This is a genomic window from Allobosea sp. GW821-FHT09G06 (assembly GCF_059416005.1).
Genome location: NZ_JBWKOI010000002.1, coordinates 1064164 through 1257082, shown reverse-complemented (window position 1 = coordinate 1257082; position 192919 = coordinate 1064164). Strand labels below are relative to the sequence as shown.

Annotated in this window: 203 protein-coding genes, 1 tRNA gene and 1 pseudogene (1 of these 205 cut by a window edge); 84 read left to right on the top strand and 121 right to left on the bottom strand. The window is 66.3% G+C overall.

Translation table 11 applies throughout. The features are described from left to right. Positions 1-112 precede the first annotated feature (112 nt). The 15 genes from AC07NY_RS16215 to AC07NY_RS16145 all read left to right on the top strand — a co-directional run bounded on the left by AC07NY_RS16215 (position 113) and on the right by AC07NY_RS16145 (position 15912). The gene (locus AC07NY_RS16215) at positions 113-2356 is read left to right on the top strand and encodes a phage tail tape measure protein (RefSeq protein ID WP_494584662.1); all 2244 of its coding nucleotides are present in this window, start codon (positions 113-115) and stop codon (positions 2354-2356) included. Then, entirely contained in the window at positions 2356-2712 is a 357-nt protein-coding gene (locus AC07NY_RS16210; RefSeq protein WP_492286362.1) for a hypothetical protein, read from the top strand. Before AC07NY_RS16215 ends, AC07NY_RS16210 begins: the two co-directional genes overlap by 1 nt. After that, positions 2712-3215: a DUF1833 family protein gene (locus AC07NY_RS16205; protein ID WP_494584661.1), complete on the top strand. Its 504-nt coding sequence runs from the start codon at positions 2712-2714 to the stop codon at positions 3213-3215. The genes AC07NY_RS16210 and AC07NY_RS16205 overlap by 1 nt, the downstream gene beginning before the upstream one ends. After that, positions 3215-3616: an NlpC/P60 family protein gene (locus AC07NY_RS16200; protein ID WP_492286364.1), complete on the top strand. Its 402-nt coding sequence runs from the start codon at positions 3215-3217 to the stop codon at positions 3614-3616. The genes AC07NY_RS16205 and AC07NY_RS16200 overlap by 1 nt, the downstream gene beginning before the upstream one ends. Beyond that, on the top strand, positions 3613-7254 hold the full coding sequence (locus tag AC07NY_RS16195; protein WP_494584660.1) for a TipJ family phage tail tip protein: 3642 nt from the start codon (positions 3613-3615) through the stop codon (positions 7252-7254). Before AC07NY_RS16200 ends, AC07NY_RS16195 begins: the two co-directional genes overlap by 4 nt. Then, positions 7251-8156 carry a hypothetical protein gene (locus AC07NY_RS16190; RefSeq protein ID WP_492286366.1) on the top strand — a complete coding sequence of 302 codons (906 nt, stop codon included), beginning with the start codon at positions 7251-7253 and terminating at the stop codon, positions 8154-8156. Before AC07NY_RS16195 ends, AC07NY_RS16190 begins: the two co-directional genes overlap by 4 nt. Continuing rightward, on the top strand, positions 8156-8815 hold the full coding sequence (locus AC07NY_RS16185; protein ID WP_492286367.1) for a hypothetical protein: 660 nt from the start codon (positions 8156-8158) through the stop codon (positions 8813-8815). The genes AC07NY_RS16190 and AC07NY_RS16185 overlap by 1 nt, the downstream gene beginning before the upstream one ends. 10 nt (positions 8816-8825) lie before the next feature. Further along, positions 8826-9293, top strand: coding sequence for a hypothetical protein (locus AC07NY_RS16180; protein WP_492286368.1), 468 nt, complete (start codon positions 8826-8828; stop codon positions 9291-9293). 58 nt (positions 9294-9351) lie between these two features. Continuing rightward, entirely contained in the window at positions 9352-9708 is a 357-nt protein-coding gene (locus AC07NY_RS16175) for a hypothetical protein (protein WP_492286369.1), read from the top strand. A 12-nt stretch (positions 9709-9720) separates the two neighbouring features. Further along, positions 9721-12144 (top strand): Ig-like domain-containing protein, encoded by a 2424-nt coding sequence (locus AC07NY_RS16170; RefSeq protein WP_492286370.1) that lies wholly within the window; start codon positions 9721-9723, stop codon positions 12142-12144. A 1162-nt stretch (positions 12145-13306) separates the two neighbouring features. Beyond that, the gene (locus tag AC07NY_RS16165; protein ID WP_494584659.1) at positions 13307-14050 is read left to right on the top strand and encodes a peptidoglycan recognition protein family protein; all 744 of its coding nucleotides are present in this window, start codon (positions 13307-13309) and stop codon (positions 14048-14050) included. Positions 14051-14282: 232 nt separating this feature from the next. Continuing rightward, positions 14283-14699: a hypothetical protein gene (locus tag AC07NY_RS16160; protein WP_492286372.1), complete on the top strand. Its 417-nt coding sequence runs from the start codon at positions 14283-14285 to the stop codon at positions 14697-14699. Between the two features lie 3 nt (positions 14700-14702). Then, a complete protein-coding gene (locus AC07NY_RS16155) occupies positions 14703-14975 on the top strand; it encodes a Pam3-gp28 family putative phage holin (RefSeq protein ID WP_494584658.1) in 273 nt (90 codons plus the stop codon). A 29-nt stretch (positions 14976-15004) separates the two neighbouring features. Continuing rightward, positions 15005-15565 carry a hypothetical protein gene (locus AC07NY_RS16150; RefSeq protein WP_492286374.1) on the top strand — a complete coding sequence of 187 codons (561 nt, stop codon included), beginning with the start codon at positions 15005-15007 and terminating at the stop codon, positions 15563-15565. 143 nt (positions 15566-15708) lie between these two features. Then, on the top strand, positions 15709-15912 hold the full coding sequence (locus tag AC07NY_RS16145) for a CsbD family protein (protein WP_492286375.1): 204 nt from the start codon (positions 15709-15711) through the stop codon (positions 15910-15912). On the opposite strand, the gene AC07NY_RS16140 is transcribed toward AC07NY_RS16145, so the two are convergent. Continuing rightward, positions 15913-16038, bottom strand: a complete 126-nt coding sequence (locus AC07NY_RS16140; protein ID WP_494584657.1) for a hypothetical protein — start codon at positions 16036-16038, stop codon at positions 15913-15915. It lies immediately after the preceding gene. On the opposite strand from AC07NY_RS16140, the gene AC07NY_RS16135 reads away from it, so the two are divergent. Then, entirely contained in the window at positions 16037-16249 is a 213-nt protein-coding gene (locus AC07NY_RS16135; protein WP_494584656.1) for a hypothetical protein, read from the top strand. The genes AC07NY_RS16140 and AC07NY_RS16135 overlap by 2 nt on opposite strands. Positions 16250-16845: 596 nt before the next feature. Continuing rightward, a complete protein-coding gene (ligD, locus tag AC07NY_RS16130) occupies positions 16846-17880 on the top strand; it encodes a non-homologous end-joining DNA ligase (RefSeq protein WP_494584655.1) in 1035 nt (344 codons plus the stop codon). A gap of 71 nt (positions 17881-17951) precedes the next feature. Here the strand turns inward: ligD and AC07NY_RS16125 are convergent, their stop codons facing one another. The 4 genes from AC07NY_RS16125 to AC07NY_RS16110 form a co-directional block, all read right to left on the bottom strand. Then, positions 17952-18254, bottom strand: a complete 303-nt coding sequence (locus AC07NY_RS16125) for a DUF982 domain-containing protein (protein WP_494584694.1) — start codon at positions 18252-18254, stop codon at positions 17952-17954. A 914-nt stretch (positions 18255-19168) separates the two neighbouring features. Further along, positions 19169-19423 (bottom strand): DUF7696 family protein, encoded by a 255-nt coding sequence (locus AC07NY_RS16120; protein WP_494584654.1) that lies wholly within the window; start codon positions 19421-19423, stop codon positions 19169-19171. A 7-nt stretch (positions 19424-19430) separates the two neighbouring features. Further along, complete coding sequence (locus tag AC07NY_RS16115; RefSeq protein WP_494584653.1) at positions 19431-19805, bottom strand: hypothetical protein; 375 nt, start codon at positions 19803-19805, stop codon at positions 19431-19433. Continuing rightward, positions 19802-20056, bottom strand: a complete 255-nt coding sequence (locus tag AC07NY_RS16110) for a hypothetical protein (protein ID WP_494584652.1) — start codon at positions 20054-20056, stop codon at positions 19802-19804. Before AC07NY_RS16110 ends, AC07NY_RS16115 begins: the two co-directional genes overlap by 4 nt. Positions 20057-20116: 60 nt before the next feature. Here AC07NY_RS16110 and AC07NY_RS16105 point away from each other — a divergent pair, with 60 nt between their 5' ends. From AC07NY_RS16105 to AC07NY_RS16085, 5 genes are read left to right on the top strand one after another with little or no spacing between them, the layout of a single operon-like run. Next, positions 20117-20347, top strand: a complete 231-nt coding sequence (locus AC07NY_RS16105) for a hypothetical protein (protein WP_494584651.1) — start codon at positions 20117-20119, stop codon at positions 20345-20347. Further along, positions 20344-20727 carry a hypothetical protein gene (locus AC07NY_RS16100; RefSeq protein ID WP_492286386.1) on the top strand — a complete coding sequence of 128 codons (384 nt, stop codon included), beginning with the start codon at positions 20344-20346 and terminating at the stop codon, positions 20725-20727. The genes AC07NY_RS16105 and AC07NY_RS16100 overlap by 4 nt, the downstream gene beginning before the upstream one ends. Further along, positions 20663-21244, top strand: a complete 582-nt coding sequence (locus tag AC07NY_RS16095) for a hypothetical protein (protein ID WP_494584650.1) — start codon at positions 20663-20665, stop codon at positions 21242-21244. Before AC07NY_RS16100 ends, AC07NY_RS16095 begins: the two co-directional genes overlap by 65 nt. Continuing rightward, the gene (locus AC07NY_RS16090; protein WP_492286388.1) at positions 21211-21966 is read left to right on the top strand and encodes an SOS response-associated peptidase; all 756 of its coding nucleotides are present in this window, start codon (positions 21211-21213) and stop codon (positions 21964-21966) included. Before AC07NY_RS16095 ends, AC07NY_RS16090 begins: the two co-directional genes overlap by 34 nt. Further along, complete coding sequence (locus AC07NY_RS16085) at positions 21966-22133, top strand: hypothetical protein (protein ID WP_494584649.1); 168 nt, start codon at positions 21966-21968, stop codon at positions 22131-22133. Before AC07NY_RS16090 ends, AC07NY_RS16085 begins: the two co-directional genes overlap by 1 nt. Before the next feature lie 76 nt (positions 22134-22209). Here AC07NY_RS16085 and AC07NY_RS16080 read toward each other — a convergent pair whose 3' ends face one another. The 7 genes from AC07NY_RS16080 to AC07NY_RS16050 all read right to left on the bottom strand — a co-directional run bounded on the left by AC07NY_RS16080 (position 22210) and on the right by AC07NY_RS16050 (position 28328). Beyond that, positions 22210-23121: a hypothetical protein gene (locus AC07NY_RS16080; protein ID WP_494584648.1), complete on the bottom strand. Its 912-nt coding sequence runs from the start codon at positions 23119-23121 to the stop codon at positions 22210-22212. Positions 23122-23499: 378 nt separating this feature from the next. Next, entirely contained in the window at positions 23500-24024 is a 525-nt protein-coding gene (locus tag AC07NY_RS16075; protein WP_494584693.1) for a sugar transferase, read from the bottom strand. Positions 24025-24509: 485 nt separating this feature from the next. Continuing rightward, positions 24510-24809, bottom strand: a complete 300-nt coding sequence (locus AC07NY_RS16070; RefSeq protein ID WP_494584647.1) for a hypothetical protein — start codon at positions 24807-24809, stop codon at positions 24510-24512. 450 nt (positions 24810-25259) lie between these two features. Then, complete coding sequence (locus AC07NY_RS16065) at positions 25260-26540, bottom strand: NAD(P)/FAD-dependent oxidoreductase (RefSeq protein WP_494584646.1); 1281 nt, start codon at positions 26538-26540, stop codon at positions 25260-25262. 76 nt (positions 26541-26616) lie between these two features. Then, positions 26617-26823 (bottom strand): DNA gyrase inhibitor YacG, encoded by a 207-nt coding sequence (gene yacG, locus AC07NY_RS16060; protein ID WP_494584645.1) that lies wholly within the window; start codon positions 26821-26823, stop codon positions 26617-26619. Beyond that, complete coding sequence (locus tag AC07NY_RS16055; RefSeq protein WP_494584644.1) at positions 26816-27637, bottom strand: SDR family NAD(P)-dependent oxidoreductase; 822 nt, start codon at positions 27635-27637, stop codon at positions 26816-26818. Before AC07NY_RS16055 ends, yacG begins: the two co-directional genes overlap by 8 nt. Positions 27638-27719: 82 nt before the next feature. Next, a complete protein-coding gene (locus AC07NY_RS16050) occupies positions 27720-28328 on the bottom strand; it encodes a Maf-like protein (protein WP_494584643.1) in 609 nt (202 codons plus the stop codon). A 295-nt stretch (positions 28329-28623) separates the two neighbouring features. On the opposite strand from AC07NY_RS16050, the gene AC07NY_RS16045 reads away from it, so the two are divergent. Next, positions 28624-29007, top strand: coding sequence for a hypothetical protein (locus AC07NY_RS16045; protein WP_494584642.1), 384 nt, complete (start codon positions 28624-28626; stop codon positions 29005-29007). A gap of 15 nt (positions 29008-29022) precedes the next feature. Here AC07NY_RS16045 and AC07NY_RS16040 read toward each other — a convergent pair whose 3' ends face one another. The 4 genes from AC07NY_RS16040 to AC07NY_RS16025 all read right to left on the bottom strand — a co-directional run bounded on the left by AC07NY_RS16040 (position 29023) and on the right by AC07NY_RS16025 (position 33580). Next, a complete protein-coding gene (locus AC07NY_RS16040; protein WP_494584641.1) occupies positions 29023-29865 on the bottom strand; it encodes a CDP-alcohol phosphatidyltransferase family protein in 843 nt (280 codons plus the stop codon). A gap of 246 nt (positions 29866-30111) precedes the next feature. Next, complete coding sequence (locus tag AC07NY_RS16035) at positions 30112-30861, bottom strand: phosphatidylserine decarboxylase (protein ID WP_494584640.1); 750 nt, start codon at positions 30859-30861, stop codon at positions 30112-30114. 112 nt (positions 30862-30973) lie between these two features. Then, positions 30974-31465 (bottom strand): hypothetical protein, encoded by a 492-nt coding sequence (locus AC07NY_RS16030; RefSeq protein WP_492283886.1) that lies wholly within the window; start codon positions 31463-31465, stop codon positions 30974-30976. A 204-nt stretch (positions 31466-31669) separates the two neighbouring features. Next, entirely contained in the window at positions 31670-33580 is a 1911-nt protein-coding gene (locus AC07NY_RS16025) for an ABCB family ABC transporter ATP-binding protein/permease (protein WP_494584639.1), read from the bottom strand. 176 nt (positions 33581-33756) lie between these two features. Between AC07NY_RS16025 and AC07NY_RS16020 the strand changes: the two genes are divergently transcribed. Further along, positions 33757-34095, top strand: coding sequence for a hypothetical protein (locus AC07NY_RS16020; protein WP_492283888.1), 339 nt, complete (start codon positions 33757-33759; stop codon positions 34093-34095). A 172-nt stretch (positions 34096-34267) separates the two neighbouring features. Here the strand turns inward: AC07NY_RS16020 and cimA are convergent, their stop codons facing one another. Further along, positions 34268-35866, bottom strand: coding sequence for a citramalate synthase (cimA, locus tag AC07NY_RS16015; protein ID WP_494584638.1), 1599 nt, complete (start codon positions 35864-35866; stop codon positions 34268-34270). 103 nt (positions 35867-35969) lie between these two features. Then, complete coding sequence (cysS, locus tag AC07NY_RS16010) at positions 35970-37514, bottom strand: cysteine--tRNA ligase (protein WP_494584637.1); 1545 nt, start codon at positions 37512-37514, stop codon at positions 35970-35972. A gap of 329 nt (positions 37515-37843) precedes the next feature. On the opposite strand from cysS, the gene AC07NY_RS16005 reads away from it, so the two are divergent. Further along, positions 37844-38173 carry a hypothetical protein gene (locus AC07NY_RS16005; protein ID WP_492283891.1) on the top strand — a complete coding sequence of 110 codons (330 nt, stop codon included), beginning with the start codon at positions 37844-37846 and terminating at the stop codon, positions 38171-38173. A 106-nt stretch (positions 38174-38279) separates the two neighbouring features. Here AC07NY_RS16005 and AC07NY_RS16000 read toward each other — a convergent pair whose 3' ends face one another. Next, positions 38280-38795, bottom strand: coding sequence for a CreA family protein (locus AC07NY_RS16000; protein WP_492283892.1), 516 nt, complete (start codon positions 38793-38795; stop codon positions 38280-38282). Between the two features lie 101 nt (positions 38796-38896). On the opposite strand from AC07NY_RS16000, the gene AC07NY_RS15995 reads away from it, so the two are divergent. Then, positions 38897-39469: a GNAT family N-acetyltransferase gene (locus AC07NY_RS15995; protein WP_494584636.1), complete on the top strand. Its 573-nt coding sequence runs from the start codon at positions 38897-38899 to the stop codon at positions 39467-39469. Here the strand turns inward: AC07NY_RS15995 and AC07NY_RS15990 are convergent. Both AC07NY_RS15990 and AC07NY_RS15985 read right to left on the bottom strand, forming a co-directional pair. Continuing rightward, complete coding sequence (locus tag AC07NY_RS15990) at positions 39450-39983, bottom strand: hypothetical protein (RefSeq protein WP_494584635.1); 534 nt, start codon at positions 39981-39983, stop codon at positions 39450-39452. The genes AC07NY_RS15995 and AC07NY_RS15990 overlap by 20 nt on opposite strands. 97 nt (positions 39984-40080) lie before the next feature. Then, complete coding sequence (locus AC07NY_RS15985) at positions 40081-41091, bottom strand: fumarylacetoacetate hydrolase family protein (protein ID WP_494584634.1); 1011 nt, start codon at positions 41089-41091, stop codon at positions 40081-40083. A gap of 70 nt (positions 41092-41161) precedes the next feature. Between AC07NY_RS15985 and AC07NY_RS15980 the strand changes: the two genes are divergently transcribed. After that, complete coding sequence (locus AC07NY_RS15980) at positions 41162-42247, top strand: TRAP transporter substrate-binding protein (RefSeq protein ID WP_492283896.1); 1086 nt, start codon at positions 41162-41164, stop codon at positions 42245-42247. 20 nt (positions 42248-42267) lie between these two features. Continuing rightward, the gene (locus AC07NY_RS15975) at positions 42268-42765 is read left to right on the top strand and encodes a MarR family winged helix-turn-helix transcriptional regulator (RefSeq protein WP_492283897.1); all 498 of its coding nucleotides are present in this window, start codon (positions 42268-42270) and stop codon (positions 42763-42765) included. 131 nt (positions 42766-42896) lie between these two features. Here the strand turns inward: AC07NY_RS15975 and AC07NY_RS15970 are convergent, their stop codons facing one another. After that, positions 42897-43847, bottom strand: a complete 951-nt coding sequence (locus tag AC07NY_RS15970; RefSeq protein ID WP_494584633.1) for a phosphoribosylaminoimidazolesuccinocarboxamide synthase — start codon at positions 43845-43847, stop codon at positions 42897-42899. A gap of 392 nt (positions 43848-44239) precedes the next feature. Between AC07NY_RS15970 and AC07NY_RS15965 the strand changes: the two genes are divergently transcribed. Both AC07NY_RS15965 and AC07NY_RS15960 read left to right on the top strand, forming a co-directional pair. Further along, positions 44240-45391: a DUF2865 domain-containing protein gene (locus tag AC07NY_RS15965; protein ID WP_494584632.1), complete on the top strand. Its 1152-nt coding sequence runs from the start codon at positions 44240-44242 to the stop codon at positions 45389-45391. A gap of 188 nt (positions 45392-45579) precedes the next feature. Continuing rightward, complete coding sequence (locus AC07NY_RS15960) at positions 45580-46905, top strand: MFS transporter (protein WP_494584631.1); 1326 nt, start codon at positions 45580-45582, stop codon at positions 46903-46905. A 166-nt stretch (positions 46906-47071) separates the two neighbouring features. Here AC07NY_RS15960 and gltX read toward each other — a convergent pair whose 3' ends face one another. Next, positions 47072-48412 carry a glutamate--tRNA ligase gene (gene gltX / locus AC07NY_RS15955; RefSeq protein WP_494584630.1) on the bottom strand — a complete coding sequence of 447 codons (1341 nt, stop codon included), beginning with the start codon at positions 48410-48412 and terminating at the stop codon, positions 47072-47074. 89 nt (positions 48413-48501) lie between these two features. Further along, complete coding sequence (locus AC07NY_RS15950; protein ID WP_494584629.1) at positions 48502-49008, bottom strand: hypothetical protein; 507 nt, start codon at positions 49006-49008, stop codon at positions 48502-48504. A gap of 174 nt (positions 49009-49182) precedes the next feature. Between AC07NY_RS15950 and AC07NY_RS15945 the strand changes: the two genes are divergently transcribed. Then, positions 49183-50016: an outer membrane protein gene (locus AC07NY_RS15945; RefSeq protein ID WP_494584628.1), complete on the top strand. Its 834-nt coding sequence runs from the start codon at positions 49183-49185 to the stop codon at positions 50014-50016. A 79-nt stretch (positions 50017-50095) separates the two neighbouring features. Here AC07NY_RS15945 and AC07NY_RS15940 read toward each other — a convergent pair whose 3' ends face one another. From AC07NY_RS15940 to AC07NY_RS15930, 3 genes are all read right to left on the bottom strand, one after another. Next, positions 50096-51481 (bottom strand): class II 3-deoxy-7-phosphoheptulonate synthase, encoded by a 1386-nt coding sequence (locus tag AC07NY_RS15940; RefSeq protein ID WP_492283904.1) that lies wholly within the window; start codon positions 51479-51481, stop codon positions 50096-50098. A 322-nt stretch (positions 51482-51803) separates the two neighbouring features. Beyond that, positions 51804-53174 carry a glutathione-disulfide reductase gene (gene gor, locus AC07NY_RS15935; RefSeq protein WP_494584627.1) on the bottom strand — a complete coding sequence of 457 codons (1371 nt, stop codon included), beginning with the start codon at positions 53172-53174 and terminating at the stop codon, positions 51804-51806. 9 nt (positions 53175-53183) lie between these two features. Beyond that, on the bottom strand, positions 53184-54440 hold the full coding sequence (locus AC07NY_RS15930; protein ID WP_494584626.1) for an O-antigen ligase family protein: 1257 nt from the start codon (positions 54438-54440) through the stop codon (positions 53184-53186). 225 nt (positions 54441-54665) lie between these two features. Between AC07NY_RS15930 and AC07NY_RS15925 the strand changes: the two genes are divergently transcribed. The 3 genes from AC07NY_RS15925 (at position 54666) to AC07NY_RS15915 (ending at position 57724) form a co-directional block, all read left to right on the top strand. Further along, positions 54666-55631, top strand: coding sequence for a Bug family tripartite tricarboxylate transporter substrate binding protein (locus tag AC07NY_RS15925; protein WP_494584625.1), 966 nt, complete (start codon positions 54666-54668; stop codon positions 55629-55631). Positions 55632-55731: 100 nt separating this feature from the next. Continuing rightward, positions 55732-56211, top strand: coding sequence for a tripartite tricarboxylate transporter TctB family protein (locus AC07NY_RS15920; RefSeq protein ID WP_492283908.1), 480 nt, complete (start codon positions 55732-55734; stop codon positions 56209-56211). A gap of 13 nt (positions 56212-56224) precedes the next feature. After that, positions 56225-57724, top strand: a complete 1500-nt coding sequence (locus AC07NY_RS15915) for a tripartite tricarboxylate transporter permease (protein WP_492283909.1) — start codon at positions 56225-56227, stop codon at positions 57722-57724. On the opposite strand, the gene AC07NY_RS15910 is transcribed toward AC07NY_RS15915, so the two are convergent. Continuing rightward, complete coding sequence (locus AC07NY_RS15910; RefSeq protein ID WP_494584624.1) at positions 57705-58748, bottom strand: SDR family oxidoreductase; 1044 nt, start codon at positions 58746-58748, stop codon at positions 57705-57707. The genes AC07NY_RS15915 and AC07NY_RS15910 overlap by 20 nt on opposite strands. Before the next feature lie 174 nt (positions 58749-58922). On the opposite strand from AC07NY_RS15910, the gene AC07NY_RS15905 reads away from it, so the two are divergent. Continuing rightward, the gene (locus AC07NY_RS15905; RefSeq protein ID WP_494584623.1) at positions 58923-60353 is read left to right on the top strand and encodes an APC family permease; all 1431 of its coding nucleotides are present in this window, start codon (positions 58923-58925) and stop codon (positions 60351-60353) included. Positions 60354-60436: 83 nt separating this feature from the next. On the opposite strand, the gene AC07NY_RS15900 is transcribed toward AC07NY_RS15905, so the two are convergent. From AC07NY_RS15900 to AC07NY_RS15890, 3 genes are all read right to left on the bottom strand, one after another. Beyond that, positions 60437-60934 (bottom strand): DUF2059 domain-containing protein, encoded by a 498-nt coding sequence (locus tag AC07NY_RS15900; RefSeq protein WP_494584622.1) that lies wholly within the window; start codon positions 60932-60934, stop codon positions 60437-60439. A gap of 96 nt (positions 60935-61030) precedes the next feature. Continuing rightward, entirely contained in the window at positions 61031-61732 is a 702-nt protein-coding gene (rpiA, locus tag AC07NY_RS15895) for a ribose-5-phosphate isomerase RpiA (RefSeq protein ID WP_494584621.1), read from the bottom strand. Positions 61733-61841: 109 nt separating this feature from the next. Then, positions 61842-62216, bottom strand: a complete 375-nt coding sequence (locus tag AC07NY_RS15890; RefSeq protein WP_494584620.1) for a hypothetical protein — start codon at positions 62214-62216, stop codon at positions 61842-61844. Between the two features lie 156 nt (positions 62217-62372). Here AC07NY_RS15890 and AC07NY_RS15885 point away from each other — a divergent pair, with 156 nt between their 5' ends. Both AC07NY_RS15885 and AC07NY_RS15880 read left to right on the top strand, forming a co-directional pair. Further along, entirely contained in the window at positions 62373-63071 is a 699-nt protein-coding gene (locus AC07NY_RS15885; protein ID WP_492283915.1) for an HAD family hydrolase, read from the top strand. Positions 63072-63099: 28 nt separating this feature from the next. Further along, a tRNA-Val gene (locus AC07NY_RS15880) sits at positions 63100-63174 on the top strand. A gap of 335 nt (positions 63175-63509) precedes the next feature. Here the strand turns inward: AC07NY_RS15880 and AC07NY_RS15875 are convergent. Beyond that, a complete protein-coding gene (locus AC07NY_RS15875; protein ID WP_494584619.1) occupies positions 63510-64568 on the bottom strand; it encodes a hypothetical protein in 1059 nt (352 codons plus the stop codon). A gap of 154 nt (positions 64569-64722) precedes the next feature. Here AC07NY_RS15875 and AC07NY_RS15870 point away from each other — a divergent pair, with 154 nt between their 5' ends. Together AC07NY_RS15870 and AC07NY_RS15865 are read left to right on the top strand one after the other, a co-directional pair. After that, a complete protein-coding gene (locus AC07NY_RS15870) occupies positions 64723-65658 on the top strand; it encodes a lytic transglycosylase domain-containing protein (RefSeq protein WP_494584618.1) in 936 nt (311 codons plus the stop codon). A 178-nt stretch (positions 65659-65836) separates the two neighbouring features. Next, on the top strand, positions 65837-66415 hold the full coding sequence (locus AC07NY_RS15865; RefSeq protein ID WP_492283936.1) for a L,D-transpeptidase: 579 nt from the start codon (positions 65837-65839) through the stop codon (positions 66413-66415). A gap of 91 nt (positions 66416-66506) precedes the next feature. On the opposite strand, the gene AC07NY_RS15860 is transcribed toward AC07NY_RS15865, so the two are convergent. From AC07NY_RS15860 to AC07NY_RS15845, 4 genes and pseudogenes are all read right to left on the bottom strand, one after another. After that, the gene (locus AC07NY_RS15860) at positions 66507-66905 is read right to left on the bottom strand and encodes a glutathione binding-like protein (protein ID WP_494584692.1); all 399 of its coding nucleotides are present in this window, start codon (positions 66903-66905) and stop codon (positions 66507-66509) included. Between the two features lie 27 nt (positions 66906-66932). Continuing rightward, a pseudogene (locus tag AC07NY_RS15855) lies at positions 66933-67010 on the bottom strand (glutathione S-transferase N-terminal domain-containing protein); the annotation flags it as partial. 12 nt (positions 67011-67022) lie between these two features. Further along, a complete protein-coding gene (locus AC07NY_RS15850) occupies positions 67023-67148 on the bottom strand; it encodes a thioredoxin domain-containing protein (protein WP_494584617.1) in 126 nt (41 codons plus the stop codon). A gap of 129 nt (positions 67149-67277) precedes the next feature. Then, positions 67278-67637 carry a gamma-butyrobetaine hydroxylase family protein gene (locus tag AC07NY_RS15845; protein WP_494584616.1) on the bottom strand — a complete coding sequence of 120 codons (360 nt, stop codon included), beginning with the start codon at positions 67635-67637 and terminating at the stop codon, positions 67278-67280. Positions 67638-67797: 160 nt separating this feature from the next. Between AC07NY_RS15845 and moaA the strand changes: the two genes are divergently transcribed. The 4 genes from moaA to AC07NY_RS15825 all read left to right on the top strand — a co-directional run bounded on the left by moaA (position 67798) and on the right by AC07NY_RS15825 (position 71720). Next, positions 67798-68811 (top strand): GTP 3',8-cyclase MoaA, encoded by a 1014-nt coding sequence (gene moaA, locus AC07NY_RS15840; RefSeq protein ID WP_494584691.1) that lies wholly within the window; start codon positions 67798-67800, stop codon positions 68809-68811. A 75-nt stretch (positions 68812-68886) separates the two neighbouring features. Next, positions 68887-69486, top strand: a complete 600-nt coding sequence (locus AC07NY_RS15835; RefSeq protein ID WP_494584615.1) for a hypothetical protein — start codon at positions 68887-68889, stop codon at positions 69484-69486. Further along, positions 69476-70945, top strand: a complete 1470-nt coding sequence (locus tag AC07NY_RS15830; RefSeq protein ID WP_494584614.1) for a hypothetical protein — start codon at positions 69476-69478, stop codon at positions 70943-70945. Before AC07NY_RS15835 ends, AC07NY_RS15830 begins: the two co-directional genes overlap by 11 nt. Before the next feature lie 10 nt (positions 70946-70955). Beyond that, on the top strand, positions 70956-71720 hold the full coding sequence (locus tag AC07NY_RS15825; RefSeq protein WP_494584613.1) for a hypothetical protein: 765 nt from the start codon (positions 70956-70958) through the stop codon (positions 71718-71720). A gap of 154 nt (positions 71721-71874) precedes the next feature. On the opposite strand, the gene AC07NY_RS15820 is transcribed toward AC07NY_RS15825, so the two are convergent. Next, complete coding sequence (locus AC07NY_RS15820) at positions 71875-73599, bottom strand: methyl-accepting chemotaxis protein (protein ID WP_494584612.1); 1725 nt, start codon at positions 73597-73599, stop codon at positions 71875-71877. 207 nt (positions 73600-73806) lie between these two features. Here AC07NY_RS15820 and solA point away from each other — a divergent pair, with 207 nt between their 5' ends. From solA to AC07NY_RS15805, 3 genes are read left to right on the top strand one after another with little or no spacing between them, the layout of a single operon-like run. Next, positions 73807-74946, top strand: coding sequence for an N-methyl-L-tryptophan oxidase (solA, locus tag AC07NY_RS15815; RefSeq protein WP_494584611.1), 1140 nt, complete (start codon positions 73807-73809; stop codon positions 74944-74946). A 25-nt stretch (positions 74947-74971) separates the two neighbouring features. Continuing rightward, positions 74972-75874 (top strand): DMT family transporter, encoded by a 903-nt coding sequence (locus tag AC07NY_RS15810; protein WP_494584610.1) that lies wholly within the window; start codon positions 74972-74974, stop codon positions 75872-75874. Then, a complete protein-coding gene (locus AC07NY_RS15805; RefSeq protein WP_494584609.1) occupies positions 75871-77061 on the top strand; it encodes a multidrug effflux MFS transporter in 1191 nt (396 codons plus the stop codon). Before AC07NY_RS15810 ends, AC07NY_RS15805 begins: the two co-directional genes overlap by 4 nt. Positions 77062-77082: 21 nt before the next feature. On the opposite strand, the gene AC07NY_RS15800 is transcribed toward AC07NY_RS15805, so the two are convergent. Beyond that, the gene (locus tag AC07NY_RS15800; protein ID WP_494584608.1) at positions 77083-77949 is read right to left on the bottom strand and encodes an NAD(P)-dependent oxidoreductase; all 867 of its coding nucleotides are present in this window, start codon (positions 77947-77949) and stop codon (positions 77083-77085) included. Between the two features lie 133 nt (positions 77950-78082). Here AC07NY_RS15800 and map point away from each other — a divergent pair, with 133 nt between their 5' ends. After that, on the top strand, positions 78083-78835 hold the full coding sequence (gene map / locus AC07NY_RS15795) for a type I methionyl aminopeptidase (protein ID WP_494584607.1): 753 nt from the start codon (positions 78083-78085) through the stop codon (positions 78833-78835). A gap of 7 nt (positions 78836-78842) precedes the next feature. Here map and AC07NY_RS15790 read toward each other — a convergent pair whose 3' ends face one another. The 4 genes from AC07NY_RS15790 to AC07NY_RS15775 form a co-directional block, all read right to left on the bottom strand. Further along, a complete protein-coding gene (locus tag AC07NY_RS15790; RefSeq protein WP_492283948.1) occupies positions 78843-79559 on the bottom strand; it encodes an ABC transporter permease in 717 nt (238 codons plus the stop codon). After that, positions 79556-80266, bottom strand: a complete 711-nt coding sequence (locus tag AC07NY_RS15785; protein ID WP_492283949.1) for an ABC transporter permease — start codon at positions 80264-80266, stop codon at positions 79556-79558. The genes AC07NY_RS15790 and AC07NY_RS15785 overlap by 4 nt, the downstream gene beginning before the upstream one ends. A 68-nt stretch (positions 80267-80334) precedes the next feature. Further along, positions 80335-81111 carry a transporter substrate-binding domain-containing protein gene (locus AC07NY_RS15780; RefSeq protein ID WP_492283950.1) on the bottom strand — a complete coding sequence of 259 codons (777 nt, stop codon included), beginning with the start codon at positions 81109-81111 and terminating at the stop codon, positions 80335-80337. 205 nt (positions 81112-81316) lie between these two features. Then, a complete protein-coding gene (locus tag AC07NY_RS15775; protein WP_494584606.1) occupies positions 81317-82519 on the bottom strand; it encodes an MFS transporter in 1203 nt (400 codons plus the stop codon). Between the two features lie 178 nt (positions 82520-82697). Between AC07NY_RS15775 and AC07NY_RS15770 the strand changes: the two genes are divergently transcribed. Further along, positions 82698-83372, top strand: a complete 675-nt coding sequence (locus tag AC07NY_RS15770) for a spermidine synthase (protein WP_494584690.1) — start codon at positions 82698-82700, stop codon at positions 83370-83372. Positions 83373-83390: 18 nt separating this feature from the next. On the opposite strand, the gene AC07NY_RS15765 is transcribed toward AC07NY_RS15770, so the two are convergent. From AC07NY_RS15765 to AC07NY_RS15755, 3 genes are read right to left on the bottom strand one after another with little or no spacing between them, the layout of a single operon-like run. Beyond that, on the bottom strand, positions 83391-84107 hold the full coding sequence (locus tag AC07NY_RS15765) for a hypothetical protein (RefSeq protein ID WP_494584605.1): 717 nt from the start codon (positions 84105-84107) through the stop codon (positions 83391-83393). Positions 84108-84166: 59 nt separating this feature from the next. Further along, a complete protein-coding gene (gene speB / locus AC07NY_RS15760; RefSeq protein ID WP_492283954.1) occupies positions 84167-85219 on the bottom strand; it encodes an agmatinase in 1053 nt (350 codons plus the stop codon). A gap of 22 nt (positions 85220-85241) precedes the next feature. After that, the gene (locus AC07NY_RS15755) at positions 85242-85754 is read right to left on the bottom strand and encodes a GNAT family N-acetyltransferase (protein WP_494584604.1); all 513 of its coding nucleotides are present in this window, start codon (positions 85752-85754) and stop codon (positions 85242-85244) included. 188 nt (positions 85755-85942) lie between these two features. Here AC07NY_RS15755 and AC07NY_RS15750 point away from each other — a divergent pair, with 188 nt between their 5' ends. The 3 genes from AC07NY_RS15750 (at position 85943) to AC07NY_RS15740 (ending at position 88899) form a co-directional block, all read left to right on the top strand. After that, complete coding sequence (locus tag AC07NY_RS15750; protein WP_492283956.1) at positions 85943-87028, top strand: TRAP transporter substrate-binding protein; 1086 nt, start codon at positions 85943-85945, stop codon at positions 87026-87028. 253 nt (positions 87029-87281) lie between these two features. Further along, positions 87282-88376, top strand: a complete 1095-nt coding sequence (locus AC07NY_RS15745; RefSeq protein WP_492283957.1) for a TRAP transporter substrate-binding protein — start codon at positions 87282-87284, stop codon at positions 88374-88376. Positions 88377-88515: 139 nt separating this feature from the next. Continuing rightward, positions 88516-88899: a hypothetical protein gene (locus tag AC07NY_RS15740; RefSeq protein ID WP_494584603.1), complete on the top strand. Its 384-nt coding sequence runs from the start codon at positions 88516-88518 to the stop codon at positions 88897-88899. 9 nt (positions 88900-88908) lie between these two features. Here the strand turns inward: AC07NY_RS15740 and AC07NY_RS15735 are convergent, their stop codons facing one another. The 5 genes from AC07NY_RS15735 to AC07NY_RS15715 form a co-directional block, all read right to left on the bottom strand. Continuing rightward, positions 88909-89535 carry a uracil-DNA glycosylase family protein gene (locus tag AC07NY_RS15735; protein ID WP_494584602.1) on the bottom strand — a complete coding sequence of 209 codons (627 nt, stop codon included), beginning with the start codon at positions 89533-89535 and terminating at the stop codon, positions 88909-88911. Then, entirely contained in the window at positions 89532-89999 is a 468-nt protein-coding gene (locus tag AC07NY_RS15730; protein WP_494584601.1) for a hypothetical protein, read from the bottom strand. The genes AC07NY_RS15735 and AC07NY_RS15730 overlap by 4 nt, the downstream gene beginning before the upstream one ends. After that, positions 89999-90466 carry a hypothetical protein gene (locus tag AC07NY_RS15725; RefSeq protein WP_494584600.1) on the bottom strand — a complete coding sequence of 156 codons (468 nt, stop codon included), beginning with the start codon at positions 90464-90466 and terminating at the stop codon, positions 89999-90001. Before AC07NY_RS15725 ends, AC07NY_RS15730 begins: the two co-directional genes overlap by 1 nt. Continuing rightward, positions 90466-91077 (bottom strand): glutathione S-transferase family protein, encoded by a 612-nt coding sequence (locus AC07NY_RS15720; RefSeq protein WP_492283962.1) that lies wholly within the window; start codon positions 91075-91077, stop codon positions 90466-90468. The genes AC07NY_RS15725 and AC07NY_RS15720 overlap by 1 nt, the downstream gene beginning before the upstream one ends. Before the next feature lie 96 nt (positions 91078-91173). After that, positions 91174-91725, bottom strand: coding sequence for a thermonuclease family protein (locus AC07NY_RS15715; RefSeq protein WP_494584599.1), 552 nt, complete (start codon positions 91723-91725; stop codon positions 91174-91176). A gap of 87 nt (positions 91726-91812) precedes the next feature. Here AC07NY_RS15715 and AC07NY_RS15710 point away from each other — a divergent pair, with 87 nt between their 5' ends. Both AC07NY_RS15710 and AC07NY_RS15705 read left to right on the top strand, forming a co-directional pair. Beyond that, positions 91813-93336 carry a sensor histidine kinase gene (locus AC07NY_RS15710; protein WP_494584598.1) on the top strand — a complete coding sequence of 508 codons (1524 nt, stop codon included), beginning with the start codon at positions 91813-91815 and terminating at the stop codon, positions 93334-93336. A gap of 90 nt (positions 93337-93426) precedes the next feature. Next, positions 93427-94545, top strand: coding sequence for a D-alanine--D-alanine ligase family protein (locus tag AC07NY_RS15705; RefSeq protein WP_494584597.1), 1119 nt, complete (start codon positions 93427-93429; stop codon positions 94543-94545). 19 nt (positions 94546-94564) lie between these two features. Here the strand turns inward: AC07NY_RS15705 and AC07NY_RS15700 are convergent, their stop codons facing one another. Then, positions 94565-95170 (bottom strand): NAD(P)H-dependent oxidoreductase, encoded by a 606-nt coding sequence (locus AC07NY_RS15700; RefSeq protein WP_494584596.1) that lies wholly within the window; start codon positions 95168-95170, stop codon positions 94565-94567. Positions 95171-95244: 74 nt separating this feature from the next. Between AC07NY_RS15700 and AC07NY_RS15695 the strand changes: the two genes are divergently transcribed. Next, the gene (locus AC07NY_RS15695) at positions 95245-95880 is read left to right on the top strand and encodes a TetR/AcrR family transcriptional regulator (RefSeq protein WP_494584595.1); all 636 of its coding nucleotides are present in this window, start codon (positions 95245-95247) and stop codon (positions 95878-95880) included. A gap of 30 nt (positions 95881-95910) precedes the next feature. On the opposite strand, the gene cobT is transcribed toward AC07NY_RS15695, so the two are convergent. Further along, positions 95911-96948, bottom strand: a complete 1038-nt coding sequence (gene cobT, locus AC07NY_RS15690) for a nicotinate-nucleotide--dimethylbenzimidazole phosphoribosyltransferase (protein ID WP_494584594.1) — start codon at positions 96946-96948, stop codon at positions 95911-95913. 115 nt (positions 96949-97063) lie between these two features. Here cobT and AC07NY_RS15685 point away from each other — a divergent pair, with 115 nt between their 5' ends. After that, the gene (locus AC07NY_RS15685; protein WP_494584593.1) at positions 97064-97909 is read left to right on the top strand and encodes an adenosylcobinamide-GDP ribazoletransferase; all 846 of its coding nucleotides are present in this window, start codon (positions 97064-97066) and stop codon (positions 97907-97909) included. Continuing rightward, positions 97906-98106, top strand: a complete 201-nt coding sequence (locus AC07NY_RS15680; RefSeq protein ID WP_494584592.1) for a DUF1289 domain-containing protein — start codon at positions 97906-97908, stop codon at positions 98104-98106. The genes AC07NY_RS15685 and AC07NY_RS15680 overlap by 4 nt, the downstream gene beginning before the upstream one ends. Before the next feature lie 77 nt (positions 98107-98183). On the opposite strand, the gene AC07NY_RS15675 is transcribed toward AC07NY_RS15680, so the two are convergent. The 6 genes from AC07NY_RS15675 to AC07NY_RS15650 form a co-directional block, all read right to left on the bottom strand. Continuing rightward, entirely contained in the window at positions 98184-98657 is a 474-nt protein-coding gene (locus tag AC07NY_RS15675; protein WP_494584591.1) for a GNAT family N-acetyltransferase, read from the bottom strand. 11 nt (positions 98658-98668) lie between these two features. Next, positions 98669-99508, bottom strand: a complete 840-nt coding sequence (locus AC07NY_RS15670; RefSeq protein WP_494584590.1) for a sulfite exporter TauE/SafE family protein — start codon at positions 99506-99508, stop codon at positions 98669-98671. A gap of 101 nt (positions 99509-99609) precedes the next feature. Further along, positions 99610-100332 carry a DUF1428 domain-containing protein gene (locus AC07NY_RS15665; protein ID WP_492283971.1) on the bottom strand — a complete coding sequence of 241 codons (723 nt, stop codon included), beginning with the start codon at positions 100330-100332 and terminating at the stop codon, positions 99610-99612. 94 nt (positions 100333-100426) lie between these two features. Next, on the bottom strand, positions 100427-101179 hold the full coding sequence (locus AC07NY_RS15660) for a DUF899 domain-containing protein (RefSeq protein WP_494584589.1): 753 nt from the start codon (positions 101177-101179) through the stop codon (positions 100427-100429). Positions 101180-101259: 80 nt separating this feature from the next. After that, positions 101260-101694, bottom strand: coding sequence for an SRPBCC family protein (locus AC07NY_RS15655; protein WP_494584588.1), 435 nt, complete (start codon positions 101692-101694; stop codon positions 101260-101262). A gap of 23 nt (positions 101695-101717) precedes the next feature. Beyond that, the gene (locus AC07NY_RS15650; RefSeq protein ID WP_492283974.1) at positions 101718-101993 is read right to left on the bottom strand and encodes an ArsR/SmtB family transcription factor; all 276 of its coding nucleotides are present in this window, start codon (positions 101991-101993) and stop codon (positions 101718-101720) included. Between the two features lie 1243 nt (positions 101994-103236). Between AC07NY_RS15650 and AC07NY_RS15645 the strand changes: the two genes are divergently transcribed. From AC07NY_RS15645 to AC07NY_RS15625, 5 genes are all read left to right on the top strand, one after another. Further along, entirely contained in the window at positions 103237-104205 is a 969-nt protein-coding gene (locus AC07NY_RS15645; RefSeq protein ID WP_494584587.1) for a beta-1,6-N-acetylglucosaminyltransferase, read from the top strand. A 37-nt stretch (positions 104206-104242) separates the two neighbouring features. Then, positions 104243-104506, top strand: a complete 264-nt coding sequence (locus AC07NY_RS15640; protein WP_492283976.1) for a DUF1488 family protein — start codon at positions 104243-104245, stop codon at positions 104504-104506. A 24-nt stretch (positions 104507-104530) separates the two neighbouring features. After that, positions 104531-104743, top strand: a complete 213-nt coding sequence (locus AC07NY_RS15635; protein ID WP_494584585.1) for a hypothetical protein — start codon at positions 104531-104533, stop codon at positions 104741-104743. Between the two features lie 10 nt (positions 104744-104753). Beyond that, the gene (locus AC07NY_RS15630; protein WP_494584584.1) at positions 104754-105020 is read left to right on the top strand and encodes a hypothetical protein; all 267 of its coding nucleotides are present in this window, start codon (positions 104754-104756) and stop codon (positions 105018-105020) included. Between the two features lie 63 nt (positions 105021-105083). After that, positions 105084-105215: a hypothetical protein gene (locus tag AC07NY_RS15625; RefSeq protein WP_492283979.1), complete on the top strand. Its 132-nt coding sequence runs from the start codon at positions 105084-105086 to the stop codon at positions 105213-105215. A gap of 32 nt (positions 105216-105247) precedes the next feature. On the opposite strand, the gene AC07NY_RS15620 is transcribed toward AC07NY_RS15625, so the two are convergent. From AC07NY_RS15620 to rfbF, 12 genes are all read right to left on the bottom strand, one after another. After that, the gene (locus AC07NY_RS15620) at positions 105248-106063 is read right to left on the bottom strand and encodes a transglutaminase-like domain-containing protein (protein WP_494584583.1); all 816 of its coding nucleotides are present in this window, start codon (positions 106061-106063) and stop codon (positions 105248-105250) included. Positions 106064-106277: 214 nt separating this feature from the next. Further along, positions 106278-107000: a cytochrome c3 family protein gene (locus tag AC07NY_RS15615; RefSeq protein ID WP_492283981.1), complete on the bottom strand. Its 723-nt coding sequence runs from the start codon at positions 106998-107000 to the stop codon at positions 106278-106280. Positions 107001-107012: 12 nt separating this feature from the next. Continuing rightward, positions 107013-107516 (bottom strand): nitrate reductase cytochrome c-type subunit, encoded by a 504-nt coding sequence (locus AC07NY_RS15610; RefSeq protein ID WP_494584582.1) that lies wholly within the window; start codon positions 107514-107516, stop codon positions 107013-107015. Further along, positions 107483-109984, bottom strand: a complete 2502-nt coding sequence (gene napA / locus AC07NY_RS15605; protein WP_494584581.1) for a periplasmic nitrate reductase subunit alpha — start codon at positions 109982-109984, stop codon at positions 107483-107485. The genes AC07NY_RS15610 and napA overlap by 34 nt, the downstream gene beginning before the upstream one ends. Continuing rightward, positions 109981-110268, bottom strand: coding sequence for a chaperone NapD (locus AC07NY_RS15600; RefSeq protein WP_492283984.1), 288 nt, complete (start codon positions 110266-110268; stop codon positions 109981-109983). The genes napA and AC07NY_RS15600 overlap by 4 nt, the downstream gene beginning before the upstream one ends. After that, complete coding sequence (napF, locus tag AC07NY_RS15595) at positions 110261-110773, bottom strand: ferredoxin-type protein NapF (RefSeq protein ID WP_494584580.1); 513 nt, start codon at positions 110771-110773, stop codon at positions 110261-110263. The genes AC07NY_RS15600 and napF overlap by 8 nt, the downstream gene beginning before the upstream one ends. 10 nt (positions 110774-110783) lie before the next feature. After that, a complete protein-coding gene (napE, locus tag AC07NY_RS15590) occupies positions 110784-110978 on the bottom strand; it encodes a periplasmic nitrate reductase, NapE protein (protein ID WP_492283986.1) in 195 nt (64 codons plus the stop codon). Between the two features lie 262 nt (positions 110979-111240). Beyond that, on the bottom strand, positions 111241-113556 hold the full coding sequence (locus tag AC07NY_RS15585) for a glycosyltransferase family 2 protein (RefSeq protein ID WP_494584579.1): 2316 nt from the start codon (positions 113554-113556) through the stop codon (positions 111241-111243). A 28-nt stretch (positions 113557-113584) separates the two neighbouring features. Then, on the bottom strand, positions 113585-114115 hold the full coding sequence (rfbC, locus tag AC07NY_RS15580) for a dTDP-4-dehydrorhamnose 3,5-epimerase (RefSeq protein ID WP_494584578.1): 531 nt from the start codon (positions 114113-114115) through the stop codon (positions 113585-113587). Continuing rightward, on the bottom strand, positions 114112-115347 hold the full coding sequence (locus tag AC07NY_RS15575) for a methyltransferase domain-containing protein (RefSeq protein ID WP_494584577.1): 1236 nt from the start codon (positions 115345-115347) through the stop codon (positions 114112-114114). The genes rfbC and AC07NY_RS15575 overlap by 4 nt, the downstream gene beginning before the upstream one ends. Then, on the bottom strand, positions 115344-116432 hold the full coding sequence (gene rfbG, locus AC07NY_RS15570; RefSeq protein ID WP_494584576.1) for a CDP-glucose 4,6-dehydratase: 1089 nt from the start codon (positions 116430-116432) through the stop codon (positions 115344-115346). Before rfbG ends, AC07NY_RS15575 begins: the two co-directional genes overlap by 4 nt. After that, a complete protein-coding gene (rfbF, locus tag AC07NY_RS15565) occupies positions 116417-117193 on the bottom strand; it encodes a glucose-1-phosphate cytidylyltransferase (RefSeq protein ID WP_494584575.1) in 777 nt (258 codons plus the stop codon). The genes rfbG and rfbF overlap by 16 nt, the downstream gene beginning before the upstream one ends. A gap of 169 nt (positions 117194-117362) precedes the next feature. On the opposite strand from rfbF, the gene AC07NY_RS15560 reads away from it, so the two are divergent. Genes AC07NY_RS15560 through rfbD form a run of 4 tightly spaced genes read left to right on the top strand, consistent with a single transcriptional unit; the run spans position 117363 to position 120856 of the window. Beyond that, positions 117363-118196 carry an ABC transporter permease gene (locus AC07NY_RS15560; protein WP_494584574.1) on the top strand — a complete coding sequence of 278 codons (834 nt, stop codon included), beginning with the start codon at positions 117363-117365 and terminating at the stop codon, positions 118194-118196. Between the two features lie 7 nt (positions 118197-118203). Continuing rightward, on the top strand, positions 118204-118968 hold the full coding sequence (locus AC07NY_RS15555; RefSeq protein ID WP_494584573.1) for an ABC transporter ATP-binding protein: 765 nt from the start codon (positions 118204-118206) through the stop codon (positions 118966-118968). Then, on the top strand, positions 118965-119966 hold the full coding sequence (locus AC07NY_RS15550; RefSeq protein WP_494584572.1) for a glycosyltransferase: 1002 nt from the start codon (positions 118965-118967) through the stop codon (positions 119964-119966). Before AC07NY_RS15555 ends, AC07NY_RS15550 begins: the two co-directional genes overlap by 4 nt. Then, a complete protein-coding gene (gene rfbD / locus AC07NY_RS15545) occupies positions 119963-120856 on the top strand; it encodes a dTDP-4-dehydrorhamnose reductase (RefSeq protein WP_494584571.1) in 894 nt (297 codons plus the stop codon). The genes AC07NY_RS15550 and rfbD overlap by 4 nt, the downstream gene beginning before the upstream one ends. Before the next feature lie 15 nt (positions 120857-120871). Here rfbD and AC07NY_RS15540 read toward each other — a convergent pair whose 3' ends face one another. Continuing rightward, on the bottom strand, positions 120872-122059 hold the full coding sequence (locus tag AC07NY_RS15540; protein ID WP_494584570.1) for a DUF5666 domain-containing protein: 1188 nt from the start codon (positions 122057-122059) through the stop codon (positions 120872-120874). Next, positions 122056-122898: a DUF6502 family protein gene (locus AC07NY_RS15535; protein ID WP_494584569.1), complete on the bottom strand. Its 843-nt coding sequence runs from the start codon at positions 122896-122898 to the stop codon at positions 122056-122058. Before AC07NY_RS15535 ends, AC07NY_RS15540 begins: the two co-directional genes overlap by 4 nt. A gap of 121 nt (positions 122899-123019) precedes the next feature. On the opposite strand from AC07NY_RS15535, the gene AC07NY_RS15530 reads away from it, so the two are divergent. Together AC07NY_RS15530 and AC07NY_RS15525 are read left to right on the top strand one after the other, a co-directional pair. Continuing rightward, complete coding sequence (locus AC07NY_RS15530) at positions 123020-123175, top strand: hypothetical protein (RefSeq protein WP_492283998.1); 156 nt, start codon at positions 123020-123022, stop codon at positions 123173-123175. Beyond that, positions 123172-123426, top strand: a complete 255-nt coding sequence (locus AC07NY_RS15525) for a hypothetical protein (protein WP_494584568.1) — start codon at positions 123172-123174, stop codon at positions 123424-123426. Before AC07NY_RS15530 ends, AC07NY_RS15525 begins: the two co-directional genes overlap by 4 nt. A 16-nt stretch (positions 123427-123442) precedes the next feature. On the opposite strand, the gene AC07NY_RS15520 is transcribed toward AC07NY_RS15525, so the two are convergent. Both AC07NY_RS15520 and dusA read right to left on the bottom strand, forming a co-directional pair. Next, positions 123443-124324: a PhzF family phenazine biosynthesis protein gene (locus tag AC07NY_RS15520; protein WP_494584567.1), complete on the bottom strand. Its 882-nt coding sequence runs from the start codon at positions 124322-124324 to the stop codon at positions 123443-123445. A gap of 97 nt (positions 124325-124421) precedes the next feature. Beyond that, the gene (gene dusA, locus AC07NY_RS15515) at positions 124422-125447 is read right to left on the bottom strand and encodes a tRNA dihydrouridine(20/20a) synthase DusA (protein ID WP_494584566.1); all 1026 of its coding nucleotides are present in this window, start codon (positions 125445-125447) and stop codon (positions 124422-124424) included. Between the two features lie 275 nt (positions 125448-125722). On the opposite strand from dusA, the gene AC07NY_RS15510 reads away from it, so the two are divergent. After that, positions 125723-127543, top strand: a complete 1821-nt coding sequence (locus AC07NY_RS15510; RefSeq protein ID WP_494584565.1) for an ABC transporter ATP-binding protein/permease — start codon at positions 125723-125725, stop codon at positions 127541-127543. A gap of 47 nt (positions 127544-127590) precedes the next feature. Here the strand turns inward: AC07NY_RS15510 and AC07NY_RS15505 are convergent, their stop codons facing one another. The 4 genes from AC07NY_RS15505 to AC07NY_RS15490 form a co-directional block, all read right to left on the bottom strand. Next, the gene (locus tag AC07NY_RS15505) at positions 127591-128421 is read right to left on the bottom strand and encodes an ABC transporter permease (RefSeq protein WP_336814929.1); all 831 of its coding nucleotides are present in this window, start codon (positions 128419-128421) and stop codon (positions 127591-127593) included. A 4-nt stretch (positions 128422-128425) separates the two neighbouring features. After that, on the bottom strand, positions 128426-129316 hold the full coding sequence (locus AC07NY_RS15500; RefSeq protein WP_494584564.1) for an ABC transporter permease: 891 nt from the start codon (positions 129314-129316) through the stop codon (positions 128426-128428). Beyond that, on the bottom strand, positions 129313-130380 hold the full coding sequence (locus tag AC07NY_RS15495) for an ABC transporter ATP-binding protein (RefSeq protein ID WP_494584689.1): 1068 nt from the start codon (positions 130378-130380) through the stop codon (positions 129313-129315). The genes AC07NY_RS15500 and AC07NY_RS15495 overlap by 4 nt, the downstream gene beginning before the upstream one ends. 91 nt (positions 130381-130471) lie before the next feature. After that, entirely contained in the window at positions 130472-131662 is a 1191-nt protein-coding gene (locus tag AC07NY_RS15490) for an extracellular solute-binding protein (protein WP_492284004.1), read from the bottom strand. A gap of 160 nt (positions 131663-131822) precedes the next feature. On the opposite strand from AC07NY_RS15490, the gene AC07NY_RS15485 reads away from it, so the two are divergent. Together AC07NY_RS15485 and uxuA are read left to right on the top strand one after the other, a co-directional pair. Next, complete coding sequence (locus tag AC07NY_RS15485; protein WP_494584563.1) at positions 131823-132518, top strand: GntR family transcriptional regulator; 696 nt, start codon at positions 131823-131825, stop codon at positions 132516-132518. Positions 132519-132564: 46 nt separating this feature from the next. Continuing rightward, positions 132565-133761 carry a mannonate dehydratase gene (gene uxuA / locus AC07NY_RS15480; protein ID WP_494584562.1) on the top strand — a complete coding sequence of 399 codons (1197 nt, stop codon included), beginning with the start codon at positions 132565-132567 and terminating at the stop codon, positions 133759-133761. Positions 133762-133917: 156 nt separating this feature from the next. Here the strand turns inward: uxuA and AC07NY_RS15475 are convergent, their stop codons facing one another. The 6 genes from AC07NY_RS15475 to AC07NY_RS15450 all read right to left on the bottom strand — a co-directional run bounded on the left by AC07NY_RS15475 (position 133918) and on the right by AC07NY_RS15450 (position 138673). Then, a complete protein-coding gene (locus tag AC07NY_RS15475) occupies positions 133918-134607 on the bottom strand; it encodes an urease accessory protein UreE (RefSeq protein WP_494584561.1) in 690 nt (229 codons plus the stop codon). Positions 134608-134717: 110 nt separating this feature from the next. Continuing rightward, a complete protein-coding gene (locus tag AC07NY_RS15470) occupies positions 134718-135746 on the bottom strand; it encodes an ABC transporter substrate-binding protein (RefSeq protein WP_494584560.1) in 1029 nt (342 codons plus the stop codon). Between the two features lie 73 nt (positions 135747-135819). Further along, positions 135820-136707, bottom strand: a complete 888-nt coding sequence (locus AC07NY_RS15465) for a DUF1003 domain-containing protein (protein ID WP_494584559.1) — start codon at positions 136705-136707, stop codon at positions 135820-135822. Positions 136708-136886: 179 nt separating this feature from the next. Continuing rightward, positions 136887-137219, bottom strand: a complete 333-nt coding sequence (locus AC07NY_RS15460; protein ID WP_492284010.1) for a hypothetical protein — start codon at positions 137217-137219, stop codon at positions 136887-136889. Between the two features lie 103 nt (positions 137220-137322). Next, positions 137323-138219, bottom strand: a complete 897-nt coding sequence (locus AC07NY_RS15455) for a PfkB family carbohydrate kinase (RefSeq protein ID WP_494584558.1) — start codon at positions 138217-138219, stop codon at positions 137323-137325. Positions 138220-138223: 4 nt separating this feature from the next. Next, on the bottom strand, positions 138224-138673 hold the full coding sequence (locus tag AC07NY_RS15450) for a VOC family protein (protein ID WP_336810078.1): 450 nt from the start codon (positions 138671-138673) through the stop codon (positions 138224-138226). Positions 138674-138764: 91 nt separating this feature from the next. On the opposite strand from AC07NY_RS15450, the gene AC07NY_RS15445 reads away from it, so the two are divergent. The 3 genes from AC07NY_RS15445 (at position 138765) to AC07NY_RS15435 (ending at position 145575) form a co-directional block, all read left to right on the top strand. After that, a complete protein-coding gene (locus AC07NY_RS15445) occupies positions 138765-140210 on the top strand; it encodes a cation diffusion facilitator family transporter (RefSeq protein WP_494584557.1) in 1446 nt (481 codons plus the stop codon). A gap of 199 nt (positions 140211-140409) precedes the next feature. Further along, a complete protein-coding gene (gene pepN, locus AC07NY_RS15440; protein ID WP_494584556.1) occupies positions 140410-143055 on the top strand; it encodes an aminopeptidase N in 2646 nt (881 codons plus the stop codon). Positions 143056-143280: 225 nt separating this feature from the next. Beyond that, positions 143281-145575 carry a PAS domain-containing sensor histidine kinase gene (locus tag AC07NY_RS15435; RefSeq protein ID WP_494584555.1) on the top strand — a complete coding sequence of 765 codons (2295 nt, stop codon included), beginning with the start codon at positions 143281-143283 and terminating at the stop codon, positions 145573-145575. 114 nt (positions 145576-145689) lie between these two features. Here AC07NY_RS15435 and AC07NY_RS15430 read toward each other — a convergent pair whose 3' ends face one another. The 22 genes from AC07NY_RS15430 to AC07NY_RS15325 all read right to left on the bottom strand — a co-directional run bounded on the left by AC07NY_RS15430 (position 145690) and on the right by AC07NY_RS15325 (position 167849). Further along, positions 145690-148647, bottom strand: a complete 2958-nt coding sequence (locus AC07NY_RS15430; protein WP_494584554.1) for a bifunctional [glutamine synthetase] adenylyltransferase/[glutamine synthetase]-adenylyl-L-tyrosine phosphorylase — start codon at positions 148645-148647, stop codon at positions 145690-145692. Positions 148648-148663: 16 nt separating this feature from the next. Further along, positions 148664-150166 (bottom strand): sensor histidine kinase, encoded by a 1503-nt coding sequence (locus AC07NY_RS15425; RefSeq protein WP_494584553.1) that lies wholly within the window; start codon positions 150164-150166, stop codon positions 148664-148666. Further along, complete coding sequence (locus tag AC07NY_RS15420; RefSeq protein ID WP_336809421.1) at positions 150150-150833, bottom strand: winged helix-turn-helix domain-containing protein; 684 nt, start codon at positions 150831-150833, stop codon at positions 150150-150152. The genes AC07NY_RS15425 and AC07NY_RS15420 overlap by 17 nt, the downstream gene beginning before the upstream one ends. A gap of 173 nt (positions 150834-151006) precedes the next feature. Continuing rightward, on the bottom strand, positions 151007-152179 hold the full coding sequence (locus tag AC07NY_RS15415) for a trypsin-like peptidase domain-containing protein (protein WP_494584552.1): 1173 nt from the start codon (positions 152177-152179) through the stop codon (positions 151007-151009). Between the two features lie 225 nt (positions 152180-152404). Further along, the gene (locus tag AC07NY_RS15410) at positions 152405-152875 is read right to left on the bottom strand and encodes a cytochrome c-type biogenesis protein (protein WP_494584551.1); all 471 of its coding nucleotides are present in this window, start codon (positions 152873-152875) and stop codon (positions 152405-152407) included. Between the two features lie 5 nt (positions 152876-152880). After that, positions 152881-154857, bottom strand: a complete 1977-nt coding sequence (locus tag AC07NY_RS15405) for a heme lyase CcmF/NrfE family subunit (protein WP_494584550.1) — start codon at positions 154855-154857, stop codon at positions 152881-152883. Positions 154858-154864: 7 nt separating this feature from the next. Next, on the bottom strand, positions 154865-155380 hold the full coding sequence (gene ccmE, locus AC07NY_RS15400; protein WP_494584549.1) for a cytochrome c maturation protein CcmE: 516 nt from the start codon (positions 155378-155380) through the stop codon (positions 154865-154867). Beyond that, positions 155377-156480, bottom strand: coding sequence for a c-type cytochrome biogenesis protein CcmI (gene ccmI / locus AC07NY_RS15395; RefSeq protein ID WP_494584548.1), 1104 nt, complete (start codon positions 156478-156480; stop codon positions 155377-155379). The genes ccmE and ccmI overlap by 4 nt, the downstream gene beginning before the upstream one ends. A gap of 67 nt (positions 156481-156547) precedes the next feature. Next, positions 156548-157927: an ATP-binding protein gene (locus tag AC07NY_RS15390; protein ID WP_494584547.1), complete on the bottom strand. Its 1380-nt coding sequence runs from the start codon at positions 157925-157927 to the stop codon at positions 156548-156550. Positions 157928-157936: 9 nt separating this feature from the next. Beyond that, the gene (locus AC07NY_RS15385; RefSeq protein ID WP_257734675.1) at positions 157937-158605 is read right to left on the bottom strand and encodes a response regulator transcription factor; all 669 of its coding nucleotides are present in this window, start codon (positions 158603-158605) and stop codon (positions 157937-157939) included. Between the two features lie 37 nt (positions 158606-158642). After that, positions 158643-158966 (bottom strand): PepSY domain-containing protein, encoded by a 324-nt coding sequence (locus AC07NY_RS15380; RefSeq protein ID WP_492284025.1) that lies wholly within the window; start codon positions 158964-158966, stop codon positions 158643-158645. A gap of 63 nt (positions 158967-159029) precedes the next feature. Next, on the bottom strand, positions 159030-162950 hold the full coding sequence (locus AC07NY_RS15375) for a baseplate multidomain protein megatron (RefSeq protein ID WP_494584546.1): 3921 nt from the start codon (positions 162948-162950) through the stop codon (positions 159030-159032). Next, a complete protein-coding gene (locus AC07NY_RS15370; RefSeq protein WP_494584545.1) occupies positions 162950-163381 on the bottom strand; it encodes an NlpC/P60 family protein in 432 nt (143 codons plus the stop codon). Before AC07NY_RS15370 ends, AC07NY_RS15375 begins: the two co-directional genes overlap by 1 nt. After that, on the bottom strand, positions 163378-164259 hold the full coding sequence (locus AC07NY_RS15365) for a phage/gene transfer agent baseplate hub protein (protein WP_494584544.1): 882 nt from the start codon (positions 164257-164259) through the stop codon (positions 163378-163380). The genes AC07NY_RS15370 and AC07NY_RS15365 overlap by 4 nt, the downstream gene beginning before the upstream one ends. Positions 164260-164268: 9 nt before the next feature. Further along, positions 164269-164907: a phage distal tail protein, Rcc01695 family gene (locus AC07NY_RS15360; RefSeq protein ID WP_494584543.1), complete on the bottom strand. Its 639-nt coding sequence runs from the start codon at positions 164905-164907 to the stop codon at positions 164269-164271. Between the two features lie 12 nt (positions 164908-164919). Further along, positions 164920-165516 carry a phage tail tape measure protein gene (locus tag AC07NY_RS15355; RefSeq protein WP_494584542.1) on the bottom strand — a complete coding sequence of 199 codons (597 nt, stop codon included), beginning with the start codon at positions 165514-165516 and terminating at the stop codon, positions 164920-164922. A 36-nt stretch (positions 165517-165552) separates the two neighbouring features. Further along, entirely contained in the window at positions 165553-165753 is a 201-nt protein-coding gene (locus tag AC07NY_RS15350; protein WP_494584688.1) for a phage tail assembly chaperone, read from the bottom strand. After that, positions 165750-166094 carry a gene transfer agent family protein gene (locus AC07NY_RS15345; RefSeq protein ID WP_494584541.1) on the bottom strand — a complete coding sequence of 115 codons (345 nt, stop codon included), beginning with the start codon at positions 166092-166094 and terminating at the stop codon, positions 165750-165752. The genes AC07NY_RS15350 and AC07NY_RS15345 overlap by 4 nt, the downstream gene beginning before the upstream one ends. 10 nt (positions 166095-166104) lie before the next feature. Then, positions 166105-166515 (bottom strand): phage major tail protein, TP901-1 family, encoded by a 411-nt coding sequence (locus AC07NY_RS15340; RefSeq protein ID WP_494584540.1) that lies wholly within the window; start codon positions 166513-166515, stop codon positions 166105-166107. A 19-nt stretch (positions 166516-166534) separates the two neighbouring features. Then, positions 166535-166945: a DUF3168 domain-containing protein gene (locus AC07NY_RS15335; protein ID WP_494584539.1), complete on the bottom strand. Its 411-nt coding sequence runs from the start codon at positions 166943-166945 to the stop codon at positions 166535-166537. Next, the gene (locus AC07NY_RS15330; protein WP_494584538.1) at positions 166942-167277 is read right to left on the bottom strand and encodes a phage head closure protein; all 336 of its coding nucleotides are present in this window, start codon (positions 167275-167277) and stop codon (positions 166942-166944) included. Before AC07NY_RS15330 ends, AC07NY_RS15335 begins: the two co-directional genes overlap by 4 nt. Before the next feature lie 2 nt (positions 167278-167279). Then, positions 167280-167849, bottom strand: coding sequence for a head-tail connector protein (locus AC07NY_RS15325; protein ID WP_494584537.1), 570 nt, complete (start codon positions 167847-167849; stop codon positions 167280-167282). Positions 167850-167963: 114 nt separating this feature from the next. Here AC07NY_RS15325 and AC07NY_RS15320 point away from each other — a divergent pair, with 114 nt between their 5' ends. After that, positions 167964-168740, top strand: coding sequence for a S1 family peptidase (locus AC07NY_RS15320; protein ID WP_492284036.1), 777 nt, complete (start codon positions 167964-167966; stop codon positions 168738-168740). Between the two features lie 63 nt (positions 168741-168803). Further along, the gene (locus AC07NY_RS15315; RefSeq protein WP_492284037.1) at positions 168804-169649 is read left to right on the top strand and encodes a S1 family peptidase; all 846 of its coding nucleotides are present in this window, start codon (positions 168804-168806) and stop codon (positions 169647-169649) included. Positions 169650-169655: 6 nt separating this feature from the next. On the opposite strand, the gene AC07NY_RS15310 is transcribed toward AC07NY_RS15315, so the two are convergent. The 8 genes from AC07NY_RS15310 to AC07NY_RS15275 form a co-directional block, all read right to left on the bottom strand. After that, entirely contained in the window at positions 169656-170900 is a 1245-nt protein-coding gene (locus tag AC07NY_RS15310) for a phage major capsid protein (RefSeq protein ID WP_494584536.1), read from the bottom strand. Positions 170901-170921: 21 nt separating this feature from the next. Further along, positions 170922-171431, bottom strand: a complete 510-nt coding sequence (locus AC07NY_RS15305; protein WP_494584535.1) for an HK97 family phage prohead protease — start codon at positions 171429-171431, stop codon at positions 170922-170924. A gap of 172 nt (positions 171432-171603) precedes the next feature. Then, positions 171604-171804, bottom strand: coding sequence for a hypothetical protein (locus AC07NY_RS15300; RefSeq protein WP_170843290.1), 201 nt, complete (start codon positions 171802-171804; stop codon positions 171604-171606). After that, positions 171801-172982 carry a phage portal protein gene (locus AC07NY_RS15295; protein WP_494584534.1) on the bottom strand — a complete coding sequence of 394 codons (1182 nt, stop codon included), beginning with the start codon at positions 172980-172982 and terminating at the stop codon, positions 171801-171803. Before AC07NY_RS15295 ends, AC07NY_RS15300 begins: the two co-directional genes overlap by 4 nt. 130 nt (positions 172983-173112) lie before the next feature. Beyond that, positions 173113-174375, bottom strand: a complete 1263-nt coding sequence (locus tag AC07NY_RS15290; RefSeq protein WP_494584533.1) for a DNA-packaging protein — start codon at positions 174373-174375, stop codon at positions 173113-173115. Next, entirely contained in the window at positions 174353-174754 is a 402-nt protein-coding gene (locus AC07NY_RS15285; protein WP_494584532.1) for a hypothetical protein, read from the bottom strand. Before AC07NY_RS15285 ends, AC07NY_RS15290 begins: the two co-directional genes overlap by 23 nt. 157 nt (positions 174755-174911) lie before the next feature. Next, a complete protein-coding gene (locus AC07NY_RS15280; protein ID WP_199087584.1) occupies positions 174912-175493 on the bottom strand; it encodes an LOG family protein in 582 nt (193 codons plus the stop codon). Continuing rightward, positions 175490-176872 carry a M20/M25/M40 family metallo-hydrolase gene (locus AC07NY_RS15275; protein ID WP_494584531.1) on the bottom strand — a complete coding sequence of 461 codons (1383 nt, stop codon included), beginning with the start codon at positions 176870-176872 and terminating at the stop codon, positions 175490-175492. The genes AC07NY_RS15280 and AC07NY_RS15275 overlap by 4 nt, the downstream gene beginning before the upstream one ends. Positions 176873-177065: 193 nt before the next feature. Between AC07NY_RS15275 and AC07NY_RS15270 the strand changes: the two genes are divergently transcribed. Next, positions 177066-178409: an Nramp family divalent metal transporter gene (locus AC07NY_RS15270; protein ID WP_494584530.1), complete on the top strand. Its 1344-nt coding sequence runs from the start codon at positions 177066-177068 to the stop codon at positions 178407-178409. A gap of 115 nt (positions 178410-178524) precedes the next feature. Here AC07NY_RS15270 and AC07NY_RS15265 read toward each other — a convergent pair whose 3' ends face one another. Next, complete coding sequence (locus tag AC07NY_RS15265) at positions 178525-180069, bottom strand: helicase HerA-like domain-containing protein (RefSeq protein ID WP_494584529.1); 1545 nt, start codon at positions 180067-180069, stop codon at positions 178525-178527. 157 nt (positions 180070-180226) lie between these two features. Here AC07NY_RS15265 and AC07NY_RS15260 point away from each other — a divergent pair, with 157 nt between their 5' ends. The 5 genes from AC07NY_RS15260 to scpA all read left to right on the top strand — a co-directional run bounded on the left by AC07NY_RS15260 (position 180227) and on the right by scpA (position 186185). Beyond that, positions 180227-180613, top strand: coding sequence for a DUF2267 domain-containing protein (locus AC07NY_RS15260; protein WP_336809463.1), 387 nt, complete (start codon positions 180227-180229; stop codon positions 180611-180613). Between the two features lie 166 nt (positions 180614-180779). Beyond that, entirely contained in the window at positions 180780-182753 is a 1974-nt protein-coding gene (locus tag AC07NY_RS15255) for a methylmalonyl-CoA mutase subunit beta (RefSeq protein WP_494584528.1), read from the top strand. 14 nt (positions 182754-182767) lie between these two features. Continuing rightward, entirely contained in the window at positions 182768-183577 is an 810-nt protein-coding gene (gene thiD, locus AC07NY_RS15250; RefSeq protein ID WP_494584527.1) for a bifunctional hydroxymethylpyrimidine kinase/phosphomethylpyrimidine kinase, read from the top strand. Continuing rightward, on the top strand, positions 183574-184023 hold the full coding sequence (locus AC07NY_RS15245; RefSeq protein WP_494584526.1) for a hypothetical protein: 450 nt from the start codon (positions 183574-183576) through the stop codon (positions 184021-184023). Before thiD ends, AC07NY_RS15245 begins: the two co-directional genes overlap by 4 nt. Beyond that, the gene (scpA, locus tag AC07NY_RS15240; protein WP_494584525.1) at positions 184020-186185 is read left to right on the top strand and encodes a methylmalonyl-CoA mutase; all 2166 of its coding nucleotides are present in this window, start codon (positions 184020-184022) and stop codon (positions 186183-186185) included. The genes AC07NY_RS15245 and scpA overlap by 4 nt, the downstream gene beginning before the upstream one ends. A gap of 63 nt (positions 186186-186248) precedes the next feature. On the opposite strand, the gene AC07NY_RS15235 is transcribed toward scpA, so the two are convergent. From AC07NY_RS15235 to AC07NY_RS15215, 5 genes are all read right to left on the bottom strand, one after another. Beyond that, complete coding sequence (locus AC07NY_RS15235) at positions 186249-186518, bottom strand: hypothetical protein (RefSeq protein WP_494584524.1); 270 nt, start codon at positions 186516-186518, stop codon at positions 186249-186251. A 97-nt stretch (positions 186519-186615) separates the two neighbouring features. Continuing rightward, positions 186616-187404 (bottom strand): ABC transporter permease, encoded by a 789-nt coding sequence (locus tag AC07NY_RS15230; protein ID WP_492284051.1) that lies wholly within the window; start codon positions 187402-187404, stop codon positions 186616-186618. Continuing rightward, on the bottom strand, positions 187401-188303 hold the full coding sequence (locus tag AC07NY_RS15225; RefSeq protein ID WP_494584523.1) for an ABC transporter permease: 903 nt from the start codon (positions 188301-188303) through the stop codon (positions 187401-187403). The genes AC07NY_RS15230 and AC07NY_RS15225 overlap by 4 nt, the downstream gene beginning before the upstream one ends. Further along, a complete protein-coding gene (locus AC07NY_RS15220; RefSeq protein WP_494584522.1) occupies positions 188300-189454 on the bottom strand; it encodes an ABC transporter ATP-binding protein in 1155 nt (384 codons plus the stop codon). Before AC07NY_RS15220 ends, AC07NY_RS15225 begins: the two co-directional genes overlap by 4 nt. 26 nt (positions 189455-189480) lie before the next feature. Continuing rightward, positions 189481-190593, bottom strand: coding sequence for a polyamine ABC transporter substrate-binding protein (locus tag AC07NY_RS15215; RefSeq protein WP_494584521.1), 1113 nt, complete (start codon positions 190591-190593; stop codon positions 189481-189483). A 146-nt stretch (positions 190594-190739) separates the two neighbouring features. Between AC07NY_RS15215 and AC07NY_RS15210 the strand changes: the two genes are divergently transcribed. From AC07NY_RS15210 to AC07NY_RS15200, 3 genes are all read left to right on the top strand, one after another. After that, positions 190740-191495: a DUF3750 domain-containing protein gene (locus tag AC07NY_RS15210; protein ID WP_494584520.1), complete on the top strand. Its 756-nt coding sequence runs from the start codon at positions 190740-190742 to the stop codon at positions 191493-191495. 73 nt (positions 191496-191568) lie between these two features. Next, positions 191569-191790, top strand: a complete 222-nt coding sequence (locus AC07NY_RS15205; protein ID WP_494584519.1) for an antitoxin MazE family protein — start codon at positions 191569-191571, stop codon at positions 191788-191790. After that, positions 191787-192110 carry a type II toxin-antitoxin system PemK/MazF family toxin gene (locus AC07NY_RS15200; RefSeq protein WP_494584518.1) on the top strand — a complete coding sequence of 108 codons (324 nt, stop codon included), beginning with the start codon at positions 191787-191789 and terminating at the stop codon, positions 192108-192110. The genes AC07NY_RS15205 and AC07NY_RS15200 overlap by 4 nt, the downstream gene beginning before the upstream one ends. 112 nt (positions 192111-192222) lie before the next feature. Here the strand turns inward: AC07NY_RS15200 and AC07NY_RS15195 are convergent, their stop codons facing one another. Continuing rightward, on the bottom strand, positions 192223-192919 hold the 3' portion of the coding sequence (locus AC07NY_RS15195; protein WP_494584517.1) for a cystathionine gamma-synthase family protein. 587 nt of this gene lie beyond the right edge of the window; the window shows 697 of its 1284 coding nt (coding positions 588-1284); its start codon lies beyond the right edge, outside the window — the gene reads right to left on this strand; it ends in the stop codon at positions 192223-192225.

Below are 192919 nucleotides of genomic sequence, written 5' to 3'. Positions count from 1 at the left end.
GCTTCATCGCGCTGATTCCTTCTGGAAACCAGCATCAAAACAGCCCCGACCTGCAGCAGATTTGAGTCAGACCCAAAGTTGGACGCCGATCCCCCGCCTCACAGGGTCAAACTTGCACGCCGAAACACATGCGGAAGCGGCAGGCAATCGCACGGCTGCGCAGAAGGCTCTGTTCGATGCCTTCAACCCGACCCTGCAAGAGGCTGCGACCAAGACGAATTGGCTCGCTAAGGCCTGGGAGAATGTCACCCGTTGGGCTGGCAATGCTGCTGATAGCATCGGCAAGGCCGTCGCCGGTAACACGACGCTCGACGATCGCATCGCGAAGCTGCAGGAGCAGATCGCCAACCGGCAAAGCTGGGGCTTCGACACGGACACTTTGCAGGCTGAGCTCAATCCCCTCCTGCGCGAGCGCCGGTCGAACCGCGAGGCGCTAGACACGCGCACAGCCGATGCCCGCGCGCGGGAGCTTTCTGGTCAGGCTGGTGATGTTCTCCGCTCGATCTTCAGCGACGAGTCGGGACTGCAGAACCTGCGCAATCAGAAGGAATTGCTCGAAAAGATCTTCGGCGACAGCTCGGCGATGGCAAAGCTCGGGTCGCTGGCGCCGAAGGTGTCGGAAGGCATCGAGCGGCTGAATTCTAGCATCGAGAATTTCGAGACGGCGGCCCAGCGGGCTGTGAACGACAACGCTTTGCAGATTCAGTCGATCAATGCCTACTCGCTTTCGCAAAAGGTCGCTGTCGAGATGGAACGTGCCCGGATGGAGGCGATCCGGGCCGGGCGCGGCGAGCTGCAGGCCGGGGTCGAGGCTGAGCAAGCACGGTCGCGCGTCATTGCGGAGGCCAATCGCCAGCTTCGTGATACGGCGCGCGACCTAAAGGAGGCCGGCGGCCTGATCGGCCTCTCGCCTTTCGCGCGGAGCTTGCAGGAGGCCCGCAACCAAAGCCGCCGGGAAGGTGAGACGTTGAGCGGCGCCTCTTCGACGGGCTCCTTTCGTGGAAACCTGACGCGCGACCAGTTGCTCGATCTGATCGAGCAGAAGGAGAGCGGCGGCCGCAACGTGCAGAATTATCGGTACGACGCGACCCACACCGCGCAAGGCTATTTCCAGATTACGGACTCGACCTGGAGGGATATCGCGAGGGCGGCCGGGATCAATCTCGGCCAATACCCGAATGCGATGTCGGCGCCTTATGCCGTGCAGCGCTCGGCCGCGAATGCTCTCCTCGATACGAGAGGCGTGCAGCCCTGGGCGCCGCACAACCCTGCTCTGCGCAATGCCCTCGGTGCGGCGAATGACAATAGTAGCGCCGGGCTCAATGCCGCGGCTCGCGAGGCCAATGTCCTGAAGGAGGCTTACGAGGGCTGGAACACGCCTCTTGCTACCGCCAATCGCGCCCTCGACACCCAGATCGCGCTGCAGGATCGTGCAGCCGACAGCTTCATGAAATCCACGGCTGAGATCACTGCGGCTCAGGAAAAGCAGCGGCTGCTTAATGAGTACATGGCCCAGGGCATTCCGATCACGGAAGGGCTGGCTGGCAAGATCGAGGACTATGCGCAGCGGGCGGGTGCGGCGGCAGCTGCCTCGGAATCGTTTGCCAATGTGCAGAAAGCGGCGCGTGACTTCGGCGATATCGGTCGAGATGCGCTCAAGGGCTTCATCTCCGATCTTCGCTCGGGCAAGTCTGCGGCCGAGGCGTTCCAGAACACTCTAAGCCGCATCGCCGACAAGCTGATCGACATGGCGATCAACGATCTGTTCGGGAAGGCGTTCGGCGGCACCGGCGGCAGCACCGGGAGCGGCATTTTCGGACTGCTCGGAAAGGCACTCGGGATCGGTGGTGGAGGCTATAATTTCAACGGCTCGGGCTCGTTCAGCTTCGGCGCTGGGGGCTATACCGGGATGGGACCGTTCCTTCCGAATGCGTTGGGCAACGCCTTCGGCCCGTCCGGTTTGCATGCCTTTGCCCTTGGCGGTGCTTTTACAAATAGCATCGTCAGCCGGCCGACCCTCTTCCCGTTCGCGAACGGAACTGGGCTCATGGGCGAAGCTGGACCCGAAGCTATCATGCCGCTGCGGCGCGGGCGCGATGGTCGCCTCGGCGTCTCGGCTGCAGTCGCGGCGGCAGCGCCCGCGCAGTCCGCGTCGCCGATCGTAAACAACGTCCAGGTCGTGGCCCCGGAGGGCTCCAAGGTGCGGCAAGAGGAGCGACGCAACGAATCCGGCGGCAAGGATCTCCTCGTCTTCATCGACGAGGCCGTGGCTGACCGGATCTCGACGCCGGGCAGCAACTCGAATCGCGCACTTCGCACCGGTTACGGCATCCAAACCGGCTTGACGAGACGCTGATGCCTGCAATTTGGCCAACCTCCCTGCCCTTCCGCTTCATTGCCGGGACTTATGATCGAGCGCCCGGAGACGGGCGACTGCGCTCCCGAACCGATGCCGGCCCGGCCAAAGTTCGCCGTCGCTCTGCAGCGGTGCCTACCAACCTCTCTGGCGTCATCTCGATGAGCACCGGACAAGTGCTAGTGTTCCGCGACTTCGTCGAGTTGACCCTGATGAACGGGTCTCTCCCGTTCCTCTTCCCCGATCCACAAACGGAAACGCCCATCCTCGTGCGGCTTGGTGACAAGCTTCCGAAGGAGAACGATGCGGGCTTTGACCGGTGGAATCTGGCGCTCGATCTTGAGGTCATGCCGTAATGGCCCGCGCCGTCTCGCTGAAGTTCCTGCGCGCCCTGAATGCGCAGGAGACCGACGAGCTTCCGGTCGTGCTGCTGACGATCACGCATCCGGAACTGGAGGATGGTCCTGCCCGCCTCTGCAGCAGCGGCTATCGCATTCAGCAGGAGCCCCTGCTCTACGGAATGTATAGCCGCGGCCTGCGCTACGTGGCGCTTCCGTTCACGACGGTTCTGCCCGATGACAAGGAAGATGCCGCACCGGTCGCCAAGCTCTCGATCGACAATGTCGACCGGGAACTCGTCGCCCTGCTGCGGTCGACGACGACGCCGGCGGAAGTGGGCATGGAGATCGTTCTCGCGTCGTCGCCCGACGATGTCGAAATCGAGTTCCCGCCCTTCGACCTCGTCAATGCGGAATATGACGACGTGGCGATCACGATCACGCTGGCGATCGATGCGCTCGCGACCGAGCCGTACCCGTCCGGCACCTTTGATCCTGCGAGCTTCCCAGGCCTGTTCTGATGGATCTTTCCGAATTCGTCGGGTTGCCGTGGGCTGACAAGGGCCGCGGGCCGCAGGGCTATGACTGCTGGGGCCTGCTGCAGCTGGTCTATCGCCGGCGCCTCGCGATCGAGCTGCCGGATTTCAGCGAATTCTATGTGACGGCGACCGATCGCAACGCCGTCGCCGCGGTGATCGCCGGCCACCGCTCGCCGTGGCGCGAGATCGCTCCCGACGCCGTCTGCCCGCTCGACGGCGTGGTCATGCTGGAGGGCGGCGCCGCATGCCATGTCGGCATCGTCGCCTCGCCCGGCTTCGTCCTGCACATGGTTCCCGAGGGAGATTCGGTGATCGAGCCTTACACCACCGGCAAGCTGCGGCGGCGGATCGACGGCTTCTTCCGACACGAGGCCAGCGCGTGAATCAAATCGTTCAGGCTCCGCTGCATGGCGAGCTGCTTGGTGCCGCCGACAGCGTTCGCGTGGTTGCGTCGCTACACCCGTTCCGCTCGACCCGCGTCGAGGTGATGATGCCGGCCGGTCTCTCGATCGCCGAGATGATCGCGACGCTTCCGGTTCACCGGCTGCCTCACCGCCTGCTGGCCTCGATCGACGGCGACCCGATCCCGGCTGCATTGCATGCGCGTGTGCGGCCGAAGGTCGGCCACACCGTCACGCTCGTCGCAGTGCCGCAGGGCGGCAAGGGGGGCGTCGGTCAAATCCTGATGATCGCCGTCGCGGTTCTGGCGCTCGTTGTGACGGCGGGCTGGGCCGCTCCGGTCATCGGCGGAATTTTCGGAGCTGGCGTAGGCGCGGCGTTCGCCGCGGGCACGCTGGGTGCTTCGCTGTTGGGCGCCGCCATCTCGATCGGCGGAGCGCTTCTCGTGCAGGCGCTCTTTCCGCCATCGAAGCCGAAGAGAGAGGTCGAGCCGGAACACCGATACTCGATCGGCGGCGGGCGCAATGGAGCGAGCCCCTATGGCACTGTGCCGGCGACTCTCGGCTTCCACCGGATGCAGCCGCTCTATGCGGCGAAGCCCTATACCGAGATCATCGGCGACGATCAGTATCTGCGCATGCTCTTCGTCTGGGGTTATGGCCCGGTCGACATTTCCGATCTGAAGATCGGGACGACGCCGATCGGTCGATACAATGGCGTCGAGATCGAGACGCGCCTCGGATACCCCGGCGATGCGGCGGTGACGCTGATGCCGCAGGAGACTTTCGAGGAGGCGATCAACGTCGAGATGGAATACGGCGAGCCGATCTCGCGGACGAGCGCTGCCGATGTCGACGAGCTCAGCTGGGACGTGACCTTTCCCGGCGGCCTCTATGCCACTTGGTCGAAGACTGGCGCGCAGCTGCCGATGGCGGTGAGCTACCGCTTTTCCTATAGGCCGGTCGGCTCCGGTAGTTGGATCACCGTGTTCGAAACGCAGGCCTATGAGAGCCGCAAGGACGCGTTCCGCCGCGGCTTCCGCCTCCCGGTATCGCGCGGCCAATACGAGATGCGGGCCGAGCGGACCTCGGCGAAAGGCCTGAACATCAATTCCAGCGCGGTCGAGACGTTGATGCTCACGGCTATGCGGTCAAGCCGGAACGCCTATCCGCTGAACTTCCCGAAACCTCTGGCGGTCACCGCGATCCGCATCCTGGCGTCGTCACAGCTCAATGGCGTCGTCGACACGCTGAACGGCCTGGTTCGCAGCTACGTGAAGGGGTGGAACGGCTCGGCTTGGGTTGAAAACACGCTGTCGAACTGGCCACCCGATCTCTTCCGTCACGTCCTGCAAAGCGCGCCGAACGCCCGCCCGGTTTCAGACGATCGCATTGACCTGGTCGCGCTGCAGGGATGGTGGGCCTTTTGCAAGCTGCACGGGTTCACCTTCAACAAGGTTCTGGAGCAGGCGGCGTCGGTGGTCTCGGTGCTCGACGAGATCTGCGCAGCGGGCCGCGCCGTTCGGGTCTTCGTCGATGGCAAGTGGTCCGTGATTTGGGATCGGCCCGACTTGCCGATCGTCCAGCATTTCTCACCGCGCAACTCGCGCGATTTCAGTGGCAGCCGGCGCTATCTGCGCATGCCGCACGGCTTCCGCGTCAAGTTCCTGAACGAGACGAAGAACTATGAGCAGGATGAGCGGGTCGTCTATGACGACGGCTATACCAAGGCCAATGCGACCCTGTTCGAAGCGATCGAGTTTCCGGGCGTCACCAATCCCGATCTGATCTGGAAGCACGGCCGATTCCACATTGCGCAGGTCCGGCTGCGGCCGGAAACCTACAGCCTCACCGTCGATTTCGAGAACCTGGTCTGCACGCGCGGCGACCGTGTCCGCGTCAGCCACGACGTGCCGCTCTGGGGTCAGATCAGCGCCCGCGTCACCGCCGTCAGCGGCTTCGAGATCACCCTCGACGAGTGGGTCGTGATGGAAGCCGGCAAGAACTATGTCGCGCGCTTCCGCCTCGAGGATGGGACGAGCGTCCTGCACAACGTCACGCGGATCGTCGGCGAGCACCAAACGATCTTGCTCTCCGCCGACGCGGCCTTGCCCAAGGTCGGCGACCTGATGCTCGGCTTCGGCGAACTCGGCCGCGAAAGCGTGGTGCTGCGCGTCCTGCGGATCGAGCCGGGCGCCGACATGTCTGCGACGCTCACCCTGGTCGACGACGCCCCGGAGATCAGCCAGGCCGATACCGGCACGATCCCGATCTTCGACAGCAAGATCTCCGCGCCAGTCAACCCGCTGGCGCTGGCACCCTCCGATCTCGTCGTTTCGGAAGAGCTGTTCACCCTCGGCGGCGATATCCGGGCCGCTGCGCGCATCAGTTGGCGCGTTCAGCGCACCGGCTTTGCGACAAGCTATGAAGTGCAGATCCGCGACGACAGCATCGCCAATTCGGACTGGCGCCCGCTGGCTACGGTGCCGGTTCCGCAGACGACGACCTCGACCGGAGAGCTTGCGCCGGGCACGTACTCCTTCCGCGTGCGTTCCCTCTTCTCGACTCTGCAGCCGTCCGGCTGGCAGGAGCGGCTCTTCGAGGTGTTCCAAGGCCTTAATGCCCCGCCGCCGGACGTGACGGGATTCCGGATCGCGTCGCTGGCCGATATCGCCACGCTGACCTGGAACGCGATCTCGCAGCTCAACCTGAGCCATTTCGAGATCCGCTATTCGCCGCTCACCGTTGGCGTCACCTGGGGCTCGGCCGGCGTGATCGTGCCGCGTGCGTCCGGTGCGCAGGTGCAGATTCCGAACCGGGTTGGCACCTATCTGATCAAGGCCGTGACGCAGCAAGATCAGGCCTCGACGAACGCGGCGGTGCTGACCTCAACCATCGCGCAGCTCGCCACGGTGAACGAGGTCGAGATCATCGACGAGGCGCCGGCCTTCGCTGGCACGATGAGCGGCGTCGAGAAATCGGGAAGCTTCCTGCAGCTGGCAGCGCCGGGCGGCGTCATGCCTGCGACCGGCACCTACTATTTCGCTGGCAGCGTCGATCTCGGCGCCGTTTACACCTCGCGCCTGACGCCGACCGTCGACGCGTTCGGCGCGTCGCTGAACGACGTCATGGCATCCTGGCGGACGCTCGCCGAGGTCGAGCGGCTGGCGAACGCCGAGCCATCGCAATGGGGCGTGCGCGTCGAGTACAGGATGACGTCCGTCGATCCGGCCGATGACGACTGGTCGGATTGGGCGACCCTCGTCATCACCGACCTGACGGCTCGTGCTTTCGAGTTCCGCGCGATCCTCACAGGCACGCTGACCTACAACGTGACGCCAGTCGTGCGGGCGCTCTCCGTACAGGTCGACATGCCCGATCGCGTCGAGGCTGGCGACGACCTGCTCGTCGGCACCTCTGGGCTGCGCATCGACTTCACCCCGCCCTTCAAGCGGCTGCGCGGCGTCGCGCTCGCGATTCAGGATCGGGCGTCTGGCGACCGCGAAGAGATCACCGAGAAAGACGAAACCGGCTTCATGCTGCGCTTCTACAACGCCGCCGGCTCGCCGGTTGCGCGCACGGCCGATTTCGTCGCGAAAGGCTATGGAAGGGTCGAGGCATGAGCCAATTCGATTGGGGCACGATGCTTCCGGTCAGCACGTCCGGCACGCAGCTTGCCGACAAGCTCAACCAATATAAGGCTGCAGCGAACTCGAACCATTCCGGCTCGAATAGGCCAGATTATGCCGTCGCTCGGATGATGTGGTTCGACACTTCGTCTGAGCCATGGAAGCTCATGCTGTATGACGGTGCCGACGATATCGTCGTCATGCAGTTCGATCCGGTCGGCAACACGCCGATCATCGGGCTTGGCGCCGAGGTCGAGGTGGAATCGGCCGCAACTGTCAACCTTGCTCAGCAGAAATCCAACCTGGTGCGGATTACCGGTACCACGGCGATCGAGAGCTTTGGCAATGCCGGGGCGGGCATCCTGCGCTTCGTCCAGTTCACCGAGGCGCTGACATTGACGCACGGTGCCAATCTGGACCTGCCCGGAGGCGCCAACATCGCGAGCGGGGCCGGCGATCGAGCGATCATGCTCTCGGTCGGCGCCAACGCCTGGCGCTGCGTCTCCTATACCCGCGCCAACGGCTCGACGCCCGCGAACCGCGATGCGAGCGTGGCGCAATACCGGGCCAAGGCCGCGAAGCTGGTGACGGCGGAGACGGCCTTCGCCGCTGCTGCCCCCGTTTCCCTCACCGATGCCGCGACGATCGCGGTCGACCTGTCGCTCGGCTTCAACTTCAAGGTGACGCTGTCGGCCAGTCGAACGCTGGGCTATCCCAGCAACCGCATCCCCGGCCAGACCGGGCGGATCAAGGTGGTCACGAACGGCTACGGCCTGAGCTATGCGGCCGGCTACGTGTTCACGAACGGCATCGCGCCGGCCTTGGGGGCGAAGGCCTATCTCGACTATTTCGTCGACGAGGATGCCGTTCACCTCATGGGTTCGCGGCTTTCGTAATGCTTGCGAAGCCCGCGATCCTGCGGCGCGAGCGGCGGCTCGTGCTGCCGCCGACGCGCAGGCTGATCCTGCCCGTGCGCGCGACCTTGCCGGGCACGGCTGGGGTGCGCTCGACGAAGAACGTCATTGCCCAGACGCTGGTCTATGGGCCGGGCACCTACACGTTCACCTGGCCGGAATTCAACCGGATCGTCTTCGACCTCTCGGCGGCTGGCGGCGGCGGCGGTGGTGCTGTCACGTCCGACAATCAAGGGCACTTCTTCACCGGCGGCGACGGCAATGCTGGAGGGTGGAGCTACATCGACCTGAACGGGTTCGGCATTTACGCCTATGGCGGTGGCGGTGGCGGCGCCAACAACGGCGGCGGAGGGACGCAGGGCTATCACGGCTCGGCCGATAACGGCGACAGCAACATCTCTGCTGGCGGCGCCGCCGGCGGGGTCGGCGGCTATCCGCAGTTCTTCCAGGGTGGCTATGGCGGCTATGGCGGACGCGTGATCCGCACCGTCACGGACGGGGCTTCGGCTGCCAAGCTGTTCGGCCAGACCTCGACCCTCGTGGTGGGAACAGGCGGCGCGGGCGGCCCGAACGGCGCCTCCGGGTTCTTCGGCTACGGCGGCGCCGGCGGCAACGGCTACGCCACAATCACCATTTCCTAAGAGAGAGATCATGGAGCGCTGGATTATCCGCAGGGTCGGCGGAGGCGAAGTGCTGCGCGTCCGTGAGGGGCAGCAATTCGAATGGGCCGATGTCATCCATGCGCAGGACTGGATCAGCCGGCATAGCGACGAGGAGCTTGCCGAGCTTGGTTTCGAGGTCGAGCATGTCGCGATCGAGGCGCCGCCCGAACCGGAGCGGCCCGTCATCGCGTCGCGCCGGCAGTTTTTCAAAGCCTTGGCGTTGCGCGGACATATCTCGCAGGCCGAGGCCCTTGCGGCAGTGACGGTCAACGCCATTCCGGCGGCGCTGCAGACCGAGATCGACAAGCTTCCGGAGGCTGAGCGCTTCGGTGCGCAGATGGATGTTGCCGGCGCGGCCGAGTTCGACAGCCGACACCCTTTGACGCTGCGCCTCGGCGCCGGGCTCATGAGCGCCGACGCTCTCTCCGAATTCTTCGCCTTCGCGAAAACCCTCTGAACCCTCAACCCCGCCATGACGGACGGCTGGCCGCGCGCCGGCCGGCAGGAGCGCGCCCATGACGATGCTGATCGAGAACTGGCCTGACGGATCGAACCGGGCCGCGCTGGCGCCTCCGGTGTCCGACTATGTCGAGGACGTCGTGCTGGCCGCAGACACCATCGTCCGCGTCCAGATCCCGCAGGGAAGGCGGTTCTTCGTCATGAGTTTTGACGGAGATGTCCGGATGAAGCTCGGCGTCAATACGACGACCTTCGCTCTGCCCACAGCGAGCACGACCAGCGGCGCCGGCTCGATCCTGAACCCGCAGGCGCGTCGCATTCCCCCCCGTCTCGCTGACAGCGCGACCGTCCCTACGCATCTCGTGTTGCGGGCGCCTGCCGCCTGCAAAGGCTCCATCGAATTCTACGAGTGAGGTTTTCTGACTATGGCCAGCTTTTCAGGTCGCGGCGGTGCGTTCTCCGGTCGCTGTGGCAGTGCTGCGGGTGGCGGTGCGGTCCCATCGCCAGCGATCACCTCTTATGATCGCCCCAGCAAGACGCTCGCCGGCACGGCCGAGCCGGGCGCAACGGTCAACATCCTGGCCGATGGCGTCGTGGCAGGCACGGCGACTGCCGACGGTGCGGGCGTATGGTCCTATGTCTTTGGCACCGGGCCGGCGACGGGCGTGACGCTCAGCACGACGCAGACCAAGGCCTTCACATCCGGATCGAGCAACCTGGTGATCGTGCCGCCCGCGTCGGTCTCGCTCGGCCCGCTCAATCTGTCTGCCCTGTCCTTTACTGAAGGTGCGACGGCCGGGACCGTCATCGGAGCAATCCAGAACAAGACGTCGGGCTCGACGGTCGATATCAGCCCGGCGGATGGTCGTGTGGCGGTGTCCGGCAGCAACGTCGTGGTGGGCTTGACGCCGGCCAGCATCGGAACATTCTCCTTCACGCTGGTCGAGACGCTCGCCGGCGCCACCAACACGCCGCGCTCGACGACGATCTCCTTGACGGTCAACGCGGCCGATGCCGGCCCCTTCCCGACCTTTGCGCCGGCATTTCTTCGCGTCGCTGCGGATGATGGCGGCAACACCGTCGAGACCACGGATCAGACCTTCGCGCCCTCGGCTGTCGATACCGCCAACAGCAAGATCGCTCTGCCTGGTCTGACCTATGCCGCTGCCGGGGCGATCGCATCGATTGCCGCGACACGCGTCACTTTCAGTTCGACCGGCGCGCTCCCTGCGCCGCTCGTCGCCGATACGCCTTACCTGCTTTCGCTCGTCTCCGGGAACGACTTCGAGCTCTACCCCGAGGCCAAGCAATCGGATTGGTCAACGACGCCTACGATGCTGGCGGACGATGCTCCGATGCCGGCCCAGAACTATTTTCAGCGCGTCAACAAGGTCGTCTTGACGTCGCAGGGAAGCGGCACGCATCGCGTCAAGTCGCTGCCGCTCATGAAGGAAATGCCGAACCTGATCGCAGGCAAGCCTGCCTACAAGATCGGATCGGCCTCGACGGATAGGCATAACCGCTTCGAGATCGTGACCGATGGCAGAGGCGATAAGGCTTTGCTCGGCCGGATACTTGCGCGCGACCCGTCGAGCAACGGCGCCTACAACCTTTATGGCTTCGGTATCGACCAATCGGCCGGCGATCAGCGCATCGCCTTCCAAACGGAGTCCCGGAGCAAGCGCACGCTCGTTGCCATTGCGGTTCTCCGATGGGACGAGTCAGATACCTACGGCTTGGCGAAGGTCCCGCTTGCGCCGAGCGCGGTGAACACGTCGACGGGTGTGCTGACCTTCACTGCCCATGGCATGACGACGGGTTGGCGTGTTCGGCTGTTGGCCCATGTGAATGGCGGCGTCCTTCCGACCGGTTTTGCTGGCGGAACGCAGGATTACTGGGTTCGGTCTGTCACTGCGAACACGATGACCCTTCATACGTCCTCGGCCGATGCCACGGCCGGCACGAGTCCGGTGATCCCAACGGCGCAAGGGTCGGTCGGCTTTCTCGTTTATGCGCCGGAGCGACCCGGCGATGTCGAGCGCATGCGCTTCCTTGGCGAATGGAGAAACCCCGCCAACGGCGGCAACAGCTGCACCGTGCGCACCAACGCAATCAACTATGGCGACCAGACGTATCTGGCTTCCGACGTGACGGTCTCGGGCTCGAGCAATGGCAATGTCGGCGCCGCCGGCCGCACGTCGACGGGACTTGTGCCGACGACGAGCGACGTCGCGAAGGTTCGCATCCGGTTTCCTGCCGAATCGGTTGCGCCGACCCGAAGCGATACCGGTCAGCCGTTGGCGAGCGGAGAGTATTGGATCAGGCGGCATGCCTCCAGCGTGGCCGTCGTTCTCTACGATACGCAGGCAGCGTGCCTGGCTGATCTTGGTCTGGCCCCGGCTGCTTCGTCGTGCATCAAGTTCTCGGCGGCAGGGGCCGGCTTCTTCCGACTGGAACAGGTCGGATCGAGGCCGTTCAATGCCAGCAGCGAGCGGGGTGCCGAGACCTTGCCCGCGAACCGCTGGGGCCCTCCGATCGGACAGAAGGGCCTGCTGACGGCGCTGGTCGACTATGATGATCCGTCGTCGAGTTTCATCCGCTATCGCTATTATTGGAACGGGTCGCTTGTAGCGGACTACCAAAGCAGCAACGGCGCCAAGGGCGTGACGGGCAGCGGCACCAGCGGCGCCGACACCGGCATGACCTTGATGAACAGCCCGCAGAGGCATGTGTCCTTCGAAGGGCTTCTCTACGATCTGACGCTTGCCGCCTCCGACAGCGAGATCTCAGCGAGCGACCTGCAGCCGGTTCACAACTGGCTCATGGCGAAATACGGCATCGCCGCCTGATCCCCTAACTGGTTGAAGCCAGCCGGGACCCGACCGCCAATCTAGCGGCCGGGTCAGCCCAGGCTGATGCGGCTTCGAGGTAGGGCCAGGCCTCGCTGGGCAGGGGACCATGCTGATGATCCGCCAGGCTAGCCCCATCTAGGGGCTTGAACTCACCACCCGGCGCCGCGCGACGGACGCCCGTGCATGGCGATCACAGTTAGAAACTGCCCCACCTACGTGGGGCCACTCGCCGACGGCGCCAGGAAATGAGTGCCCGAGCGGCGTAACCTACGAGAAATGCTGCCAGCGCAATTGCGATGTCGCGGAAGGTAAGGCCGGCAGCGTCCAAGTATCTGTCCATGTGGCCCCTCAGTGCCTCAAGCTGGCGACTGCCGATGCAATATACGTGCTGAGGTCGACAACGTTCCCGCCAACTTTTGCGGCGCAGCAACGAATGTTGCGGACGCATACGAACTCTTGATGTCAGGTTCCCGTTAGTCGGGGGACGAATCAGTACGAGGATCCACCCATGCTCGCGGTCTGCACCGTCTACTTGGTTTGTACGGCGATATTCCTCGAGCTGGCCGACCGCGCTTCCGAACTAGCCGAATAGCAAAATCCAAACGCTATAAGCGATGCCGGCAACCCACGCGACCATGGCGAAGGCCGTCGCAGCCAAGTAGACCGGCACTATTAATCGACCCTTCACGGCACACTCCATAGCGGAAGACCCGGCTCGCCTCCTTAGAAGCGAGCCGAGCCGGCCCCCGGCCGATGCAATGAGGCGGGGCCAGACCTCGATATAGAAACGCGCCAAATCAGCTAACGTTGCGTCATTACCTCAAGTGAACCGAGATAATCCTCGCCGCATGTTGCCGGTCACTATTCGAGTGAAACCAAGAGCGCGCATCCCGCAATCGCAGCGGGAGACAAGAAGAGCAATAATCCTGCCGCACGCCAGATAATCTTGCTCCAGGCGGATTGTGTGTCGTCGTAGCCGATAGCGTCGTCGGTCATTGGCATGGCTCATTTGCTTCTTCCCGCGAGTTCTATCGTGACGGCGGCGTTACGGAAACGACAAGGCGAATAATTGGTAAAAATCTGAACCCATCACCCATCTACAGGGCAGCTAAGCCCGCTCCGCCCGCCTTGTGCGGGCTTTTTCACATCCGGAGCCTCTATGGACACGACCGCAATTCAGCGGGCGCTGGTCGCGCTCGGCTATCCAATGCCCAAGTTCGGGGCGGACGGCTCATTCGGCGGCGAAACGCGCGATGCAATGAACGATTTCCAGCGCGACAATGACCTGCCGGTGACCGAGTCCCCTGACCAAAGGACGATTGAGGCGCTGCAAGCTGGAATCGCTAAGAAAGCGGCGGGTCAGCCGGGGGCTGGGGGGCACGTACCGGCCGACTGGATGCCCGCCGCGCAATTGGACCGGGTGATAGTCCACTGGACCGCTGGAACCCATCGAGCGTCAGGGCTCGACCGCAGTCATTACCATATCCTGATCGAGGGTGACGGCAAGCTCGTCCGAGGTATCCCTTCGATCGATCGCAACGATGCGCGCGGGGTGAAACCTGGCTACGCTGCGCACACGTTGGGCTGCAACACCGGCTCGATCGGGGTATCGCTATGCTGCATGGCCGGGGCAGTCCAAAGTCCCTTCAAGGCCGGATTGGCTCCGATGACGCGGAAGCAGTGGGACACGCTGCCGGCCGTGCTTGCTGACCTCTGCCACCGCTATTCCATCCCGGTGAAGCCGCGCACGGTTTTGTCGCATGCCGAGGTCCAAGGCACGCTCGGCGTCCAGCAGCGCGGCAAGTGGGACATCTCCCGGCTAGCGTTTGATCCCAACGTGGTCGGAGCGAAAGCCTGCGGCGATCAATTCCGCTTGTCGACGTCTTCTTTGCTCACCCCCTGATCCGCGACGAGCCTCGGTTTCGACCTGTCCGCTTCTTCGCTCTTCCGTTCTTTTTGCTCGCGCTTCGCCTTAGCCCACTTGTTGGCGAGCGCCAGCTTCCTGCCGGTTTTCATGACCCGTCCTCGTCGCCCCCGCGTCATGCAACCGGAAAGGTGACCTAGCGACACCTCCCATTTGGGGGTCTACCCGCTGCGGCCGGGCCTGCCGCGTCTCATCCCTTGGGAGCACATCCATGAACCGCATCATCCTGGCGCTTGTCGCCCTGGGAGCGCTGGCGCTCGCCGGTTGCCAGAACGTCACCGGCTATCAGCTTTCGCAGACCTCGAGCTCGGGCTGGCAACAGATCGCCGCCGGCGCCGGCCAGGTCATCGGCCAGACCAAGTACGACACCAAGGTCGCGCAGGTCTCTGAGCAGCTCTCGCGGTACTGCGGCGCGCTTCGAGCGGTCGCCATGGGCGCCAGCATCTTCGCGCCCGAGAAACATAAGGCTCTCGCCAAGCAAGCAGCCGCGGCCGTCAGCTCGGTCTGCGACAACCCGCCGAGCGACGTCGCCTCCGCGCTCTCTGCCGCCGCCAAGGCCTATGAGGCCGTCCTCGCCGCCGGCGAAGCGACCGGCGTCACCCTCCAGACCGCAGCCGCAGGAGCCTGAGCGATGTTCACGATCGAGCAATTCTGGAGCCTTGTTCGTACTCTCCTGCAGACGGCCGGCGCCGCTCTGGTCACTCGCGGCTATCTTGACGATGGCTCGATGCAGATCGTTGTCGGCGCGCTCATGACCCTGATCACGACGGGGTACAGCCTCTACATCCGCCGCAAGGCCGGCTTGGTGGCGTCGGCTGCGGCGCTGCCCGAGGTGGCGCAGATCGTCACGACGCCGGAGATCAAGGCGAAGGTCCCCGACCCCTCTGTAACGACGCGCTTCTGACAGCCTAGGCTACTGGAGAGGAGATTGGGGTGACCGATATGAGCAGACGCGGCGGCGGAAGTGGCTCTCCCGATCATCAGGCCCGCTACAACATCGGGGCGCTGGAACAGCGCGTCTATGGGCTGGAGCAGGGCGTAGCGGGGCTATCAAGCCAGATCTCCGGCTTGTCGCAACAAATTTCGGCTAGCGGCAAGACGAACTGGTCCGTCATCATCGGCTTCGGTGGCATCGCACTGTCGTTCATGATCGCCATCGGCGGCATGGCGTATTGGCCGATCCGCGAGGCTCAAGGCGACATGAAATCCCTGCTCAACAAGCAAGGTGATGCGCTGATCGCGATGGGGGAGAAATACGTCTCTGTTCGCGAACTTGACCAACGATCCGGACGGACTCGACAGGAGATGGATCGCTTGAACACCGATGTCACGGCATTGGAAACGAACCTGCGTCGTTCAATCGAGCAGTCGGATTCCAACCTTCAGCGCCAGATTGACGACCAAAAGAAGGCATTCGGCGACACTTACAGCCTCAGAGATGCTATGCAGCAGTTTCGCCGCGAACTCGATGAGCTTCGAAAGCGAGGAACCTGAGCGGCCGATCGGTCGTTTTACCTCCCGTGCTGCATCAATCTCGACTGACCCCGTCAGCTCCGGCTGACGGGGTCTTTTCTTTTTTGTCCGAACCGAACGCCCGGTAAGGCGTTCTTTTCATATCCCAACAACAGGAGGTCCCGATGGACTGGAACCGCGTCGAAGGAAACTGGAAGCAGCTCAAGGGCAAGGTGAAGGAACAGTGGGGCAAGCTGACCGATGACGATCTCGACGTCATTGCCGGCAAGCGCGACCAGCTCGAAGGCAAAATCCAGGAGCGCTACGGGATCGAGAAGGACAAGGTGAAGACTGACGTCGACACCTGGTACGACCGCCAGACCTGGTAATCACCGCAGGCTGAGCCCGTCGCTGCCCAGCGTGTGCTCGCCGCGTGATAGAGCCCGACCCTTGCCAGTGGGGTCGGGCTTTTCGGTTGCCTCCATCTCGGAGGCGCGGTTAGCTTCCGTCACCATGCCGTTCTCATCTTTGCACGACCCAGCCGACATAGCCCGCGCTCAGGGCGCGCTTGAGCAAGTGTGGGACCGGATCAAGCCGCTCATCGCTGAGGCGGATCAGGAGTATGAGCGCACCCGTCTCGCCTACATCGTAGCGTCCTATGCCTTGGTTGCACTGGACGAAGACGATCTGGCTCAGCGGGCATGGGATCGCTTCTGGCAGCGCTGAACTCGGCCAACCGTCACTGCACGGGCTGAGACTTAGCCTGCTCCTGGCTGGCTCTCGCGAGTAGGGCTTCCAGCTCAAACAGAGCGGCCATTGGTAGAATCATAAGGACGTCGGAATCTCCGCCCGTCTCGAATTTGATCGTCGCATCGCCGCGAGGATCAGAGCTCAAAATGATCGTCGTAGGCTTTATAACGGGAATGGCAATTGTCGGCTTCTCAGACATGGCTTCACCGCATCAATCTTCGCAGCGAGTGATCATCCTACCCTCTGGCGTCGTGAAATAGCACTCATCCTCGTAGTGGACCGGCGTACCGTCTTCGAGCGAGTATGAGACAGTCGAGAGGCCTGGCCAATCCCTCCAAACGATGACGGTATAGCGATTGCCGTCCTCGTCCTGGCAATTTTCGGTACGGAGCACCCGTTTCACCGGGCTGGGCTTCCGAGGAACTTCGGCCCCTCTCCAGATCGCGACCATCTCAGCACCCCACGCAACACTCTGCCTGACTTTCAACCGCGCCGCGTGCTGTCAGTTCCGACCGCGGAACGATTCGACGCGCAGCTAGTTCGCGACTCGTTGCGTGGTGGAGTTGCGTTCGATGTGTGCGCGTCGGGTTTTCAGAGCCGGGCCTGCGGCTGATCTGGTCAAGGGCCCGGTGGCGCGGCGAAGGAACGGCGGGCGCGATCTTTTCGCCGATCCCATGCCGGACCGGGTCGAGCCATGCTTGGCTCTGCTGGCGAAGAAGGCCCCTGCAGGCCACGATTGGGCCTTCGAGGTAAAGTGGGATGGCTACCGGCTCGCTATCCATATCGAGAGGAGCCGGGTTCGTATCCTCACACGAGGTGGGCACGACTGGACCGCGCGCTTTCCGACCATTGCCCATGATGCCCGCGAGCTTGGGCTAGATAGCGCCATTCTCGACGGCGAAGCGGTCGTGCTCGATGAGCGGGGCGCTTCGGACTTCGGTGCGCTCCAAAAGGCGTTGGGTGGTCGGGGAGGCAAGCGTTTCGCGGCCGAGGCATCGCTCTATGCCTTCGATCTTCTGTACCTCGACGGCCAGGATCTGCGCATTCTGGAACTGGAAGAGCGGCGCCAGATGCTCGAGCAACTGATCGGCCGCACGCCGCATGGCTCGATCCGCTTCAGCGAGGAGATCGACGCGGAGGGCGATCGGTTCCTTCGAAAGGCCTGCGAGCTCGGGCTTGAGGGCGTCATCGCGAAGCGTCGTGACGCGCCATACCGATCCGGCCGGAGCGGCGATTGGCTCAAGATCAAATGCGTCCAGTCAGAAAGCTTTGCCATCATCGGCTACGAACCCTCCGCAATGGCGCTGGGAGGGATCGCAAGACTGTTGCTCGCCGCGCGCAAGGGGAACGAGCTCGTCTATGTCGGCAGCGTAGGCACGGGCTTCACGCAAGCGAGTGGCGCTCAACTTCGAAAGCAGATGGACGCGCTCATCATTCCGAAATCGGCGGTGAGGGTCGCTGGCTCCCGTCAGGCCAACCGCTGGATAAAGCCGCAGCTCGTGGCCGAGGTAGCGTTTCGCGCCTGGACCGACGACGGCAAGCTCCGGCATGCCTCCTATAAGGGGCTGCGCGAGGATGCCGACGAGGCCTCGGTTTACATCGCCTGAAGCCCACGTCTCCTAAGCGGTGGAGATCCAGTGGCCCCGCCAGCTCTCCGGTTGGCGGGGCCATGTCTACTTTATGCAGTGCCGTGAGGCCCGGTGCTCCGGCTGCTAGCAAATGCGGCGGCTTCCAGAGCAAGAATATCGTTCTTCTCCGCCCAGGATGCGAAGAGACCTCTCGCTGTCTCGGCCTCAATGTCCCCGCGCACTGCGGCGAGGCAGGCCTTGCAGGCCAGCGCATGGACTGCATCTCTGGCGTTTCGAGGCCAGTCCGAAAGAAACATATAGGCCTCCATTGCGGTGGAAACCGCAGTCGGAATGCCGAGGCCAGTCAAGATTACAACGGGGCGTTCGAATTCATCGGAAGGCAATCGCGCCATTACCACATCCTCCTGAAAGCACATGGGTCCGGATTTCCGCACGCGCGGTCAGCGGCGCCGGATGGCGTCATTTAGGAGCGATCGATCCCACCTTTCAAGACCGCCTCGCTCCAAAAATTCGTCCTTGAAGTTGTAGAGGCCGCTCCTAGATCAATCTCCACAAAACGCCTTATGAGGAAGGGGCAATGCCATTCTCGTCGCTCAATGATCCTACCGATATTGCTCGCGCTTATGCATCGCTCGAGAGAGTTTGGAACGAGGTAAAGGATAGCATTCCAGAGCCCGAGCATGCCAGGGAGCGTGAGCGCATAGCCTATATAGTCGCCTCCTGCGCGCCATTGGCGCTCGATGAAGAGGACCTCACGCAAAACGTCATGTTTCAGTTGGACCGCGGTTTGGCAGCTTAGTGATACGGCCGTGATGCGCGCGATCGCTACCAATCTTTCGAACGCGTTGGAACTAGAGCGGTACCAGCCCGTTCATGATCCGCTATCACCGTTGTACCCCATGGACGATAGCGATGGGTCCTCTGCCAAGATGACCATCCGAAGCGAGCCGGCGTAACTTCCCCCAGCCGGCCGGCTCGCTTCTTACCCTTTGGTCGGAGAGCGAGCCGCGGATGTACCGGCAGCTCCTGATCGAGGCCCCAGCCCGCCGATCCCATCCCGAATATCACTCGCAGTTCGCCTCACATGTGGCGGAACAATGGCTAACGCCCGCTGGTTGCTCCTCATCGTCAGGAGGAGGCAACGATGGGCTTGCTTGAGATCGGCGTGGTTTTGGCCTGCGCCTCAGCTTTCGGGTTCTACATCACCGATCCGCAGGAGTGAGGACATGGACGACCCAGTTGTCGTCGCGGCGGCCATGATGGCGGTGGTGGCTGTCGCTTGGTTCGTTTCCCGGCGCTGGCAAGTCTAGGGCGTAGCCTTCAGCCGCGCGTAGCGATCAATCTCAGCGCGCAGGTGCGCTACGGCTGCTTCGCCGCGGATGCTTTTCATTCCGCGCAGCCCGTCCTTTACGCCGTCCAGTGCGTCGTTTCGCTCCCGCAGCGGCAGTCCGGCCAGAAAGCGCACCTCGCACTCGTGTTTCCACTCCTCCGACCAGGTCGAGACCTCGCGGCCCGCCAGGACGGAGAAAACGTGCGGCGGATTGGCGGGCGGGAACGGCATGACGTCGCTATGCCCGATTCTCCCGACGTCGCGTAGCTTCCTTGCGCTCCTTCAACCATTCCATGTGGTTGACGTGCGCAGCCCAGCCCTCCGGGCCGATGAATTCGAGATAGCGCCCCATCGCCCTACGCATATCGGGGAGCGCAGCATCACGGCTTTGGGCGCGACCGCTGAGCGGCGTCGCCTGCAACGCGCCGTTCCCATGCCGGCCGGCGTGAAGGTGGAAATTCCACTGCCAATCCGGCGGTTGATCCGACGGGCCGTGGACCAGAACCAACGACGCGACGTAATAGCCGTCGCAATCGACCGACCAAAACTTATCGTTGTCCTCAGGGCGCGGATGGTCGTCGTAGGTGCGCCGGAGCGTGAGGTTGATCGTCATAGCGCCCTGATCTGCTCCTCGAATTCATCAGGGATCGCCCCATGGCGTGCCAGGACATCGAGCGCGCTGACCTCGCCTGTTTCGTCATCCGCTGTGACGTGGATGACAGCCACGCCCTCGGCTGTTTTCCCTAGGCGTTCGCCCTCGTTCAGGGCGTGATGTTTGGTCTTCGCCAGCACGCGTTGGCCTGGCACCAGACGCTTCCGATGGGTCTTGAACGGCTGAAGGAAGAACGTGTCGACGCTGGCCATGGCTTGACTCCTCGGGGTCGGTTTGTTCTCATTACGTTCTCATTTTCGAGGGCGCAAGGCATGTCAGCGCAACCAGTCGATCAGCAGGTCGAAGACACCACGCTGGACGCCGAGATCACCGGTATCGTGTCCATGCTGTTGGAAGAGCACGGCTCTGAAAGCGCCGCACTGCGCGCGCTGGCGCACGACTTCATCGTTCTCCTGGCCGACGCTGATCGATCCGTTTCGCGCGGCTATCTACGCGGCCTGTTCTCGCAAGGTGCGCGGCCCATCCGCGATCAGGAGCCGTGAGCGAGCCGCCCGGCCCGCACACGTCGTTGGAGTTCTACCCATGGATCATCGTGCGCTTCCGCTGCACGAAATGCCGACGGTATGGCGACGCGCGTCTGGCGAAGCTGGCCGAGAAGTTCGGAGCGGCCGAGACGATCGAGGAACTGATCGTTCGCTTCCATGCGACCTGTCCCGGCCGGCCGAAATCCAAAAGCGGCCGGCTGGTCGCGGATCGAGACTTCGCATGTGGCGGGTATTGCCCGGATTTGAGAGCGAACCCACCACCCGATCTGCCACCGTCTATGCGGCCCTGGAAGGTCATCGAAGGAGGCAAGGATGAGCAGCGCCCAGATAATCCTGATGCACCAGCCGAACGCCGGCGTCGGGTCGGAGGTGATTGAGCGCGTTCGATACGCAATCGCGTATACCGCCAGCCACCCCGGCGAAACCGGCGCGGCGACAGCCAACGACATCGAGGACTGCGGCGTCGAATGGGCAAGGGATCTCGCGGCCACAAACCGCTGCCTGATCAGCGGCCCGTATTTGGGAGATCACGAAGAGTGGGGCGACTACTACCTCATCCACGAGGACAAGCCGCCGCCTGTCTTCTACAGCGTGATCTGCATGGCCACCCGTCAACAGGGGCCGGCATTCGAACGCGAGTTCGCGGAATGGCTGGACTGCAGGGGCACCGGCTTCCGCGTGGACTATGACGATCACCTCGGGCTTGTCCGTGCTCGCTTCGAAAGCGAGGCCTTCGCGCGAGCGTTTCATGAAACGCACGGCGGCTCGCTCCTGACACAAGAGGAAGCCACGCACGTTTTCTCTGGCTACTCTGATACGGTGAGCCCCGAACTCGCGGCCCGCAGCCAAAGGCGAAGCGCATGTGCAACCTCTACAGCCACACCCGCAACGTAGAAGCGATCCGAAAGCTCTTCGCCAATTTCAACGATGCGGGCGTGAACGTTCCGCCGCTGCCGGGCATCTTCCCCGACTATGCCGCGCCGATCGTCCGCAATGACGAGGGCGGCCCGCGGCTGGCCATGACCCGATGGGGCATGCCGTCGTCGAAGAAGGCGCTGCTCGACGCTGCGACCAAGCGGGCGGACAAGCTCCGCGCCAAGGGCAAAGAGGTCGACTTCGACCAGATGCTCCGCATGGAGCCGGACGGCGGGACGACGAACGTCCGCAACACCTCGAGCTCGCACTGGAAGCGGTGGCTCGGTGTCGAGAGCAGGTGCCTTGTCCCGTTCAACAGCTTCAGCGAATTTGACTGGGGCACGAAGCAGGATATCTGGTTCGCTTTCGGTGAGGAGCGGCCTACTGCGTTCTTCGCCGGAATCTGGGCGCGGCAATGGACCAGCGTGCGCAAGATCAAGACCGGCGAGGAGACGATTGACGTCTACGCCTTCCTGACCACCGATCCGAATGCCGAGGTTGGAGCAATCCACCCCAAGGCCATGCCGGTCATCCTGACGACGCCGGAGGAATGCGAGGCCTGGATGACGGCCCCATGGGAGGAAGCGAAAGCACTTCAACGCCCCCTCCCCGGTGGGTCGCTCGACATCGTGGCACGCGGCGGGAAGAAAGACGGCGACAGCGGCGAAGATGATCGGCCGGCGCAGGGCTCGCTGCTCTGATGGGCCATTGGCAGCAGATCGGCCGCGACAATGCCGAGCTGCGGGCGCGGCGGGCGGCGTGGCCCTGGTGGCGCCGGGCGATGCTGCGTCATGCCGAGGTAGCACTGGTCGCGGCGGCATGGATCGCCTTCGGCGCTATCGTGTGGATGCTGCCGCTCAGTCGCTAGTGGGGAACGCGGCGCCTGTGCGGCAACGGCCTGCTACCGCTTCCCAAGCTGACGTTCTTTGACCAAGCAGCGCGCCTTACCCAACTATCGGTAAACTCGCGAACGACAGAGCCGTTTTTATAAGATAACCTATCAAGGCCAAAATCAATCCGCCAATTACCGGGCGATGAAGTGATGGATTGTCTTTGTTTTCCGATAGAATATTTACTGGGTACGCCCATTTTGCGTAACCGATTAGCGCTCTGTAAGCTATCAATCCGAGATATGTGAAATATATAAACATTGGAATACGAAAGGGCGCTATCGAAGCGTGTTTTTGGATCAACCCTTCGATCAAGACCGTCTCGGTGAAGAATATATAAGGAAGCGCGACAGCGAAAAGCCCAAGATCATAAAAAAGCTTAGCGTGAATGAACGAGTACCATCTCTGCTTAGAAAGCAGCTTATCTCTAGCTATCGCTTTTATAGCGCTGAAATAGCGCAAATCTTCCGCCGATATATTTATCTTTGACGCGTTTGGCGTTGGGTCGGACAATATTGTGTCCGTGTCAATGAGAGGGCGCTTTCGGAAGTCGAGCCAAATTTCAAAACGCTGGCGCGGGATGTTTCCCCCGGCATTTCTTTTAAACGAATTTGCGTTTGTAAAATATATCGAGGCAATTGGCTTCGGCAGAGAAGCGTTATCAAAGGCGGATTCATTTTCAGCATAAAATGTTACGCCATCCTCGCCGATAATTGACAGAGTTAAATTGAAAGCGTCCTTCCGAAGGTTGCTAAGTTCTTGATCGAATTCTGCTTGAGATTTCTCTTCCGGCTTAATTAGCTTGCCAAGTGTGGCCTCACCTTCTTGGCGGGTGATGTGTTGGAAGTCGCGGTATGCGGATTTGATATCGGCGAGCGTGAAGTCGCAGCCGCGGATAGGTAGGTCTAGTTCATACCACTGACGATCAGCCGCGACCTCAACCTGCAAATCGGCTTCCGAACTCATGTTTGCCTGCCCCAGCGCTAGCGGTCGGATGACATTTGTCTGCACGCCGAATCCGCGTCTGCGAGGTTATCTGGCGACATTTACGGCGCAAGCCAGCAGCGCCATCTAAGTCGTGAGATGGATGCATTGCGATAGAGCTTGATCAAGTGGAGCTTCGCCCCCAGCCCGCTGATGTGCAGGCGCAGAAGCTGCACCTCAAAGAGGTCGGCGAAGCGCGCGCCACGTTATCACGGACAGCCGCGATTTATGCGGCGGTTCGGGTCCCTCAGGCAACGCGCCGTATGGCGGTCGCCCGGTAGCTGAACCCGATTTGTTCTGCGCGGGGGGGGCGGGTATGAGTCCCTCTACCGCTACCATCCCAAGCAAGTTACCGCCGCATTAATAGCGCTCAACATTCCTGAACGACCAGACCACCGCTTTAGCAATCACCCAAAGGTCCCGAACAGGCGTCGCGCTGCGCGCGTACTCAACGTCTGCCGAAATCCTAGCAGATACTTCTGATGGAGCTGAAGCGCGACCGCCACCGAAAGATGGGCTGATTATTCCTGGACGATACTCATGGAGCGCATTGAGTAGCGCCTTCTCGCCAGACTTTTCGAGGGCCTCTTCGTAAAAGACCGGCAGCGGGCGAGGCCCGACGAAAGTCATTTCTCCCCGGAGCACGTTAAAAAGCTGGGGCAGTTCGTCAATGGAGAGGCGCCGAGCAACCTGGCCAACTCGGGTTATTCTGGCAGCCCCCCCGACGAGGGCGTCTTCTGCCGAAACCATAGTACGGAACTTCCAAATACGAAAAGCTCTTCCATTCAACCCAATACGCATCTGCGCAAAGAAAATCGGACCGGGGCTTTCTGCTCGGATTGCGATCGCAAAGGCCAACAAAACGGGGGAAAGAGCCCCCAGCATGATGGCGGCCAATACAACGTCAAAGACTCTCCTCACCACACGAATCCCGATCGCACTCGGCTCCGTACTAGCGCCCAGCTCGATCGAGTGCTCGATCTTGGAGGTTTCCTTTGCGTGAATCGACCATTTCAATCGGCGCGATGAGACCGCCTCAGGATCATACGTGAGATCAACAGCTGCATCTTTGTCCGCGTTAGCGAACAGTAGTTCGTAAACCTTCGTCTTAATATATTCACCGGATAGGATAGATAAGATGAAGAACGCGCTGAACGGAGCTAAGACAGCCCAGCCGCGCGGCGCACCCAAAAGAAAAGCTATCGGAAAAGTAATTGCAAGCGGCACAATGATCGCCGCGATCATTATAGCAACACGAAAGATCAAGCCAAAAATAACGCCTTCGGGTCCAGGCGGCCTCCGAAACGAAAACCTTCTCTGGCGCCCCGCGTCGCGCGCTGCCAGCCCTGAATTCTCGGACACCCATGACGTCACAATTCACCTCCCAGCCGCTTAATAAGAACCCAAAGCTGGAAAATACTAATTACTACGAATTCAAACGTTGCTGTGACCACTCCCACCCAGCCCAGCATCCATTCAAGATAAAGAAACGGCTCCTTATACTTTATCGATATCGCCTCAGCCAAATAGCCAGATAAGAACGATATTGCGAAGCATAGAACCAAGGCTACTGCGGCAGCTGCCGCCGCCCAGATTTCTGACAGAATGAAATGCGCAAACGGGCTGTGCTGTTCCTTCGCGGGCTGACCTCCGGTTGAATCAAAAGTCATAACCGCCCTCTGGCTTTGAGCGGATAGGTTCCCACTTTTGCTAAGCCTGTCAACCTTACGTGCTCGGGTGACGTAGCTGCTAACGTGCACATGTTCATTCAAATGACAGACTTCGGGCTTGCGCTCATCGGGCGGTTGAATTTGGGACGGGAATCCAAGCTAAGCCCCCGACGTCGCCCGATCAGATTCTTTCGAGCAAGGCGGTTTCGGATTGGTCGACGGTTCGATGCCCGAACGCGGAATCGAACTGGTGAGCGCTCCTAGAGTGGGAACAGACAGGCCGAAAGCCCCATAAATGTGCGGGCGATTTTCGTTTCCCACTGCGCGCTAAGCGATTGAAATTGCACAATTGATGCACGCCGTCCCTGGGCACCATTTCCCTGCCAAGCAGCCAATCATACGACCAAGCCCGACCGACTTGCGCGCCCTCTTGGGGCGTCAAGCGATGCTTCATTGCGGCTCGCGTGAACCTGCCGAATCACGCTGGGTGATGAGCCGGGCGCTGCGGTGGCCGCTGACATAGATCCAGAGCCAGTTGAGCGCGACGGCGAGCCGGTTGCGCAGGCCGATCAGGAAGAAGATGTGGGCGATGCCCCAGATCCACCAGGCCAGGCGCCCGCGCAGCTTGATCCAGCCGAAATCGACGATGGCCGCGCGCTTGCCGATCGTCGCGAGATTGCCGGCATTCCGATAGGCGAAGGGCGACGGAGCCGGCTTGCCCCGCAGCCGCGCCTTGATGAGGTCGGCGACATAGCGCCCCTGCTGCTTGGCCGCGGGCGCGATGCCAGGCACCGGCTTGCCATCGGCGCCTGCAACGAAGGCGGTATCGCCGATGACGAAGATATCGGGCTCGCCGGGCGCCGTAAGATCGGGCTCGACACGGACGCGGCCTGCCCGGTCGGCTGGGGTCTCCAACCATTCCGCCGCAGGCGAGGCTGCGACGCCCGCCGCCCACAGGGTGGTCAGGGCCGGCAGGAACTCTCCGCCGAGCATGATTCCGTCCGCACGGCATTCGGAAACCGGCTGTCCGAGCCTGACCTCGACCCCGAGGCGGTTCAGCGCCTGCTCGGCATAGGCCGAGAGGTCCTCGGTGAAGCCGGCGAGGATACGCGGGCCCGCCTCGACCAGGATGACGCGGGCACTGCGGGTGTCGATATTGCGGAAATCGCCGCGCAGCGTGTCATGCGCCAGCTCGGCGATGGTGCCGGCAAGCTCGACGCCGGTCGGCCCCGCTCCGATGATCACGAAGGTGAGCCATTGCGCGCGCCGCTCCGGATCGATCTCCCATTCCGCCTGCTCGAAGGCCGAGAGGATGCGGCGCCGGATGCGCGTCGCATCCTCCAGCGTCTTCACGCCCGGCGCATAGGGCTCCCATTCGTCATGGCCGAAATAGGAATGGCGGGCGCCGGTCGCGAGGATCAGCGTTTCGAAGCCGATCGGCCGCTCGCCCTCCAGCAGCACCTGCCTGTTCGCCCGGTCGATACCGGTGACCGTGCCGAGCAGGGTCGTGACGTTCTTGTGGCCGCGCAGCAGGAAGCGGATCGGCCAGGCGATCTCGGATGTCGGCAGCGAGGCGGTCGCGACCTGGTAGAGCAGCGGCTGGAACAGGTGATGGTTGCGCTGGTCGATCATGGTGATCCTGACCGGAGCGCCAGCGAGGTTGCGCGCGGCTTCGAGCCCGCCGAAGCCGGCGCCGACGATCGCGATATGAGGCTCGGTGCCGCTGCTCATGGGTCGAAACACTCCGGGGCCGGCCTGATAACCGCCGGACCGATCCGGCCACTGTGCAATCCGGCGGGCGCGTTTCCTAGTCCTCGCGTTCGGGCTGCTGAGGGGCGCCCTCTTCCGCCTCGTCGACGGGCTCGCCGGGAATGACGTAGCTGCCTTTCAGCCAACGGCCGAGATCGATATCGGCGCAACGTGACGAGCAGAACGGCTTGAAGCGCGCGACCGCCGGCTTGCCGCAGATCGGACAGGGCTTTGCGGGCGGCGCGGCGTTTTCAGTGTCAGTCATATTTGAGCGTGATGCCTCCATCGACGACGAGCTCGATGCCGGTAACGTAGCGCGCCTCGTCGCTGGCGAGGAAGAGCGCCGCATTGGCCACGTCCCAGGCCTCGCCCATATGCCCCATCGGGACCTGCGCGGCTCGCGCCGCCCACATCGCATCGACATCGTCCTTGCCGTAGACCGCGGCGAGGCCGGCGGAATGCTCGACCATCGGCGTCTTCATCAGGCCGGGCAGGATGGCGTTCACGCGAACCCTCTGCGGCGCGTATTGCACGGCCGTGGTGCGGGTGAGCTGATTCAGCGCCGCCTTGGTCGCGGAATAGCTGGCATAGGGCACGCCGGTATGGCGGATCGAGGCGATCGACGAGATGTTGATGATCGAACCGCCCTCGCCGGTCTCCTCGAACTGGCGCTGCATCACCGGAATGACATGCTTCATCGCCAGGAAGGCGCCGGTGAGGTTGACCCGGAAAACGCGATCCCAGACCTCCTCGGAAAGATCGACCACGCTGCCGACCTCGGCGATGCCGACATTGTTGTCGAGGATGTCGATGCGGCCATAGCGGCCGAGCGCCTGGGCGACGAGCCCGGCGACCTGTTCCGCCTTCGTCACATCCGCCTGCATGGCGAAGGCCTCGCCGCCCTCGTTGCGGATGATGCCGGCGGTCTCCTCGGCCGCATCGCGGTTGATGTCGGCGCAGACGACCCTGGCGCCCTCGCGCGCGAAAATCGTCGCCGTCGCCTTGCCATTGCCCCAGCCCGGCCCGATCGACCCGGCCCCGGCCACGATCGCGACCTTGCCGCTCAGACGTCCCGTCATCTCGGCTTCCCTCTCATCGACGTGTTTCCCGGCCGCAAGATCAGCCGCGAGAGGCGATCAGGCAACCCGCATCGGCGCCGTGTCAGGCTGCGTTCATCCAGCCGAAGCGGATGGGGAAGCCTTCGCCGCCCAGGAGGTTGACGGTCTCGTAGAGCGGCAGGCCGACCACGCCGGTATAGGAGCCGACGAGCTTGACGACGAAGGAGCCGGCAATGCCCTGCACCGCGTAGCCGCCAGCCTTGCCGCGCCATTCGCCCGAGGCGAGATAGGTCTCGATATCCTCGGTGGAGAGGCGCTTGAAACGCAGGCGCGTCTCGACGATGCGGTCGCGGATCGTGCCTGAGGGCGTCACCAGCGCGACGCCGGTATAGACGCGATGCGCGCGGCCCGAGAGCAGGCGCAAGCAGGCGGCGGCTTCGTCGACGATCTCGGCCTTGGGCAGGATGCGCCGGCCGACAGCGACGACCGTATCGGCGGCAAGGATGTAGCAGCCTTCGAGATCGGCACGGGCCTTGGCGCCCTCGCGCGCGGCCTGCGCCTTCTCGCGCGCCAGGCGGCGAGCGAGGTCGCGCGGGCGCTCGCCCTTCAGCGGGGTCTCGTCGAGATCGGCGGGCAGCAAAGCGTCCGGCTTGAGGCCAGCCTGCTCCAGCAGCGCGAGACGACGCGGCGAGGCCGATGCGAGAACGAGCATCGGCCGCCAGCCGGGATGCTTGGGAGTGGAAAAAAGGCTCAACAGGCTGCTCGACAGGATTCCGGGGCCGGGAAAGTTCGGCACCGGATCAGCCTTTAGAGCATTTCCGCAGCCCGATAAATCCATCCGCATCTGTATCGGTTGGAGCCTTGTTCACGGAACACATTTCGGTTCCATGCAAGTGAAGCCTGTGGCTCTGGTATACTAGGCATTGCCAAGCGTTGCGGTTGGCCGCACAGTCCTACCCCCTCGGCGCTCCGCCCCTTGTTGCCGTCGACCTATTGGAGTTTCCCTCATGGCTCGACCGCGCAAATCGACGGGCTCCGCCCTCGCGACCGGGGCGGAGGCGCAGGTTCTCGCGGCCCGCCTGATGTCCATGCATGCCGACGCCGGGCTGACCATCGCGATGCGGATGCCGCTGCTGATGAAGGGCGCCTTCGGCGACAGCCGCGGCCAGCGCGAGGCGACCAAGGCCGTAACGGAGAAGGTTTCGGCCATGCTCGAGAGCAGCTTTGCCGTCACGCAGGCGACGACGGCCTTCTGGTGGGGGCTGGCCCTCAACCCGTTCGGCCAGCTCGATCTCGCGACGGCGGCGGTCAAGGCTGCCGACAGCACGCTGGAGCCGTTCGCGCGGCGCACGCGCGCCAATGCGGCACGACTCAGCGGCTACCGCCGCTAAGCTTCAAGCTGACGATCAGCTCTGGCTTTCAGCAGCGGTTTCCGTCGCGGGGACCGGCGCCTGCTGCGCATGCTCGCGCTCAAGCTTGCGGTAGCGCGCGACGCTGACCGGAATCAGCGCGAGATAGGCGATCACGACGACCGCCAGCACCTCGAAGGTGTAGGCGAAGAGCAGGCCGGCGACGATCACCACCGCAACGAAGATCGGCAGCACCTGGTTGCGCGGAACACGCGTGCCGAGCGTCTTGCCGGCATAGCAGGGGATGCGCGAGATCGTCAGGAAGGCGATGAACAGGATGTAGATGCCGACGAAGAGCGCGCCGTATTCCTGCACGGGCACGCCGATGATGTGGAGATAGACCGGCAGCATCGCGGTGATCGCACCGGCCGGGGCCGGCATACCGACAAAGAAGTTCTTCTGCCATTCCGGACGATCGGGATCGTCGATCATCACATTGAAGCGCGCGAGCCTCAATGCCATGGCACAGGCCAGCGTCAGCACGATGATCCAGCCGAACGACTTCAGGTCGTGCAGGACGAAGATCCAGAGCACGTAGCCGGTAGCGACGCCGAAATTGACGAAATCGGAGAGCGAATCGAGTTCGGCGCCGAAGCGCGAAGTGCCTTTGAGCATGCGAGCCAGGCGGCCGTCGACACCGTCGAGCGCCGCGGCAATCAGGATGCAGATCGTCGCCGTCTCGAGCTTGCCCTCGACGATGAGGCGCATCGCGGTCAGGCCGAGGCAGAGCGCCAGCAGCGTGATGACGTTCGGCGCCAGCAGCCGGAAGGGAATCGGCTTGAAGCGGGCGCGCTTGGATTCGGCGCGCTCGGGCTCGAAGGGAGGAAACAGGTCGCTCATGTCAGCCGGAATACGCGGTTTTGAGGGCGCAGGCTAGGCGCCCACGCGTGTCATCCCGCACGCGCTGCGGCGCGAAGTGCCGCTGCGCAGATGCGGGATCGTCGTTAGGAGAAGGTGTTCTTCTTGGGGGCGTTGAGGTGGGGCGCCTTTTTCGAGGGGCGGTCCCGTGTCTGCGCAGCGTCATTACATGCCGCAGCGCGCACGGGATGACACTGCCCTTCAGAAACGGCCCTCCGGCGCTTTCGCTCAGATGTCGCGGAAGCCACGCGCGACCGGCTCGTTGCCGGTCAGGTCGGCGAGCACGGTCTCGCCGGCGATCGCGGTCTGGCCCTCGCCGACCAGCGGCACGACATGGGACGGCAGGTAGACGTCGACGCGCGAGCCGAAGCGGATCAGGCCGAAGCGCTCGCCGGTGCCGAGCACATCACCTTCCTTGACGAAGGGCACGATGCGGCGCGCGATCAGGCCGGCGATCTGGACGACGCCGACGATGCCCGACTTGGTCTCGATCGCCAGCGCGTTGCGCTCGTTGTCGTCGCTCGCCTTGTCGAGCTCGGCATTGAGGAAGAGGCCGGGCGTATAGGCGATCTTGGCGATGCGGCCGGGCACAGGCGCGCGGTTCACATGGCAGTCGAAGACGTTCATGAAGATCGAGATGCGGGTCATCGGCTCGGCCGGCAGCTCAAGCTCCGGCGGCGGCAGCGACTGCGCGATCTGGCTGATACGGCCGTCGGCCGGCGAAATCACCAGCCCTTCGCGTTGCGGCGTGACACGCACAGGGTCGCGGAAGAAATAGCAGATCCAGATCGTGATGATCGCGCCGATCCAGCCGAAGGGCGACCAGAGATTGGCGAGGATGATCGTCGACACGAGGCCGATCGCGATGAAGACATAGCCCTCCTTGTGGATGGGCACGATCACCTTGCGGACGGAATCGACGAGGGACATGAGGCGGTTTCCGTTGGGCTGCCGGCGCGGGGCGCACGGGAATGACATTGTCGCCGCCGAAGGCCGGCGGCGAGCGTTGCGCTGATTTAGGAGGTTCCGGCGCGAAGGGAAAGCCCCGGCGCGCGCCGGTGGACGGCGCGCGATGTCGCGGCCGGCCCGTTCAGGCTGTCCGCTGCGGCACCTGGACGAACCGCACCGCCGCCTTCCAGGTCAGCAGGGCGAAGACGACGAGCACGATGCCCTGGGCGATGCCGAAGGGCGGCTCGGATTGCGTCGGCGCCAGGGCATGCAGTGCCGGAACCTTGCCGAAGAGCTGCGCGACGAGCACGAAGATCAGCAGGTAGAAGGAGAGCACGGCCATGATCGCGTAGATGCGGCGCCAGCTTCCTTCAAGACGCCGCCCATAGAGCGCGTAGCCGGCGATCGCGACCAGCACGATATGGATCGCGCCGACGACATGGGACGGAAGCACCCCGTTGAACGGAAAACCGAACCCGGTCGCGCTCGTCGCGAAGGCCGTGGAGAGGAAAATTCCGGTCCAGCCCGGCCGCGTATGCCCGTGCAGCAGGCCCATCGTGACTGGAAACCCGGCGACGATGGCCACAAGGCTCAGCCAGGTGTGGAAACCTACGAATGTGGTCGGATCGAACATGGCAGCCCCCCAGCTTTACCCTGCCCGGGCAGCATGCAGGAAACGGACCGCAGTTGCGAGCAGTTTCAAACTGGTGAAACACGTCATTCTCGGGCGCAGCGAAGCGCAGACCCGAGAATCTCCGGCAGGATGGGGCTCCTGAGCGCACTGGTCATGAGATGCCCGGGTCAAGCCCAGGCATGACGACCTTTGACGGCCCAGCTTCTACGACAATGTCACCCGGACGCTCTCGCCCTCGGCCTCGGTCGCGCGCTGGAGCGTCGCCTTGGCTTCGTCGACCTCGCGCTGGCGGTTCCACATCGCGGCGTAGACGCCGTTCGCCGCCAGCAGGTCGCGATGGTGGCCGCGCTCGACGATCTGGCCCTTGTCGAGCACGATGATCTCGTCGGCATTGACCACGGTCGAGAGCCGGTGCGCGATGACCAGCGTGGTGCGACCCTCGCTGACCCGGTCGAGCGCGTCCTGGATCTCCTTCTCGGTGAAGGAATCGAGCGCCGATGTCGCCTCGTCGAGAACGAGGACCGGCGGGCCCTTCAGGATGGTGCGGGCAATCGCGACGCGCTGCTTCTCGCCGCCGGAAAGCTTCAGGCCGCGCTCGCCGACGGAGGTCGCATAGCCTTCCGGCAGCAGGCGGATGAAGCGGTCGATCTGGGCAAGGCGCGCGGCCTCCTCGACCTCGGCCGTCGTCGCCTCGGGGCGACCGTAGAGGATGTTGTACTCGATGGTGTCGTTGAACAGCACCGTGTCCTGCGGGACCATGCCGATCGCGGCGCGCAGCGAGACCTGCTGGACATCGGCGATCGGCTGGCCGTCGATCAGGATGCGGCCGGCCTGCGGTTCGTAGAAGCGGAAGAGCAGACGCGAGATCGTCGACTTACCGGCACCGGACGGGCCGACGATGGCGACGGTCTGCCCCGGCAGGACCTTGAACGAGACGCCGCGCAGGATCGGCCGCTCCGGCACATAGGCGAAATGCACGTCCTCGAACGCGACCTCGCCGGCCGGCACCGCCAGCGGCTTCGCGCCGGGCTTGTCCTGGATCTCGGGATCGCGGCCGATCAGCGAGAACATCTGGGCGATGTCGAGCGTCGCCTGCTTGATCTCGCGATAGACCGTGCCCATGAAATTCAGCGGCAGGTAGAGCTGGATCAGCATCGCGTTGATCAGGATGAGGTCGCCGACCGTGTTGGTGCCCGCCTGGAAGCCGCGCACCGCCATCACCATCGAGAGCGTCAATCCTACCGCGAAGATCGCGGCCTGGCCGAAGTTCAGCCAGGCGAGCGAGGTGTAGGACTTGATCGAATTGCGCTCGTAGCGCGCCATGGACTGGTCGTAGCGCGCGGTCTCGCGGGCCTCGGCGCCGAAATACTTCACCGTCTCATAGTTCAGCAGCGAGTCGATCGCCTTGGCATTGGCGTCGGTATCCGACTCGTTCATCGCCGACCGGATGGCGATGCGCCACTCCGTCGCCTTGATGGTGTAGGTCATATAGGCCGAGACCATCGTGACCAGCACGACGACGTAGCGCCAGTCGAACAGGTAGAGCAGCACGGCGATGATCAGCGCGACCTCGATGATCACCGGCACGAGCTGGTTGAGGCCGAGGCGGACCATCTCCTCGATGCCGTTGCGACCGCGTTCCAGCACGCGGGTGAGCCCGCCGGTCTTGCGCTCCAGATGGAAGCGCAGCGAGAGATGATGGAGATGGCCGAAGGTCTGCAGCGCGAGCGTTCGCACCGCATGCATGAAGACCGGCGCGAAAATCGCATCGCGCATCTGGACGAAGGCAGCCGCGCCGACACGGGCAAGGCCGTAAAGCACCGTCAGTGCCAGCGGCGCGCCGACGAGCCAAGGCAGCCATTTCTCAAGGTTCGAATAAGAACCGGCCAGCGCGTCCGTCACCCATTTGAAGGTGAAGGGCACGCCCATCAGCACGAGCCGCCCACACACCATCAGCGCGAAGGCCGCGACGACGCGGCCACGCAGATCGGCGCGCTCCGCCGGCCAGAGATAGGGCCAGAGCGCGTGGAAGGTGGCAAAGAAGCCGGACCCGGGCTGGATCACGGCAGAACGGTGAAAGCTCGGCGCCGGAGGCGGCGCTGACGGCGCGGACATTTTCAAACGATTCCAGTTAGAGCGCCCATATAGACGCATTCACACGCCGTTGCATGGGAATGTCGTTGCGTGGGGAGCATGCGGCGGGCTGCCCGAAAGCTGCCTTGCCATCGCCCCATCACGGGTATCTGATCCCCAGCAGAGCGCGCGACGCTCGAGATGGGGAAGGAAATATCATGAAGGCTCAACAGCTTGCAGTTGCCGGGACCGGCATTGCCGCCGCGCTCCTCCTGGCCCTGCCCGCCCTGGCGCAGAGTTCCCGGCCGCATCCTCAGATCACGATCACCAACCAGCGCACCGTGCCGCTCAGCAATTTCGCGATCGCGACGCCGGGCGACCAACCGCGCCTCGTCGCCAAGCTCGCCAAGCCGCTGGCGCCCGGCAAGAGCGTCGCGCTCAAGCTCAACAAGCCGCAGGGCTGCGCCTATACGGTGCAGGCACGATTCGAGGACGAAGCCGAGAGCGACGCCGACATGGACCTCTGCAAGGATCGCGTGATCCGGCTGACGGAGTGAGATAAGCGAGCCCGCCAAACAGCGCCCTTCTCCCCTTGCGGGAGAAGGTGCCGGCAGGCGGATGAGGGGTCTCGCGACGCTCAACGCAAGCCGACTACCAACCTTCCAGACCTGCGCGACCCCTCATCCGGCCCTTCGGGCCACCTTCTCCCGCAAGGGGAGAAGGAAAGGATCACGCCGTCGCGCCGGCCTTGACCAGCTTGTAGGTGATCGAGTCGACCAGCGCCTGGAACGAGGCGTCTATGATGTTGGCGCTGACGCCGACCGTGGTCCAGCGCTCGCCGGTCTCGTCGCCGGATTCGATCAGCACGCGCGTGACGGCATCGGTGCCGCCCTGGAAGATACGGACCTTGTAGTCCACCAGCCGCAAGCCACCGATCAGCGACTGGTAGCGGCCGAGATCCTTGCGGAGCGCGATATCCAGCGCATTGACCGGGCCGGCATCGCCTTCGGCGGCCGAGATCAGCAGGTCGTCGCCAACCTTCACCTTCACGATCGCCTCGGAGAAGGTGACGAGTTCGCCGAGTGCATTGTAGCGGCGCTCGACATTCACGGCGAAGCGCTCGACCGCGAAATAATCCGGGACTTCGCCGAGGATCCGCTTCACCAGCAGGAAGAAGGACGCGTCGGCACCCTCGAAGGCATAGCCCTGCGCCTCCTTGTCCTTGACCTCCTGCAGCACCCGGTTGAGGCGGGGATCGTCGCGGCCGAGCGTGACGCCGATGCGCTCCAATTCGGCGACAAGGTTCGACTTGCCGCCCTGGTCGGAGATCAGGACCTTGCGGGTGTTGCCGGTCGCCTCCGGCGCGACATGCTCGTAGGTGCGCGGGTCCTTCAGCATGGCCGAGGCGTGAATGCCGGCCTTGGTGGCGAAGGCCGAGGCGCCGACGAAGGGCGCATGCCGGTTCGGCGCCCGGTTCAGCATCTCGTCGAGCGCGCGCGAGACATGGGTGAGCTCGCCGAGCTGATCCTCGCTGACGCCGAGCTCGAAGCGGTCGCGATAGCGCTCCTTGAGCTTCAGCGCACCGATCAGCGTGACGAGATTGGCATTGCCGCAGCGCTCGCCCAGACCATTGAGCGTGCCCTGGATCTGGCGGACGCCGGCCTCGACGGCGGCCAGCGAATTGGCGACGGCGCAGCCGCAATCGTCATGGGCGTGGATGCCGAGATTGTCGCCGGGTACGATCTTGGCGACCTCGCGCACGATCGCGCCGACCTCGTCGGGTAGCGTGCCGCCATTGGTGTCGCAAAGCACGACCCAGCGGGCGCCGGCCTCGTAAGCGGTACGGGCACAGGCGAGCGCGTAGTCCGGGTTGGCCTTGTAGCCGTCGAAGAAATGCTCGCAATCGAGCATCACCTCGCGGCCGGCGGCCTTCGCCACTGCTACGCTCTCGGCGATACCGGCAAGGTTCTCCTCCAGCGAAATCTCGAGCGCGACATGAACATGGTAGTCCCAGGCCTTGGCGACGAAGACGATGGCGTCGGCCTTGGCCTCCAGCAGCGCGGCGATGCCGGGATCGTTGGCGGCCGAGCGCCCTGCCCGCTTGGTCATGCCGAAGGCGGCGAATTTCGCCTGCTTCGTCGCCTTCTGCTCGAAGAAAGCGGTGTCGAGCGGATTGGCGCCGGGATAGCCGCCCTCGACATAATCGACGCCGAGCCGGTCGAGCAGGCTTGCTACGGCGCGCTTGTCGTCGAGCGAGAAATCGACGCCCGTCGTCTGGGCGCCGTCGCGCAGCGTCGTATCGAAGAGATGGACGCGTGCCGCGCTCATCGCTCGCGCCGAAGCTTGAAGCGAACGACGCGCGGCACGACCATCGCCAGCATGACCAGCTTGATGGCGAAGGAGAGCGAGCCCGCCGGGCGGATCTTCGGGCTCATCGCTTCACCTCCCAGCTGGTCGTGGGCTCGCCTGTCACCGGGTCCTTGCCGTCCTTGAGCGCGATGCCCATCGCCGCGAGCTCGTCGCGGAGGCGATCGGACTCGGCGAAGTTCTTCGCGCGGCGGGCGTCGAGGCGGGCGGCTATGAGAGCCTTTACAGTCTCGGCGTCGATGCGGGTCTGTGCTGACGAGATCGTAGTACCGCCAGCGTCGAGATGCTGGCCGCCCCGATAATTCGTGTTGCGCGCATCTTCAACGAAGGCCTCGAAACCGAGAAGCTCCAGCGCGCCGGCCAGTTCGTCCCTGGCAACCTCGTCGCCTCCCCGCGCGCTCCTTGCGCGAGCCCGCAATGCAGCGAGCGCCGCCGCTCCGTTCAAATCATCGCTCAGGGCCACAACGACATCTGCCGCCGGACGGGATTGCAACGAAGTCGAGAGCAGACGGTGCCACTGTTTCAGCTCGTTCTCCGCCTCCTCCAGCGCCTTCACCGTCCAGTCGATCGGTTGGCGGTAATGCGTCTTGAGCATCGCAAGGCGCAGCACCTCGCCCGGCCAAGTGCGGCCGCCGAAGACATCCGTCTCCAGCAGTTCGTTGATGGTGACGAAGTTGCCGAGCGATTTCGACATCTTCTCGCCTTCGACCTGCAGGAAGCCGTTGTGCATCCAGATATTGGCCATGAGCGGCTGCCCTTCCGCCCCGCCGAAGGCGCAGCAGGACTGGGTGATCTCGTTCTCGTGGTGCGGAAAGACGAGATCGATGCCGCCGCCATGGATGTCGAAGACGTTCTTCATGGGATCGTCGCAGGCGAGCCCGCCGCCGAAGGGGGTCAGCAGCTCCGCCATCGACATCGCCGAGCACTCGATATGCCAGCCCGGGCGACCGGGCGTGGCGATGCCGGCCGGCGACGGCCAACCGGGATCGATGCCGTCGCGGCTCGGCTTCCACAGCACGAAATCCATCGCGTCGCGCTTATAGGGCGCAACATCGACGCGGGCGCCGGCGAGCATCTCGTCCAGCGAGCGGCGGGCAAGCGTGCCGTATTTCGGCGCCTTGGCGAGATGCGCGACGGCCGGAACGTGGAAGAGCACGTGCTCCTCGGCGACATAGGCGACGCCGCGCGCGATCAGGCGCTCGATGATCGCCTTCATCTCCTCGATATGCTCGGTGGCGCGCGGCTCCGTCGTCGGCCGGAGCGTGCCGAGCGCATCGATATCGGCGTGGAATTGCGCCGTCGTCGTCTGCGTGACCTTGGCGATCGCCTCGTTCAGCGGCAGGCCGGGATAGTCACGCGCCGCGCGGGCGTTGATCTTGTCGTCGACGTCCGTGAGGTTGCGGGCATAGGTGACGTGATCGACGCCGTAGATGTGGCGCAGCAGCCGGTAGAGCACGTCGAAGACGATGACCGGGCGGGCATTGCCGATATGGGCGTAGTCGTAGACCGTCGGGCCGCAGACATACATGCGGACATTCGACGGATCGATCGGCGCGAAGTCCTGCTTCGTCCGCGTCAGCGTGTTGTAGAGCCTCAGGGTCGGCGACATCGGGGCTAAATCCTGGGAAACGAACGGCGAAATACGAAAGGGCGACCTGGCCGCTGGCCGGGGGCGCTTTTGTCGGTTCGTTTTTCAGGACGAGGACGTGAGCAGCCGGCCAGCGAAAGCTAGCGGCAAATAATGCAAGTGCTGTTGATGGCGGCTCGCGTCATGGTCGGACCTGATTGCCTTTCCGCGGGCTTTCCGTCAAGAGGGCGCCCGATTGCTGCAATGCAGCATTGCCTCAAGGTTGCCGCGGTTCACTCAAATTTAACCGGCCGGAACCATCCTCCCGATTCGCGGGTTCTGCGCCCGCAACCCATCAGGAATCAGAATTCATGCGCCGCGCCGTGGCCCTCGTCGGACTGTTCGGGATCGCCGCCGCCGGCATCTCGCTGTCGATCATGCCGACCAGCCGCTCGGTCGCGGCCGCCAACGAGCCCCGCACCTTCCTGATCCCGGCCAGCGACGGCTACGGCGTCGCCGACTGCATCTCGACCAAGGCCGAATGCGGCAAGATCGTCGCCAATGCCTGGTGCGAGTCGCAGGGCTTCGGCAAGGCGGTCGCCTTCGGCGTCGCCAACCGCGAGGACTTCACCGGCTCCGTCACCAAGCAGAGCCCGGCGCAGACGGCCGAACAGCCGCTCAGCATCACCTGCGGCGAATAATTTTCGTTAGAACGCGCGTCCTATCGGACGCAGGGTGGCGATCCAACTCGTTGGTCTGCGATCAGATTTATCCGAAAAGTGGGATCCACTTTTCGGTCTGATGCCTTCACCGAATCCATTCCGAGCATTTCGGCGGCTCGCTCGAGGTGCCCCAGGGCATGATCGGCACCGTCGAGGTCGAGTTCTGCGGTGAGCCGTCGATCAGCTTGTCGGTATAGACGAGGTAGACCAGCACGTTGCGCTTGGCGTCGCAGCCGCGCACGATCTGCATCTTCTTCCAGATCAGCGAACGACGCTCGCGGAAGACGACGTCGCCCTGCTCCGCCTTCTCCTTGAACTTGATCGGGCCGATCTGGCGGCAGGCGAGCGAGACCTCGGAGACCTCCTCGGCCAGCCCGAACATGCCGGAGACGCCGCCCTTCTCGGGCACGGTGTAATGGCAGGCGACACCCTCGACGATGGGATCGTCGACGCCGTAGACGGCGAGCTTGTCGTTCGGCGTCAGCATCTTCCAGACGGTCGATTTCCTGAAGATCAGGTCTTCCTGCGCCGAGGCCGGCGACAGCATCATTCCCGACAGGGTGAGGGCCAAAGCGGCCAGGACCCAACGACGAAGCAGCATTCCCATTCTCCAGGCGCGTTCCAGCTTGGCGCCGGTCAGGATATGGGAAGCCGAACGGCGGTGCACCAGAGCTTTGCGCCGCAGATCATCGACTTCGGATCATGACCGGAACGAACCACGCCATGCTGCCGGAACTGGAGAGCGAGCGGCTGCTGCTGCGCCCGCGAAGCTTCGCGGATCTCGACGCCATCGTCAGCATGAACGCCGACCCGCAGGTGATGAAGCATATCGCCGCCGTCGGCGACCCCGCGATGAATCGCGATGCCGTCGCTGCGCGCAGCTTCAGCCATGTCGATCGTGGGCTGGGCTACTGGTCCGTGTTCGCGAAGGCCGGGCCCGATGTCTTTCTCGGCTATGTCGGGCTCATTCCAGACGGCAATGCTGCCGAGGACGTGCAGTTGAGCTACCGTTTCATCGTTGGGAGCTGGGGCCGGGGCTATGCGCGGGAGGCTGCAGCTCGCCTGCTGCGACATGGCTTCGAGACGCTCGAACTGCCCAGCATCGCCGTCACGACGCATCCGCTCAATCTGGCTTCGCTGCGTCTCGCCGAACGGTTGGGCTTCCAGCCGGCGCCGATGGACCCGACGATCCTGATCGGCGACCCGGCCGTGATAGCCACGCGTTTCCGGCTCAGCGGCGAAGCGTGGCGTGGCCTCAACCCGCCAGCGGCTTGAAGACGAGATAGGCCGCTGCGAGCGCGCCGATGACGCCGAGCGCGAACAGGATGAGCTTCAACCGCGTCATCGTGCTGGCGAAGGCGACATTGCCGCCATCGACCTGCGGATAGCGGTCGAGCATGCGCGCCAGCGCGAAATTCTCGGCGACGTCGCAGAGCCCGCCGATGAGCCAGCCGCCACCGCAGAGCGCTGCCACCCACCAGGGCTGGCCCCGCATCGCGAGACCGGCGACGATCAACGCGCCGACGATCGCATAGGTGAAGGCGCAGGCGACATCGGCCGGCAGCACGCGGTTGCGATAGCGGGAGCGCTTGTCCTCGCCATAGATCGTGAACAGCTTCTCGACATCGGCGACATTGTAGCCGTCCCAGTCGCCCTCCAGCATGCGCGGCACGCCTTGCCGGTTCGACCACAGGCCGACCGCCCAGAACAGCAGCACCACCAGCACCGGCCCCCAGACGAAGAAGGCCAGCGGAATGGCAGTCGAATAGAACGGCACGGTCTCGGTCATGGCGTCTCGGTTCTCGCGTCCCACATCGGCGCTTTGGACGTGACGTTATCCGGCCGCCCGGCCGCCGCCAAGACGGGAGGCGGCCGGGAGAGGTCGATCAGCCTTGCGGCAGGATTTCCTGCTCGATCGCACCGAAGATCGAATGTCCGGTCGCATCCTTCATCTCGATGCGGACGGTGTCGCCGAAGCGCAGGAACGGCGTCTTGGGTCCGCCCTGCCGGATCGTCTCGACCATGCGCTGCTCGGCAATGCAGGCATAGCCCTGCCCGCCTTCCGCCACCGGCCGGCCTGGCCCACCGTCGGCATCGCGATTCGAGACCGTGCCGGCGCCAATAATCGTGCCGGCCGAGAGACGGCGCGTCGCGGCTGCGTGGGCGATCAGCGTGCCGAAGTCGAAGGTCATGTCGGTACCGGCATCGGGCTTGCCGAAGAGCGTGCCGTTGACCAGCGCCAGCAAAGGCAGATGCAAGCGGCCATCGCGCCAAGCGGCGCCGAGTTCATCCGGCGTCACCGCGACCGGCGAATAGGCCGAGGACGGCTTCGACTGAACGAATCCAAAGCCTTTCGCCAATTCGTTGGGAATCCGATTCCGCAAGCTCACGTCGTTGACGAGCATGACGAGACGGACTGCCCCGAGCGCCTCCTCGCGGCTCGCGCCCATCGGCACGTCGCCGGTGACGACCGCGATCTCGGCCTCGAAATCGATGCCATCCTCCTCGCTGCGGGCCTGCACGGCCTGGCGTGGACCGAGCGAGGCGTCGCTGCCACCCTGGTACATCAGCGGGTCGGTCCAGAAGCTCTCCGGCATGGTGGCGCCCCGCGCCTTCCGGACGAGGTCGACATGGTTCACATAGGCCGAGCCGTCCAGCCACTGATAGGCGCGTGGCAATGGCGCGGCGCAGTCATGCTCGTGGAAGCGGAAGGACGGGACCGAGCCGTGCTCCAGCCCCTCGGCGAGATCGGCGAGGCGCGGCGCATTCCGCTCCCAGTCGTCGAGCGCGGCCTGCAACGTCGGAACGACCGGAAAGGCGTCGGTGGCACGGGTCAAATCCCTGGAGACGACGACGAGACGGCCGTCACGGCCATGCGCGAGCGAGGCAAGCTTCATGTCTTTTCATTCCTTCCCGGACGCGCCAATAAGGGCATAAAGGCATAACAATCCCTCGGGAGGAAACCATATGGAACGTCGCAGCTTTTTGAAATCGGGGGCACTGGCCGCCGCCGCGACGACCGTCGCGATGCCGGCGATCGCCCAGTCGCAGCCCGAGGTGAAATGGCGGTTGACATCGAGCTTCCCGAAGTCGCTCGACACGATTTTCGGCACGGCCCAGCAGTTCTCGAAATACGTCTCCGAGGCTACCGACGGCAAGTTCGACATCCAGGTTTTTGCGCCCGGCGAGATCGTGCCCGGCCTGCAGGCGCTCGACGCCGTCTCCTCCGGCACGGTCGAATGCGCGCATTCGCCGACCTATTTCTATATCGGTAAGGACCCGACGCTGGGTCTCGGCACCGGTATCCCGTTCGGCCTCAATGCCCGTCAGCAGCATAGCTGGTGGTATTTCGGCGGCGGCGAGCAGGTGGTGAATGGCGTGCTCGACCGTTTCAACGCCTATTCGATCCCCTGCGGCAATTCCGGCTGCCAGATGGGCGGCTTCTTCCGCAACGAATTGAAGAGCATCGACGACCTCAAGGGCCTGAAGTTCCGCATCGGCGGCATGGGCGGCGCGGTGCTCGCCAAGCTCGGCGTGGTGCCGACGCAGATCGCGCCGGGCGATGTCTATCCGGCGCTGGAGCGCGGCACGATCGACGCGGCCGAGTTCGTCGGCCCCTATGACGACGAGAAGCTCGGCTTCATCCGCGTCGCCAAGTACTACTACTATCCCGGCTGGTGGGAGGGCGGCGCCATGCTGCATCTGATCATCGGCAAGGATGCCTGGAACAAGCTGCCCAAGCACTATCAGGCGATCGTCCAGAACGCCTGCGAGGCGGCCAATAACTGGATGCTGGCGAAGTACGATTTCGTGAACCCGGGTGGTCTGCGCCGGCTGGTGGCGCAGGGCGCGCAATTGCGCGGCTTCCCGCTGCCGGTGATGGAGGCAGCGCTCAAGGCAGCCGAGGAATACTACGCCGAGACCAGCGCCAAGAGCCCGGACTTCAAGAAGGGCTACGATTCGATGGTCGCCTTCCGCGGCGAGAACCTGCTCTGGTGGCAGGTCGCGGAGCTGTCCTACGACTCGTTCATGAACAGGCTGAAGGCGCGCTGAGGCGCGACTTCCTCACCGTCATGACGAAGAAGCCAACAACCGACACGCAAGACCAGGCGCTCCATCTGGAGCGCTTCCTGCCCTATCGCCTCAATGTCGTCGGCACGCTCGGCGGCCGCGCGCTCGGCCGCATCTATGGCGAGCATTTCGGGATCGGCATCCCGGAATGGCGCGTGGTGGCGCAGCTCGGCGAGTTCGGCAAGCTGACCTCGCGCGACATCGGCGAGCTCGCCCAGATGCACAAGACCAAGGTCTCGCGCGCCGTCGGCGAGCTGGAGAAGCGCGGTCTCGTCTCGCGCTCCGAGAACCGGCAGGATCGACGCGAATCCTTTGTCACGCTGACCGCCGCGGGCAAGCGCATCTACGACCAGATCGTGCCGCTGGCTCTGGGCTTCGAGGCGCGCTGGATCGAGGGCATCGCCCCCGACGAGCTCAAGGTGTTCGAGCGCGTGCTCTCGACGCTGACCGAGCGCGGCCGGCACCTCGCCGGCAATTATCGCGAGGAAGACGGGGCGTAGAGAGCGACTCAGGTCATGGCCGTCATGCTCGGGCTTGACCCGAGCATCTCATGACACGGAGGCTCCTGCGCTCCTCCGGCAAGAGATTCTCGGGTCTGCGCTGCGCTCCGCCCGAGAATGACGGGTGTGGCTCAGAAATACTGCGCCAGATTGCGCCGGATGCGCTGCGCCGGGTCCTCGCCCTTCGGCGGGTAAGCGAAAGCGGTTCCCGTGATCGCCTCGAAGGCGCGGACATAAACCGCCGAGGTCTCGTCGATCAGGTCCTGTGGGATCGGGGGCAGGTCCTGCGTATAGGGATCGCAGCGGGCGACGACCCAGTTGCGCACGAAATCCTTGTCGAAGGATTCGGGCTTACCGCCGGCGGCGAAACGCTCGGGATAGCTTTCGGCGAACCAGTAGCGGCTCGAATCCGGCGTATGGATCTCGTCGGCCAGCAGGATGTTGCCCTCGGCATCGGTGCCGAACTCGTATTTCGTATCGGCGAGGATCAGGCCGCGCTCAGCCGCGAGCTTCTGGCCTCGGGCGAAAAGCGCCAGCGCATAGGCCGAGACGGTATCCCACTGGGCCTGGGTCAGCAGCCCCTCGCCGACGATCTGCGCGGCCGAGAGCGGCTCGTCATGGCCGCCGTCGAAGGCCTTGCTCGTCGGGGTGATGATCGCCTGCGGCAGCGCCTCGTTGTCGCGCAGGCCGTCCGGCAAGGTCATGCCGTACATCTCGCGCCGGCCCTGCTTGTACATCGTCAGGATCGAGGTGCCGGTCGTGCCGGCGAGATAGCCGCGCACCACCATCTCGACGGGCAGGATCTCCAGCCGCTTGCCGACGACGACGTTCGGATCGGGATATTCCAGCACATGGTTGGGGCAGATATCGGCGGTCTGCTCGAACCAGTAGCGCGCCGTCTGCGTCAGCACCTGGCCCTTCAGCGGAATCGAGGCGATCGCGCGGTCGAAGGCCGAGAGCCTGTCGGTCGAGATGAGGATACGGCGGTTGTCTGGCAGGTCGTAGTTCTCGCGGACCTTGCCGCGATAATAGTTCGGCAGCTCCGGGATGACGGCTTCGTGAAGAGGCAGATAGTCGGACATGGGGCGGGCTTGCCTGGTTGGCGCTGCACGGAAGGCCGGCGCGGGCGGGCCGCTGCCGCAGGTCTTCTAGAGCACGCGCCGATCCGACTGCAACGCAGTCGGATCGGATAACGCGTTCTCTCACTCAAATTTGGAGGCGGATTCACCGATCAGGTTGAATCAACCTGATCGGATCCGGCTCCAGCGAGAACCGGAGTTTTCCACCACCGGCGCGGCGCATGCGTCCCCGGATTGCTGCGCTTGCCCGGATGTGGCATGCGATGCCCTCGCAATGGAGCATCCGCGCGGCCTGCGAGAGGCGCGGCTCCGCTCCATAGTTCCGTCGTGTTTGGCGGGTGTTCTAGACCACTGCTCCCGGACGGAGCCGGCGAGCCGGCTCGACTATGGATGACGTGACCCGACCTGCGATGATGCTGCGACTTTCCCGACGCTTCGGCATGGCCCTCGTGATGCTGGCCGCCCTCGGTGGTACCGCCGTGGCGCAGTCGGCGTCCTGCAACGCCTGGCGCGCCGAGCTCGACGGCCTGCAGGGCCAGAGCGGCAGCGATCCGCGCGCGGCCCAGGCCGCGCAGCGCGTCGGCGCCCAGCTCGCGCAATTGAGCAACCAGTACCGCTCCATGGGTTGCGACCGCGGCTTCAGCTTCTTCGACTCACCCCCACCGCAATGCAATTTCATCCGCCAGCAGATCGGCCAGCTGCAGAACCAGTACGGTGCGCTGCAACGGCAGGCGCAGGGCGGCGGCATCGAGCAGCGCCGGGCCCAGCTCATTGCCGCGATCAACAGCAATTGCCGGGCGCAACCGCGCGGCTTCTTCGACACGATCTTCGGGCGTGATCCCGGCCCCGGCACGCTCGATTCGACCCTGCCCGAGCTCGATCCCGAACAGCCGCTGGAGCCGGCGAAGCCGCGTCTCGGCGGCCCGCAGACCGTTTGCGTCCGTACCTGCGACGGCTACTTCTTCCCGCTCGCGAACAATACCGGCAATGGCGACGAGATGTGCCAGGCGCTCTGCCCCGGCACCGAGACGCTGGCCTATGGCATGAGCACGGGCGGCGACATCCAGAACGCGGCCTCGCGGTCGACCGGCCAGCCCTATTCCTCGCTGGCCAATGCCGGCAAATACGCCCGCAGCTTCGATGCCGCCTGCACCTGCCGCGGCCAGGGGCAAAGCTGGTCGGCCGCCCTCAAGGATGCCGAGTACCTACTCGACAAGCGCAAGGGCGACGTCATTCTGACCGAGCAGCGCGCAGCCGAACTGTCGCGGCCTAAGGCCGATCCCAAGCGCAAGGGCGCTCCGGCCCAGACGGCTGCTCCGGCGCCGGTTCCGGCCGTGCCTGACGAGAAGCCGATGCCATCCGAGGATTCGCCGACGGCGGGCACCGAGTCGGCCGGCGTCGGCCCCGACATCGTCGGCGAGAAGGTGCTCGACAAGAAGGACGGGCTGAAGAGCGAATCGCAGAGCCCCACCGGCGAGCGTCGGACGGTGCGGATCGTCGCGCCCAATCTCGCACCGAACCTCAGCCCGCAGGTCGCGCGGCCCTGAGCGCAAAAGGTTCCATGCAACCAACGCATGGAAGACCTATCGAGAGCGACGCGATCGCTTCTGGACGCATGACTGGAACGGCAGCATAAGAGGCCATCCAAGCCGCCTCCGGGAGGCCGCCAGACCCGTCCCACGGCTCGTTCGCGCCGCGCGCCCGCTTCTGACGCTCCCCAGCTCAGAAGGCCGCCATGTCAGAGACGACTGCGACAGCCCCCGCCCATCCCATCCAGTTCGACGACGCCAGGCGCCGCTTGAAGGCGATCTTCATCGGCTCGGTCGGCAATCTCGTCGAGTGGTACGATTTCTACGCCTACACCGCTTTCGCGCTCTATTTCGCGCCGGCCTTCTTCCCCTCGCATGATCCGGTGGTGCAGCAGCTCAACGCCGCGACACTGTTCGCGGCCGGCTTCATCGTGCGGCCGATCGGCGGCTGGCTCTTCGGCCATCTCGCCGACCGCTACGGGCGACGCCTGTCGCTGACCGTCTCGGTCGTGATGATGTGCTTCGGCTCGCTGATCATCGCGGTGACGCCGACCTATGCGACGATCGGCTTCGCGGCCCCGGCCCTGCTGGCGCTTGCGCGCATCATCGAGGGCCTGAGCCTCGGCGGCGAGTACGGGGCGAGCGCGACCTATCTCTCGGAGATCGCCGATCCCGAACATCGCGGCTTCTATTCGAGCTTCCAGTACGTGACGCTGATCGGCGGGCAGCTCACCGCGATCCTCGTGCTGCTCCTGCTCCAGAACGTCTTCCTGACGCATGAGCAACTGGTGGAGTGGGGCTGGCGCATCCCCTTCGTCATCGGCGCGATGCTCGCCGTCACCGCCATGCTGATGCGCCGGCACATGCACGAGACCGAGTCCTTCGAGGCCGCCAAGGCGACGATGAAGAAGAAGGAAAGCTCGCTCAAGGGCCTGCTGAAATATCCGCGCGAGGTCGCGATCGTGGTCGGCCTCACGGCCGGCGGCACCGCCGCCTTCTACACCTTCACCACCTATATGCAGACCTTCGTCAGGCAGACGGTCGGCCTCTCCGACCTGACCACGACCTATGTGATCGCAGGCTCGCTGATCTTCGCGGCGGCGCTGCAGCCGATCTACGGCATGATTTCGGACCGGATCGGCCGCAAGCCGATGCTGATCTTCTTCGGACTGGCGGGCTCGCTCCTGACCGTGCCGATCCTGACGGCGCTCGCCGATACCAAATCGGCCTTCACGGCCTTCCTGCTGATCTGCGGCGCCTGGATCTTCACGGCCGGCTACACCTCGATCAACGCCGTGGTGAAGGCGGAGCTGTTCCCGACCGCGATCCGCGCCACCGGCGTCGCCGTGCCCTATGCCGTGACCGTCTCAATCTTCGGCGGTACCGCGCCGGCCATCGCGCTGTTCTTCAAGCAGCAAGGCCACGAGCAGTGGTTCTACTACTACCTCGCGGGCGTCATCTTCCTGTCGTTCCTGGTCTATGCGACCATGCGCGACACCAAGCACGCCTCGGCTATGGAGCGGCACGAGTGAGCGCCTGTCATTCCCCTTGTCATTCCGGGGCAGGCCATCAGGCCTGAACCCGGAAACCACGACCGGGCGAGACCCTGATGACGGCGTCTTGAAGCGATTCACCCAGTCGTGGATTCCGGGTTCGAGCGCTACGCGCTCGCCCCGGAATGACAGGCGCCGTGCGCGATCAGGCGCTCTCGCCGGCCAGCCGCTTCAATGCCTTTTCGCGCCCGATCAGCGGCAGCAGCGCGGCGAGTTCCGGGCCATGGTCGAGCCTCGTCAGGGCCTGACGGAGCGGCATGAACAGCGCCTTGCCCTTGGCGCCGGTCGTCGCCGAGACGGCTTGCGTCCAGCTCTTCCAGGTCGTGGCATCGAAGGGCTCGGCCGGCAGCAGCCCGGCCGCCGTCGCGGCAAAACCGGCATCGGCGATCACGGGCTCGATTGGCCCCTGCACCACGCGCCACCACTGGGCCGCCTCGTCCAGCTTGGCGAGATTGCCGCGCACGGCCTGCCAGAACGCCTCGTCAGCGGCGACGCCGAGCGCCTTCAGGCGATCCTCGACCGCCTCCAGCGGCAACTGATGCAGCGTGCGGGCGCTCAGCGTCTCCAGTTCGTGCTCGTCGAACTTGGCCGGCGCGCGCGAGACATGGGCGAGTTCGACGAGACCTGCGAGCTCGTCGAGGCTCGCGACCGGGCGCACGGCGTCGGAGGTGCCGACCAGCGTCGCCAGCGCGGCCACGGCCAGCGCCTCGACGCCGGTCTCGCGCAGGCCACGCAGGGAGAGATGGCCGAGGCGCTTGGAGAGCCCCTCGCCGCTCGCGGTGGTCAGCAGGTTGTGGTGGCCGAAGGCCGGCAGGCTCGCACCGAGCGCCTCGAAGATCTGGGCCTGGACCGCGGTGTTGGTGACGTGGTCCTCGCCGCGGATGACATGGGTCACGCCGGTCTCGATATCGTCGACGACGGAGGGCAGCGTGTAGAGATAGCTGCCATCCTCGCGCACCAGCACCGGGTCCGAGAGCGAAGCGCAGTCGACATGGGAGGCACCGCGCACGAGATCGTCCCAGGCGACTTCGCGCGGTTCAAGCAGGAAGCGCCAATGGGGCTTGCGCCCCTCCGCCGCGAAGGCCGCCTTCTGCTCGTCGGTGAGCTTCAGCGCGGCGCGGTCATAGATCGGCGGCAGGCCGCGGGCGAGCTGGCGCTTGCGGCGGCGATCCAGCTCATCGGCGGTCTCGTAGCAGGCATAGAGCCGCCCTGCCCCACGCAGCCTGTCGGCGGCCGCGTCATAGATCGCGAGGCGCTCGGACTGTCTGGTCACCTGATCGGGCACGATGCCGAGCCAGCCCAGATCCTCGGCGATGGCATCGGCATATTCCGCCTTCGAGCGGGCGATGTCGGTATCGTCGTAGCGCAGCAGGAAGCGCCCGCCATGCCGGCGCGCGAAGAGCCAGTTGAACAGCGCCGGCCGGGCGTTGCCGATATGGAGATAGCCGGTGGGCGACGGCGCGAAGCGAACGAGGGGCGAGGTCATGGCCCGGCTTATGGCGCGTTTGCCGGCAGGCGACAATCATGCCGTTGCGCCTGGCCCCTCCTCGGTCTTCCGTCGCCCTGGCGCAACTCCTACAGCCCGGCCGAGCAGGACAGGGCCAGCGTGGCTCCCTGCCCACCGACATAGTTGCTTGCCGTCGCCGCCGGGTAGTCGATCAGCTTCCCGTTCCTCGCTCTCGGCAATTCATGCGGCACCGCGCCCGGCGAGGCCACGACCTCGATGATCTCGTCGAAATGCCCATCCGAGATTCCCATCAGCGGCGTGCCGACGCGGATGCGTACGATGGTCCCCTTCCCGAGATGCTTGCCGGGAGGAACGACCGCATTGCCTTCATGCCAGGAAATGTCGTCCATCGCGCAGCTGACGCGAACGAGATCCCTGGCCGTCAGGCTGCGGTTCGGATAGCGCGCCTGTGCCGCTGCGAGCGCTTGCGCCGGGTTCGATACCTCCGCGGGGCCCTTGACCCAGGCGACCGCCGTGCCGCCGACCGGTGGCGGCAGCGAGCCGCAGGCAGCGAGCCCAAGCGCGGCTGCAGCGACCGGAAGCCAGCACCCTAGCCGGCAGAGAGTTTCACGCATGCGCAAGGCTCCAGCTGAAAGGGCAAGGGTCGATGTCCTGCAGCACGAACTGACCATGACGCAAGGTGCTGGACGAATAGCGATGTTAACCCGGCATTAGGGTTACCAAGGCATGAATTGTGCCCAGAGCGAGGTGAAACGGGTGGAACCGGACCGTCGCTCGGGGAGATCAGGATGCGCATCCGTTCCATCGCGCCAAGCATCGGGCTCATCGCCCTCGCCGCCACGACACTTGCCGCCTCCGCGCTGGCCGCCGACTATCCGGTGCTACGCGGCTCGCAGGTCGAGGACGCGCCGCCGGCGCCCGACAGGTTTTCATGGGATGGCTTCTATATCGGCGGCTTTGCCGGGCAGGCGCAATCTCGTTTCGAGCGAGACCGCAGCGTCGACCGGCTCGTGGATTACGCGCTGCTGAACACGACGATCGCGGCCACGGCCAATGTCCGCGACATGACGATCACCATGCCGCGCCGCGACAGCGGCAGCATCTTCGGCGGCTATGCCGGCTATAACTGGGCCTTCGGCGAGGTGGTCATGGGCCTGGAGGCCGACTACTCGCGCATCGACCAGGAAGCGATGTCCTCCCGCATCGAGTCGCGGCGCATCGGCAACGAATTCCTCACCGTCGGCTCGACCCAGAACGCCCGGATCAACGACTACGTCTCGCTGCGGGCGCGCTTCGGCTATGCCTATGGCCGCCTGATGCCCTATTTCACGCTCGGTGCCGCGGCAGGGCGCTTCGACACCAATGTCTCGATCTATACCGACTGGGGTCCGACCGACGTCAACGGCGTCGCCCTGGGCAGCTATGTCGGCTGGCCGCGCACGGTCGGCGGCCCGAAGAAAGATGTCTGGGGCTATGGCGGCGTGATCGGCGGCGGTATCGAAGCGGCGCTGACCGACAACCTGATCGTCCGCGCCGAATATCTCTATACCCGCTTCAACGATGTCGAGGGCGTCACCACGAGCCTCAACCAGGCCCGCGTCGGCGCCGCCCTGAAGTTCTGATAGACAGCGACAGCAAACAGAAAAGGGCCGGTGCGGATCGCACCGGCCCTTTTCATTTTCGCTAGGGGGAGACGCCGGCTTACTCTGCCGCCTCGACCTCGGGCCGCGCCCGGCCGGCGCGCTGGCGCTTGACCAGCTCGGCGACGATGAAGGCGAGTTCCAGCGCCTGCTCCGCGTTGAGGCGGGGATCGCAGAACGTGTGGTAGCGGTCGTTGAGGTCCGCATCGGTCATGCCGCGCGCGCCGCCGGTGCATTCGGTGACGTTCTTGCCGGTCATTTCCAGATGCAGGCCGCCGGCATGGGTGCCCTCGGCCTGGTGGACGGCGAAGAAGTTCTTCACCTCGCCCAGGATCAGGTCGAAGGGACGGGTCTTGTAGCCGCTGGCAGCCTTGACCGTGTTGCCGTGCATCGGATCGCAGGACCAGACGACATTGCGGCCTTCGCGCTTCGTCGCCCGCACCAGCGCCGGCAGATGATCGAAGACCTTGTCGGCGCCGAAGCGCGCGATCAGCGTCAGACGCCCCGCCTGGTTCTGCGGATCGAGCACGTCGATCAGCTTGAGCAGGCCATCGACCGTGGTCGAGGGACCGCATTTCAGGCCGATCGGGTTCTTGATGCCGCGGAAGAACTCGACATGGGCATGGTCGATCTGGCGGGTGCGATCACCGATCCAGACCATGTGGCCGGAGGTGGCGTACCATTCGCCGGTCGTCGAATCCGTGCGCGTCATCGCCTGCTCGTAGCCGAGCAGCAGCGCCTCGTGGCTGGTGTAGAAGTCGGTCGTGCGCATCTCCGGATGGGTCTCCGGATCGATGCCGATGGCGCGCATGAATTCCAGCGCCTCGGTGATGCGCTCGGCCACTTCCTGGTAGCGATGCGACTGCGGGCTATCCTTGACGAAGCCGAGCATCCAGCGATGCGCGTTGTCGAGATTGGCGTAGCCGCCGGTCGCGAAGGCGCGGATCAGGTTCAGCGTCGCCGCCGACTGGCGATAGCCCTCGAGCTGGCGGCGCGGGTCGGGAATGCGCGCCTCGGCCGTGAACTCGTTGTCGTTGACGATGTCGCCCTTGTAGCTCGGCAATTCGACGCCGCCGATCGTCTCGGTCGGGGCCGAGCGCGGCTTGGCGAACTGGCCGGCGATGCGGCCGACCTTCACCACCGGCGAGCCGCCGGCGAAGGTCAGGACGACCGCCATCTGCAGGAACAACCGGAAGAAGTCGCGGATATTGTCGGCCGAATGCTCGGCGAAGCTCTCGGCGCAATCGCCTCCCTGGAGAAGGAAGGCTTCACCGGCGGCGACCTTGCTCAACGCCCGCTTGAGCTTGCGCGCCTCGCCTGCAAAAACGAGCGGCGGAAAGCCGGCGAGCTGCTGCTCAACCGCCTTCAAGGCTGCCTGGTCCGGATATTCCGGAATCTGCTGGACGGGCTTGGCCCTCCAGCTATCTGGCGTCCACCGCTCGGACATGGGACTTACGTGCTCCTGACTGTGAGATCGCGCATCGTTAACCTCTTGGTAGCGCGAAGGGGCGGCTATACACCGATGATGTGGGAATGGCCACCGTCTGAGGGAAGCCCTCGCGGCAGGCCGCCCTGCCCGCCATCGCGAGCGATCGAAAAGCCGATTCCCGGCAACGGGATAGCGGCCATCGTTACGCTACCGCAGCAACGGCCTGCCATCCCGATTCAAGTGCTTCACAGCCCGATTCAACAAGGCGGTGGGAACGACCTTTGTCATTCCGGGGCTTCGCGCAGGCGCGCCTCGGAATGACAAAGGTGGTTTCGCTGCTCTAGCCCGCCCGCGGCGTGCGCATAGTGACGAGCTCTTCCGCTGCGCTCGGATGCAGCGCGACGGTGCGGTCGAAATCGGCCTTGGTCGCGCCCATCGTCACGGCGATCCCGACCGCCTGGACGATTTCGCCGGCATCGTGCCCGAGGATATGAACGCCCAGCACCTTGTCCGATTGCGCGTCGACGACGAGCTTCATGTAGATGCGCTCCTGACGGCCGGAGATCGTCGCCTTCATCGGTCGGAAGCCGGATTCGAAGACCTTGACCTCATGACCCGCGGCGAGAGCCTGCGCCTCCGACAGGCCGACGGTGCCAACCTCCGGCGTCGTGAAGACGGCCGAGGCGATGGTGGCGTGGTCAACCGTCCAGTTTCGGCTGCCGAAGGTCGAGTCGGCGAAGGCATGGCCCTCGCGGATCGCGACCGGCGTCAGGTTGACCCGGTTGGTCACATCGCCGACGGCATGGATCGAGGGCACGCTGCTGGCCGAGGCCGCATCGACCTTGATCTCGCCGAGCGGGCCCATCGCGACGCCGGCCTGCTCCAGGCCGAGCCCCTTGGTGTTCGGCCGGCGGCCGGTGGCGACGAGGATGACATAGGCATCGATCGGCTCGCCCTTGGCGCAATGGGCGCGGCGGGTGCCATCGGCCAGCTCCTCGATCCGGTCGATCGTGCAGCCCAGTCGCAGGGTGATCCCGGCATGGAGAAGCGCATCGCGCAGGCGGATGCGGATATCCTCGTCGAAGCCGCGCAGGATGTTGTCACCCCGGTGCAGCACCGTCACCGCGACCCCGAGCCGGGCGAAGAGGCTGGCGAATTCGAGCGCGATGTAACCGCCGCCGACCACGAGCAGGCGCTTCGGCAGCGCCGGCAGGTTGAAGACCTCGTTCGAGGAAATGCCGAGCTCGCCACCGGGGATCGGCGGGTCGAAGGACGGCCAGCCGCCGGTCGCGACCAGGATATGGCGGGCGCGGATCACCTCCCCGCTCTTCACCAGCCGGACCTGATGCGGGCCTTCGACGACGGCGCGCTCCTCGCGAATCTGGACCTTCGCGCCCTCCAACCCCTTGCGATAGAGGCCGGACAGGCGCGTGACCTCGTTCGCCACCGCATCACGCAGCGTCGGCCAGTCGAAGACGGGCGCCTGCGGCAGGGTCCAGCCGAAGCCGGCGGCGTCCTCGAAATCCTCGGCGAAGCGGCTGGCATAGACGAAGAGCTTCTTCGGCACGCAGCCACGGATGACGCAGGTGCCGCCGATGCGGTCCTCCTCGGCGATCATGACGCGGGCGCCGTGGCCGGCGGCGATGCGCGCGGCGCGCGTCCCGCCCGAGCCTGCACCGATGACGAAGAGATCGACGTCGAACTCAGCCATGATACCCCCTCAACCGTCCTTGTCGGCGGACGGCAAGCCGCAGAACAACCAGATGGACGCCAGCGCCAGCGCGGCGATCCACCATCCCTGCCAGGCCCCATGCGCCACCGTCGCGACGCCGAAGGCGCTGGCAGCCAGCGCCAGACGCGGCGCGAGGTCACGTGCCGGCAGGTTCCTCAAGCGCCACAGGAGCATGAGTCCGGCCAGCGTCAGCAGCACCGCACCGACGACGCCCGTCTCGACCCAAGCCTGGACCGGCGCGCTGTGCGGATGACCGACCGCGAGCAATTGGCGGCGCGGCGGCGAAACTTCAAGCGCCACAGGATGCCGATCCAGTGTGGGCGAAGTGCCGAAGCCGGAGCCCAGCAGGGGCCGCGCCCGGATCGCCTCACCGAAGCTCAGCCAGATATCGACCCGGTCGCGCGAATGGGAGTTGGCGAGCCGCTCATGCAGGGATTGCGGCAACGCCTCGTCGCCGAGGCGCCCGATCACCGGCGCGACAGCCATCGTCGCGAAAAAGCCGAGCGCGACCAGCACGAGCATGAGGCGCGGCAACAGCCGGGCTGCCAGCCAGGTCAGCGCGAGAATGAGGAAGCCGAGCCCGGCCGCACCGCTCTCGGAATCGAAGGAGATCATCGCCACGACGACGACGCAGACCGCCGCCAGCAGCCAGTCCAGCGCGCCACTTTTCCGACGAAGCGACAGCCCCGCAACCGCCGCCGGCAGCAGGACGAGGCAGACCAGGACCGGGCGGTTGAAGATGTAGGTAACCTGCTTGCCGATATCGAGCGCGATGCGCGCGGAGAGCCCCGTCGCGAGCTCGGCCATCATCAGGACCGCGGCCAGCGCGATCGCGATCGCCAGCGCCCGGCTTTCTCGCAGTCCCGGTCGAAAGCGGCCGCTCGCGGCGATGATGAAGCCGCTGGCCAGCGGCAGGGCGAGCTCGCCCCACATCGACATGCTCGCTCCGATGCGATGGCTCCAGGCGATGGAGATCAGCGACCAGAGCAGGAAGCCACCGAGCGCCAGCCCGATGGGAGTGCCGATGTCTTTCCGCAGGCGCTGCAGAAGCGGCGCCCAGCCCTCGGCTGCAACCGCCGAAGCGAGGAAACACAGGGCAGCCAGCCCGAGGAAAAGCGGCGCCGAGCGATTGGCAACCCACATGCCCAGTGGCAGCGCAATCAACAGGCCTGTGCCGAGACGGGCGAGACGCCGGGGCAGAATCGGCTCAAAAGGCGAGGCGCCGGAAGAGGTCTGGTGGCTCATGAACCTGCGCTTACGCGATCATGCCGGATGCGGCCAGTGGCGGACTGGAACATTCGAGCGAGTCGTAGAACCAAAGATATAGAAGATGCGGCGAAAGCGGCCTGTCGTCGAAAATTCTTGACTTCCGATTATGCAATCAGGCGCAATTGACGACCGGCGCGGCAAGGTGCCACAGGCGGACCGCCCAAGAAACCCGTGGGCCAAAGCCCGCAAGCGGAGGAATTCATGCTGACATCCATCCTGAAGCGCACGGCCCTGACGGCAGTGGCACTGGCTGCCCTGTCCACAGCCGCCTTCGCGCAGCTCAACGAGCTGAAGATCATGGCTCCCGCCGCGCCCGGCGGCGGCTGGGACGGTACGGCCCGCTCGATGCAGCAGGCGCTGACCTCGGCCGGCATCGTCAAGAGCGTGCAGGTCAACAACGTGACCGGCGCGGGCGGCACCATCGGCCTCGCCCAGCTGATCGGCGCCAAGGGCGACGGCCACCAGCTGATGGTCAACGGCTTCGTCATGGTCGGCGCCATCCTGCTCAACAAGTCGCCGGTCAACCTGACCCAGGTCACGCCGATCGCGCGCCTCACCGCCGAGGCCGAGGTCATCGTCGTCCCGACGGAATCGCCGCTCAAGACCGCCAAGGACCTGGCCGAGCGCCTCAAGGCCGATCCGGCCAAGGTGACCTGGGCTGGCGGCTCGGCCGGCGGCACGGACCACATCCTCGCCGCGCTGTTCGCGCAGGCCGTCGGCGCCGATGCCAAGAAGATCAACTACATCCCGTTCTCGGGCGGCGGCGAAGCGCTTGCTGCCATGCTCGGCGGGCGCGTCACGGCCGGCGTCTCCGGCTATGGCGAGTTCGAAGGCCAGATCAAGGCCGGCAAGCTGCGCGTGCTTGCCGTCTCCTCGTCGAAGCGCCTCGAGAACGCCCCGGATGCGCCCACGCTGAAGGAACAGGGCATCGATCTCGAGCTCCTGAATTGGCGCTCGGTCGTCGCCCCTCCCGGCCTCTCGGCCGAGCAGACCAAGGCCCTGATCGACACGGTCGAGAAGATGGTCAAGTCGAAGGAGTGGCAGGAAATCCTCAAGGCTCGCGGCTGGGACGATTCCTTCCTCGCCGGCGCCGCCTTCGACACCTTCCTGAAGGCGGAGATCGAGCGCGTCTCCAAGGTCATGACCGAAGTCGGCCTGGTGAAGTAAGCCAACCGAAACGCTACAATCTGCGGGGGCCGGGAAACCGGCCCCTTTTCCAACCGTCAGAAGCGCCCCAAAAAGCGCCGGACACGATCGCGGGAACGCCATGACCAACGACACGCGCACGCACGGTGCCAACAAGCCGGCCCTGGTGGTAGGCATCCTGCTGCTGATCGTCGCCGTCCTCGTCGGCTATGACGCCTCGCAGCAGACCATCACGTCGACCTACGGCGTCGGCCCGACCGCGATGCCCTATGTCGTGGCGGCAGGCCTCGTCATCCTCGGTCTTTCCCATTTTGTCGTCGCGTTCCGCGAGGGACTGCCGCAGCCCGACGAAGCCGACAACCCTGCCCTGCTCTGGATCGCCGGCGGGCTGATCTTCCTGATCGCCTGCATCGGGCTCGGCGGCGGCTTCATCATCGCCATCGCCGTGGTCTTCGCCTGCACCGCCCGTGGCATGGGCCGCCGGGCCCTGGCTGTCGATGCCGCGATCGGCTTCGTGCTCGGCCTCATCATCTACCTCGTCTTCGCCAAGCTCCTGACGCTGATCCTGCCGTCGGGTCCGCTCGAGCGCCTGTTCCTCTGAGGAGAGCCCGACCATGGATACCCTGCTCTCCCTCGTCCAAGGCTTCGGCGTCGCGCTCGAGCCCTCCAAGCTGATGTTCTGCCTGATCGGCGTGTTCCTCGGCACCGCCGTCGGCGTGCTGCCGGGCATCGGCCCGGCGCTGACCGTCGCGCTATTGCTGCCGGTGACCTTCAAGCTCGATCCGGCCGGCTCGCTGATCATGTTCGCCGGCATCTACTATGGCGGCATGTACGGTGGCTCGACCACCGCGATCCTGCTCAATGCGCCGGGCGAAAGCGCCTCACTAGCGACCGCGCTCGAAGGCTCCAAGATGGCCAAGGCCGGCCGTGGCGGCCCGGCTCTCGCGACCGCGGCGATCGGCTCCTTCGTCGCCGGCCTGATTGCGACTATCGGGCTTGCTTTCCTCGCGCCCTGGCTGGTCCAGATCGCGGTGAAATTCGGCCCCTGGGACTATTTTGCGCTGATGATCGTCGCCTTCGTCACGGTCTCCGCGACCTTCGGCGACTCGCCTTTGCGCGGCCTCACCAGCCTGTTCCTCGGCATCGCGCTCGGCCTCGTCGGCATCGACAAGCTGACCGGCCAGGCGCGCCTGACCTTCGGCGTGCCGGAACTGCTCAACGGCATCGAGGTTACCACGCTCGCCGTCGGCCTGTTCGCGGTGGGCGAGGCCTTCTATGTCGCCTCCAAGCGCGCCCGCGATCCCGAGGAGATCATTCCGATCAAGGGCTCGCTATGGATGACCAAGCAGGACTGGAAGCGCTCCTGGGCGCCCTGGCTGCGCGGCACCGCCTTCGGCTTCCCGATCGGCGCCCTGCCGGCCGGCGGCGCGGAAGTCCCGACCTTCCTGAGCTATTCGACCGAACGGAAGCTCTGCAAATACCCGGAAGAGTTCGGCAAGGGCGCGATCGAGGGCGTCGCCGGACCGGAAGCGGCGAACAACGCCTCGGCCGCCGGCACGCTGGTGCCGCTGCTGACACTTGGCCTGCCGACCTCGGCAACGGCGGCGATCATGCTCGCCGGCTTCCAGCAATACGGTCTCAATCCCGGCCCGCTGCTCTTCGCCGAGAAGCCTGACCTCGTCTGGGGCCTGATCGCCTCGCTGTTCATCGCCAACGTCATGCTGGTGATCCTGAACCTGCCGCTGATCGGGGTTTGGGTCCGCTTGCTGGCGATCCCGCAGCCCTGGCTCTATGCCGGCATCCTCGTCTTCGCGACGATGGGCACGCTCGCGGTCAACAGCTCGCCGGTCGAGCTTGGCATGCTCTTCATCTTCGGCTTCATGGGCTACCTGATGCGCCGCTACGACTATCCGGTCGCGCCGATGGTCGTGGGCCTGATCCTGGGGCCGATGGCGGAACAACAACTCCGCCGCGCGCTGCAGATCAGCCTGGGCGATCCGATGATCCTGCTGGAGAACCCGATCTCGGCGACGCTGCTCGGCATCGCCTTCATCGCGCTGGTCGCGCCCTTCGCGATGAAGGGGCTGAACAAGTTCAAGGCTGCCGAGGACTGACCAATCCGAGCTGGATGAGGCTCTCGCCCGTCGCGACGAGAGCCTCAGACGCCGGGCGCGGCTGCCAGCCCAGCATGGCTTGCGCCTTCGCGCTCGTCGCCGTCTTGCTGCGGCCGAGTTCCGGCGTCGCCGCCTGACGCGCGGTCGCGCTGAAGCGCGCGGCGAAGCGCACCAACCAATCCGGCAGCACGCGGGTCGAGACCCGCTCCGCATTCGCGCCGAGGCCGTCCTTCAGCGCCTGGGCGATCGCCTGCATCGTCATGAAGTCACCGGCCGTCGCCAGGAAGCGCTCGCCAGCCGCCGCCGCATCGGTCATGGCGCGCAGGTGCAGCTCGGCGACATCGCGCACGTCCACGACCCCGAACATCAGGCGTGGCACCGCCCAGAGCCTGCCGTCCAGCATGGTCTTGACCAGCAGGATCGAGGCCGAGAGATCCGGCCCGAGCAAAGGCCCGAAGATACCGACGGGGTTCACGACCGAAAGCTCCAGCCCCTGCCCTTCACCATCGACGAAATCCCAGGCGGCCCGCTCGGCCAGCGTCTTGGATTTTGGATAGGCGGCAAGCTCCGGTGCGGAAGCATTCGTCCAGTCACGCTCGTCATAGGGGCGCTTCACCACCCGGCCATAGCCGATGGCCGCGAAGGAGGAGGTCAGCACGACGCGCCTGACCCCGGCCCGATGTGCGGCACGCAGGACGCGCAGCGTGCCCTCCCGCGCCGGGCGGATCAATTCGTCCTCGTCCTTCGGCGCCGCCGCTGCGAGCGGTGACGCGACGTGGAGGACATAGGCGCAGCCGGTCGCCGCCTGATCCCAGCCCTCGTCACGCATCAGATCGGCGACGACGACCTGCAGCCGGTCACCAGCCTCGATTCCGGCTCCGCGCAGGGCGTCCCTGAGAGCGCCCTCGCGTGCCCGATCGCGCAGCGTCGTGCGGACATCATAGCCCGCCGCGAGCAGCGACAGGATGCAATGCCCCGCCAGGAAGCCGGAGCCTCCGGTCAAGAGAACGAGATCACGGTTCATGTCGCCGGCTCCGCCGTTTCAGTTCAGCCGCCCGGCCATAACGTCGGTTTCGACATGACGCCAGAGCACGGCAGGATGGTGGACAGGGCAGGCCAGCCGGTGAACAATTGCGGCAGAACTGTGTTGTCCCAGGGCCGGCATCGGCAGCGATGCCGCGGCAGAGGGAGACTATCGATGAGCGATACCACGCTTGGCGCGCAGGCCGGCACCGGTCAGCAAGCCGCCGCAGAACCCAGCCTGCACCGTGTCATGGGGCCATGGCTGCTGCTTCTCTTCATCGTCGGAGACATCCTGGGCACGGGCATTTACGCCCTCACAGGCCAGGTCGCGAACCAGGTCGGCGGCGTCGTCTGGCTGCCTTTCCTCGTCGCCTTCGCCGTCGCGATGGTGACGGCGTTCAGCTATCTCGAACTCGTCACGAAATACCCGCAGGCCGCCGGCGCCGCGCTCTACACGCACAAGGCCTTCGGCGTGCATTTCATCACCTTCATCGTCGCCTTCGCGGTGATGTGCTCGGGCATCACCTCGGCCTCGACCGCCTCGCGCGCCTTCGCCGCCAACATGTCCAACGCCTTCGGGCTGGGCTTGTCAGGCGGGATCGGCATCACGCTGATCGGGCTCGGCTTCATGGCGATCGTCGCCATCGTGAACCTGCGCGGCGTCGGCGAGAGCGTGAAGGCCAATGTCGTGCTGACCTGCGTCGAGCTTACCGGCCTGCTGATCATCATCACCATCGGCATGATGGCGATCGCGGCCGGACAGGGCGACGTCTCGCGCGTCATGCAGTTCAAGACGACGGCCGATGGCGGCGTGTTCTGGCCGGTGATCGCGGCGACGACGCTCGCCTTCTTCGCCATGGTCGGCTTCGAGGACTCGGTCAACATGGCCGAGGAGACCAAGGACCCGAGCCGCATCTTCCCGAAGATCCTGCTCATCGGCCTGTTCATCACCGGCGTGATCTATGTGCTGGTCTCGATCTCGGCGATCACGCTGGTGCCGCCGGAACAGCTCGGCGAAGGCGAGACGCCGCTGCTCAAGGTGGTGCAAGCCGGCGCGCCGAACTTCCCGATCTGGATCTTCGGCTTCATCACCATGTTCGCGGTCGCCAACAGCGCGCTGATCAACATGCTGATGGCGAGCCGGCTGGTCTACGGCATGAGCCGCGAGCATGTGCTGCCGCCCATCCTCGGCAAGGTCCATGCGACACGGCGCACGCCCTATGTCGCGATCGGCTTCACCAGCCTTCTGGCCTTCGCGCTGATCACCTTCGTTGGCGAGGTTCCGGCGCTGGGCGGCACGACCGCGCTGCTGCTGCTCTGCGTCTTCACGGTGGTCAACATCGCCGTGCTGATGCTGCGCAAGGACACGGTCGACCACGCGCATTTCCGCACGCCGACCTTCCTGCCGATCATCGGTGCCCTCTCCTGCGCCTTCCTGGCCGGGCCCTGGACCGGGCGTGCTTCGGTCCAGTACACGATCGCCGGCGTCCTGATCGGCATCGGCGTGCTGCTCTGGGTGGTCACGGTCATCGTCAACCGCAAGACCGGCACCGCGCTCAGCGACCCGCTGATGGAGGACATCGGCGGTCGCGGCCCGGTCAACTGACCGCAGCCGACGCAATTGCAAAAAGGGCCGGCGAATGCTCGCCGGTCCTTTTTGATAGCCTGAAGCTCAGGTGGCGCGTCAGCTCAGAAGGTGTGGCCGCGCTTGCGCATTTCCTGCGAGAAACGGTCGAAGAGGTACTGGCTGGTCTGGACGGACCAGGGCTGAAGAACGTTCAGCAGGTCGTCCATCGCCTCGCGCCGCAGCGTGTTATAGCGCTGGCCGACCGGGGACTTGAAGAAAGCGGCGATCTCCTTGAGATCGGCCTCCGTCATCTTCCGGGCGAAGACCTCGGTGGCCGTCCGGGTCATCTCCTCGGCGCGCTTGTCGGCCTCCGGCTTCAGCGCCGCGACGACGGCGTCGGTATCCTTCTTCATCTCCGGGCGGGTCGCGATGAGCTCCTGCACGCTCTTCTCGAACTCGTTGTAGATATTCGTGATGCCAGACGTGATGCCGGTCGCGTCCGCGACTTCGCGCGCCACCTGAAGATGGCTCTGCGTCAGCGCCGGCGCCTGGGCGAAGGCGGGAACGGCGCAGACGAGCGCCAGACCAAGGGCGGCCCGGGCGAGAGAACGACGGATCATGCGTTGAAACCCCTTTGTCAGCGAGCCGCTGGCCGGGGGCCATGGCGGATCGGTCATTGTGGCGCGTTCCTTAGCGTGTCTTGCGCCGGAATGGAATCATTCGATCCTGCCGATGAGCTTGAGGCCATCGGCCCCCGCCAGGATGGCGCCGGTGGCCAGCCCGATGAACAGGCCATGCTCCACCACGCCGGGCACGATGTTCAGCGCCTGCGCCAGCAATTCCGGGCGCTCGATCGCGCCGAGATGGGCATCGAGAATGTAATGACCGCCATCTGTGACCAGCGTCGTGCCGTCCGGCTTCTGGCGCAGCGAGAGCCTGCCCTCAGAGCCGGAAGCGGCGATGGCCGCAGCCACGGCCCGGCGCGTCGCCTCAAGCCCGAAAGGCACGACCTCGATCGGCAGCGGGAAGCGGCCGAGCGTCTGGACCAGCTTGCCGTCATCGGCGATCACGATCATGCGGGCGGAAGCCGCCGCGACGATCTTCTCGCGCAGCAGTGCAGCGCCACCGCCCTTGATCAGGCGCAGTTGCGGATCGACCTCGTCGGCACCGTCGACGGTGAGGTCGAGTTCCGGCGTCTCATCGAGTGTCGACATCGGAATGCCCAGCGAAACCGCCTGGGCCTGGGTCGCCTCGGAAGTCGAGACGCAGAGCACCTCGAAGCCTTCCGCGACCTTGGCGCCGAGCAGATCAACGAAATGCTTCGCGGTGGAGCCGGTGCCGAGGCCCAACCGCATGCCCGGCCGCACGAGTTCGAGCGCGCGGGCGGCAGCCTGCTTCTTCAGGTCGTCGGCATTCATGAGATTCGTCCGGCTCAGGTTGTGGAAAACGCCTGCCGCCCAGGCCGGACGACGGCGCTCTCCTGCCTCGCCGAAGCCGGCGAGTCCAGCACGCGGAGGCCTCCCGGCGTCATTTCGTCTGGGGCGTGCACACCGTCTTGTCGTCGAAAACGTAGCAGATGCTCATCTCGCCGGTGCGGATATTGACGCGAAAGATGCCGCCTTCCTTCTCGTGACGCGACGGCATCAGGCCGTAATCGCTGGGCGCCTGCGGACCCGCTCCTTCGCCCGACGGGAAGCAGACGGTGAGGCCGACGCCGCCCTCTTTCAACTGGAACTGGCAGGCGCCGACCTCGCCGGTCGCCTTGTCGATCCGGTAGACGCGGTTGAGGTCGGTCTGCGGCGCAGGCGCGAATTCGAACGGCCCGGCCAAGGCCGGCACCGCACCCGCCATCGCCAGCAGCAGCCCTGCGATTCCAGCCCGTATTCCGATGAAATTCGACATGATGATCTTCCCTGCCGCCGGCCGCGCGACGAATCGCGCGCACGATACCATCTCACACGGCAAATTTGGGGAGGTGCGCGCACGGGACTTGCCAGCCCGGCCGCAACGACCTTTAACCGAATCTCGCCCGGCCGAATCATCCCGAAGGTCCCGACCATGAGTCTGCCCCCGATCGTCGTCTTCGATCTCGACGGAACCCTCGCCGAGACCGCGCCGGACATCATGCGGGTCCTCAACCTGATCCTCGTGCGCGAAGGGCTGGCAGCCCTGCCGCTTGAACGGGCGCGCGAACTCGTCGGCGCGGGCGTGCGCGTCCTGATCGAGCGCGGCTTCAAGGTCTCCGGCCAGCCGCTCGATCCGGAAACGCTGGAGCGGCTCTTCCTGGAATTCATGGAAATCTATGCGCAGGATACGGCGGGGAGCAGCCATCTTTATGACGGCGTGCTCGGCGCGCTCGATGTGCTGGCCGGGCAAGGCTATGCGCTCGCGGTCTGCACCAACAAGCCGATCCTGCACACGAAGCTGATCCTCGACCATTTCGGCATCGCCGGCCGCTTCGCGGCCGTCGCCGGGCGCGACAGCTTCCCCTATTTCAAGCCGGATCCGCGCCATCTCACCCTGACGATCGCGGCGGCGAAGGCCGATCCGGCGCGGGCCGTGATGATCGGGGATTCCCGCACGGATATCGCGACCGCCCGCGCTGCCGGCATTCCCTCGATCTGCGTACCCTTCGGCTATACCGACGTTCCGATCGAGACGCTGGAACCGGATTTCATCATCCAGCATTTCGACGAGTTGGCCGGCGCGGTCGACCGCGTGTTCAAATCTCCTCCCCGGACGTCCTTGACGGCATGAGGCGCGCCGACTAGGAGAGGCCGGGTCCGGGCGATTAGCTCAGCGGTAGAGCACTCCCTTCACACGGGAGGGGTCACAGGTTCGATCCCTGTATCGCCCACCATTTTCCCGGATTTTTCAGCCTTCTTAAAGCACGAGCGCTCAAATGCGCGCGGCTTGCCTGCGCGGCTTATGCTCCCACCGTGCAACCTGCGTGAGAAAGGGAGCGCACCGCCTCCCAACGACGCGCTCCCTTCCCGCGGGTGCCAGCCCGCATCGCGCCGAGTGCCATGTTCCGCTGGCCCATTCCGAGGCGAGTGAGCAGGCTTTAGCCGAGAGCGCCCCCGCGGACCGATTACGGGCGGATTAAGAGAGCGACAGACAGGCCAGGCCGCGCCCAAGGAACTGGCGCCGCCGCGACCGGTCGCACCGCCTCATCAGAGCGTTTCGATGCTTGCGTCAGCGCAGCACGACCGCCGCGCCATCGTCCTGCGGCGCGCCGCCCTTGCCGATCCGGGCGAGCTCCTCGCCGAAGCGGGCCGCGATCGCCAGCCGGAAATGCAGCGGGTCCCAGTAATTGGCGTCCTGCGACGTGATCGGCGAGGCATGAGCGTAGTCGACCACCACCGCACCTTGGCGGCGCGCCAGCGCAGCGACCTCGGCCTTGCAGCGGGCATAGCGCTGCCAGGCGGCCGATCCCTCGCGCGGATAGGCCATCAGATGGGCGGGCGGCAGGACCAGCATCACCTGCGTGGTCTTGGGGAAGGCCGCGATGTTCTCCTCCAGCCATGACAAAGCCGGGAAACGCCAGCTGGCGCTCTCGGCCGGGGCGACGGCGGCCGACGGCGACAGAGACGCAAGGTCGGGAATGACACCGCCATGGCCGGCATAGATGTGCCCGCGCGCCCGGGCGAGGTCGTAGCTCGCCTCCGGCGGCGTGAAGACCTCGTAGCCGTCGCCGCGGATGCGCTCGCGCGACAAGCCGAGCCGATAGGCCATGAGCCGGCCGGCGATCTCCAGATTGGTCAGGTTGAGCAGCTTGGGCCAGTCGCTCCAGCCGACCTCGCGGGACAGCCATGCGGGTACCGGGCGGGGCGTCAGGCGCTTGGCCTCGTCGGTGGCATCCACCTCGCACCAGGTCGTGTCGATGCCCCAGATCAATCGCTTCGGCGCCTGGACATGGTCCCGGACGAGCCGCGCCATTTGCGTCTGCTCCCAGGGCGTCGCCGCGTTCATCGCGAGATTGACGAAACGGGCGTCAAGGCCGCGTGAGAGGAGCTCGGGATCGAGCAGGCGCATCGTCGAGGTGCCGATCACCGCCGCGTCGAAGCGCCCGGAGCGGACGAGCTGCGGGTACATGAAGCGCTGGTTGATATCCATGATCGGCCGCGACGCCTGCCCGGCATGGACGCGCATGCCGAAGGGGTCGAGCACCGCGACGAAGGCGAAGAGCAGGCCGGCACTGATCGCCACCGCCCCGACAAACCATCGCGACCACTTGATCCAGGCCTTCGCCATTCCGGCCTTCCGCTCCAACGTTTCAGTCAACCGAGGCACCACGACCGATGAGCCGGCGACAGCGCGGCGTTCTCATCGCACAGGCCGGCACCTCGTCACAACGCGAAAGGCGCAATGCATGGCCGCGGCGCCCCAGACGTGGCAGAGAAGGCCGATGATGCCCGGCAGCTTCCCCCTCTCGCCCTGCTTGCCGAAACGGCTTGCAGCGCTGCTGCTCGCCGCTGCGCTGTTGTCCGCGCCGGCGCAGGCGGCGGAGGAGCCGCAGCCGGCTTCGTCGGGCATCCAGGACGCGCTCTGCCGCCTAATCGACGACGCAGCGAAGGCACAGGGCGTGCCCGCCGCCTTCCTGACCCGGCTGATCTTCCAGGAATCGAGCTTTCACGCGGGCGTCACCAGCCCCGCCGGTGCGCAGGGGGTCGCCCAGTTCATGCCCGGGACGGCGCGCGAGCGCGGCCTGATCGATCCCTTCGACCCCGAACAGGCCGTACCCAAGGCAGCTCATTTCCTGGCGGAGCTGCGCGACCACTTCGGCAACTGGGGGCTTGCGGCAGCGGCTTATAATGGCGGGCCGAACCGCGTCGCAGGCTGGCTTGCCGCGCGCAAGGCCGGGCAGACGCGCTTCCTGCCGAGCGAGACCGAGAACTACGTCTTCGCCATCACCGGCCGGACTGCCGACGACTGGGCGGAGGAGGCGATCGACCGTGCCAATGGCGACGGACGCTCGCCACCCATGCCGCCAGCGACCCGCGATGGAGATCCGCTGGCGACCTGCGCGCCCACGCTCGTCGCGATCCGCCAATCGCGCCCTGCCCTTCCGGCGATCGCGGAAGCGCCCTTCGCGCCCTGGGGTGTGCAGCTTGCCGGCAATTTCTCGAAGGCGCGGGCGCTCGCCACTTTCCAGCGGGCCGGCGCCCGCCATCGCGCGATCATCGGGACACTGCCGCCGATGGTGATCGGAACGCGCCTGCGCAGCCGCGGCACGCGCGCCTTCTATCGGGTGCGGCTGCCCGCAGCGACGCGCGCCGAGGCCGTCGCCTTGTGCCGGCGCATCCAGGCCGATCGCGGCGCCTGCGTCGTGCTGAGGAGCTGACTGCCCGCGGGCAATGTTGCATGCGCGCAACGCAGCATGGCAAAGCTCGATCGCTCCCGTCGATGTGATTGCGGGCCGATTGCACGCCCCTGGGGAAGCTGACAGGACGTTGAGGAGACGTTGACTTTTCTGCGTCATTTTCGCGACCAGCCGTCCCGACCCGCCCGAGGTTCCTCCGATGATCCGCTCCACCCGCCTGGCCTTGCTCGCCGGCCTTGGCCTGCTCGCTCTGGGCTCCGCCGCCCGAGCCGAAATCGACCCTCTGACCCGCCAGCCGCTCGTCCAGTACGTGGACCCGGCCAAGGCGCAGGCCACCGCCATTCCGCGTGAAGTCGTCGACTACCCGACCAAGCACAAGCCGGGCACGATCGTGATCGACTCGGCCGAGCGGCGCCTCTATTTCGTGATGTCGGACGGCAAGGCCGTGCGCTACGGCGTTGGCGTCGGCCGCCCCGGCTTCGACTGGGCGGGCACCCAGACCATCTCGCGCAAGCAGGAATGGCCGACCTGGACGCCGCCGGCCCAGATGCTGAAGCGCCGCCCCGACCTGCCGCGCTTCATGCCGGGCGGCCCCGATAACCCGATGGGCGCGCGCGCACTCTATCTCGGCTCGACCCTCTACCGCATCCACGGCTCGAACGAGCCGGAGACGATCGGCCAGGCGGTCTCCTCGGGCTGCATCCGCATGCTCAACGAGGACGTGATCGACCTTTACGAGCGCGCCAAGGTCGGCACCCGCGTCGTCGTCGCACGCTGAGCGACCAACAGATTTCGATGAAAAGGCCGGCGGAAACGCCGGCCTTTTTCGTTGAGGCTCCACACCTAACCGCTCTCTGAACAGGCGCGTTTTAAATCCAAGGCTGCGGAATATGCTCCTGGGCGTGCACGCGCTGCACGGCCGGCCGTTCGATCATGCGTTGCAGGTAAGCGCCAAGCAGAGGCCGGCTCGCGGCAGATCGGGTCATTCCGCGTGACCATCGCGCCAATGTGAAGAGGTAAGCATCGGCTGCACTGTAGGCATCGCCCAGAAGCCACGGGCCACCATGCCGCGCGAACTCATCCTCGACACGATCGAATTGAGCATCGACCCGAGCCTCGGCTGCCTTCCTCACCTCTTCCTGTGCCTCCACTGTCTCTACAACCTTGGTTGGGTGCAGATACAGCGACAGATTGGGGTGCAGCGCCGTGGAGAGCCACATGAGCCACTTATAGAAATGCGGACGCAGGGCACTTCCCTGCCCCGGCATCAGCGACGCATCCGGATTCATTTCAAGCAAATGCAGAATGATTGCGGTGCTCTCAAAAAGCACAAGGCTGCCATCCTCCAGAGCCGGAACCAGGCCATCCGGGTGAAGGGCGCGATATCATGGATTTTGGCTCGGCCCCTTGTGCAGATTGACGAAGGCCAGCTCGTATTCGGCGCCGATTTCCTCAAGCACGATGTGTGTCGCAAGGCTGATGAAGCCCGGGTAGTAGTGAAGGCGGAGCATGCCGAACCCTTTTTCGCGCTTGGCGCATCATCGTGAGTGCGGAGAGAACTGACGGTCAAGCTGGCGATCTCTCTCGAACGCTCGCTTCCCGCTCCTTACCGGGCGATCGAGATCGTCGCAGGCCGACACTCACCGCCTTTCGCGCGACAGGCCCTTCTCGGCCAGCGCCGCGACATAGACGCGCATCTTCTCCTCGCCTTGCTCGCCGAGTTCGCGCAGATAGTCCCAGGCGTAGATGCCGGTCTCATGCATGTCGTCGAAGCCGAGCCTGACGGCGTAATGACCGACCGGCTCGACCCGGAGGATCTCGACCCCGGCCTTGCCCGGCACGATCGTCTTCTGGCTGGGATGATGGCCCTGGACCTCGGCCGAGGGGCTCTCGACCCGCAGAAGCTCGGCCGGCAGCGCGAAGCTCGCGCCGTCCTCGAAGGTCACATGCAGGGTTCGGCGGTCCTTCGAGAGGCGCAGTTCGGTCGGCCAGGATGACATGGGCGGTATTCGTCCTTCGCAGGCGTTAGCCGGTAGGCGCTTGACCTTCACGGGCGCAGTGCCAATGTCATGCTATAGCAATGTGAAGGCGCGCCCGCATCCTGCGCGGACCGGCCGCTCCACAATGCGGGAACGTGAGGCAGACGTGCTGCTCGACGACATGAAGCCGCTGACGCGGTCGCCCCTGGTCGACCCGTTCGGCCGCAAGATTTCCTATCTGCGCATCTCGGTGACGGATCGCTGCGATTTCCGCTGCGTCTATTGCATGTCCGAGGACATGCAGTTCCTGCCACGCAAGGAACTCCTGACGCTCGAGGAGCTCGACCGGATCGCCAGCGCCTTCGTTGCGCGCGGCACCCGCAAATTGCGCCTGACCGGCGGCGAACCGCTGGTGCGCCGCGACATCATGAGCCTGTTCCGCTCGCTCTCGCGCCATCTCACCTCGGGCGCGCTGGACGAACTGACGCTCACCACGAACGGCTCGCTGCTGCATCGCTATGCCGACGAGATGGCGGGCTATGGCGTACGCCGCATCAACGTCTCGATCGATACGCTCGACCCCGACAAGTTCCGCGAGATCACCCGCCGGGGCGACCTGAAGGTCGTGCTCGACGGCATCGAGGCCGCGCGCAAGGCCGGCATGCGGGTCAAGATCAATGCGGTGGCGCTCAAGGGCGTCAATGACGACGAGATCGAGCACCTGATGCTCTGGTCGCACGGGCTCGGCATGGACCTGACCTTGATCGAGGTCATGCCGATGGGCGAGATCGAGGTCGGCCGCGTCGACCAGTACCTGCCGCTCTCGGTGGTGCGCGGCCGCCTGATGGACAAGTACACGCTCGTCGACGACCCCTACCGCACCGGCGGGCCGGCGCGCTATGTCCGCGTCAAGGAGACCGGCGGGCTCGTCGGCTTCATCACGCCGCTGACCCATAATTTCTGCGAGAGCTGCAACCGCGTTCGCCTGACCTGCACCGGCACGCTCTATATGTGTCTCGGTCAGGAGGATGCCGCCGACCTGCGCGCGCCGGTCCGGGCCTCGCAGGACGACGCCCTGCTCTTCCGCGCCATGGACGAGGCGATCGCGCGCAAGCCGAAGGGCCACGACTTCATCATCGACCGCCGCCATTCCGGCCCGGCCGTCGGCCGGCACATGAGCGTCACCGGCGGCTGAGCGCCACTCGACGCCCGGCGCTCGCTTGACCCTTCAGCCGAATGCGGTCACCGTCCCGGCGACGGGTGGAGTTGCATGCGGTCACAGTTCAAGGCGATGGCCCGCCGGATCAAGGCGGTCGCGAGTGCGATCGATGGCGCCGTCAGGCAGACCCATGCGGCGCGGCTCGCCATCATGGCAGCGAATCTGCGGCGTGCGCTGCCCCTGATCGCCATGCTGCTTCTCGCGACCCTACTCCTTTGCCTGTTCCTGGGCTGGTCCTCGGCGCGCAGCGTCTTCCTCGTGCTCTCGCCGGCCTCTCCGACAGGAATCATGGCCGGTATCGCCGCTGTGGTCGCGGGGATTGCGGTGCTTGAGCTCTGCGCGGCCTTCGCCATCACCGTCATGACTGCGGCCCTCCAGCTCGCCTACGATACGGGGCGCCATTGTGTTCTGGCCTTGCTGGCGATCGCGAGCGCGCTCGGGCTGGCGTTGATGGTCTCGCACCTCGCTGCCGAGGGAATTCCAGCTCTTGCCGGCGCGGTTCTGCCGACCCTCGGCCTCTGCGGGCTCGTGGCACTGACGCTCTGGTTCAAGCGCGCCTATCTGCGCCCGGCCTATCCCGGCTTCCGCGATTTCTGGGCCGATATCGTCGAGGCCCGCCATTTCCTGATGCGAGCCGCCCATGGCGAATGATGAGGGCCCGGCCTTGCGGGCCGTACGGATGACGCCTGCTCCGACCGCTCATCATCTGGCCGAGTCGGTCAAGGCCGGACATCACGGCGCGAGCGATGCGGTCGAGAACCAGCCGCCGGCCCATGCGACGATGCTCTCCCAGACCGAGCAGACCCTGATCGCCCGGGCGCGCGAGCATTTCGCCACGCTGCGGCAGGAGGCGGCGGCAAGCCTCAACGCCATCCAGGCCGAGATCGTCAGCCGGCGCGAGTTGTTCACGCAGCAGCGCTTCGAGGGCCGGGTACGCGGCGTCGAGGCGACGATGCGCACGATGCTGAGCAAGCATGGCGGCGAGCTGGAGCAGCGCGTTTATGACGCGCTCCGGGCCAAGCGCGAATACGCCTTCTTCAACTACGAGAACAAGCGCCGGGCCGATCCCAAGCTCGACAAGTGGCAGTTCATCCTGTTCTTCCTGGTCGTGCCGCTGGTTATCGAAAGCCTGCTCAACGGCAATTTCTTCGCCGAAGCCAGCGATTTCGGCCTGGTCGGCGGTGCCGCCACCGCCGTCATCATCTCCGCGCTCAACGTCGCGCTCGGCTTCTTCATGGGGGTCGGCCCGGCACGCTACTGCCAGCATGTGAAGAGCTCGCACCTGTTCTGGGCGCTGCCGGCCTATGCCGGCATGATCGGGCTGATCGTGCTGTTCAATCTCGCCGTCGGGCATTACCGGGAGATGCTGATCGCCAACCCCGATGCGCGCTCCTTCCAGGTCATGCCGCGCATGATGGAGAATCCGTTCGCGATCTACGACATTAAGTCGGTCGCGCTGGTCATCATCGGCTGCCTCGTCGCCTTCGTCTCGGCGAGCAAGGGCTATACCGCCTTCGGCACCTATCCCGGCCATGCCACCGCCTATAAGCGCTGGCGGCAGCGCTGGAGCGCGGTCGAGGAGGAGCGGCGCCGGCTCGATGCCGAATTGCTGCCGGAGCTGGAGGCGATCCGCACCCAGGTCGACGGCTTCCGCGAGGATTGCCGCGACGAGCTCGGCAAGCTGCAGGGCGTGAAGGCTGCCGCCGAGAAGGCGCGCGATCTCTATCTCTCGCGGCTGGGCCAACTGCGCGCCGCCAAGGATGCCGCGATGATGCAGTATCGCGAGGCCAATCTCCGGGTTCGCACCGATCTGGCCCCGGCCTATTTCACGCAATCGCTCAACCTCGCCGAGATCGACCAGCCGGCAGAGCTGCCGGAATATGTCGCGGCGCGCCGCCAGATCGACGATTTCGAGCAGCAGCTCACCAGCATGCCGGCCCTGATCGAGGCCAAACTCCGGGACCGGCTGGTGCTGCTGCGCGGCATCGACCTCGCCGGCGAGATCGAGCAGGTGAAGCTCAGGGCGGTGCAGGCCGGGCGCGAAGCCTTCGAGCAAGACGAAGCGGCCCAGAAACAGGCGGCAGAGGATTTCGCCGCAATGAAGCGCTAGAGAGCGAGGCATGAAGACCGAGAACTGGGCGATCGTCGCCTCCGTGCTCGCCGGGCTTGGCCTTGTCGGCTTCTTCGCGGCGCCTTCCCTGCTGCGCGGCCCGCCGCGCGACCAGGAGACCTTGTGCCCGAAGACCGGGCCTGTCGGGCATACGCTGATCCTCGTCGACAAGAGCGATCCGTGGAGCGAGGTGCAGGCGAAGCGGCTGAAGGCGCTCGTCAAGCAGGTCGGCGATGAATTGCCGACCGACCGGATGCTGTCGATCTATGTCTTCAATGACGTGTTCGAGCCCGGCTTCCCGTCGCTGGTCTCGCTCTGCAACCCCGGCAAGACCGCGAGCGAGTTGATCGGCAATCCCCGACGCGAGTACGTCAAATGGGTCGACAAGTTCGGCCGGCCGCTCGACGAGGCGCTGACCGTGCTGACACAGCCCGGCAAGGGCAACCAGTCCCCGATCGTCGAGGCGATCGGCGATGTCGCGTCGCGCCGCGAGAACCGCGTCCCGATCGGGGACCGCAAGATCCTGCTCGTCTCCGACATGCTGCAGAACTCGAACCAGTTCACGATGTTCGGCAATGCGGCCGGCGCGCGCGATCCGGAGCGCCTGCGACGCCTGCTCGGCAAGGTCTGGCAGGATTCAGGTGCGTCCAGTTGGGAGCTGAGCGTGCATCAGGTCCAGGGCGTGTATGATGCGGCGCGGCTCGAACAGGCGGCCACGCTGTGGAAGCAGGCCTTTCAGAAGCTCGCCATCAGCGTGAATTGGGACCGGTTGTAAGGTAGCGCAACGCGCGGTCATCCCGTGCGCGGTGCAGCGCGAAGCGGTGCGCCGCAGACACGGGACCGTCTTCCGGAAAGAGCGCCTTCTCGTCACGCGGTCCCGTGTCTGCGCAGCGGCATTGCATGCCGCAGCGCGCACGGGATGACACGCATCAGAGCCGATACGCCATCCGCACGCCACCCCAGTGGCGGCCGCGGACGCGCAGCGGCGCGTTGACCTCGCTCAGCAATTCGCTGCGGCCGTCCTCGGTCTCATGCCGGCTGAGCTGGACGAGGAAAGGCCGGATCGAACGCCCGGCACTCAGGCCGGCACGGCTGTCGATGATGCGCCGGTTGCGGGCATAAGCCCCATTCCAGGCGGGATCACCGGCGCGCTGCGGCTGGGACCAGGCCGGGTGATGGACCGGCACGTATCCGTTGCGGTCGCTCGGCAAGGCGAAGACCAGGCGCGGATCGGAAGCGAGCGTGCCGGCCAGCAGTGGCGGCAGCACGGTTTCCAGCGCCGGCAGGCTGGGACTCAGATATTGCCTCGGCTCGCTGTCGAGCACCGGGACGTAACGAAGATCGAACAGGTCGTTCTCCGAGAGCAGGCCACGCGCGATCGCCTGCTCCATCGCGCCCGAAACCGCGCGGGCGAAATCCTGGGCGCGCTCGATCAGCGGGCGATAGGAGCGTTCGATCTCCTCGATCATGCCCGCCAGCGCGCCGCAGCCGGCGGCGGCATCGCCCGCGAAGGCGAGATGCATGCCGAGTTCGCTGGTGCCCGTCATGCGGCAAGGCAGCGGCGGCAGGCCCTCGATCGTGACCACGCCCGCACCGCCGGTCGGCAATCGCGCCTGGGACGAGCCGGCCAGCAAGGCGCCGCCCCGGCCGAGATCGACGAGCCGGCCGGGAACATCGAGGCTGCCGATGACGAGATGCGCCTTGCGCGCCGTCGGAAAGCGGTCGAAGCGGCGCCGGTCGGCGAAGGCCGAATGGCGCAGCACGGGCTTGAAGCGCCTGAGCATGTTGCCCACGAGCCGGCTGCCCTTCTGCGTCGCCCGCCGGGCGCGCTCGCTTTCGGCGACCGTCTCATGGGCGATGCGGTCGATCTCGTCGGCGCGTCGTGCGACGCCCTCGACGAAGAGAGCCGCCTCCCGCGCATTACGCGAGAGTTCGGCGGTCGAACTCGCCTGCTCCTGCGAGGCCCGCCCGATCGTCACCATGATCGGGTTGACGTCGCGCACGATCTGCAAGGTGTCGTTGACGATGCCAGTCGAGCCCTGGGCGGCGCGGGTCAGCCGGTCAACGCGTTCGCGGATATGGCCGACAGCCTCGCTGACCTCGACCGAAAGGGACTTCACCTCATGAGCGACGACGCCGAAGCCGCGCCCCGCTTCACCGGCGCGGGCGGCCTCGATCGCCGCGTTGAGCGCGAGAAGATTGGTCTGGCGGGCGATCTCGGCGATCGAATCGACGATCCCCCTGATCTCGCCGGTCGCGACGGCAAGGCCATCCAGCATCAGCGCCGCCTCGCCGGCACGCGACACGGCAGCATCGAGCTTGTCGCGGACATCGACCATTGCGCCATCGACCTGCTCGGCCGCCTGCGAGACCTGATGGGTCGCGGCGGCAAGCGCGGAGGCGTTCTCGCTGGCAGCGCCGACGGCCATGCGCATGCTGCCGGCATTCTCCAGGATCGTGCGCGAGCCGCTCTCGGATTCGGCCGAGCGCTCCTCGACTTCGCCCAGCTCCTTCGTCAGCCGCTGCATCGCGAGCAGGATGTCGCGCTCGATATCGTCGACGGCATCATGGGCGGAGGGATCATAGGGCTGGATCGCAGCCGGATGGGGCGTGGCCTCCTCCGCCGGCAGCGCCGCCGCGGGGATGTCCTCCACCGCATGTCCGGCGCCCAGCCAGCGTCGTATCCTGCCTCGCATCCCCAGCCCAGTCTCACCATAGGTCAAGCCTTGCGTCCGGTTATGGTCCCGGCCCGTTAACAAAGGCTTCCACGCCGCCGCACGTCGCCCTTGCCGGAGACGCATTGGACCCCCGCCGCCAGCCCCTGTATGGCTGGGTCTCACGCGCCACCGGGACAGGCAGCCATGAGCCAGCACAGCTATGACGTCATCGTCGCGGGCGTCGGTGCCATGGGGTCCGCAGCATGCTGGCATCTGGCCCAGCGCGGGCTCAAGGTGCTCGGGCTGGAGCGCTTCGATCTCGGCCATACGATGGGCTCGTCCCACGGCCTGACCCGCATCATCCGCCTCGCCTATTTCGAAGGCTCGCATTACGTGCCGATCGTGAAGCGGGCGCATGAATTGTGGGCGCAGACCGGCGAGCAGGCCGGCATGAAGCTGCTCCATGTCACAGGCTCGCTCGATCTCGCGCCCAAGGGCGGCGGGCCGGTCGAATCCTCGTTGCAATCCTGCCTCGACCATGGGCTGACGCACGAAGTCCTGGAAGGCGCGGAGGTGACGCGCCGCTTTCCCGCCTTCCAGCTCCCGGAAGGGCATATCGGCCTGTGGCAGCCTGACGGCGGCTTCGTCGCCTCGGAGAAGGCGATCTATGCCCATGTCGGGCTGGCGCAATCGCGCGGCGCCGAGATCCGCATCAACGAGCCGCTGCTCGACTGGACGCCGACGGCGCAGGGCGGCGTGATCGTGCGCACCGAGCGCGGAACCTATTCGGCCGGGCGCCTCGTCATCACCTCGGGCGGCTGGATCGCCGATGCCGTACCGGCTCTGGCCAAGCAGGTCAGCACGGTGAAACAGACGATCGGCTGGTTCACGACGCGTCGGCCGGAGCTGTTCCGCGAAGGCGCCTTTCCGGTCTTCATCCTCAGCGTCGAGGAAGGCAATTTCTACGGCTTCCCGCTCTACGAGCACCCCGGCTTCAAGCTCGGCGGCCCGCATTTCGGGCGCGAGCCGATGGACCCGCGCGACCCCGACCGCACGCCGAGCGCTGCCCAGGTCGCGCGCATCCGCGAATGCCTGTCACGCTATATCCCCGACGCCGCCGGCGAGCCGCTGACGGTGAAGGGCTGCATCTACACGGTCTCGCCGGACGAGGGCTTCATCATCGACACGGTTCCGGGCGTGCCACAGGCCGTCTTCGCCTCGGCCTGCTCGGGCCACGGCTTCAAGTTCGCGAGCGCGATCGGCGAGATTCTCGCCGATCTGTCGACCGTCGGGCAGTCCCCGTTCGACCTGAAACCGTTCTCGCTGTCGCGCCTGCCGGCCTGAAGCCTTCCGAACTGGATTTGATCTCTTGGCCAGTGCAGCCGAAAACCGCCGCGGCATCATCTTCATGCTCGTGGCGATGTCGCTTTTCGTCGTCAACGACGTCTTCATGAAGCTCGCCCGCGAAACCTATCCAGCCGGACAGGCGATCGCGCTCAGGACCTGTTTCGCCGTCGTGGTCGGCTTCGGGCTTGTGCTGGCCGCGCGTGAGGGTGACCGACTGCGCCTGGCGTTCCGCCCGCGCGTGCTGCAGCGTGGCATTCTCGAGGCCTTCGGCGCGCTGACCTTCGGCTGGTCGCTCGGACTGCTGCCTCTCGCCAACCTGACGGCGATCAACATGGCCTCGCCGCTGCTCATCGTGGCGCTGGCAGTGCTCCTGCGCATCGAGACCGTCGGCTGGCGGCGGGCGGTCGCGCTGACCGTCGGCTTCATCGGCGTGCTCTTCGTCGTGCGGCCGGGTGCCGAATCCTTCAACGCCGCCGCCATCGTCGCCGTGATCAGCACCTTCCTCGTCGCCGCCCGCGACCTGACGACCCGCACCATCGGCGACGACGTGCCCTCGACTGTGGTGTCGCTGACCACGACGATCCTCGTCGGCATCGTCGCCGTCGCCTATGGCCTCACCGAGGAGTGGGTGCCGGTCTGGCGCATCCAGACCGCCTATGTCGCGCTCGCCGCCATTCTGGTCACGGTCGGCACCTTCTTCATCATCAGCGCCTTCCGGCGCACCGATGTCGGCGTGATCTCGCAGTACCGCTACGCGATCATCGTCTTCGCCACCGTGCTCGGCTATGCAGTCTGGGGCGACGTGCCGGACCTCTTCGCCTTCATCGGCGTCGCGCTGATCGTCGGCAGCGGGCTCTACACCATGCACCGGCAGCGCGTGCGGCCCGATTCCAACCTGAAGCTTACCCGAAAGCCCGCGGCGTGACCGGGGCTGCGGTCAAGCCCACGCTCGCGATCCTCGTCGCGATCTCGGCGCTGCAGCCGATCGCGCTCAACCTGCTCGCGCCGGCAACGCCGGCACTGGCCCGGCATTTTTCCTCGAACTACGCCACGATCCAGCTCACGCTGACGCTGTTCCTCGTCGCGGTCGCCCTGACGCAGCTGGTGATCGGGCCGCTCTCCGATCGCTTCGGGCGGCGCCCCTGCGTCAATGCCGGCATCGCCCTGTTCGCGCTGGGCTCGGTGCTCGGAGCCATGGCGCCCACCACGCATGTCCTGCTGCTTGCGCGGGTGCTGGAGGGTGCGGGCGGCGGCGCCGTCTTCGCGCTGTCGCGCGCCATCATCCGCGACACCGCCGACCGCGACCATGCCGCGAGCCAGATCGCCACCGTCACCATGGTGATGGTGGTGGCGCCGATGATCGCGCCCTGGCTCGGCGGCCAGATCGAAACCGTCTTCGGCTGGCGCGCGATCTTCTGGTTCATGACCCTGTTCGGCGCGGCCGTACTCGTCTTCACGCTCGCACGCCTGCCGGAGACGGCGCCAAATCTCGGCCAGCAGAGCTCGCTGCTCGGCATCTTCCGCGTCTTTCCGGAACTGGTGCGCAATCGCGACTTCATGCTGAACGTCGCGGCGGGCTCATCGGCCTCATCGGCCTTCTTCGTCTTCATCGCGGCGACGCCCTATATCGTCGTCGAGACGATGGGGCGCGGCTCGGACGTCTACGGCACCTATTTCATCCTGAACGCGCTCGGCTACATGGTCGGCAATTTCGCGATGTCGCGATTGGCCGTGCGCGTCGGGACGCAGACGATGGTGCGGCGCGGGCTGGTGATCTCCTTCGTGGGGACCGCCGTGGCGCTTGCCCTGTCGTTCTCGCCCTGGTGGTCGCCGCTGACCCTGTTCCTGCCGCTGGCCCTGAACGCAGTCGGCAACGGCATGACGATCCCCGGTGCGACGGCAGAGGCGCTCTCGGCCCGGCCCGAGCTGGCAGGCTCGGCCGCCGGCCTGTTAGGTGCGGTCCAGCTCGGCTTCAGCGCGGCTCTCACCGTGCTGATCAGCTGGCTGGTGACACTCTGGCCGCAATCGATGAATCTGTTCGTCTGGATTCTGACGACGGCGGGCCTCGCCGCCGTCTATTTCGTGCGGGCGCGTCCTGGCCCGGCAGCCTGAGCGCACCGGGCCGGCACGACCTCAGCCTTCGAGCCGGGCGATCAGGCTCGACGTATCCCAGCGATTGCCGCCCATCTTCTGGACCTCGGCATAGAACTGATCGACCAGCGCGGTCACCGGGAGCTGCGCGCCGTTGCGGCGGGCCTCGTCGAGCACGATGCCCAGATCCTTGCGCATCCAGTCGACGGCGAAGCCGAAATCGAACTTGTTCTGGTTCATCGTCTTGCCGCGGTTCTCCATCTGCCAGGAGCCGGCGGCCCCCTTGGAAATGACCTCCAGCATGGTCTCGACATCGAGCCCGGCGCGCTTGGCGAAATGGACGCCCTCCGACAGGCCCTGGACGAGGCCGGCGATGCAGATCTGGTTGACCATCTTGGTGAGCTGGCCGGAGCCGGCCGGGCCCATCAGCTTGCACATCCGCGCGAAGCTCGCGATCACCGGCTCGACGCGGGCATAGGTCTCGGGCTCGCCGCCGCACATCACCGTCAGCACGCCATTCTCGGCGCCGGCCTGCCCGCCCGAGACGGGCGCATCGACGAAGCCGAAGCCGCCCTGCTTGGCAGCCTCATAGAGCTCGCGCGCGACATTGGCGGAGGCCGTGGTGTGGTCGACGAAGACCGCGCCCTTCTCCATGCCCGCGAAGGCGCCGTTCTCTCCGATCGTCACCGAGCGCAGGTCATCGTCATTGCCGACGCAGCAGAAGACGATCTCCTGGCCCTTCGCGGCATCGGCCGGGGTCGGGGCCGAGAGCCCGCCATGACGGGAGATCCATTCCTGCGCCTTCGTCGGGTTGCGGTTATAGACGGTGACCTCATGACCCTTGGCCTTGAGATGGCCGGCCATGGGAAACCCCATCACGCCGAGACCGATAAATGCGACTTTGGCCATGCCGAACTCCCGCTTTTCTCCGAAGATAGACCCGCTTTAGCGTGCACGCGCCGGGCGGGGAAGGCGATTGCGCGCCATTCGCCCATGCGGCTTTTCCCTTGCGGCTTGCAGGGCCTCGGCTTAGCTCCGCCCTATGACCATATCCAACGACGACGAATTGCAGGCGCTGAAGGAGATCGGCGGCATCGTGGCCCGCGCGCTCGCGGCCATGGGCAAGGCGATCGAGCCCGGCATGACCACGGCAGAACTCGACGCGATCGGCCGCGACTATCTTGAACGCCATGGCGCGCGCCCTGCCCCGGAGCTCGCCTACGACTTTCCCGGCGCGACCTGCATCAGCGTCAACGAGGAGATTGCCCACGGCATTCCCGGCGAGCGGCACATCCTCGCGGGCGATCTCGTCAATATCGACGTCTCCGCCGAGAAGAACGGCTTCTTCGGCGACACCGGCGCGTCCTTCGCCGTGCCGCCGGTCAGGCCGAAGCTGGACCGGCTCTGCCGTGACGGCCGGCGCGCGCTCTGGGCGGGCATCGGACAGGTCGGTGCCGGCAAGCCGCTGGCCGGGATCGGCAAGGCAGTCGGGCGCTTCGCCGACAAGAACGGCTATACGCTGGTGCGCAACCTCGCGAGCCACGGGGTCGGCCGCTCGCTCCATGAGGAGCCGACGGAGATCGCGACATGGCCGGACCGCAGCGAGCGCCGGACCATGACGAACGGGCTCGTCTTCACTGTCGAGCCCTTCCTGTCGCTGGGTGCCGACTGGGCCGAGAATGCCGATGGCGATCGCTGGACGCTCTACAGCGACCCTTGCGCGCCGACCGTTCAGTACGAGCATACTGTCGTGGCGACGCCGCGTGGCGCGGTCGTGCTGACCCTGCCCGGCTGAGACCGGGTCAACGCAACGCCATGTGCCGGCTGAGCCTGATTTCGAGCCTGTCCCAGATGCGGCGGATGATCTCGACCAGCACCAGATAGATCAGCGCCGCATAGAGATAGATCGTGAGGTCGAAGGAGCGGGCGAAGGCGAGCCGCGTCGCGCCCATCAGGTCGAACAGCGTCACCAGCGAGACGATCGCGCTCGACTTGATCATCACGATCAACTCGTTGCCGAGCGGGCGCAGCGCCAGGATCATCGCCTGCGGCAATACGACGAGGCGCAAGGTCGCCCAGCGATGCAGGCCGAGCGAGAGCGCGCCCTCGAACTGCCCGCGCGGAATCGCCTGGATGGCGCCGCGCAGAATCTCGGCCTGATAGGCGGCGGTGTTGATGGTGAAGGTGAAGAGCGCGCAGAAGAACGGCTCGCGGAAGAACCACCACAGGCCGATGCCCTGCCAGAACTCGCGGAACTGGCCGAGCCCGTAATAGACGAGGAAGAGCTGGCAGAGCAGCGGCGTGCCGCGCAGGAAGGTGGTGTAGCCGCTGACCGCCATCCGCGCCCAGCGCGGGCCGTAGAGCCGGGCGACGGCAAGGCCCAGCGCCAGAAAGAAGCCGATGGCGACCGAGATCGCCACGAGCTCGAAGGTGACCCAGAGGCCGCTTGCCATGCGGCAGCCGTAGTTCTGCAGGACCTCGCTGCCGACCGCGTAGCCGGGATACTCGCACCAGTTCATCGCGTCGCTCCGCCGAAGGCGGCCTGGCCGCGATTGGTGCGCTGTTCGAGCTTGTCGATGCCCCAGGCGGAGACCAGCGAAAAGAAGAAATAGAGCAGCATCGCCGTACCGAAGAACAGGAACGGCTCCTTGGTCACGACATTGGCCCGCGTCGCGATGAACATGATGTCCTGCAGCGTGATCACGGAGATCAGCGAGGTCTCCTTCAGCAGCACCATCCAGTTATTGCCGAGGCCGGGCAGCGCCACGCGGATCAGCTGCGGGAAGACGACGAGGCGGAAGGCCTGCGCTTTCGACAGGCCAAGCGCGGCAGCGGCCTCGCGCTGGCCCTTCTGGATCGAGTTCAGCGCGCCGACCCAGACCTCGCTGGAGAAGGCCGCAAGCACCATGCCGAGCGCGACCATGCCGGCGCCGAAGGGCGGGATCGAGAAGCCCGACCAGACCTGCTGCACCAGAATCTGGATGCCGAAATAGATGATGTAGAGCGTCAGAAGCTCCGGCACGCCGCGGAACACGGTGGTGTAGATCGTCGCCAGCGCGCGCAGCAGGACGTTGTCGGAGCGCTTCAAGAGCGCGATGACGAGGCCGAGCCCCAGGCCGAATGGCAGGGTTGCAAGCGCCACCGAGAGCGTCGTGGCTGCGCCCTGAAGCAGCGCCGGCCCCCAGCCGGAAGGGCCGAAGCCGAGCAATGCGAATTTTTCGAGCATGGGGTGCCGTGCAGGAGAGGATGCTCGCCGGCGCGAAGGCGCCGGCGAGAGTCAGGCGTTTGCAGGCGTCACTTGGCGAATTTCAGCCACTTGTCCTGGATCTTCTGGTTCGAGCCGTCGGCGATCGTCTCGGCGATCGCCTTGTCGAACATCGCCTTGAGCGCCGTGTCGGACTTGCGCAGGGCAGCGCCGACGCCGGGGCCGTGGATGGCGTCGTCGCGCTTCACCTCGGCGACGAACTTGCAGCAATCCTTGCCCTTGCCGGTCAGGAAGTCCGAAAGGGCGAGCCCATCGGCGACGATATAGTCGAGCCGGCCGTTGATCAGGTCGAGATTGGCCTCTTCCTGGGTCGGGTAGAGCCGGGGCGTCGAGTCCTTGTAGTACTTCTCGAGATAGTTGGCGTGGATGGTCGAACCCTGGGCGCCGATCGACTTGCCCTTCAGCGCAGCCGGCGAGATGTCGTCCGACTTGGTGCTCTTCGGACCGATCATCCAGATCGGGGTCTTGTTGTAGGGCGTGGTGAAATCGACCTGCTTCTTGCGTTCATCGGTCGCGTTCATACCGGCGATGATGACGTCGTATTTGTTGGCCAGCAGCGCCGGGATGATGCCGTCCCAGTCCTGCACGACCCAGGTGCATTTCACCTTCATCCGCTCGCAGAGCAGGTTGCCGTAGTCGATCTCGAAGCCCTCGAGCTCCTTCTTGGCATTCAGGTTGTTGAAGGGCGGATAGGCGCCTTCCGTGCCGATCCGGATCTCCTTCCACTCCTTGGCCTGGGCGAGCGCCCCTGTCGCGCCGACGACCGTCAACGCCGCCGCCGCGATGAAACGAACGAAACTCTTCATGGGACCTCCGCAGTTCAGCCGGCCGGTCTTGCTGTTATCCCGGTCCGGTTCTGTGGCGACAGATTGGGCGCAGTTTCGCTTCGCTCGCAAGAGGGAGCGATGCAGCTTTTCGCAGCTTGCACGCCCAAACCGATGGCGGGCGCCCCAATGCGGCCAAGACCAAAGGCTTAGAGGTTCTATCCGAGGTGGAGGATCGGCGGCCGGCTCAGCGGCGGGCGTCGAGTACCGCGACGATCCAGATCGCGAGGCCGCCGAGCGCCAGCGCAGCGCCGACCCAGCCGGTCGAGGTCCAGCCGTAGCCGGCGGCGATCGCCATGCCGCCGAGCCAGGGGCCGAGCGCATTGGCGGTGTTGAAGGCACTGTGGTTCAGCGCGGCAGCCAGCGTCTGCGCGTCGTCGGCGACGTCCATCAGACGGGTCTGGAGCATGGCACCGAGCCCGCCGCCGCTGCCGATCATGAAGATGACCAGCGAGACCGCCCAGATATTCCCGGCCGCGAAGGGAAAGGCCGCCAGCCAGAAAGCGCTCCAGAGCAGCATCGCCGCCGTGGCCGGAACGAGCGCGCGATCGGCGGCCCAGCCGGCGACGAGGGTGCCCGCGGTCAGGCCCAGGCCGAAGATCGCGAGCACGACCGGGACGAAGGCGGGCGACACCTGCGTCACCGCCATCAGCGTCGAGGCGACATAGGTATAGACCGCGAAGAGGCCGCCGAAGCCGATCGCGCCCGTCGCCAGCGTCAGCCAGACCTGCCGGCGCTTCAGCGCGCCGAGTTCCCGCAATGGGCTTGCGCCGGGCTGGACGGTGTCGCGCGGCGCGAACAAGGCGATCAGGACAACGGTCAGCAGGGCGAGACCGGCGACGATGGCGAAGCCCGAGCGCCAGCCCAGCACCTGCCCCATCCAGCTCGCGACAGGCACACCAAGGATCGTCGCGACCGTCAGGCCGAGCATGACGCGCGCCACCGATTGCGCCCGACGATTCGGCGCCGAGAGCGAGGCCGCGACCAGCGCCGCGACGCCGAAATAGGCGCCATGCGGCAAGCCGCTCAGGAAGCGGAAGACCAGCATCCAGTGATAGGTCGGCGCGAGCGCGCTTAAGCCGTTGCCGAGCGCGAAGAGGCCCATCAGCCCGATCAGCAGCGTGCGCCGTGGAATGCGCGCTGCCAGCACGGCGATCAAGGGCGCGCCGACGACGACGCCGAGCGCATAGATGCTGATGACATGGCCCGCGGTCGGCTCGTCGATGCCGAGGCCCGCCGAGAAATAGGGCAGCAGGCTCATCGCCGCGAATTCGGTGGTGCCGATGGCGAAACCGCCCATGGCGAGCGCAAACAGCACGAGTCCTGCCGAGACAGGCGCATGGGCAGACGCCGATGCGTCCAGGCTGCGATCATTCGCGGCGAGCGTCATAACAGGCTTTCGCGGAAAGGCAGCGGATTGCTGCGTCGCAACATGAAATAGCCATGCGCCACCGAACGATCAACGATGCTCGTGGCGATATTTCATGCAATCAGCGCATATCGTTTTGGCTTCAAAGCGTTTGCGCCGAATGCGCTATAAGGCAGCTTCCCAGACAGGCGAGAGCGACGTGATACCCTGGACGACCCTCGACACCGCAGCCTTGCCGGATGGCAGCGGCGACCTCCGGCTGAAGCAGCGCGGCAGCGAATTCTCGATCATGCTCGGCAGCAACGAGCTGATGAACAGCCGCCTCAGCGGATCGGAAGAGGCGCTGGCGACCCTGGTCTGCGAGCGCCTGGGGCAGCGCCGGCAGCCGAGCATCCTGATCGGCGGCCTGGGAATGGGATTCACGCTGCGGGCGGCGCTTGCCCATCTGCCTGACGATGCACAGGTGGAGGTGGCCGAGCTGATCCCCGCCGTCGTCGCCTGGGCGCGAGGGCCGATGGCGGCGGTTTTCGCCGGTTGCCTCGATGATCCGCGCGCGCACGTCACCGTAACCGACGTCGCCGCGGCGATCGCGGCCGGCAAGGGGCGTTACGACGCCATCCTGCTCGATGTCGACAACGGCCCGGAAGGGCTGACCGTCGCCGGCAATGACCAACTTTACGGGGCTGTAGGGTTGCAGGCCGCCAAGGCTGCGCTGCGGCCGGGCGGCATTCTGGCGGTCTGGTCCTCGGGACCGGACCACGGTTTCACGCGGCGGCTGCGCCAGGCCGGCTTTGCCACGGAGGAAGTGACGGCGCGCGCCCGCCGCACAGGCGGCGGGGCTCGGCATGTGATCTGGCTGGCGACGCGGCCCTGAGCGCGGCGTAAATGCCGCTCAGTTGACCAGGCAGAAGCCCTCGCACGGCGCGGCCGCCACGGCGGTGGCGAAATCCGAGATCGCCTTCTGCGCCTCGGGCTTCAGGGACGGGCGAACCGCCTGGAGCGCCGAGACGAGCGCGTTGCGGTCCGGCGGGGCAAGCGCGGAAGCGATGCCGGCAGCGTTGTCGGCGAAAGCCTGCGCGATCAATTGACGATTCGCGTCACGCAAACCGGGGCCGCGCAGCGCCAGCGCCGAGCCGACGACGATCTCCTGCAGGCCGAGCCGCATCTGCCGCAAACCCTGCGCCCGCGTCTCGGTCTTGTCGTCGTCCTTCAGCCTGGACGAGAAGTCGTTGATCGCGGACAGGGCGCCGCCCGCCGCCTGGAGCAGGAAGACGCGCGCGCGGGTCAGTTCGTCCTGGAACTCGACCGCATTCGCCGCCTGGTCAGCCTCCTTGCGGCCCGGCTGCGGCGAGAACAGCGCATAGACCTGCAGGATCCCGGCCTGTTTCTGGACGATATCGAGCAGCGTCGGGAGATCGTTGGCGCCATAGGGCGCCTTGCCGAGGATGGCCGGCGCGTTCCAGGCATCGGCCAGCACCTTGCCGTCGACCGGGTCCGACAGACGCGGCAGGGTCGGCTTGCCCTCGTAGAGCTTGAACAGCGATTCGACGGAGGCGAAGGCTGCGTCCAGATAGGCCTTGCCGTTCGCCGGCACCTCGGCGCGAGCCACGGACCCCAGCAGGCAGAGCCCGCTTATCGCGGCAACGCGTGCGATCGATCGAATCCGAATCATGGTCTTCCTTTTCCCGAAGCGCGCGCCTCAGCCAGCAGGCAGAGCTCGGTGAAGAGCACCTGCGCCGCGCACTGCGCCGTATTGCTGGTCGCGTCATATTGCGGCGCGACTTCTACGACATCCGCAGCGACGATGTCGCGTCCCTTGAGCGCCCGCAGGATCGCGAGCGCCTCGCGCGGGCTCAAGCCGCCGACTTCCGGCGTCCCCGTGCCCGGCGCGAAGCCCGGATCGAGCGAATCGACGTCGAAGGAAACATAGGTCGGCCCGTCGCCGATCACGGCCAACGCCTTGGCGATCACGGCGTCGAGGCCGAGATCGTCGACCTCATTGGCGTGGATCACGGTCATTCCGGATTCGTAGGAGAACTCCCAGAGATATTCGGCGCCACCGCGGATGCCAATCTGGATCACGCGCTCGGGGTCGAGAACGCCGTCCAGCACCGCCTGTCGGAACGGGCCGCCATGATGGAACTTCGAGCCCTCATAGGGGCCGGAGGTGTCGCAATGGGCGTCGATATGGACCATGCCGACCGGCCGCTTCGCACCGACTGCTTTCAGGATCGAATAGGTGATCGAGTGGTCGCCGCCGACGGCCAGCGGCGAGACGCCGGCCTCGACGATCGTCCTGAAGGTCTCCTCGATATCCTCGTGGCAGCTCTCCAGCGAATAACGCGAGCGGAACGGGACATCGCCGATATCGGCGGCCTTGAGCATGGTGAAGGGCGCGGTTCCCAGCGCATGGTCCATCGGCCCCATGCGCTCGATCGCGCGGACGGCACGCGGGCCGAGGCGGGCGCCGGCACGGTTGGTGACGCCAAGGTCCATCGGCACGCCGATGATCGCGACATCGAGGCCGCCAAGACCGGGCGTGGTCAGGGCATCCGGACGATAGGGAGCGCCGACGAAGGTCGCGACATCCGCGAACGGCCATTTGCGCTTGTCACCGGTGAACTGGGCCGCAGCCACCTTGGCGAAATGCGGATCGTGAATATCGCCGCCTCCGGCCCCGGCATAACGTTGCCGCAGCTTCGCGAGCTTGTCCTGATCCATGCCGGCCTCCGCTTCACGCCATTCAGCCGGGGATGCGTTCGAGCATCACCACCGGCCCGTTCTGATACTCGACCTGTCCGAAGCTCTTGTAGCCGAGCTTGTGCGCCACGCGGAAGGAGGCAAGATTTTCGGGCGCGATGATGCAGACGCTGCGGCGCTCGCCATGGGTTGTGGCGAACCAGCGATGGGCGGCGGCCGCCGCCTCCCCCGCATAACCCTTGCCATGCGCCGCGCCCGCCAGAATCCAGCCGGCTTCCGGGGCGTTGTCGAACTCAGGAGACAGGCCCCGGAGGCCGTCGAACAACCCGACTTCGCCGACCAGGCCCCCGCTGCTTTTCTCGACCACCGCGAACATGCCGTAGCCGCGCAAGGTCCAGTGGCCGACGATGCGGGTCAGCCGGTGCCAGGCCTCCTCGCGATTGAGCGGACGGCCACCGAGGAAACGGACGACCTCGGGCTCGCTGCGCATCGCGTGGATCGCGTCGAGATCGTCGATCTCCGGGCGGCGCAGCAGCAGGTTTTCAGTCTCGATCATGGCCGCTTTAACCACCCGAGCAGAAGCGCGCCAAGCCGGGAGCGAAAACTAGCCGAAAGTCGCAAGAATCGACGATGAAATCCCTCGCGCTTCGAAAATCCATTCGCTACAACCCGAATCCGAACGCCGGGCGGCAGAACCTGTTTCGAAACGCCCGCATCCCCCAGACATCCGAGGAGAGTGCCTAGATGAAGCGCCGTCAGTTTATCCAGACCGCTGCGGCCGGTGCCGCCGCGACCGCCGTCGCCATGCCGGCCGTCGCCCAGTCGAACCCGGAGATCAAGTGGCGTCTCGCGTCGAGCTTCCCGAAGTCCCTCGACACGATCTATGCCGGCGCCGAGATCATGGCCAAGATGGTCTCCGAGCTGACCGACGGCAAGTTCCAGATCCAGGTCTTCGCGGCCGGCGAAATCGTCCCGGCGCTGCAGGCGGCCGACGCGGTCACCAACAACACCGTCGAGATGGCTCACACCGTCTCCTACTACTATGTCGGCAAGGACCCGACCTTCGCGGTCGCCGCCTCGGTGCCGTTCGGCCTCAATGCCCGCCAGCAGAACGCCTGGCTGTTCCAGAACGGCGGCAACGAGCTGTTCAACGAGTTCTACAAGAAGTTCAACATCTACGGCCTGCCCTGCGGCAATACCGGCGCGCAGATGGGCGGCTGGTTCCGCAAGGAGATCAAGTCGGTCGCCGACATCCAGGGCTTGAAGATGCGCATCGGCGGCATCGCCGGTTCGGTCCTGCAGAAGCTCGGCCTCGTGCCGCAGCAGCTCGGCGGCGGCGACATCTATCCGGCGCTCGAGAAGGGCACGATCGACGGCGCCGAATGGGTCGGCCCCTATGACGACGAGAAGCTCGGCTTCGCCAAGGTCGCGCCGTACTACTACTATCCGGGCTTCTGGGAGGGCGGGCCGACCGTCCATGCCTTCGTCAACCTGGAGAAATGGAACTCGCTGCCGAAGACGTACCAGGCCGCGCTGACCGCAGCCTGCACCTATGCCAACACCCAGATGGGAGCCCGCTACGACGTGGTGAACCCGCCGGCGCTGAAGCGCCTGGTCGCGGCCGGCACGCAGCTGCGCCCGTTCCCGCAGGACGTGATGGAGGCGAGCCTCAAGGCCTCCAACGAACTCTATGCCGAAATCTCGGCCAAGAACCCGGACTTCAAGAAGGCGATCGAGACCATGGCCGCCTTCCGCTCCGACCAGTATCTCTGGTGGCAGGTCGCCGAGCTCAGCTTCGACGTCTTCCAGGTCCGCACCCGCGCCCGCTGATCGCGAGAGCATCACGACCGCTGATCGATACAAGGCCCGGCTTTCGCCGGGCCTTGTTGCATTTCAGGGCTTGGCCACGCCCCTGCTCTCACAGGATCGATCTGTGAAAAACGAGCTTCGGCGCGGACTCATGACGAAATTGCATGATTGCCATGCAAATGGCTCTTGCGTCCGCGAACGGACTGCTTTCCTCTCAGACGTTCGCGACGACCGGAGAACCGGCGCGCATTGCCTTTGAGGGAGGGCAGATTTGATGAAGCGTCGTCACTTTTTGAAGGTTGCCGGGGCCGGGGCCGCAGCGGGGACAATAGCAAGCCCGGCAATCGCGCAATCAATGCCCGAAGTGAAGTGGCGCGTCACATCGTCCTTCCCGAAATCGCTCGACACGATCTACGGCGCGTCCGAAGTGCTGGCGAAGGCCGTCTCCGAGGCGACGGACGGCAAGTTCCAGATTCAGGTCTTCGCGGCCGGCGAAATCGTCCCGGCGCTGCAGGCGGCCGACGCGGTCACCAACGGCACCGTCGAGATGTGCCATACCGCCTCCTATTATTATGTCGGCAAGGACCCGACCTTCGCCTTCGGCACCGCCGTGCCCTTCGGGCTCAACGCCCGCCAGCAGAACGCCTGGTTCTACCATGGCGGCGGCAACGAGCTGCTGAACGAGTTCTACAAGAAGGCCAATATCTATGCGCTTCCGGGCGGCAATACCGGTTGCCAGATGGGCGGTTGGTTCCGGAAGGAACTCAAGACGGTCGCCGACCTGCAGGGCGTCAAGATGCGCATCGGCGGCTTCGCCGGGCAGGTGATGAGCAAGCTCGGCGTCGTGCCGCAGCAGATCGGCGGCGGCGACATCTATCCGGCGCTGGAAAAGGGCACGATCGACGCCGCGGAATGGGTCGGCCCGGCCGATGACGAGAAGCTCGGCTTCAACAAGGTCGCGCCCTATTACTATTATCCCGGTTGGTGGGAAGGCGGCGCCTCGCTGCATTTCTTCATCAACACGAAGAAATGGGACGAGCTGCCGAAGAGCTACAAGTCGCTGCTCACAACGGCGGCGGCCCAGGCCAATATCGACATGCAGGCGAAGTACGATGCGCGCAATCCCGCCGCGCTGAAGCGCCTCGTTGCCGGCGGCGCGCAATTGCGCCCGTTCTCGCCGGAAATCCTCGAAGCCTGCCTGAAGGCCTCGAAGGAGGTCTATGCCGAAACCTCCGCCAAGAATCCGGATTTCAAGAAGATCTACGATTCGATGTCGGCCTTCCGCGGCGATGCCTATCTCTGGTTCCAGATCGCCGAATACACCTTCGACAATTTCATGATCCGCTCGCGCATTTCGAATCAGCTCTGATCCAACGGAGCCCGTCGCGCGAGCGATACTCACCCCGGCGCAAGCCGGGGTTTTTCTATTGCAGCGGACACGACGCCGGACTTGCCACAACTGCGCCTTGCTGGCTCAGTAGCAAGGATCGCCGCCACGGAACCCAATCATGCTCCGCATCGCCCTTGCCCTGCTTCTGACCGGCCTTGCGACGGCAGCGACAGCGCAGTCGATCGGCGAGCCGTTGCCGCGGAAATCCGCACCCTATGAATCCTCCGCCAAGCCCGCTCCCAAGCCGGGCGGCGCGGCCCGCCCCTGCCCGGAATATGGCGCGGGCTTCGTCCGGATGGAGGGCTCGGCATTCTGCGTGCGGCTCGGCGGCGGCGTCCGCGCCGAGTTCGGCAAGAGTTCCCGCAACGGCTATGGCAGCCGGGCCGACGGGATGGTCTATTTGGAAAGCCGCGGCCAAACCGCGCTCGGCCCGGTCCGTTCTGTGGTCAGCGTGCGCGGGCAGATGAATCGCGGACTCGATTCCGGCCCGTTCCGCTACTGAGCTTCCCCGTTACCGCAGCAGCCGCTCCACCTCGTCGCGCAGCACCGGCAGCAGTTCGGCCTCGAACCATGGATTGCGCTTGAGCCAGGCATTGTTGCGCCAGGATGGGTGCGGCAGCGGCAGGACGCGCGGGAAGACCGGTCGGGCAAGGATTTCGCGCCAGTTGGCGACCGTCGCCGAGAGATTGGCGGCTTCCTTCGGGCCGAGATGCCAGCTCTGGGCATAACGCCCGATCGCCAGCACAAGCTCGATGCGTGGCAGCGCCGCGAAGACGCGGGCTCGCCAGACCGGCGCGCATTCACGCCGCGGCGGCTTGTCGCCGCCCTTCGCATCGAGGCCGGGAAAGCAATGGCCCATCGGCACGATCGCGACCTGCGCCGCGTCATAGAAGGCCGCCTCGTCAATCCCGAGCCAGTTGCGCAGGCGCACGCCCGAGGGGTCGGTGAAGGGCCGGCCGCTGGCATGGACCCGCGTTCCCGGCGCCTGGCCGGCGATGCAGAGCCGGGCAGTGGCCGCCGCCTGGATGACCGGCCGGGGCTGGTGCGGCAAGGGCGGCAGGTAGAGCGGCGCGTCGCGGCAGATGCGGCAAGCGCGCAGCTCCGTCACAACCTCGTCGAGCGTCTCGGCGGCGCTCATCGGCGCGCCAGCTTCGACCGTCCCGGAGCCTGCGAGATCAGCCCATCGCAGACCCAGTCGGACTGCTTCGCGGTATAATGATGCGGGTCGCCCTTCTCGACGCGAGCGAGACCGTTGATGCGGCCGCTCGGGCGATTGCGGATGACGATGAGGTCGCCGCTGGTCTCGATCGCGAAGCAATAGGTGCGGCGCTTCTCCTGCGGCCCGTAATAGTAGCAGACGGAATCCTGTGTCGTCGTCCAGCAGGCATCGGTATTCGTCAGATGGCGATTGTGCCCGCTCGCCCGGCCGTCGGGGTGATGGTACTCGCTGAACGGCAGGTTGCTGCCGGAATAGCGGCCCGAGACGGTGTTGCCCTCGAAAAGCTGCTTGATCTGATCGCCGGTCAACCGCTCCACGGCTGCCGCCTGCGCCGTCGCTAGCAAGCCCAGCATGAGCATCACGATGCCTGCGAGCCGGGACATCAACGCCGCGCCAGCTTCCGGCTCATCGGGGCCTCCGGCGCCCGCGAAATCAGCCCGTCGCAATACCAGGGCGTGCCGTTATCGGTATGGTTGCGCGGGTTGGCGAGCTCGACCTTGGCCAGCGCGTTGACCATGCCGTTGCCGCTGTTGCGCAGGACGTAGAGATCGCCGCTCATCTCGACCGAGAAGCAATGCACCGTCCGGTCGGTCTGCGGGCCGTAATAGTAGCAGATGCGGTCCGGCTTGGTGATCCAGCAGGCATCGGTATTGGCCTGCCAACCGTTATGGCCAAGCGCCTGGCCGTTGGGGTCGTGATACTCGGTGAAGAAGCCGCCATTGGTATAGCGGCCCGAGACCGTATTGCCCCGGAAGGCACGCTCGATCGCCTCGCCGCTCAGCCGCTCAGCCGCCGGTGCGAGCGTTGGAAGGGCGAGAACGGCGAGCAGGGCAAGAATCGACCGGCGCATCAGACCTTCCAGCTTGGACGGCCGGACAATTCGCCATGCCAACGGCGGATATGGACGAAATCCTCGGGCAGCGGGATGCGCGACGGCTTCATGAAGTCGATGGCGATGCCGGCAGTGATGTCGGCCACCGTCATGACCTCGCCGCAGATGAAGGGATTGGCCGCGAGCTGCAGTTCGAGCAGCCAGAGATGGTCGTCCATCTGGTCGCGATTGGCCTCTGCCCATTCCGGCACCTGCTCTTCCAGCTCGGCCATCGAGGGATGGCTGTGGCGGAAGACGGCGGCGACGCTGGCGAAGAGACCGAGCTCGACGCGGCGGTTCCACATCTCGATGGTCGCCTGCTCCTTCGCGTCGCGGCCGAAGAGCGGGGGCTGCGGATGAAGCGCCTCGACATAGCGGCAGATCGCGATCGTCTCGGCCAGCGCCGTGCCATCGTCGAGTTCGAGGACCGGCAGGCGCTGCGCCGGATTGATCCGGGTGAAGGCCTCGCTCTTGTGCTCCTTCTTGGCGATGTCGACCGGCACGAGTTCCGGCAGGGCTACGCCCTTCTCCGCGAAGAAGATGCGGACCCGCCGTGGATTCGGCGCCCGCCCGCCGTCATAGAGCTTCATCAGATCATCTCCGTCTTCCGCCGTACCCGATCACGGCCCACGCCGGAAGGTCAACCGGATTGCCGGCGCTTCATGACGCGATCATGGCGGAGAGCCTCAGCGGGCGTGGCTGCGGCGCCAGGCTTCGGGACGCTCGAACTGCGTCGCCCAGATGCCACGGCCGGCCGCCCGCGCCTCGTCCTCCTCGGCACGATAGGCACCGTAGGAGACCGCATGGCCCTCGCGCACCAGCGCGGCGTTGATGTCGGTCTCGCCCTGCCGGCAGCGCGCGAGGCCGCGACCATAGCGATCAGCCTTGCCGATCTCGCACTGCGTCACGCCGCGCGCCAGCATCGTCTGCAAGGCGCGGCGCGCGTCGCGCCCGCAGGCGATCTGGCGTCCGTCGCGCGCGGTGCAGCTCTGGCGGTATTCGGGCGCGTCGATGCCCTCCAGCCGCAACTCCTCGCCGAGCAGCCGGACTGAATCGCCATCGATCGCCTGGGCCGCGCCCACGAGCTCTCGCGCCGGACCGAGCCGGTATTGCAGGATCGCACCAGCCAACCCGAGAAAGCCGAGCAGGCCGAGCGCCACGACGAAGTCGACCGGCCGGCCGACGCGGCGCCAGCCGAAGGGTCCATAGCGGGAGCGACCGAATCCGAAGGGTGCCATCAGGAAGAGCTTAACGATTTGGTGTCCATGATGGCGAGCCGGCCCCTGCATGTCGCAGCGGCCGAACGAGGATACACGCTCCCGATCATGGCGGAAGTGACGGCCGAACAGGTGCAGCGCGGGCGCGGGCCCGACCCCTCGGCCGTGGCGCGCCGGAAGCTGGTCACGCGCGAGGTCAGGTCGGCGCGCGAACGGCTGACCTCCTCCACCGGGCTGGAGCGCGCCTTCGACAACGAATTGCTGCGCGTCTTCGCGCAATACCGGATCTCCGGCTCAGCCGGCACGCTGGTCCTGGCGCTCGGCATCGCCGCTGCCGCCTGCCTCTGGCTGCCCACGCCGCTGGTGGCGGTCTGGAGCGGCATCGTGCTGCTGACGACGATGATCATCGTCCTGATGGCACGGCGCTTCCTCGCCAAGGCTCCCGATGAGATCCGGCTGAAGCTCTGGCGCCGGCTCTTCGCCTTCGCGGAGGGCATGCACGGCCTCGCCTGGTCGCTGCTGCTGCTCCTTTTCGTCCAGGTCGATGCGCCCGGCGCCAAGGTCTTCGTCACCACCGCCCTACTGGTCGTCAGCGCGCTCACCGTCATGCTCTCGGCCACCATCCCGCTCGCGGTCTATACCGGGCTGACCCCGATCATCCTCGGGATCATGGTGTTCTTCTGGGACCGGCGCGACATGGACAGCGTCACCATGGCGCTGATGGCGGCCTCGGCCCAGCTCTTCTTCATCTTCCTCGCCAACCGGCTTTATGCGAGTTCGGTCGCCTCGATCGTGTTCAGGGCCGAGAAGGACGCGCTGATCGCCGAGCTGGAGACCGCCAACGCCAATTCGGACGAAGCCCGGCGCAAGGCGGAAGAAGCCAATCTCGCCAAGTCGCGCTTCCTGGCAACGATGAGCCATGAATTGCGCACTCCGCTCAACGCCATCCTCGGCTTCTCCGAGGTGATGAAGAACGAGATCTTCGGCGGGCATGCCAATGCCGCCTACAAGGAATACTCGGCCGATATCCACGGCTCGGGCCAGCATCTGCTCAACCTGATCAACGAGATCCTCGACCTCTCGCGCATCGAGGCCGGCAAGTACGAGCTGAACGAGGAAGCGCTCTCCCTCCCCAGCATCGTCGACGAATGCCAGCACATGCTGGCGCTGCGCGCCAAGGCGAAGGGCCAGAGCATCCGCGCGCTGGCGGAGCCCAGCCTGCCGCGCGTCTGGGCAGACGAGCGCGCCATCCGGCAAGCCGTGCTCAACGTGCTCTCGAACGCGATCAAGTTCACGCCCCAGGGCGGTGAGATCACGATCAAGGTCGGCTGGACCGCGACCGGCGGACAGTATGTCTCCGTCACCGATACCGGCCCGGGCATCCCCGAGAACGAGATTCCGATCGTGATGCAGAGCTTCGGGCGCGGCTCCCTGGCGATCAAGACGGCCGAGCAGGGCTCGGGGCTGGGCCTGCCGATCGTCAAGGGGCTGATCGACCTGCATGGCGGCGGCTTCCACCTGAAATCCAAGCCGCGCGCGGGCACTGAGGTCACGATCACGCTGCCAGCCGAGCGCGTGATGGACACGCTCGCAGCCTTGCCCGAACCGAAGGCGAAGCCGCGCGCCGCCTGATCCAGCCGCCCGAATCTCGCCTCATCGCTCGGCGACATCCTTTCCCAGCCTCGCTCAGGCATTTCCTCCAGCCTCTCGGACCATCGGACCATGAACCGGAAAACGCGCGTCGCCGTGCTCTATGGCGGAAAGTCGGGCGAGCATGAGGTGTCGTTGAAATCAGCGGCCTCCGTCCTGCGCTATATCGACCGCGAGCGCTTCGAGCCCGTGCCGATCAGCATCGACAAGCAGGGCCGCTGGCAATGCCATGACCTGCGCCGGATCGAAGGGGCCAACACCGAGAGCCTGCCGATTCCGGTCGATTCACCCATGATCCGACTGGAGCCGCAGGGCGAGCACACCGCCATCCTGCCGGCCGACAACGCGACACCGGCCATTGCGCCGGTCGATGTCGTGTTCCCGGTGATCCACGGCCCGCTCTGCGAGGACGGGGCGGTGCAGGGCCTGCTGGAGCTGGCCGGGGCGGCCTATGTCGGCTCGGGCGTGCTCGCCTCGGCGGTCGGCATGCACAAGGACATCGCCAAGCGGCTGGCGGCGCTCGCCGGCCTGCCGGTCGCGCCCTATCTCGCCCTGTCGCGGCGCGACTGGCGGCGCGATCCGGAAGGGTCAGCGAAGGCTGCTCAGGCAGCGCTCACCCTCCCCGTCTTCGTGAAGCCCTGCAACATGGGCTCCAGCGTCGGCGTGCATAAGGTGAAGAGCTGGGAGGCGCTTAGTGCCGCGCTCGACGACGCCTTCCAGTACGACACCAAGGTTCTGATCGAGCAGGGCATCGACGCCCGCGAGATCGAGGTCGCGGTGCTCGATGGCGATCCGCCGGTGGCGAGCGTCGCCAGCGAGCTCAATGCCGGCCCGCAGCACGAGTTCTACTCCTACGAGGCCAAATATATCGACCAGGACGGCGCCAGCGTCGATCTGCCGGCCAAGCTCGATGCCGAGCAGATGGCGCGTGTGCGGCAGCTCGCGATCGACGCCTTCGTCGCGCTGGAATGCAGCGGTCTCGCGCGCGTCGACTTTTTCCTCGATCGCCAGAGCGGCGCCTTTTACTTCAACGAGATCAACACGCTGCCGGGCTTCACCGCGATCAGCATGTATCCGAAGATGATGGAGGCCTCCGGCCTGCCCTACCCCGCCCTCATCACCCGCCTGATCGAGCTGGCGCAGGAGCGCCATGCCGAGCGGGCCGGCTTGAAGACGGATTACGCCTCCTGACCCGTCGCGGCCGACGATCTCACGCAGCCTGTGCGGAAGGCAGCTGCGGGAAGATCGTGCGGCCGATGCGCTCCCCCGCTTCGAGCATCTCGGCCGCATCCCGGGTCTCGCCCGGTACCAGCAATTCGGATCGACGAACCGGCGCGCCGCAATAGCCGAAGATGCCATGCTCGATCTGCGTCCGCATCGCGCCAAAATAGCCGTGGCGCGCATAGGTGCGCAGATCGGCACCGCCGATCGCGACGAGATGGATCGGCAGGTGACCGAGCTTCCGCACGATCTGGCCGTCCGCCATCTCCTCATAGGCCCAACCATTGATGAAGACGCGGTCGATCCAGCCCTTGAGCAAGGCCGGGAAGGACCACCAATAGACCGGATAAACCAGCACCAGCGCATCGGCCCGCCCGATCCGCGCCTGCTCGGCTGCGACCGCGGGGTCGACACGCGCCTGTTTCAGATGCACCGCGACGTCATTGCTGGTGAAGCGCGGGTCGAACCCTTCAGCCGTCAGATCAGCGATCTCGAAGCTGTGGCCGGCCTGCGCGAGCCCGGCGCCGACCTGCCGCGCAACCGCGGCCGTCAGCGATTCCGGCAGAGGATGGGAAACTACGATGAGGCTGTGCATGGCTGATGTCCTGATCGGTTGCACGCCGTCCATCGGCGCTATATACTTTTAGTAAATTACCAATGGTATATTAAATGTCAAGCGAACCTCCCACTGCGACGCATGAAAGCGCGGACGGCCGGCAAACCCGCCGGCGCCTCAGCCGCGATGATCGCCACCGCCAATTGCTGGATACGGCCTGGAGCCTGGTGCGCCGCGAGGGGACGGATTCATTGAGCCTCGGCCGGCTGTCCGAGGAAGCCGGCGTGACCAAGCCCGTCGTCTACGATCATTTCGGAACGCGGGCCGGCCTGCTCGCCGCGCTCTACCGGGAATATGACGCGCGCCAGACGGCCTTGATGGATGAAGCGCTTGCGAAGGCTCCGCAGGAGCTTAAGGCACGGGCTGGCGTGATCGCGGCCTGCTATCTCGACTGCGTGCTGACGCAGGGGCGCGAGATTCCCGGCGTCAGTGCGGCGCTTGCGGGTTCACCGGAGCTCGAGCAACTGAAGCGCGGCTACTACGCGGCCTTCATCGCGAAATGCCGCGCCACCTTTCAGCCCTTTGCCGCGACACTCGTTCCGGCAGCGGCCTTCTGGGGCGTGCTGGGCGCGGCAGAAGCTCTGTCCGGCGCAGCGGCAGCCGGCGACCTCACGCGCGAGGACGCTCAGACGGAACTGCTCGACATCATCATGGCGGCCGTCGAACGGCACGCGGCCGCGGGACAATAGCCCTTCGCGGCGGCGCGCCGAAGCTGCAGCTCAGTGCCGCGTCGTCTCGTCATCCTTCCGCGCGACCTGCGCCTGTTCGAAGGTCGCCATGCCCGAATGGACCGACGCCGCCGCCTTGACGAGACCGGCGGCGAGCGCCGCACCCGAACCCTCGCCGAGGCGCATGTCGAGCGCCAGCAGCGGCACCTTGCCGAGGCGGGCGAGCACGTCGGCATGGGCGCCTTCGGCCGAGAGATGGCCGGCGATGCAATGGTCGATGGTCGAAGGCTCGATCGCGTGCAGGATCGCAGCGGCGGCCGTCACGACATAGCCGTCGAGGATGACCGGGATGCGCTGCGAGCGGGCGGCGATGATCGCGCCGCAGATCGCCGCGACCTCGCGTCCGCCGAGGCGGCGCAGCACTTCGAGCGGGTCCTTGAGATGGGCGCGATGCAGGCTGAGCCCCGCTTCCACCGCTGCGACCTTGCGCTTCAGGCCCTCATCGTCGATGCCGGTGCCGCGGCCGCACCAATGCGCGGCATCGCCGCCATAGAGTGCGGCATAGATCGCAGCCGCCGAGGTGGTGTTGCCGATGCCCATCTCGCCGAGGCAGAGCAGATCGGTGCCGCCGACGAGCGCTTCCATGCCGAAAGCCATGGTGGCGACGCAGGCACGCTCGTCGAGCGCATCGGTTTGCGTGAAATCACCGGTCGGCAGGTCGAGCGCGAGGTCGAAGACCTTGAAGCCAAGATCGTAGGCCGCGCAGATCTGGTTGATCGCCGCGCCACCGGCGGCGAAGTTCTCCAGCATCTGGCGCGTCACCGTCTGCGGATAAGCGGAGACGCCCTGCGCGACCACGCCGTGATTGCCCGCGAAGACGCAGACGAGCGGGCGCCGCACCTCGGGCGGGGCCTTGCCCTGCCAGGCGGCGAGCCATTCGGCGATTTCCTCCAGGCGTCCGAGGCTGCCGGCCGGCTTGGTGAGGTTGGCGTCACGGGCGCGCACCACATTCGCCGCCGCCATGTCGGGGCCGGGCATCTGCGCGATGAGGTCGCGGATATCGTCGAAGGGCAATCCGGAGGCGGCCATGGCTGTTCCGTCTGGCAAGGGGGCTGCGGCCGGCGCGAGAGCGTGGCGGCAAAGTCTGCGCTGCTGCTATAGGGTCGGGAGCGTGAAGACAATCGAGCGAGACGACGCGGCAGGCATGGCAGAGGCGGAAACCACGAGCGAGACGCGCCCGCCCGACTGGCCGGGCTGGGGAATCGCGACCGCGATCTGCCTGCGCTTCTGGTCGCGCCTGCCGGTGCCGCTATTGCCCGGCGAAAGCGATGGCCATGGCGTCCCGGATTTCCGGGAGGTGCCGCGCGCCCTGCCCTTCGCCGCGCTGGTCATCGCCGCGCCGGCCGCGCTCGTCGCGCTGGGGGCCGGGTTGGCGGGCCTCAGCGGGTTCGTCGTCGCGGCGCTTGCGCTGACCACGATGGCGCTGACGACCGGTGCCTTCCATGAGGACGGCCTGGCCGACACCGCCGACGGGCTGTTCGGCGGGCATACGGTCGAGCGGCGGCTGGAGATCATGAAGGACAGCCGCATCGGCTCCTATGGCGCGCTGGCGCTGGCGCTGGCGCTGCTGCTGCGGGCGAGCCTGATCGCCATGATCCTCGACCGCTCCGGTGCCTGGGCTGCGGCAGCCGCGGTGCTCGTCGCGGCGCCCTGGTCGCGCGCCGAGGCGCTCTTCATGCTGGCGACCCAGCCGGCGGCGCGCAGCACCGGTGCGGCGGCGGCCGTCGGCCAGCCGACGGTGCTGACGGCGCGGATCGCGCTGGGCTTCAGCCTTTTCCTGGCAACCGGAATTGGATTGGCGGCGCAACTGCCGATTACCGGTCTGCTCCTCGGCTTCGCGCTGGCGCATGGCGCGGCAGCGGTGCTGTCGCGGATGGCGCGGCGCCTGATCGGCGGGCAGACCGGCGACATCCTCGGCGCAGCCCAGCAACTCGCCGAGATCGCGATCTATCTCGGCGTCGCGCTGGCACTGGGTTGGGCCGGGCGATGAACGCCGCCTCGACGCCCTGCATCAAGGTCTGCGTGATCGATCCCGTGAGCAAACTCTGCGAGGGCTGCGGCCGGAAGCTGACGGAGATCGCGCAATGGGGTCGATTGAGCGAGGCGGAACGGCTGGAGATCATGGCGGTGCTACCGAAGCGATTGGCCGGGAAGCCGCCCGAACCGCCACGTCATGCTCGGGCTTGACCCGAGCATCTCGGAAACCAGCGCTTTCTCGTCATGAGATTCTCGGGTCGAAGCTGCGCTTCGCCCGAGAATGACGGCTAGGATTTTGTCAGACCGGTCAACGCATCGCCGGTCAGGCGATAGAACACCTTCTTCGGATAGGCCGCGGCACCGAGGCTGTCATAGAAGCGCAGCAGCGCCGCGTCGTCGACATCGGCCGTCCAGTCGATGCGGCGGTGCCCGCGTTCCAGGGCCAGCTCAGCCAGCGCCGTCATCAGCTTGCGGCCAAGGCCGGCGCCCCGCGCGACATCGGCGACATAAATCTCCTTGAGGAAAAAGCCCGTCTTCAGGCCGGGCCCCGGATAGAGATTGCAGGCGGAGGCGAAGCCCAACACCGCCTCCGCTTTCACGGCGACGAGGATATCGACCCCGGCCGGCAAAGCCGCGAGCCCGGCGAGGATGTCCTGCACCGGCGGGCACGGCACGCTGTAATGCCCTTGCATCTCGATCATCAGCGCTGCCAGCGACTGATGATCTGCGGTCTGGAGCAGCCTGATCACGGTCTCGCCCATCGCCATCCGCCTCAGTGGATGAGCGACCAGATGAAGCGGCCGGCAACGAAAAGCAGGAAGATGCCGAACGCCACTTCTAGGCGCCGCTTCGAGAGCTGATGCGCCAGCCGCGCGCCGATCGGGGCGGTCCAGATCGAGGTCGGAATGAACAGGATCATGCCGATCAGCGAGACATAGCCGAGCGAGAGCGGCGGCAACGTGCCCAACGCCATCTGCGGCCAGCCGGCATAGATGAAGCCGAGCGCGCCCGGGATCGAGATCAGGACGCCCAAGCCCGATGATGTCGCGACCGCCTGATGGATCGGGCGGCCGTAGAAGGTCATGAACAGGCTGGAGAGCTGGCCGCCGCCGATACCCATCAGGGCCGAGAGCACGCCGATGAGGCCGCCATAGGCGACCATCAACGGCTTGCCAGGCATGTCCTCGCCGAATTTCCAGCGATCGGCGGCGAAGAGCAGGCGCAACGCCGAGATCGTCGCCACCGCGACGAAGACGATCTTGAAGAGATCGGCGGGCGCGAAGCGGGCGATCCAGCTGCCGGCGAGCACGCCGACGATCACCGGCACCGCCCAGACCTTGAGAATGGAGAGATCGACCAGACCTTTGGCCCGGTGGGCATTGAAGGAGCGGATCGAGGTCGGGATGATGATCGCAAGCGAGGTGCCGACGCTGAGCGGCATACGCACCTCCTCCGCCACGCCGATGACGCGGAAGATCTCGTAGAGCACGGGCACGATGACCGCACCGCCGCCGACGCCGAAGACGCCGGCCAGAAGCCCGGTGACGGCACCTGCCAGCACGAGCGAGACGGCGAGAAAGGCGAGATCGCCGAGGGGAATGCCAGCAAACATGACGAGAGATCCGGTGAAGCAACCCGATCTCTCGGCCATTTGGCCGGCGGGGGCAAGATGCCGCCCCCGCATGGCCGTTGCGTGTATGGGAGCCGCCCGCCTCAGCCGCGCGCGGTGTCCAGGATCGGCGCGAAGCCGCCATAGACGACGCGCTTGCCGTCGAAGGGCATTTCAAGCGCCGCCATGCGCGGGTCTTCCATCATCTTGCCCCAGGCGGCGGCGCGCACCTCCCGGGACGGCCACTCGACCCAGCTGAACACCACCGTCTCGCCGGTTTCGGCCTTCACCGCGCCCTTGAAGTCGGTGACCTTGCCGTCGGGCACATCGTCACCCCAGGCATCGACGACCCGGCGAGCGCCGTATTCCTTGAACAAGGCCGCATGGTTGGCCGAGAAATCGCGGTAATCCGCCTTGCGCTCGTCCGGCACGGCGACGAGGACGCCGTCGAGATAGCCCATCGCACCGCCCTCGCCTTCGTCGAGGATCGAGGCGAAGCCGCCATAGATCATGCGCTTGCCGTCGAAGGGCATGGTCTCGCCCCATTGCTTCATGCGCGGGTCGTTCATGATCTTCTGGTTGGCGGCGTCGCGCGTCGCCCGGTCGGGATATTCGAACCAGGAGAAGACCACGACCTCGTCCGGCGTCGCCTTCACCGCTCCCTTGAAATCGGTCACCTTGCCGTCCGGGACGTCGTCGCCCCAGGCCTCGACATGGCGCCTGACGCCGAATTCCCGGAACAGCGGCGCCGCATCGGCCGCCATCTTGAGGTACTCTTCCTTGTTCGCGGCGGGCACCGCGACGACGAAACCATCGACATAGGCCATTGTGCTTCTCCCTGTTCGCGACTGCCATGCGCAGTCGCCTCGTTAAATGTTGATATCAACGCGATAGACCCGGAAAGGGTTCATAAAATCACGTTCAATCGCAGCAGGAACTCACCGCGAGTTCGGGCTGGAAGCTCGCCGCGCCGAGCGGCTTGCTCGGGTAGCGGTCGTGGTGGCGGACCCAATCCATGATCCCGATCTCGTTGCGCCCCTTCGGGGTCATGTCGAGGAAGTTATGGGCGCCGATCAGGAGGTCGCCGCCGCGGGCATAGGTCGAGTAGGTGTGGAAGATCTCGCCCGCGTCGTTGCGATAGAAGACGCTGAAGCCAGGCATCTCGCCGCCCTGCCCGTCATGCATCGCATAATTGTATTCGTAGCGGCCGGCCGCCCGCTCCTCCGGGCTCGGCGAGACGTGGAAGTCGTAGTTGAAGTCGCTGTTGGCCGAGGACACCCAGGGGAAATCCCAGCCCATGCGGTGCCGGAAATTCTGGAATTCGGCATAGGGCGCCCGCGAGGCCACGACGAGGCTGACATCGTGATGCCTGAGATGCCGGTTGGCGCCATCGAAATGATCGGCGAGGAACGAGCAGCTCGGGCAGCCCTCGCGCGCGCCGGGTCCGAACATGAAGTGATAGATGATCAATTGGCTGTTGCCGGCGAAGAGATCGCCCAGCGACAGCGCGCCGTCCCAGCCTTCGAACATGTAGCCTTTCTCGACCCTGACCCAGGGCAACGCGCGCCGCTCCGCCGAAAGAGCATCACGCCGGCGGGTCAGCTCCTTCTCGTTGGCGAGGTGGAGCTTGCGCGCGGCAAGCCACTCCTCACGGGATACGATCCTGTGTTCCATCGTCTCCTCTCCTCCAATGTCCGCCGGCGCGGAGCCGGCGGCTTCGGCGCGGCGCGGATCTTGCCGCGGCGCGCGGTCGCTCAGGCGAAATAAGCCTCGAGCTTGACCATGGTGCCCGTCCAGCCATGGGTGTGGCCGCGGACGGCGGCATCGTCGGCGAGCTTCTCGTGCAGCAGCGTCAGGATCGTGCCCTCGCCATCCGGCTTGAGCGTGACGGTGACGCGCGAGACACGCTCCGGCGTCGTGATCCAGGACCAGCTGAAGACAAGACGCTCGTTCTCCACCACCTCCAGATAGCGGCCGAGCACCTCATGGCGCTCGCCGGTATTCTCGATCATGACGACCCGGTAGGCGCCATCGACACGCGGATCGATCTCCGCCTCCTGTGCCACGACATTCTCCGGGCCGAACCAGCGGACCAGCAATTCCGGGTTGGTCCAGGCCTCGTAGACCTCGGCCGGCGACGCATTGAGGCGGCGCTTCATCGTGAGGCTGGGTGTCACCGGCTGATGCATGTGCCTCTTCCCTATCCCGCCTTCTAGCCTTCGCCCTTGCGCCGCGCCTCGAGCAACGCCTCCAGCGCGTCGAGCCGCTCGGTCCAGAACCGCTGATAACGTGCCAGCCAGCCCATCGCCTCCTCCATCGGCTCCGCATTCAGGTGGCAGGACACGGTGCGTCCCGCCTTGGTCCGCGTCAGCAAACCGGCATCCGAGAGGACGTCGAGATGCTTCATGATGGCTGGAAGCGAGACCGGAAAGGGTTTCGCCAGCTCGCTGACCGACAGCCCGTCCTCCCGCTCCAGACGCGCGAGCAAGGCCCTCCGCGTCGGGTCCGCCAAGGCGGAGAAGGTCCGGTCGAGCTGTCCATCTTGAAACTTAACCATTGAGTTAAGTGTAAGCATCGGCGACGACGCCTGTCAAGGCGGAACAATTCCACCCTGACGCGCCTGTAGGGAAAACCGAAGTTTGCCGCCGTTTATGAAAACGACCGCAATACCTTTGCTGCGCGCCGGTATCTGTCCAACGTGGAACTCCTGTGGATTCACGCCGCGCGGGCGGTGGATTCACTATGGCGCTAGAGCAAGACTGCAGGCACTCCTTTCGTCGAATAATTCGAGCCCTACGATCGTCGTGGCTCATCACGCCCCCTTCCGGAGTGCTCGTTGTCAGTGTGGGATCCTCGGATGCCTGCCTGCTCTCCAGTTGGATGCGTTGCCGCGGATGTACCGGCCGCAACCGACAGGAGGGCAAAGCCAAATTCCCGGCGATGGCCGGATCCGCCTAGTCCTGACAGAAGTCAGAGGTCCGCCGCTTCCCAAGCGACGGACTTAATATTTGATACTTCGGCTCGCCAACGTCACAGCCTCGAAACCCGAAGCTGTGACCTCCATCGTGACCGCTGAAAATTTTGCAGCGTGGGCGGCCCGAAAGTGTGGATCATGGAATGTCTGCGGCATTTCCAATGCCAGCGTCGAGCCCGGCGCTATAGCCCACCTCAATCCGTCCAACAGTGGGTGCCCGGCGCCGTCCCGCAGCAACGGCCGTATCTGAAGCCAATAGCTGGCTCGCTGGAGCGCAGTCGAGATCCCGGCCAAGATCAGATCTCCTGTATTTCCAATGCCATCGCAACCGGCAGATCATCCCTTTCATCCTTGATCCACTTCGGGTCTTGATCGGAGCTCAGTCAACTGGCCTCATCGACGTTCTTCGCCAATTCCGCGGGATCAGGTCACGGACGTTGCCTCGGATCGGGCGAGCCAGCCGGAACGAGCCCCCGAGTTCGGAAAAGTCCTGCCCAGAAGTACCGCGGCGGGTTTTACATTTATTTTCGTGGCAGGCTTACAAATAACGATTTCGTCCCCATGTTGAGAATCTTGATCGCCGAGAATGTACCGCTTAGCGGTTGATCGATTCCGGCTCGGTCGGCTTGAGAAAATTGGCAATTTGCCTGAAAAATTCGCGATTATCCTAGGCGTTGATTTACGACGCACGCGGCGCATTCAGCGGCTATTTGAGCTTCACCGCAATACTGTTCTTGATGTCCCATAATTCGGCATTTTGGTTTCGCTCGCCAATACGAATTTCAAGGATTTCACAAGGATCAGCGCGTTGATTGCTTATTTCATTTTGGTCCACCGCTACCCCGAACAGTTCAAGCGCCTGTTCAAATCGATTTACGATCCTGCCAACCAGTACCTCGTCCATGTCGACAAAAGCTCCGGCTCGGAAATCGCTTCCGACATTCGTACGTTCCTCGCTGACTACCCCAATAGCGAGGTGTTGCCGGGCAAGAATGCGGTCTGGGGTGGCTATAGCCTTGTCGATGCGCAACTGCGAGGCATGGCGCAACTGCTGCGGATGGACAGAAACTGGGAGTTCTTCGTCAATCTCAGCGGCCAGGATTATCCGCTGAAGAGCCAGAGCTACATTGCCGATTTCCTGTCCCGCCATCGCGGCAAGGAGTTCATCAAGGTGCTCGACCAACGCAAGGTCCGTCCAGAGACGATGACGCGCATCGGGCGCTACGTCGTCGAGTTCCCGAACCGCGTCGTCAGGACATGGCTTTCGCGGCCTTTCCTAGCCGAAGCGTCGCCCTACATTGGCAATCAGTGGATGATCGTCAGCCGAGGCTTCTGCGAGTTCGTCTGCCACGATCCCCAGTCCGAGCGATACAAATCCTTCTACAGGAACACCTTTATCGCCGATGAGGGCTTCTTCCAGACCGTGATGATGAACACCGGGGCCCATGGCGAGATCGTCAGCGACGATCTGCGGATGATCGACTGGGTACCCGATGGCGAGATCAAGCTGCGGCCCAGGACATTCACGGCTGAGGACGGTCCCGAACTGCTCGCCAGCGAGTGCCTCTTCGCGCGGAAGTTCGACGCCACGGTCGACGAGAGGATTCTCGACATGATCGACGCGGATATCAGCGGCGACGGCGAGCTTGGGACGACGCCGATAAGTCAGCACATGTCGCGGCGGGAAGTACCCGTCAAAGGACCTGCGGTCGCACTGGCGTCGTGACGTCTGTCCCGGCAAGCGAACAGGAAGGACCCTGACATTGAATCTGAACTTTCCCAATCCTGTTCGCCTCTTCGATGCAAGGCGCTCCTGCGTGAGCTTCTGGGGCTCCGATTCCTCCCTGGAGGTGAGTTTCCAGGTGGAATTCGACGCTTTGCGCAAGCTCGGCGCTGGATCGGGCGATGTCGAGGCCGAGATGCTGGGCGTGTTCGACGCAAACCGCGAAGCAATTCTGCAAGCTGCTCGAACAGCCTATTCGCGGCATCGGACCAGCTATCACCGCCTGACCGCGGCCGGCTTCTGACATGGGCCGTAGGGAGACAACAACATGAACGCCGCCACCTACAAGGCAGGGGACGTCGTCGACCTGACGCGCGACTTTGCCAATCAGCCCAGGCCTGGCCCGTTTGAAATCTTGCGCGTGATGCCGTCGCGCGACAACGCGGAGGAGCAGTATCGCGTGCGTGGCCCTGACGGGCGCGAACGCGTGATCTCTCATCACGAAGTCGTTGAGGGCGCCGGAAACCGTGCTCGCACCTAGGAGTTCGACAATGCAACATTCGAAGCTGAGGATGGATGCCGACAACGCGTTTCTGAGAACGCAGACGCAATCTTCGGTGCGCAACCGGATCAGCTCCGAGACGGAGGTCCTCAATCAGGCCCGCGACGCGAAGACCGCGAGACTGAAGGCACTGCGGCTCGAAAAGGAGGCGCTGGAGCGGAAACACTCGCCACCAACCCGCCGGAGAGCTCGCGGCAGCGACCGAAAACACCTTGAACGGATCATCCCGAAGCTCAGAAGGCCGTTTGGCTCTTGAACGCCCCGGGATCGCGCACGACCGAGGAGAGCAGTCCGCTCTCCTTCATGACAGGAGCCTAAAATGGCCAAAGGCGAACAGCGCGGCAATCGCGAAGCAAAGAAGCCCAAGAAGGAAAAGCCGAAGGTGATCGCAGCGGCGCCATCGACCCTCGCGGCGACGGCGACCAAGGCCGCAGCGCCGAAGAAGAAATGATCTGCCCTTAGACGACCGAGCCTAAGCCATCGTCATCCTGCCGGAGCGACTTCGTCAGTCCAGACCTTGAAGCCCGTCAACGTGTTCGGGCCGAAGGTCGTGGCGATGGCGACGTCGGCTGCGTCGCGGCCACGCGCGATCAATACGCGGCCGATGCGCGGCACATTGTTGCGAGGGTCGAACATCTGCCAACCGCCTTCGAGGTAAGCCTCGAAGGATGCCGCGAAATCGCCCGGCGGCCAGGGTGGCGACGTGCCGACATCGCCCAGATAGCAGGTGCAGTAGCGCGCCGGGATGTTCAGCGCCCTGCAGAAGGCGATGGCCAGGTGGGCATAGTCGCGGCAGACACCGCGCCCTTCACGATACGCCTCGGTGGCCGTGCGCGTAACGCTGGCATCGTTGTAGTTGAAAGCGATACGCTGGTGCACAAAATCACAGATCGCCTGCACGCGCGGGGCGCCGGGTGGCGTATGCCCGAAAAGCTGCCAGGCCAGATCGAGCAGGCGGTCGCTATCGCAGAAGCGGCTTGCCAAGAGGAAGACGATGCTCTCCTCCGGCAGGCGGTCCACGGGAATCTGACCAGCGTTGAGGTTCGTGGTTTCTGGCAGGCCGCTGTCGGAAATCAGGGCATCGGCGGTAATGCGCATTGCTCCTGCCGGTGCGAGCAACCGGCTACACCAGTTGCCGAAACCGTCGCGGTACGCGCTGATTGGTACCGACGGCTCAATCCGCATGTAGTCGGGCGTCACCAGGTCCGAGAACCGGCTGAAATGCACGTTCAGCATCAAGATTAACGGGGTAGGCTGTGGAAAGTCGTAGTCGAGCTCGTAGCCGATCCGGAGTTTCACGCGATGCTTTCTGCGCGGCAAGCCGCGTCGGTGGTGATGAGTTTCCCCCTCATGCCAGTGAGCACTATGCGCGCAATCGCGGGCATGCGCCATCGACGCGACTAGACGACGTCTGACCCGCACTCGCGCCGGGCTGGTGTGCGCCACACCCAAGACCGGGCCCCATGTGCTGATCCTCGGCAAAGTGGATGATCAGCTGAAATCGCAACGCCGCTTAGTCGTTTCGACGCGTGTTGATTTCGGCCAAGTAAGAGCGCACTGCCTGCTCCGGCCCGTGCCAGGAGGCGCTGCCCTTGCCCTGCAATTCGGGCGCATCCTTCCAGCCCGGCTCGATTCCCGTCATGTCCGGCAGCAGATGGGCGATGCCTTTGTGGCAGTCGATGCAGGTCTTCTCGCCCGTCGTCAGGAAGCGGCTATGGATTTCGGCCGCGCGTCGCGTCTGCTTGGTGAAATCCATCGCGACCGAGGAGTGGCAGTTCCGGCATTCCAGCGAGTCGTTTGCCTTCAGGCGTGCCCATTCGTGTTTGGCGAGTTCGAGACGCATGTTCAGGAACTTCTCGCGCGTCGAGATCGTGCCGAAGATCTTGCCCCAGACCTCCTTCGACGCCTGCATCTTGCGGGCGATCTTGTCGGTCCAGTTATGCGGGACGTGGCAGTCCGGGCAGGTCGCGCGCACGCCCGAGCGATTGGAGAAGTGGACGGTCGACTGCAGCTCCTGAAAGACGTTGTCGCGCATCTCGTGACAGGAGGTGCAGAACTTCTCGGTGTTGGTGACCTCCAGCGCCGTGTTGAAGCCGCCCCAGAACAGCACGCCGCCGACGAAGCCGCCGAGCGTCAGCACGCCGAGCGGCAGATAGGCGCTCGGCCGGCTGATGATGCGCCAGAAGCGGACGACGACGTCCCAGCACCACAGGACGAGGGATTTGAGCCTGGCCATGATCCCGCCCCGCTATGGCTTCCGCCCGATGTCTTTGGCGTCCTGGAACCGGTTGGGGACCAGGGGCGCGACATCGGTCTGCTGGACATGGCAGGCGGTGCAGAAATAGCGCCGCGGCGTCACGTCCGAGAGCACCTGCCCGTCACGGTCCTGGAAATGGGTCACGCTGATCATCGGCGCGCCCGAGCCTTCCGTGAACTCGCGCTTGTGGCAGTCCATGCAGCGATTGGTGTTGAGCGTGAGCTGGTAGCCATCGATCGAATGCGGGATCACCGGCGGCTGCTCGGGATAGTTCCGCATGCGCCGGACGTCGTCGACAACGGGGCGGCCCAGCGCCGGCACGCGTTCGAGCGCCATCGGATTGGCGGTGCCGGTCAGGCGCGGCACGATCTTCACCGGCGCGCCCTCCTGCGAGACGGCGGCGCCGAAGGCGAGGACGAGGCCCGCCGCCAGGGCGGCTCCGAGGAAGGTCCGCGAGCGCATCAGCCCGAGACCGGAACGATCTTGACCGCGCATTTCTTGAAATCCGTCTGCTTGGAGATGGGATCGGTGGCGTCGAGCGTCGTCTTGTTGATGAGCTGGCTGGCATCGAACCAGGGCACGAAGACCACGCCGGGCGGCATGCGGTTGCGCCCGCGCGTCTCGACGCGGGTGCGCATCTCGCCGCGGCGCGAGACCACCGTGATCTCGGCGCCCTGGTTGAGCCCGCGCTTGCGGGCATCCTCCGGATGCATGAAGCAGCGCGCGCCGGGGAAGGCCTTGTAGAGCTCAGGCACGCGCATGGTCATCGAGCCGGAATGCCAGTGCTCGAGCACGCGGCCGGTGACCAGCCAGAGATCGTACTCGTTGTCGGGCGATTCCGCCGGCGGCTCGTAGGGCACGGCGATGATCCGGGCCTTGCCGTCCTTGTTGCCGTAGAACTCGACGCCCTTGCCCGGCTTCACATAGGGGTCGAGCCCCTCGCGATAGCGCCAGAGCGTCTCCTTGCCGTCGACCACCGGCCAGCGCAGGCCGCGCACCTGATGGTAAAGGTCATAGGGTCCGAGGTCATGGCCATGGCCGCGGCCGAAGGCGGCATATTCCTCGAACAGCCCCTTCTGCGCGTAGAAGCCGAAATGCTTGGCTTCGACATTGTCATATTCGGGGTCGATCTCGTTCGCGGCGAACTTGTCGACATTGCCATTGCGGTAGAGCACGTCGAAGAGCGTCTTGCCCTTGTAATTCGGATTGGCGTCGAGGATCTCCGCCGGCCAGACCTCGTCGGTGGTGAAGCGCTTCGAGAACTCCATGAGCTGCCAGAGATCGGAGCGCGCCTCGCCCGGCGCATTTACGAGCTGGTGCCAGACATGGGTGCGCCGCTCGGCATTGCCGTAGGCGCCCTCCTTCTCAACCCACATCGCGGCGGGCAGGATCAGGTCGGCCGCCATCGCCGTCACCGTCGGATAGGCGTCGGAGACGACGATGAAATTCTCGGGATTGCGATAACCCGGATAGGCCTCGTTGGTGTTGTTCGGCGAGGCCTGCAGGTTGTTGTTGACCTGGATCCAGTAGAAATTGAGCTTGCCGTCCTTGAGCATCCGGTCCTGCTCGACGGCGTGGTAGCCGGGCTTTTCCGGGATGATCCCGTGCGGGATGCGCCAGATCTCCTCGGCATGCTTGCGGTGCTCGGGATTGGTCACCGTCATGTCGGCCGGCAGGCGATGGGCGAAGGTGCCGACCTCGCGCGCCGTGCCGCAGGCCGAGGGCTGGCCGGTGAGCGAGAACGGGCTGTTTCCCGGCTCCGAGATCTTCCCCGTCAGCAGATGCAGGTTGTAGACGAGCTGGTTCGCCCAGACGCCGCGCACATGCTGGTTGAAGCCCATCGTCCAGAACGAGACGACCTTGCGCTTGGGGTCGGCATAGAGCTCGGCGAGCTGCTGCAGGAAGCCGGGCTCGACCCCGGTCAGGGCCGAGACCTTCTCCAGCGTGTAGTCCTTGACGAAGGCGGCATAGGCTTCGAAATCGATCGGCGTGGTCGCGGTGACATCCTCCGCCTTGCGCGCCTTGAGCTCGCGCGGATCGTCGGGGCGCAGGCCATAGCCGATCTCGGTCGCGCCCTTCACGAAGGTCGTGTGCTTGCCGACGAAATCGGTGTTCACCCGCCCGGTCGTGATGATGTGGTTGGCGATGTAGTTGAGGATCGCGAGGTCCGTGCCCGGCTTGAACACGATCGGGATGTCGGCGAGGTCGGAACTCCGATGCGTATAGGTCGAGAGCACCGCGACCTTCACATGCGGATGGCCGAGCCGGCGGTCCGTCACCCGCGTCCACAGGATCGGGTGCATCTCCGCCATGTTCGAGCCCCAGAGCACGAAGGCGTCGGCATGCTCGAAATCGTCGTAGCAGCCCATCGGCTCGTCCATGCCGAAGGTGCGCATGAAGGCATAGGCCGCGGACGCCATGCAGTGGCGAGCGTTCGGGTCGAGATTATTGGAGCGGAAGCCCGCCCGCATCAGCTTGGTCGCGGCATAGCCCTCGAAGATCGTCCACTGGCCGGAGCCGAACATGCCGAGCGCGGTCGGCCCCTTGGCCTTGAGCGTCGCCTTGGCCTTGGCGGCCATGGTGTCGAAAGCCTCCGCCCAGGAGACCGGCGTGAACTCGCCGTCCTTGGCGTAGACGCCGTTCTTCTTGCGCAGCAGCGGCTGGGTCAGCCGGTCGTTGCCGTACATGATCTTGGAGAGGAAATAGCCCTTGATGCAGTTCAGGCCGCGATTGACGTCGGCCTTCATGTCGCCATGGGTGGCGATGACCTTGCCTTCCTTGACGCCGACCATGACGCCGCAACCGGTGCCGCAGAAGCGGCACGGCGCCTTCGACCATTTGATCTGCAGGCTGTCGACGCCGCCGGTCACGGGCTGGGCCCCGGCCGGCACGCTCATATTGGCGGCGAGCGCGGCGACGCCGGCCGCCTGCGCCTTCAGCATCTCGCGACGGGACAGGGTCATGGGATCACTCCGGGGTCGTCGAGGGTTTCGAGGTCTTCGATCTGCTCGAACACCATGTTGGCCGAGAGCACGCCGTCGATCAGGCTGATGGCGGCCAGCCGGTCGCCGATCACGCCTGTGCTCGAGCCTTCCAGCACGATTACGATCTTGCCGTTCTCGACCCGGTGGATTTCGGTCTCGGGAAGCTCTGCGATGCGGGCGAGCACAGCCTCGACCCGCGCCGGCAGAGCCGAGACGACGGCGCTCGAAATATGATGGAAGCGCGGGCGGGGACGCTCAGCCATGGGCGGCCTCCGACGGGCGGGCACCAACGGCGACGGCTTGCGCCGGGCAGGCCGCGATGCAGGCCCCGCAGCCATTGCAGCGATCGCTCGCGATCTCCGGCAGGGCCGGACCACCGAGCCGGGCCCGGAAGCGGATCGCGCTCTCCGGACAGGCATCGCCGCAGCTCTGGCAGACGATGCCACGCTTGGCGAAGCAGTCGGCACCGACCGCAGCGACATGATCGAAGGCCGGCAAGAGCCGATCGAAGACCGGTTCCGGACAAGCCTCGGCACAGGCGCCGCAGAAGCTGCATTCGCTTGCCGCGAAGCTCAGGATCGGCCGGCTGACCGCATCGAGCGCGATGATCTGCTGCGGACAGGCCGGCACGCAGACGCCGCAGCCCGTGCAGGCCGCCGCGATCGAGGCGCTGCGCGACCATGGCGGCCGCACGCCCTCCGGATCCGGCTGCGCCGAACGTCCGGTCAGAAAACGGCGCCGTCCGAGGTCGATAGCTTGCTCGCCCATGCCTGCCTCCTCAATGCGGAGGCCCGGGTGGGCCGAAGACGAGCTGGGACATCCAGACGAGGAAGCCGTAGCCGCCGACGATGCCCACCGACAGGACCGGCCAGATCAGCACGGCCAGGATAAGGAAGGCGAAGAGCTCGGCTCGTTTTGTCGGCTTGTCGGGCGCAGCTCCCGGGCCGCCCGTCTTCGCGGTCTCGGTCGTCATCTCCGGTCCTTTCGCGTGCGGTCGTTCACAAAACGCGCCGTCACCAGATTAGAGATCGAGGAAAGAAAACCGATGTCGCAGAGCGTGTCTACTCAAATGCGAATTCTTGCGAACGTCGCGCCGCGACAATTGATCTAGCTCAAATCTGCACCGTCGACGGCCGCGGATTCTGCGCGATCAGCGAACTTCGCCTTACCCACAGGCGCCCACATGTGCGGACTGCATGAGTGGCGATGGAGCGAATGTTACCTGGCTGGCGGCCTCACAGCCCATAAGCCTCGGCGATGGACCGTGGATCGATGGTCAGCGCGAAACGCGCCGAGGTCTGGGACAGGTTGGGATTGTAGAACGGATCGCGCCCGACCGCGCTCGCCCACTGGCGGTTGAACCTGTCGAGTTCGCCGGCTTCGGGCTCGGGCCGGCTGACGGATTCGTGGTGCTCAAGGCAGGCATGGGGCGTGAACACGAAATGCCCGCCGGTATGGGCGTTGAGGCGCATGCAGAAGTCGATATCGTTGTAGTTGATCCGATAGGCCGGGTCGAAACCGCCGACCGCCAGGAAATCCGCGCGCCTGACCATCATGCAGGCGCCGGTCACGGCGCTGTAGTCACGCGGGACGACGGCCGAGCAGACCTGCCCGATCTCCGAGGCAGGGTGCAGGTAATAGGGATGCGACGGCCCCTGGCCGAGCAGCAGCACGCCTGCATGCTGGATCCGCCCATCGGGGAAGAACAGCTTCGCGCCGACGCCGGAGATGCCGTCCTGCTGGCACCACATCAGCATCTCCTCGATCCAGCCGCGCGAGATGATGCGCATGTCGTCGTTGAGCAGGAGCAGAAAATCGCCCCGGGTCGCCTCGACCAGCCGGTTGATCTTGTCCGAGAGGTTGAAGACCGCGCTTTCGTAGCGGACCAGCCGCGCGCCGAGATCGCGAAGCGTCTGTTCCAGTTCCGGAGCGAGATCGCCATTCTCGGCCACGACGATCTCGATATGCGCGTATGTCGTCAGCGCGCGGATCGATCTGATGAGGTCGAGCACGTACCAGCTTCTACCATCGTCACTGCGATAGCCCGCCGTGGGGATCGCGATCGAGACCAGCGGCTCGCCGGCGATATCGAAGCGGACGCGATGCGTGCCGGGGAGAGGACCAGGCACGACGGAACCACGATGGCGGCTGCGGTCGACGAAATCCTGCACTGCCCGCCGGGCCGCCAATTCAGCCTGCGGCTTGGCCTCGCCACCCGAGGCCGTCGACTGCGGCAGTGTGCGCCAGTGGTAGAGGATGTCGGGAACATGGACGATCTGCCGCGTCGCCGCAGCGAAGCGCAGCGCGAGGTCGTAATCCTGCGCGAAATCGTAATCCGGGCGGAAGCCGCCGAGCTGTCGCGCCAGGCTCGTCCGATAGACGCCGAGATGGCATGAGTACATGCAGGACAGGAAATAGGCCGGCGACCAGTCCGGCTTGAAGAAGGGAGCGGAGCGGCGGCCGGCCTCGTCGATCTTGTCCTCGTCCGAATAGAGCCAGTCCGCCTGCGGATGCCGGTTGATCGCGTCCGCGAAGGCGTGGAGAGCGTGCGGCGCCAGCATGTCGTCATGGTCGAGCAAGGCGATGTAGTCCCCGCTCGCCTGCGCGAGGGCGGCATTGCTGGCCCGCGCGATGCCGCCATTCACGGGCAGGAAGGTCGGCCGGATGCGCGGATCGCGGGCGGCGAATTCCCTGAGGATGCGATGCGTCCCGGGATCGGTCGAGCCATCGTCGACCGCAAGCAGCTCCCAGTCCGGATAGGTCTGCGCCAGCACGGATTCGATCGCCTTTTCGAGGAAGGCAGGCGGCGAATTGAAGGTGGGCATGATGATCGAGAAGCGTGGCCTGATCGGAAACTCAGCGGCTTTCGCGACGAAGCGCTGGCGCAGCTCCTCCGTCACCGTTCGCTTGCGCTGCCAGTGGCCATAGGCGGCAACTTCTCCTGCCGCACCTGAGGCGAGCCGCTGGCGCAGCGCCTGCCACTCGCCGCGCAGCAGCATGCCGCCGGCCCGCATCAGCTTGCGCGCGAGGACGCCGCGGCGATGCAGGTCCCTAAATTGCCCAAGCAGAGCAAATCGAGAGGGTCTTTGAACGGCGAGCGGGGACAGTGCCAGATCGTGCAGTGCGAAGCGGCAAGGCATCTCGTTCGGGTCGATGCGGAAGGCGCGGGCCGGCGCCGGCAGATCGATGATCGTGGCGATCTCGATCCTGTCGCCGCCCGTCGGGATGGCCACGCTGTCCTCGCGACGGAAACCTTCGCCGATATCGAAGTAGAGGCGCCAGCAATCCCGGCGCTGCTCGTCCGCGTCGGGGAGCGTCGCGGCGAAGCGGATGGAGAGAAGGCCGGCAGGCGCACGCTGCGGCACATAGAAATAGCAATCGAAGCCGTCGCTGCGCCAATGGCCCGCTGTTGCATCGGGGCGCAAGCTGCCTGCCGGGTGGAAAGGTTGGCCGGATTGCCGCGTCAGGACTGCACGCAGCGAGCCAAAGAAACCATGCGCGCTTGTCTCGGCGCCGTCCTGGCCGGCCGCCGTGGTCTCGATATCCGTCATGTCTTGATCCGTGTTCCGGAAAGGGGGGTCAGGCGCTGTGGTCGGGCCAGCCCGTGTCGCGCGCGTTCAGGCGTGGCGCCTGGTCCGGCCAGTCGATGCCGAAGACCGGGTCGTTCCAGCGCAGGCCGCGCGCCAGGTCGGCACGATAGGGCGCGCCCATCATGTAGAAGACCTCGCTGTCCGGCTTGAGCGTCTGGAAGCCATGGGCGCAGCCTTCCGGCACGAACAGCGCCCGCCCGCTTGCCGCATCGAGCTCGACACCGACCCATTTGCCACGGGTCGGCGAAGCGTCACGCAGATCGACCGCGACATCGAAGATCGCGCCGCGGGTGCAGCGCACGAGCTTGGCATCCGGCTCCGGCATCGCCTGGTAGTGCAGGCCGCGCAGCGTGCCCCTATGCGGGTTGAAGGACAGGTTGCACTGGGCTGGCGCGAAGCGGATGCCGTTCCCGGCGAAGACATCGGCGCAGTAGCAGCGGGCGAAATGTCCGCGCTCATCCGCGAGCGGCGCGATATCGACGATGAAGACCCCGGCGATGCGGGTTTCGGTGAGGATCACGCGAACACCTCGACTTCGGGGATCGGGACGACGAAGCGCCCGCCCCAATCGCGCAGCGACGCCATCTGCTGCATGATCTCGCCCTTGAGGTTCCAGGGCAGGATCAGCAGGAAGTCCGGCTTTTCCGCCAGGATCGCATCCGGGGACTTCACCGGGATGCGCGTCCCCGGCAGGAGCCTGCCCTGCTTGTGCGGGCTGCGATCGACGGTGAAGGCGACCAGCTCCGGCCCGACGCCGCAATAATTGAGCAGCGTGTTGCCCTTCGCCGGGGCGCCATAGGCCGCGACCCGCTTGCCCGCCCGCCTGGCATCGATCAGGAAATTCAGCAAGGCGCATTTGGCCCGCGCGATCCGCTCGGCGAAACCCGTGTAGGCGTCGATCCTGTCGAGGCTGAACGCCTCCTCCTCCCGCCGCAGTGCCAGCACCGCCTCGGAGGGCTCGTGCCCTTCGGCGCCGGCATGGCCGGCATAGACGCGCAGCGAACCGCCATGCGTCGGCAGGCGCTCGACATCGAAGACGGCGAGGCCATGCGCCCCGAGCACGCGCTCGATCGCGAGGAAGGAAAAATACGAGAAGTGCTCGTGATAGATCGTGTCGAACTGGTTCTCGACCAGCATCCGCAGCAGATGCGGGAATTCGAGAGTCAGCACGCCCTCCGGCTTCAGCAGCAATTCGAATCCGGCGACGAAATCGTTGAGATCAGGCACATGAGCGATGACGTTGTTCGCCGCGATCAGATCGGCGCTATGGCCCTGCGTCACGAGATCGCGCGCCGTCTTGCGGCCGAAGAAGCGCACCTGTGTCGGGATGCCTCGCCGCTGCGCGACGGCTGCGACATTGGCCGCCGGCTCGACGCCGAGGACCGGCAGGCCGGCCCGCTGGAAATACTGGAGCAGATAGCCGTCATTGCTGGCGACCTCGACGACCTTGCTGGCCTCCGAGAGGCCGAAACGCGTGATCATCGTCGCCGCATAACGCTCGCTATGGTCGAGCCAGCTCTGCGAGAAGCCGGAGAAATAGGCGTAGTCGCTGAAGATCGCGCCGGGCGTCTCGACATCGCGCGCCTGCACCAGCTTGCAGGCATCGCAGACGAAGACCTGCAGCGGAAAGAAGATTTCGGGTTCGGACATGTCGTCCGGCGCGACGAAGGCATTGGCCAGCGGGCTCATGCCGAGATCGGCGAAGACCGTGGTCAGGGGCGCGCTGCAGAAGCGGCATTTGCAGGGGTTCATGAGCGAAGGGCTCCGCTTTCATAGGCTTCGATATCGGCGGTGATGAGTCCGGCGGCTGTGGCTCCCAGGCGATGGCGCTGGTACCAGCGGGCGGTCAGGGCGATGGCCGCATCGAAATCGAGGCGCGGACGCCAGCCGAGAAGCTGGCGCGCCTTGCCGGAATCGAGCGCGAGCCGGCTCGCTTCATGCGGGCCGAATGCCCCACCGCTCGTCCAGGAGGCGCCATCGCCCCAGAGCCGGGCCAGCGTTTCGAGCACCGCCGCGACGGGTTGCTCGGCGCCGCTGTCGGGCCCGAAATTCCAGGCATCCGCGAAACGGCCGTCGCCTGTGTGAAGCCGCTCCGCCAGGAGCAGATAGCCACAGAGCGCGTCGAGGACGTGCTGCCAGGGCCGGGTCGCTTGCGGATTGCGCAGGGCGAGTGGCTGGCCGCCGGCGAAGGCCCGGACGGCATCCGGCACGAGCCGGTCCTGCGCCCAGTCGCCGCCGCCGATGACGTTGCCGGCGCGCACGGTTGCTATCGCGATCGGGCGGTCCAGCGAGGCCGCGAAGGAGTTGCGCCAGGAGGCCGCGAGAATCTCGGTGCAGGCTTTGCTGGCGCTGTAGGGATCATGCCCGCCGAGCGGATCGCTTTCGCGATAGGCCCAGTGCCATTCGCGGTTCTCGTAGCACTTGTCCGTGGTCGCGATGACGACGCTGCGCACGCTCGGCTGGAGGCGAACCGCCTCGAGCAGGTTCAGCGTGCCCATCACATTGGTCTCGAAGGTCAAGCGCGGATCGCGATAGGACCGGCGGACCAGCGGCTGGGCCGCGAGATGCAGCACGATCTCGGGCGCGCTACGCTTCAGCGCCGCCTGCACCGCCTGCCCGTCGCGGATGTCGCAGGCGACGCCCGGCATGATACCGTCCAGAAAGCCGAGCCGCTCGTTTTCCGCCTCGTCCTGTGCCGGCAGCGACAAGCCGAGCGGCACCGCGCCGAGCCGCGCCAGCCAGAGGCCGAGCCAGCTGCCCTTGAAGCCGCTATGGCCGGTAACCAGCACGCGCCGCCCGCGCCAGAAGCCGGGATCGGGATTCACCAGACCCGCCATGGTGCCTCGCCGGTTTCCCAGAGCTCCTCGAGGCGGCGCTTGTCGCGCAGCGTGTCCATCGGCTGCCAGAAGCCGTCATGCGGATAGGCCATCAGCTCGCCATCGCGGGCGAGGCCCTCCATCGGACCGCTTTCCCAGACGATGTCGTCGCCGGCGATCCGATCGAGAGCGTGCGGCTCCAGCACGAAGAAACCGCCATTGATGAAGCCTGAATCGCTTGCCGCCTTCTCGCGGAAACCGCTGACGCCGTTGCCGTCGAGGTCGAGCACGCCGAAGCGGCCGGGCGGGCGCACCGCGGTCACAGTGGCGGTGCGGCCATGGCTTTCGTGGAAGGCCACCAGCCGGTCGATCGGAACGTCCGAGACGCCGTCGCCATAGGTCAGGCAGAAGCTTTCGCCCTCCAGATAGGGCTTCACGCGGGCGAGGCGGCCGCCCGTCATCGTCTCCTGGCCGGTATCGACCAGCGTGACCTTCCAGGGTTCGGCCCGGCCGACATGGACGGTCATGCCGCCCTGCGTGAAGTCGAAGGTCACGTCCGAAGAGTGGAGCAGGTAGTTCCCGAAATACTCCTTCAGGAAATAGCCCTTGTAGCCCAGGCACACGACGAACTCGTTGATGCCGTAGCGCGAGTACAGCTTCATGATGTGCCAGATGATCGGCCGCCCGCCGATCTCGATCATCGGCTTGGGGCGAGAGACCGATTCTTCCATGATCCGCGTGCCGCGCCCGCCGGCCAGGATCACTGCCTTCCTGATCTTCATTGCTCGCTTCCGTGCTCCCGCCCGGGAAGGGCGCGCTTTCAGTACGTGAGAAATTTTCCCACTTACTGTTGACGTGGGAATTATTCCCACTTATTCAACCTGTCAACCCGCTGCCGCTGGTTTCTTGCGGCTCACGGCAGGCGGGAGGTGCGTTCGAGGAGATCGGCTGGTGTCAGCCCCTGCGATGCTTGTTCACGATGCGCGGTTGCGCGGCCGCCATCCCTGGCGCGGCGCGATTGCCGATGCCGCTGATGCCCTGAGCCTCGTCGAGCTCTGGCTCACCATGGGCTGGTACGATGTCCGCCAGCGCTACAGCCGCTCGGTCTTCGGCCCGTTCTGGGTGACGATCAGCCTGGCCGTCTTCGTCGCGGGGCTCGGCGTCACCTATGCCGCGCTCTTCCGCGTGCCCGTCGTCGCCTACCTGCCCTATGTCACCGTCGGCATGGTGCTGTGGTCGCTGATCACCGCCCTGCTCAACGAGGGCGCGGCGACCTTCACGGCCGCGACCGCCGCGATCAAGCAGATGCCGGCGCCGATCGGCATCCATGTCCTGCGCGTCGTCTGGCGCAACCTGATCATCCTCGCCCATAACGCGGTGATCGTCCTCGTCGTCCTCGCTGCCTGCGGCGTCAGGCCGGGCTGGGCCGGGCTCGCTGCCCTGCCGGGCCTCGCGCTTCTCCTGCTCAACGGCATCGGCTGGAGCGTGACGCTCGGCCTCGTCGGCGCACGCTTTCGCGACATGATGCCCCTCGTCGCCAACGCGACGCAGATGCTGCTCTTCGTGACGCCGGTGCTCTGGCGCGCCGACGACCTCGGCACGCGGCGCCTCCTCGCGGAGCTCAACCCGCTGTTCCACCTGATCGAGATCGTGCGCGCCCCCCTGCTCGGGGCCGGCGTCCCGATGGAGAGCTTCGTCGTCGCTAGCGGCGTCACCCTGCTCAATCTCGGTCTCGCCTTCGTCCTCTATGCGAGACTGCGCTGGCGCGTGGCCTATTGGCTGTGAGGCGACGATGAGCTCGATCCGCCTCGACCGCGTCAGCGTGCAGTTCCCACTTTATGGCGGCAGCGCCCGCTCCCTGCGCAACCGTATCGTCAGCAGCGCTACCGGCGGCCGTATCGGCTCCGACTCCAGGGCGCGGACCTGCGTCGAAGCGCTGAGCGGCATCGACCTCACGATTGCCCATGGCGAGCGTGTCGCCCTCGTCGGCCATAACGGCGCCGGCAAGACCACGCTGCTGCGCGTGCTAGCCGGCATCTACGTGCCGCAGAGGGGGCGCGTCGCCGTCCACGGCAAGATCGCGCCGCTCTTCGACATCGGGCTCGGCATGGATGGCGAGGCCAGCGGCTACGACAATATCCGCCTGCGCGGCCTCTATCTCGGCCTGAGCCGCCGCCAGATCGAAAACCGCATCGACGAGATCGCCGCTTTCACCGAGCTCGGCGGTTTCCTGGACATGCCGATCCGCACCTATTCGGCGGGCATGCAGACGCGCCTGTCCTTCGCGATCTGCACCAGCGTCGATCCCGAGGTGCTGCTGCTCGACGAGGGTATCCTCGCAGGCGATGCCGCCTTCATGGCGAAGGCGCAGATGCGTCTGGAGGCTTTCGTCGCCCGCGCCGGCATCCTCGTCCTCGCCTCGCATAGCGACAGCCTGCTCGCCAGTCTTTGCACGCGGGCGCTGCGGCTGGAGCACGGCCGGCTCGTCGCCGACGGACCGCTGCAGGACGTCCTGTCCCCTTCCCTCTCGCCATCCCCCAGGAGAATTCCGGCATGATCGACATTGCCGAAAGCCGGACGCGCTGCGTCGCCGGCATCGTGATCTATCGCCCACAATTCGAGGCGCTGCACCGCCTCGTCGCCTCCCTCGCCGACGATGTCCCGACCATCGCCATCTACGCCAATTCCCCCGTCAGCGGCGCGGAGCAGCAAGCGCTCGAGGCCGCGGCCGGCCGGGCCGAGCTCGTCGTGCTACGCCCCGGGCTGAACCGGGGGCTCGGCGCCGCCTACAACGCCCTGCGCCAGCTCGCGGAGGCGTGCGGCAGCGATTTCCTGTTTCTTCTCGACCAGGATAGCCAACCGCGACCGGGGCTCGTCAGCGCTCTCGCCGCGACCCATCGCGACCTCGCGGCGCAAGGCGAGCGCGTGGCGGTCGTCGGGCCGCAACCTGTCGATGTCGCAGGCAAGGCCATGCGGCTTTCGACGGCGGAGGCGCGGCCGCAGGAGAAGATTGCACCGGTCCGCACGCGTTTCGTGATTTCGTCAGGTTCGCTGATCCGCCTCGACGCGCTCGCCGCGATCGGCGATTTCCGCAGCGACTACTTCATCGATGCCATCGATATCGAATGGTGCCTGCGCGCCGGGGCAGCAGGCTACTCGATCTGGGTCGATCCGGCGGTTTCAATGCCGCACCAGCTCGGCCACGGGATCATCCGCCTGCCGCTCGGATTGCTCCTCACCGACCAGCCGGCACGCCGCCTCTACACCTATGTCCGCAACCAGCTCGCCATGCTGCGCCTCCCACATGTTCCGCTGTTGCACAAGGCCAAGTTCGTGGTTTCGCTGCCCGTCAGGCTCGCGGTCCACCTCGCCCATCACCGCTTCTCCCGCGATTGCGCATTTGCCCTGCTCAACGGGCTGGCCGATGGCGCACGCAACCGGCTGGGTCCGCCCGATCGCGCCCTGATCCCGTTGTGGCGCCACCACTCGCGCATTCCTCTGGCGACGCCTGCTGCAGGTTCCGCTCCTGCCGCGGGCGGGCGGCACGCGGCATGAGCCAGCCAACCATTCTGGTGCTGGGGCGCTCCGGCCAACTGGCCACAGCGCTTGCCGAACGTGGCGGCAACGACGTGGTTACTGCGGGGCGACCGGACTTCGATCTGGCGGAGCCGGATGCGATCGAACGCCTTCTCGATCGGTACCGTCCGGCCATCGTCATCAATGCGGCCGCCTATACGTCGGTCGACAAGGCGGAAAGCGAGCCGCTTGCCGCCTTCGCCCTGAACCGGGATGGTCCGGCCGCGCTGGCCAAAGCCTGCGCCCGATCCAAGCTGCCGCTGATCCATGTCTCGACCGACAGCGTTTTCGACGGGGAGCTGGATCGCGCCTATCGCGAAAGCGACACGCCCCGGCCAATCAATGTCTACGGCGCCTCCAAATATGCAGGGGAGTGCGCTGTGCTGGATGCGCTGCCCTCCGCGCTGGTGGTGAGGACGTCGTGGATCTTCGGAGGTCACGGCGCGAGCTTCGTCAGCCGCCTGTTGAGTTGGGCCAAAGGCCGCGACCGGCTGACGATCGTCGGCGACCAATATGGCAGGCCGACCTATGCCCCGGCGCTCGCCAAGGCCCTGCTGATGCTGTCATGGCGGCTGCGCGACGGGATGATGAGCGGCGGGTTGATGCATCTCGCTGGAGGAAGCCTCCTCAGCCGGGCGGAGCAGGCCCGGATCATCCTGCAGTCTGCAGCCCGACGTGGCCGGGGTATGACCGAGGTCATCGCCGTTCCATCAAGCGCTCACGCCACGCCAGCGAAGCGCCCGCTCAATGCGGTCCTGGACTGCGATTTCGCCAAGCGGCAGAGTTTAACGCTCGGACCGTTCGAGCCTGATCTCGACGAGACGCTGGACAGATTGCTTGGACCGCCCCCGGGGCGAGCCGCCTCCTGACCGCGCAAAGCGGCGTCAGCGGCCCGGACCTCCCCCGCCGGGGCCGCCACCTCCCGGCCCGCCGGCGCCGCCGGGTCCGCCCAAACCGCCTGGGCCACCGGGGCCTGCGCCTCCGGGGCCCATTCCAGCGGGACCTCCGAAGCCACCCGGACCGCCTCCTCCTGGACCTCCAGGGCCGCTCGGCCCGCCGCCGATCATGCCCGGGCCGAAGCCGTTCGGGCCAAGGGATTGCGGGCCGAGGGACTGCGGGCCCGCCGGGCCGCCACTGTTGCCCCCGCCTTCGCCATTCGTCCGGGCCAGGCGCAGGTTGCCGATGCTCGGGATCCCATCGGGGCCGATGCGGCCATCCAGAACCGCACGCACATCCTGCCAGGGCGAGAACGCGTAACCGAAAGCCTCGCTGCGAACGGCCAGGCCCGAGCCGAGCAGAAGCTGGCCATCGCCGCCGCGCACATAGCTTTCGACCGAGAAGGCGCTGCCTGCCGGAAGCGGCGAGGCCTGCGCGATATCGCTCGGACGGAAACCGCCTTTCGCGATTCGCCCCGAGACGGCCATGCGACGGCCGATGAGAGCCGGATCGGTCTCAAGCAGCTTGAGGCCGCCGATCCAGAGCCCGTCATCGTCCTGCTCGACGACGCCGATGACGCGCATGGCTTCCTTGCCGGAACGTTCGACCAGGCTGGCGACGATCGTTCCGTCCAGCCGGCGCAGGCCGCTGACGGCGACACGCTCGCCCTTCCGCCACCCCTTCGACGGCTCGCCGGGCCGCATCTGGACGGCCTGTCCGAGCACATCGATACCGTCGCGGTAGACGGCCGTGACCGGCCCGACCACCTCCCGCTCGACGGCGATGGTGTTCGTGACGAGCCCGCCGGCATCGGGCCGCGCGACGACGCGCACGACATGGCCGATGCGCAGATCACGGGCGCTGCGGACGAGGCCGTCGATGGTGACCGGCACATCCTGCGGATAGGCGATGCGGCTGTCATTGACGATGATGCTGCCGAAGCGCTGGATCGTGCCGACGAAGCCGGTGCCGCCGATACCCCGGTCGGAGCCCGAACTCCCCTCCGGCGCGAAGCCGGTGCCGCCGATCCCGACATCGCGGGGCCGCTCCGGCGCCGCGACGGCCGGACGCCAGGCCACCGCGCAGCCGAGAGAGGCCAGCAGCGCCCGGCGCGTCAATGCGAGGCGGCCGCTCATCCCTGGCTGCCCCCGACCGGAGCTTCGCCGGGGACTTCCTCACGGAAGACATAGACACCGCAGTTCCAGCGGTTATCGCCGCCCGCATCACTCTCGCAGGCGGCGTTCGCCTCGCGGTTGAGCTGCTGCAGCATCTCAAGGGCAAGCTCGCGCGAGCGCGCCTCCAGGCGTGCGGCCAGCTCGGCCGAGAGCCCGTCATAATGCACGGAGCGCTCGACGAAAGGCGGCTTGCTGGCCAGGACGTTGGCGACCGAGGCGGCGAGATGATCGTGCAGGTTCCGGCCGAAATAGTACAACTTGTCGTCGTCGCCATGCTGGGGAATGAAGGCCGCCTCGGCCAAGGCGATCCGGTCTTCGGCGTCGATTGTGACGATTCGGCGGTCGATCCATTCATCGAGCACGGCGCGGGGGCGCAGATCGCGCGTCACGGACGCCACGAGTTCCTCGAAGGAGGGCGTCCCGGCATCCGCCGTGCGCGGCAGGGGCGCCGGTGTCCCGGCTGCGTCGCAGTAGCGTGGCGAGGCCAGCCAGCGCGCGATGATTGCGCCCGTGCGCGAAACAGAAGCGGGCACCGCATTGACCGGCGCGCCGGCACCGCGCAGGCGGCTGACCTCCTTGCGATGGATTCCGGTCAGCAGGCTGACGCGGCTGTCGGTCTGCTCCTTGCCCGGCAGCGCGAAATCATATTCCGCCACATTGACGTAGAGCTCCCGGAGCAGCTGGCACAGCGCCGGAAAGGTCATCCCGGCGCGGATGCAGAGCCGCACAAGCGGGCGCAGCAGCCGCGCCAGCGGCGGATAGAGCTTCTCGGCAGTGGGGTCCTGGGCTGCGTCCGACATGTGGCGATATTTAGGCTTTTCCAATGTGGGATACAATCCCACAAATTTTCTCCCGCCCCTTGAGGCCGAGAGCAAGGTGATATATGTGGGAATAATTCCCACTAAACGAAACATCTCTCACATGACGTTCATCTCCGCCCCTTCCCGGCGATCCCGTTTCATCACGTCCTTGCGGCGTTCCGAACTCGTTGTCGCGACGAGCCGGGCCCTCTGCTGCGTGCTGGCGATGTCCGTGCCCTATGCCCTGTTCGTGATCGAGACCGTGCTGCACCCATGAGCATCGCGGCGGCCTCCACCAACGCTTCGGAGACGCACGATTCCCGCGAGGCCAAGACGCCCGGCAAGCATATCACCGCGTCCGTTCCGCGCCTGGTCGGCTATGCGCTGCTGATCGCGATGGGATTGGTGATCGCCTGGCTGCTGGTCGCGGCGGAAGCGACGCGCGAGCGGGAGGCGGGCTGCCAGCACAGCAGCTACCGCAACCCGGTGACGGGGCAACAAGCAATGCGCCCCTGCCGGGCTACGTGAGGATCGCCGCGTTGCTTCAGGCCGCGTGATCGTCCGCCGGCATGACCTCGCCGCCAAGCAGGCAGCCGACGGGCCGGCCGTCGGCGAAGCCGATCCTGACCCGGATTTCGGAGAGCGCGTTCATCGCCCGGCCCTGCAGGATGGTGACACGGCCGCTGTCGCGGGGAACGAGATCATTCTTGAGCAGGCCGAAGGCCAGCGCCGCCGCGGCGATGCCGGTCGCGGCGTCTTCCGGGTAGCCGGAGGATTTCGGGAATTGCCGGGCTTCGAAACGCCGCTCGGCCTGGTCCGCGACGGCGTAAGGGTAGAGACCGGTCGAGGCGATGCGCTCGCAGCACTTTTCGGTCAGCGCCATATCGGTCGTCAGCGCCTGCAGATGCGCGACGCTCTTCATCGGGATCAGCGTCTTGACGCGTGAGGTCACGGCATTCTGGATCGGCAGGTCGAGCAGGTCGCCGCGTGAAATCCGGAGCGTCGCGAGCACATCCTCTTCCTGCGCAAGCGTCAGGTCGACGACCTTGCCGACCGGCTGGCTGATCTCGACGGACGGGTTCTCGGACGCAAAGTCATCGACATAGCCGGTGACGGGGCCGCTGCGCGTCTCGATCCGCATCTGCCCGGCATCGAGGCGGCCGGCCGTCGCCAGGCACCAGAGGGCGCCGATCGTGGCATGGCCGCACATTTCCATCTCGTGGCGCGGCACCCAGAAGCGGAAAGTGAAATCGGAATCGGCGCCGGAGGGCGGCCGGACGAAGCCGGATTCGTGACCGTAGCGGGCCGCGATTGCCCGCATGTCGTCATCCTGCAAAGCCGCCGCGTCGATCACGATCGGACAGGGATTGCCGCCCTGCCCTTGATGCGTGAACACGTTGACCAGCCTGATCCCGTCCTGCGCCATTGCCCTGCCATCCCGTCGAAGCTGGAATCGCCCCCCACTCCGAGAGGCCAGCCACGGCTTCGCAGCAAATCGCGTTTCCCGCAACGAACCGGCGCGATCAGGCGGCGGCTGCGGCCTCGTGGCGCGATACATGGGCGATGGCGGCGCGCAGGTCTTCCAGCGTGGCATCGGCTCCGACACAGCGCTCGGCGAGATGGCGGCGGAACATGCGAGCGCCCGGGCGGCCCGGGAAAAGACCGACGAGATGGCGAGTGAAGGCATGCAGGCGCCCGCCCCGCTCCAGATGCGCGGCGAGATGCGGCTCCAGCGCCTCCAGCATGGCGAAGGCGTCTGCTACCGGCGCTTCCTTGCCGAAGAGCAACGGATCGACCTGGAGCAGGATTTCGGGGTTCTGATAGGCCTCACGGCCGAGCATCACGCCATCGAGCCTTTCCAGATGAGGCAGCCATTCCGACGGTGCCTTGATGCCGCCATTGATCGCGGTGGGCAGGTCGGGATTGGCCGCCTTCAGGCGGTAGGCGCGTTCATAGTCGAGCGGCGGGATCTCGCGGTTTTCCTTGGGCGATAGCCCCTGCAGCCAGGCCTTGCGGGCATGGACGATCAGGGCATCGACGCCGGCCGCGCGCACCGAAGCGGTCAGCGCATCGAGCGCGGCTTCCGGGTCCTGATCGTCGACGCCGATCCGGCATTTCACCGTGACGGGAATCGAGACCGCCGCCTTCATCGCCGCAACGCAATCGCCGACCAGCGCCGGCTCACGCATCAGGCAGGCGCCGAAGGCCCCGCCCTGCACACGGTCCGAGGGGCAACCGCAGTTCAGGTTGATCTCGTCATAGCCGAAATCGGCGCCGATCTTCGCGGCTTCCGCCAGGAGCTTCGGGTCATTGCCGCCGAGCTGAAGCGCGAGCGGATGCTCGACGGTGTCGAAACCGATCAGCCGCTCGCGATCTCCGCGGATCACGGCCTGCGCCGTCACCATCTCGGTATAGAGCAGCGCATGGCGCGACATCAGGCGGTGGATCACCCGGCAATACCGGTCCGTCCAGTCCATCATCGGCGCCACGGAGAAGCGCCAGAAGCTCGCTGCGCGATCAGCTTCGGTTGTCGGGATTTCTGCGTTCAACTCTCGGCCTGCCGGTGCCTGATTGCGGTGGTGCGTCGTCGCCAGATAGGCCGCTCCCGGCGTCAAACGACGCCCACGCGGCGAAACTGCGGCGTATATGGCGCAAATCGCCTCGACGCGCGAGGGGCACGGCGAAAAATCCGGTTTCCGCCCCGTTCGAACCGCCGCCACAAGCCCATGGAACCGTGCCGCCGGGCTGCCGGTTGGAAGGGATGGAGGCTGCCTGTCGCAAGCCTTTTCCGAATGGCGGCGGCACCCGAAAGGCGGAGTAGCACATGGCCGAGGCTCCGCGTGTTTCGCGCCGCTCCCGCATGCGGCAGTTCTTTCGCATCGCGTTGCGCTACTGGCGCGGCAGGGCGCGCTGGCAGGCCTGGGGGCTGACAGCCGCCGTCCTGATCTTCATCGCGGCGCAGACGGCCAGTGCCGTCGGCATCAACCGCTGGAACCGCTGGTTCTTCGACGCGCTCGAAAAGCGCGACGTCGAGGCGGTCTGGGCGACGACCGGCTGGCTGCCCTTCCTCCTGGCGGCTTCCGCTCTCTCGGTTTCCGGCCTCGTCGTCAGCCGCATGCTGCTGCAGGTGCGCTGGCGCGAGAACCTGACGCGCCGCCTCGCCGGCTGGTGGATCGCCGATCAGCGCTATTATCGCCTGGGCTTCCTCTCCAAGAAGATGACCGCGCCGGAATACCGGATCGCCGAGGACGCCCGGCTCTCGATCGAGCCGCTCGTTGAGCTTGCAATCGGCCTGATCAGCGCCTTCGTCACGGCCGCGACCTTCGCCGCGATCCTCTGGCAGGTCGCTGGCTCGGCCGAGTTCACGCTGGGTGGAACCACGATCGTGATCCCCAGCTATATGGCGGTGGCGGCGGTGGTCTATGCCACGATCGCCTCGCTTGCGGCCTATCTCGCCGGCCGCCCCCTCGTCGCCCGCGTCGCGCACAAGAACGAGATGGAAGCGCAGTTCAGGGCCGAGATGACGCGATTGCGCGAGAATGCCGAGAGCATCGCGCTGATCAAGGGCGATGCCGACGAACGCAGCTCCGCAGGCGAAAGCTATGGGCGCGTCGTGGCGGCCTGGTTCAGGATCGTGCGCCAGCAAGGCGTGATCGCGCTGGTGCTCAACACCAATGGCGCGCTGTTCCCGATCGTTCCTCTCCTGCTGATCGCTCCGAAATTCCTGGCCGGCGCGGTGACGCTCGGTGCCGTCGTGCAGGTCGTCGCGGCCTTCAGCGCGGTGCAGGCCGCCCTGATCTGGTTCGTCGACAATTTCGTGCGGCTGGCGGAGTGGTTCGCCTCGGTCACCCGCGTCGACGAACTGGTGGAGGAGCTGGAGGCGCTGGATATCGGCACGATCATGGAGAAGGACGAGCAGATCGCGCTCGGCGAGAGCGATGACGGCGCGATCCATCTCGAAAACCTGTCCATCGCCCATAGCAACGGCCGCGTCGTGCTGGCCGATGCCACGGTCTCCATCCCGCAGGGCGCGAAGGCGCTGATCGCGGGCGAGAGCGGCTCGGGCAAGAGCACCCTGCTCCGGGCGCTCGCCGGCATCTGGCCGTGGGGCTCAGGCACGATCCGCGTGCCGTCCGGCCAGACCATCGCCTTCGTGCCGCAGAAGCCTTATCTGCCGAAGGGCAACCTGCGCACGATCCTGCTCTATCCGGACTCGGACCGCGTCGTGGCCGAGGAGGCGATCACAGCGGCGTTGCAGCGCTGCGGGCTGGGCTACCTCGCCAAGAAACTCGATGTCGAGGAAGAGGATTGGGACCGCATCCTCTCCGGCGGCGAGCGCCAGCGCGTCGCCTTCACCCGCCTGCTGCTGCAGAAGCCGGATATCATCGTGATGGACGAGGCGACCTCGGCGCTCGACGAGGAAAGCCAGGCCTCGCTGCTCAGCCTGTTCGACGAGGAACTCGCCGAGGCGACGCTGATCAGCGTCGGCCACCGGCCGGGCCTCGAGGACTATCACGATCAGAAGATCACGCTGGAGCGCCGGCCGGCCGGCGCGCACATGACGTCGCGACGCCTGCGGAAATCGCTCTGGCGGCTGTTCAGGAGCCGCAGCGCCGCCAATGAGGACGGGCGCCCGGAAGCCTAAGTTAAAGACGACCGGGCGGCGCTCGTAGGGAGCGCCGCCCGGTCTCGTTACCGCTTGGCGCGGGCGACGATCTGCGTCGGGTTGACGAAGCGCAGCGCGATGACGAGCCAGATCAGCGTGGTGACCATGTAGATCACCGCCATGGCGTCGATCGACTGGACCGCGCGGACACCGGCGGCGAAGACCGCGTAGTAGAGCGCGACGACCAGCGTCTGGCTGGTCGGGCCGGCCGTGAGGAAGGTCAATTCGAACATGGCGAGCGTCCTGACCAGCACCAGCAGCAGCGCCGCGAGGATGCCGGGCATGAGCAGCGGCAGCAGCACATGCACGAAGAGCTTGAAGGTGTTGGCGCCGAAGACGCGCGCCGCCGCCTCAATCTTGGTGTCGATCTGCTCGATGAACGGGATCATCACCAGGATGACGAAGGGCACCGTCGGCACGAGATTGGCGAGCACGACGCCCGACATCTGGCCGGCGAAGCCGGTCTGGTAGAGCACCGTCGCCAGCGGGATGCCGAAGGTGATCGGCGGCACCAGCAGCGGCAGCAGGAAGAGCAGCATGACGAGCTTCTTGCCCGGGAAGTCGCGACGGGCCAGCGCATAGGCTGCGGGCACGCCGATCAGGCCGGAGAGCGCCACCACCAGGAAGACGATCTGGAAGGTGACAAGCAGCACGTCATAGAGCTGGAATTCCGCCCAGGCGGCCGCATACCAACGCGTCGTCCAGCCGGCCGGCAGCCAGGTGCCGAGCCAGCGCGTCGAGAAGGACGAGGTCACCACCGTCGCGATCATCGCGAAGAGGTTGACGATGAAGAAGCCGATCAGCGTCCAGTTGGCGGCCGCCCAGAGCTTCGTCGAGAGACGGGTATCCTTGACCATGAGATCAGCCCTTTCCGCCGCCGGCCGGGCCGCGATACAGCATGCCGCGTGCGGCCAGAACGACGACGACGATGGTGAGCTGAACCACGCCCATGATCATCGCGACGGCCGAAGCCATGGAGTAATCGTATTCCTCGAACGCCGCCTGATAGGCCGCGATCGAGATCACGCGGGTCGGCCCCGAGGGCGCACCGAGCAGCACGGCCGAAGGGAAGACCGAGAAGGCCTGCACGAAGCTCAGGCAGAAGGTGATCGCAAGCCCCGGCAGCAGCAGCGGAAACAGGATGTGCTTGAAGCGATCCCACGGCCCTGCCCCCAGCGTCGCGCCCGCCTGCTCCAGCGCCGGATCGATGCCGGAGAGATAGGACAGCGTCAGCAGGAAGGTGAAGGGGAAGCCAGTGATGACCAGCGAGAGCATCACGCCCCAGTAGTTGTGCAGCAGCTTCACCGGCGAGGAGATGATGCCGAAGGTCATCAGCACGCGGTTGAACCAGCCCTGCGGCCCGAGATAGTTCAGCAGGCCCTCGGCGACGAGCACCGTGCCGAGCGTGATCGGGATCACCAGGATCGTGGTCAGCAGGCGCTGGTTGCGCATCAGGCGGACGCGGAAGGCAATCGGGATCGCCAGCAGCAGCGTCGCGATGGTCACGGGAAGCGCGAGCCAGAGCGTCGTCGCGATCGTCCCGTAGAGGAAGCGATCCGAGAAGAAGCGCTGGTAGTTGGCGAAGATGCCGCCCTGCTTCGGCTCGAAGGACAGGAAGAGCCCGTAGAAGAACGGGTAGATGAACAGCGCCAGCAGGAACAGGACCGCCGGCAGGACGAGCAGCGTCAGCCCGTCGAGCCCGCGTGCCGCCAGCCGCTGCTTCAGCGGAATGGAGGAGATGTCGGTGCTCACGCCGCCGCTCCATAGACGAGGACGCGGTCGGGGTCGGCGGCGAGGGTCACGGCCTCGCCCGGCGACAACTTGTCATGGGCGAGGAAGGACAGGTCGGTGCCATCCGCCATGCGGGCGAAGCCGACGAATTCGCGGCCGCGGAACTCGGTCGAGACGACCTGCGCCTTGAGGCCGGGCTGGCCGGAAGCGACCGGGTGCAGGTCCTCCGGGCGGATCGCCAGATAGCCGTCGGCACCGGCTGACACCGCATCGCGGGCACGGCCGGAGAGCTGCGCATCGCCGACCGTGACGGCCGCCTTGCCGTCTCCGACCGAGGCGATCTTGCCCTTCACCTTGTTGCGGAAGCCCATGAACTCGGCGACGTCGAGATGGTCCGGCCGCATGAACAGGTCTTCCGGCGTGCCGACCTGGCGGACCTGGCCGTCGCGCAGCACGACGATGCGGTCGGCGAGCGAGAGCGCCTCTTCCTGGTCGTGGGTGACGTAGATCGTGGTGGCGCCGAGCGTGTTGTGGATGCGGCGGATCTCGGCGCGCATCTCCAGACGCAGCTTGGCGTCAAGGTTCGAAAGCGGCTCATCCATCAGCACCAGCGGCGGCTCGACGACGATGGCGCGGGCAATGGCGACGCGCTGCTGCTGGCCGCCGGAGAGCTGGCCGGGCAATTTCTCGGTCTGGCCCTGGAGACGCACCAGTGCCGCGGCCTCGGCGACACGCTTGTCGATCTCGGCGCGCGGCAGGCCGCGCATCTTCAGGCCGAAGCCGATATTCTTGTTCACGCTCATATGCGGGAAGAGCGCATAGCTCTGGAAGACCATGCCGAAGCCACGCTCTTCCGGGCGCAGCGGATCGATGCGCTTGTCATCGAGCCAGATGCCGCCGCCGGTCGCCGGGAGCAGGCCCGCGATCAGGTTCAGCGTCGTCGACTTGCCGCAGCCGGACGGACCGAGCAGCGCGATGAACTCGCCCTTGCCGATCGTCAGCGAGACGTCCTTGAGCGCGTTATGGGTGCCGAAGTCACGGCTCAGACGGTCGAGCCGAAGCTCGCGGAACGAGGCTGCGTTGATGGTCATGGCTTCCGGATGGATCTGAGAAACGGGATCGGAACGGCAGGCGGCGGGCTTCGGCTTGGTCCGAAACCCGCCGCTGCAATCGCAATTACTTCTTCTTGGCGCCGCCGACCTGCTCGTCCCAGATGCGGAAGGCGATCACCATCTTGTCGGGGTTGAGCGGGGTTTCCATCGGGTTGTCGGCGATGAGCTTCTCGTATTCGGGCCGGCCGAACTCGGCGATCGCCTTCTGGCTGGAAGCCGGCGCCATCGAGAGCGGGACGTCCTTCACCGCCGGGCCCGGATAGAAATAGCCCTCGTCATAGGTGAAGGCCTGCTGCGCGGGCGTCAGCATGTGGCGGATCAGGTCGAGCAGCACGTTGAGCTTCTCGTCCGAGACGCCCTTCGGGATCATCATGTACTGGGCGTCGGTGACCCAGTGGAAGCCCTTCAGCGCCTGGATCTTGGCTTCCTTCGGCACGATGCCGAGCACGCGCGGGTTGATGTCCCAGCCCGTCGTCGAGACGATGATGTCGCGCGAGCCGTCGCCGAGCTCCTTCATCGTCTGGCCGGTACCGCCCGGATAGTACTCGATGTTCTCGCCGAGCTCCTTGAGATAGGCCCAGGTCTTGTCCCAGCCCTTCTCGGGATCCTTCGGATCCTTGTCGCCGAGGAGATAGGGCAGGCCCATGATCCAGGTGCGGCCGGGGCCGGAATTGGCCGGGCGGCCGTAGAAGAAGCGGTTCTTGTTCTGCTTGGTCCAGGCCAGCAGCTCCTCGGCCGTGGTCGGCACCTGCTTGACGCGGTCCGGCATGTATTCGAGCAGCGGGCCGGAGGGGTAATAGACCATCGCCATGGCCTGGCCCTGCCCGAGATTATGCATGGCGAGCGCCGGCTTGAGATAGATATCCTCCGGCTTCGGCAATTCGGCCTGCAGGCGCGGCAGCAGATCGACCCAGAGCTTCTGGTCGATGCCGGCCGAGAGCACGTCCAGGCCGCCGATGACCATGTCGATATCGAGGCGGCCGGCGTTCTGCTGGGCCTTGATCTTGGCCGGCAATTCGGGCGCCGGGGCCTTGGTGAAGACCATGCGCGAGACGGCCTTGGGATTGGCCTTCGGATAATTCTCCAGCGGCGTCTGGACCAGGGCGAGCGCCCCGCCGACGTCGATGATGCTGATCGTCAGCGGCGAGGCCGGCAGCTTGAGCTGCTGCGCGAAGACGCCGGGCGCATGCACTGCTGCGCCGAGGCCGGCAACGCCACCAATGAAATGACGCCGATTGATGCTGTCGTGAGCCATGATTTCTCCTCCAGATGTGGATGCCCGCTTACGAGCTTTATTATGATGTGCAGGCCCGACCGCCCCGATCCGGCCCCTGCCCTCGCCCCGGGAACCTGCCAAGTTGACGCAGCCCCCGGTTGATCAGTATCCTAGTATACTAGTCGTCGAGAGCTTGGCAATGGCCCACCCTGCAACCCGTCACAGCACGGACCAAATCTACAGCGTTCTGCGCGGCGATGTGATCAGCGGCGCGCTGAAACCGCGCGAATCGATGTCGGAGGCGCGGATGGCTTTGCGCTTCGGCGTCAGCCGCACACCTGTGCGCGAGGCGTTCAAGCGGCTGGTCGACGAGGGCTTCCTCGTCGCGGTGCCACAGGTCGGCACCTTCGTCGCACCGATCGACCTTGCCGCCGTCCGTGACAGCCAATTCATCCGCGAGACGCTGGAATGCCGCACCGTGGTGCTGGCGGCGCAGCGCATCGGCGATGCCGATTGCCGCCGGCTCGCCGCCCAGGTCGAGGAGCAGGCGGAAGCGGTCCGGCGCGGAGAGCGCTCCGAGATCTTCCGCCTCGACGAGGTGTTCCATGCCGAGATTTCGCGCATCGCCGGCCACCGTGCGGTCTGGAGCATGATCGAGAGCGTGAAGGCCCAGATGGACCGGGTGCGCTGCCTCTCGCTGGAGACGCCGTCCTGGTCCGAGGTGATCCTGAACGAGCACCGGATCATCGCGGCCTGCATCATGAAGCACGACGCCAAAGGCGCGGAAGCCGCGATGCGCGCGCATCTGCGCACCGTCTTCGCGACGATCGACACGATCGCGAAGGACCATGCGGACGCCTTCGACGATTCCCGCCTCACTCCCGAAACCACCTGACGCCCGTTCGCCGCGCAGCGACATTTCTCACAAGGATAACAACACCATGGAACAATGCTGGCGCTGGTTCGGGCCGGATGATGTCGTGACTCTGGCGCAGGCCCGGCAGGCCGGCGCGACCGGCATCGTCAACTCGCTGCACCAGATCCCCTATGGCGTGGTCTGGAGTGTCGAGGAGATCGAGAAGCGCCAGGCCATCGTCCGCGCCGACAAGAGCCTCGGCCTCGAATGGAAGGTGGTCGAGAGCCTGCCGATCCATGAAAGCGTCAAGATCGGCGAAGGCGACCTCGAAACCGTCTTCGAGAACTACCGCCAATCGATGCGCAACCTCGCCGCCTGCGGGCTTGAGGTGATCTGCTACAATTTCATGCCGGTGCTGGACTGGACCCGCACGGAGCTCGCCCACAAATTGCCGGGCGGCGGCACGGCGCTACGCTTCAACCTGCACGAATATGTCGCGCTCGACCATTTCATGCTGAAGCGCAAAGGCGCCGACGAAGGGCACTCCGCCGAGGTGATGGACAAGGCCAGGGCCTGGTTCGAGAAATCCACGCAGGCCGATCGCGACCGTCTGCTCTCCAGCGTCATGGCCGGCCTGCCCGGCGCCTTCGACCGCTACGACCTGCCCGGCCTCGCCCGCATCCTCGATCGCTATGCCGGCATGACCCATGACAAGCTGCGCGCCAACCTGAAGCGCTTCCTGGAGGCGATCATCCCGACCGCCGAAGAGGTCGGCATCCGCATGTGCATCCATCCGGACGATCCGCCGCGCTCGCTCTTCGGCCTGCCGCGGATCTGCTCGACCGAGGACGACATCGCCTACATCCTCGGCTCGGTCGACTCGCCCGCGAACGGGCTGACGCTGTGCTCGGGCTCGCTCGGCGCCAACCCCAGGAACGACGTGCCCGGCATCGCCCGCCGCTTCGCCGACAAGATCTGGTTCGCGCATCTGCGCAACGTCGCAAAGGACCCGGACGGCTCCTTCATGGAGGCTGAGCATCTCGGCGGCGACACCGACATGGTCGCGCTGGTCGACGCGTTGATGGCCGAGGAGCAGCGCCGCAAGGCTGCCGGTCACCCGCACTGGCGGATTCCGATGCGGCCGGACCATGGCCATGAATTGCTCGACGATGTCGGCAAGGGCAGCTTCCCGGGCTATCCCGCCGTCGGGCGCCTGCGCGGCCTTGCGGAGCTGCGTGGCGTGATGATCGCGCTGGCACAGGTCAAGGGCTACGCGGCCTGAAACGCGAAAGGCGGGCCTAAGGCCCGCCTTTGCAAGAGATCACAGTCGTCATTCTCGGGCGAAGCGAAGCGCAGACCCGAGAATCTTTGACAGGAAGGGCGCGTTCTCGTCCCGAGATACTCGGGTCAAGCCCGAGCATGACGCGCTGCATCCGCCTCAGTGATCGTGGGAATGGCCCTTGTGGCCGTGCGCGGCGCCATGGCCGTGGCCATGATCGTGATGACCGTGGCCGTGATGGTCATGGCCGCAGCCACAGCCGTCGCCATGCGCATGATCGTGCTTCTCAGCATGCTCGTGCTTGTGGCCATGCGCGTGATCATGGCCGTGGTGATCGTGATGATGCCCATGGCCGTGGTCATGACCATGATGATGATCGTGATGGTCGTGCCCGCAGCCGCAATCGTCGCCATGGGCGTGATGGTGGACTTCCGCTTCCGGCTGGAACGGACGCTCGACCACCGTCATCGAACAGCCCTGCCCGCGCACCAGTTCGCCAAGCGCAGCATCGTTCGGAATGTAAAGCGCGTCGGCCGTCATCTCGGCCGGGACGTGATGGCCGCCGAGATGCCAGGCGAGACGCACCAGCCGCAGCGGGTTCTCGGCGCGGATTTCCAGCAGGCTTTCCGGCGCGGCCTTGATCTGGACCAGCGTGCCGTCTTCCAGCTTCAGCGCGTCGCCGTCGTTCAGCACCGTCGCCTTGTCGAGCGAGATCGCGAGTTCCAGCCCGCCCGTGGCGCGAACGCTCACACCATTGATCGCGCGGTCGCGGTGGCCCAGCGGCAGCGTATCGACGACGCGCTCGGCCTTGACGGCGGCCTTGCGAAGGACGGAGGTGGCGCGAAGCATCGGTGGCGATCCCATGGCTTGAGGCTAAGGCACCACGCGCCCGAGCCCGGATCGCAGCTTAGTAGCACAAACCGACGGCCGTGCTACCAAGCTTGGATGTCACAGGGGCCTCAGCGCGGCAGCGCCTTGACCTCGGTGTCGAACTTCTTGAGCAGGCGCGAGCGCTCGGCCGGCGAGCCCCAGCGCGGCGTGTCGTAGTCGATCAGCTTCATCTCGGCGAATTTCGGCGCGTCCGGCGAGAGCAGCGAATTCTTGTTCGACGGGATCGAGTTGATCTTCAGCTTGGCATTGATGTTCTGGGCATCCGGCGAGAGCGTGAAATCGACGAACTTGCGCGCGGCCTCCGGGTTCTTGCCGCCCTTGATGATCGAGACCGAGCCGGTCTCGTAGCCGGTGCCCTCGCAGGGCGCGAAGGTCTCGATCGGGGCGCCCTGCAGCTTCTGCGTCAGCATGTCGTGGATGAAGGCGATGCCGACCGCCGTCTCGCCGAGCGCCGCGGCCTTGACCGGGGCGATGCCGGACTTGGTGTACTGGCTGATGTTCTTGTGCAGGGCCTTGAGGTACTCGAAGCCCTTCTCCTCGCCGAGGCGCTGCACTGTCGTCGCGAGGAAGACATAGGCCGTGCCGGACGAGCTGGGATCGGCGATCTGAACCTCGTCGCGCAGCTTGGGATCGAGCAGGTCGGCCCAGCATTTTGGCGCGGCGATGCCCTTCTTCTTCAGGACTTCGGTGTTGTAGCCGACGCCGAGCGCGCCGAGATAGATGCCGTTGGTGCGGAACTTCGACTGCTCGGCATGGCGCTGCGCCCAGTCATGCAGCTCCGGCAGCTTCGGCGACTTGTACTCGTCGAGCAGGCCTTCATCGGCCGCCTGGAGATGCGGCTCGCCCGGCCCGCCCCACCAGACGTCGCCGCGCGGGTTGCTCGCCTCGGCCTTGACCTGCGCATAGACCTCGCCGGTGCTCTTGCGAACCATCGAGACCTTGATACCGGTGGCCTTCTCGAACATCGCAGCACCCTCGCGGCACTGCTCCTCGAGGATCGAGCAATAGACTGTGACCTGGCCCTGGGCAAAGGCCGGGGCCGTGAAAGCCAGGCCGGCGATGAGCGCGCCAACCGGCGCGAAACGCGAAGAAACCATCATCATCCTCCCGATCGGATTCGTTTGCCGACGAAAAGACCGATGGGAGGATGGGGAGTCAAGCGAAGGGCGGCTAGGCTTCGCCGTCCGGCTTGTCGGGCGCGGGAGCGGCGAGCGCCTCGGCCGGCTTCGCGCGCTTCTTCTTGGCGACAGGCTTCTTGCGCCGCTTCGCCCGCGACTTCGGCAATTGCGCCTCCTGTAGCATCTCGAGCTGGACCTGCTGGATCTCGGCCAAGCGTTGCCATTGCCGGGTGACGAGATGGTCCATCTTCTCGTGCAGGTGGCGGATTTCGAGCTCGGCCTTGAGATTGACCTGATAGTCGTTGAGCGAACGCAGGCGATCCTTCGATTCCTGCCGCTTCTGGCTCATCATGATGATCGGCGCCTGCACCGCCGCGATGCAGGACAGCACGAGGTTCAGCAGGATGAAGGGATAGGGATCGAAGGCCTTGGCCTCGCCCATCAGGCCGTTGATCGCCATCCAGATGACCAGCACGAAGCCGAAGCTGATCAGGAAGGCCCAGGAGCCGCCGAAGCTCGCGAGATTGTCGGAGAAACGCTCGCCGAGCGTGCGGTGTTCCTCGAAATCATCCTCGGTATTCTCGGCGATGGTCTCCTGTCGGGCGATGCTCTCGGCGACCTCGCGGTCGAGGTCGGAGTATTCGCCATGCTCCTCGCGCAGGATCTCCTCGACATAGCGGGTGCGGTAGCGCGCGAGCTCCTTCAGGCTGATCAGCGCGTGATCGGGCATATCCGGGAAATCGTTGCGGATATGGTCGGCGAGCGCGGGGCGCAGCGTGCCGATCTCGATCAGGTTCCGGCGCGCCATCTCCTGCCCGCTGATGGCGCAGACACCGCGCTTCTTGCTGGCCGCACCGGCGAGACCCGCCGGATCGGCCAAGGTCGCGAGAGCGGCTGACGGCGCCTCCGCGACCCGCTCATCATCCTGTTCCTGTGTCATTCCCTGCCCGTCATTGCGTCTTAAGCCTTCCGTAGATTGCACCTGATCCCGGCGCCGATACCAGCACCCGAAAAAGCCCGGCCGATGGCAGCCTCCGAAACGAGATCGCCCGGCGAGGCGGCTGCCTCTCCGGGCTCATGATCGTCACGGGGCCGCACGCGGCCCGTTCAGGCGAGGCTTCAGCCTTTCGGCTTCTCGTCCTTGCCGGCCTCTTCGGAATCCTCGTCATCCTCTTCGGATTCGTCGGCTTCCTCGTCCTCGTCGCCCTCATCTTCCTCGTCCTCTTCGTCGAGGTCGAGATATTCGTAACCGAAGACGATCTCGCCGGTCTCCGGATCGAAGGCGCTGGCCGAAGCATCCTCGAAGGCCTCGATCAGCAATTCGGCATCCTCGGCCCCCTCGACATCGAAGCGGCGCACGGCCTCCTCGCCATCGGCCCTCAGGACGAGCTCGATCGCCCAGCCCTTGCCCGTGGTGTCATAGATGCATTTCAGACCCTGGATCGCCAGCATGATGCTCTCTCCTGAGCGCGGCAGCGCGCGCCGGGTCAGATGCCCGACGCGCGTGACGACTGCGCGACGCTGGAGAGACAGAGGCTAAACAGCGATCGACCGGCTAGCCGCCGGCCTGCGCGAGAAAACGCTCGACTTCGTCACGCTTCGGCGCCCCGCTGCGGCCACCGAAGCGGGTGCATTTGATCGCGGCCGCCGCCGAGGCGAAGCGGATCGCAGCCGGCTCGGCCTGCCCTTCGGCCAAGGCCAATGCGAAGGCGCCATGCCAGACATCGCCTGCGCCCAGCGTATCGACGGTATCGACGACGAAAGCCGGGCTGTGCCGGACATCGCCTTCATCGACGAAGAGCACACCTTCCTTGCCGAGCGTGACCGCGAGCCAGGTCGGGACGCCGGCCGCGACCTTGGCGAGGCCGGTGCGCGGATCCTCCTCGCCCGAAATCTCGCGCAGCGCCTGCTGGCTGAAGGCGACATGGCTCGCCGTGCCCACAAGATCGGGATGTGGCGGCCTGCGGTCGCCGTCGAGCACGCCGGGCACGCCTGCGGTGCGGGCGAGCTTCAGGGCGGCGAGCGCCCCCTCCCCCCAGCGCGTATCGGCAAGCACGGCGCCTGCGCCTTGCGGCAAGCTCGTGGGTAGCCAGGCGACATCCTCCGGCATGGCCGGATCGGAATAGGAGATCACCATGCGCTCGCCTTCCGCATCGACGAGAATCGCCGAGACGGGCGAGCGCAGGCCGGCGACGCGGCGGGCGAAGCCGGCATCGACGCCCTCCGATTCGAGATCGGCGACGATCTGGTCTCCGGTCAGGTCATCGGCAAGGCGCGTCGCCAGCCAGCAGGCGCCGCCAAGGCGGGCGATCGCGACAGAGGCATTGCCGGCGCAGCCGCCACCGACGACGGCGAGCCCGCGGGAGCGGTACTTCTCGCCGCGAGTCGGCATGGTCTCGACGCTGTAGACATAGTCCAGCGTGGCGATGCCCAGGCAGAAGACGCCGGCCAAGGCTTCACCAGCTCCCGGTGTTCTGCATGCTCGCCCACGGCTCGGCCGGGGCCTTCGGCTCGCCCTTCTGGAGCAGCTCGATCGAGATGTTGTCGGGCGAGCGGATGAAGGCCATGTTGCCGTCGCGCGGGGGACGGTTGATGGTGACGCCGGCCTTCATCAGCTTGTCGCAGGTCGCGTAGATGTCGTCGACCTCATAGGCGAGATGGCCGAAATTGCGGCCGCCGGTGTAGTTCTCCGGGTCCCAGTTATAGGTCAGTTCCAGCGTCGGGCGACCGCGCGAGGCGCCGGCCTTCGCCTCCGCCAGGTCGTCGGAAGCGGCGAGGAAGACCAGCGTGAAACGGCCCTTCTCGTTCTCGATGCGGCGGGTTTCGACCAGCCCGAACTTGTTGACGTAGAAATCGAGCGCCTGATCCAGATCGGTCACGCGCACCATGGTGTGGAGATATCGCATCGGTCTTCCTCGTTGTGTGGCGGCAGGGTTGATCCGTTTCCTAAATCAGGCAAGAGCATCGCCGTTCCAAGCCATCTGAACAGGACGCGCCATGACGACAACGCAAGACGGGCCGGCGACGGCACCGGCCGTGCGCGCCACGCCCGCCCAGATCGCGCAGATCAAGCAGCGCGCCGCGATCATCTCGGTGATGGCGACGATCCTGCTCACCGCGGCGAAGATCGTCGGCGCCATCATCTCCGGCTCGCTCGCCCTGCTCACCGACGCCCTGCAGGGGCTGGTCGATGTCGGCTCGACGCTGTTCACCTGGTTCGCCGTCCGCGCTTCCGACAAGCCGGCCGATGACGAGCATCATTACGGCCATGGCAAGGTCGAGGCGCTGGCGGCGCTGGTCGAGACGGCGATCCTGTTCACGCTCGCCGGCGCGATCCTCTGGGAGGCCGGCAACCGGCTCTGGACCAATGTCATCGAACACGTCCAGGTGACGCCGCTCGTCATCGGCGTGCTCGTGCTCTCGATGATCGTCGACGCGATCCGCTGGCGTTCGCTGACCAAGGTCGCCAAGGAGACCGGCAGCGAGGCGCTGGCCGGCGAAGCCACCCATTTCTCGGCGGATTTCGTTGGCTCCGGGCTGGTGCTCGTCGGCCTCATCGGTGTCTGGTACGGCATCGAGCGCGCCGACACCGCCGCAGCCTTCGCGATCGCCGCCTATACCGCCTTCTCGGCCTATCGCCTCGCGCGGCGCGTCCTCGCCACACTCATGGATACAGCTCCCGAGGGGGTCAGCGAGAAGCTGCGCGAGGTTGCGCGCGGCGTGCCGGGCGTGGTCGGCGTCAACTGGCTGCGCGTGCGCCCGGCCGGGGGGCGCGTCCATGGCGAGATCGGCATCAGCGTCTCGCGGACGCTACCGCTCGACCGGGTCGTGGCGATCAAGGCCCAGCTTGGCGACGCCCTGCTCAAGGTCGAGCCCGGCGCCGAGATCACGATCACCGCCGACCCCGTGCAGGTCGATGACGAGACGGCGCTAGAGCGCGTGCTGCTGATCGCGCTCAAGCTCAAGATCCCGGTGCACCACGTCACCGTCCACTCGATCGGCGAGAAGCTCTCGGTCAGCCTCGACATGGAGGTCGACCAGAGCCTGCCGCTCGGCGAGGCGCATGAGATCGCGACGCGGCTGGAAAGCGCGATCCGCGCCGAATTCGGCGGCGAGACCGAGGTCGAGACCCATATCGAGCCGATGGAGACCGGGCAGCCTTCCGGCCACAACGCCGCCTGGGAAACCGTCGAGGATATCGGCAAGGCGCTTGCGGGCGAGGCCGCGAAAGTCGCCGGGCCGATCCATGACATCCACAGCGTGCGCGTGCGCCAGACCGCCAAGGGGCTGGTGGTGAACTACCATTGCCGCGTCGATCCGACGCTGGACGTCGCCGCCGTGCATCATGCTGTCGATGCGATCGAGCGTGCCGTGCGCCTCGCCCGGCCGCAGGTCTGCCGGCTGGTGAGCCATGCGGAGCCGGCGGTTCCGGCCGGTTCCTGACGCGCCCCAGCCGTCATTCTCGGGCGGAGCGAAGCGCAGACCCGAGAATCTCTTTCCAGAGGAGGCTCCGAGCCTCCTTGTCATGAGATGCTCGGGTCAAGCCCGAGCATGACGGCCCGTTTTCCGCCATGACGGCGCGTTTCCCTCCCGCGCCGGCATGCTCTAGAACCGCCCCCTGACTCTCGCCATCAGGGATTCCATGCGTACCGAAGACGCCCCGCTGATCCGCCTCGAGGATTACCGCCCCAGCGACTGGCTGATCGACACCGTCGATCTCGACGTCGGCCTGCATCCGCAGAAGACGCGGGTGCGCGCGCTCCTGGCGCTCAGGCCCAATCCGGAAGGACAGCCCGGTGCGCCGCTGAAGCTCGACGGCGACGAGTTGGTGCTGAAATCGCTGGCCATCGACGGCAAGCCGCTCGATACGTCCGCCTATACGGTGACGCCGCAGGCGCTGACGATCCCGAACCCGCCACCGCATGACTTCACGCTGACGATCGAGACCGAGCTCGACCCCTCCGCCAATACCAAGCTGATGGGGCTCTACCGCTCCTCCAAGGTCTATTGCACGCAGTGCGAGGCGGACGGCTTCCGCCGCATCACCTATTTCCTCGACCGGCCGGACGTGATGAGCGTCTACACGGTCAGGCTGGAAGCGGCGAAAGCCGAAGCGCCGGTGCTGCTCTCCAACGGCAATCTCGTCGCGGCGGCGGAACTGCCCGGCGGCGACCGGCATTTCGCCGTCTGGCACGATCCGCACCCCAAGCCCGCCTATCTCTTCGCGCTGGTCGGCGGGGCGCTCGACCATGTCCGTCAGGATTACGTCACCGCCGACGGCCACAGGGTCGAGCTCGCCGTCTATGTCGAGCCCGGCAAGGCCGAGCGCGCCGGCTGGGCGCTGGATTCACTGGTGCGCTGCATGCGCTGGGACGAGCAGGTCTTCGGCCGCAACTATGATCTCGACGTGTTCAACGTCGTCGCCGTGTCCGACTTCAACATGGGCGCGATGGAGAACAAGGGCCTCAACATCTTCAACGACAAATACGTCCTGGCCGATCCGCAGACCGCGACGGACGGCGACTACGCCTCGATCGAAGCGATCATCGCGCATGAGTATTTCCACAACTGGACCGGCAACCGCATCACCTGCCGTGACTGGTTCCAGCTCTGCCTGAAGGAGGGCCTGACCGTCTTCCGCGACCAGGAATTCTCCGCCGACGAGCGCTCGCGCCCCGTGAAGCGCATCGCCGATGTCCGCACCCTGCGCTCGACCCAGTTCTCGGAGGATGCCGGCCCCCTCGCCCATCCGGTGCGGCCGCGCGCCTACAAGGAAATCAACAACTTCTACACGCCGACGGTCTACGAGAAGGGCGCGGAAGTCATCCGCATGCTCAAGGTCCTGATCGGCGACGACGCCTTCAAGCGCGGCATGGACCTTTATTTCGAGCGCTGCGACGGCACCGCCGCGACGATCGAGGAATTCCTCGCCTGCTTCACTGAGGCCTCCGGCCAGAACCTCGACCATTTCGCCCGCTGGTACGAGCAGGCGGGCACGCCGACCATCGTGGCGTCGGGCCGGTATGATGCGGCGGCGAAGCGCTACACGCTCGATCTGGCGCAAAGCACACCGCCCACGCCGGGCCAGCCCGAAAAGCAGCCGGTCGTTCTCCCGATCAAGCTCGGCCTCGTCGGCGCGAAGGGCGACCTGCCGCTGAAGACCGCCTCGAACGCCTATGCCGGCGACGGTCTCGTCGTGCTCGACCAGCCGTCGCTGTCCGTCACCTTCGATGATGTCGCGGAGGCGCCGATCCCCTCGCTGATGCGCGGTTTTTCCGCCCCGGCGCGGCTCGACCTCGATCTGTCGGATGCCGACTTGCTGCGGCTGTTTTCGGCGGACAGCGATTCCTTCAATCGCTGGCAATCGCTCCAGAGCGTCGCGACCCGCGTGCTCGTGGCCGCCGGCAAGCCTGGCGCCGATGCGGGAGTTCTGACGGCGACCGCCGGCAAGCTCGGCGAGGCATTGCAGGTCTTCCTCAAGAGCGATGCGCTGTCCGACCCCGCCTTCGCGGCGCAGGTGCTACGCCTGCCGGCGCCGGCCGATATCGCCCGCGAGATCGGCGGGGATGTCGATCCCGACGCGATCTTCGCGGCCCACCGCAAACTATCGAGCGCGATCGGCAAGGCGCTGCTCGGTGACCTGCCGGGCCTGCGCGGGGCTTTGGCGGCGAGCGGCACCTTCCGTCCTGATGCCGCCTCCGCCGGACGGCGGGCGCTACGCAACGAATTGCTCGGGCTGGCGGCATTGGCCGCCCCGACTGACGCCGCCGACCTCTGCGAAGAGCAGTTCGCCGGCGGAGACAACCTGACCGATCGCCTCGCCGCGCTGGCAGCCATGACACTGATCCCCGGCGAGCGGCGCGAAGCCCTGATCGGGCGCTTCGCCGAGACCTATGCGGGCGAGCCGCTGGTGCTCGACAAATGGCTGATGGCGCAGGCGCTGATCGCCGAGCCCGGCACGCTGGAGCGGGTCAAGACGCTGATGCAGCACCCGGCCTTCTCGCTCGGCAATCCGAACCGCGTACGGGCGCTGATCGGCGGCTTCGCAGCCAATCTCACCCAGTTCAACCGGGCAGATGGCGCGGGCTACGAGTTCGTCGCCGATATCGTCGTGGCGCTCGACAAGACCAACCCGCAGGTCGCCTCACGGCTGCTCGGCTCGTTCAAGAGCTGGCGCATGCTGGAGCCCGGTCGCAAGGGCCTTGCACAGGAGGCCTTGAGCACCGTGGCGCGGCTGCCGAACCTATCGCGAGACGTCGCCGACATCGCCGAAAGAGCGCTCGCCTGAGCGCTCTCCGGAATGGTTAATGCCGACCTGTCCAAAACATTAACGTTTCATTACCCGCGCAGGATTCATCGCCATAAGCACTACAACCTAAAGGGGAATTCGACACTCCTGACTCAACTCAGGGCTAGACAAACCGAGTCGTCCGGATTCAACTGACAGTGATTCGTGGGGATGCGGCACGTCTCCCGATCTTACTGACGGTAAAGTTCCGAAGGGGGACCGGGCATGTCGCGTGCCAACGCGGGCTGCGCACCTGTGCGCGCCGATACGATTCTGGGTGTAGCACGCTCGCTGACGCACCCGTTGTATCATCGCTTCGAAAGTTTCGAGCCCACCTTCCGCACCGCCATCCCGGCGCTCGTCGGGCTGTTCCTCGTCATCCTCGGTGCCGGGGCGTTGTTCCAGACTTCGGCCATGCGCGATGACGCCCTCGTCGACGCGACCGGCGACATGGATCTGGTCTCGGCGCTGGTCGCCCGCGAGCTCGATGCCGCGACGCTGACCGGCAAGGAGCCGGCCGCCGTGCTCGCCGCCCTCACGGCCCGCCACCTCGCCGCCCATGGCCGTATCGTCCATGTCAGCGGCGCCGATGGCCGTATCATCGCCAGCGAGCCGGCCATCGGCCAGACCCAGCGCACGCTGGTCGACTTCCTCGGCCCGACCCAGCCATTGACCATCTTCGGCGACCGCGCCGGTGTGATGCGCATCACCTTGCCGAACGGCGTCGATGTCCTCGCCAGCGTGCGCAACCTCTCCTCCCCGCTCGGACAGGTCGCCGTGCTGCAGCCGGTCTCCCGCGCTCTCTCGACCTGGCAGCTGCGCCGCTCCGGCCTGATCCTGCTGTTCGGCGCCGCCGGGCTCGTCCTCGGCGTCACCACGCTCGCGTTCATGCTCCAGTCGAAGCGGGCGAGTGCCGCCGACCAGGATTGCGACTGCGTCCGCGAGCGCATCGATACCGCGCTCAACCGCGGCCATTGCGGCCTCTGGGACTGGGACCTCGCCCGCGGCCGAATCTACTGGTCGGATTCGATGTATGCCCTGCTCGGCTATGACCGTACCGGCGAGTACATGTCCTTCGGCGAGGTCTCGAGCTTCATCAACCAGGAGGATGTCGACCTCTATGCGTTGGCCGATGCGATCAGCCGCGGCGAGGCCGACCATCTCGACCGCGAGTTCCGCGTCCGCTCCGCCGCTGGCGAATGGATCTGGCTCAAGGCCCGCGCCGAGCTGGTGATCGACCGCCGCACCCGCTCGCGCCACCTCGTCGGCATCGTCGTCGACATCTCCGAGCAGCGCCGCATGGCCGAGCGCACCGCCACCGCCGACGCCCGCCTGCGCGACGCCGTCGAGGCGATCTCGGAAGCCTTCGTGCTCTGGGATGCCGATAACCGCCTCGTGCTCTGCAACGCCAAGTACCAGCAGCTTCACCAGCTCCCGCCCGAGGCCCTGCAATCCGGCGCCTCCTATGACGAGATCATGGAGCGCTCCGCCCAGCCGCAGATCGACCGCGAGCCGATGCGCGTGCAACGCGGCAATGCCGGCGCCTCCTACGAGGCCCGCCTGTCGGACGGCCGCTGGCTCCAGATCAACGGCCGCCGCACCAAGGATGGCGGCTCGGTCTCGGTCGGCACCGACATCACCAAGCTCAAGCAGCAGGAAGAGCGGCTGACGCAGTCCGAGCACCAGCTCCTGATGCATGTCACCGATCTCAAGGCCTCGCGCCAGAAACTCGAAGCCCAGGCCCAGCAGCTCGCCGATCTGGCCGAGCGCTATCTCGAGCAGAAGGCCTCCGCCGAAAGCGCCAACCGCGCCAAGTCCGAGTTCCTCGCCAATATGAGCCATGAGCTGCGCACGCCGCTCAACGCGATCATCGGCTTCTCCGAGATCATGGAGAACGGCATGTTCGGCCCGCTCGGCGAGAAATACACCGACTATGTCCGCGATATCCGCTCCAGCGGCGGCTACCTCCTGAGCATCATCGACGACATCCTCGACATGTCGCGCATCGAATCCGGCCGGATGCGGCTGGAGAAGACCGAGATCGCGCTCGGCCCGGTGCTCGACCAGGCGCTGCAGAAGGTCCAGCCGGAGGTGGAGCGCAAGCAGCTCGTGCTGGCCATCGAAGGCCCGCTCGACACCCATCTCGAAGCCGACCCGCACGCGCTCTACCAGATCCTCGGCAACCTGCTCGACAACGCCGCCAAGTTCACGCCGGAAGGCGGGCGGATCGCGGTCCGCACCCGCCATGTCCCCGGCGCGCTCAACATCTTCATCGAGGATACCGGCATCGGTATCCCCAAGGAGAAGATCGACCGTGTCGGCCGCCCGTTCGAGCAGGTCGAGGGCGATCTGGTCCGCAGCTACAAGGGCTCGGGGCTCGGCCTCGCCATCGCCCGCTCGCTCACCGAGATGCATGGCGGCTCGCTCCGCCTGCGCTCGGCGATGGGCGCCGGCACCATCGTCATGGTCCACCTGCCGCTTGACGGCGGCGCCAATCGCGTCACCGCGCAGGCGGCGTGAGGCTCCGGCCTCCACCGCCTCGTCATGCTCGGGCCTGACCCGAGCATCTCCTCCCGGAAGAGGCTCCGGCGCTCTCTCGTCCTAAGATTCTCGGGTCAAGCCCGAGAATGACGCCTAACTCCCCTTCCGCGCTTCGCCCAGCACGCGCGTGAAGATCGCCCTCACCGCTCCCCGGACCTCGTCGAGCTCCGCCTTCAGCACCTTCGCATCCGGACGGCCGACCGCCGTCGCGATCCGGCGCAGCACCCGGGGCGGCACGGCCTTGGGATCGAAGGCCTCCTCGACCGTGAAGCGCTGCCAGAGCTGGACGTCGCCGATCAGGCGATGCGCCTCGAGCAGGACCGAGGCATCTCCATCCGAGAGCAGGCCGGCAGCCTTGGCCGCGGCGAAGACCGAGGCCGTGTCGTTGACGATCAGGCCGGGGTTCTCGCTGGCATAAGCCAGCACGAGGAACTGGGCGAGGAAATCGAGATCGGTGATGCCGCCGGCGGCGAGCTTCAGGTCCCAGGGGTCCTTCTCGCCCTTCTCCTTGGCGATGAGCGCGCGCATCTCGGCGACGGCCGCCGCGACCTTGGCGGGCTCGCGCTTGCGCGAGAGGATTGCGCGGATCGAGGCCTCGGCCCGCTTCGCCAGGCCTGCATCGCCAGCGACGACGCGGGCGCGGGTCAGCGCCATCTCCTCCCAGATCTCGGCCTCGCCGGAATGATAGGCCTCGAAGCCGGCGAACTGGGTCGCGGCCGGGCTCTTGTTGCCGGTCGGGCGCAGGCGCATGTCGATCTGATAGAGCGTGCCGCGCCGCGTCGGCACGGTCAGCGCCGCGACGAGGCGCTGGGTGAAGCGGACATGCCAGGTGACGGGATCGAGGCTCTTGGGGCCATCGCTCGATCCTGCCTCCTCCGGTCGGTCATAGAGCAGGATCAGGTCGAGATCGGATGAGGGCGTCAGCTCGCCCGCGCCGAGCCGGCCGAGGCCGAGCACCACCGTCTCCGCGCCCTCGATGGTTCCGTGATCCTCGATGAAGGACCGGCGCGTATCGGCAAAGGCGACGCGCAGGCAGGCTTCCGCCACCGCGCAATAGGCCTGCCCTGCCCCTTGCGCCGGATAGACGCCGGAGAGCAGGCGGGCGCCGACCAGGAAATTCTCCTGCCGGGCCGCATCGCGCAGACGGTCGAGCCCATCCTCGACGCTGGGCGGCGGGGAACCGACATAGTTGCGGATGCGGCGTTCCAGCGCTTCGACATCGAGCACCGCCTGCCCGAAGGCGGGGTCGATGACGCCATCGAGCACATGCGGATGCAACGCCGCGACCTTGGCGAGACGCGGCGCGCTGCCGAGAATCTCGGCGAAGAGTGTCAGCAGGGAATCGTGAGAGCGCAGCAGCGTCAGCAGTTCGACCGCGGCCGGCATGCGAACGAAGGCGTTGTCGAGATGGGCGAGCGCGCCATCGGGATCGGCGGTGCGGCCGAGCGCGACGAGCAGTGCCGGCGTCAACTCCGTCAGCACCTCGCGGGCACGGGCGCTGGTCACGGCGGCGCGGCGGCCGAAATGCCAGCCGCGCACGGTCTCCGCGGCGAGCGCGCCGTCGCGGAAGCCGAGCTTGCCCAGCGTTTCGATCGTCTCGGGATCGGCTTCCGAGCCGGTGAAGCTCAGCGTCCCCGCTTCGGAGGCGAGGCTCGGCCCTTCCTCGAACAGCAAGGCGTAGTGCCCTTCGACGCGCCTCGCATGGGCCGTCAATGCCTTGCCGAAAGCGGCCGTCGAGGGATAGCCGCAGAAGCGGGAGAAGGCTTCGAGCTCGCCTGCCGCCTTGGGCAGGGTCTGTGTCTGCTCGTCTGCCTGCATCTGCAGCCGATGCTCGATGGTGCGCAGCCAGCGATAGGATTCGGAGAGTTCGTCGCGGGCCTGCGGGGTGATCCAGCCTTCGGTCGTCAATTCGCCGAGCATCTCCAGCGTGCGCGGGCCGCGCAAAGCCGGGCGGCGGCCGCCGAAGACGAGCTGCTGGGTCTGGACGAAGAACTCGATCTCGCGGATGCCGCCGCGGCCGAGCTTCACGTTATGGCCGGCGACCGCGATGGTCTCGTGGCCCTTCACGGTCTGGATCTGGCGCTTCATCGCGTGGATATCGGCGATGGTCGCGAAGTCGAAATACTTGCGCCAGATGAAGGGTGCGAGGTCCTTCAGGAAGCGCCGGCCGAGCTCGATATCGCCCGCAATCGGCCGCGCCTTGATCATGGCGGCGCGTTCCCAGTTCTGGCCGACCGTCTCGTAATAGGAATAGGCCGAGGGCAGCGAGACCGCGACATGGGTCGAGGCGGGGTCCGGCCGCAGGCGCAGATCGACGCGGAACACATAGCCGTCGGGCGTGCGCTCCTGGATGATGCGCGCGATCTGCTGGGTCAGCTTGACGAAGAAGCTCGTGGGCTCGCCGACGCCGGCCGCTTCCGCGGCCTCAGGGTCGAAGAAGACGACGATGTCGATATCGGAGGAATAGTTCAGCTCGCCGGCACCGTGCTTGCCGAGCGCCAGCACGACGAGGCCAGAGCCGAGACCCGGATTGGCGGGATCGGCGAGATTGATCCGGCCGAGATCGGCCGCCTGGCGCAGGACATGATTGGTCGCGAGCTGCGTCGCCGTATCGGCAGTCGCGGTAAGAGCGGCCGTCACGGTCTCGACATCCCAGGCGCCGCCGATATCGGCCAACGCGATCAGGAGCGCCATCGAGCGGCGGAAGCGGCGCAGTTCCCGCATCAGGTCCGCGGTTTCGCAGCCAGCAGCAGCAAAGGCCGCGATGCCGCCGAGCAGCGTGTCGCGACGGGCTTCCGGCGCTTCCGTCAAGGCGGCAAGCAGCCCGGCCGGATCGAACCGCATGATCTGCGTCAGGAAGGGCGAATGGGCGAGGATGCCGGCAACGAGCGCCGCGCTGCGCGGATGCTCCGCCAGATGCGCGCTCAGCGCCCCGGCCGCTTCCTCGTCATGGAGCCGCTCGATCAGCTCGCGCTTCAGCAGCGCCTCGGCCTTGGCCTTCGCCGGCAGGACCGGCGCAGCCTCGAGCCTGTCACAGAGCCGTTCCGCCATTGTTCATCGTCCTGCCTTAGTGGGTGGGCAGGCCAGCAGGGTTTGGCGCCGCTGTCGAGGCGGCTGGCTCCGAGAGGGCCGGCGTGTCCACAGGCTTCGGACTGCCGGCCGGCAGGAGGATGACGACGCGCAGGCCCGGCGCATTGTCCTCCAGCCTGATCTGGCCGCCATGGAGCCGCACCACGCCGGCTGCCAGCGAGAGGCCGAGGCCGAAGCCCGGCTTACTGCGGCTGGCGTCGAGACGCACGAAACGATCGAGCACGCGGCCGCGATCGGCCTCCGGGATGCCGGGGCCGCGATCGGCGACAGAAAGCTCGACCTGATCGCCGATCTGCCGGGCCGAGACCGTAACCGTGCCGTCGCCGCCCAGCTCCGGTGCGCCGTATTTCAGGGCGTTGTCGATCAGGTTGTTCAGGGCCTGCCCGATCAGCTCGCGGTTGCCATGCACCTTCAGGCCCGGCTCGACCGCGCAGGCGAGCGACAGGCCTGCTTCCTCGGCGAGGGGCTCGTAGAGCTCGGCGAGGCCTGAGACCACTTCGGACAGGTCGAGTTCGCTGATGTTCTCGCTGATGCGGCCGGCCTCCAGCCGCGCGATCATCAGGAGCGCGTTGAAGACGCGGATCAGGTTGTCCGCCTCCTCGATCGCGCCGTCGAGCGCGGCCCGCAATTCATCCGGCGATTTGGCCGTGCGCAGCGCCTCCTCGGCGCGGTTGCGCAGGCGTGTCAGCGGCGTCTTCAGGTCATGGGCGATGTTGTCGGTGACCTGCTGCATGCCGGCCATCAACTCGCCGATGCGGTCGAGCATGGCGTTGAGGTTGAGCGCCAGCCGGTCGAGCTCGTCGCCCGTGCCGGTGATGGCGAGCCTGCCCTTCAGGTCGCCCGCCATGATGCCATGCGCGGTCTCGGTCATGCCGTCGATGCGCTTCAGCACGCGGCGCGCCACGAACCAGCTGGCGAAGCAGCCGAGGACGAAGACCAAGGCCAGCGACCAGCCGGCGGCACGGCGGATAACGATGCCGAGCCGGTCACGCTCCTCGAGGTCGCGGCCGACGAGAAGGCGAAAGCCGGCCGGCAGCATGTAGACCCGCACGAGCGCGCGGCTCGGCGTATCAACGGCCTCGCTGGAGCGGGCATATTCGATCTCGCTCTCGCCGGTGCGGTCGAGCGTGCCGGGCGGGATCGCCTCGACATTGCCGGCGATGCGCTCGCCGACCGGCGTGGTGACGAGATAGAGCGAGGCGCCCGGCGCCCGCGAGCGGCGCTCGATGATGTTGACGAGACGGCGGATGCCGCCCTGGCGCTGCTGCTCGGCCAGTCCCTGGATCTCGGCATCGATGGTCGAGCGGATCTGGTCGGTCAGCAGGCGCTGCGCGTTCCAGGCGACATAGCCGAGTGCGAACGCCGCAAAGAGCGCGAAGATGACGAGATAGGCGGCCGTCAGCTTGAAGGCGGTCGTGCGGAACAGCGTCGGCAGGAAGCGCTGGCGCTTATGCGGGGAGGCGTCAGCGCGCGCTATCACGGACCATGTATCCGGCGCCGCGGATGGTGTGGATCATCGGCTGCTCGAAGCCCTTGTCGACCTTGGCGCGCAGGCGGCTGACATGCACGTCGATGACATTGGTCTGGGGATCGAAGTGATAATCCCAGACATTCTCCAGCAGCATGGTGCGGGTCACGACCTGGCCGGCATGCTTCATCAAGTATTCGAGCAACCTGAATTCGCGCGGCTGCAGCACGATCTCCTGGCTCTCGCGGGTGACGCGATGGGCGAGCCGGTCGAGCACCAGTTCACCGACGCGGTAGGTCGTCGGCTCCGAGGCGGGCGCACTGCGCCGGCGGGCCAGCACCTCGACACGGGCCAGAAGCTCCGAGAAGGCATAGGGCTTGGGGAGATAATCGTCGCCGCCGGCACGCAGGCCCTTCACCCGGTCATCGACCTGGGCGAGCGCCGAGAGGATCAGCGCGGGGGTGTCGTCCTTCTGCTCGCGCAGCGAGCGGATCAGGGAGAGCCCGTCGAGGCGCGGCAGCATCCGGTCGATGACCAGCACGTCATAACCGCCGCCCTCGGCCATGGCATAGCCTTCCAGCCCGTCCGCGGCATGGTCGGCAACATGGCCGACCTCACGGAACGCCTTGGTCAGGTAGGCCGCAGCCTCGGCATCATCTTCGACGATCAGGAGTCGCATGGATCAACCCTAGCCTATCAAACGCGAGAACGGCAGGCCGGATGATACGCATCCGGCCTGCCGCCGCGACGGCAAGGTCCCTCGGCTGGGGCGACAGGAAACCGAAGGGACCCTGCTCAGCATCGGACCGGAAAGCAGGGCAGCTTTCCGGGGAAGCCCGATGCACTTCCGGTTCAGGCCGCCGGCTGGCGGCCGACCTCGAAGGTCACGTCCCGCGACTTGCCTTCGCGGAAGAGCGTGATCGTGGCCTTGGCGCCCGGCGCGAAGGTCGCGATCTTGCGCGACAGCTCGCGAGCGTCCTTGATCGCCTCGCCGTTCACAGCGGTGATGGTGTCGCCGCGGCGGATGCCGGCCTTGGCGGCAGGGCCGTTGCCCTGCGCCTCGGCGACGAGCGCGCCCTTGGCGTCCTTCAGGCCGATGGCGTCGGCCATCTCGGTCGTGACCGGCTGGATCTGCACGCCGATGAAGCCGCGCGCCACCGTGCCGTCCTTCTTCAGCGATTCCACGACCTGCTTGACGGTGGAGGCCGGGATCGCAAAGGCGATGCCGACATTGCCACCGGAAGGCGAGAAGATCGCGGTGTTGACGCCGACGACCTCACCCTTCTGGTTGAAGGTCGGGCCACCCGAGTTGCCGCGATTGATCGGCGCGTCGATCTGGATGAAATCGTCATAGGGACCCGAGCCGATATCGCGGCCCTGCGCCGAGACGATGCCGGCCGTGACCGTGCCGCCGAGGCCGAACGGATTGCCGATCGCCAGCACCCAGTCACCGATGCGCGCCTTGCCGTCGGCAAGCTGCACGAAGGCGTAGTCGCCGGCATCCTTGACCTTCAGCAGGGCCAGGTCGGTGCGCGGGTCGGTGCCGACCACCTTGGCATCCAGCGTCTTGCCGGAGTCGGTGACGAGCTGGACCTCGACGGCGTTCTCGACGACGTGGTTGTTGGTCACGACGTAGCCATCCTGGCTGACGAAGAAGCCCGAGCCCTGGGCCATGCCCTGGCGCGGCTGCGGCTTGCTCGGAGCAGCGCCCTCGCCGCGCTCACGGAAGAAGCGGCGCAGCTGCGGCGGCAGGTCATCGAGATTCTGCTCGTCGCCGGCAGCAGCGGCCTGTGTCTTGACGCGGACCGAGACGACGGCCGGCTTCACCTTCTCGACGAGGTCGGCGAAGGAGGGCAGCGACGTCTGCGCGCCCGAGAGCTGGATCGGCTGCGCGATGGCATTGTGGTTCTGCATCAGGGCGCTGTCGGCGATGCCTGCGGCGAGGCCGATGCCAAGGATGGCGGTGCCGGCGAGAAGCGCGCCGCGCTTCAGGATGGACTTACGGGTGTCGTTCTGTGTCGTCATGATTTGAACCTCGTGGAGCCACAGGGCTCTTTCCCCTGCTCTTGACGAGGACCATGATGCCCGCCGCCTTACGCGGCTTTGGCCTGAAGATGACGCTTTCGTAAGGTTGCGGCGCGGGGCCGAGGCGTCATTCTCGGGCTTGACCCGAGAATCTCAGGCCGGAAGAGCATCGCAGCCTCCTTCGGCGAGAGATTCTCGGGTCAAGCCCGAGCAAGACGGTAGTGGCTAGCCCTGCTCGTCCCGGAGCAGCCTGTCGATGCGGCTGCGCTCCTCATCGGTCAGCGGCACGGTGGCAGCGACCTCCTCGCCGATCCGTTGCCGGCCGCGCCGCCAGACGAAGGCTATACCGGCAAGCAAGATGAGGAACGGCGCACCCCAGAGCAGCAGTGTCTGCGCGTTGAGCGGCGGGCGCAGCAGGACGAAATCGCCATAGCGGGCAACGACGAAATCGACCACGGCCTTGTCGTCGTCACCAGCGACGATGCGCTCCCGGACAAGGATGCGCAGGTCGCGGGCGAGCGGCGCGTCGGAATCGTCGATCGACTGGTTCTGGCAGACGAGGCAGCGCAGGCCGCCGGAGATGTTGCGCGCCCGCTGCTCCAGCGCCGCGTTGGGCAGGATCTCGTCAGGCTGCACGGCTTGCACCGCAGGCGCCGCCAGCAGCATCAGCCCGAAGATGAAAGCGATCCGCCGCATCGCCCTCACTCCGCCGGCTGCGGGGCGGTCACGGGCACAGCGCGCTTCGGCGTCGCCAGCCGGAAGCGCCGGTCGGTCAACGAGAGCCCGCCGCCGAGCGCCATGACGAGCGAGCCGATCCAGATCAGCAGGATCAACGGCTTGTCGTAGAGACGCACCGCGACGCCGCCATCCTGCGCTTCGCCGAGGCTGACATAGGCCTGGCTCAGGCCGTCCGTGCGGATACCGGCCTCGGTTGTCGGCATGGAGCGGGCCGTATAGACGCGCTTCGAGGCCTCGACCGGCGCGAGCTCGCGATCGCCCGAGAAGACTTGGAAGCTGGCGACCTCGGACCGGAAATTCGGGCCGGTGCGCGGCGACATGCCTTCCAGCACGATGGTGTAACGGCCACTGGTCAGGCGCTCGCCGGGCTTCAGGACAGTGATCGCCTCGGTGCTCCAGGCCTGGGCGGCGATACCGATGATGCTCAGGCCGACGCCGGCATGGGCGAAAGCCGTGCCCCAGGCCGAACGCGGCAGGCCGCGCGCCCGCGACAGCATCGCCCGCCAGCCGCTGGCGCGCATCATGATGCGCTCGCCGAGATCGAAACCGGCGGCAAGGACGAGGAAGACGCCGAGGCCCACGCCGAGCGGCGCCAGAACCGGCCCGCCGCGCGTGAAGAAGAGCAGCGCGAGAGCGGCCAAGACGGCGATCCCGAAGGCCATGGCGTTGCGCTGGGCCGCGCCGAGCAGGTCGCCGCGCTTCCAGGCCAGCGACTGGCCGAGCGGCAGGATCAGCAGCAGCGGCACCATCACCGGCACGAAGGTCGCGTTGTAGAAGGGCGGGCCGACCGAAATCTTGTCGCCGGTCACCATCTCCAGCAGCAGCGGATAGAGCGTGCCGACGAAGACGGTGGCGCAGGCCGTGGCCAGGAAGACGTTATTGACGACGAGCGCGCTCTCCCGGGAGACCGGCGCGAACAGGCCGCCCTGCCGCAGCAGGGGCGCGCGCCAGGCGAAAAGCGCGAGCGAGCCGCCGACGAAGAAGATCAGGATCAGGAGGATGAAGAGGCCGCGCGCCGGATCGGTCGCAAAGGAATGGACCGAGGTCAGCACGCCCGAGCGGACGATGAAGGTGCCCAGCAGCGAGAGCGAGAAGGTCAGGATCGCCAGCAGTATCGTCCAGACCTTCAGCGCGTCGCGCTTCTCCATCACCACGGTCGAGTGGATCAGCGCCGTGCCGACGAGCCAGGGCATGAAGGAGGCGTTCTCGACCGGGTCCCAGAACCACCAGCCGCCCCAGCCGAGCTCGTAATAGGCCCAGTACGAGCCCATCGCGATGCCGAGCGTCAGGAATATCCAGGCCAGCAGCGTCCAGGGCCGGACAGCGCGCGCCCACATCGCGTCGATGCGCCCGTCGATCAGCGCCGCGACGGCGAAGGCATAGGTGATCGAGAAGCCGACATAGCCGACATAGAGCAGCGGCGGATGGATCGCGAGGCCGAGGTCCTGCAGGATCGGGTTGAGGTCCTGCCCCTCGGCCGGCACAGGCGAGAGGCGCTGGAACGGGTTCGAGGTCAACAGGGTGAAGGCGAGGAAGGCGACGGCCACGAGCCCCTGCGCGGCGAGCGCCCCAGCCCGCAGGCGCGGCGGCAGCGAGCGGCGCGACAATGCGACGAGCGCCCCGAACAGCGTCAGGATGAGCACCCAGAGCAGCATCGAGCCCTCGTGGTTGCCCCAGACGGATGTGAGTTTGTAGATCAGCGGCTGCGCCGAATGGGAATTGGCGACGACGTTGCCGACCGAGAAATCGGAACGGACATAGGACGTCACCAGAGCCGCGAAGGACAGGGCGACCAGCGCGAACGAAACCAGCGCCGCGCTGCTGCCGACCGAGGCCAGCGTCCGATCCTGCCGGAACACGCCCCAGAACGGCACCACCGCCTGGATCACGGAGACACCGAGCGCGAGTGCCAACGCGTAGTGGCCAATCTCGACGATCATATCAGGCTCACGGCTTTGCCGGCGCAGTGGCAGGAGAGTCGGCACCGCCCGGCTGCCAATGCCCCTGCTTCTTCAGCGTGTCGGCGACTTCGCGCGGCATATAGGTCTCGTCATGTTTCGCCAGCACCGAGTCCGCCTTGAAGCGCCCGGCGCCTTCGAAGACGCCCTCGGTGACAACGCCCTGCCCTTCCCGGAAGAGATCGGGCAGCAGGCCATCATAGCCGACCCTGATCGAGGTCTTGCCGTCGGTCACCGCGAAGGTAACGCGCTTGCCGTCGCTGCGCTGAACCGAGCCGGCCTCGACCAGCCCGCCCAGGCGCATACGAGTGCCCGGCAGCACGCCCTTCTCGGTGATCTCGGTCGGGCCGTAGAAGAAGACGATGGTGTCGCGCATCGCGAAGAGGACGAGGCCGGCGGCCAGGGACAGCACGGCACCGGCCATCGCGATCAGCGTCAGCCTGCGCTGCTTGCGGGTGAAGCGGCGCTTCGCCGGGAGCGGCCGCGTCGGCTGGGCAATCGTCATGGCGCGGCCTCCTTCAAGGCCAATTCATCGGCGAGAGCGTCGATGGCCGCAAGCGCGTCCTTGTCTTCGGCGAGGCGTTCGCGCGCGGTCTTTACGGCCTGCAATGCCGCAGGCTTGTCGCCGAGGACGGTGCGGGCGCGGATCAGGCGGCTCCATTCGGGCAGGCTGCCGCCGCCTGCACTCAGGCGCTCGGCCAACCCATCGACCATCGCCTTGATCGCCTGCTGACGCTCGGCTTCGGGAAGGGCTGCGACCGCCTTGCGGCCGGCATCGGCCTGCATGCGTTCCAAACGGGCACGCACGGCGCCGGCCCAATCGGCATCGGAGGGGGCTTCGGCCAATAGCTGGGTGAGAGCGGCCTGCGCGCCCTCGCCATCGCCGTCCTGCTCCTTGGCAAGCGCGAGGTAGTAGCGGGCTCGCGGGCTTTTCGGATCGAGCTTGACGGCCTCGGCGAAGGCTTCACGCGCAGCGGCGGTGACGACGCCGCCGGCTTCCATGATGCGGGCCTCGCCGAGCCCTGCCAGCAGATCGGCATCGGGCTTGCCGAAGCGGGCGGCCGCGGCAAAGGCTTTCGCGGCCTCATCGTAGCGGCCCTGGCGGAGATAGATCGGCGCGAGCAGCGACCAGCCCTTGGCATCGCCCGGATTGGCCGCGAGATGGGCCTCCATGCGCGCGAGGATGATCGCGAAATCCTGCTGCGGGCCGGCCTTTTCCAGCCGCGCCGCCAGCGGCTGGTCAGGCAGGTTCGGCGAGCCGTAGAGCCCGTAGATCAGGAGGGCGAGCAAAGGCACGACCGAGAGCATCAAGGCCGAACTTGCCCGGCGGCGACGCAGGGACGGCTCGGTTTCGCCCGCGGCTCCGGTTTCGTCGCCAGCGGCGCGCAGAAGCCGGCGGGCGGCTTCGGTACGGGCGGCTTGCGCGTCGTCCTCGCCGATCAGCTTGCGTGCGAGATCGCGGTCGATCTCCTTGAGCTGGGCGCGATAGAGGCTGCGGGCATCGGCCGTATCGCCGAACCCTTCCGTCCGGCCATGACTGAGCGGCCGGAGCAAGGCGAAGATCGCCGCTCCCGTCATGGCTGCAAAGATGGCCCAGATCATCATGCGGCGTTCTTAGCCAATCGTCCGCCCGGGTTCATGGTGACAAAGGGTCACGCGGCAAAGAATTCTTCTAAACCGAAGGCAGCTCAAGCCGCGCCCTCAATCCGCCCAGTGGCGAGCGATGCAGGGTGAGCCCACCGCCATAAAGCTTGGCGATGTCGACGACGATGGAGAGGCCGAGCCCCGATCCCGGCGTGGTCTCGTCGAGCCGGCGACCTCGCTTCAGGACTTCGGCCATGGCGCCCTCCGGCAGACCGGGGCCATCATCGTCGATCAGCAGCGCGATCCGCTCGGTGTCAGGTGCCTTCTCGTCCGCAAGCGAGACCTCGACGGTGGAAGAGGCCCATTTGAAGGCGTTGTCGAGGAGATTGCCGAGCATCTCCTCCAGATCTTGCTTCTCGCCGCGGAAGCGTAGGCCGGGTGCGATCGTGTGCGAACCGGAGATGCCCTTACCCTGCGATATCTTGGTGAAGGTCCGCAGAAGCGCATCGAGAGAGGGGGGGATTTCGGTCACGCCGCCGAGCGCGCCTGAAAGCGCCGCGGCCCGCGCCCGGTCGAGATAGTACTGGACCTGGTCGCGCATGATCGCGGCCTGCGCGCGGACGGTTTGAGGCAACTGGCCGTCGCCGCTCGTGTCGGCCTCGTTCATCATCACGCTGAGCGGCGTCTTCAGTGCATGCGCGAGGTTGCCGACCTGCGTGCGGGCGCGGTCGAGGATTTCGTGATTGGCGTCGATGAGCTGGTTGAGCTCGCTGGCGAGCGGTGCGAGATCGGGCGGATATTGCCCGACGATGCGCGGGTTCTCACCCGTCCGAACGGCGCCGACGGCAGAGCGCAGGCGCACCAGCGGGCGCAGACCGAAGCGGACCTGCACCAATGTCGATGCGACCAGGGCGATGCCAAGCAGCAGGAAGGTCATCGCCAGCGCGAAGCGGAAATCCCGGATGTCCCCCTCGATCTCGTCGGCGGGGGCCGCAACGGCAACAGTGAAGCGCCCATCCTCGCCCACATCGATCTCGCGCTCCAGGATGCGCAGGAGCCGGTCGTCCGGACCGGAGACATAGCTTTCGCGTAGCCCGCGGCTGTTCGGCACGATCGGCTGATCGAGCAGCTTGGGGAGCTGTCCACCGACGAGGGAACGTGAGGCGCGGACATTCGGCCGCTCGCCGTCCAGCCTTGTGATCTGCCAGTACCAGCCGGTCAGCGGCAGGTCGAAGCGCGGCTCGCCGAGATCGCCGATCGTCTGGCGCTCAGTCTCGGGCGGCGCGGCGAGGTCCGCGACCAGCTGCTTGATGTAGACCGAGAGCCGCTCGTCGAAACCGCGCTCGGCCGAACGGCGGTAGAAGGTGGTCAGGCCGACACCGGCCAGTACGAGGATCAGCACGCAGCAGACGGCCGCGGAGAAGAACAGCCGCGTTCCCAGCGAATAGCGATGGGATTTGAGCGGCATCGCCCGCGATCAGACCTTTTCCGGGGCGGCGGCGATGTAGCCGAGGCCTCGGACGGTCTCGATGATGTCGACGCCGAGCTTCTTGCGCAGGCGCCCGACGAAGACCTCGATCGTGTTGGAATCGCGGTCGAAATCCTGATCGTAGAGATGCTCAACCAGCTCGGTTCGCGACACCACCCGGCCCTGATGGTGCATCAGGTAGGAGAGCAGGCGGTACTCGTGCGAGGTCAGCTTCACCGGATTGCCGTCGACGACGACGCGGCTCGCGCGAGTGTCGAGCCGGACGGGGCCGCAGACCAGCTCCGAGGTCGCGTGACCCGCCGCGCGTCGCAGCAACGCCCGGACGCGCGCCAGCAGTTCCTCGATATGGAAGGGCTTCACGACATAGTCGTCGGCGCCGGCATCGAAGCCCGAGACCTTGTCGCTCCAGCGGTCGCGCGCGGTCAGGATCAGCACCGGCATGGTCTTGCCGGCCCGGCGCCAGCCCTGCAGCACGGCGACGCCATCGACCTTTGGCAGGCCGAGGTCGAGAATCACCGCATCATAAGGCTCGGCCTCGCCGAGATAGAGGCCTTCCTCGCCGTCAAAAGCCTTGTCGACGGCATAGCCGGCATTCTCAAGCGCAGTCACGATCTGGCGGTTGAGGTCCTTGTCGTCCTCGACGACGAGCAATCTCACGGTAGGGTCGCTCCAGTTGGGGAAGCCGCAACGGCTGTCAGCGGATGGTGGCGATCTTGCCGGATTGTCCTTCCAGCGTGACCCGCGCGACGCGGCCGTCGCGCTTCAGCGTCGTCACGACATAGACGAAATCCTCGCCCTGTCGACAGAGTCTGATGCGAACGACCTCGCCAGGGGCGGCGTGGCGGGCATGGCGCGAGGCTTCCGCCGGCTGCATGACGCGCCCTTCGGCGACCGCGTCGCGGGTCTCTTCGGAAGACAGGCAGGAGATCGGCGTCGCATCGTCGACGCGGATCACCGGCATCGGCGAGGAGGCGATAAGCGCAAAAGCAAGGATCGGTTCGACCGGCATCATCGACATGGGCTAATCCCATCCGCGTGAATGCGCCATGAATGCATCGCCTCGTTCACAACTCACAGTAGATCAGCGTATCGATACTCGTCCACGCCATTCGCTCCCGCGGCCGACCGTGGCGCTGAGCTGGCGGAGCGAGAGCGCGATCTCCTGCTGCTGCGAGCCGAAATCGGCGAGTTCCTGCGCAGCGGGATAGGTCCATTCCGGCGCGTTCACGATTTCGGTACGAAGCAAAGCCTCGCCGTCGAGCACGCCGAGTTCGTAACGCTCTCCCTCCTCTCCGAGAGGCACCTCCACCAGATCCCAGGAATCGCCGTCGATTCGCGTCCGCCTCAACCAGTCGATGACGATGCCTGCACCCGTCCTCGCCGCCTTGGGCCGGACTGGCGATAGCGGCACGAGCGCCTCCCCGGCGATCGGGACCGTGAACTCCACCATCGTGGCATCGCCGACATCGTCACGGACAGGCCCGACGCGATAACGCCGCGTCCGCCCGAGATCGGCCAAGTCTGCCGTCAACGAGACGGCCGCGCCATCGAACACGACGACGCGAGCGCCGGCCGGAAGGGTGCGCGCCGCCGCAGCCTCGCTGCCGCCGATTCCGCGAATCAATCCCGACAGGCGAAACTGCTGTGGCCCGATCAACTCGACCTGCGCAGCCGTGACGATCTCGACAGCGCCGTCCGCTCCAAGCAGGGCCAGAGCATTCGCGCCCGCCAACGCGGCCTCCGGCGAGACGGAGGAGAGCACGCCACCGCGCAACCTGACCTCCAGCACGGCACGACGGTCCGTTCGCCAGAGCGGTCCCTGAGGCAGCGCCGTGAGGGTCTCGCCGACGATCGAGGGCGCCTCGACGAAACCGTCGAGATCGAACAGGCCTGCCTCGTCGGCCCGCCAGATCGCCAGAGCGCCGGGCCAGGGGGCAGCGAAAGCCGCCAGCGACAGCAAGGGCGGCGGCTGCACGGTGACGATCGGCAGGGCGAGCGGCACGGCCAATGGGCGTCCGGGCAACGCCGGAGGCGTTCGCGGCGGGCGCGTGCCACCGCTGGTTCCCGTCGAAACATAGATCGCCGGCTCGACGGCGCGAGCGCTCACCCGCCGCGTTGGCCCGTCGGCGATGCGGGTCACACGAAACAGGCGGCTGCCCGACTCGACCGGGACGGACAGGACATCCCCGGGCTCGATCGCGATGCAGCGTGGAGACAGCTCGCATTCGAGGCTTTCGCGCCCAGCCCAGGCTTCCTGCAGGCGCTGGTCCGCGAGACGCCGGCCTTCGGCGGAGCGGGTCACGATCGCGGTTTCGACGGAGACTTCGCGCCGAGCCGCGCCCGCCAGGCGGCGCGAACGCGCGGCGGCGTTGCGGTAGTCTGCCTCGCTGTCGCTGAAGCCAAGGCGCAGTTCGAGCGGCAGCTCGGTTTCCTGGTTGCGCCTGAACGTGAAGGGTTCGCCATCGCGATCGGGAACGAGATCATCCGTGCCCAGCAGGCGCGAGACCTTGCCGCCCCTGCCCTCGAAACGCAGAGCGCCTGCGCTCATGATCGCGTCGAAGCCGAAGCTCTGGGCCAGCGGTTCAAGGGCCTGCCGGGCCGATAGCGGACGGTCCAGCACATAGCCATCCACGAAGCCGTCGACCACGATCCGGTCAGCCACAGGCAATCCGAAATCGGCGAGCAGGTTCGCGACGAGCCGGTCGACCGGCGTGCCTTCCAAGCGGCCGTTCAGCCAATGGCCCGTCTCGAAATTCGCTCCGTCGGCCCAGATCCCGGAGAGGTCGGGAAAGGCTGGGAAAGGCCGCGTGTCCCAGTTCCACACGAAGATCCGGTTGGGATCGACCATGCGGATACCGCTGACCGGATGGATCGGATTGCGCGCAGCGTCGAAGCCGACCCGGGCCGGATCGAAGCCGGAGATGATGGCTTCCAGCCCCCGCGCCTGAACAAGGTCGTCGCGCGCGCCGCTGGAAAACGGCGGGTAGCCGCCCTCGTCCGATTTCGGATCGGGGAACATGTTGGGCGCATTGGCGCCCTTGTCGACGGCGGGAATGCCGATCTCGGTCAGCCAGATCGGCTTTGCGCCCGGCACGAACGGAGTTGCCGTCGTCTCGATGCCGCCGGCGCGACGGATATGGGCCTGGCTCCACCACCCCGAGAGATCCTTCGGCCGGAAGGTCCAAGGCTTGCCGTAGGCGCCGTCGGCGATCGGCAGGCGCGTCTGTGCGGCGCGGCCGTCCTCGTCGGCGTAGTACCAATCATAGGCTTCGCCGGCGGTCAGGCGCTGGCGCAGGTGAGCCAGATCGGCCGGCCCCCGCGCGACCGCAGCATCGGCGTGGCTGCCGGAATCACGCCAGTCCGAGAGCGGCGGATAGAAATCGACGCCGATCGCGCCGATGGCGGGCGAGGCCCAGAGCGGATCGAGGGGGAAATCGATGCTATCGCCGCCGCCGCGGACATCCGCGCCATATTCGGTCCAGTCGGCAGCATAGGTCAGGGTGGCGCCGGGCAGCATGGCCTTGACGTCCTGTGCGATAGCCACGAGCGCGTCGACCATCGGATAACCGGCCGCGCCGCGCAGATGCGTCAACCCCATCATCTCGGAACCGATGACGAAGCCCTCGACGCCGCCAGCAGCCTGAGCCAACGCGGCGCAATGCATCACGAGCCGGCGATGGGACCATTCATCCGGTTTGGCGCAGGTCACGTTCGAGCCCGCGGCGGCCATATCGGCGGGAACAACCGTGCCGACGAAGGACGCGACCTGCGCCGCGACGGCCGCGCCGCCTTCCGGGCTTCCCGGCTCGCCCAGCGCCGGATCGCAGGTGATGCGGCCCCGCCAGGGATAGCGCGGCTGGCTCGCCGCATCCGAATAGGGGTCGGGCAGCGTGTTCCCGGCCGGGATATCCATCATCAGGAAGGGGTAAAGCACGACCTCCAGACCGTAATCGACACGCAGGCGCCGGATCAGCGCGACGATGCTCTCGTCCGAGGGCGTGCCCCCGAACGCAGGCCTGCCGCCGATCTGGCTGACGACACGGGCCGAGGACCGCGACAGCCCGGCGACCGACCATTCCGCCCCGACCGTCGGCTTGTGCGGGATCTCGACGCGGGGGGCGACGCTGCAGGACCCGACACGCAGATCGTCGCCGAACCAGGACACGACCAACGAGACGCGGCGCAGATTCGGGCAGAGCGCCATGAGATGACCGAGCGCGGTATCGGCGTCGCTGCCGCCATAGAGCTGGTGGCGCGTCAGGCTTTCGGTGACGCCGGGCGCGGACTCATGGCTGACCGGGCGGACGTCATAGACGAATTCACCGGCGCCGGGCGTCAGCGCCACCGCCCGGATCATGCCGCCCAGCCCATCGACAGCGCGCACGACCTCGAAGTCGAACTGCGGCACGCGGTTGCCGTAATCGGCCAGCGGAAAGCGCTCTAATACGACATAGGCGAGCCCGCGATAGGCCGGCGCCTCGCCCGCCTCCTTCGCTGCGATCAGCGGGTCGGGCTCCTGCGTCTCATACCCGTGATGGACGCGCATCTGCACGGTCTGGACATCAAGTTCGCGCCCATCGACCCAGATGCGCCGGATGAAGGCGATCGGCCCCTCGCACAGCCCGATCGCGAGATTGGCATGGTAGCTATAGGTCGTCTCGAAGGTCTTCTTCGCACGGCTGCCGCCCTTGCCGCCGCTCTTGGTGCGCGTGATCGAGACCGTGACCTCCTCCTCGAAGCGCGTCGCCCAGATCAGTTGCCCGCCAAGCCGCGCGCGGCCGTAGAGGCGCGGGATCGCCGCGCCCTCCGTCGCGGCGAGGCCATTGACCTCCTTGAGGCGCGGACCATCGACGATCTTGTTCCCGCCCGAGCCGCCGAGCCAGGCCTGGTCGATGCTGGCACCGGCGAGGCCGCCGAGCGCCTGACCAATCGCGCCGCCGACCGGCCCGCCCAGGGCCGTGCCGAGAGCTGCGCCAGCAACCTGGAGAAGAAGCGTCGCCATCAGTCGGTCACTCCGGGGAAGGAAAAGGCGTGGCTGAGATGGCGCCGCCACCAGGGCGTGAACGCGACCTCGGCGACGGCCGCGCCGTCATGGGCATGGATGATGCGATCCGGGCTTGCCAGGATCGCGCAATGCTTGGCCGGCAGATGCTCGCGCCAACGAAACAGCAGCACGTCGCCGCGTTGCGCTCCCGTAAGGGCGAGCGGTTGCAGGTGGCGCTCGGCAGCCAAGGCGAGCGTCTCCTGCCGCAGGCTTTCGGCCCAGCTCGGCGAATAGGGTGGCGGCGTTTCCGGCTCGTCGCCGCAGAGGTCGCGCCAGACGCCGCGTACCAGCCCGAGGCAATCGCAGCCGACGCCGCGCAGCGAAGCCTGATGGTGATAGGGCGTGCCGAGCCAAAGCCGCGCGGCATCGACGATTTCGTCGCGCGTCATCGGAACAGGCTCCCGCCGTCGAGCGCGCCATCGCCGGGCCGGACGCCGCCGATGATGAAATCCGTCGTCGGCATATGGGGGAAACCGCGAAAATTGACGCCGTTGGCGAATTTGGCGCGGCAGGTCGCGAAGCTCTTGTCGCAGCCCGGCGTCACCCGGAAGCCGTCGCCGGGGGCGATCGGCGCAGCCGGCGCTTGCCAGAGCTGGAACAGTGCCTGCGCGCCCTCGCGGCCGTGCCGCTTCACCTCGGTGGCAAAGCCCGCGTTGGCACCGCTGGTGAAGATAAACCGGCCACTGGTGAAATGGCCGTCAGGATAGGACGCCATGCCTTCAGCCGAGAGCGAGAGGCGGCTATCGCTTTCGACGACCACCGCTTCCGCCGCGACAAGCGAGAGCCCACAGCGCGCATCGCCGAGATCGGCCGAGCAGGAACGCATATAGAGCCGGCCGCGCTCCTCGTCGAAAGCCTTCGCGAAGCTGCGGATTTCGGCGATGAAGCTCGCTTCGCCGCGCTTGATCTCGCCGACGAAGCCTTCCTCCAGCAGCACGCGCTGACCGGGATCCGCCCAGTTCACCAGCCAGACGCGAACGCGCGCATCATCGTAGAGCCCGCGCGCCAGATCGGCTTCGTTCAGCCCGAAGGCAGCGAATGCACCCGCAACCTCGCCGCCGCCGATGGCGAAGCCGAGCTCGGCCGCGCTCTCAGCCGCTTCGAGACCGGTCGTCGCGGCGAAATCGATCCCATCGAAGGACAGCTTGCGGTCGTGATCGGTGAAGCCGAGCACGAGCCCGTCGCGGCGCGTCAGGCTCCAGCAATGGCAGAGTGTGGTCGCAGCCGTCTCGATATGGGCGGCGAGACCTGAGGGAATGTCACGCATGAGCGGGCCTCACGGGATGATCTCGACGACGGGGACGCGCGGGATCTCGCCGGCCGCAAAGGCGGAGAGATCGACCTCGATCGCGTCGGTGTCGAAGCGGACGGGCACGTCGAAGGCGAAGCCGGCGGTCAGGACGGCAGCCGGCGGCGGGATCGACCCGACGGCGAAAGTGACCTGCCCGGTCGAGAGGTTGCAGGAGAAGGCACTGCCCGCGAGCTCGACGCCATCCATGGCGACCCGGACCGTGCCGGCGCAGGGCTTGGTGATCTCGCGGCTATAGGCGGACGCGCCGGAGCCATAGGCCTTGCAGAGCTGAAAGGCGGCGACGACACCGTCACCGACCCCGATGACCTGGTCGGTCGCGGCCGGCTGCTGCGAGGGCGGGCAACTCTTCCAGTCGAGCTGATCGCGCCAGCGAAAACCATGGAGCCGGCCGCGACGCTCCTCGAAGAAGCTCACCACGGCCGCCAGCGCATCGAGATTGCGGATGCCGAGTCCGGCATCGTAACGGCGCCGCGAATGCGCCCAGCGGCTGTTTCGAACTTCGCGCCCGGAAGCGAGCGTCACGATCTGGGTCTGGCGCTCCGGCCCGCCCCGCGCGCCGCGCGCGACATCGAGCGGAAAGCGGACCTCATGGAAATCCGGCATGCCTCCCCTCCCTCAAAGAGCCCGTCGCCCGCGCGCAACGGCGCGGGCTATCGCCGCGGAGACCTGCGCCTCCGAACGGCGGAAGCTGTCGGCATCGGGAGTCGAGACCTGCACCACGACGCTGAGCGGCCGCCCCTGCCCGCTACCCGCACGCACGCCGAGGCGCCCGTCCGGACCGCGGGCGAGCGGCATGATCGCCTCGGCGCCGCGCTCGCCCATCAGGCCGAGCCCGCGCCCGGTCGGAAAATAAGAGGGCGAGGCGACGATGCCGCCCTCGGCGAAGGGAGCGATCGGCACCGTTCCGCCGGAGCCGCCGAAGCCGAGACCTCCGAAGAGGCCCGTCAGACTCTTGACGCCCGTGCTCAACAAACTCGACAGGCCGGTCTGCAGCGGCTTCAGCGCGGTCTTGAGCAGGCTGTCGGTCATCGAGCGGCCGACGCTGCGCAGCACATCCTCGAAGCGCTTGCCTTCGACGACGCCGCGCGAGAAGGCGCTGACGATCGACTTGCCGAAGCTCTCGGAGGAGCGGCTCAGCGATTGGGTCAACCGGTCCATCGCCCTCAGGTCCGAGAGGCGCCCTCCCGACTCGATACCGTCATCATCCGTCATGGCCACTCTCTCGCTATGGTGGTTGGAATTGCCGCCTCAGGCGTCGGGAAAGGCGTCCATCAGCGCCGCGAGCGCCGGGCGCTCCGGGGCGGAGCTTCGGGAGAGGTCCTGATGCGCCCGCAACGCCGCCGCGATCTCGCGCGGCGTCGCGGCCCAGAAGCGATCAGGCGGCCAGGCCAGCCGGCCGAGCCCGAAGGCCATCACCTCGTCCCAGGGGAAAGCCGCCGACGCGCCTATGCCGGCGGCTGCTGAGGGCGGGCCGCGTCCCCCCCCTCGCCGAAAGTCGCCTCGAGCAGCGCGATCGCCGCCTTGATCGCGCCGCTCAGGCCGCCATCGAAGGAGAGCTCCGCGACATCCTCGTCGCGGATCGCCCTGCCCGCTCCGCGCAGGCCCGCTGCGATGATGCGGATGATATCGCGGGCAGACAGTCTGCCCTCGACGAAGCGCTCGCCCAGCGCGGGAAGGCTGTCGACGGCGAAGGCCTGCTCGAGCTCGGCGAGCGCGCCGAGGGTCAGGCGCATCGGCAGGGTTTCGCCGGAGACCATGAGCGCGGTCTCGCCGCGATGACGATTGACCATGACCGCCTCCTCAGAGCGCCGCGAAGGCCAGGAGCCCGGCGGATTCCAGCGACAGGTCGAAGGTGACCTCGCCGGCATGGTCGCCGCGGTACTCCAGGCCCGTGAGCTGGAACGGCCCGGAAATCGTGCCGAAATCAGGCACGACGATCTGCCAATCCCGGATCAGCCCGTCGAAGAAGCTCTGCCGGACGAGCGCATCGGAGGCCTCGTCCTTGAAGATGCCGGCGCCGCTGATGCTGGCGCGGCGCACGCCGGCCCCCGCCAGCAATTCGCGCCAGCGCCCGGCCGATTCCGAATGCGTCACGTCGACGGTCTCGGCGTTGAAAGCGATCTGCCGCGCCCTCAGGCCGGCGACCGTGACGAAGCCGCCGGCACCATCCCCCGCCTTGAGCAGCAGGTCCTTGCCCTTCTGTGCCGCCATGCGGCTTCTCCTTTTCGAACTAGAGCGTTTCGGTGGCGGCGCGGAAGCGGATCGTCACCTGAGGCAATCCGTTGCGCGTTTCGCGGGCGAGCCGGCTCGACAGCCAGCGCAGATTGACCAGCGCATGCCCGTCCAGGGTGAGGTCGACCTGATCGAGCGCCGCGGCGATCAGGCCTGCGGCTTCCAGCGCCTGCCGCGACGAGCCGCTCTGCGCGGCCCAGACGACGAGCGCGAACTCCTGCTCGCAGCCTCGGTCGCTGCCGGTCGACCAGTCGCGTGCCTCGACCTCGCCATGGACGACATAGAGCCCGCGCGCAGCGCGCGGCGCCTCGTCGAAGATGCGATCGGGACCGATCAGCGTGGTCAGTGTCGCGTTTGCGACAAGGCGCGCCTGAACGGCAGCGCGGAGGGCCAGGATGGCGTCGCTCATGGCGTCACCTCCTCGGCGAGGCAGACAAGCCGCCGGCGCGCGCCATCGGGATCGGCGGCAGAGCGGATGTCGAACAGGCGATCGCCATCGCGCAGGCGCCGGCCGGCATCGACGTCACCGCGCCAGCGCATCGTGATGCGATAGTTGCGCGACTGTTCCGGCCGGCCCTGCCGCCAGGCTTCGGTGCCGGACATCCACTCGACCTGCGCCCAGAGCGCGGCCACGGCCTCGAAAACCTGCGTTGCGCCGCCCAGCCCGTCCGGCGAAGCGACCGGCGCTTCCAGCACCAGCCGGCGCCGCATCCGGCCGATGGCAGCAGATTCCAGCGCCATCGTCAGAGCCTCCCGCGACGAAACGGCGCGACCAGCGCGGCGATCGCAGCAGGCAAGGCCTGAGCATCGCGCCCTGCGACATCCCCGCGCAGCTCGAACCAGCGTGCGGCGAGACGCAGCACGGCCTGCCGCAGCGGCGCGGGCACTGCCGCAGCCGTTGCCCCGAAGCCGACGGCGACGTCGATCTCGATCGCGCCATGGGCACGGCCGATCTCGGGCACCTCGCCCGTTAGCCGGATGACCGGTGGATCGGCAGCCTTGTCGATGGTCAGCGCCGCGTTTGCGACAGCCTGAGCCACGCCGAGCACGTCGTAGACGCGCGCGGCCTCGATGCGCAGCAGCGGCGAGAGCGGCAGGCGGATTTCGCCGCCGGCAGGCCAGCGGTCGAGTACGATCCGCCAGGGCTGTTCGATCAGGCAGCGACCCGACGCAGCCTCGATCATCAGGCGGGCAGCCGTGACGAGCGTAGAGAGCAAGGCGTCTTCGTCAGTCTGATCGAGGCGCAGGAACTGGCGGGCTTCAGTGAGCGTCACCGGTTCCATCACCGGTGGGCCCAGGGCAAGCGGCGTCATGGGCGCTCCCTTCATTCGTTCGATTTCATGGATTCGACCGCGAAGCCGCAGCCGAGAGGGTTCATCTGCGGCGCCGGGCGCGCTATTCAGCGCCCTCTCGGAGAGGAGCACCCGATGCACATCGCCAACCGGATCGCCGCCATCGGCCTCGCCTGCGCCGCCGCAAGCTTCGGGAGCCTGCCGGCGCGAGCCGTCGTCGCCGGGCAGGAAGGCGGGCCGGAAGCCGGCTCGACCCTGATGGTTCTGAACGCCCGCGGCGGGGTTTGCACCGGCATCGTCCTATCGGCGCGCGCCATCCTCACCGCGGCGCATTGCGCCGCCGGCGGCGCGGAATTGCGCGTTCACTGGCGCCAGGGCGGCGAGCCCGTCCTCGTCGTGCCGTCTTCAGTCGCGATGCATCCGGAATTCGATGCCGGCGCGATCCGCAGCCGCCGCCGCACGATCGACCTAGCGCTGGTCCGCCTGGCAGAGCCCCTGCCCGGCCGGTTCAGCGCAGCGAGCCTTGTCGACGGTTCGCTGCCACGCGCCGGCAGCAGCGTGACGCTCGCCGGCTACGGCGTCGCCCGCGAGGGCGAAGCCCGCAGCACGGGCACCTATCGCTCGGCAGCACTGACCACGGTCGAGCCCTACGGCCCCGGCCGCATCCTGCTCTGGGCGGCCGACGGTGCCGGCGGCGGCAAGCGCCCCGGCGCCGGCGCCTGCCAGGGCGATTCCGGCGGACCGATCTTCGGCGATGACGGCATCGTCGCCGTCACGAGCTGGTCGACCGGCCCTTCCGGGCGCCAATGCGGGCTGCTCAGCCAGGGCGTTCTGGTTGCGCCGCAACGCGGCTGGATCGATTCCACCCTGTCGAAATGGGGCGAAACCGCACGCTGGACACGCGGTCGCTGACGGAAGGACTGGACTGTGCCGCGCCACAGCCTAGATTGATCGGCCGGTCCATTGGTTCGTTTCATGATCTTGCGCTCGTCACTCGCTCTTGCCTGCTTCCTGGCCATCAGTGCCTCTCAGCCGGCGCTCGCCGTGGTCGGCGGTGTCGATTCACGTGACGCGCTCGGCGCCCGCGCCTCGACCGTCCGGGTCGAGACCAGTCGCGGCGAGCTTTGCTCGGGCGCGGTGATCGCCCCCGAGATCGTGCTCACCGCGGCCCATTGCCTGATGGGCGGCGGCTCGATCAGCGTCGTCAGTCTCGACACCCAATTCCGGGCGCGCCGCCAGATGGTGGTCGCGGTCCTGCCGCATCCGAGCTTCGTGCCGGGAACGACGCCGCGCACCCAACCCGGCACCGACCTCGCACTGCTGCGCCTGGCCCAGCCCCTGCCGCGCGATATCGAGCCTTTGACGCTCGGCAGCGGCCTCTGGCAGGGCGAGACCGTCACCATGGCAGGCTACGGCTTGTCGGCGGAGAACAACAAACGCACGGCACGGCGGCTGCGCGAGACGCAGCTCGTCAATGCCGGCAACTACACCACGCAGAACACCGTCAAGGTCGCGGTCGATGCCGAGAACCGCGGCGAGACGCCGGGGGCCGGCGCCTGCCGCGGCGATTCGGGCGGGCCGGTGCTGCGCGGCAGCGGGGCCCGCTCGCGTGACCTCGTCGGCATCGTCAGCTGGTCCAGCGGCCCGCTGAAGACGCAGGCGCGCCGGATCTGCGGCGGCTTCACTGCGATCACGCCGGTCAGCGATTATCGCAGCTGGATCGCCGAAGGCGCCGCGCGGCTACGTTCGCTCGGCAGCGAAGCGCCGCCTGAGCAGGTAGCCGAGCCGCGCGCCGCCTTCAGCTGGTGGTTTTCGCGCTGATTAGCCCTAGACGGCGAATTTCAGGCCCTTGATAGCCGCGAAATCCTGGACGCCGCCGCCGACGCGCTTGGTCGTGTAGAACAGCACATAGGGCTTGGCGGAATAGGGATCGCGCAGGATGCGCACGCCGGCCCGGTCGACGACCAGATAGCCGCGTCGGAAATCGCCGAAGGCGATCGAGACCGCGTTGTTGGCGATGTTCGGCATGTCCTCCGCCTCAGCCAGCGGGAAGCCGAGCAGCGTCGCCGGCGCGCCGGCCGAGGCCGGGGGCTGCCAGAGATAGTGGCCGTTGGCGTCCTTGAACTTGCGGACCGTCGCCTGAACCTTGCGGTTCATCACGAAGGAAGCGTTCTGACGGAAGCCTGCCTTCAGCGCATAGACGAGGTCGACCAGCACGTCGGAGGGGTTGGAGGCCGGGAAGGCCCCGGCCACGCCCGTATTGAGCACGCCGATATTGCCCCAGCTCCAGGAGGCGTCTGCGACCGTCGGATAGGCCAGGAAGCCCTTGGGCTTGTCGACGCCGTCGCCGGTGACGAAGGCAGCACCTTCCTGCTCGGCGAAGGCGCTCTCGACCTCCTCGGCGATCCACTGGTCGATATCGACGATGGCGTCGTCGAGCAGCGTCTGCGTCGCAGCCGGCATGGCGTAGAGCTCCATCGCCGGGAAGGAGAGCTCGGCCAGGGTCGGCGACGCGCCTTGTGGCCGCGCCGCCGTCTCGGCCACCCAGCCGGAGGCCGGGCCAGTCGTCGAGAAAGCCTTCTTGTAGGTGCCCGACGAGATCGTGCGAACCGTGGCCAGCGAGCGGATCGGCGAGACATTGGTCAGGCGGCGCAGGATCTCGCCCTCGACGGTTGCCGGCGCGAGATAGCCGCCATCCGGGCCGGAGCCGGCAGAGAGCGCCTTGGATTCCAGCCGCTTCAGGCCGCCGGCCTCGCCGGTGCGGACGTAAGAAGCGAAAGCCGCCTTGTGCTCCGCTGTCAGCGGATCGCGCGGACCGTCATGGCCGAGCGCCGGGCGAGCGCGCTCCAGCGTCAGCCGGTCGATGCGGCGCATGGTATCGTCGAGCGCAGCATCCATGCGGACGAGCTTCTCCTCGGTCAGCGGATCGACGCTCTGGCGCGCCTCCAGACCGGCGAGGCGCTCCTCGTTGGTGGCGCGGTAGTTCTCCAGCGTGTAACGCAGGTCCTCGAAAGCCAGCGCGAGATCGCCGCCGGCGGCCTTGGTCTCGGGCGCGGTGTTGAGATGGCTCATGGTCTCTCCTCGGGTGATGGGTCAGATGAAGGCGGAGGGTCGCGTCGCCTTGACGGCGGCGATCCGGGCCTGGGGCAGCATGGGGAAGGTCACGATCGACACCTCCCAGAGATCGATGCGTTCGAGCCGACGCAGGCCGGTTCGCGGCTCGGTGCGGGCCTTCTCGTGGCGAAAGCCGATCGAGAGCCCGTCGATCGCCCCGTCGCGCATCAACGCGTGGAGCTCGCGGGCGCGGGCAACGGCCAGCGAGAGCCGGCCGCGCACGAACAGGCCGCGGCTATCCTCGATCAGGCTCGACCAGCGGCCGATCGGCTCGGCCGGGTCGTGCTGCCAGAGCATCCTCACGCCACTCGGTCCTCGGCGCTGCAGGCTCTCGCGGAAAGCGCCGGGCTCGACGATGTCCTTACCCAGATCGGGGATGCGGAAGAGGCTGGCATAACCTTCGAAGACGCCGTCCAGCCCGATCCGGGCCGGCGGGAGCGGCAGCAGCTTGGATTCGAACGAGGCGCGGGCCGGACTGCGCGGCATCATCGATCGCCCTCCCCGCCATCCCTGCCACCCTTCGTCCGTTCGTCCTCAAGCTTCGCAAGCTGACGGACAAAACGACTGAAAGTCTCGACAGGCGCGCCGCTGCGTGACGCCCTGCCCGCGCGAGCTGGCGCGGGCGCCTTGGGCGGTGGCTTGGCTGCGCCGTTTCTGCCTTTCATGACGGGTCCCCCTCGTGGCGTGCGTTGAAGCGATTGAGCTCGCGGACGAAATCATCGAAGCGCCGGTTGGCTGCGGTCAGCTCGCGCAGGACGAGCCAGGCCAGCCCCGAAGCACTCGCTGCCCAGAGCAGCAGGCCGAGATGGCCGACATCGGCGCGGCCGACGAAGGCCGCGACGACCTGTTCGAGCATGTTCATGAGGCCTCCTTCCCGGAGGCGCGCCGGCCATAGCCGACGGCCTCGCGCTTCTCGTCCTCGTCGAGGAAAGCCGCAGTACCGAGCCGCCGCCAGAGCGATTCACGCTCCTCGGCCAGCGCCTCGATGGCGTCGAGATCGGGCTCCAGCACCAGCTCGTCGCCGAAGGCGGGCCCAAGCCATTGCGCCAGCGACTGCGCGGTGCGGCGCACCAGCGGGATGACCGTCTGACGCCAGAGCGCGCGATTGGCCTCGGCAAAATTGGCGTGGGTGTTGTCGCCGGGCAGGCCGAGCAGCAGCGGCGGCACGCCAAAGGCGAGCGCGATCTCGCGAGCCGCGACGCCCTTGGCCGCGACGAAATCAAGCTCCGCTGGCGTCAGCGAAAGCGGCTTCCAATCGAGCCCGCCTTCGAGCAGGAGCGGCCGGCCGGCATTGCGGGCGCCCTGGAAGGAGTCCTCCAGCTCCTGCTTCAGCCGCTCGAACTGCGCATCGGTCAGCGTCGCGCCTTCCGGGCCGTCATAGACCAGGGCGCCCGAGGGGCGCGCAGCGTTGTCGAGCAGGGCCTTGTGCCAGCTACCAGCGGCATTGTGGATGTCGAGCGCGACCGCCGCCGGCTCGATCGGCGACAGGCCGTAATGATCGTCGACGGGGTGGAACAGCGTCAGGTGCAGGATCGGCGGCAGGCCGCCCTCGTCCTGCCGGAAGCGGACCGTGTCGCCGCCGACCGTGTAGTCATAGGCTTCAGGCCAGCCGTCGCGACCAGGCACGACGCGCATCCGGTCGGGCCGGAGCGCATAGAGTTCGCGCGGCTCGCGGCCGGCGCTGACCGCCTCGACATAGGCATTGCCGGCGACGAGCAGGTGCCCGACGAGCATCTCGCGGAAGGCGATGCCGCCCTGGCGCGGATTGGGCCGCTCGATCAGCGCGAGCGCCGGATGCTCCGGCACCTCGCGCGAACCGACCTTGGCGACAAGCGGCGTCTGCGCCGCCGCCTCCGCGATCAGGCGGATGCAGCGATGCACGACCGGGTTGCGCTCATAACCCTCCCGCGAGAGCGCGACATAGTCGCGGGGCGTCCAGACGGCACGCCCCGCCTCATGCAGCGCGATCAGCGGCCCGACGCGCGAGCGCTTCTGGCCCGGCGCGGCTCGGCCGCGCAGGCTGCGAAGAAAATCGAACATGGATGTCTCGCTGTTGGAGCGTGAAACAATCTGCCGTCATGGTCGGGCTTGACCCGACCATCTCGGAAACCAGTGCCTTCTCGTCCTGAGATTCTCGGGTCGGCGTTTCACGCCGCCCGAGAATGACGCATCAGATGCCCCTCACCCGCGGCCGGGCCTTCGGCGCCAGCATCAGATGGGTCAGCGCCCAGACGAGTGCGTCGAGCCGGTCCGGCGAGCGGCCGGTCTCGAGGCCGCGCGGCCCGAAGGCGCACATCTCATCTTCGAGCGCGGAAAACGCCCCGGCATGGCGCACCCGTCCCTGCGCATAGAGCGCAGCGACCGGCTCCGCGCGGAGATATTTGCCGCGCGTTGCCCGCACCGAAATGACGGGCACGCCGGCATCGACCTCGCGGATGATGCTTTCGACCATCTCGCCGCCCTGATTGACCTCAACGACGAGCGCATCCGCTTCATGGCGGCGATAGAGCACGACCGCCCGCTCCGCCCATTCCTGCGGCCGCGCCCCGGCCAATGTCGCGTCCTCCAGCACATGGCCGATCCCGTCATGGTCGATGCCGGCGACGACGAGACCGCAACGGTCCGCCCGCTGCGAGGAGGTAGCCGGCGGATCGACGGCCACCGCGATGCGGGCAAGCGTGGGGGTCTCGCGCTCGCGGGCCGCCTCGATCATGGCCCGCGTCCAGAGCGCGTCCGGGCTTTCCTCGACGATCTCGCCGTCGAGTTCCTGCCGGCCGAGCCGCGTGCCGCCATAGGTCTGCGTGACCGTGCGGACGAACTCTGCCGCGAGATTGTAGCGATTGTCCTGCGTCCGCGCCCGGCTCACTGCGACATGCGGCTCGACCAGCAGGCGCTTCACCAATGGCAGCGGGCGCGGCGTCGTCGTCACGACCTGGCGGGGATGATCGCCAAGGCGCAGGCCGAATTGCAGCATGTCCCAGCACTCCCCAAGATTCGGCCACTTGGCCAGTTCGTCGGACCAGGCGGCACCGAATTGCGGGCCGCGTAAGCCCTCCGGGTCCTCGGCGGTGAAGACCTGCGCGATCGCGCCGTTCGACCATTGCAGGCGGCGCAGCGAAGGCTGCCAGGTTGGCCGCTCCCAGCGCGCATGGATCGAGAGCAATCCGGAGACGCCCTCGATCATCACGTCACGGACCTGCGCTTGCGTTTCGCCGACCAGGGCGATCCGCTCCGTCGGCATCTCCGCGAAGGGCGGATGGCCCAGCGCCATGCCCTTGACCCATTCTGCGCCGGTGCGGGTCTTGCCCGCGCCGCGACCACCCAGAACGAGCCAGATCGGCTTCAACGGTTTTGGCGGCAACTGATCAGGGCGTGCCCAGATCTCCCAGGTACTGCGAATGAGCTCGACGTCATCCGCTGTCGCCGTCGGCATCAGCTTCTTGAGAATTCTCACCCGCGTCTTGAGCGGCCAGCGCTTCAAGACGTCGAGCAAGATCCTGACGGAGCTGTGCGACATGTCGCAGATCGTCGGCAGCGGAAGGGTCATCCGTGCGCTTGTCCTTCCTCGTGGCCGGAGGCTCCTCGATCGCGACCAGCTCGCGCACGGTGCGGGCGAGCACGGCCAGCGCCTTGGCGTCGGCCTCGCTCGCGGTCGTGCCTTTCGGCAGGTCGGCGAGATGCTCTTCATGGGTGTCGATCTGGCGCTTGGCGGCACGCCAGAGCTGGCCCACCACCGCCCTGCGCGAGATCGTCTTCCGTTTCGACTTCGGCCCGGCGGCCAGCTGCGGCGTTGTCTCGTCGTCTTCGGCCATCGCGTCCTTCCCGATGACAGGCACGAAAAAGCCGCCGGCTGGAGAGCGCGGCGGCTTTGTTCGGGCAGATTTCGTGAGCGTTCCTGATCTCTATCAGATCAGCGTCGCGATGTCAAGGACAAAATTCCTACAATCCTGAGATGCATCCAGCCGACGGTCAGGCCTGTTCCTTCTCGATCCATTTATAGGTCGCGGCCGGCACGTAGTTCTGCATCCGGTCGAGCAGCGTCGCCGGCTCGGTGTCGGTCATCGCCATCGCCCGGTGGTTCTGCTTGAGGAAGCCCGCCTCGACGGTGCGGTCGAGGAAGGTTGCCAGCGGATCGTAGAATCCGGCGACATTGAGCAGGCCGAGCGGCTTGGCGTGGATGCCAAGCTGGCCCCAGGTCCAGATCTCGAACAGTTCCTCGAAGGTGCCGATGCCGCCAGGCATGGCGATGAAGCCGTCCGAGAGCTCGGCCATGCGCGCCTTGCGCGTGTGCATGGTGTCGACGACCTCGAGCCGGGTCAGCCCGACATGGCCGACCTCCTTGTCCTTCAGCGCCTTGGGAATAACGCCGTGGACCTGGCCGCCGGCCTCCATCGCGGCATTGGCGACGATGCCCATCAGGCCGACCGCACCGCCGCCATAGACCAGCGTCAGGCCGCGCCGGGCGATCTCCGCGCCCATGGCGCGGGCGCCCGCCGCATAGACGGGGTCATTGCCGGGATTGGAACCGCAGAAGACACAGACAGATTTCATGAACCGAGAGCTTGCAAGATGCGGGCCCAGGAGCGCTGGCCCTTGTGGAAGGAGGATAGATCGTACTTCTCGTTCGGCGAATGGACCCGGTCGTCGTCGAGGCCGAAGCCGACGAAGAGCGTGTCGATACCGAGCGTGCGCTTGAAGTCGCCGCCGACGGGGATCGAGCCGCCGCTGCCGATCGAGACGACGCGCCCGCCCCATTCATCGGCAAGCGCGATGCGCGCCTTCTGGAGCACGGGCGAATCCACCGGCACCGCCAGCGCCGGCGAGCCGGAATGGCTGATGAATGCGGCGGTCACGTCCTCTGGCAGGCGCTCGCGGATGAACTGGTGGAAGGCGGCGGCGATCTTCGCCGGGTCCTGATCGCCGACGAGGCGGAACGAGACCTTGGCCGAGGCCTGGCCCGGGATGACCGTCTTGCTGCCTTCGCCGGTATAGCCACCCCAGATGCCGTTGACGTCGCAGGTCGGGCGCGACTGGATCTGCTCGATTAGCATCCGGCCCTTCTCGCCGATGGAATGCTTCAAGCCGACCTGGCCGAGGAATTCCTTCTCGGTCAGGTTCAGGTCGGCCCATTCCGCCTTCTGGGCATTGGTCGGCTCGTGCACGCCCTCATAAAAGCCGGGAATGGTGATGCGGCCGGTCTCGTCGTGGATCTCGCCGAGGATGCGCGCGAGGAGATGGATCGGGTTCGCGGCCGCGCCGCCGAACAAGCCGGAATGCAGATCGCGATCGGCCGCGGTCAGCGTGACCTCCTGATAGACCATCCCGCGCAGCGTCGAGGTGATCAGGGGCGTCTCGCGGTCCCACATACCGGTGTCGCAAACCAGCGCGTAGTCGGCCTTCAACTCAGCCGCATTCGCCTTGATGTAACCTGGAAGATTGACCGAGCCGGATTCCTCCTCGCCCTCGACGAGGACGGTCAGGCCGATCGGCAGGTCGCCGGTCTCGGCCAGCGTCGCGCGCACGGCCTCGATGAAGGTCATCACCTGGCCCTTGTCGTCGCAGGCGCCGCGCGCGGAGATGATCTTGCGGCCGGGCTCCAGCTCGCGAACGACCGGCTTGAACGGATCGGTATCCCAGAGGCCGACGGGGTCGACCGGCTGGACGTCGTAATGGCCGTAGAACAGCGCATGCGGCGCGCCGGGCTTGGGGCGGTGGGCGAGGACGACGGGGTGCCCGCCGGTCTCGCGCAATTCCGCCGTGAAGCCGAGCCCTTCCAGATCGGCCCGCAGCCATTCGGCAGCAGCGCGGGTCTGTGCGTTATAGGCCGGATCGGTGCCGATCGAGGGGATTTCGAGCCAGGTTGAGAGGCGATCGAGCGAGGCGTCGAGCCCATCGTCGAGACGGGCGAGAATGGCGGGAAGCTTGGTCATGGCAGCCATCGGATGCGATTCAGATGACGTCATCATGGCAAGCCCAGGTGCAAGCGTCAGCTCCTATTCACGCATGACGGGCAGGCTCCGCCAGCCCGGCGGGGACCTAATTGCCAACCATTTGCAATTGCATTGACATGCCTGCACGGAGCCGTTACCCCTTATTGCAACCAAGTTGCAGCAAGGCATCGTCATGTCGCAAAGCGCCCCCGAATCCTCGTCGATTTGGCTTCGATCGCGCGGCGAACCCTCGCTGATGGATGTCTTCCGCACCATCAAGGTGACGCCGACCTCGTCGAACTGGCGCAAGTTCCTCGCCTTCTTCGGGCCGGGCTATCTGGTCGCCGTCGGCTACATGGACCCCGGCAACTGGGCGACCTCGCTGGCCGGCGGTGCCCAGTACGGCTACACCCTGCTCGTCGTCGCGCTGGTCTCCAACCTGATGGCGATCATCCTGCAGTCGCTCTGCGCGCGGCTCGCCATCGCCTCCGGGCGCGACCTCGCCCAGGCCTGCCGCGACGCCTATCCGCCCTATATGGCCTGGCCGCTGTGGCTGCTTGCCGAGCTCGCGATCTGCGCGACCGACCTCGCCGAGGTGATCGGCACTGCGATCGGCCTCAACCTGCTCTTCGGCATCCCGCTCGAGATCGGCGTGCTGATCACCGCCTTCGACGTCTTCGTCATCCTCTGGCTGCAGACGCGCGGCTTCCGCTGGATCGAGGCCTTCATCATCACGCTGCTCGGCGTCATCGCGGTCTGCTTCGGCATCCAGATCGCGCTGGCCGATCCTAACTGGGGCGAGGTCATCCGCGGCTTCGCGCCGACGACGGAGATCGTGACCAACCCGAACATGCTCTACATCGCGCTCGGCATCATCGGCGCGACGGTGATGCCGCATAACCTCTACCTGCATTCCGGCATCGTGCAGACGCGCGCCTACGGCGAAACGATCCCGGAGAAGCGCGAAGCGCTGAAATTCGCGACGATCGATTCCACCGTCGCGCTCTGCTTCGCGCTCTTCATCAACGCGTCGATCCTGATCCTCGCCGCCGCGACCTTCCACAAGGCGGGCCATACGGACGTCGCCGAGCTCGGCCGTGCGCAGGAGCTGCTTCAGCCGCTGCTCGGTGCCTCGATCGCGCCATCGCTCTTCGCCATCGCCCTGCTCTGCTGCGGCCTGAATTCGACGGTGACGGCGACCATGGCCGGCCAGATCGTGATGGAGGGCTTCCTGCGCATCCGCCTGCCGGCCTGGATGCGGCGGCTGGTGACGCGCCTCGTCGCCATCATCCCGGCAATCGCCGTCACGCTGATCTATGGCGAGGGACAGACCGCCAAGCTCCTGATCCTGAGCCAGGTCATTCTCAGCCTGCAATTGCCCTTCGCGGTGGCGCCGTTGGTGATGTTCACCGCGTCGAAGGCCAAGATGGGCGCGCTCGTCGCGCCGCGCTGGCTGAGCCTGACCGCAGCCATCATCGCTGCGGTCATCATCGCGCTGAATCTCAAGCTGCTCTACGACTTCGCCACAGGGGCGTGACGAACCGCCGTCATGCTCGGGCCTGACCCGAGCATCTCTGAAACCAGCGCCTTCTCGTCACGAGATTCTCGGGTCTGCGCTTCGCTCCGCCCGAGAATGACGCCGTAAGCAACCTTCAGCGTTTTCCGCCCGACATCGAACCCAGAATCCCGCGCAGGATCGCGGTGCCGACCTGCCGGCCAATCGAGGTCGCGGCCGAACGCGCCGCCGAGGTGATGATCTTCTCGGCCATGCTCTGGGGCAATGCCCCGGCGCGCGAGCCCGGCCCGGTCTTCGGGCGCTGCTGGGGCGCACCGCCGCCGAGCCAGCCGCCGATCGTGTCGAGGATGCCGCCGCCCCCGCCATCGGTAGACGCCTCGACCGGCGAGCCGTCCGGATTGAGGTTCTTGCGCGCCATCAGAATCTCATAGGCCGACTCGCGGTCGACCATGGTCTCGTACTTGCCCTTCTCGGGCGACGCGTTGATCGCCTGCTGGCGCTGCTGCGGCGAGCAGGGGCCGACCTGCGCCATCGGCGGCGCGATCAGGGCGCGCTCGACCATCTCCGGCGAGCCCTTGCCTTCGAGCATCGAGATCAGCGCCTCGCCGACTGCGAGCTGGCTGATCGCCTCCTCGGTCTTGATCTTCGGGTTCTGGCGGAAGGTCTCGGCAGCGGCGCGCACCGCCTTCTGGTCGCGCGGGGTGAAGGCGCGCAGCGCGTGCTGGACGCGGTTGCCGAGCTGGGCCAGCACCGTGTCGGGAATGTCGAGCGGGTTCTGCGTCACGAAATAGACGCCGACGCCCTTGGAGCGGATCAGGCGCACCACCTGCTCGACCGCCGTCAGCAGCGCCTTGGGCGCGCCGTTGAAGAGCAGATGCGCCTCGTCGAAGAAGAAGACGAGCTTGGGCTTGTCGAGGTCGCCGACTTCCGGCAGCTGCTCGAACAGCTCGGAAAGCAGCCAGAGCAGGAAGGTCGCATAGAGCCGCGGATTGTTCATCAGCTTGTCGGCGGCGAGGATGTTGACGATGCCGCGGCCGTCGCGATCCGTCTTCATCAGGTCGTTGATGTCGAGCGCCGGCTCACCGAAGAACAAATCGCCCTTCTGGTTCTCCAGCACGAGCAAGGCGCGCTGGATCGTGCCGACCGTTGTCGCGCTGACGTTGCCGTATTTCGTCGTCAGCTCCTTAGCATTGTCCGCGATGAAGGTCAGGATCGCGCGCAGGTCCTTGAGGTCGAGCAGGAGGAGCTTCTGCTCGTCGGCGACGCGGAAGGCGATGTTGAGCACGCCCTCCTGCGTATCATTGAGGTCGAGCAGGCGCGCCAGCAGCAGCGGCCCCATCTCGGAGATGGTGGCGCGGACCGGATGGCCCTGCTCGCCGAACACGTCCCAGAAGACGGTGGAGAACTGGTCCGGCTCGTATTTCAGGCCGAGTTCCTTGGCCCGGTTGACGAAGGGCGGCTTGGAATCACCGGGGGCGACGATGCCGGAAAGATCGCCCTTGATATCGGCCGCGAAGACCGGGACACCGTTGCGGGCGAAGCCCTCGGCCATGACCTGCAGCGTCACCGTCTTGCCGGTGCCGGTCGCGCCGGTCACCAGCCCATGGCGATTGGCGAGCTTCAGCAGGAGGTTTTCAGGCTTGCCGCTCTTGCCGATCAGAATCGCGCCGTCATTCGCCATTGAAATTCGCCCATAAGGTTTCGTGCCGGTACGGCAAGGGTGTAACCAAAGGACGCAGAAGGCGGAAGCCCGCGGCCGTTGGAAATCAGATCGTAAACATGTAAACTATTTTTCGAAGGCTTCGTGGCGAAGCCGTTTGGCGAGGGGTTTAAGGTCCATGGAAGAGTTGCTCACGCGCGTGGCCGCGGTTGCCGGCATCAATGAAGAGCTCGCCCGCAAGGCGGTCGGCATCATCCTCGCCTTCCTGCAGAAGGAAGGCCCGGCCGCCGAGATCGGCCAGCTGATGGCGGCTCTGCCGGGCGCGCAGGCGCTGGCCGATGCCGAAGGCGGCGCCAAGGGCGGCATGCTCGGCGCGATCGGCGGGCTGATGGGCGGTGGCGGCGGCGTGATGGCGCTCGGCGGCCAGCTGATGGGCGCCGGCCTCTCCATGGGCCAGATCCAGAGCGTCTCGAAGGAAATGTTCGCTGTCGGCCGCGAGAAGGCCGGTGAGGACGCGATGGGCGCGATCGTCGGCGCGATCCCGGGCCTCGGCCAGTTCGTCTGATCTCACTCGTATTCCCAAACGCCGCGGCGCTGTCTCAGGATAGCGCTGCGGCGTTTTTGCATTCTCGCACCTGTCTTGCGACGAAGTAGGGATGGCGGTGCGCGCGCGCCCATGGCAATCAGCGCTCCACGGCTGCACACTATGCGGAAGAGGAGTATCGGCGCGCATGAACTCGGCTGCCCCATCCGACCTTCCCTATCTCGACGCTTTCGCGGCGCCGTCGCATGACGCCTGGCGCTCAGCGGTCGACAAGGTCCTGAAGGGTGCCGATTTCGAGAAGAAGCTCGTCGGCCGCACCGCCGATGGCATCCGCATCGAACCGCTCTATCCCGCCGCCGCGGCGCCCCAGCGCGCCCTGCGTGCCGAGACCGGGCGCTGGCATGTCGCGGGCAGGCTCGACCATCCGCAGCCGGGCGAGGCGCGGGCGCTCGCCCTCGCCGACCTCGAAGGGGGTGCCGACACGCTCACCATCAGCTTTGCCGGGGCGTTGGCGGCGCGCGGCTACGGCCTGATCGCCGACGATGTCGCGACGCTCGACGCCGCGCTTGACGGCGTGATGCTGGACCTGATCCATCTGCGGCTCGATCCGGCCCCGCAAGGCCGGATCAATGCCTTGCTGCTGGCCGCCCTGATCGAGAAGCGCGGCCATGCACCCGGCGAAGTCTCCGTCTCGTTCGGGCTTGATCCGATCGGCGTCTTCGCCAGCCGCGGCTCGCTCGCGGCACCCTGGCCCGAGCTCGGGCGCCGGCTGACGGCGACGATCCGTACGCTCAAGGAGCATGGCTTCGCCGGGCCGTTCATCGAGGTCGACGGCCGCCCCTATCATGAGGCCGGCGCGAGCGAGGCGCAGGAACTCGGCGCGGTGCTTGCCACGTCGGTTGCCTATCTGCGCGCGCTCGAAGCACAGGGCATGACTCTGTCCGAGGCCCGCGATGCGCTGGCCTTCACGCTGGTCGCGGATACCGACGAGTTCCTGACGGTGGCCAAGTTCCGCGCCGCGCGCCTGCTCTGGAACCGCGTCCAGCAAGCCTGCGGCCTGACGCCGAAACCCGCCCGCATCCATGCGGAAACGGCGTGGCGCTCGCTGACGAAGCGCGATCCGAACGTCAACCTGCTGCGCGGCACGGTCGCGGCCTTCGCGGCAGGCGTCGGCGGCGCCGATTCGATCGCCGTCCAGCCCTTTACCGCCGCGCTCGGCCTGCCCGATGTCTTCGCGCGCCGCGTCGCCCGTAACACCCAGCTCATCCTGCTCGAAGAGAGCAATCTCTGGCGCGTCGCCGATCCCGCTGCCGGTGCCGGCGGCTTCGAGACGCTGACGCAGACCCTCTGCGAGCAGGGCTGGCAGGCCTTCCAAGAGATCGAACGGCAGCGCAACGGCGATCTCGGCGGCATCGTCGCAGCGCTGGTCGACGGCCATCTCCAGAAGGCGCTCGCCGAACAACGTACCGCCCGCGCCAAGGCCGTGGCGACGCGCCGCGAACCGATCACCGGCACCAGCGAATTCCCGAACATCGGCGAGGAGACGGCCAAGGTGCTCGCCATCGCGCCGGTCAAGCTCGACGGCAAGCGCGTGCAAGGCAGCCTCGCCGAGCGCAACCAGGGCGAGATCATCCGGTCCTTCGTCGGCGGCGCCGGCCGGGCCGATGCGCTGGCTGCCCCCACCGCCGGCCTGCGCGCCGAGCCCCTGCCCTCGCTCCGGTTGGCGGAACCGTTCGAGGCTTTGCGCGACAAGGCCGATGCCCAGCCGCAGCGCCCGGTCGTCTTCCTGGCGACGCTCGGCCCGATCGCCGATTTCACCCCTCGCGCCGGCTTCGCCCGCAACCTGTTCGAGGCCGGCGGCCTTGCCGCCCCCAGCGGCGATGGCTTCGCCAAGGATGGCTCTACCGATCTCGACGCTCTTGTTGGCGCCTTCCGCGCCTCGGGCGCGAAGCTCGCCTGCCTCTGCGGCTCAGACGCTGCCTATGCTGCCGAAGGCGCCGCAGCAGCCGAAGCGCTTACGAAGGCTGGAGCGACGGTCTGGCTCGCCGGGCGCCCGGCCGAAAGCGAGTCGTTGAACAAGGCCGGCGTCACCACATTCATCTACATGGGCTGCGACGTGGTGGAGACGCTCACGCAAGCGCAGGCCCTCACAGGCGCCTGACCGGAGACAAGAGTTTGACTGCCATCGCCCTCACCATCGCCGGTTCGGATTCGAGCGGCGGCGCCGGTATCCAGGCCGATCTCAAAACGTTCGCCGCGCATCAGGTCTATGGCGCCAGCGTCATCGTCGCGCTGACCGCGCAGAATACGAAAGGCGTCAGCGCCATCCATGCCGTGCCGCGCGATTTCGTCGCCCAGCAGATGGACGCCGTCTTCGAGGACCTCGACGTCGGCGCGGTCAAGATCGGCATGCTGGCGACGGCAGAGCTGATCGAGACCGTCGCGGCCGGCCTGAAGCGCCATGGCGCGAAAAACGTCGTGCTCGATCCCGTCATGATCGCGGCCTCCGGCGCGCGGCTGCTCGAAACATCGGCGGTAGACGCAATCCGCACGCATCTCTTCCCATTGGCGACCCTGATCACGCCGAACCTGCCGGAAGCCGCCGCCCTGCTCGGCTCGAGCCTGGCCGAGACCGATCAGGCGATGGACGAGCAGGCCGAGAAGCTCGCGGCGCTGGGCGCCGCCAATGTGCTGGTCAAGGGCGGTCACGGCACCGGCGAGATCAGCAGCGACCTCCTGCTGCTCGCGGGCGGTGCACGCCAGCGCTTCAACGCGCCCCGCCTCGCGACGCGCAACACGCACGGCACGGGCTGCACGCTCTCCTCAGCCATCGCGGCCAATCTCGCCAAGGGATTGGAGCTTCCGGAGGCCGTCGGCCACGCCAAGACCTATATCTCCGCCGCCATCGCCGCGGCCGATCAGGTCGCGGTTGGCCACGGCCACGGACCGGTGCACCATTTCCACCATTGGTGGGACAAGGCGTGAGCGCGATGGCGGCCTCGTCCGGTCCTCTCTCGGTGCTGCGTCGGCGCCGCATCGAAAGATTGCGGCGCGAAATCGCGTTACTGGAGCATACGGACGGCCAGCTCTGGCGCAGGGCCATTATCGATATGCTGGTCGCCGTGGGCCTGATTGCCCTCTTGCTGATCGGGGTCGCGGCGAAACTGCACTATTTCATGTATCATCCGCTCGCCGTCGCAGCAGCCTGCCTCGGCACGGCGGCGTTTGCCTGGTGGCTTGGTCGCTATACGCTCTGGATTCCGGTGATCATCGTCTCCCTGCTTCTGGCGATCCTCTTTGAAGGCCATATCGGCGGGCTCGACTTTAGCGACAACGACAAGAGCGACGCCCGGTCGGACAAGCGCAGAAAACTCGAAGCGGCGCTGGCGAAACGGCGCCGGACCTTGGCGAAACTGGAGGCACGGGCATGACCGCGATCCCGGATTTCACGAAGCTGTCCTTCGCCGGATCGGCACGGCCTGCGCAGGGCGCGCTGCCCACCGGCGAAGCCTGGCAAACGCCCGAAGATATCCCGGTCAAGCCGGTCTACACCGCCGCCGACCGTGACGGCCTGCCCTTTGTCGAGACGCTGCCGGGCATCGCGCCCTATCTGCGCGGCCCCTACCCGACCATGTATGTCAACCAGCCCTGGACGATCCGGCAATATGCCGGCTTCTCCACGGCCGAGGATTCCAACGCCTTCTACCGGCGCAATCTCGCCGCCGGGCAGAAGGGGCTCTCGGTCGCCTTCGACCTCGCCACCCATCGCGGCTATGACAGCGACCATCCGCGTGTCGGCGGCGATGTCGGCATGGCCGGCGTCGCGATCGACTCGATCTACGACATGCGGACGCTGTTCTCCGGCATCCCGCTCGACCAGATGAGCGTGTCGATGACGATGAACGGCGCCGTACTGCCGGTGCTGGCGCTCTATATCGTCGCGGCGGAAGAACAGGGCGTGCCGCAGGCCAAGCTCTCGGGGACCATCCAGAACGACATCCTCAAGGAGTTCATGGTCCGCAACACCTATATCTACCCGCCCTCGCCCTCGATGCGGATCATCGGCGACATCTTCGCCTTCACCTCGGCGAACATGCCGAAATTCAACTCGATCTCGATTTCCGGCTACCACATGCAGGAGGCCGGGGCGACGCAGGACCTCGAGCTCGGCTACACGCTGGCCGACGGCGTCGAGTATATCCGTGCCGGCCAGCGCGCGGGGCTCTCGGTCGACGTGTTCGCACCGCGCCTGTCCTTCTTCTGGGCGATCGGCATGAACTTCTTCATGGAAGTCGCCAAGATGCGCGCCGCGCGCCTGATCTGGGCGAAGCTGGTCAAGGATTTCGGGGCGCAGAACGAGAAGTCCCTGCCGCTGCGGACCCATTGCCAGACGTCGGGCTGGTCGCTGACGGCGCAGGATGTGTTCAACAACGTGCCGCGCACGATGATCGAGGCGATGGCGGCCACTCAAGGCCATACCCAGTCGCTGCACACCAACGCGCTCGACGAGGCCCTGGCGCTGCCGACCGATTTCTCGGCCCGCATCGCCCGCAACACCCAGATCCTGCTGCAGCAGGAGAGCGGCACGACACGGATCATCGACCCGTGGGGCGGCTCTTATTATGTCGAGCGTCTGACCGCCGAGCTGGCGGAGAAGGCCTGGGGCCATATCCAGGAGGTCGAAAAGCTCGGCGGCATGGCCAAGGCGATCGAGGCCGGCATCCCGAAACTCCGCATCGAAGAGGCGGCCGCCAAAACCCAGGCCCGCATTGATGGCGGCCAGCAAGCCATCATCGGCGTCAACTGCTACAAGCCCGACAACGAAGCGACGATCGACGTGCTTAAGGTCGACAATGCCGCGGTGCGCGCCCAGCAGCTGGACAAGCTCAGACGCCTCAAGGCCGAGCGCAACGAGACCGAAGTGCAGGCCGCGCTGACCGCGCTGACCAATGGCGCGGCCGGCAATGCCAACCTGCTCGATCTCGCGGTCAAGGCCGCCCGTGCCAAGGCCACTGTCGGCGAGATTTCCATGGCGATGGAGCAGGTCTTCGGGCGCCACCGGGCCGAGATCAAGGCGATCTCGGGCGTCTACAAGCGGGAGGTCGGCGAGATGAACCCAGCCGTGACGCGCGTCCAGCTGCTATGCCAGGATTTCGAGGAAGCGGATGGGCGCCGCCCGCGCATCCTCGTCGCCAAGATGGGGCAGGACGGGCACGATCGTGGCCAGAAGGTCATCGCCTCGGCCTTCGCCGATCTCGGCTTCGACGTCGATATCGGCCCGCTCTTCGCGACGCCGGACGAGGCGGCGCGACAAGCGGTCGAGAACGACGTCCACATCGTCGGCGTCTCGTCGCTCGCGGCCGGACATCTGACGCTGGTGCCGGAGCTGAAGGCGGCGCTGGCCAAGGCCGGCCGCCCCGACATCATGATCGTGGTCGGCGGCGTCATCCCGCCCCAGGATTTCGACGCGCTGATCCAAGCCGGCGCCTCGGCGATCTTCCCGCCCGGCACCGTCATCGCCGACGCCGCCGAGAAACTGCTGCAGGAACTCAACCAGCGCCTCGGCTACGCCCAGCGGACGGCAGCGGAATAAAAGGAAGGCGGGCGCTGCCAGCCGGCAGCGCCTGCCCCATGATCACGACCGACGTGGCGACACTTACTGCCAGCCGTAACCATAGCCGTAGCGCGGCGGAGGCGGCCGCGTGCCGTAACCGTCATAGTAGCGATGCCAGCGGCGCTGGCCCCAGAAGCCGTGGACGGCGGGCGGCGCCGGGCGCCAGCCATAGCCGTAGGCCGGGCGATCGTAGGAGCGCTCATAGCCGCCGAAGGCCTTCGCTTCGCCCGCTCCGGCGAAAGCCGAGGCTGCGAGCACGGCGCCGCTGAGCGCGAGCGCTGCCAAACCGATCCGGGCGCGATTGCCAAACATGGTCTCATGTCCTGTTCCGGCAGGGATCGCCCTGCCACGGATCGGACATTCGCAGGTTCTGGCTGAACGGGCTTTGAGGGCGCCGTTCAGCCGCCGTTTAACTGCCGGCCAATTGCTCGCGCTTCAAAAGCAGCGAAGCGGCGATCACGACGACGGCGACGGCGCCGATCATGATCGTGCAGGCGGCGTTGATCTCGGGGGAAACGCCGAGCTTCACCGCCGAATAGAGCCTCATCGGCAGCGTCGTCGCGCCGGGCCCCGTCGTGAAGCTCGCGATGACGAGATCGTCGAGCGAGAGCGTGAAAGCGAGCATCCAGGCAGCCGCCACCGCCGGCCAGATCAGCGGCAGGGTCACGGTCCAGAAGGTGACGAAGGGCGTGGCGCCGAGATCCTGCGCCGCCTCCTCCAGCGAGCGGTCGAAACCGGCGAGCCGCGACTGCACGACGATGCAGGCGAAGCCGAGGCTGAAGGTCGCGTGGGCGATCGTGACCGTCCAGAAGCCGCGCTCGACATCGACAGCCACGAAGAGAAGCAGCAGCGACAGGCCCGTCACCACCTCGGGCATGACGAGCGGCGCCAGCACCATGCCGGAAAACATCGTGCGCCCGATGAAGCGGCCATGCCGCGCCAGAGCCAGCGCCGCCAGCGTGCCGAGGACCGTCGCCAATGTCGCCGAGACGAAGCCGAGGCGGATCGACAACCAGGCGGCGTCGAGCAGCGGCTGGTTCTGCATCAGCGCGCCGTACCAATGCGTCGAGAAGCCGCCCCAGACCGTCACCAGCCGCGAAGCGTTGAAGGAATAGGCGATCAACGTCAGGATCGGCAGGTAGAGGAAGGCGAAGCCGACGATCAGCGCGAGGATCAATCCGGGGCCGAGCCGGCTCATGCCGCCCCCTCGCGGCTCAGGCGAGCACGCTGAAGCAGGACGAGTGGCAGCACCAGCACGACCAGCAGCACGACCGCCACCGCCGAAGCCAAGGGCCAGTCGCGGTTCGAGAAGAATTCGCTCCACAGCACCTTGCCGATCATCACGGTATCGGGGCCGCCGAGCAGATCGGGGATGACGAACTCGCCGACCGCCGGGATGAAGACCAGCGCCGAGCCGGCCAGGATACCGGGTAGCGAGAGCGGCAGCGTCACCGTCAGGAAGGCCGTGACTGGCGTGGCTCCGAGATCGGCGGCCGCCTCCAGCAGACCGCGATCGAGCTTCTCCAGCGTCGCGAAAAGCGGCAGCACCATGAAGGGCAGATAGGAATAGACCATGCCGAGGAGCACCGCCGTCTCGGTATTGAGCAGGCGCAGCGGCTCGCCCTCGAAGCCGAGCAAGCCAAGAGCCGCATCGAGCAATCCTTCCGGCCTCAAGATGCCGATCCAGGCGTAGACGCGGATCAGGAAGGAGGTCCAGAACGGCAGGATGGCGAAGACCAGCAGCAGGCCGCGCCAGCGTGCGGGCACTGATGCCATCGCGTAGGCAAGCGGATAGCCGATCGCGAGCGCGAAGACGGTGGTCAGCGCCGCGATGCGCAGGGAATAGAGATAGCTCTGCCAGTAGAGCGCGTCGTCGCCGAGCAGGCTGAAATTCGCGAGGTCGAGCTGGGAGAGGAATTCACCGAGCTGGGCAAGACCTTCCCAATGCGGCGCATAGGGCGGCAGGGCCGTCGCGGCCTGCGAGAAGGCCATGCGCAGCACGATGGCGAAGGGTGCGAGGAAGAACAGCGCTAGCCAGAGATAGGGCACGGCCACGACGAGGCGCCGCAGCCGCTGCAGCGAGGCGACCGCACTCATGGCGGCAGCACCACGCCGGCCTCGACATCCCAGGAGAGCCAGACCTTGTCGTCCCAGGCGAAGGGCCGGGCCAGTCGGCGCGTGCGATTGGCGAGCGCGACCTTGACGAGCTGACCGCCCTCACCACCCAGCATCACCTGGATCATGGTGAAATCGCCGAGATAGCCGATATCCCAGATCTCGCCCGCGACCTTATTGATCGTCTGCACCGGCTCGTCATGGCCGATCTCAATCTTCTCCGGCCGAATGCCGACGACGAGCGGCTCGCCCGGCTTCAGGGCCGGCGCCTCCTCGTCGAGCTCGATGGTGCCGACATGCGGCATCTCGGCCCGGATCAGTTCGCCTTCGACGGCAGCGATCCGGCCCTCGAAGATGTTGATATCGCCGACGAATTCCGCGACGTGACGATTGGCCGGCGCCTCGTAGATCACATCCGGCGGGCCGATCTGGACGAGCTTGCCATGATCCATCACCGCCATGCGGTCGGCCATGGTCATGGCCTCGTCCTGGTCGTGGGTGACGACCATGAAGGTGAGGCCGAGCTCGCTCTGCAGGTCCATCAATTCGAATTGGGTCTGCTCGCGCAGCTTCTTGTCGAGCGCCGCCATCGGCTCGTCCAGCAGCAACAGCTTCGGCCGCTTGGCCAGCGAGCGGGCGAGCGCGACGCGCTGACGCTGGCCGCCGGAGAGCTGGTGCGGCTTGCGGCCGCCAAGGCCGGAGAGTTTGACCAGCGCCAGCATCTCCTCGACGCGCCGGTCGATCTCGGCGCGCGGCAGCCCTTCCCGCTTCAGCCCATACGCAATGTTGCCGGCCACGCTGAGATGCGGGAACAGCGCATAGGACTGGAACATCATGTTGATCGGCCGCAGATGCGGCGGGATGCCGGTGATGTCCTGCCCGTCGAGCAGGATCGTGCCGGAATCGGGCGTCTCGAAGCCGGCAAGCATGCGCATCAGCGTGGTCTTGCCGCAGCCGGATGGCCCGAGCAGCGCGAAGAATTCGCGCGGATAGAGCGAAAGCGAAAGGTCGCCCACCGCGGTGACGCCGCCGAAGCGCTTGGTCACGCCCTGGAACGCGACGAGCGGCTTCGCCGCCGGGTCGTTCCAGGGCTGGAAGGCCCGGCGCACGCTGCCGGGCGAGGTCTTCTTCATGGTACTCGCGACCTGTCCGAAGCCGGTCACTTGCCGGTCTTGACGCGGGTCCAGAGCCGGTTCACCAGCCGCTGGGCCTTCTGGTCATAGGGCGTGATCGTGTAGAGCCGCCCCATCACCGCGTCCGACGGATAGATGCCGGGATTGTCGCGCACCGCCGCCGACAGGAACGGCTTCGAGGCCAGGTTGCCGTTGGCGTACTGGATGAAGTCCGAGTTCTTCGCGGCCATGGCGGGCTTGTTGACGAAGTCGATGAACTTCAGGGCAGCCTCAACATTGCCGGCATCCTTCGGGATCACGAGGGAGTCGAACCACATCAGCGCGCCTTCCTTCGGGATCGAATAGGCGATCTGGACGCCGTTCTTGGCTTCCTCGGCCCGCTTCTTCGCCTGAAGGATATCGCCGGAATAGCCGACAGCCAGGCAGATATCGCCGTTTGCCAAGGCGTTGATATATTCCGATGAGTGGAACTTCTGGATGTGCGGACGGATCTTGCGCAGCAGCTCGCCGGCCTTGTTGAGATCGGCCTCGTTCTTCGAGTCGGGGTCGAGCCCGAGATAGCGCAAGGTCGCCGGGAACATCTCCTCGACTGCGTCGAGCACATGGACACCGCAATTCGAGAGCTTCTTCAGCGTTTCCGGCTCGAAGACGACCTTCCAGCTGTCGATCACCGCATCGGGGCCGAGGCGCTCCTTGATCTTGGCGGTGTTGTAGCCGATCCCCGTAGTGCCCCACATGTAGTTCACGGCGTATTTGTTGCCGGGATCGTATTTCGAGAGCCTTGTCTGGATTTCCGGCCAGAGGTTTTTGAGGTTCGGCGCCTTGTCCTTGTCGACCGGCTGATAAAGGCCGAGCGGGATATGGCGCGGCAGGAAGGAGGCGGTGACGACGATCAGGTCGTAGCCGGTCTTGCCGGCGAGAAGCTTGGTCTCGACCGTCTCCATCTGGTCGAAGGTGTCGTAGACGACGGTGATGCCGGTTTCCTTCTTGAAGGCATCAAGCACCTCCGGATCGACATAATCAGACCAGTTGAAGATGCGCAGTTGCTTGTCCTGCGCGGCCACCGGCGTGGCCAGAAGTCCCAGTCCGATCGCGCAAGCGGCAATCGCCTCGGTCAGTCGCTTCGTCGCCCTACCCAATCCGCCCCTCCATCGTGTTGGCGCGCGCACGCTACCAGCTTTCCCCCCGGCATCAACCGCGATCGGGCGCGACCGGATGCCCGCGCACAGGCAAGCTGCGCCTGACGCAAGCGTGAACGGCGGCAGCCTTGCCGGCCCCCACCGTCATGCACATACCGTACCGCATGCGCCTGTTCCGCCGCTTCCTGCTGTTCTTCGCGATCGCCTTCCTGCTACCGCTCGCGAGCCATGCGGGCTGGTGGTACTGGCAGACGCATGCGCCGAACTGGCAGCGCGCCGACTGGACCAGCGCCAAGCTGCTGCCGGCAGCTTCCGTCGAGCCCGAAGCGACGGTGCATGTCTTCGCCGCGCGTGTCGGGCGCTGGCGCGGCATCTTCGCCCACCATTCCTGGGTCGTGGTGAAGGAGCGTGGCGTTTCCGCCTACACCCGCTTCGATGTCGTCGGCTGGGGCGCGCCGGTCCGGGTCAACCATCGCGATGCCGATGGCCGCTGGTTCGGCAACATGCCGGAGCCTGTCGCGGAAATTCGCGGCGAGGCGGCCGAGCGTTTGATCCCGCGCATCCGCGCCGCGGTGGCTGACTACGCCTATTCCAGCCCCGGCAGCTATATCGCCTGGCCGGGGCCGAACTCGAACAGCTTCGTCCAGCATGTCCTGGCGGAGGTGCCCGAGCTCCGGCAGGCGCTGCCGCCGACCGCGCTGGGCAAGGACTGGCGCGCCGACGGGCTCTTCGCCGGGCTGACCGCCAGCCGCACCGGCATCCAGGCCTCGCTCTACGGGCTCGCCGGCGTCACCGTGGGCTGGGTCGAGGGCATCGAGATCAACCTGCTCGGCCTCGTCGCCGGGCTCGACCTGCGCAGCCCGGCGCTGAAGCTGCCGGGCTGGGGACGGGTCGGGGTTTAAGCCTCGCAGCGTCCGGCAGCTTGCAGGGCAAGGCGATGAACGTTACATGTAACGCTCATCAGGAAGTATCCGAATGGCCAGTTCGACAGCCAGACGCGTCCAGAAGCGCCGCGACGCCTTGCGGGCGGCCGGATTGCGGCCGGTGCAGATCTGGGTTCCCGATACGCGACGGCCGGGGTTCAACGAGGAATGCCGCCGTCAGGCGCGTCTGGTTGCCGTCAGCGACAGCGCCGATCGGGAACTGGATGCGTTCCTCGACGCGGCGCTGGACGACCTGGACCGTGCGCCTGAATGAAGCGCGGCGACCTCGTCACCGTCGCAATCGCGGGGGATTTCGGCAAGCCGCGCCCTGCCCTGATCGTTCAGGCCGATCCGTTCGGGCCGACAGCGACAGTAACCCTGCTGCTTATCTCCAGCGATCTCGTCGACGCGCCATTGATCCGGTTGACGGTGGAGCCCGACGCGACGAACGGCTTACGCCTTGCCTCCCAGATCATGGTCGACAAGGCGATGACCGTGCGCCGAGAGCAGATCGGCCGGGTTTTCGGCCGTCTCGACCCCGAGATGATGATCGCGGTGAACAGGTCGCTGGCGCTGTTTCTTGGGCTCGGTTGAGCTCGATCGTCATTCTCGGGCGAAGCATAGCTTCGACCCGAGAATCTCAGGACGCGAAGACGCTGGTTTCCGAGATGCTCGGGTCAAGCCCGAGCATGACGGCGGACGCTCCTCAAACTGCCTCGAAAGCCTGCGCCAGATCCGAGATCAGGTCCTCGATATTCTCGATGCCGACGGAAATGCGGATCAGCGCATCGGTCAGACCGATCTCCTCGCGCATTTCACGGGCGACGCCAGAATGGGTCATCGCGGCCGGGTGCGAGACCAGCGTCTCGGTGCCGCCGAGGCTGACCGCGAGCTTCATGATCTGGAGGTTGTCGAGCAGCGCGAAAGCCTCCTTCTCTCCGCCCTTGACGTCGAAGGCGAAGGTCGAGCCCGCCGCCGTGCACTGGCGATCGAAGACGGCCTTGCGCGGGTCGCCATCCGCAAGATTGCCGAGATAGTGGACACGAGCGACCTTCGGATGGCTCTCCAGATACTCCGCCACGAGCTTGGCGTTCTCGTTGGCGCGGCTCATGCGGATGTCGAGCGTCTCCAGCGAGCGCATCAGCATCCAGCAGGAATTCGGATCGGCCTGCGTGCCGAGCGAGCCGCGCCAGGCCTTCACCTGCCGCACCAGCGCCTCGGAGCCGCTGATCGAGCCGCCAACGAGATCGGAATGGCCGCCGACATATTTGGTCAGCGAGAGCAGCGACAGGTCGGCGCCCTGCTTCAGCGGCTTCTGGTATTTCGGGCCGAGCATGGTGTTGTCGACGACGACGGGCGGGCGGTGGCCCTGAGACTTCTCCAGCTCGTCGGCGATCATCTTG

Coding starts and splice junctions, on each gene's coding strand:
- AC07NY_RS15665 (WP_492283971.1), bottom strand. CDS start 100,332: ATGGCCTATGTCGATGGTTTCGTCGTCGCGGTGCCCGCCGCGAACAAG.
- AC07NY_RS15285 (WP_494584532.1), bottom strand. CDS start 174,754: ATGGCCGAAGACGACGAGACAACGCCGCAGCTGGCCGCCGGGCCGAAG.
- AC07NY_RS15865 (WP_492283936.1), top strand. CDS start 65,837: ATGATCCGCTCCACCCGCCTGGCCTTGCTCGCCGGCCTTGGCCTGCTC.
- AC07NY_RS15375 (WP_494584546.1), bottom strand. CDS start 162,950: ATGGCGACGCTTCTTCTCCAGGTTGCTGGCGCAGCTCTCGGCACGGCC.
- AC07NY_RS15745 (WP_492283957.1), top strand. CDS start 87,282: ATGAAGCGTCGTCACTTTTTGAAGGTTGCCGGGGCCGGGGCCGCAGCG.
- AC07NY_RS16030 (WP_492283886.1), bottom strand. CDS start 31,465: ATGTTCGATCCGACCACATTCGTAGGTTTCCACACCTGGCTGAGCCTT.
- AC07NY_RS15550 (WP_494584572.1), top strand. CDS start 118,965: ATGATCGACATTGCCGAAAGCCGGACGCGCTGCGTCGCCGGCATCGTG.
- speB (WP_492283954.1), bottom strand. CDS start 85,219: ATGGATCAGGACAAGCTCGCGAAGCTGCGGCAACGTTATGCCGGGGCC.
- AC07NY_RS15320 (WP_492284036.1), top strand. CDS start 167,964: ATGCACATCGCCAACCGGATCGCCGCCATCGGCCTCGCCTGCGCCGCC.
- AC07NY_RS15705 (WP_494584597.1), top strand. CDS start 93,427: ATGAACCGGAAAACGCGCGTCGCCGTGCTCTATGGCGGAAAGTCGGGC.
- cobT (WP_494584594.1), bottom strand. CDS start 96,948: ATGGCCGCCTCCGGATTGCCCTTCGACGATATCCGCGACCTCATCGCG.
- AC07NY_RS15915 (WP_492283909.1), top strand. CDS start 56,225: ATGGATACCCTGCTCTCCCTCGTCCAAGGCTTCGGCGTCGCGCTCGAG.
- AC07NY_RS15380 (WP_492284025.1), bottom strand. CDS start 158,966: ATGTCGATGATGCCGGTCGAACCGATCCTTGCTTTTGCGCTTATCGCC.
- napA (WP_494584581.1), bottom strand. CDS start 109,984: ATGACCCTGTCCCGTCGCGAGATGCTGAAGGCGCAGGCGGCCGGCGTC.
- AC07NY_RS16165 (WP_494584659.1), top strand. CDS start 13,307: ATGGACACGACCGCAATTCAGCGGGCGCTGGTCGCGCTCGGCTATCCA.
- AC07NY_RS15510 (WP_494584565.1), top strand. CDS start 125,723: ATGGCCGAGGCTCCGCGTGTTTCGCGCCGCTCCCGCATGCGGCAGTTC.
- AC07NY_RS15670 (WP_494584590.1), bottom strand. CDS start 99,508: ATGTTTGCTGGCATTCCCCTCGGCGATCTCGCCTTTCTCGCCGTCTCG.
- AC07NY_RS15930 (WP_494584626.1), bottom strand. CDS start 54,440: ATGAGCCACCAGACCTCTTCCGGCGCCTCGCCTTTTGAGCCGATTCTG.
- AC07NY_RS15290 (WP_494584533.1), bottom strand. CDS start 174,375: ATGCCGACGGCGACAGCGGATGACGTCGAGCTCATTCGCAGTACCTGG.
- yacG (WP_494584645.1), bottom strand. CDS start 26,823: ATGACTGACACTGAAAACGCCGCGCCGCCCGCAAAGCCCTGTCCGATC.
- AC07NY_RS16095 (WP_494584650.1), top strand. CDS start 20,663: ATGAGCAGCGCCCAGATAATCCTGATGCACCAGCCGAACGCCGGCGTC.
- AC07NY_RS15470 (WP_494584560.1), bottom strand. CDS start 135,746: ATGGTTTCTTCGCGTTTCGCGCCGGTTGGCGCGCTCATCGCCGGCCTG.
- AC07NY_RS15995 (WP_494584636.1), top strand. CDS start 38,897: ATGACCGGAACGAACCACGCCATGCTGCCGGAACTGGAGAGCGAGCGG.
- AC07NY_RS16080 (WP_494584648.1), bottom strand. CDS start 23,121: ATGAGTTCGGAAGCCGATTTGCAGGTTGAGGTCGCGGCTGATCGTCAG.
- AC07NY_RS15825 (WP_494584613.1), top strand. CDS start 70,956: ATGAAGACCGAGAACTGGGCGATCGTCGCCTCCGTGCTCGCCGGGCTT.
- AC07NY_RS15755 (WP_494584604.1), bottom strand. CDS start 85,754: ATGATCGAGACTGAAAACCTGCTGCTGCGCCGCCCGGAGATCGACGAT.
- AC07NY_RS15630 (WP_494584584.1), top strand. CDS start 104,754: ATGCAACATTCGAAGCTGAGGATGGATGCCGACAACGCGTTTCTGAGA.
- gltX (WP_494584630.1), bottom strand. CDS start 48,412: ATGACCTCGCCCCTCGTTCGCTTCGCGCCGTCGCCCACCGGCTATCTC.
- AC07NY_RS15990 (WP_494584635.1), bottom strand. CDS start 39,983: ATGACCGAGACCGTGCCGTTCTATTCGACTGCCATTCCGCTGGCCTTC.
- AC07NY_RS15750 (WP_492283956.1), top strand. CDS start 85,943: ATGAAGCGCCGTCAGTTTATCCAGACCGCTGCGGCCGGTGCCGCCGCG.
- AC07NY_RS15730 (WP_494584601.1), bottom strand. CDS start 89,999: ATGTCCCGGCTCGCAGGCATCGTGATGCTCATGCTGGGCTTGCTAGCG.
- AC07NY_RS15335 (WP_494584539.1), bottom strand. CDS start 166,945: ATGAGCGACGCCATCCTGGCCCTCCGCGCTGCCGTTCAGGCGCGCCTT.
- rfbF (WP_494584575.1), bottom strand. CDS start 117,193: ATGAAGATCAGGAAGGCAGTGATCCTGGCCGGCGGGCGCGGCACGCGG.
- AC07NY_RS16210 (WP_492286362.1), top strand. CDS start 2,356: ATGCCTGCAATTTGGCCAACCTCCCTGCCCTTCCGCTTCATTGCCGGG.
- AC07NY_RS16090 (WP_492286388.1), top strand. CDS start 21,211: ATGTGCAACCTCTACAGCCACACCCGCAACGTAGAAGCGATCCGAAAG.
- AC07NY_RS15695 (WP_494584595.1), top strand. CDS start 95,245: ATGTCAAGCGAACCTCCCACTGCGACGCATGAAAGCGCGGACGGCCGG.
- AC07NY_RS16155 (WP_494584658.1), top strand. CDS start 14,703: ATGTTCACGATCGAGCAATTCTGGAGCCTTGTTCGTACTCTCCTGCAG.
- AC07NY_RS15340 (WP_494584540.1), bottom strand. CDS start 166,515: ATGGCGGCACAGAAGGGCAAGGACCTGCTGCTCAAGGCGGGGGATGGT.
- AC07NY_RS15680 (WP_494584592.1), top strand. CDS start 97,906: ATGAACGCCGCCTCGACGCCCTGCATCAAGGTCTGCGTGATCGATCCC.
- AC07NY_RS15295 (WP_494584534.1), bottom strand. CDS start 172,982: ATGTTCGATTTTCTTCGCAGCCTGCGCGGCCGAGCCGCGCCGGGCCAG.
- AC07NY_RS15945 (WP_494584628.1), top strand. CDS start 49,183: ATGCGCATCCGTTCCATCGCGCCAAGCATCGGGCTCATCGCCCTCGCC.
- AC07NY_RS16055 (WP_494584644.1), bottom strand. CDS start 27,637: ATGACGGGACGTCTGAGCGGCAAGGTCGCGATCGTGGCCGGGGCCGGG.
- AC07NY_RS15980 (WP_492283896.1), top strand. CDS start 41,162: ATGGAACGTCGCAGCTTTTTGAAATCGGGGGCACTGGCCGCCGCCGCG.
- AC07NY_RS15900 (WP_494584622.1), bottom strand. CDS start 60,934: ATGATCCGTCGTTCTCTCGCCCGGGCCGCCCTTGGTCTGGCGCTCGTC.
- AC07NY_RS15365 (WP_494584544.1), bottom strand. CDS start 164,259: ATGCGTGACATTCCCTCAGGTCTCGCCGCCCATATCGAGACGGCTGCG.
- AC07NY_RS15950 (WP_494584629.1), bottom strand. CDS start 49,008: ATGCGTGAAACTCTCTGCCGGCTAGGGTGCTGGCTTCCGGTCGCTGCA.
- ccmE (WP_494584549.1), bottom strand. CDS start 155,380: ATGACGATTGCCCAGCCGACGCGGCCGCTCCCGGCGAAGCGCCGCTTC.
- AC07NY_RS15345 (WP_494584541.1), bottom strand. CDS start 166,094: ATGGTCAATCGTCATCGCGGCGAGACCGCGCTCATGGTCTCCGGCGAA.
- AC07NY_RS15780 (WP_492283950.1), bottom strand. CDS start 81,111: ATGAAGAGTTTCGTTCGTTTCATCGCGGCGGCGGCGTTGACGGTCGTC.
- AC07NY_RS15360 (WP_494584543.1), bottom strand. CDS start 164,907: ATGCCGGATTTCCATGAGGTCCGCTTTCCGCTCGATGTCGCGCGCGGC.
- AC07NY_RS15445 (WP_494584557.1), top strand. CDS start 138,765: ATGACGACAACGCAAGACGGGCCGGCGACGGCACCGGCCGTGCGCGCC.
- AC07NY_RS15325 (WP_494584537.1), bottom strand. CDS start 167,849: ATGACGCCGCTTGCCCTGGGCCCACCGGTGATGGAACCGGTGACGCTC.
- AC07NY_RS15485 (WP_494584563.1), top strand. CDS start 131,823: ATGGCCCACCCTGCAACCCGTCACAGCACGGACCAAATCTACAGCGTT.
- AC07NY_RS15775 (WP_494584606.1), bottom strand. CDS start 82,519: ATGACGCTCGCCGCGAATGATCGCAGCCTGGACGCATCGGCGTCTGCC.
- AC07NY_RS15205 (WP_494584519.1), top strand. CDS start 191,569: ATGGCCAGTTCGACAGCCAGACGCGTCCAGAAGCGCCGCGACGCCTTG.
- ccmI (WP_494584548.1), bottom strand. CDS start 156,480: ATGATGATCTGGGCCATCTTTGCAGCCATGACGGGAGCGGCGATCTTC.
- AC07NY_RS16170 (WP_492286370.1), top strand. CDS start 9,721: ATGGCCAGCTTTTCAGGTCGCGGCGGTGCGTTCTCCGGTCGCTGTGGC.
- AC07NY_RS15685 (WP_494584593.1), top strand. CDS start 97,064: ATGGCAGAGGCGGAAACCACGAGCGAGACGCGCCCGCCCGACTGGCCG.
- AC07NY_RS16085 (WP_494584649.1), top strand. CDS start 21,966: ATGGGCCATTGGCAGCAGATCGGCCGCGACAATGCCGAGCTGCGGGCG.
- AC07NY_RS15505 (WP_336814929.1), bottom strand. CDS start 128,421: ATGGTCAAGGATACCCGTCTCTCGACGAAGCTCTGGGCGGCCGCCAAC.
- AC07NY_RS15305 (WP_494584535.1), bottom strand. CDS start 171,431: ATGATGCCGCGCAGTCCGGCCCGCGCCTCGTTCGAATCCAAGCTGCTG.
- AC07NY_RS15835 (WP_494584615.1), top strand. CDS start 68,887: ATGCGGTCACAGTTCAAGGCGATGGCCCGCCGGATCAAGGCGGTCGCG.
- AC07NY_RS15410 (WP_494584551.1), bottom strand. CDS start 152,875: ATGCGGCGGATCGCTTTCATCTTCGGGCTGATGCTGCTGGCGGCGCCT.
- AC07NY_RS15355 (WP_494584542.1), bottom strand. CDS start 165,516: ATGACGGATGATGACGGTATCGAGTCGGGAGGGCGCCTCTCGGACCTG.
- map (WP_494584607.1), top strand. CDS start 78,083: ATGACCATATCCAACGACGACGAATTGCAGGCGCTGAAGGAGATCGGC.
- uxuA (WP_494584562.1), top strand. CDS start 132,565: ATGGAACAATGCTGGCGCTGGTTCGGGCCGGATGATGTCGTGACTCTG.
- AC07NY_RS16135 (WP_494584656.1), top strand. CDS start 16,037: ATGCCGTTCTCATCTTTGCACGACCCAGCCGACATAGCCCGCGCTCAG.
- AC07NY_RS15910 (WP_494584624.1), bottom strand. CDS start 58,748: ATGAACCGTGATCTCGTTCTCTTGACCGGAGGCTCCGGCTTCCTGGCG.
- AC07NY_RS15725 (WP_494584600.1), bottom strand. CDS start 90,466: ATGCGCCGGTCGATTCTTGCCCTGCTCGCCGTTCTCGCCCTTCCAACG.
- AC07NY_RS16180 (WP_492286368.1), top strand. CDS start 8,826: ATGGAGCGCTGGATTATCCGCAGGGTCGGCGGAGGCGAAGTGCTGCGC.
- AC07NY_RS15475 (WP_494584561.1), bottom strand. CDS start 134,607: ATGCTTCGCGCCACCTCCGTCCTTCGCAAGGCCGCCGTCAAGGCCGAG.
- AC07NY_RS15415 (WP_494584552.1), bottom strand. CDS start 152,179: ATGACGACACAGAACGACACCCGTAAGTCCATCCTGAAGCGCGGCGCG.
- AC07NY_RS15270 (WP_494584530.1), top strand. CDS start 177,066: ATGTCGCAAAGCGCCCCCGAATCCTCGTCGATTTGGCTTCGATCGCGC.
- AC07NY_RS15610 (WP_494584582.1), bottom strand. CDS start 107,516: ATGCGCGGTCAAGATCGTTCCGGTCTCGGGCTGATGCGCTCGCGGACC.
- AC07NY_RS16045 (WP_494584642.1), top strand. CDS start 28,624: ATGGCTCGACCGCGCAAATCGACGGGCTCCGCCCTCGCGACCGGGGCG.
- AC07NY_RS15675 (WP_494584591.1), bottom strand. CDS start 98,657: ATGGGCGAGACCGTGATCAGGCTGCTCCAGACCGCAGATCATCAGTCG.
- AC07NY_RS15465 (WP_494584559.1), bottom strand. CDS start 136,707: ATGACACAGGAACAGGATGATGAGCGGGTCGCGGAGGCGCCGTCAGCC.
- AC07NY_RS16105 (WP_494584651.1), top strand. CDS start 20,117: ATGTCAGCGCAACCAGTCGATCAGCAGGTCGAAGACACCACGCTGGAC.
- AC07NY_RS16115 (WP_494584653.1), bottom strand. CDS start 19,805: ATGACGATCAACCTCACGCTCCGGCGCACCTACGACGACCATCCGCGC.
- AC07NY_RS15330 (WP_494584538.1), bottom strand. CDS start 167,277: ATGGCGCTGGAATCTGCTGCCATCGGCCGGATGCGGCGCCGGCTGGTG.
- AC07NY_RS15370 (WP_494584545.1), bottom strand. CDS start 163,381: ATGACGCGCGACGAAATCGTCGATGCCGCGCGGCTTTGGCTCGGCACG.
- AC07NY_RS15885 (WP_492283915.1), top strand. CDS start 62,373: ATGAGTCTGCCCCCGATCGTCGTCTTCGATCTCGACGGAACCCTCGCC.
- AC07NY_RS15700 (WP_494584596.1), bottom strand. CDS start 95,170: ATGCACAGCCTCATCGTAGTTTCCCATCCTCTGCCGGAATCGCTGACG.
- AC07NY_RS15970 (WP_494584633.1), bottom strand. CDS start 43,847: ATGTCCGACTATCTGCCTCTTCACGAAGCCGTCATCCCGGAGCTGCCG.
- AC07NY_RS15625 (WP_492283979.1), top strand. CDS start 105,084: ATGGCCAAAGGCGAACAGCGCGGCAATCGCGAAGCAAAGAAGCCCAAG.
- solA (WP_494584611.1), top strand. CDS start 73,807: ATGAGCCAGCACAGCTATGACGTCATCGTCGCGGGCGTCGGTGCCATG.
- moaA (WP_494584691.1), top strand. CDS start 67,798: ATGAAGCCGCTGACGCGGTCGCCCCTGGTCGACCCGTTCGGCCGCAAG.
- rpiA (WP_494584621.1), bottom strand. CDS start 61,732: ATGAATGCCGACGACCTGAAGAAGCAGGCTGCCGCCCGCGCGCTCGAA.
- AC07NY_RS15200 (WP_494584518.1), top strand. CDS start 191,787: ATGAAGCGCGGCGACCTCGTCACCGTCGCAATCGCGGGGGATTTCGGC.
- AC07NY_RS15985 (WP_494584634.1), bottom strand. CDS start 41,091: ATGAAGCTTGCCTCGCTCGCGCATGGCCGTGACGGCCGTCTCGTCGTC.
- AC07NY_RS16190 (WP_492286366.1), top strand. CDS start 7,251: ATGAGCCAATTCGATTGGGGCACGATGCTTCCGGTCAGCACGTCCGGC.
- AC07NY_RS15735 (WP_494584602.1), bottom strand. CDS start 89,535: ATGAGCGCCGCCGAGACGCTCGACGAGGTTGTGACGGAGCTGCGCGCT.
- AC07NY_RS15210 (WP_494584520.1), top strand. CDS start 190,740: ATGCACATACCGTACCGCATGCGCCTGTTCCGCCGCTTCCTGCTGTTC.
- AC07NY_RS15265 (WP_494584529.1), bottom strand. CDS start 180,069: ATGGCGAATGACGGCGCGATTCTGATCGGCAAGAGCGGCAAGCCTGAA.
- rfbG (WP_494584576.1), bottom strand. CDS start 116,432: ATGGCGGGTCTGGTGAATCCCGATCCCGGCTTCTGGCGCGGGCGGCGC.
- AC07NY_RS15890 (WP_494584620.1), bottom strand. CDS start 62,216: ATGTCGAATTTCATCGGAATACGGGCTGGAATCGCAGGGCTGCTGCTG.
- pepN (WP_494584556.1), top strand. CDS start 140,410: ATGCGTACCGAAGACGCCCCGCTGATCCGCCTCGAGGATTACCGCCCC.
- AC07NY_RS15450 (WP_336810078.1), bottom strand. CDS start 138,673: ATGCGATATCTCCACACCATGGTGCGCGTGACCGATCTGGATCAGGCG.
- AC07NY_RS16110 (WP_494584652.1), bottom strand. CDS start 20,056: ATGGCCAGCGTCGACACGTTCTTCCTTCAGCCGTTCAAGACCCATCGG.
- AC07NY_RS15260 (WP_336809463.1), top strand. CDS start 180,227: ATGGAAGAGTTGCTCACGCGCGTGGCCGCGGTTGCCGGCATCAATGAA.
- AC07NY_RS15860 (WP_494584692.1), bottom strand. CDS start 66,905: ATGCCGGGGCAGGGAAGTGCCCTGCGTCCGCATTTCTATAAGTGGCTC.
- AC07NY_RS15575 (WP_494584577.1), bottom strand. CDS start 115,347: ATGAACCCCTGCAAATGCCGCTTCTGCAGCGCGCCCCTGACCACGGTC.
- AC07NY_RS15490 (WP_492284004.1), bottom strand. CDS start 131,662: ATGGCTCACGACAGCATCAATCGGCGTCATTTCATTGGTGGCGTTGCC.
- AC07NY_RS15845 (WP_494584616.1), bottom strand. CDS start 67,637: ATGTCATCCTGGCCGACCGAACTGCGCCTCTCGAAGGACCGCCGAACC.
- AC07NY_RS15720 (WP_492283962.1), bottom strand. CDS start 91,077: ATGAAGCTCTATGACGGCGGGCGGGCGCCGAATCCACGGCGGGTCCGC.
- AC07NY_RS15975 (WP_492283897.1), top strand. CDS start 42,268: ATGACGAAGAAGCCAACAACCGACACGCAAGACCAGGCGCTCCATCTG.
- AC07NY_RS15220 (WP_494584522.1), bottom strand. CDS start 189,454: ATGAAGAAGACCTCGCCCGGCAGCGTGCGCCGGGCCTTCCAGCCCTGG.
- AC07NY_RS15235 (WP_494584524.1), bottom strand. CDS start 186,518: ATGTTTGGCAATCGCGCCCGGATCGGTTTGGCAGCGCTCGCGCTCAGC.
- AC07NY_RS15280 (WP_199087584.1), bottom strand. CDS start 175,493: ATGAAATCTGTCTGTGTCTTCTGCGGTTCCAATCCCGGCAATGACCCC.
- AC07NY_RS15405 (WP_494584550.1), bottom strand. CDS start 154,857: ATGATCGTCGAGATTGGCCACTACGCGTTGGCACTCGCGCTCGGTGTC.
- AC07NY_RS15830 (WP_494584614.1), top strand. CDS start 69,476: ATGGCGAATGATGAGGGCCCGGCCTTGCGGGCCGTACGGATGACGCCT.
- AC07NY_RS15635 (WP_494584585.1), top strand. CDS start 104,531: ATGAACGCCGCCACCTACAAGGCAGGGGACGTCGTCGACCTGACGCGC.
- scpA (WP_494584525.1), top strand. CDS start 184,020: ATGACCGCGATCCCGGATTTCACGAAGCTGTCCTTCGCCGGATCGGCA.
- AC07NY_RS16125 (WP_494584694.1), bottom strand. CDS start 18,254: ATGGCGCGATTGCCTTCCGATGAATTCGAACGCCCCGTTGTAATCTTG.
- AC07NY_RS15585 (WP_494584579.1), bottom strand. CDS start 113,556: ATGACGGATATCGAGACCACGGCGGCCGGCCAGGACGGCGCCGAGACA.
- AC07NY_RS15420 (WP_336809421.1), bottom strand. CDS start 150,833: ATGCGACTCCTGATCGTCGAAGATGATGCCGAGGCTGCGGCCTACCTG.
- AC07NY_RS16050 (WP_494584643.1), bottom strand. CDS start 28,328: ATGCTCGTTCTCGCATCGGCCTCGCCGCGTCGTCTCGCGCTGCTGGAG.
- AC07NY_RS15460 (WP_492284010.1), bottom strand. CDS start 137,219: ATGCTGGCGATCCAGGGTCTGAAATGCATCTATGACACCACGGGCAAG.
- AC07NY_RS15390 (WP_494584547.1), bottom strand. CDS start 157,927: ATGCCGCTCAAATCCCATCGCTATTCGCTGGGAACGCGGCTGTTCTTC.
- AC07NY_RS15555 (WP_494584573.1), top strand. CDS start 118,204: ATGAGCTCGATCCGCCTCGACCGCGTCAGCGTGCAGTTCCCACTTTAT.
- AC07NY_RS16035 (WP_494584640.1), bottom strand. CDS start 30,861: ATGTCATTCCCGTGCGCCCCGCGCCGGCAGCCCAACGGAAACCGCCTC.
- AC07NY_RS16160 (WP_492286372.1), top strand. CDS start 14,283: ATGAACCGCATCATCCTGGCGCTTGTCGCCCTGGGAGCGCTGGCGCTC.
- AC07NY_RS15230 (WP_492284051.1), bottom strand. CDS start 187,404: ATGAGCCGGCTCGGCCCCGGATTGATCCTCGCGCTGATCGTCGGCTTC.
- AC07NY_RS16000 (WP_492283892.1), bottom strand. CDS start 38,795: ATGCTGCTTCGTCGTTGGGTCCTGGCCGCTTTGGCCCTCACCCTGTCG.
- AC07NY_RS16075 (WP_494584693.1), bottom strand. CDS start 24,024: ATGCTGGGGGCTCTTTCCCCCGTTTTGTTGGCCTTTGCGATCGCAATC.
- AC07NY_RS15875 (WP_494584619.1), bottom strand. CDS start 64,568: ATGGCGAAGGCCTGGATCAAGTGGTCGCGATGGTTTGTCGGGGCGGTG.
- AC07NY_RS15435 (WP_494584555.1), top strand. CDS start 143,281: ATGTCGCGTGCCAACGCGGGCTGCGCACCTGTGCGCGCCGATACGATT.
- AC07NY_RS16070 (WP_494584647.1), bottom strand. CDS start 24,809: ATGACTTTTGATTCAACCGGAGGTCAGCCCGCGAAGGAACAGCACAGC.
- AC07NY_RS15225 (WP_494584523.1), bottom strand. CDS start 188,303: ATGAGTGCGGTCGCCTCGCTGCAGCGGCTGCGGCGCCTCGTCGTGGCC.
- AC07NY_RS15530 (WP_492283998.1), top strand. CDS start 123,020: ATGACGTTCATCTCCGCCCCTTCCCGGCGATCCCGTTTCATCACGTCC.
- AC07NY_RS15940 (WP_492283904.1), bottom strand. CDS start 51,481: ATGTCCGAGCGGTGGACGCCAGATAGCTGGAGGGCCAAGCCCGTCCAG.
- AC07NY_RS15660 (WP_494584589.1), bottom strand. CDS start 101,179: ATGGAACACAGGATCGTATCCCGTGAGGAGTGGCTTGCCGCGCGCAAG.
- AC07NY_RS15905 (WP_494584623.1), top strand. CDS start 58,923: ATGAGCGATACCACGCTTGGCGCGCAGGCCGGCACCGGTCAGCAAGCC.
- AC07NY_RS16025 (WP_494584639.1), bottom strand. CDS start 33,580: ATGTCCGCGCCGTCAGCGCCGCCTCCGGCGCCGAGCTTTCACCGTTCT.
- AC07NY_RS15710 (WP_494584598.1), top strand. CDS start 91,813: ATGGCGGAAGTGACGGCCGAACAGGTGCAGCGCGGGCGCGGGCCCGAC.
- AC07NY_RS15430 (WP_494584554.1), bottom strand. CDS start 148,647: ATGGCGGAACGGCTCTGTGACAGGCTCGAGGCTGCGCCGGTCCTGCCG.
- AC07NY_RS15300 (WP_170843290.1), bottom strand. CDS start 171,804: ATGAACATGCTCGAACAGGTCGTCGCGGCCTTCGTCGGCCGCGCCGAT.
- ligD (WP_494584655.1), top strand. CDS start 16,846: ATGTGTGCGCGTCGGGTTTTCAGAGCCGGGCCTGCGGCTGATCTGGTC.
- AC07NY_RS15275 (WP_494584531.1), bottom strand. CDS start 176,872: ATGACCAAGCTTCCCGCCATTCTCGCCCGTCTCGACGATGGGCTCGAC.
- AC07NY_RS15315 (WP_492284037.1), top strand. CDS start 168,804: ATGATCTTGCGCTCGTCACTCGCTCTTGCCTGCTTCCTGGCCATCAGT.
- AC07NY_RS15600 (WP_492283984.1), bottom strand. CDS start 110,268: ATGGCTGAGCGTCCCCGCCCGCGCTTCCATCATATTTCGAGCGCCGTC.
- napE (WP_492283986.1), bottom strand. CDS start 110,978: ATGACGACCGAGACCGCGAAGACGGGCGGCCCGGGAGCTGCGCCCGAC.
- rfbD (WP_494584571.1), top strand. CDS start 119,963: ATGAGCCAGCCAACCATTCTGGTGCTGGGGCGCTCCGGCCAACTGGCC.
- AC07NY_RS15920 (WP_492283908.1), top strand. CDS start 55,732: ATGACCAACGACACGCGCACGCACGGTGCCAACAAGCCGGCCCTGGTG.
- AC07NY_RS15525 (WP_494584568.1), top strand. CDS start 123,172: ATGAGCATCGCGGCGGCCTCCACCAACGCTTCGGAGACGCACGATTCC.
- AC07NY_RS15310 (WP_494584536.1), bottom strand. CDS start 170,900: ATGAGCCATCTCAACACCGCGCCCGAGACCAAGGCCGCCGGCGGCGAT.
- AC07NY_RS15540 (WP_494584570.1), bottom strand. CDS start 122,059: ATGAGCGGCCGCCTCGCATTGACGCGCCGGGCGCTGCTGGCCTCTCTC.
- cysS (WP_494584637.1), bottom strand. CDS start 37,514: ATGTCGCCGACCCTGAGGCTCTACAACACGCTGACGCGGACGAAGCAG.
- cimA (WP_494584638.1), bottom strand. CDS start 35,866: ATGAGCGCGGCACGCGTCCATCTCTTCGATACGACGCTGCGCGACGGC.
- AC07NY_RS15800 (WP_494584608.1), bottom strand. CDS start 77,949: ATGGCCAAAGTCGCATTTATCGGTCTCGGCGTGATGGGGTTTCCCATG.
- AC07NY_RS15960 (WP_494584631.1), top strand. CDS start 45,580: ATGTCAGAGACGACTGCGACAGCCCCCGCCCATCCCATCCAGTTCGAC.
- AC07NY_RS15740 (WP_494584603.1), top strand. CDS start 88,516: ATGCTCCGCATCGCCCTTGCCCTGCTTCTGACCGGCCTTGCGACGGCA.
- AC07NY_RS16020 (WP_492283888.1), top strand. CDS start 33,757: ATGAAGGCTCAACAGCTTGCAGTTGCCGGGACCGGCATTGCCGCCGCG.
- AC07NY_RS15255 (WP_494584528.1), top strand. CDS start 180,780: ATGAACTCGGCTGCCCCATCCGACCTTCCCTATCTCGACGCTTTCGCG.
- AC07NY_RS15615 (WP_492283981.1), bottom strand. CDS start 107,000: ATGGCCAGGCTCAAATCCCTCGTCCTGTGGTGCTGGGACGTCGTCGTC.
- AC07NY_RS16200 (WP_492286364.1), top strand. CDS start 3,215: ATGGATCTTTCCGAATTCGTCGGGTTGCCGTGGGCTGACAAGGGCCGC.
- AC07NY_RS15785 (WP_492283949.1), bottom strand. CDS start 80,266: ATGCTCGAAAAATTCGCATTGCTCGGCTTCGGCCCTTCCGGCTGGGGG.
- AC07NY_RS16205 (WP_494584661.1), top strand. CDS start 2,712: ATGGCCCGCGCCGTCTCGCTGAAGTTCCTGCGCGCCCTGAATGCGCAG.
- AC07NY_RS16065 (WP_494584646.1), bottom strand. CDS start 26,540: ATGAGCAGCGGCACCGAGCCTCATATCGCGATCGTCGGCGCCGGCTTC.
- AC07NY_RS16005 (WP_492283891.1), top strand. CDS start 37,844: ATGCGCCGCGCCGTGGCCCTCGTCGGACTGTTCGGGATCGCCGCCGCC.
- AC07NY_RS15715 (WP_494584599.1), bottom strand. CDS start 91,725: ATGGCACCCTTCGGATTCGGTCGCTCCCGCTATGGACCCTTCGGCTGG.
- AC07NY_RS15520 (WP_494584567.1), bottom strand. CDS start 124,324: ATGGCGCAGGACGGGATCAGGCTGGTCAACGTGTTCACGCATCAAGGG.
- AC07NY_RS16175 (WP_492286369.1), top strand. CDS start 9,352: ATGACGATGCTGATCGAGAACTGGCCTGACGGATCGAACCGGGCCGCG.
- AC07NY_RS16140 (WP_494584657.1), bottom strand. CDS start 16,038: ATGGTGACGGAAGCTAACCGCGCCTCCGAGATGGAGGCAACCGAAAAG.
- AC07NY_RS15870 (WP_494584618.1), top strand. CDS start 64,723: ATGATGCCCGGCAGCTTCCCCCTCTCGCCCTGCTTGCCGAAACGGCTT.
- AC07NY_RS15850 (WP_494584617.1), bottom strand. CDS start 67,148: ATGCTCCGCCTTCACTACTACCCGGGCTTCATCAGCCTTGCGACACAC.
- AC07NY_RS16120 (WP_494584654.1), bottom strand. CDS start 19,423: ATGCCGTTCCCGCCCGCCAATCCGCCGCACGTTTTCTCCGTCCTGGCG.
- AC07NY_RS16040 (WP_494584641.1), bottom strand. CDS start 29,865: ATGAGCGACCTGTTTCCTCCCTTCGAGCCCGAGCGCGCCGAATCCAAG.
- AC07NY_RS15655 (WP_494584588.1), bottom strand. CDS start 101,694: ATGCATCAGCCGGTGACACCCAGCCTCACGATGAAGCGCCGCCTCAAT.
- AC07NY_RS15790 (WP_492283948.1), bottom strand. CDS start 79,559: ATGAACTGGTGCGAGTATCCCGGCTACGCGGTCGGCAGCGAGGTCCTG.
- gor (WP_494584627.1), bottom strand. CDS start 53,174: ATGGCTGAGTTCGACGTCGATCTCTTCGTCATCGGTGCAGGCTCGGGC.
- AC07NY_RS15535 (WP_494584569.1), bottom strand. CDS start 122,898: ATGTCGGACGCAGCCCAGGACCCCACTGCCGAGAAGCTCTATCCGCCG.
- AC07NY_RS15925 (WP_494584625.1), top strand. CDS start 54,666: ATGCTGACATCCATCCTGAAGCGCACGGCCCTGACGGCAGTGGCACTG.
- AC07NY_RS16185 (WP_492286367.1), top strand. CDS start 8,156: ATGCTTGCGAAGCCCGCGATCCTGCGGCGCGAGCGGCGGCTCGTGCTG.
- AC07NY_RS16145 (WP_492286375.1), top strand. CDS start 15,709: ATGGACTGGAACCGCGTCGAAGGAAACTGGAAGCAGCTCAAGGGCAAG.
- napF (WP_494584580.1), bottom strand. CDS start 110,773: ATGGGCGAGCAAGCTATCGACCTCGGACGGCGCCGTTTTCTGACCGGA.